Genomic DNA, 230,686 nt, shown 5'->3' with positions numbered 1-230,686 from the left:
TAAGGCAGCTTTGCTATCCACTCGCAGGTCTGCTTTCTGCTTCGATTCACCATGGCACTTGTAACAGTGCTGGATCAGCAGCGGTCGCACACGTTTTTCAAAGTGTTCATCACCCACCGCACCAATGATTGAAGTCAAGAAGAAACACAACGAGATGAAACAGCGCATCAACGACTCCCAGGATAATGCCGGCATGGCCAGCAGGATGCGACTTCCCCGCATTAGCAGAGATTTTCAGGTAAGAATGTTATTTTAAGCGAATGAAGAGAGATTGCAAGGCAATCGCAATGACATTCAAACAGTCATCAGTGTTCCACGTGGAACATCTTCAATGATTATACGAATATCAGATTGATTGGTGAGGATATTCTCACAAAATTGTAGTTTCCACGGCAACGAACTTTTTCTTTAGTTTGCCATTTTTCACAGTGACGAGCAAATAACCTTTTTCTTTCTGACTGTTGTGGTTGTTTCTGCTGATGGCACAACAGACATTGGTGCTAAGAAGTACGCCACCAGATTCGTTTTCGGTGGTGCCATGAAAGTGACCAGAAAATACTGCCCGCAGAGGATAATCGCGAAAGCGTTTCAGAACTTCCTCGGCATTTTTCGGACAGTAAGTTACTTTGGCTGCCAGGGGGAAGTGTGTCAGCAGCACCATTGGCTTGGTTTTGTCCAATTTCGGCAGTGTGGCATCCAGCCAGACCAGGGTGTCTTTGTTGATGGTGGTATTGTTGTATTTGGTGCCTTCCGTGCTGTCGATGATCAGCCAGGTAATGCCACCCTCTTCAAAGTAATAATTCAGAGATTTCGGAAACAATTTTTCATAGATTGTTCGATCATTTTTAGGTGTGTAATCGTGATTTCCAGGGGTCACGAAGTATGGCATTTGCAGTTTCTTTAAACTTTCTTTGATCCCAGACAGTTCTTTTTCGGTGCCATCCTGGGCGAGATCGCCCGCAACGAGGACAAATCGGGGCTTTTCGATTTGATCATTCATCTGTTTCATCACACGAGCAAAAAATGTTGGGCACTTTTCAGTCTGAAAATGAAGATCGTTGACAACGATAAAACTGAACTCCGCGGGGGCTTTTTCCTGCGAGTTGGCCCACCCCGGCCAGAACTGGTTGAGGAGCAGGGCACTGCTTGACCATTGCAACATTTCCCGACGTTGTAGTTTCCTGTTCATCTCACTTTCTCGACTGGTGTGTTTTGCGACGTACTTTCAGGCATTTTTTCATACGATATACGCTTTCAACCAACACTAAAAGAAGATTTCAGGAATGTCGCGGAAAACGGTGGCACTGATCACTGGTGCCAGTGGCGAAATTGGCCATGGATTGATTGAACAACTCTCTCAAAAGGCGAATCAGGGTGTGATCACGCTCGATTTAGCCCCACTTCAGCCAGAATTGCATGCGAAAGTCCAGCACCACTATGTGGGGTCGATACTGGATTCCCAACTATTGGACCGCATTCTGTCAGAATATGAGATTGATCTCATTTTTCACCTTGCTGCAGTTCTTTCTACTCGTGGCGAGTTCGCTCCGATGACAGCCCACCGCGTGAACGTAGAAGGCACGTTAATGATGTTGGATTTCGCACAGAAAGAATGCGAATCGCATGGCAGATCGGTGAAGTTTCTATTCCCATCTTCGATTGCTGCCTACGGGATACCTGATCTGGCCTTAAAGGCAAAGTTGCCGAAAATTACCGAAGAGCAGTTGAATACACCCACCACAATGTATGGTTGTAACAAGCTGTATGGTGAGCATTTAGGGACATATTACTCCCGCAATTACAAACAATTGGCGGCAGATCCGTCACCCACTAGGATTGATTTTCGGGCAATTCGATTCCCTGGCTTGATTTCGGCGTTAACCATGCCTTCCGGTGGCACTTCTGATTACGCACCTGAAATGATTCATGCGGCGGCTTCTGGCAAGCCATACGATTGTTTTGTGCGTGACGATACCCGTATCCCGTTCATGGCAATGCCTGATGCAATCCAGGCCTTATTGCAACTGGCAGATGCCCCCCATCTTCAGCTTGGCCGGACCGTGTATAATATTGGTGCATTCAGTCCCACTGCGGCAGAGTTTCGGGAACAGGTACTCGCGGCGTTTCCCACTGCCAAAATTGGTGTCGTTGTGGACGAAAAGCGACAGGGAATTGTTGACAGTTGGCCCGCAGATGTGGATGACAGTGCCGCACGAAGCGACTGGGGATTTGCACCGCAATATGATTTTGAGAAGGCAATGCAGGAATATTTGATCCCGATGATCAAAATGCGTTATACTTGATATTACCCAAATGAGGATGTTTCGATGCCACTTTACGTGTATCAGGTAGTTGAAGAGGATGGTGCGGCAGGCGAGATATTTGAAGTTTTTCAGAAAATGGCTGAAGAACCACTTACCCACCACCCGGAAAATGGCAAACCCGTGCGTCGATTGATTGCGATGCCTAACGCTGTTACCAAATACGGGGCTGGAAAATTAAGCCCCTCCAATCTGGACCGACTCGGTTTTACCCAGTACAAGAAAGCTGGGGATGGCCATTATGAAAAAACTGCGGGAAGCGGTCCTGATGTCATTTCGGGTAATAATGGGTAGTTTTTTGTTGGAACGTATACAAAAGTATACATTGTTGTGCCTGTGATTCGGACTTTGACGCACTTCTCATCAGACTGATTTGGAAAAACTTCTGCCATTTGCTCCAATTTCAATTAACATAGCAGACTTACTCTCTGTAATGATTGCAGTGTGTACTGCAAGCAGAGAGCGTACACCTACACGTTGCCCGACATGGGGTTGTGCAACGTCATCACAGAAGTTACTTTTTTTATGGCAAATCGGAACCTGATCCACCAACTGGACTCACAAGACGACGACGGACGCATCGAAGCCGAATTCGAATTGGCGATGTCCAACTGGATCGAAAAAGACACGGTTAATTACGAAGCGAACAAGATTATTGAAGGCACTGTCCGCGAGATTCGTGGTGAAGATGTCATCATTGACATCGGCTACAAATCGGAAGGGATCGTCAAAATTCAGGAATGGCGTGATGAAGGCACGGAAGAACTCAACCCACCCAAAGTGGGAGAGGTCGTCCAGGTACTGTTGGAAACCGTCGAAGACGAGCAGGGCGTGATTTCGCTCAGCTACCGTAAGGCGAAAAAACAGAAAGAATGGGAAAATATTCTCGCCAAACACAAAGAAGGCGACCGTGTTACTGGCAAAGTGCTCAAGAAGATCAAGGGTGGCTTGCTGGTCAATATCGGTGTGAACGTCTTTCTGCCTGCAAGTCAGGTGGATATTCGTCGTCCAGCGGATATCGGCGAATTTATCGAACAGGATATTGATTGCATGATCCTGAAAATCGACGATCAGCGTCGCAATATCGTGGTCAGCCGTCGCAAGTTATTGGAAGAAGACCGGAACATCAAGAAACGGGAAATCCTTTCCACACTGCAGGTTGATCAAGTCCGTAAAGGTATCGTCAAAAACATTGCCGATTTCGGTGCTTTCGTCGATCTTGGTGGCATCGATGGCTTGTTGCACATTACGGATATGGCATGGCACCGCGTGCAACACCCACGGGATGTTGTTGCGATCGATCAGGAAATCGAAGTCTACATTCTGAACATTGATCATGAAAAAGAAAAGATCGCGCTCAGTCTGAAGCACAAAACCCCCAGCCCTTGGGAAAAAATCGAAGAGCGATACGCACCAGACAGCAAGCACACTGGCGAAGTGGTCAACATCGTCAATTATGGTGCGTTCGTCAAACTGGAACCTGGTATCGAAGGCCTGGTGCACATTTCTGAAATGTCCTGGACCCGCCGGATCAACGATCCGAAGGAAATGGTCAAAATCGGTGATGTCATTGAGGTCATTGTTCTCAGCATCAATCGTGAGAAGCAGGAAATCTCTCTTGGCATGAAACAATGCCATCCCAACCCATGGGATCTGGTTGCAGAAAAATACACCCCAGGCAAGGTGGTTACTGGTGTTGTCCGCAACCTGACTGCTTATGGTGCATTTATCGAAATCGAAGACGGCATTGATGGGTTGTTGCACGTTTCGGATATGAGCTGGGTGCGTAAAGTCACTCACCCCAACGAAGTGGTGCAGAAGGGGCAGGAAATTACCTGTCAGGTCCTCAGCGTCGATCAGGAAAAGAAGCGCGTTGCTCTTGGCTTGAAACAAATGGCCAACGATCCTTGGGAAGGTGATATCCCAGGACGTTATCAGCCAGGCCAATTGGTGAAAGGCAAAGTAACCAAACTGACGAATTTCGGCGTTTTTGTGGAATTGGAGCAGGGCCTGGAAGGTTTGTTACACATTTCGGAACTGTCCGACGACAAGATCGCCAGCCCGGAAGATGTGGTGAACGTCGGTGATGAACTGGAAGTAAAAGTGCTGCGGGTCGACTCTGCCGAAAGAAAGATTGGGCTCAGCCGCAAATCCAACGACGATGTTGATCCTACTGAACAATCCGAACAATCAGAAGAATCAACTTCTTCGGCTCCTGAACCTGCGAAAAAGGCTTCTACAGCAGAACTCCGTGGTGGTACTGGTCAAGGCGGGTTACTCTTACCGATTCCAGAAAAAGAATCTTAAGCCGCTTCGATTAGTTTAAAGTTGTCAAGCAACCATTTCTGTTTGTTGCGGAATTAATTGAATCGACCTTAGCGATTGTGTTAGTTTTCCGCAACTTTTGCCCACCTATTTTTCACTCTTGCAGAATTATCTCGTCGATTTGTCTAGCATTGATGCTGCATAAGTCGATACAATCATCACTAACAACGAACGATGCTGTGGTGCCGTTTACGGCTTCATTGTAATTTCTTCCTGCAGCATCCGAGTCTGTTTTTTATTGTGAATATGAGAAGATCAGGCTGATCTTTTCGGTTCCGTATGCAGAAAGTGTTATGAATAGGACTTGGCTCGTTGGAATGGATTCCGGGCTTTCGGCGACTCGACTATCGTCGGAACAACAGGTGGAATCATTCAACATGGATAAACCCCGTCGAAACCAAAAGGTGCAGACACCTGTGGAAATTTACTTAAAGGAAATTAACGAAACCCCCTTACTCACCGCAGAATTGGAAAAATCACTTGCGGCGAAAATTGCACAGGGGGACTTAGCAGCACGCGACCAGATGGTACGTGCGAACCTAAGGCTTGTCGTTAATATTGCCAGAGGCTACACCGGTAAAGGGCTACAACTCCCTGATCTGATCGAAGAAGGCAATCTGGGCCTGCTGCGTGCCGTAGAAGGGTTTGACCCCAACATGAACACACGCTTCAGCACCTATGCCAGTTACTGGATAAAACAATCGATCAAAAGGGCATTGGTCAATACTGGGAAAACGATTCGGATTCCCGCATACATGGTGGAGTTGCTGGCAAAATGGCGGCGGGCAACAAACCAGTTGGCCGATGAACTGGGGCGAGCACCTACGAATGATGAGGTAGCCACCTTTATGGGGTTACCCAAGAAGCGGCTGGCGATCATTAAGAAAGCCATCAAGATCTATAATCTGTCTCCGCAGGGGGACCAGATGGAGTCTGGCTGGACAATTGACGATATGGTGACTGACAACCGCATCAAAGCACCCGATGTTGAAATGATTGAATCGGACGATTTGAAGCAAGTAATGCATCTCTTGGATAAGATGGATTCCCGCGAAGCCACGGTTTTGCGGATGCGTTTTGGCCTCGACGATGAAGATCCCAAAACTCTGAAGGAGATTGGCGAATCACTTGGTCTGACTCGCGAGCGGGTACGTCAAATTGAAAGTGAAGCACTTGCGAAACTCGCGGAACATCTTTGTCCAGATTGATGAGTGCTTTTTTATTTTTTTTCGAGCAGAAACAACTGTTCGGTTACATGAACTGAGCGATCACGAAAACTGCGACTCCCACGGAAAGCGGTGTAGGGGATGTTATAGCGCTCCACGGTGCCATATTGTTGCAGCAGATCCATCATCTCATCAGGTGGGATAAAACCCTCGTTGTTAAACGATAATAAGATAAAGCGAGCGTCAAGGTCTTGCAGCAATTGCGATAACAGTACTGCGGACCGGGCACGCACATTGTAACCGGATCGCCGCCAGTTAGTGGGGATCCCGGAAACCTGGCTGACAGTTTCAGGACGCTGATAATTGGCAATCAAATTCAGCATGAAGTAATTGGAACCATACGGGTGCTGGTTATACGGGGGATCAATGTAGGCAAAATCAAGATTATGCACTTTTTCGCCACTTCATTCGCATCCTGTTGCATAACTTCCACATCGCAGGAGTGGGAGCTGAACGTGGCGCTTGCAGCATAATTTTGCCCATGATTCTTGAGAGAGCATCGGCACCACTGCCACCGAATTGCCCAATTTTGGTTTCTCGATTCTTGTAAAACCCTTTGAAAACGCCCGCTGTGTTGGTGTGTACCGAAGCACCACTGAGCAGTGGGGCCAGCACATAAGGCAAATAGCCTGCATATTCCCCACATTCAGCTGTGAGGTGACTAATCCCCTGTCGGTAGAGGTCTAGTCGCCGTGCATTCTGTCTGGTGTAAAATACCCGGTCATCAGATGTGAGATTTTTTTCATCTTTTGGGGCATATAGCTCTTCAATGAACCCCACAGGTGGGGTTTCTGGATCAAGCAACCGGCTTCCACTTTCTGCCACAGAGTTCAATTGAAAAAGCAATTCCCGGAGTCGTTTATGAGATAACTGGCTTTTGTTGGCTAGATAGCACTGAGAAATGACTCGAGCATAATCCTCTAAATCGTTAACAACTAGGTAGTTAGAGTGCCCTTTCAGTAAGCGAGCCACCACGCCGGATCCGCTGAACAGGTCAATAGCGCGTAATTTTTTCCGCCCGAGGCGAGCTTTTACCACTTCGATCATCTGGTGGATGGGCCGAATAAAGCTGCGTTTATTCCCAATATAAGTGATCAATTGGTGGGCATAATAAGATTCTTCATCGGGCAATGTGGCATAACTACTTACTGGAAAAGCAGTTGCATCGAGAATTCCTGTGCCGTTGCCGGAAAAAACCGCCTGCATGGTTACATCCTTGTAACGTGCCAGCAAAATTAGATTCGAGCGGTAAATACCCGATTGGGAAAAAAACACAAGCCTAAGCAACTGTGATTAGATGGAGAATATGAGGAAAATATGAATTGTTGAATTATTGTGCAAGTATCAGTGTTCCACGTGAAACATTCTTGATACTCGTTCAAGTGTTTGAATCATCTGTTCAATCGATCTGCACCAGGTGCAGGTTTCATCCCCACTGTTTCCAGTGCTGTTGTCAGAAATTCGGTGGCCAGTTTTTGCACCAATAAGTCCGCCTCGTGGCACAACTGATTCCAGGTAACTTCATCGATTCCAGCTTTCCAGGGATCGGTACACACTTCCAGGTAGGCTTTGGCTTTTGGTTCTGTTCCACTGGGACGAAGAACTACTTTTGCGTGGTCGCCCAGCCTGAAAATCAGCACATTACGCCCACTGGCATCTGTCTGTCCCTGGTGGGGGCCCATTCGACCATTTTCGTCGCGTAAATCTTCAAATTTGGTTACTTGCAACCCAGCAATAGTGGTTGGTGGGGCCGAACGCAAGGTTTCCAGCATTCGTGTCATGTTGGATCGGCCTTCGATACCTGGTAGTTGGATATTAATTACTTCGTTACGATAGTAGCCGTATTTTCGAGCCAGAGAATCGAGATAATCAACGACAGTTCGCCCCTGACGGAGTTGATCAAGTGCCATTTCTGCCATCAGCACTGCGGCACCCCCACTGTCTTTGTCGCGAACTTCCGCAGTAGTCTGTAAACCATGACTTTCTTCGCACCCCAGTACGAAATCTGCCGGCGTCCCTTCCACATCTTCATATTCACCAGTGGATTCCAGGTGCCAGATGACATTGGCAATAAATTTGAAGCCAACCAACAGGTTTTCGACGATCTGAACAGAAAAATCGCGGGCAATTTTCCCCACCATGGAAGTAGTGACTTCCGTTGTCACTACTACGGGTGATTTTGGCATCCGTCCCTGTTTTTGAAGCTGGGTCAGTTTGTAGTGGGTCAGCAATGAACAAAGTTCGTTGCCACTGATGAAACGAAAATCGCCGTCACCTTTGATAGTGGTGCTGGCTAACCCTCCCAGCCGATCAGCATCCGGATCAGTGGCAATAGCCAAAAAGGCGTGGTATTTTCGTGCGACCAATTCTGCCCGATCCAACGATTCTTTTACCTCAGGGTTTGGAGATTTGGTGACATTTGGGAATTGTCCGTCCGGTTTCATCTGCTCTTCGACTGGAATGGTCTTAAATCCAGCGGCTGCTAGCGCCTCATTGGTGGTCATGCCCCCCACGCCGTGCAGCGGGGTGTAAACAATCCGTATTTCGCCTTCTTTTGGCGGATTGATGAGAGCCTGCTTGCGGCACAAATCTATATAGGAAAGGTGGGTTTGGTCATCGAGATAGTGGATTTTTTTCTGTTGGACAGCGTCTGCCCATTCCATTGTCCGAATTTGGTTCACCTGATCAACCAGATCGCTCATCATCTGGTCTTCAGGCGGGACAGGTTGACCGCCGCGTTCATCGTAGAACTTCCCACCATTATCATCGGGCGGATTGTGGGACGCAGAAACATTCAACCCACCGTGTGCCTGCAGGTAGCGGATTGCGAAAGACAATTCAGGTGTGGCAAGATAGCGTTCACTCTCTGGCGGCAGAATGAATGCATGAATGCCATTCGCGGCGTAAATTCGAGCTGCGTATTGTGCAAAATCTCTGCTGGACAGGTGCAGCACTGGATTGGGCAGGGCGGAGTTATACTTTTGCCGTTGATCTTCGAATTGCCTCACATCGTAAGCCAAAACCACCTTCAAATCAGATATTGTTGGAAAACGTTGTTTTAAATACTCGCAATGGCCTTGTACCGATGCACCTTTGGTCCACAGATTCATCCGATTTGGGCCGATCCCCACGGCACCACGTCTGCCACCAGTTCCAAAAGGTAATACTTGGTAAAACGAATCCAGTAGATCACTCCACCGTGCCTGTTCTACCAACCACTGAATCTGTGGGCGGTAATCTTCAAAATCTGGTAGGGTTAACCAATTTTTCAGGTTTTCCAGAGCTTTTGTTTTCAATTGGTCTGCGGCATCGATGTGCTGGAATCCATCGGCACAGGCAGCTAGATAATCCATGGCTTTGTCTCGGGAAAGGCAGGAATGAAATCTCAGAATTAGTGTACATGTTACGAAAATTGTGGGGATTTGCTCAGAAAACGCTTGAAAAGCACCCACCAGGCACCAAAGTTGAAAGCGTTTTTTCAGAAAAAAGCAGAAATTCGCAAAAAATTTTCAAAAGCCATTGTTTTGCTGATCACTAGTGTTTATAATTGCACTGTGTTGTTTTGTTTATTTATAAAGAGTTTGTTATGAATTGGTATTGACTAGTGTAGAAAGTAGGGGATTCTTATTTGCAGAAACTATTTTCCCAAGTTTGGAACATTGACTTTATTGGTGAGTCCCGTTGAATATCACTTCTCAAGGAAGAATGATTTGAAATATCGGCGAAGACAAGCTTGTTCGAGGTGATCTTGGAAAAACCAGGATACAACAAACAGCTATCGCTTGCATTTGCCACGGGTAGCACTCTGAGTGGCGGGGTGATAACAGGACTGCTCATTGATTGGGCGACTGGTTTGCTGCCTTGGTTCACCATTGTCGGTGTGTTGCTGGGGATGGGAAGTATGTTTGTGTTGCTGATTCGCTACTCAAACCTTCCTGACAGCAAACAAGATGGGAAGCAATGAAGGCGTTGCGACTATCGGTTCTGTACATGAGTTTAAGTCTGGTGTATGTAGGGATTGGAGTGATTGTCGCTTCATTGACTACACTAGGCAAGCCTCAGGAAGTGATAGTTGCGGCACTTGTCTGCATTGTACCAAACATCGTTGGTGTGATGTTGGCTTTCAGGGCGAAAAAATGCCCGCCCATGACGGAAGTGATGCTTCTGATGGCATGGGGATTGATCAGGCCGATGATTGCTGTTGGTTTGGGTTTGGGATTGTTTTATGGCGGATTGCTTCCAGAGTTTTCCGGGCTTTCGATATTATTGTGGGGTTTGGTTTACTACGTATTGTTCATGATTAGTGAGACTCACGTAGTCATGGCTATGGAACCGAGAAAACCAGCGGGGAATGTATGACCTTCCAGGAATTTGTAAAATCGTTCAATCCGTTTCGAGAAGCGGCTGACGGCAACCACTGGGGGTTTTTTGAATCGGCAAAGATTGAATTCCATTTGCCCAAATTTTTTGAATTCACTCTTTTTGGCCAGCAGTTTGAAGTTGGTTTAAGCAAATTCATGATTCTCCAGCTCATTGCAGCGGGAATCATTCTTGCTCTGTTTGTGCCCGCCTGTCGCAGGATTGCGAAAGGCGATGTTCCAAAAGGGCGTTTGACGAATGCGGTTGAGGCTTTGCTTCTTTTTCTCCGGGATCAGGTTGCTTACCCAACGATCGGTGAAAAAGATTCAAAAAGATTTATGCCTTTTCTGTGGTCGGCATTCGTGTTTATTCTAGTGATGAATCTGCTTGGTATGGTGCCCTTCATGGGGTCAGCCACTGCAAGCCTCGCAGTGACTGGTGTGCTGGCGTTGATCGCATTTTTTGTGATCCATGTCAACGGTATCAAGGCTGCTCATGGTTTTGGAAAATATCTGCATCATTTTCAGGTCAAAATTGATCGTGACGATGCCATGATGAAGATCCTGGCGCCGATCATCGAGTTTTTGGTGTTCGGCTTGGAAGTCATGGGTGCATTCATTCGAGGTATCGTTCTTGCGGTGCGGCTCTTTGCGAATATGCTTGCCGGCCATACCGCAATGTTTGTATTGCTGTCCTTCATTCCAATGATTGGGGTTGCAGTACAGGCAGGTCAGGCCCACGAGGGGTGGTTCTGGGTGATCACACCAATCAGTGTCATCGCAGTGACATTATTGGGGATGCTTGAATTGTTTGTGGCCTTTTTGCAGGCATTTGTTTTTGTGTTTTTAACTTCAACGTTTCTCGGTGCTGCATTGCATCCGGAACATTGATTATGTGACGGTTGTTAGATTGTGCAACCAGATAAATTTAGAGGAGAGCGAAATCCAATGAAGCTCGCGATGTACGCTGTATTGTCTTTGTTTGCAATGTTGTTCTTTGTTGACCCCACGTTCGCTCAAGAAGCGGCTGCACCAATGAAAGTCACAGGCTTCGGTGCAGGTTTGGGTATGGGGCTTGCAATCATTGGTGCCGGTATTGGTATCGGCATGGTTGGATTTTCGGCACTCGGCGCAATTGCCCGTCAGCCGGAACAGGCCGGGAATATTCGTGGTGCAATGATTCTGCTTGCTGCACTGGTTGAAGGTGCAGCACTGATTGCTGTGGTTCTCTGTCTGGTATTGGCGCTGATCGCCAGCTAAGTTGTCACACCTTCCATCACCGAAGGAGCGAGGCAGATGACTCTACGTATGTTATTTGTGCTGTTTGCAGCGATGTTTTTCGTTGGTGGCATTCATGCTGCTAAAGATCCCGCTGCAACTGGAACTACTGAAGCCAAGTCTGAGCATGATGGACATGCCCATGGCGAGAAAGAGCCAATCCAGAAGACCTTTGGATTGACTCGATTTGACCTGGGGATCTGGACTCTCGTGGTGTTCGGTTTGTTGTTCTTTGTTCTTGGCAAATTTGCCTGGAAACCTATGATCAACGGCCTTGATAAACGGCAGGAAAATCTTCAGAAGATTCATGATGATGCACTTGCGGCGCGTGCTGAATCGGAAAAGAATCTGGCAGAAATCAAGGATCGGCTTGCTAAAGCCAACGATGAAATTCGTGGCATGATGGATGAGGCCAGAAGGGATGCTCAGGTTCTGAAAGATCAAATGAAATCGGAAGCGTTGGCAGATATTGCCACTGAAAGGGAGCGGGTCCGAAAAGAAATTGATCTGGCCAAAGAACAGGCATTGCTGGAGATTTATACACAATCTGTAGAAATCGCAGCCATTATTTCGTCGAAAGCAGTGCAGCGTGAGTTGACACCGTCAGACCACGCCCGTTTGCTGGATGAGTCTTTGGCTGAATTGAAACAGACGCTTAGCAAAGCTTAGTCTTCGTTACGGCAGTAAGGATTCTTTTATGTCAGAAGTGAAGAAAACAAGTCGAAAAGTGAGCGAGCTAGGCGGTGTTGCACGCAGATTGGGCAAAATTTACGCACAAGCGCTGTTGGATGTAGCTTCGGAGCAAAATCAGGCAGAAGAAGTAGCAGCCGAACTGCGATCGCTTGTAGTTGATGTGTTGAACACGTCTCCTGACTTCGAAGATTCTCTGGCTTCGCCCGTAGTAAAACGGAAGTTGAAGACCCCGATGCTTCAACAGGTGTTTGAGGGAAAAACTTCCCCGATTTTGTTTGATTTTTTGAATATCCTGAACAACCACGACCGTTTGAATCTGATCCGCGCGGTTGAAATTGGTTATCGTGAGTTGCTGGACGAAAAGGCCAAGCGAGTTCACGTTGTTGTGAAAACAGCAACGTCCTTGTCTGCGGATCAGTTGGAACATTTAAAGCAAAGTGTTGGTGTGGCGACTGGTCGCGAACCAATGATTGTCACCCTGATTGATGAGTCACTTCTTGGTGGCATGATCGTTCAGGTTGGTGATCAATTGTTTGATGGCTCTGTACGCACCCGTATCGAAAATATTCGGAGAAGCCTCCTGGCGAGAAGCAGTTATGAAGTTCAAGTCGGACGAGATCGTTTCAGTTATTCGGGGTGAAATCGTCAACTTTCGTACCGGCCAGGACGTTCGCGAAGTCGGCCGGGTATTGGAAGTTGGTGATGGAATCGCACGTGTCTACGGGTTATCTGGCGTCATGGCTGGTGAACTGGTAGAGTTTCCACGCACACAGGTTGCTGGCCTCGCCTTCAACTTGGAAGAAACTTCCGTTGGGATTATTATCCTTGGGGATTATCTTTCAATTCAGGAAGGCGATGAAGTCAAAACAACCGGGCGACTGCTGCAGGTGCCTGTTGGCGAAGCTCTGATTGGCCGTGTGGTAGACCCACTTGGCAATCCCATGGATGGCAAAGGTCCGATTATGACCACTGCATCCAGGCCGATTGAGACACCTGCTCCTGGGGTTGCTGATCGTCAACCTGTGAAGCAGCCTCTGCAAACCGGCATTAAAGCAATCGATGCAATGACTCCCATTGGCCGTGGCCAACGGGAATTAATCATTGGCGATCGGCGGACAGGGAAGACTGCTATTGCTTTGGACACGATTCTCAATCAGCGCGAAGAGGGCGTAATCTGCGTCTATGTTGCCTGCGGGCAGATGGAAGGTAAGATCGCCCAGATTGTTGAAGATTTGCGTCGCACGGGTGCCCTTGACTACACGATTGTTGTCGCTGCATCTTCTTCGAAATCTGCCCCCATGCAGTACATCGCACCCTATGCCGGTTGTGCGATGGCAGAATACTTTATGTACAACGGCAAGGATACCTTGGTCGTTTACGATGACTTGTCCAAACAGGCTGCTGCGTATCGCCAGTTATCGTTACTGATGCGTCGACCACCAGGCCGCGAAGCATATCCTGGTGACGTTTTTTACTGCCATAGCCGTCTACTCGAACGATCTGCCAAGTTGGCTGAACGTTGGGTAATTATGCCCAGTGAAACCGATGGTAGCAAAGTGGAAGACGATTGGGGTGTGAACTCTGCCACTGATCCATTGCGCAAACGCAATGCCGGTGAGCCTGGCAAAGTATATGTGGGTCCGGCTGGCAAAGAGGAAGCCGAGCACCACTTGAAGTCGTTCGAAGGACACAAACTCGGACGCGTTCTTGCTTCTGGTGGTTCACTCACAGCACTACCGATTATTGAAACGCTTGAAGGTGAGGTATCTGCATACATTCCCACCAACGTGATTTCGATTACCGATGGGCAGATTTATCTGCAACCGTCATTGTTCTATGCTGGTGTTCGTCCTGCAGTTGATGTTGGTATTTCTGTTTCTCGCGTCGGTGGTAATGCACAGATCGGTGCGATGAAGCACAAAACCGTTGCAGGTGGGTTGAAGTTAGCACTCGCACAGTTTCGTGAATTGGAAGCCTTTGCTCAGCTTGGTACCGAACTAGATAAAGCTACCCAGCAACAGTTGGATCGTGGCTATCGGATGGTGGAATTGCTGAAACAGCCGCAATTCAAACCAATGAATGTTATTGATCAGATCATGGTGATCTACGCAGGTAATACTGGTGGTTTGGATAACGTTCCACGGAAAGATGTTGCAGCCTGGGAAGATCAGTTCCTTCGCTTTATGAAAGAACAAAAGCCTGAAGTACGGGAACAGTTGGCGAAAGAAAAGAAGCTGAGTGACGAGTTGATTGCGAAATTGAATGAATCGATCAAAGCATTTCAGCCTCAGTTTCAGCCCACTGGTAAGTAAGTTGATCAATTGTTGAAAGTATTGGCAGCAGTAAATTAAGAGGATGGGATGGCGAATCTTCGACAACTTGTTCAGCGACGCAAAGCAGTACGGAATATCCGGAAGATTACCCGTACCATGGAATTGATTGCGGCAGCTCGATTCAAGAAAGCACTAGACCGTGCCTCGGAAGCAGATGCTTATACTCGTAAGATTTCAGAAATTGCTGCTGACCTGACTTCTGCTGGTGGAGATGTCACCCACCCTCTGTTGGAAATTCGCCCCACGATCAATCGGGGTTTGCTGCTGGTGATTTCATCGAACAGAGGATTGTGCGGCGGCTATAACTCCAGCATTCTTCGGGAAGCAACCAAAACAATTCGCGAAATGAACCAACAGGAAATTCCTTTTCTGCTGGAACTTGCTGGCAAGAAATCTATTGCCTATTTTCGCTATCAGCAGATACCTGCTCAGGCGACTTACACGAATTTTGATGATAAGCCCGCATTTGCAGAAGTCGAACCTATTGCAGATAAGTTCATTGAGCTTTACACCTCCGGTCAGGTAGATCGCGTTCAGGTGGCGTATACCAAGTTTATTACCGCAACACGCCAGACTGCTGTCGTCGAAAACCTTTTGCCGCTTGCATCCATCGTGCCATCAACTGTGGCAAACAATGTCAGTGTGGCCTCGAGCGTCGAGTATGAATATCTTCCAAGTGCTACTGAAATTCTCAATGCGATCGTGCCAGTAGCATTCAAGCAGAAGTTATTTAAATGCTTCCTGGATGCTGCTGTTAGTGAGCAAATTGCACGTCGTGTTGCTATGAAAGCAGCTACTGAAAATGCCGCGGAATTAATTAAGGAAATATCTCAACAATATAACCGCGCACGTCAGGCGAAGATTACGAAAGAAATTTCGGAACTGATTGCTGGTGCGGAGGCTTTGAAATAATGCAGCCTCGCACGCTTCTGCGGTATGAGACTTTCACAGACTTGATCGTTGACCTGAACAAGTTGTCCAATGGATACACTCAAACGGGTAACTGGGATTTAGCACAATGTGCAGGACATCTGTGCCAATGGATGTCCTTTCCAATGCAAGGTTATCCACGAGTACCATGGTTGTTAAAAAAATTGGTCTTTCCGATGATGCGAAGCGGATATCGGAAACAATATCTTGGGCTGATTCCTATCAAAAAGGGTGGCCCCACAATGAAAGAAACGGTTCCCCCGCCTGGAGGCGATGAGTCTGGAGCAGTTTCCGAATTAATGGTTTGGATCGAACGATTGCAGCACCACACCGGACCTTGGTATGATTCACCGGTGCTTGGTAAGCTCAGTCGAGAAGAAGTTTTTCAGGCTCAGTTGACCCACTGTGCCCATCACTTGAGTTTTCTTGTGCCGAAATCGGAGTAGATATGGTTGCTGTTGCAGCAAAAACTGGTCGAATCATTCAAATTATCGGTTCGACCTTTGACGTAGAGTTCGATGACCATTTACCAGAGATTTATAACGCTGTCACCGTTCAATCAGAATCGAAAGGTGTGAGCATTAATCTAGTTGGTGAAGTTCAGCAGCATTTGGGTGGTGGTCGTGTTCGCTGTGTTGCGTTAGGCAGCACCGATGGTCTGGTTCGTGGCACCGATGCTGTCGACACTGGTTCTCCGGTCAAGGTGCCTGTAGGTTTGGAGACCCTGGGACGGGTCTTCAATCTTCTTGGCCAGCCTATTGATGGCCGTGGTCCAGTAAACGCACCTGAAACCCGTTCAATTCACCAGAAGCCACCGAAATTTGAAGAATTGTCTCCCAAGTCGGAGATGCTTGTCACTGGTATTAAAGTGGTGGATTTGCTTACTCCACTGGTGCGTGGTGGTAAAGCAGGTTTGTTCGGTGGTGCAGGGCTGGGCAAAACCGTTATTTTAACGGAATTAATTACCCGGATTGCAAAGGAATACAAAGGATACTCCGTATTTGCTGGCGTAGGTGAACGAACCCGTGAAGGGAATGACCTTTGGCTGGAAATGCAGGAAACGAAAACAGGTGCGGGAGCTGACGCAAAATCTGTTATTGACAATACTGCGATGGTCTTCGGTCAGATGAATGAACCCCCGGGTGCACGCTTGCGGGTGGCATTGTCTGCATTAACCATGGCTGAGTGGTTCCGCGACAGCACCGGTACAGAAACGCTGTTGTTCGTGGACAACATTTTCCGATTTTCGCAAGCTGGTTCAGAAGTGTCTGCACTTCTGGGCCGGATGCCCAGTGCCGTGGGTTATCAGCCCACGCTCGCTACGGAAATGGGTGAATTGCAGGAGCGAATCACTACCACCGCACGCGGGGCCATTACCTCGGTGCAAGCGGTGTATGTGCCTGCAGACGATCCCACTGACCCGGCACCAGCAAACACCTTTCAGCACCTGGACGCCTTTATTTATCTGGAGAGGTCAATTTCTGAAAAGGGGATTTACCCTGCGATTGATCCACTGGCATCAAATAGCCGCTTGCTGGATCCACAGTACATTGGCGAACGTCACTTTGCTGTTGCTCGTCGAGTGCAACAGATCTTACAACGTTTCCGTGAACTGCAGGATATTATTGCAATTCTGGGTGTTGAAGAGCTGTCTGAAGAAGACAAACAAGTAGTGAATCGTGCCCGTCGGATTGAGCGTTTCTTGTCGCAGCCGTTCTTCGTGGCGGAAGCATTTACTGGAAAGTCCGGCAACTTCACCAAATTGGAAGATACGATCCGCAGTTTTGAAGAACTATGCGATGGCAAATGGGACCATCTTCCAGAATCGGCCTTTATGTATGTGGGTACAATTGAAGAAGCCGAAGCACAAGCCAAAGAAATGGCTGCTAAGGCCGGATAATCTGAATCAGTAGGTTTGGAAGCGAGTTTAATACGAACTGTCTAGGAATCATTCAATGTTACAGTGCATGGTTGTTACACCTGAAAAGGCCATTCTGGATGAGCAGGCTGAGTTGGTTGTCCTACCCATGATTGATGGTGAACTAGGTGTACAGTCTGGGCGCTCGGCACTCGTCGGTAGACTCGGTAAGGGGCAGTTACGCTTGACGCATAACAGACAAGTGAAAATTCTGAACATTGAAGGTGGCTTTGCCCAAGTCAGATCAAATGTGATCACGGTTCTTACTAGCAAAGTTACTGGTTGATCATATCTGTTTTTACCAGTCAATCCATTTTGGTTATTCTTCATTTTGTGCTGGTTTTCTCGTAATTCCCAGCAACCTGCAGATTTTTTTAATGACACGCTGGGGTGTTTTGGATAAGTTTGTTTCACGCAGTAAAGCATGCAGATTAACAATTTCTTGATCTCGCTTTGATATTTCTGCTTTTAAGCTCATCTCCAAAGGGGATTCGTTCAAATATCGTGAAGGTGGCAGACGAGAATAAGTTCCATCATGCTGAATCGGTAATATTTTTCCAAGTAAGATCCCTAGATCGGCCACATCTGAAACATTCATCGATTTGCCACCAAAGTGTAACATATCGCCACGGATTCCACTGGGGCGTTCTGCTGGAAGTTCATTTCCAGAAGGCAACATGTTATCACGGCATTCTGTTTGAATGAATGAGATCAGTCGATCATCATCACGATAAAGTTGTATCATCCGTTCATAAATGACTCTCCGGTGCTGCAAATTTGTTATTTGATGATTTTTGAAAAATCCGTTTAAATAAGCACACATATCTATTTGAAAATCTTCCCCAAGGCCGAATCTATTCATGGCGGTACGGTAGACATCATAGACACAGTGATTCAAGGATTTTGGAGCAGGGTGGTCCTCAGAAAAATTCTGAATTTCTGATTCTGTTGCCAATCGATAAAAATCAACAACTTGCGTTTGTGATGGGTTTTCTGCAATCATGCTGGTAGCCAGGCCGTTACTTGCAGATGAAACACCTTCGATAAAAAGTGGGTCCAGCGATACTGCGTATTTCTTTGCAAGCCAGCCAAACAAAAATCCAGAATAGATATCCGGTATGAGGTGTTGAAAAACACGGCCGAATTTTTTTATAGCCTGATCACAGAGTTTTCGAGATATGAATCCACGATAGATCATAGGTAAACAGTACGAATATTGTTCTGGCGGAATGACTGCGTTTGCGACAGTTGCTGGCAGAAATTCAAGGTACTCCAAGCCAGCCCCCAGGGGGATACTGATTAAGTCTCGCTGGCTTGGCTGGACTACGTTTGGCCAGAAGTAATTGACCCGATGGGATCCAAGTGCTTGAAAACTACCATAATTGAATAGTTGATTTGTACGTGCCAGGGCATCGGGATGCAAACCATCATCATCTCCGAGGTAACAAATGTATTCTCCAGTTGCTTTTTGGAGTGCGAATTCCCAATTATCATGCATCGCAAGAGGTTTAGGAGTTCGATGATACTGTACTTTTTTTGTAAGTAATTCTTTGATAACCGTCAAAGAATCGCCATTATCAGAATTATCACTGATAATTATTTCGTAATCTTCAAAGGCATGCTGATTCAAACATGTTTTGAGAGTGGCAGCCAAAGTGCCTGGCCGATTACGAGTTGGGATGACGACGCTGAATCGCATGAAAATTATCTCAACTACGGTTTTATCTTTAAAAATATTTCTGCTCGTTAGTTTCGGGCATACAAGCGTCTGATCATTCGTCGCCACAGCGGGCGACTAGTAGTAAGGTTTTTCTCGAGGGTCACTGGGAGTTGTTCGGGGTGTCTATACAGTTTTGGTATTTTCTCCAACATATCAGACAATGATTGAATGCCAATACTTTCACCTTTGATCGAAAAGTAGTTTCCATCATAAAGGGCGGGTAGTGAAGCGGATCTCTGTAAATTTAAGGATGCAGATTGCAATTGCAGTTTGTCATTCAGCCAAACTTGTAGCCGTGAATCATCGGAACAGCACTCCATTAATGCTTTTTGTTGAAGATCAAGAACTCTCGGATCGTTTGAGCATAGAGTTGCTAAGGTCTTTTTGAGAAACAGCTTTCTGTCGAATGGATATGCTTTAGGGCTGAGCTGGAACGTTTTGCGAAAGTTCAGGAAAGCGTCAGCACAATTGACGATGCCAGAATAGAGATAGCGTTGCGGTATCCAGGGGTGTCTTCGAAATTCAGAATCGTTAGCAGCGTATTGCAACAAGGATTCATAGTCCTGCTGAATTGCCATGTTGAAGTTATTACTTGCATTGCTGATTGCATAAATACTCAGTGGATAGCGTAAGTAAAGCATTGACTTGGCCAGATGGGCCAGGGTAAATCCACTATACAAATCAACATCGTGAGCGTGAAACAATCGGCCGGTTTCCGAAATGATTGACTGAATCAGATTGTTGCGAATAAAGGTGTGATAGATACACGGCAGTAGATAAGGTTGAAATTCAGTTGACAAAGGCTGAAATAATTTAGAAAACCACTCGTCTGTGTGGATATCAATGAATCGCATTCGAAAATCAATCGGAAATTGTGCCAGGTTAGCAAAAATGTGTGGAATTTCTGGCCAGTAATAAATTGCAGATTGGTGCTTCAAAATTTCAGATGGATATTTCTTGAGCAACTGATCTGCAACGGAGAGTGTGTATTCGAACAGACCATCATCATCGCCGATCAGAATGACATATTCGCCGCTTGCATGAGAGACTGCAAATTCCCAGCTATCTGCCAAACTCAAGCGAATACTACTTTTGTGGTATCTGATTTTGGAAGAATTTAGCGAGGCAACTAGCCCCCTCGTATCGGTTTCAGACGCATTATCTGAGACAATGATTTCATAGTCGCCATATTTTTGGTTCAAGCAACTATTCAGCGTCACCTTCAAGGTATCGGGTCGATTTCTAGTTGGTACAATGATGCTAAACCTTGGCATTCATTTTTCCCTGATTCAGTGAAAACGCACGCCAAAATTGCTCTGCACTTTCTTTCCAAGTAAGCAATTGGTGTTGTTCTTTGATGGTTGCAGATTTACCAGCAAGGTACTCATTATCCATCGCAAGTTCAATTAACCGTATTAGTTCCGCAGTATCCAGTGGGTGATGGTAGTCAACGACTTTTCCACCAACTTCAGGGACTGATGATTGATTGGAAGCAATACAGTACTTTCCAAATGCCAGACTCTCTGCAACAGGTAATCCCCAGCCTTCATAAAGTGTGGGAAACACCGTAAATCGACAATTCTTGTATAGCCAGGTTAATTCACTGTCTGATATACCCACCAGTTGAGTAACAAACGGTTTGGTGGCAGGGTTATTTTCAATCTGATAGGCAAGTTCTTTTCCAAGATAGCCTACACCCCCGACCAGGACAAGGTGGGGGGTTTTTTCACCATATTGTTCCACCAATTGCTGCCATGTCTGGTAGAGCACTTGTTGATTTTTTCTAGCTTCAATCGCAGAAACCATCAACACGAATCCGGCAGGCATTTCCTGCGTAAGTCCTTCAGGAAAAATAGCTTGCGGAGACTGGCTGAAATCATCACCAAGCCGAAACTGTGCCATTCGCGGTGGGGCAAGCTTCTGTTTTTCGAAGTAGTGTGCGAATTCCCGCAAATTGTGGTTTGAAGTGGTGATCAGTAAGTCAGTTTGCCTTGTTAGCTCATCAAACCATTCCGCAAATCGGAATGACTGTTCCTTGCTGCATAAATGGGGTGCGTTAATTGGGATAATATCGTGCACAAGTGCTGCGATTTGTACGCCAGTTTGTTTGAGGGTTCTCACTTCTGCGAATTTGATCAACTCATCCATGCCGCCTGTGAAAACAAGGTAATCCCCGCGCTGAAAAACGGCCCGAGAGCCTGAAGTCTGCCAGGATATTTTCCTGAATGCTTGTAATATCAGCCAGATTAATACCTTGGTAAACTTCCATGCTTCTCGAAACAAACCTTTCAAATGCCAGCCGAATTCCCAAAGATGAACAGATAAATCCCACAGTTTTTTCTGTAGCAGACTTTTTGATTGAGCAGCGAGTTCCGTTGTGGCTTTCTTTTTGTGGCCGGAAGATGCTTTTTGCGAGCGGGCAAGGAATTCTGAAATAAACTCTTGTGGAACTTCGTGAAAGTGACCTGTTTTTACTCGAAACTGACACAATTTTACCTGTTGTGGGTGGTTTTCCAGCAACTCTTTCAAAATGCAACTCACCACCCGTGGAATCCCACGTGGGTAGCCCTGATGACGAATGAGGTGATCAATATCGAACCAGACGGTCGTTTGATCCCTGGGAATTATCTCCATCCAGACTCCCGTAAGTTACGTTCTAATATTAAGTTACTTGGCTCGATGCGAAAACCAATACTGGCCTGGTAAATGACCTTCAAACAACCCTATACCGTTCACCAACTTAACATTGCAACACCATTTTTCACAAAATTAGCCATTTCAAGTGCGTATCAATGGGAAAATTCTGAGTTAGAATCGCTCGTTCATAGTCAATCGGATATATGCAAGATCGTTTATGTATCAGGTGATTCTGATTCAATTCTTGGCACGCTCGCCTGGCAACTTATGGGCGAAATCCTGATGGTCCATCTTCCGTTTGGAATAAAGCTACCACTTAGAAATGGGGTCATGGACACATTATTTTCATTTCTACCCCCACGTGCATGTCAGGCAGTTGTTCCACGTTCCCAATCGAAGTGGGGCAAAATATTAGAAAAAAATCATTTTTGGCAGATTGGCACAGTGGTACAATTGTGCTTGAATGGAACAGAACGGAATAAGTTAGAACATCTTCACGATATTGGACCGGTGTCGCTCCGACCGTTGTCCAGCTCAGAAGTCGATCTTTGGCTGGATCTGCTTTTGGAATGTCAATTACACAGTTCAGATTTTCCGGAATTGAACAAGCATCTTTCTCGTAAATCATTGCAGGATCTGTACTTAGGCAAAGGAATTCTTGGTCGTTGGCTGATTTTTTTTCACCAACAACCAGTGGGGGTTTTAGCGATTGCTGGCCCACAGTTAGAGTATCTTGGGGTGCTGCCAGAATATCGTGATCGGGGCATTGGTCAGACGATTATGAGAATAATTGTTGATGAACCACTGAATGTCAGCCAGTTATCAGTGGATGGCAGAAATTCTTCTGCCCGTCACATTTATGAGAAATTGGGCTGGGAGGAAATGCATGAACGGTGCGATGTATTTTACCGAGCCCATCCATTGGATTAATATGAAACTATTTTTTCTCTTCGAAGTCACCTGAGTATTTTTTACCTTCTATTGTAGCACTGATGGTGCCAGAGAATGCCTGTTCTTTGGCAAGTTCATCATGAGTTGCTTCAAAACGAGATGAGTTACCATCTTTCTCGCCTTCCAGCGGTGCTGCAGCCAACTTCAGCGTGAGCGGCGGAGTGGTCTTTAAGGTAACCGTAATTTCGTTGGCCTTAATTGGTTTGGGTGTTTTCACATCTTCGCCAAGTACGTAAACGGTCACCATTTTTTTGGCATGATCCGGAGAAAACTCAACGTGATATTCTTCTTCGCCCCATTCCGCGTAAACCCCACCATGTGGTCCACTTGCGGGATGTTCATGAGCATGACCATGTCCGGCAGCGGAATTTGAACCTGAGCTAGTTCCGGTTTTTTCGTCGCAACCACTTGCGAAATAGAGAGATCCAACAACAAGTAACAGTGCAATCTTCTTCATCAAACATCTCCGTAACAATTTAGACCAACTTTTCAACATCCGTGGCTTGGGTAGTAAGCATAGTAACACTTTTCCCACTGAATTTCCAGAATATCCCGGGATGGAGCAGGAATTCACAAAAGGTTGAAGTAATCAACCCTCCCGTTATCACTGTAGCAACAGGATATAAAATTTCTCGGCCTGGCAGATTGCCAGCAATCACAAGTGGCAACAAACCGATCCCTGCCGTCAATGATGTCATCAGCACAGGAGACAACCGTTCCATGCTCCCACGGACAATCATTTGTGGCGTAAATCCTTCACCTTCATGTTTCATCAGATGGATGTAGTGCGTGATCAGCAAAATACCATTGCGCATGGCTATTCCTCCAAGAGAAATGAACCCGACCCAGGCTGCAAGACTCGGTTTCTGACCTGTAATTAGCAGAGCGAGTACCCCGCCAATGAATGCAGTGGGGATCGCATTAAAAAGCTGTAATACAATTCTTATCGATGGAAATGCAATGAACAGAACTAGAAACATCCCTACCAACGAAGCGATACCCAGGAGAAGTATCTGTCTGGATGCGGCTCGTTGATTTTCAAATTGCCCCGCGTATTCCACATAGTATCCAGCCGGCATGTTGATTTTTGTAGCCACCGTACGCTGGATATCCTCAACAACTGCCTGGAGCGTGCGTTGCGTAGTATCTGCGTTGCACCTTACAACCATGCGACGTAGGGTATTATCTCTTTTTACTTGATTCGCACCGGAATCCCCACCGGTAGCGGGTGTGATATCAGCGATATCTTGCAGAAGTACTTCTCGATGGTGGTTTGGTATGTCGATTCGTAATCGACCAAATGAGCTGATGTCTTTGCGATGTTCTTCATGAAATCGCACAATGAGATCAAATCGTTTTTGGCCTTCAATCACCTGGCTGGCGCGTTTTCCTCGTAAAGCAATTTCCAGGTATTTCCCAATAGTTTCCTTATCAAGCCCATAAAACTGCAAGGCATCTGGTCGCAAGCGAATATGCACTTCATCTGTTCGTCGAATTGGCTCAACTGCCAGCGATTTAATTCCAGGAATCTCAGCGAGTTCTCGTTGAATGTCAGTTGCTTTTCGCAGTAACAGATCGAGATCATCTCCATAGATCTTGATTGCAATTTGCGCAGTTGTACCTGAAAGCATGTGACTGATCAAGTGTGCTAAAGGTTGTTCTGCTTCAATTCCAACTTCAGGGGCTACCTCTTTGACTTTCTCTGTTAACAGGTCAAGTAACTCCTGGCGAGGCATCGGGTTATCGGGATTCACCATTAACAGATATTCCGTCGCACTGGTAGGTTCCACGTGCTCATCCAGTTCTGCACGTCCAGTGCGTCTTAGGAATCCACGAATTGGAAAATCTGGATGCTCTGAATTTGCTTGAAGTTTGAGAAGATGTTCATCAATTGCAGAGCAAGTCTGGTTCGAAGCATCCAATGATGCACCTGGCGTTAATGAAATATTGAGTTGCACAGTACCTTCATCAAAGGCAGGAAGAAAATTGCTTTTCAGTTGGAACAACCGCAAGCCAAAATACCCTACCAGAATCCAGGTAAGCAGTAACAGCCAACCTGCATATTTCAAGCTGAATCGTACGAGCAGGGTAGCAACGAATTTCAGATTGCGAACAACCAGATTGTCTGCATGATGTGTTGTTTGAGAGCCTCCAGTTCTGACTAACAACCAATACGCCATTACTGGAGTTAACGTTAGTGAAACTAAGAGTGAAGATAAGATGGCAGTAACATAAGCGACAGCCAGGGGAGAAAAAAGTCTACCCTCCATGCCACTAAGAGCCAGCAATGGCAAAAATACCAATATAACCATCATTGTGCCAAAGACAATTGCTGATCTCACTTCCTTGCTGGCTTCAAAAACTACCAACAGACGTGATCTGGGCTTATCCAGCATTGAATTTTCATTCAATCGCCGATAAATATTTTCGACATCAACAATTGCATCATCAACCAATTCTCCCAGTGCTACTGCAATTCCACCCAAGGTCATTACATTAATGCTGAGATTGCTATCAAACAGTATTCCTGAAAAGTAAAAAATGATTGTTGTAATCACAAGAGACATAGGAATTGCTGTTAGCGAAATGATCGTTGTGCGCCAATTTAATAGAAACAGGAATAGAACAAGTGTAACTAACAATGCACCAATTATCAAAGCTTCTAAGACGTTAAAGATACCACGATCGATAAAATCCCGCATTTGATAAATATCTGTGTCAACCGTCAGATGTGGAGGCAGCGTTGTCTGGATTTGTTTGATTTCATTCAATGCTGCTTTAGTAATTTCTCGTGTGTCTGCCTGGGTTTGTCGTGTCAGACTTAACGATATTCCGGGAGTTCCATTGACCGATACATCTCCAACCTTGACAGGGATCCCTTCTTTGACAAATGCAATCTGTTCAATCAGAATCGATCGTTTTTCCGTCACTTTGACAGGGATTTTTCTGATGTTTTCAAGTACTTCTGGAGCGTTTTCTCCAAGCCTTCCCAGGATACGAACTGGCTGATCAGAGCCATTGAGATGAAGTAACCCGCCTGAAAAATTGGCATTATTCGATTCCAGTGCCTGTTGGACCTCACTCAGCGTTACTTCGTATTGATGTAATGCGTCTGGATCGAGTAGTACCTGATACTGCTTTCGACCACCCCCCATGGGGATCACTTGTGCCATTCCAGGTATTTTCTGCAATCGTGGGCGTACCTGCCAATCAACTAACGTGCGAATTTCCATTTCGGCTTTTTCAGTGCCAGAGAAATGAAACTGCATGGATTGCTTATTGAACACGACACGTCCGGTAAGTCGATCACCGCTGGCTGTTGGCAGCAAATCCACTTGAGCTGAAGGGATTTTTGTCCATTCGGCCAATTCTAGTTTATTGTGCGTATCCCAGCAAATAAAACTATTTGTTTCATTTAGAGATTTTTGTTCTTCAACAACCCATGAGGTACCTTCAACGGTAGAAAGTTTCCCACCACTTGGGCCAGCTCGTTCATGAATACCAAATATCATGAACTGACCCATCAACGAACTGGCAGGTGCAATATGAGGCTGAATCCTTTCAGGCAGATCTGCTATTGCAGTTGCAATTCGCTCCTGTACCACTTGGCGGGCTTGCATTGCCTGAGCATCCCACCCGAATTCGACAAAGATGACAGAAACTCCAGGCCCACTTTGACTTCGCACATCAACGACACCATTTCCACCTAAAATGGCAGATTCCAATGGAAAGGTGATTAATGTTTCTACTTCTTCCGTGGCATAGCCAGGGGCTTCTGTAATGATGGTTACACGTGGACGATCCAGGTTTGGAAATACATCGATTGGCATTTGTAATGCCTGAATGGTTCCCCAGACCATCGCAATTACTGCGATGATGACGACCATTGTTCGATGGTTCAGAGCCAGTCGGATAATTTGATTTAGCATAGGTGATTTACAGGTGATAGTAATGGATTTACAACAGAATTAATGATCGTGATCATGGTCGTGGCCATGATCATCACCTGCATTTCCAGCCTTCAATATGCGATTGAGTGCGGGTGCCTGATTCACTGCAATTGATTGGCCAACTCCCAGTGACCCATCAGCAACGATGACAGCATTATTGCTATCCTGAAGTTTTAGCTGTACTTCTACTCGCTGTAGCTTGGCGCCATTTTCCCGGAAAACGTAGGCATTAGCCCCTTCTCTGACTATGGCATCAATAGGAACCACAAATAACTCTTTCCCCAAAAATTCCACCGGGACATGCAGATGCACATGTTGTCCCGGGCGAAAACGCCAGGCCAATCGTTTTTTGCCGCTGACATCTTCACTGCGGGCTTCATTTTCTAACAGGAAATACGCCCCCACAGTTCGGCTATCGATTTCTACTTCATTGGAGTAATGGTGGAACCGAATTGCTGGATCATTTGGCCATGTTATGCCCATTGTGGGCTCATGAGTATCCAGCTCAATTTTTCCACCCATTGCTACAGCGTTTGCTAGCAGTAATTGTTCTGATGTAAAAAATCTGGCTTCAACAAACAATTGTTCGTGGTTGGAAAGGATGCAAAGTGGGTCGCCAGCAATCACATGCTGACCCACCTGAACTTTTAATTCCTGCACTTCATACTCACCTTTTGATCTCCCAGTGCTGGTGATTCCCATTTCATCATTTTCCAGTGGCGGGGCAGAAATTGTAATTGTTGTTAACAGATTCCCTTGTAACACTTGTTCTATCTGAGATTGGGTGAAGCCGAACAAGCCCAATTGTCGCCGATAAAGACCTATTTGTAGTTCCCATCGCTGAAGTTGCTTCTGCTGTTCAAATGCATCAAGCTGGGTTTTGGTGCCAAGCCGCACTCCATCCATGATTTTTTCCAGGTGCACCTTTGCCAATTCTTGCTCACGAATCGATTTCACTAATTCAACCTGTGTGCTTTGGGCAAATTCGCTGACGATCTGCAGTTCAAAAAGTGGCTGATCCGCCTCCACGACATCACCGGGTCTTGCGTAGATTTTGGACACGATGGCACTGACTTTTGTGCCCACGGTGCGATCTGTTTCGCCTGGTCGATCAACCAGAACGCCTGGTATGGAAACTTTTCGCCAATACGGTAAGTGGGACAATTCCTGAAACTTCAATTTCAGATTTTCTCGTGCCTGTGGTGTTAATTTTATCGTTTCCTCATCGGAATGTTCATCGTGGTCATCTTCGGCATGACCTTCCTCCGTGGTGTCAGATGGGAGTATCAAGGGTTGCCAGAGGCGATACGTAGCCCCAGCAGTAATTCCCAGGGCAATAAACAGAAGCCACCCAAACAATATGCGGGTGGGAATAAATGATAGTTTTTTCATAACTCGTAGCATCGAAGCAATCAGGACACAAGTGCAACCAAAAATTCAAACAGTTTAATGATAAAAAATTTGTTTGATTGTTAGATTGTTAATCGTGGTACTTGCTGTGATAGTGGGTTAGTTGCAGAAACCTGCGGTGAAATCGATAAATGGACAGTGATAGCCTTCAAGTGGGTACGCAAGTCCGCATCTGTTTGCACGATGAGCCCTGCGACTGGTGGGATCTGTGAAGAGTCTTCGTGCGTTAACCAGGGATCAGTGGCACCATCACAGCAAAGTTGTGAATGGTTATCATGCTGATCATCTTGGTAGTCATTGTGCGAAAATGGATCTGTTGGGGGAGTTTCTAACTCATTCTCTGGAAGTGCATGTGCATGGCCACAGGTACAGAACGACTGTGGTCCCGCACCTAAAAGCAAAGCCAAAAGCAGCACAAGAAAATTCAATCTCTACCCTCTTAAAGTATTATTGTTGGAATGCCAGTTGCTGTCAATCAAAATTCTTTGATAATCATTCTTGCATATATGCGATATTTGTGCGGTTTCCAGTTGATCTGAAGCTACTCTCTCGTCGGAACATGTTCAGGATGTTTGTCTCAAATAGAATGATTTCATGAACAATGCAGGTCTTGTTTTAATTTTATCGGTGCTGGGATTGATCTTTCTCGTCGCACGCTGGCGGGTATTTACCAAGGCTGGGCAATCGGGCTGGATGTCCATTATTCCTTACCTGGAACAGTGGATCGAATTATGAATCACAGGGCGTTCGGACTGGTGGGCATGGCTGGGCATTTTATTCCCACCCACAAGAATTGCAGATTGGATATTAAATTCCTTTCATCTTGCCCGCGCATTTGGCTACGGTTGGTATTTTGGCTTAGGATTATGTGTGCTGCCGTTTGTTTTCTTTCCGATACTGGCATTCAGTGCGGTGCGTTACCGTGGTCCTGATGGTGGGGGTGTCTGTTTGCGTGCTGATACCCCACCTTTTTTGCAAAAACCGGACACTCTGCATGATCGCGCACAGGAAACATTCCTCTAAAGCCTGAAAGCAAAAGCTCATGTGGCGAATTGAACTACCATTCAGCGATGCTCGACTCATGCTACTGCAGAGGTGGTCGCACTTAGGCAAATTTGCGGACTTTTTTCTTCTGCTTGGTCTGGCAAGCTTCACTTTGTGGATCGTTTTTCGACTTTATCGCCAGGAACTGACCACTATCAGCAAAGGATATGCCAGGATTCTGTTGGTGGTGCGATCTCTAATTATTCTGACGGTTGTGTTGTTGTTGTATTGGCGTCCGGTGATTGCTCACAGTCATTCGGAAGAAGTGCCCTCCCAACTTTTCGTGGCTGTTGATTTATCCGACAGCATGGGTGTTTTCGATCACCACCGATCTGATCTGGAAAAACTGGAATTAATCAAAGAGTTGTCGATATATCAGGGTAAAGTACCATCCAGCACGTTGGATAATTGGTTGCAAAGTGCGAAGCGAAGTGATTATCGTTTTACCGAAACTGCCGAATACCATCGATTATTAGAGGAATTTCATTTATTTGCGAGGAAGCACCTCGCCATGCGTGTTCTCGACCCACGTGGGAAGAATTTTCTGGGTCAGATGCAGGAAAAACACCAGATTCGGTTACATGGATTTTCGCAAGAATCGCACCCACTGTCCGTCACAGAGCCTGGTTCCAATCCGTTGATTTCCGAGTCTCCCACCGGCAATCGCTTTACCGATTTGAAAGTTCCGTTGCTGGATGCAATCCAACTGCGTACATCAACAGAAAAACTGGTCGGTGTGGTGATATTCAGTGACGGCCAGCACAACTGGGGTGTCTCACCACAATTACGAGTTCAGGAACTGGCTGATTTGGGCATTCCAGTTCATTTTGTGGTGTGTGGCCCCAAAGATCCACCGCCAGATTTAGCAATTATCGCAGCTCGAGCCAGCCCGCCCGCAGTTTTTCAGAATGCATATGCCACGGTAGAGTGCCGTTTGCTGATTAATAACATGCCACCGGGTACCATCCGGGTGTCACTGAATCTTCCCGACAAAAATGGCAAGCCCGTCTCACCGGTGGTGCAGGAATTCCCCCACGATGGGAATAATCAACAAAAAACAGTTCAGTTACTTGCGAAAATGGTTCAGTCTGGGAAAAATCAATTACAGTTGACTGCAGAGCACCTTCCAAATCAACCAACGGATCGTCGCAAAGATACCCAGCCTGCAAACAATCAACGCCCACTGACGATTCATGTGACAGCGGATAAAGCTAAAGTGCTCGTTGTCGACAGTGAGGTACGTTGGGAGTTTCACTACCTGCAAACTGCTTTGGAAAGAGATAGCACCATGGCAATGCAGCGAGTGGTATTTCTCCAACCTCGGCTGCAGGCAGGAGAATCCCCCACACGTGATGCTGGACTGCCGCAACTGAAGCTGCCCACAGATCCGGAGGCATTATTGGATTTTGACTGCATCATTCTGGGCGATTTGGGGCTAGACGAGCTCACATTGGAATATCGCCAGCGGCTGGAAAAATATGTGGCAGATCGTGGTGGGACACTAGTGCTGCTTGCTGGTAAACGGTCCATGCCCATGCAGATTTTTCAGGATCCAATCATTTCTAAATTGCTGCCGATCAGTCAGCCAATTGAAATCAGCAGTGAATCAGGACGAGCTTTCCGAATTACCGCAGAAGGAGAGGGGACTGGATTTTTGCGGATGTCTGAAAATGCGGGTGCCAGCTCCGAAATCTGGCAGCAACTCCCCCACCACTACTGGGCAGTAACTGGTATAGAAAAGCCCGGTTCGGTGGTGTTGGCGCGAAGTGTGGAAGCAGACCAACCGTTCGATGGAACAAAATCCGAATCGGGGGCACCAATTCTTGTCCGACAGCATTACGGTTTTGGCAGAGTGATCTATCTTGGAATCGATAGTACCTGGCGTTGGCGATTCAAACGAGGCGATGAATATAACCACCGTTTCTGGAGCCAACTGATTCGCTGGGCTGCAAGCGATCGGGCATTGATTACTGGCAACGATTTTGTTCGCTTTGGAACGCGGGAACCAAACTATCGCACAGACCAGGAAGTCGAATTCGTTGCTCGATTTACAGACAAAGCAACTACACTACCGCCAAATCAAGTGGTAGGGATACGGTTGCGGTTACAGAATGGAACTTCAGACCAGGTGGTCCGCACGATCCCACTTGTGCCACATCCGGTGATACCTAAAGAGTGGACCAGTTCCATCAAAGATCTGCCAGCAGGGAAATATATTGCAGAACTGGTGATTCCTGGGTACGAGCAGATGGTTCAAAGCACGAGTGGGGAAAAATTAAAATCTCCTTTTCTGGTACTCCCAACGGATACAGGCGAATTAGTCGATCTATCTGTAAATCGAAATTTCATGTTGGATATTGCCGATAAAACAGGTGGAAAAGTTGTTGAGATTGCAGAAGTAGATCAATTGTCAGAATTTTTGAAAGCACAGAAGGCGACTCGAACGTACATCACTGAAACTCATTTGGGACAATCATGGTGGTTGCTTTGTCTGGTAATTGGTTTCCTTACTGTTGAATGGATGATTCGAAAATTTGCCGGACTGGCTTAGCGCTGTTGGTTTCAGGGGATTGACTTTGTCAGAACAAACCGCGAAAACCACAGACATTTACGCACTAACTTCGTTGCGGGGCGTGGCTGCGCTTTGGGTTCTCCTGCACCACTTTTCACCTGACCTGTTCAATTTATTGCCTGCAATGCGGTGGTTTCAACCGATTTTAAAATTCGGCCACCTGGCAGTCCCGCTATTTTTTATTCTCAGTGGTTATGTACTTGGTATTCGGTATCTGGATCGATTTCAGACGATCCGGTTCAAAGAACTTCTACTTTTCTGGTGGTTGCGACTCGGGCGGATTTACCCGGTCCACCTGGCAGCGTTATTCTGTTGCCTTTTATTGGTAATCAGTAGTAAGCATCCTGTTGACCCACGGAATTCCTTAGATAGTTTTCTGGCGAATATTTTTCTGGTTCATGCCTGGGAGTATGAATTCACTACGCTTGCCTGGAATTATCCTTCCTGGTCGATCAGTTCGGAATGGTTTGCCTATCTGCTTTTTCCAACTTTGGCATGGAGTGTCTGTCGACTTTCAATCCGGACAACTTCAATCCTGTTTTTGCTGACAATTCCCTGTTCGGTGATGGTTTTCACGTTGGATTCGATCGTTTTTCGCGGTCTGGTTTACATTATCCCCACCTTTTTTGGTGGGGTGTTTCTTGCTCGTCTGCACGCAAGATGGCAAAAAACGATTCGGTTTCGGCTGACCGATTTCCTGGTGATTTTGGGGATCGTCCTGCCGTATCTGGTAACAAACGAAAAAATTGTTCATGCCTGTTATCTTGTGCTGTTTTTTCTGCTGGTGTTGCTGTTTGCATTGGCTGGAAACACGGCGACGTGGATCTGGAAAAGCAGGGCACTGGTGTTTCTTGGGAACATCAGTTATTCGCTGTATATGACCCACGCCCTGGTACTGATGGTGCTTGGTGGGGTCATTCCTTTTGGTGCGATGCCTGAATATCCTTTGATCACCAGAATATTGACCACGCTCGGATGCCTGATAGCAATGTTTGCCGCTGCGATAGTGATGTATTACTTTGTCGAAAAACCGTGGCGTACAGCATCCCGCCGTGCTTCCCGTTCTATCCGCCCACAGACGCAAAGCGGTCCTTGAGGCAGTGAACTACCAGAAACCGGGCACCGAAACATACAATATGGATAGCCACGGAAATGCAGGTCCAGAACAATGCGAGGTGGGGGTAATTCGATATGGCAACACTGATCCAGGCAGTACGACTTGCCTTGCATTACGGCGAAACCAATTTAGGGATCACCGATATTTTTGGCGAAGATGTTGGCCCACCATTAGGTGGTGTGTTTACCGCGACACAGGGGCTGAAAACAGCATGGAATTCCCCACTCGATGAGCGTGGCATTGTTGGCACCGCGATGGGCATTGCTTACGCTGGCGGCAAGCCAGTTTTCGAGATTCAATTCTGCGATTATGCCTTTAATATCATTGATTTATTAAAAATTGCAGGCAACCAGCGCTGGGGCAGTGCGGGCGCCTTTGAAATGCCAATCGTGATGATGACACCCACCGGTTCTGGCATTCGTGGCAGTATCTACCACTCCCATTCCTTTGAAAGTTGGGCTGCACGATTGGCTGGCTGGAAAGTGGTGATGCCCAGCAATGCCCTGGATGCTTATGGCTTGATGCTATCTGCAATCATTGATCCCAATCCGGTGATGGTATTATTGCCAAAGGCGCTGTTACGTGTGCGTGGGGATCAACTGATCCCGGGTGAACCAGCAGATGCTGCTGAATTAAGCAAAAAAATCGATGCACCACTTGGGGATCGGACACAATGGCAACCTGATTGGCCGCCAGTGGAAAGGTATACTGTGCCCCTGGGATCCGCTACTGTGGTGCGTGAAGGAAACGATGCAACAGTGGTTAGTTATGGCCGAACTCTCCCCTTGTGTGTGCAGGCGGCTGATCAATTAAAGAGTCAGGGAGTGCAATACGATGTAATCGATTTGCGCAGTATCTTCCCGTACGATTGGCCCACTGTTGCCAAAAGCATTCAAAAAACAGGCCGGGTGCTGTTTGTGAATGAAGACACTGATGTGGCCAACTTCGGCGAACATCTGTTGCGACGCACAGTTGAAGAGCTTTTTTATGAATTACTGGCCCGCCCACGGATTCTGCAGGGCAAACACCTGCCGGGGATAGGCTTAAATCAAACTTACGAAACAAACACAGTGCCACAGTTCAACCATATTCTGACTCAGATGATTGAACTTGCCAACGAACCTGTTTAACCACCTCATTCACGTGGGAGAGTACGATGGATTTTCAGTTGCCCGAACTTGGCGAAGGTGTCTACGAGGCAGATCTTGTTCAGTGGATGGTGGCACCAGGCGACACAATCCGGCGTGGGGATACCTTGCTGGAAGTGATGACCGACAAAGCCACGATGGAAGTGCCTTCGCCTTTTGCAGGCACCATCAGTCAAATCCTGCGGGAGCCTGGTTCGAAGGTCAAGGTGGGGGAAACGATTCTTTCGTATGACCCCACTTCCAAAGGAAACAACGCTCAGTCACAGAAAGGTGAGCTTGGTTCCCGTGCAGGTAATGCACAAGAATTAGGCGCAAGGTCTTCGAAGACGACGGCCAAGCCGCCCGTTACGGGTGTTTCGACGGTACTAACAACTAGAGAACTCCCAGTCGCTGCCCCATCTGTACGCTATCTTGCGCGAAAATTAGGCATTGATCTGGCAACTGTGCCTGGCAGTGGGCCTGCAGGCAGAATTTTGCTGGAAGATCTGGCACCCTACTTGGAAAAGTCAGCAAGCAAATCCAGTAGCACCGCCGATCGACCCAGGAAAACGATTCCTGTCCATGATTTTGGTGTAGCTGGCACACGAGCGAAAATGCCCCCAATGCGGAAAACAATTGCGAAGCACCTCAGTGAATCGCAGCAACGCATCCCGTTCTATGCCTACATTGACGAGTGCGATATTACCCAGCTTGTGCAGATTCGCCATTCCCTCAAGCAGTCCTCCGCACGGATGGGAATCAAGCTCACTTATTTGCCGTTCATGGTGCGTGCGGTGGCGTTGGCATTACGCGATCTGCCAATCGTCAACAGCTCAATCGATGATGAAAAGCAGGAAATCGTCTACCACGCAGAACGCAACGTGGGGATTGCAGTTGCCACACCCAATGGGCTGATGGTGCCCGTCATTCGCACTGCAGACCATCTGGATCTGTTTGCTATCGCCAGAGAAATTGAACGATTGGCGATGGCTTGTCGCACCGGCCAGGTGAAAAGAGAAGAATTGCTCGGCGGAACATTCACGATCACATCGATTGGCAATATCGGTGGGTTGATTTCAACGCCAATCATCAATTATCCCGAAGCAGGTATTATGGGGATTGGTAAAACGGTTCGACGACCTGTTTACAACGAAAGGAACGAAATCCAGCCTGCCGATCTGGTTTATTTATCGTTTACGTTCGACCACCGCCTGATTGATGGTGCGGTGGGGGCAATGTTTGGCAATCATGTGAAAAATGCATTAGAAAACCCGGCCACCCTGCTGCTGCCACCTACCGTGAAAGCGACAAAGTAACCCGGTGTGCTAATCACAGTGGGTTCTGATTTCAGAAAGTACTTCCGACATCGGAATTCTTCGCTGTTGGGTCGTATCCCGTTCCCGAATGGTCACCGTATCATCGGCAATGGTGTCCCCGTCGATAGTAATACAGAACGGGGTCCCAATTTCATCCTGTCGTCGATAACGTCGACCCACGGCACCACCGTCATCATATTCCACTACGTAATGTTTTTTCAATTCACGATAGAGTGCCATCGCTTTTTCTGGCATACCATCTTTTTTCACCAATGGCAGGATCGCAGCTTTCACTGGTGCCAGCCTTGGGTGAAATTTCATCAATAATCGTTCTTCCAGATTTCCTTTGGCATCGGGCACTTTATCTTCGGTATAGGCTTCGCAAATGACTGCAAGTGTGAAGCGATCGGCACCCGCCGATGGTTCAATCACGTGGGGAATAAACTGATACTGTTCAATCGCTTCCGGCGCGGGGTTCAATTTTAGCCATTCTTTAAACGAGTTTGTCGTTCTGGTGTGGGCATTGGCAGTCCAGGCATCCTCGTCGAAATAGGTCAGGTCCTTGGAACTGTGCTTCATATGTTGCGTCAGGTCGTACGCACCACGGTGGGCCACCCCTTCCAGTTCCTGTGTATCAGGTGAAAATGGAAATAGATATTCGATATCGGTGGTGCCAATCGAGTAAAACGCCAGTTCATCTTTGTCCTGCTGGCGGGGACGTAAACGTTCTGACCGGATACCTAGCGAACTATACCAGTTTTTGCGAACATTGCACCAATATTCATACCATTTCATCGAATCTGCTGGCTTGCAGAAGAATTCAATTTCCATCTGCTCGAATTCCCGGCTGCGAAACGTGTAGTTGCGTGGGTTGATTTCGTTTCGGAACGCTTTCCCTATCTGGGCAATTCCAAAAGGTAATTTGACCCGCGAACTATCCAGCACATTCCGGAAATTGGCAAAGATCCCCTGGGCGGTTTCTGGTCGAAGATAAGCAATATTGGCATCGTCCTGAATTGCACCCACGTAAGTCTGGAACATCAGATTGAACGCACGTGGGGTGGTCAGCGTGCCTGGTTCATCAACGTCGGGCCCCACAATTGCACTCATATCCTGTACGGGACCGATTTTTTGTAACAATTCTGTAACAACAGGTTCGGCGGGTTTCTGGCCAGCACTGCGGGTGGCTTTATCCAGTTTTTTCGTGGCTGCTTTCTGGGCGGCTTCATCACCTTTTGCAAATGCAAAAGATAAAGGAATCCCACCCGAAACCACATTGAGTTGGTCTGCACGGTAGCGTTTTTTAGAAACTTTGCAATCGACCATGGGATCTGAAAATCCACCCACGTGGCCGCTGGCTTCCCACACTTTGGGATTCATCACGATGGAACAATCCAGGCCCACCATGCTGATCTCTTCCCCGTCAGGACCTGGTGGGGGATTCTGAACCATATCCTGCCACCAGCACCGCTTGATATTTTTTTTCAGTTCGACGCCGAGTGGGCCATAATCCCAGAAACCGTTGATCCCACCGTAAATCTCACTGGATTGAAAAATGAAACCCCGCCTGCGGCACAAGGAAACAATCTTATCCATGTCCAATTTGTCTGATGCCATGCTACTTCCTGATCCATTCGAGTAATGTTGATCAGGATACAGAGCAATTCCCCACGTGGGAGGTTATCCGGAACGATACATGGCTAACAAGATGCAAAAAAACACAAAAACGAGCCAACCGGCGACCAAAATCCGTTGGATGTGGGTCCGCACGAATATTAATAGTCTGATATATAACCCGGTGTTGGTTTTCTCATGAAGCCTTAATTTTTCCTGTTTGAACTGGTTTTCAAGCCAATAGTACGCACCATGATAGTCCACGATCAGCGATTCTAACTGCTTATCCTGAAATGACTTAATTACTTCCAGCGGATTTGTCTGTGCGGCAAGCCCCAGCACAATTCTCCCCAGGTTTGTGGGAAGTAATTCGAACAACCTATCCCGATTGGCAGAAATCGACTCGAGTGCAGCAGCGAATGAGATCGTTTTACCAGGTGATTCTAAGTTAATGCTTGTCTGAACGTTAAAATGATCCCACAATCGGTTCCAGAGTTGCAATGCCCGCCGTAGTGCTACTTTGCGCCTGTACCGATGATTAGTTCTTGTTTCAGTAATCCGCTTCTGTTTGCGGGTGGACTTAAATACTTGTACGGTGGGTGCTTTCTTTGGCTGTTCACTGGTTTTCGGCTGGTCGGAGATTCTGACAGCAGGTTCCAGTGGAATCAGAATATCATCTGCTTTCGAAAATGGAGGCAAATCTAAAATCGAATCTTCATCGTCCTGTTCTACTTCCCAGTTTTCTTCAACCAACACCACTTCGCTGTCTGTAGGAGTATCCAGTGCTGGAATTTGCGGCAAATCGGCTATCGATTGGTACGGGATCGCCTCAACTATAATTTTCAGACCAATTTTCGCATGATAATCGTCCCGTTTACTGGGATCTGTCAGACAGTCGATCGCAGTTGCTAACAGATTCATTCCGGAAGTGGCCATTTCCGGGTGCGTCAACTGAAACTGACGCAGTTTTTCCATGAAATGTAAGACGCGATCTTCAATCGCTTGTAAGTCTGGCTCTCCTACCTGAAGGCCAAGTAGGCGATAGTAGTTGGGTTCCCACTCTTCCGGCGGGATGCCAAATACTTGTGGCAAGGAAATACTGGCCATTTCAGGGTTTCTGTGCCGCTTGAGACGATTGAAACAATGTGTGCCAATACCGTATAAACAGGGGCGTTAATAAATAACCTGTTATGATTCCCAGATAATCCAGAAAAACATCGCGTACTGAACCTGTTCGCCCGGTAAATTGCTGGAAGTATTCTGTTACTGCACCATGACAGCACAGAAACAATAGGAGAAGTAGCTGGGATTTGTTTGGTGTAAATAGTGTCAAGCCAAGAATGGTCAACACGAGATATGCGCAAACATGGACCAGTTTACTGAAATAAAAGCGTGCATCCGGTGTCCAATCCCACCCCTGGGATTGCCTGGTTGGGATTGTGCTCAGCAGGGCAACAGTCCACAAAATTATCAGGATGAAGTAAGCAGATGCGTGCCAGCGATACGGAATGAATAAGATGGTTCGTTTCACGAGGCAGTAATCCGAACGTCTTTCAATTTCTTTCGGACAAATGTTGCTCGTTCAAAATTGCGGGCTTCCCCTTCCAGCAACGACCCACGGAGCTTTTGTAAATGGGCCGATTGAGTTTGTTGAAAAATAAGGTTAATGTTGCCTACCGAAAAATCGCTGATTAACTGCAATTGCACACCAAGCCGCACCGCAGAAAGCAATTCCAGAGTTTCCTGAGATTCCATCATGGTAGCTGATTGCAGGGTTCCCAACGCGCGAGCAATCTTGTCGATCAGCATTTGCCTTGCTTCACGAACCAGCGTGTTCCGTGCCATCCGTTCGTACTTGATTACTTCGAAAATTACCGTGCGGATGTCGTTCAGGCAGGCCAGCTCACTCACGCCCAGGGTAACCTGGTTCGAAATCTGAAAAAGATCCCCCAGGGCATGGCTCCCCTCTCCGTATAAGCCACGTACTACCAGATTAATGCGTTGCAGTGCCTTGAAGGCCATTTCAATCTGCTTGGTCATCGTCAGAGCTGGAAGGTGCAGCATGACGCTCGCACGCATTCCCGTACCCACATTGGTGGGGCAGGCTGTCAGGTAGCCAAATTCTTCAGAAAAGGCATACTCAATCCGTGATTCAATTTCATCATCCAGCCGATCGATCTGATTCCATGCAGTTTCCAGATCGAAGCCACTGCGAATCGACTGAATCCGCAATTGATCTTCTTCGTTGATCATCAAGCTGATCGATTCCCGATCATCAAATGCCACCCCACGTGGGCCTTCGATGACATTCGCTAATTCCCGACTGATCAGTTGTCGCTCCACCAGTAATTGGCGGTCAAGCTCATCCAGCAAATGCACTGGCACATAATGCAGCGGAAAATCACTACCCAGGTTGGCAATCAGATTCGTAATCCTGGTTTCTACCTCGGCTTTCTGAGTAGTGTTCAGGCGAGTAATAAAAGGCAAGCCTGCGATGTTACGTGCGAGCCGAATTCGTGTCGATATCACCACATCGGCGTCCGCACCAGTGCCACGGAGCCATTCACCCAAACGGCTCGGAAGTTCATTCAGAATCATGGTGTCCCTCAATCGCACGTAATTGATCTCGAATCACAGCGGCATCTTCATAGCGTTCTTCACGCACAGCTGTCACCAACTGTGCCTTTAATTCCGCGCGTTTCGAATGAAGCAGGCGTGCCTGTTGGCGTTTGGGGATTTTACCAATGTGCTGTTTGGCATTATTATGAATTTTTTCTAATAATGGGAAAATAAGTGGGCGAAAATAGTCGTAGTCATTCGGGCAGCCAAATCTGCCGGTGGTTCGAAAATCGTGAAAATCGATCCCACAATCGGGGCAGGATTCAGCAGCAGCCAGCGGTTGTGCAATGCTGGGTGAAGTTCCAAACAAAAAGTTCACCAAACCAGGCACTTGCAGCACATCGGGAGTCTGATCATTTAACAATTTTTTTTTCCGGGCACAGGCATCGCACAAATGAACTTCGTGCTTTACTTTTTTCACGATTTCCGTGATTAAGACGGTGGCATTGTTCGAGCAATAATCGCACTTCATGACAAAAAAGTCCAGGATCGGGGTTACTCGGTTTCAATGGCACGAATCTGATCGCGTAATTTGGCCGCCGTTTCATACGCTTCATCACTGACTGCAACTTGCAATTCTCGTTTTAATCGATCAAGCTGGTTGCGTTTATTCACAATATTCGGTAAACGACGCGGTTTTTTCCCCACGTGTCTGGGAATGGCTGCCACATGGATGCTTTCCAGTAGTGGCAGCAGTTCTTCCCGAAATACCTGGTAGTCATGTGGGCACCCAAGTCGACCAGTGTTACGAAATTCAAGAAACGTCATACCGCAGGTCGAACAGTGGGCATCCGATTCTTCCATGGGATCACGCGACTCTGAAAATTGCGATGTCTTTAACAAATAGGTGTCTGCGCACTCGGGGCATAAGTGAATATCGTAATATTCGCCACCCCCACTAGGGATTTCCGTGATGTGCATTTTCGCTATTTTGGTGCAGTACTTGCACTTTAACATGGTCGTTACTCCCACCTCTTCACTTTATTCTAATGCCCCAGCGCGGCGTTGTACAACTCATTGAAAAATTGATGCTGTGGATTTATAACACGGTTTGTATGTAACTGATTTGTTATATAATTCGTTTCGCCGAACCTTTCTGCAATTATCTTCATCTCACACATTATTAATGGTGCGTTGCAATAATAACAGATGTACTGATTCCATAGGAGTTTTCTGATGTTTCCTGGTATGATGGGGATGGTGCTTGCTACCAGCATTGCCCTGTTTGTCGCTGTTCGTTTTTTACGTAACCGCAGGCTGAAAAAGCACTTGCGTCGTTTACAGCAGATGCCGATTGAATTCTGGATTCGCTGAGAATCGTCCCCTGTAAGGTATTCTGGCTTAAAATTTTAGTTGCATAATTGCCCTGATGTGTGATAGTGTTCATCAACTATCATACCATCCGCAGGGTTCCATGTTGTTGAATTCCGCCAATTCCATGTTGTCTATCCCACCTGACCGTCGCAGTTTTGTCCGTGCAGGCATCCTTGGTACTTGTGGTCTGAGTCTCGCAGAATTGTTGCAGTTTCGGGCACAGGCAGCTCCCACATCGCCCAAAAAGCACAATTCAGTCATCATCCTCTGGATGCGAGGTGGGCCAAGCCACATTGACATGTGGGACCCCAAACCAGACGCACCCGAAGATTATCGCGGTGAGTTTGGTGTTACCAGCACCAGTGTACCCGGGGTCCAATTGTGCGATCTATTGCCCCGATCTGCAAAAATGATGTCGAAGTGGGCCATCATCCGCAGTCTCTACCATAAAGACGCGGGGCATTCAGCGGCAGATCAAATCTGCTTCACCGGATATCCACCCGGACCAAATGCCGACGAAAATGTTCACCCCAGCATCGGTTCGATCGTTTCGCGACAGTTGGGCGAGAGGGATGCCACACTGCCTTCCTATGTTATGATCCCACGGATGGTGCCAGGAACCAGCTCTGCCTATCTGGGAGTTGCCCATAAACCGTTTGAAACCCGTGCTGACCCAGCTAATCCTGGAAAATTCGAAATCCCCAACTTTTCACTGCCAGCAGGATTGACGCTCGAACACTTGGGTGACCGTAAGTATCTTCTCGGTTCTTTTGATCAAATCCAGCGCAACATGGATCAATCGGGGCAGTGGGCAGCTCAGGACCGTTACCACCGACAAGCATGGGAAATCCTTGGCTCTAATACTGCTCGCGATGCGTTTGACCTGGATCAGGAGCCTCCAGCTGTGCGTGAAAAATACGGCTGGCTACCTGCTTTTGACCCCAAAGCAAGCGATCGGTGCGGTTGTCCTGCCTGGAGCCAGCGAATTCTGCTGGCCCGCAGGTTAGTTGAGGCGGGAATTCCGTTGGTTACCGTTGATCTTCGCTGGTGGGATACCCACGTCAAGGGCTTTGAATCGCTCAAATTGGGCTTTCTGGAGCGGTGGGATATCGCATTCACCGCATTGATGGACGATTTGGAAGCTCGCGGATTGCTGGACCGCACCATGGTGCTGGCGTGGGGCGAATTTGGCCGCACCCCACGAGTGAACGCGAATGCTGGCCGTGACCATTATCCGAATGTCTTCAGTGCTGCGATTGCTGGTGGCGGCATTAAGGGGGGGAATGTCATTGGTGCATCGGATGCGAAAGGAGCTTTCCCAAAGTTAATGCCTGTGACACCCCAGGACGTGCTTGCGACAGTGTATCAGCACTTGGGGATCGATACCCATGCAGAATACATGAACAACGGACGTCCAGTTCCAGTGTTACCTTACGGGAAGCCCATTGAAGCACTGTTTTAATCGGGTTTTCATTTTTTGAAGCCATTGAGTGAAGCAATAATGGAGCTTTCCAGATCAGAACAGCGTAATTTTGGGCAAAAATCCTGAATTTGTGCTCAATTTTCTCATGACTCTATAGCCACCTGTGGTAGCTGGAATTATAAATACTGTTTATGGATTTGCTTAAATTTTGATTGATTTTTCAGCATCGATTGCTGTTGATGGGGTATGCAATGAGCAAGCAGTGTGCCTTTACCGGAAGAAAGGTATCGTTCGGTAACCAGAAGACTTATCGTGGTAAAGCGAAATATTTAGGCGGGGTTGGTAAGAAAATTACCGGTACTTCCCGCCGTAAATTCAAGCCTAATCTTCAGCGCGTCCGTGCGGTGATCGATGGCAAAGTTGTTCGCGTGTGGGTGTCTGCCAATGCCATTCGCAGTGGTCTGGTTGTGAAGCCAGTCAAACGGAAACCATTCAGCGCTGCCCAGGTTTGATCATTTTTCCGATCTTCAGGTAATTTCAAATGCAAATCGACGATGTCCGAAAAATCGCCAATCTCGCCAGACTGGAGTTATCGGAACAGGATCTTGCCGTTATGGCAGAACAACTGACGTCGATTCTGGATTATGTTCAACAGTTGGATCAGCTTGATACGTCGAATGTTGAACCATTGGCCCACCCACTGCCAATTGCCAATATCTTCCGCGAAGATGAACCTGCGGGTTCAATTCCAGTAGAAGAGGCGTTGATGAATTCTCCCGCACGTACTGGTGACTTTTTTTCTGTACCGAGTGTATTTGATAACGCGGGTGATTCTGGTCACTAATTTCGTTTGTCTGTTTTTATCATGCCAAGATAACTGTGGTATCGCCGCGCACTGATGAGTCGGCGTTCTACGGCCTGCTTTACGGCACATTTCGATTCGTGAGTGTGGGAGCAATCCGGGTACGCACACATCGTGATAAACGGACGAAATTCCACAAAATACATCTCCACTTCTTCAGGAATGGTATCCCACAATTCCAATTGCCGGACACCTGGGGTATCCACTAGGTACCCGCCACCTTCCAGCCGAATCAGTTCTGCTGTTGTCGTGGTATGGCGACCTTTGTTGTTGACTTCACTGACATTGCGCACCCGCAGGCTGAGGCCCGGTTGTACCGCATTCAACAGCGAGGATTTGCCCACACCGCTTTGGCCCGAAAAGACACTGGCTTTTCCTGCAAGTAATTCACGTAAGTTGCTGATACCGTAACCACTTGAAGCAGAAGTTAGCAGCGTGGGAATGCCAATCTGGTTGTAATACCCGATCAATGGTTGCAAATTCCCGTGTTCTACCAGATCTGCTTTGTTTAAACAGATAATCGGCTTAAGATCCCCCTTCATTGCCACAGCAATATAGCGATCAATCAGGTGGGGCTTTAATTCTGGTTCCACCAGCGAAACAACGATCACCACCTGATCAACATTCGCCACCAGAACATGTTCTTTTTTTCGAGATGCACGCGTCAGATTACCGTGTCGAGGCTCGACACGCATAATCATCCCTTCAAAATTGGCTTCCGGTTTGAACCAAACCAGATCACCCGTGGTGACCACGCTGCGTTCCGAAGTGTGAAGATTTTTTAATAATCGCCGAATCGCACACTTGTATTGTTCACCAGAGGCCGTTTCTACGACATTGTGAAGGCCAAGCACCTTAATCACTCGCCCGAAGAGTAGGTCAGTTGTAGTCACACTTGGCATCTGATCAGTGGGAGAGTTGCCAGGTTCTGCTGGGGCATCATCGGTTATGATTGTTCTGGCACGGGAAAGATCGCCACGGGCACGTACTCGTTCATCTCCCAATGTCGCCTGTTCTTCGTAGCCATGTTCGCGGAATTCGCTTGTCCAGGTATTGCTGCGTGGGGGCTTCGACCTGTTTTTGCGGAATTCAACTCGAACTTTCTTTTTTGCCATTATTCCTTGACCTGATAGTTCCTGTTGTTTTCTAAGCGGGCATTTGCACGGTTCAGAATCGTGCCACCAGCACCTTCATGCCGATTGTTTCGAATCAGATTGTTGCTGGATGGATCTCCGGTGATTGTGATCCCACTACCACTTGTGATATTGTCGATAACGGTCACATTCCTGCATTCATGTTTTTTCGTATCACGTTGTTTGTTTGCGACCACGTAGATTGCACTAATGCCGCCAGCGGTGCGGATCTGATTTCCACGAATTTCCAGACCGTTAATCCCACCTGTGTGGTAAATCGAAATATAGGTATTCCCACGATTATTCAGTAATTTGCTATCCAGTACAGTGGAATTCACATGGTCCTCGTGCATCAACCCTTCACCGTCATTAATGTAATACTTGCGATCATAACAGAGGTTGCGGTACACTTCGTAGTCGTTGTTTTCCACCACCCATCGATAGCCACGCATCTGCACGGCCCGGTTATCGTTGGTGGATGCTCCGGTCGTCAGTTGTATTCCAGTGTTCGTAGGCCGCCAGACATCTTTTTGAAAACGAATTGTATTGTGGGAGCAGATCGTTCCATCCCCAGTGAATGAAATCGCACATCTACCTGTGGCGAAGATAAAGTTATTACGGATGATGATCCCTTTTCGAAAACCATGTGGTTGTGCTGTTGGGCTTCCATCGGGATATTGCCCACCAGCAGCACCTAAGCCATAATCGTTGCAGTAAATGCCAGGTCTGTTGTCGTAATCAAATTCGACACCTTCTTCCACCGTTGTTTTTTCTTTGGTCTTTCCACCTCGCACCAGCACATAATTTTTCTGTAGAAAATTGTCCTGACCCGACTTGGGGATACGATTATTCGCAACAAGGGAGTTTTCCTGCACATTGACCCGAATCGCAGGGGTGTGCCTCTGGGTAAAAATCTGCCAGGGTTGTTGCCCCACATCGCGATTCGGTACTGCGGGATCAGCAGTCGCCGTGTTTCGAAGTTCACACCCAAATACCAGGCGATTTTTTCCTGCTTTGTATTCTGGACCACTCTCAAAATCAATGTGGGCTCGATTCAAACAGATCGAAACGATCCCACAGTTACTCGCGGTGGCAGGATCTGCCAAAGAAATCGCTTTGAAAGCTGTTTCGCGAGAAGTTCCGTTTCCTTCTGCCGAAAATCGAAATTTCGGAAATTCAAATCGTGTTTTTGGAGTAAATCGATCCTCTTTCGGATCAGAACTGTCGCCAGGATCGCCACGCAGGATAATGCCATCTTCCAAAAATATTGAATCACTAAATTCGTAGGTTCCAGCAGGAAAATAAATGATTCCCCCACCTTTTTTTGCCAGCAATGCTTGCGAAGATTTCAATTTTTCATCCCAATTCCTGCCAGTAGCCTTATCAATGGATATGACAGTTTTCCAAGGCAACTGGTTCACCCATTTGACCTGCAATTCCACTGCGGGATTGCCTTCCGATGATTGGGCACAAATAACCGTGGGCAGTAGAAAAATGATTGCGGAGAGGAATCGCATCATCAACTCCCAAAATTTTGCTGGATAAATTGGAATTTTCACAGTACTGTATGTTAACCTATCAAAATTTCGCCTTAGAAATCGAACCAGGCAATCGAAACGGTGGTGTTCATGGTGCGTCTCATATCGTTTTCATTTTTTCTGTTAACTCCCTGTTTCATCTTCGCCCAGGCTCCAGAATTGCCACCAAGAGTGATGATTCCTGGGGATTCGTTGAAAATTAGCGCTGGTATGCCCCTTAGTGACCGCACCCTGGTGCTGCAACCAAAACGATTGCCAACCGGGCGTTCCTGGACGTGGGAAACAAAATACCACCGCTGGGCAGTACTGTGTCTGGCAGTATCTCCTGATGGAAAAATCGTTGCTACAGGTGGCTACGACGGCATGATCCGGCTGTGGGAGCGCGATACGGGCAAATTTGTCAAAATTCTGGTTGGCCACAACAGCTATGTGCGGGATCTAGCCTGGTCGCCAGATGGACAAACTCTGGCCTCGGCGGGTACACACGATGGCACTGCCCGCTTATGGGATCGGGAAACTGGTCTTCCACTAAAGATTTTACGGAAACACAAAGGTTATGTGACCCACGTTACCTGGCATCCTGAAGGCAAAATGCTCGTGACAGGTGGTGGTTCCAGCGGATTCATCACTTATTGGGACCTGATGAAAGGCGAACAGATTCGCACCGATGAATTGGGAACCGATTATAGCGATCCCATTTATTCGCCTGATGGCAAAGTGCTGATGATTCCCTGTCCGGGTGGGGTAGCACTATTTGACGCAACGACCGGCAAAAATTTTCAAACCCTGGAAATTGAGGCGGTAGCTGGCAGGGCGATTGCATTGTCTCCCGATGGCAAAAAATTTGCTGTGGGTGGCACCAAAAGCATCTCGATTTTCCAAATTCCTGAAATTAGTACCGAAGCCCAATATGTGGAAATGCAAAAGTTGCCCGCCGCCGCAGAGTGCCTGGTCTGGTTAAAAAATGGTGATTTGATCACTTCTGACATCACGACCGTACAACTGTGGAAAGGTGATGAAAAATTTGTGAAAGGAGCCAACTTCCCAGCCACGGTTTACGCCATGGAGCATGTGCGTGGTACGGATGAGTGGGTTGCCGGTAACTATACCAATTTTTCCCCCGCTACCGGAGCCGTAACTGCACTGGCAACGTCGCACCCCGTGGGTAGTACTCCAAAGGCCTCGTGGAAGCCGGGGTTCCCCATCATTAGTGATCTGGGCACCAATACTCCAAAATTGTGTGATCCGATGACTGGTAAAACTCTTTTTGAATTGCCTGGACACACCGCTGCCGTGACTTGTGTTGATTGGCACATGCCCACCAAAACGCTGGTAACTGGCTCGAATGACAAAACCGCCCGTGTATGGGATTACCAGAAAGGCACAGAGTTGTTGGTGCTGAAAGATCATTCAGATCGCGTCACTTCAGTGGCATTTTCGCCAGATGGCCGCATTGCTACTGGAAGTGCAGACCGACAGGTGCGAATTTACCCTGCAAAAAAATCAACCCCCACAGTTCTCACAGGTCACATTCAGCCCATCACCGCTCTGGCTTGGGGTAAAGGCGGTATTCTTGCCAGTGGTGGTTCCAGTGGGAATGTGCTGATCTGGAATGTAGCGGCAGGAAAATCCCTGAAAACTCTGGAAGCAATGAATGGAATAAATTCGATGGAATTCGCCGCAAATGGAATGCTGGCAACAGGTTGCGACGATTTTCGTCTGCGGTTGTGGAACATCCCACGTGGGGCAATTGAAAAGAGCCTCGATGATGGGGGCCGACCACCCGCTGTGAATGCTGTGGCCTTCAATCCAACAGGGACACAGATTGCAGCAGGCCGGGCGAAGCATCGCCTGAATGTTTGGGATGTACAGGGTGCCCGACTTGCCATAGATCTGCCCACGAATGCCCCAATTCAGGATGTCGCCTGGTCAGTGGATGGGAAAACGATCATTTCCTCATGTCTGGACCGTTCAATTCGTGTCTGGACCACTGCACCAGTAGCGGGCTTGCAAACTACCATTGTGGTAGAAAAAAACCAACTTTTGATAGTGAGTACCACGGGCGATTACCGTGTATCTGATCTGGATGATTCAGAATTAATGGCTGTCGTTTTGACGGATCAGGGAATGGAAACTCTTACTCCAAAAGAGTTTGCGTTGAAATATCGTTTGCGGAATACACCCACACTCGTGAAAGTGCCCCTGCGCTAGTTTTCTCATCTTTTCTCATTTTCTTTTCGAAGTGCCCACCTTTTTGGATTCAGTCTACCCACATGGTAAAATGAGAATGTGACACTTTTGAGAGTAGCTTTTCATGAAAATTGCCATCTCATTGGCCTTATTTCTCTGTACCGCCTTTGGTTACAGCCAGGACAAAGCCTCATCCACTCTGGAAGAGGCTCGCACCCGCTGGCTGCGTGGCAATTATGCGGAAGCGACCAAACTATATCAGGAAGCTGCAGGCGATGCGGAAACGGCCCCACAAGCGCAGGTGGGATTGGCACAGGTGGCCTGGAGTGAAGCCAAGTGGGATGAATCTGTAAAAATTCTGGAACTGGCACTGAAAAAGCATCCCAAAGATCCCGATCTCCAAGCCCACCTGGCAGAGACATATTTTCAACGTGGGAAATGGGATGAAGCGGACAAATTGGCTGATGCCGCGATTGCGACCAACGATTCTCATTTTCTGGCACGCTGGGTGAAAGCAAAATTACTGCGTGATCGTGGGAATCTAAAAGAGGCCGATATCACAATGCGATGGTTTGTGCGTACCTACAGCCGGCTCGATAATGAAGACAAACCGATCCAGGTGGGGGAGCATCTACTGCTGGTTGGTCTGGCTGGGGCCGAGAATGCCCGCTGGCACGCACTTTCCAATCAGTTTAAATTCATACTCAACGAACTTTATCCCGATGCGTTGAAGTTTGATAAGAATCTTTGGCAGGTCGAATACGAAATTGGGATGCTTCTGCTCGAAAAACATAATCGCCCTCAGGCGATTGAAGCTTTTGATAAAGCGTTGGCAATGAATCCCAAGGCTGCTTCAGCATATGTGGGTAAGGGGCTGGTTTCTCTGCAGGAATACAAGCTGCAGGATGCGGAGCAATTCGCTGAGATGGCATTGAAGCATCAACCTGGCTTGCCCAGTGCACTGAAATTGAAAGCAGATGTTTCCATGATCGGTGGTGATTTTCTTTCTGCTGCAAAAATGCTGAAAGAAGCAACGACATTCAATCCTAAAGACGAAGAGGCTTACGCGCGACTTGCTGCGATCAGTCGATTCACCGATCATCCGGAAGGTATTCAACGGCAAATAGCAATTGTTGATCAGTTCAATGCAAAACCAGCAGTTTTTTATTATGTGTTGGCACGCACACTGGAGGATCGCAAGTATTACGAAGACGCTGAGAAATATTACCGGAAATCGATCGAACTGCGGGATGATCTGTCTGCACCACAAGCGGGCATTGGCATGCTCTATCTGCGGCTGGGGAAAGAAAAAGAAGCGCAAGTTGCTTTGAATAAAGCATTTGAGTTAGATCGATTTCATGTTCGGGTTTCTAATTCCATCCGTGTGATGAAGCACATGGAAAGTTACGAGACGATTGAAACCCCCCACTATATTGTGCGGTACGATCCAGCCAACGATCGGCTGCTGGCATTGTTTATTGCCGATTACCTTGAAGAAATTCATGCGGAACTGGCAAAAGATTTTCAGTTTGAACCTCAGGAAAAAGTGCTGTTCGAATTATTCAGCAGCCATGAAATGTTTTCTGGCCGCACCGTAGGGTTGCCAGACCTGCACACCATTGGTGCCTGTACTGGGCGTGTTGTTACGATGGCATCTCCAAAAGCCAAAGGATTATTAAGAACGTTCAACTGGGGCAGGGTAGTGCGACATGAATTGGTGCACATTTTTAATCTGGCACAAACCAACTTTCTTGTACCACACTGGGTGACAGAAGGTCTCGCGGTGCGAAAAGAAGGGAGCGTTCGCCCGCCCAATTGGGATGTGATTCTGCGTCAGCGCTATCTGGCGAAAGATCTGCTGAACCTGGACAATATTACGATGGGATTTGTTCGTCCACGTTCACCATCTGAATGGAATCTGGCATATTACCAAAGCTACCTTTACGTAGAATATTTCATCAAATCGTTTGGTATTCAGAACCTGGGCCCACTGCTGGATGCTTACGGTGCGGGTCTCTCAACCGATGCTGCGATTACCAGGGTTTGCAAAATCAGCAAACTGGAATTCGAACGTGGTTATCTGGAATATGTTCGAAAAAAGGTTGAATCGATCAATATTGCTCCCAGCCAGGCGAATTCTGCCGTTGCGAAAACTTTGGAAGAGCTGATTAAAGAGCATGAAGAGAAGCCGGAAGATCTGGAAATTGCAGCCCAGCTTGCCGATATGTACCAGCGAAGACGTAAGTCTCAGGATGCCAAAGAAGTGGTCGCAAAGGTTTTGGCAAAGGATAATACCCACCCACTGGCTTCCGTAGTACTCGCTCGTCTGCAGCGACAGGATGGCGATAATGATGCTGCTTTGAAGACGATTGAAGCTGCACAAAAAGCGCACCCAAACGATGGAAAATTACTGTTGTATTTAGGCAGACTTTATCTGGAAGCAGAGGCATTTGACAAAGCTGCCGCCATGTTTGAACGTGGTTTGGAAACTGCACCAGTGGATGCTGAATGGCTGCCTTTGTTAATTGAAGTCTATCAGAAAACGAAACAACAAGAGAAACTGGCAGATGCACTGGCACGGCACATTCAGCAGGATGCGGATGATTTAGACAGCCGACTGATTTTGACGCAGCTTTATTTGAATCAGGCAAAGTTCCCCGAAGCTGAAGAAGTTGCATGGGATGCAATTAGAATTGATGTGACCAACATCAAAGCACAGGCGGGGTTGTTAGCAGCACTTTCTACCCAGAAGAAAGATGCAGAATTAGCCAAAATGAAAGAGCGCTTTGAGAAGAACAACTGAGGGAATTTGAACAAATCAGATTACAGAGCACATTTTTCACAAGTGATAGGAAATCTTTCTGGGAGTAGCTTAATTATCTGCCAGCACTTCTCCACCTTCACGGGTGGACATTGCACGCCACGTTGCAAGTTGAATGCTGTTTCGAACGAATCGAACACTACCATCAGCCATCGCAACATTCACCCCACCACTGAAAGAGCTACGTGCGGAGAGCCAACCTTGTCCGTGTGCGGTAGAATCGGGAAGCTGAGAATTTGGTGTACGAAAAGTATTAAAGCCGTTGACAGAGCCGGCACCCCACATCCAGGAACCACCACGATTCGTTAGCCAGGTGGTGCTGCTGGTTGCTTCCGCTTCTGTCAAAGGTGGCGTGAGGCCACCGGTAGCGCTGACGCCTCTACCTGCCTGATTGCTGTACAATCGACGTTGTTGATCAGCAGTTAATCCGGAAAAACCAACACCAGTGACATTGGCAGTTCCAGTACCACGCAAACATTGAGACCACATCAAAGTGTTAGAGCTACCATCGCCGATGTTTCCAATGGCAACTCTTGAACCATACCAAAATAAGCCATCTGTAGGAAAGCGAGTGTCGGTGAAATTTCCGGTACCGCTGCCAATATTCACGACATAGTTGGTGCCAGCGTGCGTCCCACCACCAGTGATATTAGTGTAGGTTACTGGCTGCTGTCCATCAGCCGGGCAGAGGAATGTTTTGACGGGAGTTGCGGCCGCACCTGCAACTTGCGGGTTTAATGCATGGCTAAATGGAAACGTACCAGTAAACAGGGGCTGGGTGTTCGGATCAAACAACCTACCAAGGTTTTCCTGCTCGATGTATGGCAGAATCAAGGCATGGACCGAATACCCAAAACTATTGGCATTTCCACCAGAAGGTGAGGGTGACAAACCTGGCAGATATCCCACAGCAGAATCATAGCTGTGACAGGCCAGAGACAGTTGTTTCAGATTGTTCTGCGAACTCGATCGATTTGCTGCATCGCGCACTTTTTGCACTGCGGGTAGCAACAGACCGATTAAAATCGCGATGATCGCAATCACTACCAATAGTTCAATCAGGGTAAAACCTTTTCGAATAGGACGATTCATTTGAATATACTCCAAGAAAGTATGACAACGTTCTAATTACATTGTTCATGGTAAAATATTGTTATACCTTGTCAAGCATAATTCAACAAAATTTTTTGATCACTGACTTTTATCATCGATCGATTGATGGTGGGTGTTTTTCGGACTAGAAGTGCTGCCGGTCTACAGCAAGGTGCGGTTGAAATTGAGGATTAACTGATTACGGCACGTAATATTCCACATAACCAATCAGCATTTCATCAAATGTCTGTGGGCCCCAGCGAACCAACTTGTTGGGATCAGGATTCGCCAGATTTTTGGAACTATTGTCATATACAGCAGTGGCGATGATCGTATTGCCTCGTTTCACATCCAGTGGTTGTGCGTATCGATAAAGCAGTTGCCAGTTAAAATCGTACCGTGGGATGTCCAATAAGGTAGTTTTTTTACCACCTTCTGTTTCCAGTTCGTAGCGGAACGCTTTCCCACGTACATGCATGTGGGGAATCAGTGCCGTTACTTTGGCATCCATCGGTAATCGCAAAAATGCTTCTTCCTGATGGTTTGCCGCATTGGCAGGTATTCGAATAAGCGGGTTTGCAATACCGGTCACTTTTAACTCATAGCGTGGGTTTTCTTTGGCGAACACGACACCAAACTCCGTCTGATCCTTTACTGCGGTGCCATTTGGGGTGTAGTGCATTTGAAAGACAACATCCGATCCTTTGGGGATTTTTTTGCCGAATCCATCGGGATAAATCCAGTGGTTGGTGCCTGGCACGTAAGCGGCAAAAAAGCCGGCTGCTTCGCCACCACGTAAACGGCCTGGTCTGCCATTACTGTCAGGTGGCACAACAAATACCAGCACGTGGTGCACCACTTCAGGGGCAGTGGGGCGAATTTCCATTTCCGAAATCCAACGATCTTCTTTGAAATTTGTTGGTGTTCGTAAGGTTACATACGGCATTACCCCCTCTGCTTTGATTTCAACCGCTTCTGGGAGTGCGAAAACAGCATCCGGTTTGCTGATCTGCCAGCCTTTCGAAAAAACCAGTGGCTTCGGTGCATCGCTGATGTTCCCTTCTGGCACATTACCTTTGATCCACTTCAGTAACATTTCCTTATCCGCAGCTGGAATGGAGCGATCGTTTACCCAGGGAGAGTGGCTTGCTTTTGCATCTGCTGTTGCAAACCAGGGTGGCATGCGACCTGTATCCACCACCTTGGCAATCATGGCTTTTCGGGCAACCACTTCTTTGTACGTAGTCAATGAAAATGGCCCCACCCCACCTGTACGGTGGCATTCTACGCAGTGGGTATTCATTAATCGCGAAATCTGATTGTGGTAGGTAATGGCTTGAACTGTATCAGTTTGTACTTTCAGCTCAAGTACACATCCAGGTGCTTCGGTTGCTGCCAGTTCCACTCTTCCACCAGAATGGATCTGATTTAGCACTGTTCGCAGATACTCTGTCCTTGGCTTCTCAAGTGCATATCCGAGGCCATATTGATCGTCGATTGCACCACGGTAAATCAGAGTGCGTTTTGCATCCAGTACCAGCACTTCCGTGGTAGAACGGAGAGCTAATTGAGCACTCAATTCGTGGCCAATGTCGTGAACGTAAGGGCTAGTTAACCCATGACTCTCGATGAATTGCGTAATTGTTTCCTTTCGATCTGTAGCGGTGGGATTGATGAACAGGAACCCGAAACCTTTTTTCAGATATTCTTTTTCAAACCGTGCTATAACTGGAGAATATTTTTTGCACAACGGACAAGTCGTATCAGTAGTGAAAATCACCAGGCCATTTGATTTAGTCAAGTCGCTCAGTTTCGCTTTATTACCTTTCAGGTCGGTGAAATCGTAATCCGCAATCATTTTTCCTACGCCTACGTGAGCAGCGGCAAGCGGCTTTGGCCCTTCTGGTTCAGCCACTTTGGGCTTGTTCTCTTTTTGCGTGTCCTGCATATTTTTGGGCAGATTTTTACCAAGGGAGGCAAGCACTTCATCAAGCGTCAGGAAACCATCGCCATTGCTGTCGGCTTCAGCGAGGCGATTCTTCAACACCGCATAAGACTCGATTTCTTTGGCGGATAGTTTACCATCTTTGTCTGTATCGATCCGCTTGAAAGCGTTCCGCACAAAGTTTTCCAACTGGGCACGTTCGGTGAGTTGTCCCCGTAGTTGTGGGAGAACGCCCAACACCGCCAGCACCACTACCGTCAATCGTATATAGATCACGTGATCAACCTCTGGTTCATCATTGAAAAACACCACAGCCTAATAACACAACAAGTGTTACTTTGTTACAGCAAGAAAAGTTTCAACTATGCGCTGGACCATCGTTTCTTCACACATGTGTTGTGGGATTTCCTGCAAGGTAACATCGTTATTTACCCAATTCAGCATGCTTTGCCACAACGTGGCATTTGCTTCCGGGTGCCAGAAAGGTGATATAGGCCGATCGCGGTCTGAAAGACCACTTGTAGGGTGCAAAATGGCCACTTTGCCGCTCGAAGCACATGCTTTGCTGGCAATTTCCTGTCCCACTAAATCCAGTTCAGGTGGGAGCAACCTTGTGAAAAGGTTGCCCTGATCATCGAGCAACACCGCACGGTCCGTAGGTAATTCGCCACCACTGACGGGTTCCTGGTGCGTCATTGCATCCAGCCCACCGGTGCAGATGACCTGTGGAATTCCTGCAATAGCGGCACCAGTCAAGCGGTTGACACCCAGGTATTGATAATCTGCTAGCAAATTATATGCCAATTCATTTGATGACAGCTCAATTGTAGCATGAATGAGGCGATTTTTTGCCGCATATTCGAGAATCTGCCCGCAAAAACCATCTGCATGGATACCGATGACCTGCCACTTGGTTGTTATCAGGTGCTGTTGCAACAACAAAAATGCGGATTCTGTCGCACTGCAATAAGTAACGGCAACAAGCGATTTTTTCTCAAGTGTAGGTTGCCAAGTGTATATCTCTGAGAACGTTTTCAAACCCGAAATGATACGACTTAAGTTGTTAAGAGAAAGTAACTTATCGCCATCAGAACATTTCACAATCCCATCCACCAGTGGCGGGAAATTTCGACGATAATCTTCAGGCTTTGACGTGTAAAGCAATACGAACGGTTTGTTCGGTATGGTTTTCAGCAACTGAATTTTTTCTTCAGGTAATGGCATGCCTGTCAAAATGACAGTTGGATTGTGAATCTTTGTCCATTGGCTGTCATTCCAGGGAGTTCGATTTATCCAGCCGGACGTATCATGGCTGAGTTGTTCAACTGGCTGCTCGTCTGGTTCGGCAGTAACCAGGGTCAAATATCCTGAATATAATTCATTGTTCATATAAGCTATTGTCTATATAATGGATTTGTTACTTTTTTGTGGCACTGCTTTTGATTATTCCCGCAAAACTGTGCTATATTTTGCAAAGAGAGTTCACTGGTACACTGTCGATGCACCCACTTGTACGCGTTATTTTGAAAAATTCGGTCATTGCAGCACTCAGTCTGGCTCTGATTGGTCATTTGCTTGCCCGTGGCTATCTGATGTTTTACCAGATGCAGAGTGGTGCGTCTTACGATCCCGCAAACGAACGTGTCTTGTGGCAGGCACCGCTCAATATGGCATTGATTGGGTTGGTTTTTACAGCAATGTTAACCGCCGTCATGTACTCCATCAGAAAACCAAAACAGCAGCAAAGTGGGATTAGCAGCCCCACCACCGGGAATGTCAATCCAGGCTAAACCAAAATCAGATTGAAAATCGGTGTTTACAGATTTGGTGAGTTATGTTAAGCTGGTCAGAATGTTCAACCTAGGCAAGTCGACCAACCTTTGGAGATCAAGGATGATCCGACCGAACACTACTAAATGGAATCAAACCACCGATGATTTGCGTCGCCTGGCTCTGGAATCCGAGCATCCTCGTACTCGGGAGCGGTTTATGGCTTTGTACCAAATTGCTCTTGGTCACACTAACGCAACTGCTTATGCCGCAGAAATTGGACGTTGCGACGATGTGTTGTTGAACTGGGTTCATAAATATAACAACCATGGACCTGACGCCTTGATTTATCGGCGTACTGGCGGCCGTGTCCCCTTTTGTCCAGTCGCAGATAGAGCAGATCGTTGATGCCGTTCTGAAAAGCGATCCGGTAGATCACCAATTGCCAGGCCACGGATGGACGATCAGGAAGTTGTGCAACTGGATCGGTTGTCAATTCCAGCGGTATGTATCTCGGAATACCGTGCGGCGGATCCTGCAATTAGCGGGATTGAGCTGGAAGAAATGCAAGAAACTGTTCGGCAAAGGGGACCCTGAAAAGCGGGCCGAATACCTGAAACAGTTCGCGGATATGTACCAGCAAATGTGTCGCGGCGATATCGTGATCATTTATATTGATGAATCCCATTTTCATCGTGATATGGACTTGGGCTATACTTGGTGGCGCAAGGGAGAATCGGCTTGGCGAGTGAGTGATTGCCCTCCGCTGTCCGATCGCATCAACTGGTATGGTGCTTACAATTTCAGTGCTGGTGCATGTTTGATCTGGAACGAAGGCAAATGCAACAAGGAAAACACGGCTGAATTTTTGCACCGAGTGAACGATTGGGTAGAAAGACAAGGTCGACGTGTTGTGGTAATTTGGGATGGAGCACCTTGGCACAAGGCGAAGTTCGTTCGAACCAAAGCCAGCGAGTTGGACATCGAAATAGTAGTTTTGCCCAGTTATAGTCCCGATTTCAATCCCATTGAAGGGTTATGGAAATGGATGCGTGAAGAGGTCACGCAACATTGTTGTTTTGCAACCTTGCGTGACTTGTTCGACGCTTGCAAAGGATTCATCGATACATTGAATGAAACTCCGGATGAAATAATTAAAAGACTGTGGCCAAGATTTGAAGTCGATCCTCAAGCGGAAAAACTCCGATTTTCAATCTGATTTTGGTTTAATTCATTTTTTGCAAAGATTTCTACCAGATTTTGATTCGGCAGATACTTTGCAAGTTGCAATCTGCTAAAAAATGCATCAGTGTTTCCAACCAACCAGCATTAATTGGTTCTGTGCAATGAGCATTGTCCTCCCGGTGGGGTATCGTTTTGGTGGTATTCATTCTGGCTTGCGTGCAAGCGAACCAGGTCGACTCGATTTGGCGGTCGTTCTCAGCGAATCCCCTGCTACTGCTGCAGGGGTATATACTCAGAATCGTGTCGCGGCTGCACCGGTGCAGTTATGTCGCAGCAGAACACCGGGAAATCCGTTTCGCGGTATTGTAATCTGTTCCGGAAATGCGAACGCCTGTACTGGCAATCAGGGACTTGCCGATGCCCACCAAATGACCAAATTGATGGCGGATGCTGCCGGTTTTTCCGAAGGCCAGGCGTTGGTATGCTCGACTGGAGTCATCGGCAGAATGTTACCCATGCCAATTTTAGAAGTGGGCATTCCAAAAGTGGTGGCAGCGTCTGGTGATTCGATCGATCAACTCCATTCAGCAGCGAGTGCGATCCTTACCACAGATACGCGTTACAAAATTACCAGCTACGAATTGGCGAGTTCCCGCCTTTTAGGATTTGCCAAAGGTGCGGCGATGATCGGACCGAACATGGCAACAATGCTGGGCTTTTTGTTCAGCGATGCGAATGTACCTGCTGCGGCACTGCAGGAAATTTTAGCCGGAGCGGTGGACAAGACTTTTAACTGTATTTCTGTGGAAGGCCATACGAGCACCAATGATACTGTACTCTGCCTGGCGAACGGGCAGGGTAAACCATTGCATGGCAAAGAGTTAGATGAATTCGCTCAGCACATTTTTCTGGCCTGTGAAGATCTGGCACGCATGATAGCCGAAGATGCCGAAGGTGCCACCCACCTGGTGACAATTGATATTCATGGTTGTACCACCGATCAAGAAGCGAAACAGATTGCCAAAACAGTGGCAGAAAGTGCGTTGGTCAAAACAGCTGTTTATGGAGCGGATCCCAACTGGGGGAGATTTGTTTCCGCAGCTGGTTATGCGGGAGTACCATTCGAGGAAACCGAGGTATCACTTTGGATGGGGCCGTTTGAATTGTATCGCAAAGGGACCCCGCTACCTTTCGATGAGAAGTTAGTGAGTACTTGGATGCAGGAAAACCGTACCATTCATCTGAAGTTTGAACTGGAACGTGGGGCAGGGCACTGTCGATTTTACACATGCGATTTAACTGCCGAATATGTGCGTCTGAATGCGGACTACACCACCTGACGGGATCATGCTGCTGATTTGTTCTGCAAAATTTCGACTGCTTTCATCTGATTGGCAAACTCCAGATCTCCAATCAGGCAAGGGTGTTTGTATTGTTCCACCGACCCACCGGTTTTCCGAACTCGATGTAAATCCCAGTCGTGCCAGGCACCATTGTTGATCACGACCGCCTGCAACGGTCCCAGTCTCAACGATTCTCGCTTTGCCTGGTACTCGATATTTCGACGCTGTAGTTCTGTATCCAGTGCGATGATAAACTTCCGCAAAAGTTCCGGATCGCGGGCGTCCTGTTCTTCAATGTAAAATCCATAATAAGGTTGTTGTGCGTCCCAGATAGGTGCCACGGCATATGCACGTACCGATTGTGGCAACTGCGTCACCAGATGATCGACGCTGGCAGTCACCTGGTGTTCGGAAAGTTTTTCACCAGTAATATTGGAAAAGCGGCTCCCTTTCCCCACAAATTCGATGATTGGTGTCTGATGAAAGAAATCCGTCACTCGCACCAGATCGCAAATGTGGTAGCGATAGAGTCCTGACTTCGTTGTGGGCAAAATGAAGTAATTTTCACCCATTTTCAATTCATGTGGCTGCAAAATTATTGGTTGAGATGAATTTATTTCCGATTCCGGAATAAATTCATAAAAGTGTGTGGTGACGTCCAGAATCCCACCTGATTTGCCGTCTTCAATCGGAATACTCATCCGGCCTTCACTGGCGAGCAGGCCAAGATCCCGGACAGGTGCATCCCCGTAATATTGTTCAAGTTGGCGTAAATATGCTCGAACAGTGCCACCAGTCCAGCACCCAATCAGCAATTTTTCCGCGGGCCAGGCATCTTTGGGGTAAAGCACCCCCGCCTGGGAGACGTAGCTTTCCAGTTGTTTTGCCCGCTTCGGATTGGGCTTCCATCGCCGTAACATCTTGTCACGTATGGAGTTCGGAATATCCAGCCGCGCGTTTAATGTGCCATCAGCAATATCCCGAATCAGATCTTCTTTTCGATCGTTCATCATGCGGGCCAGATTGACCAGCGTGCTGGGGTTTGCAGACATCAGCATCCCAAGCGGCTTCTTCAAGCCACCACGGACAGCAACGTACATACGAGCGGTGGGGTCCTTTATTTTCCCAGTGGCTGCAGGTACCGCATACATCCACCGCATAATCTTTCGCTGGCACTGTGCCGTAAAGCCAGACAGGTTTCCACAGGGAATATCCGCTTCTGTGCGATATTCATCCGCATCACCCACCAGTTGCACAATGGGCTTCAAAAATATCTGACGGTGCTCCCGGATCGCCTGTAATCCCCAAAGATTCCAACTATGCTGGTAATCTTTGATGTAGGTAGCCGTGATCGGAATATGTTTTCGGTTGGCAGTGGTGCCACTGGTCAGGGCAAACATCAAGGCCGGTTCCGCCAGCAATGCACTGGTTTCACCATTCATCACCCTTTGGATATAGGGGTGGAGCTGTTCATATTCATGAATCGGAACATGCTGTCGAAAATCAGAAACGGTTTTGATCGATGCAAAATGGTGATCATGCCCGAATGCTGTATCTCGATTTCGAAAAAGGATTTGCTGAAGTAACTCCTGTTGCACTGCCTGTGGTTGTTGGCAAGCAAGTTCAAAAGCGGCAAACTTTCTGTAAAGTGGTCGAGCAAGAGCTTTTCGAAGGTACTTGACCAGCAATCGAGTGACAAACATGTTACACCTGCTTAGGGGTGCTGGAGGGCATGTGGTGATTAAAAAACTCTAATAAACGCTGGCGATATTCATCTTTTGCCAGAGTAATCGCTTGATTATGCCGAGCTTTCGGGACGAGCCAGTATTCGCGATGCCCACCGGATCGCTCATAAAGTTCTTGCGACATTTCAGGTTTAATATAGCTGTCTAATGCACCATGAATCATGAAAACGGGCTTTTTGATCTTCTTCATTCGCTGGTCAAGGCGATATAACCGCAATTTCAGTCTTCTTTCGGCACGGCGGGCACCAATTTCAGCAATGTGGTAATAAAACCGTCGAGGTGCGATGCCATGTACCAGAAAATTGCGGTTATAGATTTTGATCCAGTGTTTCATGTAAGGCACCATGACGGAAAGCAGGCCGAAAGCACCGTCTGTGACAATACAGCGGATTGCAGAAGAGGATGTGGCAGCAGCAAGGCCCGCATTTGCACCTTTACTCACACCGAAAAAGCCGATTCCTTTTGGATCGGCATCGGGCCGGTGAAGCAAATAATTGATGGCTGCGTGGCAATCTTCTACTTCCCAAGTGGTAATCCAGGGCATGGGGGTATAACCAGGTATTACATCGCTTCCCTTTTGTCCCCGTGGTGCGTATGTGAAGACATCGTAACCATCTGCAACCAACGCTTCCGTGTACCCACGCGCTGACCAGCAATCGGAACCAAATTCGATTCCAAACAGAATGACTCCTTTCCGCACTGCCTGCGGCGTATGGAAGTAAACTCCATACAATTTTGCTCCACCTGATGTGGGAAAGTGGACTTCTTCCGCTGTCGGATCGTGATCACCCCGTGGGATAATAAACAGCGGCTGGATTTGCAGGATACGCACCATGTTCTCGATGTAGAACAGGCGCACGTAAACGTAAATATAGATCAGGAAAGTAGTTACAGCAATTATCGGTGCGAACAGCAACAAGTAGCCAAGCGTCAGTTGCATAATTCTTCACAATTCTGAAAAAAGAATGAAAATCTGATGAATTCCAGTTCCTAATCTCGAAACCGGCTGACGATTAACGAGACGTTTTGCCCACCAAAGCCAAAGCTGTTCGATAAGACATGGTCCACTGTTTTCTCACGGGCCTGATTCGGCACGTAATCGAGATCACACTCTGGATCCGGGGTTTCATAATTGATTGTGGGCGGGAGTACGCCGTTGCGAATGGTCAGTACAGAAGTAATCAATTCCACCACACCGGCAGCGCATATCAGATGGCCCAACATGCTTTTACTGCTGGAAACAGGTACTTTGTAAGCATCTTCGCCGAAGACCTGCTTAATGGCAATCGTTTCTGCCTGGTCATTCACGTGGGTGCTGGTACCGTGGGCGTTGATGTAACCAATATCCTTGTGATTCAAACCGCTGTCAAATAATGCCCATTGGATGCAGGCGATTGCCCCACGTCCTTCCGGGTGGCTGTCCGTGACTCGATAGGCATCTGCCGTTGTGCCGTATCCCATCAATTCTGCGTATATTGTGGCCCCACGTTTCTTAGCATGTTCCAGTTCTTCCAGCACCACCATTCCAGAGCCTTCGCCCAGTACAAATCCATCGCGATTCAGATCAAATGGTCTGCTGGCACGCTGGGGATCATCATTCCGCATTGACAGCGTGGTCAACAGATTAAACCCTGTCACGCCAAATGGATGGATCATACTGTGGGCACCGCCAGAGACAACCATATCCGCGTCGCCACGACGAATCAGTTCTAATGCTTCGCCCACTGCCTGTCCGCTGGCAGCACATGCAGTCTGACAGGTGTAATTCGGTCCTAAGAGATCATAAACGCCCGCCACACGACCGGCAGTGGTGTGCATTTCCATCTCATATTCGTGTCCGGCACGAAAAGTGGTCATACTGTAATCGTAAAACCGTGTCGGATCGACCTTGAAACCTTGCTCTGGAGTTGCCATTGCGAGGCTTAAAGTCAGGTTTGGGAAGTCGTGGCTCCCTTCTCCAGATCCCAAGTACACACCAATTCGGGTGCGATCTACGCGATCATTGTCAAGCAGATCGGCATCCCGCAGTGCCTCTTTTGCCGCTGCAAGCGCAAATTTGGTATTCAGCCCACAATCAACGTATTGATCTGCATCGGTCAGGTAATCTGAGAGTCGGAAATCCTTTACCTGGGAAGCAAATTTCGTGGGAAAAGTACTGGCATCGAAGCGAAAAATCGGGCCAGCACCACTCATTCCTTCCAGTTGGTTCCGATAGAGCAGTTCAGGAGTGTTGCCGAGTGGTGTAATGGCACCCATGCCTGTAATAACCACGCGTCGCTGATGTCTCATGCTCAAACCTATGCAAAGTATTCAGTTATTTAGGGAGTTTACTATTCAGTCCAACGTTTGATGACGGCAACGCCCACCTGACCAAGGTCGGTGAAGTTCAGTTTGACAATATAAGGCTTCGTCATCGGGCGCATGCCATTGTGGTGAACATGGACAAGACATTCGGGGTCGATAACAGGACCAGTCCGGGTGGGTGGCACCTGGCCATGGACTGCACACAGGATGCTGGCAACCATTTCAATTCCACCACTGGCAGCTCCGGTGGCGCCAATATTGCCTTTGAGTGTCCAGACGGGGATATTTTTGCCAAAAACCTGTGAAATGGCTCGAGTTTCCCATCGATCAGCAAACTGGGTTGCCAGCCCATGGGTATGTACATGGTCAACGTCTTCTGGCAGAATCCCAGCCTGATCCAATGTGTTCTGAATCACCTGAGCCATGACTTTGCCATCGCGTTTGCGATCGAACCCTGATCCGTAACCAACAAGTTCTGCAAGGATGGTAGCCCCACGTTTCTTTGCGTGCTGCAGTTCTTCCAACACCATCGCACCAGAACCCTCGCCAATGCCAATTCCTGCACGGTCGCTGGCATATGGGCGGTGGGCATCGGCAGGATCGCCTTCCCAGGTTGTGAGTTCCTGAAACAGATTATGGCGAGTCTGACTGAGTGGATTGAGTTTGTTTTCTGCCCCACCAACGACGAACAAGTCTGCAACATCACGTTCAATAATCCGTGACGCCTCTGCCAACGCGTGAATTGCGGCTGCATCGGTGTTCGTTTGGGTGTTGCTGGGTCCACGCAGATCCAGGGTGATCGACACATGACACGATGGCATGTTCGGCAGGTATTTCAGCATCCAGAGAGGTGGGACTTCCTTCATCCCCACATCGCCCCATTTTTGCTGACTCACGGGACCTTCCGGGGTATCCAGAGATGTCCGTGCTGCACGCCCAAGATCATCCAGTTCACTGGCAATCATGCCCGCACCAAATTCAACTCCGGCACGTAATGGATCGTATAAGCCCGGTGCCAGCTGAGAATGCCGGAAGGCAATATGGGCAGCAACCAGTCCTAGTTGTACTGTCCGTGCCATGATTCGGAGGGCTTTTCGTTGCTCTCTCTCCACAATGACCGTTTTCGGATCAAAATCCGGAATCGGGCCATTGATATGGCAGCGTAAGCGCGAGGTATCTGCCATGGTGATTTTTTGTAACCCGGAGGCCCTGTTGCACAATCCGTTCCAGAACGTGTCAAGTTCACTTCCAATGGAGGTAACCACACCCACGCCGGTAAATACCGCTCGCCGCCTGAACATTACGAGTCACGCCCCTTTTCACACCCAGATGAAAACTTCATCGGCGTAAAAGCCTCTTTAATTTACCCAATTTCACTGATTGATCTTGCAAAAAAATCTTCCACTAGCTACTTATCGGCATTTTGCGAGGCCGACTTGGCCAATCCCAACATCTTTTGCAATTGGCCTGTAAAAACAAAATTACCGTCCCCCAGGAATTCTTTTGTTAATTCTGGTGCGACATGGGCAAAAAACAGGTCGACATCGGCGATTAAGTCTTCCCCACGCATAATTTTGCCAGTGATCGTGCCCCCACCGTCACGAACATCCACAATGGTGGCAGTGTAAGACAGCGAATCTCCGGGAAAAACGTCATAGTAAAAGACTGCTTTGACTACTTTTCCCAATACAACATTTTTGGTGAATTGATTCACCGAACCCACTAGTATCCCACCTGTCTGTGCCATGCCTTCAATCATCAAACAGGCGGGCATGACGGGGTAACCAGGAAAATGGTCGGCAAAATAATCTTCCGCATGGCTGAGAAGTTTCACCGCCGTTGCAGAAACGCCTTCCTGGAAGTGGGTAAAGCGGTCAATCCATATCCAACGCATGGGGTACCTGGTAGAAGAGTGGCTACATTACCAACAGTTCATTGCCGATATTTCTATTCGTCCAGAAAATCAGACTGCGGCCAATTTGTTCTGGATATAATTCACAATCAGATCGACGGTAAAAAGTGTACCAATGTTTTCCAGGGATGGATTCTTTTCAAATTCGTCAATTTCAGCGAAAGGCATTTTGGTTCGCAGTTCGTTTAAGCCAACTTCTGTCACCATCCCATCTTTCACAAACTCTGGGTCGCCTTGGAAAATCGTTTCCGGAAACAGTTCGTTGCGTGGAATCTTGATGTTGAATTCCCGTTCCAGACGGAAAACAATGTCCAGAAAGTCAATTGATTCTGCACCAAGATCATCCTGCAACATCGCTTTAGGATGAACCTGGTCATCGTCAACATTCAGTGCTTCCACAAGTGTTGAAGCAACTTTGGTATAAATTTCATCTTTAGTCATATCACTCACTCCTGTGCCCAATTCCAATCACCGTCTGCATTGATTTCGCCCCGCAAACTTTTTGCAGGTTCAGTAATGCAATTATGCTCCCACCGCACCAAGACTCAGTCCACCATCAACGGTAATAACCTGGCCTGTAATGTAAGAGGCGGCCGGGGATGCCAGAAAAATTACCAGGTTGGCAATATCTTCTGCCTGTCCCAATCTCTTGGCAGGGATCATTTTTTTGATGATGTCTCCCGCTTTGTTTCGTACAGCTTCACTCATATCCGTTTCGATAAATCCAGGTGCCACTGCATTGACCGTAACGCTACGGCCAGCTAGCTCTACTGCCAGGGCTTTGGTAAACGAATTTACTGCCCCTTTGCTGGCTGAATAATTACACTGTCCCTGGTTGACGTGCGTGGCAGCAACGCTGCTGATGTTGATAATTCGGCCGGAGCGTTGTTTCAGTGCCATCTGGGCAGCTACTGCCCGGCAAAACGCAAACGTGCCACCAAGGTTGGTATCAAGCACGGTGTTCCAGTCATCTTCGGACATTCGTAAAAACAGGCCGTCACGGATCACTCCTGCGTTGTTCACAAGAATATCCAGTCGCCCTTTTTCTGCTACAATTTTGTCAACAATTTCCTGTGCAATCCCCTTTTGCGAAACGTCTGCCTTTACCGCTTCGACAACCCCACCTGTGGCATTGATTTCCTGCACCAGTGAGTTTGCTGCTTCTTCATTGCCACGGTAAATAAAAGTTACAGAAGCACCCTCTTTCGCAAGTGCCAGTACAATACCACGGCCTATCCCTCGGCTGCCGCCTGTCACAAGGGCTATTTTATCCTTCAGTTGCATATTCCGGTGGTGCCTCAACTACTCAATTCAGATGAAAATTCTTTCACAAATCTGGTCAATTCCAGCCAGTGGTGCCGATAACTCTCACGAGGTGCCGGACCATCACGTGCGGGCAAAACCTCCCCACGTAGAACAATCTGGGCACTGACAGTCGTTGCTCCCGCTTCTGTGGTGCCTTTCCCACGGAAAACGGCCGTATTCTCATTGATTTCTAATAAATCAGTCTGAATCTGCATTGTGTTGCCGGGAAGCATGAAGGTGCCATACTTCACATTTTTCGCTTCTTTCAACACAATCAGATCGTGGGAAAAACCACTGCTGATTCTCCATAACCAACTACTCGCTTCTACTACCGATTGCAGCATCATTACCCCTGGCATCACTGGGAAACTGGGGAAATGGTCTGCCAGATATTCTTCTGCCAATGTTAAATTTTTCACTGCACGCAGTCTTTTGCCCGCTTCCCAAGCAATGATGCGGTCAATCAGGTGAAACTTCATTGGCGGCACATCCCTTGCTGGAACACTTTTGGTTCAACCGCAACTTTTTAACAAATAGCAAAGATATTCTCAACCGTGCCCGTGACAAGTAGCACGGGGTAATTGCTGAATCATCGACGGTTCAAAATAGCGAAATCACCCATTTTGCCAATTTCCTATTTCTTATGCGAGAAAGCGGCAGTTGTATAGTGATTGGGGAATTTGGATAGTTCGGGAAGACTGGGCAATATTTGACGATGAGCGATTAGGTACCAGTGGGAACCAGTTTTTCTGTGTGAAAATGTCGAAAACCCATTTGAACAAACTGGCACATGTCAGAACTTTGCAAAAAAGAATCCACTTCATCGAGATTTACTAATTTTCGTACTCGCTGTTTTGCTTCTGGCCAACGTTCTGACACATTGACAACGGTCATTGTGTAAACGGTGATATGATACAATTTCTCGTTTTTCTTTTCGCAAAAGGAGCCTAGAGCCACTTCGGATATCTTTCCGGTGATCCCAGCTTCTTCCCAGGCTTCCATTTCTGCAGCTTGTTGGCTGGTTTGTTCTCGTTCGATATTTCCTTTCGGAAGCACCCAACGCTGACCACTGCGGGAGGTAATGATAACGACTTGGTTATTGAATATCGGCACTACGGCAGCTTGCCGTACCAATTTCAGCATATTCTGTCACTCGATTCTGGGAACAATCGGCTTAAGTGAACACCACTATGTATCGTTAGTACAAATGTTTACGCTTTCAACAATCTTCCAGAATTTTGGTTCGACTTCTCGGAACTTTCACAGAAAATGCTCGATTCCGCTAAAAAATGTACTTACAGCAACAGTGGTGAATGCGATACCGATGGCAAATGATCTTCCCAATTTATATCTGGTCGATACACACGCCCTGATTTTTCAGATGTTCCACGCCATCCCGCCCATGAATGCTCCGGATGGCAGGGCAACGAACGCTGTATTTGGGGTCACACGGGACCTCTTTTACCTTTACGAGCAAGTCAAACCAACGTATCTGCTATGCACTTTTGATCGGGAAGAGCCAACTTTTCGAGATGAACTTGAGCCAAGCTACAAAAAGAACCGCCCGCCAACACCACCAGACTTGATTGGGCAGGTTCCACTGATCCAGAGATTGCTGGTGGCAATGAATCTTCCCGTACTTTCATGGCCAGGGTTTGAGGCAGATGATGTGATTGCTACCGTAGCAACCGCAGCCCACGAACGTGGGATCGATGTAACAATCTGTACCAGCGATAAAGACTGTCGACAATTGATTCGTGATGATGTGCGGATGTATAATCTTCGCAAGAAAACGGTTATGGATCGTGCTGCGCTGGCTGAAGACTGGGGAATTACGCCGGAGCAGGTGATTGATTACCAGACGCTGGTGGGGGATAGTACTGACAACATTAAAGGGGTTCCCGGTATTGGAGCAAAAACAGCCACCAAGTTGTTGCAGCAATTTGGCAGTATTGCAGAGTTACGTAAGCGGCTGGATGAACTAAAACCATCCAAACAGAAAGAAAATCTGGTGGCAGCCTTTGCCGATGGCACGATTGAACGGAGCAGGGAATTGGTGAAACTTCGCACCGATGTACCTATGCCACTCGACTGGGAAAATTGGCACTTGAAGCCATGGAACACTCAGGAATTACTGGCATTATGCGAAGAGCTGGATTTTCGGACGTACGCACGCAAAGCCAGAGAGGCGATGACTGCCCAGGGGAAAATGAAAAATAATGCATTGATGGAAGCGATTGGTGTCACGCCACGTGCTGCTGACGGACAACTTGGGCTTTTTGATGCAGAAGAAGACAATCCTTTCGATATTGGCTTGCCTGAAGACACCTGGAAAGGAAATTACACCACAATAACCACTTTGGACCAATGGCAGGCTTTCTTTGCCGAACTGCAGTTACAGCCTCGCATTGCTTTCGATCTGGAAACTACCAGTCTTGATTACCTGACCTGTCAGGTGGTGGGAATTGCGTTTTCCTGGCAATCCGAAACCGCCACTTACGTACCCACGCTGGCCCCAGAGGGAGAGCAGTGCCTTGCATTCAGTGATATTTTTGCACAATTGAAAGCACTTTTCGAGAATCCAGTGATTCGCAAAACCAACCACAACATCAAGTTTGATCAGTTGGTGCTGGCTGCAAACGATATTTTTCTTCGTGGCGTGGATGGCGATAGCATGATTGCCCACTATCTCATCGATTCCACTGCCCGCACCCACAATCTGGATGATTTAACACTTCAGGCACTCCACCACAAAAACATTCCCATTGAATCGCTGATTGGGAAAGGCAAAAAGCAAAAATCGATGGCAGAAGTGCCGATAGCACAGGTCAGCCAGTATGCCGCCGAAGATGCTGATGCTGCCTGGCGATTAACACTGCTCTATGAAAAAAAACTAATAGAAAATCAAGCAGTTTCCGTGTACCAGGAAATGGAATTGCCGTTGATTTCCGTTTTGGCACGGATGGAGGCTACCGGCATCTGCGTGGATACTGCGTATCTGGCGAAACTGTCCGATTCCATGCAGTTGCGGCTTGAACAACTTGAAGAAGAAATCCAGACAAAGGCGAACCGTACCTTCAATGTTTCTTCTCTCAAGCAACTTCGTGAAGTGCTTTACGATGACTTGAAGTTGCCTGTTTTAAAACGTACCGGACTGACCAATGAAGCAAGCACCGATCAGGATACGTTGGAGAAGCTGGCCGCCCACGGACATGAACTGCCCAGGTTACTGATTGAGCATCGCCAGATCAGCAAGTTGAAGGGCACGTACGTGGATGCATTGCCCAAACTAGTCAATCCACGTTCGGGGCGAGTGCACACCTCTTTCAATCAGACTGTGGCAGCAACAGGGCGTCTCAGCAGTAGTGATCCCAATCTGCAGAATATCCCCACGCGAACTGACCTTGGACGGGAAATTCGTCAGGCGTTTATCCCCCAGGCAGGGTGGGTGCTTCTGGCAGCAGATTATTCCCAGATAGAACTTCGACTGCTGGCCCATTTTTCGCAGGATAAAAATCTGCTGGCTGCTTACCAGAACGGGGTGGATGTACACACGCAGGTGGCAAGCGAAATTTTTGGCGTACCACTTCTGGAAGTTACTTCCGATATGCGTCGCGTGGCCAAGACGGTCAACTTTGGCATCATTTACGGCATGAGTGCCTACGGACTTGCCGAGCGGTTGCACATCACACGCAAAGAAGCTTCTAAGTTCATCGATAGTTATTTTGCACGGTATCCCGCCGTCAACCAGTACCAGGATAACATAATAGCCCGCGCTAAACAGGATGGTTTTGTCAGTTCCATCCTTGGGCGACGACGAAGGTTTGAACGTACGGCATTTCGTGGGAAGCCCAATTATCACTCCCGCAATCAGGCAGAACGGGAAGCGATCAATATGGAGATTCAGGCTTCCGCAGCCGACCTGATCAAAAAGGCGATGTTGCAGATCCAGGACAAACTTTCACAATTGCAATTACAGGCCAACATGCTCCTTTCTGTGCATGATGAACTGGTTTTTGAAGTGCATCCCACGCAACAGCACCAATTAGCCACTATGCTGCGGGAGGAGATGTGCCAGGCCATCCAACTAACCGTGCCTTTGGAAGTCGATGTTCAGGTGGGGCCAAACTGGTTGGATACATCCGAAATTTCTTCATAATAACATTCTCTCTCATGTTAGATCATTCTCTTATCGAAGGTATTTTGGATTCGCTGTCCAGCCGCACCGTGGGGCTGATCGGGGATCTATTTCTTGACCGTTATCTCGATATCGATGCCGCATTGAACGAACCATCGATTGAAACGGGGCTCACTGCCTACCAAGTAGTACAGGTTCGGCCTATTCCTGGTGCCTTGGGCACGATTCTGAATAATCTCCTGGCACTTGGGGTGGGGCGGGTGTTACCTGTTACCGTCATTGGCGATGACGGTGAAGGGTATGAATTACGTCAACAATTGCAGCGTAATTCTCGCATCGATCTGAGTAATATTCTGATCGATTCTCGCGTACGTACTCCCACTTATACCAAGCCGATGCTGCATTCCGCCGATTCTGCGGCAACAGAACTTCACCGGCTGGACATTAAAAATCGCACCCCATTGCCAGTTGATCTCGAACTCCAACTGCTGGAGCGTTTTACACACTTATTCGGGCAGGTTGATGCGTGGCTGGTGCTGGATCAGGTCTCTGAGCAGGACTGTGGGGTTATCACCACGAACGTCCGTCAGCATCTGGGCCAGCTTGCTTTGCAACAGCCAAACCAGTTTGTTCTGGCAGACAGCAGAGCGCGAATTGCAGATTTTCAGCATGTCTGCATTAAGCCGAATCACCACGAAGCGGCACGATTTTCTGCATCCTCATACGCTGATTCCTTCAATCGCACTGTCTTTGTCACCCAGGGTGATCGTGGGATTGTGGTGCAGCAACCGCATCAGTCTGAAGTTCTCTGCAATGCTTTTCCTGTTACTGGGCCCATTGATACCGTTGGTGCGGGCGACAGCACCAGTGCTGGCATTGCCTGTGCGTGGATGTACAACCCAAACCCTTGTCTTGCGGCCGCCTTTGGCAATCTGATTGCTTCGATCACCATTCAGCAACTGGGCACCACAGGCTGTGCCACGCCGCAGCAGGTGCGTGCACGCTGGCAGCAGTTGCAGGAGCAATTGTAACATGGTTTCCACAAGTGCCTCCCTCTTACTCATCGCTTTCGGTGGCAGCCTCGGTGCATTGTCCCGCTATGCGGTCATTCACGGATTTCGCATCTGGTTCCCACAGGTTACTTTTCCGTGGCATACCTTGCTGGTGAATATTGTGGGTTCCTTTCTACTGGGGATCATTATCGTCCTTGCGAAAGGGAAGCCGATTCACTTTTTCCTGGGAATCGGTTTTTGTGGTAGTCTAACCACATTTTCCACATTTGCGGTTGAGATCAGCGAGCGGGTGCTTGCCCACAATTATCTTTCTGCTGGCACTTATCTCTGCACATCCTGTCTGCTGTGCGTGGCGGTTGCCGTGGCTGGGATGGTGTTCGCCCAGTCACTGCGGTAATTGATCTTCCCTGCGTGTTGCTACTAATCATTTTTCTCCTCTCTTGTACAATTACATTTTGTTTCCGGCAAACCTTGGTTTGACCGATAATCTCGGGTTATACATGGTAACACCTGTAACTACGGTCCCATTACCACCTCGGAAACTCGATTTCCTTAGTGGTGTTTACAGTTTCTTCATTCCTGGTTTGGGACAGATTCTGCAGGGCCGTATTGGCAAAGGTGTCCTTTTCCTCGTCTGCATCTATGGGCTGTTCTTTTACGGGATGGCGCTCGGCGAATGGAAGAACGTTTATTTGCCTAACTACCACCGTGATGAAACCGGACCATCGAAAGTGATTGCCGATTTGAAGTCCCGCTACCAGTTTATCCCCCAGTTCTTTATGGGTGCGGCTGTCTGGCCTTCTCTTTACCAATATCTTGCCTACGATCCTGCTGATAACGCAAACCCGCCCCTCAGTGGCTGGATGCGGGAGCCTACCGTTGATTTCATCAACGACCACCAGCGTAACGCTGATAAACGCTGGGATCTTGGCTGGGTCTACACGGTGATCGCCGGGGTATTGAATATCCTGGTGATTTACGATGCCGTTGCTGGTGCGGCTTTTCGTCGCGTCTCTGAATCGACCAATACGCAACCAACCCCACCATCCCCACAGGTGAAATCATGAGTTTTTACATCCACCTACCCTTGGTTATTTTCGTTACCAGCCTGGTTTACAGTGCGTCTCGATACGATGATTGGCGCATGATCTTTCGTGAAACCCTGACATGGGCCTTTCGCATGTCCTCTTTTCTGTTGACCATCGGTGTCATCCTTTATGTGCTGTCCACATACCTGTAATTTCTTGTCATCTGTTCACTCTATCTTTTTGTCCTGATATACAAAAATTAACTAAACACAAATTCAAGAAACTAGGTCACTCGCGCCAGACCGAAGGACGTGGCAGAAGTGACGTGTTGCGGTACATTGACGCTTGGGAACCGTTGCTAGCGACTATAGGACGGAGTGAGTGGTTGAGGACTCGTCTGAATTCACTCGTCTGTAAGGATACCCTCCCAAGTCAGCCTGATATCCCTTACCTCTCTGTTGGCAATTTGTTCCCGTTCAAGCCCATTGGATCGGCCAGAGTGCCGCCGTCCCGACCTGCACGTCAGTGTTCGGCGTGTTTCAGAACCTCAATTCGCAGTAGGGTCGGGCGAGGAATCGCTTTCCCCTTGTTTGAGCCAGCGAAGAGTAACCTCGCTCGCCCCCTTAAAACTCTCCAGCGAAGTAGAAAGAACCTGATCTTCTCCTGCAAACATCCTCACTTCCCACTTCTTGGAATGGCGGCGAATGAGCTTCACACTGCGTAAGCTATTCCCGGCACCAAAATTCCCGACACCATCGACGTAGGCATTCCCTCCACCAGTTGCGGCAGCTTGAAGGAAGGCAATTTCAAGCCGATCTTGTTCCGTCTTTTTGTCTTCTCCTGCAACTTCAAAGGGCCAGTAGTGGCGTTTCTCCGAATACGCCAAAGCGTCATGTTGGACTGCCTTCTCGCTCATGGCTACTTACCTACCCTTTCGGCAATGACATCGAACACCCTTTTGCCCAGGCCGCTCAACCGCCTTGACGGTCCACTTGCCCGAGGTTGGAACCCAGCAACTCTGCGGCAACTTGTGTGTCGAACAACTTGGATTGAGAACGAAAAATCAATCCACCTGAGCTGTGTGGGACATCTCTGACATTGTTGGTCATTTGTGCAACGAGTTTGGGCAATTCCACACCCTGAAGCCATGATAACACAGCTCCAACAACAGCATTGAAATCATTTTAGTAGGCAGTTATCGCAAAGTTCATCTCAGCAAGTATCACTTCCCACAAACGGCTGCCACGAAAGTAAATAATGGTTCTCGGTTTCCGTAGGACGCACCGTAATTGTTAGACCCGAAGTTGTATGGATTGAAACCTTTGCTGTATGCCAAGTCGAGAAAACGGACTTCGTTCTGCGACTTTACAGACAACTGTTCCAAAGGCAGTATCTCGTACGGCCAGTAAATGTTTCTGACGCTCACATTGCTCCTATACTCTTTGGCAGACGATTATCTGTTTGCATTGGTTTGAAAAAATCAACTTTTCTCATTTTTTTCTCATTAATCCGCAGTTTTCTCATTTTACTTTCATAATTTGTGCCGCATGTACTGTACAAAGTTTTTGTATTTTTCAGTTTTTCTGTTTGACATGGACTGAATTTCTGTTAATATACTGAAGTATATTCTATTTGAGCGTACATTTATATGAGCGTTCAGTCAATGGTCCACTACCTGTTCGTGGACATGAATTCGTATTTTGCTTCGGTGGAACAACAACTAAACCCGGAATTACGTGGGAAACCGATTGCGGTAAGCCCCGTGGGTGCCGACAGCACAGCTTGTATTGCTGCCAGTTACGAAGCGAAACGGTATGGTGTGAAAACTGGCACCATGATTGGCGATGCCAAACGATTATGCCCAGGGCTGATTGTGATTGCTGCACGCCCGCAGGTGTACGTGCAGATGCACCACCAAATTGTGGATGCTGTTGGTTCTGTGCTGCCGGTCAGCCATGTGATGTCAGTTGATGAAATGATGTGCAAACTCTGGGGCGACCACCGACCTGTCGAGGCCGCACTGGCACTTGCAGGACGGGTAAAGGAGGCAATTTATCGTCAGGCAGGCGAATACATGCACTGTTCTATTGGCCTGGCCACGAACCGGTTGTTAGCCAAAGTGGCTGGCGATATGAAGAAGCCAAACGGTTTGACCGTAATTCGCAAGGAGGATTTACCGGACAAATTGCTGCCGCTGCAGATCGACGATATTCCTGGCATTGGGATGCGAATGAAACGCCGCCTGAATGCAGCAGGTGTCTTCAGCATGAACGATCTGCTTCGCCAGCCTGCTGCCCAGCTGGGGCGGATCTGGGGCAGTAAATTCCTGGGATCGATCTTCTGGCACCGCTTACGTGGTGTGGAAATCGTTGATACTGCAACGCACCGCCGTTCCCTGGGGCATTCGCGGGTGCTGGAGCCACAACTGCGGAATCCCGGCGATGCACGGGCAGTGATGATTCGGTTGATCCACAAAGCAGCCGCACGGTTGCGTCATATTGGTTATTACGCACGCTCCATTCAATTGAACGTATCATACACCGATCGCAGTCGTTGGAAGGAAAGGATTCGGATTAATGAGTTACAGGATACTTTGTCGCTGTTGCGACGCACCATGGCCATGTGGGATCAGCACGACCACGCGGATCCCAAAAAGATTGGGGTGGTATTTGGCGATCTGATTGCGGAAGCCAATGTCCCGCAGTCATTGTTTGAAGAACAGAACAAACTGATCTTGCTGGCGAAGGCAATGGATCGTGTCAATGAATGTTTTGGCAGGCATATGGTTCATTTTGGCGGCATGTTTGGTTTGCGGGAACGGGTAAGTACGCGAATTGCCTTTGGTACTGTGCCTGACCTGAGTTTTTCGGATTGTTGAACAGGCAGGAAAGTGCCTGATGTCGACGCAATAAAGTTGAGAAAGGAGGATGCAGCAATAAAACACGAAAGTAAGGAAAAACGACTCCCACAGCACGGTAGCATTGATGCACGACTACGACTTTATATTAACCCTGGCCGGTGCTCTGACCGTGGCACTGGCATTTGGTTATCTATCGCAACTATTGCGACTATCACCAATTGTCGGTTATCTGGTCGCAGGTATTGTGGTTGGCCCACACACACCCGGATTTGATGCCGACCAGGAATTGGCAGAACAGATGGCCGAAGTGGGAGTGATCCTGCTGATGTTCGGAGTAGGAATGCACTTCAAGCTCAGCGAACTGCTCGCAGTCAGGCGGATTGCTGTTCCAGGTGCATTGATTCAAGGCACAGTCATTACATTGGTAACCATGATGATTGTGCGAAGCTTTGGCTGGTCGTTTGCGGCAAGCCTGGTATTCGGCATGTCGATCTGTGTGGCCAGCACGGTTGTTCTGACGCGGGTGCTGACCGATGCCAATCAACTGCACACATCAGTGGGTCATATTGCCATTGGCTGGTTGATAGTACAGGACATTCTTGCGGTGTTGGCGCTGGTCTTATTGCCTGAATTTTTCGGCAAAGAAACATTGAGTGCCTGGAAAGTGCCCACCGTGGTAGGAATTGCCGCACTGAAAATGGGCGGTTTAACAGTGGCTGTATTAATTATTGGTGGGAAAGTTGTTCCGTGGCTGTTGAAGAATGTTGCAGCAACCAAATCACGCGAACTATTTACGCTGACCATTCTGGTTGTGGCATTGGGAATTGCTGTCGGATCAAGTATGTTTTTCGGTGTATCAATGGCACTGGGCGCATTTCTGGCAGGAATGGTTGTGGGGCGATCCGATTTCAGCGTGCGTGCCGCTACCGAGGCACTTCCGATGCGAGATGCCTTTGCAGTGCTGTTTTTCGTGTCAGTGGGTATGTTGTTTGATCCCGCCCTGTTATGGAAAAAGCCGCTCTTATTGGCATGTCTTGTAGGGATAATTCTGTTCGTTACTCCCACACTGGTTTTTCTGGTAGTGCTGGTAAGAGGCTATCCTGTACGCACCGCGATCGGACTTGCTTTGGCAATGACAGAAATTGGAGAGTTTTCATTTATCCTGGGAGGGTTAGGGAAAAAACTGGGTATTCTCGACGAGCAGGCAATTCAATTATTTGTGGCCATTGCGATCATCACCATTTCGTTAAATCCAATGATTTATCGATTGGAAGAGCCACTGGCACGCTGGGCTGCACGTAAACCTCGCTTATGGCAACGATTGAACCGCTGTTTGCAAACAGTTGATGAAAAATCGTTACAGGAAACGAAAATCGAAAACCCACTGTTTCTCGCAGTCATTATAGGCTATGGTCCTGTTGGTCGCACATTAACGAGGTTGCTACAGGAAAACAAAGTAGAAGTATCGATCGTTGAGCTGAATATTGATACGGTACGATTTTTGAAAAGAGAAGGTATCCGGGCAGTGTATGGCGATGCCACCCACCCGGATACGTTGAAAGAGGCAGGAATTGAAGAAGCAGGCAGCTTGATTTTAAGTTCTTCAGGCATGCAGGGGAGTGCAGAGACAATCCGAATTGCACGAGAGATGAATCCCGATATTCGAATCCTGGCACGTTCCGGATATGTGCGGGAACTGACATCGTTAAGAAAAGCAGGAGCAGAAAATGTGTTTTCTGGTGAAGGTGAGGTAGCATTGGCATTAACGGAAGCAATTTTGCTATGTATTGGTGCGACCCCAGAACAGATCGATCGGGAACGGGAACGTGTGCGAGCAGAATTAATTGGTTAACAAGTTGAAAAAATAGTGGCTAATTCTGGGTGGAAGAAGTATGATCGAGTAGTTGAAATTGGAGAAGCAAATGAGTTCCTGGTCTCACCTCCCACGCCGGCAGTTTCTGATCGCCAGTGCAGCAAGTATTGCCGGAATCACACAGGGACGGGGAGAACAGCAGGCCAAAGGCGGCCAGGCAAAATCAACAATTCTGTTCTTTCTGTGCGGTGGGGCATCCCACATAGATACCTGGGATATGAAACCGGATGCACCAGAAGAATACCGTGGGCCTTTTCAACCGAAAGCAACCACAGCACCAGAAATCAGCCTGAGTGAGCATCTTCCATTGCTGGCACAACAGGCCCACCATCTGGCAATAATTCGGTCGATCAATGGGAAAGTCAACACTAACGATCACCACGCAGGCTATTACTACAACCTGACAGGACACGTTCCTGATCAAACGTTTCTCACGTTGGGAAACAATCGCACACCACAATCGGATGACTGGCCGTTTATGGGATCAGTGGTTGCTGCAAGAAAAAGCAGAAAACAAGGTCCTGGGGCAATCACGTTACCCCACAAGCCAAGCAAAGCGCCTTACACACGGCCGGGGCAATTCGCTGCAAAGCTGGGCAAAATCCACGATCCACTGTACGTGATGGGAAATAATGAGAAACCATTAGAATTTACCGCACCTGCACTGATGTTGTCTGGTGATGTCAGTGCAGCGCGTTTGCAGCACCGCAAAGAATTGTTGCAGGCAATTGATCGTGCAAAAGAGGAATTGGCTACCAGCAATTCCAGCACTGACCCAATTCAAGAACAGGCATTTTCATTGTTGATATCCTCGAGAGCAACCAAAGCATTTGATCTGGAGTCAGAGCCGGAAAAATTACGCAATCGCTATGGCAACACAGTTAATGCGATGAGCCTGTTGCTGGCACGCCGGCTTGTAGAAGCAGAAGTGCCATTTATCACTGTGTTTTGGAAAGAAAATCAACAGATTGCCAAAAAATGTCGCAGTGCAGGGGGTTGGGATACCCACGGTAACAATTTTAATTGCCTGAAAGAGCATTTGTTGCCGGAATTCGACCAGGCATTTTCTGCATTGATCGGCGATCTGGCAGAAAAAGGGTTACTGGCACAGACGACGGTGCTGGTAACCAGTGAAATGGGTAGAAAACCGAAGATCGGCGATCCCAGATCAGGTGGGACATATGGTGCAGGACGCGACCACTGGACCTATTGCCTCAGCAACATACTGGCTGGTGGGGGAATCCGCGGCGGGCAGACATATGGTCGCAGTGATGCCAAAGCAGAGTTTCCTGCAGACAAACCAGTAACACCTGCCAATATAGTGCGTACCATCTACCACACCATGGGTATTGATGATATGAAGATACGTGATCGATTTGATCGCCCGTTACAGTTAGTGGATGATGCCCCTCCGTTGAAAGAACTATTCTGATTCACCGAATCGCGTTCCCGGCGGGTGGGTGGCAAGCCATTGCAAAATTACCTGATGCACCGACCGATTCTGTTCGTTTCGCAAGGTTGGAAAATGGTCGCCAAACGCATTCACTTCAAAGATTGTGAATCGACTGATCGCAGCATCAAACGCCAGATCGATTCCGAGAACAAGTGATCGATAGAGGCAACCAATCTTCTCGCACATATCGCAGGCATCCAGCCAGAGGCGTTTGGGAATCAGCTTTCGAATCAAACCGACATCGCCTTTGGTCCCACCAAGATGAATGTTAGTGATCTGGTGGGGACTGCATCTTACCACGATGAACTCAATCGTGCCGGCGATGAGTATCAGCCGTAAGTCAAATTGTTGACCGTTCAGAAATGCTTTTGGAAAATACTCCTGCAGGACTGCCCCACTTTGCAGGAGAACACTTATTGTTTCTTGCAAAGATGAACCCGAAACAGCAACCAGTCGACGGGTATTGTGCCAGTCATTATCGTGGAAGCGAAGAGTAGTCCACCCATGCCACTGATTGTGGCGTAATTCCAGGAACAGGATCCCAACTGCGGATGAGCCAAAACGCCATTTAAGGAATGCTTTTTTCCATCCCAGGCTGTCGAGTTGTTGAAAAAAGTCAGCCACCGAGATGTCGTGCATCAAGAAGGTAGCTGGAGTTGGGATGCTGTGTGCTTTCATAAAATCACCACACTGGTATTTATCGAAAAGTTGCAGCACTTCCATGGGTTGTGCAGTCCAGTGAATATTTGCGTTGCCACTCCAGGAGGTAGTACGCGATTCGAGAAATTTTGCCCACGCCGAGTGAAACTGAACTGCAAGTCGGAAAGATGTTTTGGCGGTTGGAAAACTCGGCACTTCCGGATGCCACATTTCCAGCAAGCGATGTTGAAAATTAGCATTGCGGCCGGCGGATTCCAGCCTAACCCAGACTGGTTCCCGATAGATCTCATGAATTGGACCATCTTGTAAAAGATCGATCCAAGGAATCAGTTGATAAGAAATAGTGGGAAAATCAACTGATGCTGTGGCAAAAGACTGAATCCGTGGACTACCGGGATGCCCCCAGACAACCACACTACTCATTCTGAAGGGACTTGTTGTAATTCAGGAAAATGATCTGGGGATAACTTCGCATTGCGAAGCGACTCACTCAATTGTTTCAAAGCACTGAAACGAATATTGGCAACCTGCTGTTCAGGAATGTTTAACTGGCTTGCAACAAGCTTATTGCCAAATCCTTTTACAAATAACAGTTCCATTGTTTTCAGGCGGATCAACTGGCTGTTGATTTTCCAACTACGGATCAGTTTTTCCAACGCCAGTTTAATGGCATTTTCTTCCAGTTCCCGCCGTTCATTGCTCCGTGCGTTACTACTGACCGTGCGTTGGCGGTAATCCAGATGCTCTTCCAGTTCGATGGTTGCTGAATCAGATGTGTTCACTTTTTGATCGCGGCATCTTTTTCGCTGGATATCAATGACTTTGTAGCCAATGATGGAAAAAAGATAATTCTGAAGGTCTTTTTTGTCATCGAAGTTGTGGATCGAATGATAAAAGCCAAGGAATGCTTCCTGGACCGCATCTTCAGAGTCGGATTGATTATTGAGACGTCGCTGGGCAAAAGCAAGCAGTCGACCTTCAAAAATATCGATTAGTCTTTTCCAGGCCTTTTCGTCACCAGACCTGATCTGTTGGATAAGCAGTTTTTCTGATTCGCTGGCCATGGGAACTCGTCAAGGTATCCAACAGAAAGAAATATTAGTGGTGAATCCAGTGCCCAACTAAGTAGTAATTACGGTCTGCCTGGTCCAGGAATACCACCTCCAGGTCCGCCTGGAAAACCAGGCCCCCCCGGAACGACACCACCAGGTCCACCCGGTCCTCCGGGTCCATTCGGATCACCAGTTCCTGGATTAGAATTCTTAATTGGATCCAGATTCATGTCTTTGGTGGGTGTGTTTTGTAGTTTCATAAACTTTTCCCATTCCAGGCCGATAAACAACAGTTTATCAGCATCTACTTCCCGACCAGTAATGCCAATTGCGTCTACATTGAACGCGTGTGCCATTGCAACAATGGTCGAATGGGTGTCCAACTCTGCGTCACGAGGGAGTCGGGAAAGCTCTTTCAAAAATGTTTCGAACTCTTTCCAGCGATCTTTTGCCATATAGTACACAACAGCCCAGCTTAAGGTGTGGGCAATATCGTACAATCGTGCTGTGCTGTCGGCACGTGAAAGCCCATCATCGGTATTGTTCAGTTTTTTTGAACGCAGTACCGTATTCGATGTGCGTGCCAGCGAAAACAAGGAATCTGTGATCACATCAAGGAAAACCTCATCGTGCTCATCCAGGATACCTTTTTGATTCAATTCTTCATAATATCGCATGTATGCCCAACTTGGACCTCCACCGCCAGTAAAGGGGGCAACTTTAATCGTGTGGGCCCCACCGGGGAATGGACCCTTGGGGGTTTCAAAGAGTGCAGAAATCCCAAATCGCAACCACTCAGGTGCCATCAGATCGCGGGGCAGTAAGCCAGTTTCTGCGAAAATCTGAAGAGTTCCTTCGTGTGTTGCTGAAGCAATTTCTGCTTCTTCCTGCAATGCCTGATTGACCAGGTGAAATGTTGTTGCTCGAGCGTATTCAGAAAACTTAAGATTTTCAGTATTCCATTTTGGTTCTTTACCATCGGACAAACGACCTGCAGTAAACTTACCGTAGACATCCCTTAAGGACTGTTTGAAGTTTACAGATGCCTTATCCAATCGTTCGGCAGAAAATACGGCAATGTTTTCACGGCGTGCCAGGAACCCATCGCACACGATATTATTTACTTCGAAAGTTGCCTGATAGCGGTCGAAATCGCGAGCGTTACCCACGAGGATACCTGTCATTTTTTCCTTCGGTTCTGGCAATGCCCGTCCACGAAGTGCAATCCAGAGATAAACCGTCTGGAAATTGTTTTCCAGTGCTTCTAAGCGACGACGAACACTATTGTCTGTATTTTCATCAGTGCCATTGTAAAGCAGTGCATGATGCCGGTTCAGCATCATCGACTGATAGCCAAGACGATCTTTCCACTCAGTTGCTTTTGTCACATTTTTAATATCTTTTGTCAGATATTCTTTGACTTCCTCGTATGCCTTTACAGCAGCAATTACTTTGGCGGGTTGATTCGGTTGTTTCGCCACCAAACCTGCCGCTGTTTCAATGTTTGTCTTACATTTGTCGATTAAGCCCACCGACAAACACCATTCTGCCAGTTCGAGATACTTTGCTGCTGACCTTTCGGGTAATTTTCGTAATCGCAATGCGTACTGTTGTTCTGGGGTCACAATGTCTTTAACGTCAAAAATCAGTTCGCCTTGTCGATCGAAATCGATGTAGCTGCCACCAAATTTGGTTTTGATAATCGCACCATTATCAATTTTTTCTTCACGGATCGTTCCGTTCAATGGAACAACGCCAAGCACTTTCACAATAGCGGTGACGTAATCATCCGGATTGATTGGTGCTGCAGGCTTTTGAATGCCACCTTGTCCGGGAATGCCGCCAGCGTTACCAAGGTTACCACCTCCAGGAATCCCTGGGACACCTGGAATCCCTGGTCCACCGCCCCCAATCCCCAGATTTCCACCACCTGGGATACCTGGCACACCAGGGCCGCCTCCCGGAATACCAGGAACGCCAGGCCCACCGCCCTGAAAGCCGGGGCTGCCACCACCGGGAATACCTGGGATACCAGGGCTGCCACCACCGGGAATACCTGGACCGGGAAACCCTGGTTCACTGCCTCCAGGGGTGATGCCACCGTTGCCAGTGGATTTCAATACCACACGGATCACTAGGAATTTGTCTGCATAACTACTTGCAGAAAGGAAAAGCAATGCAAGACCAGTCAAAAACAGTTTATTCATCATTGAGTACCCCTTCGCAGAATGCGAATCGGTAAAGAAAGTTCCAGTTGAATCTATTTTCACCAATAACTTCACGCCTTACAAGTCCAAAGCGGTAAAATCAGGTTGAAAACTCATGGTTTTTTTGCAGGTGGGGCGGTTTTTGGAGCTACTTGTGGGAAGGGCACAGTGCTGGAAGGCAAATCACTGAACATCAGACCTGCTGTTGCAGCATAAGGTGAAGCCTGCAATACCGCAGTGATACCAGTTGCATTCACATTTGCACCCGCACCAGATTTTTCGAGCGCTTCCAGAATGTTTGCAGTAACATCTTTTGCTGGACGCGTAATACTATCTGGATTGCGAGCAGCGGGCAGTTTCTTCGCTGATTGCTGCCAGATTTGCAACGCGGTATTCAATCGGGCTGCGTAGATTTTCCATGGCAGCGACACAGGTGCACCGGATTTTGCCGCACGATTGCTGTCATCATTTGCCACCCGTGCCAGGAAAACGACATTGGTGTAGACCCAGTATGCAGATAGCTCAACATTGAGTGTCTGATCAATTGTCATTGAAGCGAGGCCAATTGCTGCTTCGAACCTTTCATGAGGTGTGGGTGCGGGCATCAGTTGGGGTGATGTGGCAAGGAAATGCATCAAAGTCCAGGCAGGGCGTGCAATGATTTCTTTGCGATTGTTACGAATGACACTGTCTTTGAAAGTGCCCAACGCTCGCACCGCATTTCTGCGGACATATGCCAGCACCTGAACTTCTTCTGTATTCTTGAACTGGCGTGGCATCACAACAAAGTTATGCAGCGCCGTAGCCATTTCGCCAAGTTTCTCCCCGTTGAACAGATAATGTTTCGTAGGTTCGGTGAAATCAGAGTGGGACAATAAGTTGGCAACCCCGTCGAATGCATACAACTGGTTGGCTAAGGAAGCATCTTTATCGTTGATGATTTTAATGAGCAGATCTGCGACACCCGTAGCTGGCATTTTGACGCACGCTAACGACAACATCCGCACGGCATTGATTGATTCAATCGGCCGGGTTGCTTCTTTCAAAACAAGTTCAATTTCCGTTTTGAGTGCCTCACCCAGATAAAGAGCGTATTGTGCGTGGGCATCGTTGTAATAAGACTTTCCGTCCTGACTCAGTGCAATAATCCGACAGTAGCGGTCGACGTCGGCCATTAAGGTATTCATATCCTGGGTGGGACCAGAAGCGTTGCCACCTGGCTCACCATTGTAGGGTGCTTCGAGAAGTCGATAGGCCAGCCATTGAGCTAGTACTTTCAAATGATTTTTGTTTGCCGCAGTGGCTGCGGGATCATCATCAACAACTAATTGTGTCCGGCCAGACATGTAGTTGATGGCGGCAGTTTTGGCAGCACTCACTTGAAGATTTGTCGGCATGGGAGGCAATTCTGCCCGCGCGATGCTAGCTGTGCAACCAATTGAAATGATGGCTACCAGAAAATTTCTCATGAAAACACGCACCTAATACTTCGAAATTATTCGAATCACCACGGGGTCTCCTACCCCAAACCACTGGACTCAATTATAACAAATTGGACCCGGAAATGTTTGCGAAAGAAGCAAATTGGTGGAAAATAGGCTCTTTACCGCTGATACAGTGGGAAAAAACAAACTAATGAAAATATTCTCATGAAGGCTGGGTATCTTTTTCCGAACTTCTTTTTAGTCAGCCCGTTACTGGATAGGCAATGAACACCACGGAACTTACGAAACTGATTGCTGCTTCCGGGGCAGTTTTTGTCCTGTTGCGGGTGGTTTTTGCACGTCCGTTGATCAAAAGAGTGATCAACCCCCACCGTCTGGTCTGGTTATTGACTGGTTTTGGTCTGCTGGCAGGTGCCATTACTGTTCTCCAGAGAGAATCCCCAATAAAGGGTGCGTGGGCCTGGCTGGTACCGTTGAAGCCGCTGATCTCAGATGAACGCACCTCACTGAACGTGATGTTCGCCGCATTCGGCATGAGCAACGGCATTATCGCACTGATATTGGTGGGTTACGCCTGGTTAACACTAGCACGCGATCCTGGCACTTTTCACCACGCAAAGTGGGCAAAAGTAGTACGTTATTATACTCGTTTGCGTGGTGGTATCGATTATTCGGTACTCATCCAATTCAACCGCACTTCAGGTGAATTACCCGAAGTGGTAGCAGAAGGTGTACGGAAAGGGCAGGTGCAGCAGAAAATGCTGGAACTGATGCCCAGTGCCAACTTTGCGCAACAATTACAGTCCTGGTGCCAGTTGGGAATCAACATGCGGCACAAAATATTCCCAAAGTTAGATGAAATCATGCGAGATATTAATCACGGAAACCTGCGAAGGGCATTATTTGATTTTGAACACGGTGCCGTGCTGGTGGAACTGATTCGAATTGCAGAGCAGGGAAGTACCAGTTCCCACGATCGATATCTGGTGGCATTCACACTCAATCAGGCCGAAGTGAACAATCACCGCTTTCAGGAGCACTTTGAATTGATGGTCAAGGCGTTGCGTGGTATTCAATCCCAGCACCAACGTGGGTAGTTCTGTAATGTCGCGTTTTTCTCAAGTTCTTACCTGCGAAGAAGATACAACGAATCTAGCTGTATTAATCGGATCTTATATAGTTAATCCGTTATTGATTAGTTTGTCTGGTCCGTTGGGTGCGGGAAAAACATTTTTCACTCGAGGGTTGGCAATCGGCTTGGGTGCCACCAATCCCCACGCGGTGCACAGCCCCACCTTTACGTTGATCCACGAATATCCCGCACGTTTGCCCATTTACCATTTTGATCTGTATCGGTTGAATACTGCTGAAGAACTTCTGGAGATTGGTGCGGCAGAATACTGGACTTCGAATGGTGTGTCTGTCGTTGAGTGGGGGAACCGTTTTTGCGAAATACTGCCCACGAATCGTTGGGATGTTACTTTGGAACCACTATCACCTTCGGAAAGATTGATTACTATCGAACCAACTGGAGATCGGGAAACCGCATTGCTGACACGAATTATAGAAAAGTGGACCGTTTAAAATCGCGAAAAAATGAGAGCCTTGTCACATTTGTTCCACAGTTTGGATTCCCAGAATATCCAGTGCTTGCTTGATGGTTTTCCCAATGAGTTCTACCAACATTAACCTGCTGGATCGAATTTCTGCAGTGGGGGCGGTCAGAACTTCGCATTGGTCGTAAAACACATTGGCGGCTTTTGCCAGATCCCACAAGTAACTCGCAATCGAGTGAAGGTAGAAATCTTTCGCGCAGTCCTGCAACACATCTTCAAACTTGCAAAGTTGCAGTGCCAGTGCTTTTTCCTGGGGTTCGGAAATCACAATTCTAGCACCGGTCAGTTCTTCCAGATGGCAGCCTGCTTTGCGGAAAATTCCACAGCAACGTGCGTAAGCATACTGCATATAACTGCCGGTATTACCATCGGTCGCCAGCATCTTGGCTGGCGAATATTTGTAGTTTGACGTGCGGTTTTGCGATAAATCGGCGTACTTCATCGCACCGATGCCCACTGCAACCCCAATATCGAAGATCTCTTTTTTGGAGAGACTAGGCACTTCCTTGCCCTCTTCAATACGCTTTTTGTGGTTTAGATGGTATTTTTCCAACCCCTTTCCACTGGCATCTCCACACAGATCATTCAGCGGGTAGGGGTCGCCTTCCCGCGTTTGCAGTGGTTTGCCGTCTTCGCCCAGAATGGCCCCAAAACTGATGTGTTCCAGCCGTGTTTGATCCCAGCCCCATCTACGGGCGTGGGCAAACAGCGTTTTGAAGTGCAGTGCCTGTCTGTAGTCTACCACGTAGAGCAGTTCGTCTGGGGTGAACTTTTCCTGTCGATAGCGAATTGTCGCAAGATCGGTAGTGGTATAGGTAAACGCACCGTCCCGTTTGCGGATCAGGGCAGGGGGCTCTTCGGTTGTTAATTCTTCTGGTGTGGTGGGGTAAATTCCTTTGGCATTCGGAATCACCACCGCACCCTGGCTTTCCTGGGCCAGGTTTTTCGCAAGCATTTCCTGCACAATTCCGGGCAGCATTTCGTTGTAATAACTTTCACCAAATTCATGATCAAACGGCAGCATTCCGAGCATCTTGTACGTGGCATGGATTTCCGCCAGACAGTGGGGCATGAATTCCTGCCACAACTGCATGTTCGCCGCATCCCCTCCATGCAGTTTGGCTGTTTCCAGTCGACAGGTATCGGCAATCGGTGTCGAGGTCGGCCCACCTTCATCTTCCTGACCGCCTTCTTCCTTAATCTTCTTTCGCACCAGTTTGTACAACCTGGCCAGTTCTGCCACCGGGTTTTCCTTATAGCCTGCAGGATCCAGAAAATTGCGATAGCCATAGATCAGCATGCCGAATTGTGTGCCCCAGTCGCCCAGGTGATTGTCCGTTACCACGTGGTGGCCCAGAAATCGCAGCAGGCGGGTAATCGCGTCGCCGATAATACTGCTTCGTAAGTGCCCAACGTGTAACGGTTTAGCGACGTTCGGGCTGGAGTAATCAATCACCACCTTTCTGGGTTTTTCAGGCTGCGAAATCCCTAAGCGGTCATCATTTGCCAGTGCGGTCAGCGTGGTCGATAGCCATTGTGGCGAAATAGTCAGGTTGATGAAGCCTGCTCCTGCCACTTCAGCAGATTGAATGATCCCCGTGGTGGGCAGGGCAGCCACAATTTCATTGGCGATTTCACGTGGATTGCGACCCACTTTTTTGCCCAATGGCATCGCGCAGTTGGCCTGATAGTCCCCGTGAGCAGCCTGCTGTGCGGGGCGAATCAACTGCAATAATTCCGAAATGTTCTGTTCGGGAAATAATTGTTCCAGAATCGGGCGAAAAACGCCCTGGATTTCGGCAATCAGTTGCATGGAAGTCCAAGTCCTTTCAACGAAAGAAGTTTAGTATCGAATTGTGGGGAAGTTAATCAAGGGCGATACCTGAAAGATACCCCACCGTAAAAAAGGTGATCACTGCGACCACGATGTGGGTGTGCGGTCCCAGCGATGAGCTTTCAATTGTGTCAGTAATTCGTCTGGTAGCCCACCGGCATCACTGCAGGCGATGTTGCTCAACACATGTGAATTTTTTCTCATACCTGGAATGATCGTGCTGATAGCGGGATTCGAAAGGATAAACCGCAACGCCATTTCGGCCATCGTCATTCCCTGAGGGATCAGTGGGCGAAGTTGTTCTGCACGATCCACGCTCGCGTGCAGATTTTCGGGTACAAAATAGGTGTTTCGCCAGTCACCTGCAGGCCATGTGCTGTTTTTGGTCAAATTGCCTGTCAATGTACCTTCATCAAACGGCACCCTTGCTATCACGCCAATGTTGTTCGCAACACAATAAGGAAAGAGTTCATCTTCCGGATTCTGGTCGAAAATGTTGTAAATCACCTGAACTGCATCGATAAGGCCGGTTTCCAATGTTTTGAGTACGTTCGTGGGCTCCCAGCGATTCAAACTGATACCCACAGCACGCACCAGACCTTGTGTTTTCAGCGATTCCATGGTGCGTTGCCAGCCAACTTCCCGATGCCAGTCGTCTTCCCATACGTGAAACTGGATCAAGTCCAGCGAATCCGCTCCCAGATTGGTTAACGAAGTTTCCACGCTGCTTTTGATGTAGTCATCGGGAAAGACATCTGCGATCGCAAACCCACGCTGGGATGGCCAGATTCGGTTTTTTGGAGGAATTTTGGTGGCGATTATGAGGTTTTTTTCAGGGTTTGCCCGAAGCAATTCCCCCAGGAACTTCTCGCTGAGTCCGTCGCCATAGGCCAGTGCGGTATCAAAAAAATTGCAGCCCATGTCGACTGCCAGTTGCAGTGATTGTCGAGTTTCCACGTCGTTCCGATCCGCCCAGCCTGCCAGCCCCCACATGCCGTAACCAATATCACTGACATCCCACTGTGTGCGGCCTAGTTTTCGATAATTCATGAGTTTTTGCTGCTGGAAATAATGTTGATTTCAGTTTAGAAAAAATCGCCCACATGGGTGCAAATAGTGCCCGCAAGCAATATTTCAATATTGAAATATAAAAATATAGCAGGATTGTTATGTTCTGATATCTTGCATCTCTTTTGTTTTTGATAGAACAGTGGGATGAATTTGCTTCCGCACACCACTGATAAGCCAATGTTGGATCGCACCTCACTCACTGATGATGAACGAATCGGGAACATTACGCCATTGCCCCCACCGGAAAACCTGATTCGTTTTTTCCCGATTCAGAATACTGCTACGGAATTGCTGATTTCTAATTGTCGCACGAATGTCAAAACGATTCTGCAGGGGAAATCTGACCGTTTATTTGTTGTAATTGGTCCGTGCTCGATTCACGATCCCAATGCGGCACTGGAATCTGCCCAGCGGTTACTGCCGATCAGACAGAAATTTCACGAAGATTTAGAAATAATTATGCGGGTGTATTTCGAAAAACCCCGCACCACGATAGGCTGGAAAGGACTCATTAATGATCCTTACCTCGACGGCAGTTTTCGCATTAACGAAGGCCTGCGGATCGCACGCGACCTGCTTTTGAAAATAAATCAGGTGGGAGTCCCCGCAGCATCGGAGTTTCTGGACACCATTTCTCCACAATATATTGCCGATCTGATCAGTTGGGGGGCAATCGGAGCCCGCACCACAGAATCACAGGTTCACCGCGAACTGGCATCAGGTATTTCCGCACCAATTGGCTTTAAAAATGGCACCGATGGCAACGTGCGGATCGCCTTGGATGCTATTCTGGCCGCACGTGGACGACACCATTTCCTGTCGGTACATAAAAACGGCCAGGTAGCCATTGTGGAAACACTGGGCAACCCCGATTGCCACTTGATCTTGCGTGGTGGCAAAACGCCGAACTTTTACCCGGAAAGCGTGCGCGCAGCAATCACTTCGTTACAGGAAGCCCAGTTGTCGACCCACCTGATGATCGATTTTTCCCACGCAAACAGTCATAAGAAAGCAATTCAACAATTGTCTGTTTGTCAGAATGTCTGCCAGCAGATTGCGGAAGGGGAAAAGCAGATCGCTGGGGTGATGGTGGAGTCCCACCTGGTAGAAGGGCGACAGGAATTGACGACGAAGGCGGACTTGACGTACGGCCAAAGTATTACGGACGAATGCCTCGGCTGGGATCACTCAGTTCAGATCATTGAACAACTGGCTCTGGCAGTGCAGCTGCGACGTAAATTGTTAGCTGGTAAGTAGTTAACAGCGTGTAGAATTGTTTTTCTTGAGCCACTTTTTCGGTTGTATCAGCGGAAAGCATGAAACAACTGTGAATTAAAAGGGGCCGAAAAAATGATTTATTGGAGTCCTATGTTATTTTCAGCCTGTCCAGAAACCTGGTTTTCGTTTGTGATGATAACAAGATACAACAACGAGTTCACTTTCGGATGAACGGTAAATAATTGAATATGGAAAACGGCACAAAAGAATCTGCCGAAATTCCCCATCTATTTTCTCAAATCCATGGGGCATTCTTGATGCGGTTTCTATTGCTACTTCAACTGCCCTGGCGAATTCAAAACCTAATCCAGCAGAACGCAACTCATACCAAGTCCTTGCTTCCAGTATCTCCATTTCAGCTTCAGGTCTAAAAATAATGTCCATCAATCTTGTGTCTCAAGAAACAACTTTGCACGCAACTCTGACCATGGGATGCCTGTTGTTGGATCAGCCTGATGTGCGGCGTATCGATGATAAAACTCTTCCCGATCTTCTTCGGGAATGTCTATTTTCAACGGTAGAATGCTGTTCCATATTTCTTCAACGAGAATTATTCGCTCGGAAACTGACAGCTTTTTGATATCTGTTAGAAGTTGATTCATAATAAGAGTATTATACACAAGGAATAGCTTGTATGCAATCGAGTGGAGCATTGTTTCAGCTACATCTTTGTTCAGTGAATTTTAGAGGTTTGTTTAGTCAACTTAAATCCCTGCAAGCTATTGACTTCGGCACTGAAAGTGCCGGTTCTCTAAGCCCCAGGTAACGGGGCAGGTGCGCACGGGAGTAAGTCTTTCAGTTCCAAAAAAGTGTTGAGATTTCTGCACAAAACTAAACTCAACCATCTACTTGTATCCTGTTTTCACTTTCCCCATCTGGCAAAATGTAGTCATGTGTGTTTGATTGTGGCTTGCACCTCCGGATCAAAAGCGATTACAGCTTTGCAAATCAGCTTTGATATCGGGCAAAAGAACTCCTGAACACGTTATCCACTTACGGCTTCATTTTCATACAATTGCACTACACCCCGGCAGGAAAGTTTATGCGAGCGTTGTTTTTGGTAGCGGATGAGTTTGAAGATGTGCAATTTTTTTCGGTTGCATACCGCCTGAGTGAAGAAGGCTACGATATTGTTGTTGCCAGCAACGATGAAGAAGACTTTGTTGAAGGCGAGAACGGCTACATTCTGGAAGATTTTCTTTCTCTTTCTGATGTCAGCCCCAGCGATTATTCAGTTCTGGTGATCCCCGGTGGTCATTCTCCGGAACGGTTGCGACTGTGGGAAGATGCCGTGGATATTACCCGCATTTTTGCCCAGGAAGGTACGCCCATCGTTGCCATTGGCCACGGGGTTCAATTATTGATCAGCGCTGGCACACTGGATGGTAAACTGGTGACTTGCAGCCCAGCATTACGTGATGATGTCAAACTGGCGGGTGCCAGCTATCGCGATGAAGATACGGTGGTAGATGGTGTACTGATTACCGCCCGCGACACCGAAAGTATCCCTGTGTTGAACGGAAAATTGTGCAAATTGCTGAAATCGCGGTAATCGCCGTTCTCATCTGATAGATGGTTTAGAATCATGAAAAAGACAGTTGCTGAATTACAGGCGATATACGATTTGCCGTTGCCTGAATTGATGTTTCGTAGTGCAGAGATCAGTCGGAAACACCGCCCTGATCACGAAATCCAACGCTGTGCGCTGTTGAGCATTAAGACTGGCGGGTGTCCGGAAGATTGCAGCTATTGCAGCCAAAGTGCCCACTACGATACCCCTGTGGATCGGGAACCACTGCTGAGTGTGCTGGAAGTAAAAGAGCGTGCTGCTGCCGCCAAGGCGGATGGTGCGACCCGTTTTTGCATGGGTGCTGCCTGGCGAAAGCCGAAAGACGGACCTGAGTTTGATGCCGTGCTGGAGATGGTGCGGGAAGTGCGCAAACTGGATATGGAAGCGTGCGTCACCTTGGGAATGCTGACGGAATCTCAGGCCCAGAGACTGAAAGAAGCAGGATTGACAGCCTATAACCACAATCTGGATACGTCTCGTCGTTATTATCCCGAAATTATCACCACACGGACCTACGATGATCGCCTGGAAACACTGGACCACGTTCAGAAAGCGGGCATTTCCGTTTGCTGTGGGGGCATCGTTGGGATGGGCGAAACTGTTGAAGATCGCCTGATGATGCTGGTTGAACTGACCCACCTCGAAACACCGCCGGAAAGTGTTCCAATCAACTGCTTGATGCCTTCGAAAGGAACTCCTCTGGAAATGGCCCCACCAGTGGATTCGATTGAATTGGTGCGTTACATTGCCACCACCCGAATTACTTTCCCACATGCCCGCGTGCGACTGAGTGCGGGGCGAGATCAGATGAGCCGGGAGTTACAGGTATTGTGCTTCCTGGCTGGTGCGGATTCGATCTTTTTTGGCCAGAAGTTGCTCACAGCGGGTAATCCCGACGTCGATGCAGATGCGGCACTATTTCGGGCAATGGGGATTGCACCCACGACAAGTTGTTAATTAGTGTATTATGTAATTGATTTTATATATAACTAATTGATGATTTAATAATTTCTTCATCTTATTACGAAGTATCTCAAGTTCGGTTTTTCCATGTCATTAGAACAGCGGTGGAATGAAGTTTTAGATCAACTGCGAAAGCAGGATCGTTTTCGTAGTTTTCGGGTGGGAGAGGGGCACGATTTTACCTCCAACGACTACTTAGGCTACGCCAACAGCAGTATTCAGGCACCCATTCACAATGATTCTGACCCCACGTGGGGCAGAAGTGGCACAGCGTCTCGTCTATTGCGTGGGCACCATGCTGTTTGGGACGAATTGGAATGCCGCCTTGCAAACTGGCACCAGGCGGATGCAGTGCTGATGATGACCAGTGGGTATTCTGCAAACGAAGGTCTGATTTCAACTATTATGGAGCCTGGAGATTGGGTAGCCACGGATGAGTTGAACCATGCCTGTATTGTGGATGGCCTGCGACTGGCAAAGTGCCGTCGTTTCAATTACCGCCACAACGATTTGAATCAGTTGGAGGAAGGTCTGAAAAAGGAGGCCAGTCACAACGATCCCGACCGTCAGAGATTTATTATTACCGAATCGCTTTTCAGCATGGATGGCGACTTGGCGGATCTTACTGGTATTTGTGCCCTGGCAGAAAAATATGGTGCCCATGTAATTGTGGATGAGGCCCACTCCACTGGCTGTTATGGTGGCACAGGATCTGGCTACGTCGATCAACTCGGGCTGCGGAAGCGGATTTTGGCTTCGATCCATACCGGTGGGAAAGCAATGGCTGCACATGGCGCCTACATTGCAACATCAAAACTATTAAAAGACTATTTAATTAATCGTTGCCGACATCTGATTTTTACGACCAGTTTACCCCCACTTCTGGGTAGATGGTGGCTGGATTCCCTGGCAAAGGTGAATAGTGATCCCCAATCCCGGGCTGCTCTGCATACCAATAATCAGTTCTTTCGTAACGCTTTAGTAAGCAAGGGTTTCAAGCCTGCGGGTACGGAATACATTGTTCCCATCATTGTGGGGGAAGATAAACCCACCATGGAAGTTGCCAGAGCACTACAGCAGAACGGCTTCGATGTCCGAGGTATTCGCCCACCAAGTGTACCTCCAGGGACCGCACGGTTGCGGATTTCGGTCCATGCGGACCATCCTCAAGAATTGTTGAGTCAACTGGTGAATTTGCTGGTGCAATTATGTCCGAGATGAATCGTTGGCTGGTCGTGGGCACAGATACTGATGCGGGAAAATCGACTTTTTGCACACTGTTTCTCGCTGCACATGCCACAAGTTGGAGTTATTGGAAACCAGTTGAATCCGGCGATTCCGATTCAGAAAAGATTTCCCGTCTGGTACCAGATGCAAACGTTTTTCCAAGGCACTTTCATGCACCCGCTGCGTTAGCACCAGTTCTGGCAGCACGGCTGGCTGGGAAACAGCTTCCCACCATCGACGAAGTGATCCAGGCGGTTCCGAAATCACATTTACCGTTATTGATTGAATCTTTTGGCAGCCCACTCTCGCCATGGGATGAAAAAACACTGCAGATCGAATTTCTTCAACATCTTTCTGCCCACTTAATCCTGTGCGTCAATTCCACTGTGGGTGCTGTTGGACGTTGTTTGCAAACACTTAACGTCTTACAAAATATGAACTTAGCAGCTTCAATTGTTGTTATAATTGGTGAACACGATCCTTTTGCAGAAGAGCAGATCAAGCACCACTCCAGACTCCCCGTATTTTCTCTGCAATATCCCACCGATTGGTCAGCGACTGGGGTACAGGAATCGGTCATTCTTCAGAAACGGACGCTTGAAGAGATTGCCACAAATATATCTGAGATGATTCCCGTCGGCCAAGTTGCAGATGATCCTTCTGATCGTTTAGGGCAGCTTGACCGGGATATCGTCTGGCATCCATACACGCCGCTAGTGGTGGATGAACCCCCATTGCTGGTGCGGGCTGCGAAAAACGAATACCTTTACCTGGCTGATGGCAGACGGATCATTGACGCGATTTCATCATGGTGGACTACGTTTCATGGTCACTGTCAGCCGGAATTGATGGAAACTCTTCGAAGAACAACCCACAAGATTGACCATGTAATGTTTGCTGGCCTGACGCACGAACCAGCGATCGCGGCAGCAGATCGATTGCTGAAAACTACCAAATGGAACGGTGGTCGGGTGTTTTTTTCGGACAACGGCAGCACCGCAGTCGAAGTGGCGATGAAAATGGCCTATCAATACTGGCATATGCAGGATCAGGCACAGCGGACCACTTTTATCACATTTGAGAACTCGTACCATGGTGACACATTTGGTGCGATGTCGATCAGCAGAGATCCTGTCTTTTTTGGCCGCTTTGAGCCATTCTTTTTCGATGTGAAACAAATTCCGGTAGATCCTGCTGCTCTGGAGGAATTTCTGGCGACCCACCACGAACACTGTGCGGGGTTGATTTTGGAGCCACTAGTACAGGGTGCTGGTGGGATGAAAATGCACTCTCCAGAGACTTTGAAACAAATTGCAGAGCTTGCAAACAAGTACGGCGTATTGTTCATTGCGGATGAAGTGATGACTGGTGGCCGAACTGGGAAAATGTGGGCACACCAGAACTGTGAAGTGGTCCCTGATTTTATTTGCAGTGGGAAAATCATTACTGGCGGGGTTCTTCCGATGGCAGTAACCCTGGTAAATTCGCGCGTTTGTGAGCAATTTTGTATAGCAGATCGGACCAAAACATTCTTTCATGGGCATTCCTATACAGCAAATCCTCTTGGATGTGCCTTAATCGCCAAAAATCTGGAAATCATGGTACGTGGTGAGTGGCTGCGGGATTCAAAACGAATTGAAGCGAAATGGCTGGCGAGTGTGCCCCGCCTTGCGGCTTTGCCCCACGTGCACGATGTGCGTGTCTGTGGGACGATCATCGCACTTGATCTGCAGTTTCCGGGCGGTTATCTTGCTTCGATTGGCCCACAAATCCGAAGGAAATGTCTCGCTGATGGAGTCTGGATTCGCCCATTAGGGAATGTCGTTTATGCGATGCCCCCACTTTGCACCAGTGATTCATCATTGGAACAGATCGCAACCGCAATGGAAAGATCGATCAAAGAAATTAATATTAATTGATGACAATATTGCAATGTTTCAATATTGTTGTTTAGTGGGTTTGCTTGTAACGGTAGAAAATTGGTGCTCGCACTTGAATCAGTTTGGTTTGGGCGATCATATGGCTGCCCGATTCGCCATTCAGTGCGGTGCTGATCAGCAGTTCCTGCTCTTTCTTATGCAGTTTTAACGAACCCACAGCAGGTGAGGCACTTGGGTCTCGCCCAACATAAGATACTTCATATCCCATTCCGCGTATACGTGGCTCGATAAACTGCCAGCCACCCATATTCTGCGATTCTTCTTGCACCCACACCATTTCAGCCTGAGTATACTGGGAAAGTATTTCAGACAGTTTCTGTTCTGGGAATGGATAAAACTGTTCCATTCGCACGAGTGCAATATCAGTGCGGTCCCCGCGTGCTTCAAGTAGTTCGTAATAAAGTTTCCCACTGCACATCAGAACGCGTTTAACATCTTCCACTGGCACCTGATCGTCGATCACTTCATGAAAATGGTCATTCGTCATCGATGATAGTGTGGAGACGCACATTTTGTGCCGCAACAGGCTTTTCGGCGTCATGATAATTAGTGGTTTGCGGAAATCCCGCCGCATTTGCCGTCGAAGCACATGGAAGTACTGGGCAGGAGTGGTCAGATTGCATACCTGAATGTTGTTTTCTGCACAGGATTGCAAAAATCGCTCTAATCGGCCAGAAGAGTGCTCAGGCCCCTGACCTTCATATCCGTGGGGCAGCAACAGCACCAACCCGCTGGAACGCTGCCATTTTGTTTCCGAGCAAATCAGATATTGGTCAATAATACTCTGGGCACCATTGACGAAGTCGCCAAATTGGGCTTCCCACAGCACCAGCGTGTTGGGTGCGTCGAACGAAAAGCCCAACTCAAAACCGAGTACCGCTTCTTCACTCAGTGGGGAATCATATACTCGGAAGAAACTCTGCTGGCTGCTCAGTTGATCGATTGGGTTGTATTTGCGGAGTGTTTCCTGATCGACAATGATTGCGTGCCGCTGACTGAAGGTGCCACGGCGACTATCCTGCCCACTCAGACGTACAGAAGTGCCTTCCGCAACTAACGAGCCAAAGGCAAGGCATTCCGCAGTAGCCCAATCAATTTTATCCGTGGTAAGCACAGATTCGCGTCTTTGATCCAGAATACGTTCGATTTTGTCAAACGGTTTCACATCTGTGGGAATCGTCGTTGCCACCGTAATGACATGCTCCAGTAATTCCCGGCTGACACCCGTGCGGGTTGCTTCGTGGCGATATTCGGCCTGCATCCCGGTCCATGGTCCACCATACGACTTGGTGCGAGTTCGCAAATTGGCTTCTTTTTTTACCTGTTGCTGAACATTATCCAAAGTAGTGCGGTAATCTGTCACAATCTGCTTGATCTGGGCTTCAGTGAAACGCTTCGATCGGATCAACTGCTCCTGATAGAGCAGGGCAATCGATTTTCGCTTGTTTATTTTGTTATATAACTTAGGGTGCATGAATCCCGGTTCGTCGCCCTCATTATGACCCCACTTCCGGTAACAGTTGATGTCGATTATCACGTCACGTCGAAAGTGCTGGCGGAATTCGATGGCAAGTTCTGCAATGAAAACGCATGAATCCGGATCCTCGGCATTCACATGGAATACTGGTGCCTGAATCATCTTGGAGATGTCAGTGCAGTATTGCGTTGATCGACCGTCCTGAGGCGAAGTGGTAAAGCCAATCTGGTTGTTCACAATGATGTGAACTGTTCCACCAGTTGTGTAGCCTTCCACGTTGGCCAGATTGAAAACTTCTGCAACAATGCCTTGGCCAGCGAAGGCGGCATCACCGTGAATCAGAATGGGGACTCCCATCCTGCGCTCTTTATCGCGGTGCAATCGTTGTTTTGCCCGCGTGCGACCTTCGACGACAGCATCGACAGCTTCCAGGTGGCTGGGGTTGGGTGTTAAAGACAGGTGAATTGAATTTCCATCAGATGTCTGGTAGTCGCTGGAGAATCCCAAGTGATATTTTACATCACCGTCGCCTTCGTAGGAATCAGGCTGAAAATTGTCTTCAAATTCAGCGAAAATGTCGATTGGCGGCTTCCGCAAAGTGTTAGCCAGCACATTCAGTCGCCCACGGTGGGACATTCCCAGTACAAATTCACGGATACCCAGACTGGGACCTCTTTCGATGATCGCTTCCAGCACTGGCATCAGGGTTTCCCCACCTTCCAGGCTGAAACGTTTCTGGCCAGGATACCGTGCGGCTAAAAACTGTTCAAAATTTTCGGCACGGACCAGCATGTTCAAGGTGCGTTTTTGCTGTTCGACCGTTGCTTCCGGTCGCATCCGACGTGGTTCAATCCGTGCTTTCAACCAGTCGCGGATAGTGTTGTCCTGAATGTGGCCATATTCCACCCCCACCGTACCACAGTAAGTTTCCTGTAATACAGCCAGAAGTTCTCGTAACGTTGCTCGATTCATGCCATGAAACGCACTGCAATCGAAATAGCGATCAAGGTCTTTTTCGCTTAAACCATACTCTTCCAGGCTCAGGTGTGCGTGGGGGCCAGGTGGATCTGCAAGTGGGTCTATTTGTGCCTGCAAGTGGCCAATATTGCGGTAGTTTTGAATCAGGCGAACGATCGAGGTGTAACTGGTATCATTGGCAGAGAACAATCCCTGGGCGGACAGTTCAAATCCTTCAAAAAATGCCTGCCACTGGGGATCAACATTTTCAGGATTGCTGGACCACAGTTGATACTGTTGCTCGATGAACTCTAAATTGTAGCGGTTTGCAAATTTCAGGTTGTGCATGGAATTCAAGGCTGGTTTATCAGGGTACAGGTGCTGCTGGTATTCTTATTGTAGTTCTACTATCCAAACTGGGCGAATCGACTGTTGGGATTTCATACCTTGGAAAACAAAAAAATACCAGAGAAGTTTTTACACGATATTTGTTAAAAATTATTCATTTTTGCTTTTGGCAAAACTTTTTCTGCTTGTTCTCCGTCTTCAAACGGTGCACAAGTGGTTCTGAAAAAAGTCAACTAATTGATTGACAAGGGCTGTGCACATCAGATATACTTACGTGAACATGGTAATACCTCTCCAGTTGACACCATTTGGGAGGGCAGGCGTGTTGGGCAACTACCGTTCTACTTTCAACACCTTACTGGGTGTCATTTGTTGCATTGGCATTTTTGTTTTACCATCCAACGCACAAAGTTTACCTGTTAATTCTCCAGTGCAGGAATTGCGTTCTCTCGCACTGAAACAGGAGAGCACTGCACATTGGGATAAGGCTTTACGAACATGGCTACAGGTCATTGCACTTGACCGAAATAACCTGGAAGCCAAAGAACATGTTCAGGTGAATCTTCGCTACTTACTTCAAACTCGCCGGCAGGAAGACCCGGAGTATCGAAAGGCGATTATGAAGTTGACTCGTGCCGAAGTGTTTGGTTTGTACCGCGAACTACTTGATAAACTAGCGGATTATTACATTGATGCTGATAAGGTGACCCCTGGCAGGTTGTTTGATCAGGGGATGAATGAATTTTTGCATGCTCTCAGCAACTCAAAGTTTGTCAGCCAGTATACACCTTCCGCAACCACTGTTGAGTTGGAGCGATTTCGTACTCAGGCAAGGCAGGCATGGCTGGGCCGAACACCAAAAACAGCCGATGATGCTGTAGGAATGCTTGATGAGGTATGTAGTGCTGCAAGACGTTTTCTTGGGTTGAAAGTTGCAAATGCGGTTGTTTTTGAGTTTATCTGTGGTGCATCCAATTCGCTGGACATGTTTAGTGCTTACGAACATCATCCCGTGGAAGAAGCAAAGCCTCTTGATCTGACAGTAATTGCGAACCAGATCGATGACGAACTGGCGGTGATCCAGATTAAAGAGTTCAACAAGCACACTCCAAACCAATTACGCGAAGCACTGGATACGCTCGTTGGTATGCAGGGGATAGAGGGACTGGTGATTGACTTGCGTGGGAATCCAGGCGGGTCACTTCAGGCAGCAGCCAAATGTGCGGAGCGATTTCTTACTACCGGTTTGATCGTCAGCACGAATGGTCGGGTGCCTGATTTCAATGATTCCATCACTGCGAACGATCCTGGTGCGATCATCCAGCTACCAATCGTGATCCTTGTTGATGGTAAAACTGCAAGTGCCGCAGAAGTATTTGCATTTGCACTGCGAGATCATAAACGTGCCCACATCGTTGGGACAACTACTTATGGTAAAGGAACAGTGCAGGGAACGATTCGCCTGCCTGCTCTTGGCAAAAATGCATTTTCGCCATCAATTCGAATGACCATCGCACGATTAGCCAGTCCCCATGGAACTAGTTTTCATGGCACCGGTCTGACACCGGATGTTATTGAAACGAACACTCAGCGCCAATCAGAAATTGCCATCCAGGCGGTGCGTGAAATGGTTCAGTCCAAATCGATGAACTTAATGCCGATGGGGCCGTGATTCCCGCTACTTCTCTGAGATTTTTTCCATTAGTTTTCTTTCATTATTATCCCAGCCAGCTTGGCATCTGCCCCGCCTGTGGCAGATTTACGACAGTTACCGAGCGTATTGCTTTGTGCTGGCAGATTTCGTCCAGGGCTGCCTGAGACGGTTTGTTGTCGAGGTGCATCACTGCGATGGCATCCCCACCTGGTGCCTGACGGCCAAGGTGCATGCCAGCAATATTCACTCCATGGCGACCAAAGACCCCGCCCATATATCCAATCACGCCAGGTTCATCTGTATGTGGGAAAACCAGTAAAATACCATCCAGATAGCTTTCCAGCCGATACACACCCAATTGAACCAGACGGGGATAACGATCTCCAAACAGAGTGCCTGCTGCGACGGATATTTCCTGATCAGTGTGTACTTCTGTATGCATTAAATTTGCAAAGTCACCGCGGGCATCTGTCGATGCGGTGACGATATCGATACCGCGATCGCGTGCCAGAATCGGCGCATTCACATAATTCACACTCTCACTGAGATACCGTTCCAGGAGCCCAGCCGTAAACGCAGCAGCCAGCAGGCGGGTATTGGTATTCATGCTTTCGCCACGGAAAGTGAGCACCGCTTTGCGAATCGCCCCCTGGGCAGCCTGATTATGGTACAACCCCAGGCGGTAAGCGAGGTCAAGAGAGGTGCGAAGCTGCTCCAGTTCCGTTCGATTAATCGATGGCAGGTTCACGGCACACTGGACAATCCCTTTCTGCAGAAAATCGATCAGCAGGTGGGCCGCTTCAATCGCCACCGCTTCCTGTGCCTCGAAAGTAGAGGCACCCAGGTGGGGAGTTAACACGACATTAGGCGCCTGAAACAGTGGATTGTCCGTGGGAACAGGTTCCACTTCAAAAACGTCAACGCCCGCACCGCCCAATTGGCCGGATAGAAGGGCTGCTGCAAGATCGGTCTCGTTGACCACACCACCACGTGCAACGTTCAGGATGCGGGCACCTTTTGGCAGCAATTCCATCTCTTTTGCGGCGATAAAATCTTTCGTTTCAGGTGTAAATGGGATGTGCAGCGTCAGAAAATCGCATTTCGGCAACAGTTCCTCTTTGGAACGGCAGGCATGAATGTTGAACTCAGCGGCTTTCTCGGGTGTGATCAATGGGTCGTAACCAAGCACGTTCATGCCTAATCCGGTGGCACGCTGAGCAACCTCACGGCCAATCCGTCCAAGTCCAATGATGCCGAGTGTTTTCCCGGTAACCTGAGTACCCAGAAAGCGGTTGCGATCCCACTTGCCAGCTTTCATTGATGCATCTGCCGCAGGAATGTGACGTGCCAGACTCATCATCAGAGCAATGGTGTGTTCAGCAGCGGAAATGGTATTACCGCCTGGGGTATTCATTACTACAACACCAGCACGGCTGGCAGCAGGTACGTCGATATTATCGACACCCACTCCAGCCCGCACGACGCAGCTCAGTTTACCGCGATTTGCAAGTAATTCGCTGGTAATCCGAGTGGCAGAACGAACAATCGCTGCATCCGCAGCCTGCAGTGCAGCGAGCAATTCCGCACCTTTCAAGCCAGTTCGGTTGTCTACTTCGATACCTGCCTGTTCTAAAATGCGAATGCCAGCTTGTTCAAGCTTGTCGCAAATTAATACTCTCGCCATTCCTTTGCTTCCTGGGGAAATATTCTTTCAATTAAGTGAACTAAATTAAATCTTTGATTTGTGCGAGCAGATTTGCCATTTCAATCGCAGTTACTGCCGCTTCGTAACCCTTGTTACCACTTTTGCCACCAGCACGGTTGAGTGCCTGCTCCAGTGTATCACAAGTTAATACCCCATAAATCACTGGTATGCCACTATCTTTTGTCAAGTGGGCAATGCCGTTTGTGGCCGCACTGGAAACATAATCGTAGTGGTCAGTTTCCCCGCGGATGACTGCACCAAGGCAGATAATCGCCTTGTATCGCTGTTTTTTCACCAGGGCGTTGGCAATGGTAGGGATTTCAAACGACCCTGGCACACGAAATGTTTCAATATCGCTGTCCGCAACACCGTGCCTGGACAAGCCGTGAAGTGCACCTGCCAGCAGCAAATCAACAATATTGCTATTGAATCGTGCAGCCACAATGGCATATTTTCCGGATGAAGCTACCAACGAACCTTCGAAAACGTGCGAACTCATCATCGCAGCACCTAATAAGAGCAAGGAAACTATTGTATTACTTAGCGTGCCGGTGAAAAAATGAGATTTTCTAATTTTCTGTCAGGGAATATTTTTCAATCTGCACCAGATTGTCAAAAAATGTGGCCCCACCTCCCAAATCGGTGGTGGCGGTGCTGGTAACCGAATTACAATTTGCCCCACCGATCAGGCGGGACCAATAGACACCGTAGGATGCCAGCACACCCTGGGGGACGTTGTCGCTGATGACCACTTTTGCCTGAAATGCACCTCGATCGTTAAAAATTCTCACCAGATCATCTTTGTGGAGGTGGTACGCTTCCGCATCCTGCGGATTCACTTCGACGATTGGTTCGCGGTGCACGGGTTGCAGCGATTCGATATTCGCAAAACTAGAGTTGAGAAAAGAATTTTCCGGCGGACAGATAAATTGAAAGGGATATTTGGCAGCCAGATCCGGCTTAGTCTGTGGGTCTTCGTGGGGTGGGGTGTAATTGGGCAAAGGATCGCGACCCGCATCGGCTTCTCGTTGAGAATACAGCTCACATTTCCCACTAGGGGTGGGGAAATTGCCTTCAGCAAATGGGACAAAACTGGCTGGAAGGTTTATACGAATCGGCTCGCCAGTCAGTAAGCGTTCCCAAGTGATCCCGTCGAATGCAGATGCAGAAGGGTAGCCACCGTAGCCTGCTTTTGGTTGAAGTGCCAGTTGGATCAATTCTTCATCAGTTTCCTGATAGATTTCCGGTTCAAATTTGAACGCCTTCGCCAATAATCGAAATACTTCTGTGTTCGGTTTTGCTTCCGCCAGTGGTGGGATGGCTGGACGATTCAGTTGAATATACAAATGCCCGTAAGCACTGTGAATATCCCAGTGCTCCAATTGGGAAGTTGCTGGCAATACGATGTCAGCGTAGTCTGCAGTGTCTGTTTGAAAAAGGTCATGCACAACGGTAAAGAGATCTTCTCGTTCCAGCCCTTGCAGCACCTTCTGTTGTTGGGGATTGACTGCAGCGGGATTCGAATTATAGACAAACAATGCTTTGACCGGTGGGCCGGGTAACTCGCCATGCAGGGCTTCCGCTAACTGCACCATGTTAATTGTTCGTGTGTTGGCTGGGATTAAATCAGGTCGTTCCAGCCCGGCTCCGTTCCAGGGGCTGAGTTTACTGGTGCTTAATAGTGCCCCACCTCCAGGAAAACGCCATGAACCAGTTACTGCGGGCAAACAGCAGATGGTTCGTACCGCCATCGCACCACCGCCGTGACGCTGTAGGCCGTAATTCAAACGAACCAGCGAGGGGCCTCCATAAATCTGGGATGCCAGTCCCAGTTCGCGTGCTAAATGTTCAATTGTCGACTCTGGTAAACTGGTAATTGCTGCGACCACGTGGGGCGGGAATTCTTTCAAACGATCAGACAGTTGTTTGAATCCAATAGTGTATCGGTCCAGATAATCCTGATCCTGCAGTTGATCCCTTACGATAATGTGCATCAGGCCCATTGCCAATGCGGCATCTGTTCCGGGACGAATGGGGATCCACCAGTCTGACTTTTTCGCCGTATCACTACGTCGTGGGTCGATGGTGACGATTTTTGCCCCAGTTTTCCTCGCCTTGTGCATCAACGACCAAAGGTGAATGTTGGTGACGGCGGTATTTGAGCCCCAATTGATGATATAGCGTGCCTGAACGATCGCTTCGGGGTCGATGGTGGCACGCGTTCCTAATGTCACGTCGCACCCCGCTGCACCTGCCGTGGCACAAATGGTGCGGTCTAACATCGAGGCACCAAGGCGGTGAAAAAATCGCCGATCGATGCTGGCATACTGTAATTTCCCCATGGTGCCAGCATAGCTGTATGGCAATATTGCTTGCGGGCCATATTGTGAATTGGCAATATTGCTAAGTTGGGTAGTAATTTCAGCGATTGCCTCATCCCAGGTGATGCGGGTAAATCTTCCGGAGCCTTTTTTACCCACGCGTCGCAACGGGTGCTGCAGGCGATTTTTGTGGTAAACTCTGTCCAGATAATGGTTGACCTTCTGGCAAAGAAATCCACGAGTAAATGGATGTGATTTATCACCACGCAGGTCGATCGCACGATCCTCTTGCACGGTCACGACCATGCCGCACGTATCAGGACAGTCGTGGGGGCAAACTGCTTTGACCACTTGTAAGGGAATCGTTGGCGTCGAAACTTGTGCCATGTTATATAGCTGCTTGGTTATATGCGTCCGAACTGTTTTTCGAGTTCTTTCTTACTGAATACCAATGAAGTTGGGCGACCATGTGGGCAATGGTGCGAATCTTCTGCCAGATCCCGCAGTTTCATCAAGTGATCGATTTCTTCCTGCGTTAGCGGATCACCCGCCTTAACTGCGGCTTTGCATGCCATGGTGGCTAATAAGTGATGGAGCAGTTGAGCCCTGCTGGGGGTTCGCTCCTGTTCCAGAATCCCTTCCACTACATCCTGAAATAGTTTTCCCGGTGCCCGCCGAGAGAGCAGGGTGGGATAGCTCGACAGGGCAATCGTCCCCCCACCGAAATCTTCGATTTCCATTCCCAGTTCAGCCAGACTGGTTTTCATTTCCAGCACCTGACCCGCTTGATCCAGCGTCAATTCCACTGGTTCCGGAATCAGCAATCGCTGTACTTCCAGAGCCCCAGCGAGGACGCGACGACGGAGTTGTTCAAACAAGATCCGCTCATGCAGGGCATGCTGATCAATCACTAACATGCCATCTTTCGTTTCTACAACCAGAAAAGCATTGTGAATCTGAATTGCATGATAACTGGAAAAAAGCTGGTCTTTGAATGCTGGACCTTCCTGTGGAGTGGTTGAATCTGGCAGGAATTCTGTATGAGCAAGCACTTGATCCGGAGGTGATTGTACAATTTGATCTTGCTCGGCCTGCGAGTCAGGTCTTTCTGGTAGGGAATCTTGTTTTTCCAGAGGTACATGCTGTGGAATCCGTTCAATGTTTGCATGCGGTAGGGAATCGCGGCTTTCCTGTTGTTCCAGAGCATCTAATGGGTGCACTTTTGCTGCAGGCCGAAACGAAGGTGGTTTTTCCGGTCGACCTTCCGGTACAGGTGCGATCACTCGGATATCACCTGCTTCAATCGTTTCCTTTCTGGGATATATGGGTGGCGATGAATAATCCGGCAATTCAAACAAGCCTGGATTAGGTTTCGCCGGTTTCTCAGCCAGAATCTGATCGGCGGGTATCCGCAACTCAGGCACCAGATTCAATTGCAACAATTTTTTCTTAATTGCAGAGCGAACCAGTGCGTAGATTGCAGATGAATCGCGAAAACGCACTTCAGTTTTGGTGGGATGCACATTGACATCCACCTGATCAGGTGGGATTTCCAGAAATAAAAAGCCTACAGCATAGCGACCTGTCATTAGCAGGCCACGGTAGGATTCCTGCAGGGCGTGGCCAAGGCTGCGATCACGAATCCACCGCCGGTTCAGGTAGAGATATTGCAGTTTCGCATTACCACGATTGATCTTGGGATCGCCGATAAAACCTCGAAAATGAATGTTATTGTGGGCGGATTCCACTGGAAACAGGTGATCCCGTACTTCATCGCCGTAGAAAATGCCCACCCTCCCGACAAAATCGGAGGTACTTTGTGCTTCAAAGACCAATCGTTCGTTGTGTCTCAGAGTAAAGCCAATTTCTGGATAGCCCAACGCCAGGCGAGTCAACATATCAGAAACATGCCCCAACTCGGTGGGGATGGTACGCAGAAATTTTTTGCGGACGGGTGTATTGAAGAACAAATGACGTACTTCGATGCGAGTCCCTACAGAGCCATTCCAGGGGCGAATTTCTGATAATTCTCCACCGTGACAATCGAGTTCTGCCCCCACTTCGGCATTCATGGGACGCGACTGGACCTTCACATGGGCCACCCCACCAATGCTTGCCATGGCTTCGCCACGAAATCCGAGCGTCGAAATCCGGAATAAATCTTCTGATTCCACAAGTTTACTGGTGGCGTGGCTGGCAAATACCATCGGCAAATCAGTTTCCTGAATACCATGGCCGTTATCCACAACTCGGATGTAATCGATGCCACCCTGTCCCAGATCCACTTCGATATGGGTCGCACCCGCATCAATCGAATTTTCCACCATTTCCTTCACAACACTGGCGGGGCGTTCAATGACTTCCCCAGCGGCAATTTTGGTGATGACTGAAGGTGGTAATTGGTAAATCTTGCCCATGGTGCTATTATCGCACTTTCAGAGGAGCTTGTTAGCGCTTCAACTGCCAATTTTCATCAAAAAAGTCTGCAGCCACCACTGTAGCGGGTGAACGAGAAGTCGTGGGTGTTCTGGCATCCAGAATTGCCCAGTCCGGCAGTTTGGGGATCTGACGGGCATTATTCAAATAGTCGTACTCGCGAAAAGTAAAGCAACTGTTGATCACAACATACTTTTGGGGATTTAATGGATTAGGGTAAATCATTACCGGGACGTGGTTTGCGTCATATTGTTTCCCGCCAACAGTCACGCCATCCTTGGTCCACTTGATCGGCAGTTTATCTGCAATGGAACGCAGGATGGCATTGCTTGCGGGATCTCCCCACAAAATCAGGTTGCTGGAAGCAATATCTTCTTTAGTGACATCTTTATCCAGTTTTGTGCGTACATCCCCACGAAACTGTTGACGCCAGTGCTTTACACGGTGCTGGTATTCTCGGTCGACAAACTTACCCACCACTTCATTCATTGCCGCATTGGACGGCGTGACCATCAGAAAACGATCCAAAAAGGCGTCATCAATGGGTCCTTGCAATCCAGGCTGTTTCATCAGAGAACTGTTTTCGGGTGGGGCAGCAATTTGCCAACGATCCCCAATTTTTCGAAATTTTCCAGCAAATGCTTCGCTTTTATCAACCATTCCTGCTTCGATCATCTGACCATCAATCACGATTTTTACTGCCAGATTGCTTTTCAGCATGCCATTTTTGACTGGAATATCAAAGGAAAAGGCAGTTAAACCGCTTGTTTTGATCTGAATCTGGTTATTGTCCAGCAACGTACCTTCAATTTGTGCCCGTGTCCAGTGTTCCTGCATCCCATTGATGCTTAACCAGTAACTCTGATGGTAACGCAGGGTCCAGGTAGTAAATTTTACTTCTTTCGGGCAAAGTGGCTTGCCTGCTTTCACAATGGCATCGATTCGGCGATCAATTTCTTTTTTCGCTTCTGGATGATAACTGTGGGCGGTTTTTGGACCGATAATGTGTACCAGATCCAGCCCCACTTCTTTCATTGCCTTAGCCATGATGTCGGCTGCCTGTTTCTGTCGATCAATTTCCCCGCTGTAGGCAACCGTGGGCAGGTTAAACAGGTTCAAAGCATAATCAGTGCAATCGTACATGTGCCACAATTTCTGCTCGTAAGGGGTGGGCTGCAAAGTTTCTTTCTGAAAAACTTTTAAGAAATCAGGTGTCTCACTGAATCCTGCACCTGGTGCGGCTGCCACCCACAAGTGGGGATAATGCACAGCAAAGTGCCAGGCTGCAGCACCACCCATTGAGAAACCCCGCATGACAATTCGGTTAGAATCGATGCGATAATTCGCCCGAATGTGATCCAGAGTTTCAAAGCAGTCCACCTCGCCTGCCAGTTTGTTGGCGCAGCAATAACGCCCATATAAATGGACAACAATTGCATTCTCGGGCACAAACTGCCCCGCATTCGTTAATCGTTGTTGAATGAAGTTCAATTCGCTCAACGTTTCTCCCCGACCGTGGCACCAGATATCTAGTCGATGCTTTTCGTCGCCTTTTGCTTGATAAGATTTGGGAACAACCAGGCCATAAGGCTGGATGGAATCGTCCAGTTTCGATTGGTAACCACGCACCACCAGACCAGTTTCCGTTAGCCAGGGGGCATTGCCGGTCATCAGTGCGTTAGCCCGTTGAATTCCAATTTCGATTTGCTTTTTGGCATATGGCACTTCTTTGGGTGCATCAAAGATTTCGTTGTATCGCAGTGCGTAATCCACAGATTTGTAAAATACCAAGACATCGGGCAGCAAACCGACCAGTTCTGGTTTCTGGGCAATCGAAGATTTTAACTGATCAATTTTCTGAGCAAATCCTTTTAATAAACCTTCCAGTTCTGCTTTCTGTGCTGCGGTGGGTGGTGTTTTCGGCAACGGAGGCACTGGTCGCACCTGATCGACCACATTATCACCGGGCCCATCAGCGAGTACGGAAAAGATGCACAGCCCACTGAACAACAAGGCGATCAATACGTTTTTCATGAATCGACCCAATAATATAACTCTGTAATTGCCAAATTTATGGCTTTTTCACATTTTTTCACAGGGATAATTGTTTTCAAGACAATTGGATGGGAGAACTGATGAGATATATGCTGTGTAGCCTGCTGATTGCGGCGGGTGGAATGTGGGTAAGTGCTGCGGATTGGCCTCAGTTTCGTGGGCCTGAAGGGAATGGGATATATACTGGTCCCGCCTTACCGTCAAAGTGGGGCATTGATACCAATGTCGCGTGGGTAACAAAGGTGTCAGGCAGTGGTTGGTCTTCTCCAATCATCTGGAATGGTCAGGTTTATCTCACAACTGCCGTCAACACTGATCAATCGTTGTCGTTGCGGGCGATCAGTTTCGATCAAAAGTCAGGGAAACAAGTGCTCGATGAACTATTATTTGAAATTCCCACCGGAAAAACTGCCCGCATCCACTCAAAAAATAGCCATGCCAGTTCAACTGCCTGTGCAGCGGGAGATTCGATCGTCTTTCACTTTGGTCACAATGGCACTGCTTGCCTGGACAAAACCGGCAAAATTGTCTGGAAGCGTGAAGGTCTCTATCAGCGACCAGTCCATGGAAATGGTGGGTCACCGATTATTGTTAATGAAAAAGTAATATTCAGTTGCGATGCGGCTGATGTTCAGAAAGTGGTAGCACTTGACCTGAAATCTGGCAAAACAGTCTGGGAGACCCCACGTTCAGTCAAGGCGGGGCGGACGTTTTCGTTTTCTACTCCCACAGTATTGAGCCAGGGAGACAAAACTGTGGTTCTGAGTGCTGGCAGCAACATGATTGGTGCGTACGAGCTGGAAACTGGCAAAGAGGTCTGGAAAAGCGAATTTAACGGCTATTCCCTGATTCCCAAACCCCTGATTCATGACGCAACTGTCTATGTGGCAACGGGTTATGACCGACCTCAAGTTCAGGCGATCCGCATTGGTGGTACAGGAGATATTACAAAAACTGCTCGGGCGTGGGACACGAACAAAGCCGCACCTCACACTCCCTCGATGCTGATTGTTGACGGGAATCTGTACATGGTTTCCGATGGTGGGATTTTGACATGTCTGGATGCAAAATCTGGCGAAATTCATTGGTCAGAGCGAATTAAAGGAAAATATTCTGCGTCACTATTTGCTGAAAAGGGCAAAATTTATGCCACCAGCGAAGAAGGGAACGTCACCATTGTTGCGCCAGGCAAGAATTTTGAGGTATTATCTGAAATCGACTTAAAAGAACGCACCTTCGCATCATTTGGTGCTGTTGATGGTGCGTTATTTGTCCGCACAGAAAGTAAATTGTACTGTTTCAAGACAAAGTAAATATTTTCCGAATTCAGTTCTTCTTTTTGGGTGGGTTCTTTTTCTTTGGTGTGGGATTGAGATTTTTCGTGGGTAGCTGTGCCCCGACGTCCGTTCGCCATTTTTTCAGATCTTCAAACAATTCCGAAACCTTGGCAGGCATTTTCTCTGTCAGGTTCACCTTTTCACCCACGTCGTTAGCCAGATCGTAAAGTTCCTTGTTGCCCGTTTCAAAAAACTCCACCAGTCGATAATTGCCTTTGCGGATGGCACTATAGGGTGTTGCACCACCTGGGTGGTAATGTGGGTAATGCCAGTAGATCGCATCCCGTTCTAATGAATGAGAGCCTTTTAATAATGGTACCAGGCTTTTGCCATCAACAACATGGTTTTCCGGTATTTTGGCCCCCACAATCTCAGCGACTGTGGGCAACACGTCAACGGTAATGATTGGCTCGGTGGATACTGATCCTGCTTTCGTAACTCCCGGCCAGTAAACGATGTACGGCACACGCACCCCACCTTCGTATGCACTTCCCTTACCAGCACGGAATGGGACGTTGCTGGTAATCGGCTGCTTTCCACCTCCCAGCAGTCCACCATTATCGGAAGTGAAGATGATGACTGTATTCTCATCAAGTTTTAAGTCTTTCAGCTTGGCCCGAATCGCACCCATCGCATCATCAACACTTTCCACCAACCCCGCGTAGACAGGGTTCTGGTGTGGCAATTTCGGGTCGATTTTCTGTCGGTATTTCTCAATGACTTCCTTTTTGGCCATCAAAGGTGTGTGAACTGCATAATGCGGAAGGTATATAAAGAAAGGCTTATCTTTCTGTTCTTCAATGAATTTGCAGGCTTCCGCTGCTTCCCGATCGGTCAGAAATTCGCCCACAGGTCCTTCAGGAAGGGTGGGGATTTTGTAAGGGGCATGGTATGATGGTGGCTGCCCACGAAAGTAGCCGCCCACGTTTTTATCAAAACCTTGGTTTTCCGGATAATAGTCTTCTTTTCCCAAGTGCCACTTCCCGATTGATATCGTGGCATAACCAGCTTTTTTCAATATTTTTGCCATGTTGCTGGTATCCTTGGAAAGATACATCTGCCAATCCGGGACGCTGAGTGGGGCATCAGGTCGCTTGTGGCCTTCAATCCAATCGGTAATGTGTAAGCGTGCGGGATATTGCCCAGTCAGCATCGCTGCGCGTGTCGGAGAACACACCGTACATGCGGAATAACCATTTGTGAAACGCATGCCATCACGTGCTAATTGGTCGATATTCGGTGTCTGGTAAAATTTACTGCCAAAGCACCCCAGATCGGTAGTGCCAAGATCATCCACCAGAACGACAATCACATTCATTGGTCTGGCATTCGCATCTGGCAGTGCCGTAAAGCAGCATAATACTGCTGACAAAATAAGTAACTTGAGGTAGTTCATCGTTCTATCCAGAATTCAATTGTTCAGGTATTAGGCCAAAAGTGAAGCCATTCCGCAAGGAAAAGTTCTTGAAATCAGTGTTATTCGTAAGCAATTCGCGAGGTAATGTTGGAATTGACAGCACGCAATGCGGGAATGATTCCGGCAAGAAGTGCCACGCCCAGTGAAAGTGCGACGATACGCAGGGACTCTTTCCAAGGAATCAGCAATTCAAAAATAAAGCCCGATTCCTCCCGTACGATGACATTGAGCAGAAACCATTCCATCGGTAGGCCCATCGCAAATCCAAGGATAGTGCCTAATAATCCCATCAGCAATGCTTCCCAAAGGATGCTTTTCATTACTTGCCAACGTGTGCCACCGATCGCCTGCAGGAGACCAAGCTCGCGCCTGCGTTGGATAATGGAAATTAACAACGCATTCACCACACCCAGCATTGCCACAATTCCGATGATGTATTGCTGCATGTACGCAACGGAATATAGCCGTTCAATGACATCCGTCAGGTATTTGCGTACGGAATCCCGATCCTGGAACAGAATTCCTTTGGCATTGGTGTAATCTCGGAGCTTGTTGTACGCAACAGTTTTTTCAGCTTGTGGATCAAAAAACACATGCACCGTGTCTACCAGATAGTCTGCAAATAATTCTCGGTATACGGCAAGATCGATAAAAATGGTTCCCTGGTTCCAGGAATAATCCTGGCCGATCCCCACCACTTCAAAGGGAATTGGTCCTTTAGGCGAAGGGACAGGAATATAGTCCCCAACTTTAATTTTCCATTTCTCGGCAAAATTATCTGAGACGACTGTGACACGTCCCTGCGAAAGCTTTCCAAAAAGTTCCAGTTTCGGCAAACCAGTGGGTAATCTTTTCCTGACAGAGCGGTAATAAGTGTCCGCATCAATTGCAATGGTGAGAATGTAGGTGCCTTGATATTCTGCTCGATAAAAGCGAAAGCCAACAGTCGCTTCCACCCCAGGCAGCTTGTCGATATCGGTCATCGTACTGGCTGGCATTGGAGTAAACGAACTGTTGGCAGTGGCCAGATTACCCCAGAATACAATCGCATCGGCCTGAATTACCTGATCCAGCCATTCCCGCACCGGCACTTCATTACTTTTACCCACACCAGCCGTTTGGAACATCAATGCAACACCCGCTGCCAAGGCACCCGTGACCAGTCCAGTTCTGCCGGGGGCTCTCAAAAGATTGTCCGCGGCCAGTCGCGCTTCCACGCCGAGGAAAATTTTCAGGATGGGGTGGAGAGTTTTGGCAAGCACTGCAACCAGAACTGGCATGGCCAGGAATAGCCCTGTCAGTACCATCGTCATTCCAAACAGTGATCCAATTCGTTCTGGCAAGTGGTTGCGGGCCAGGATCAACCCGATTCCCGCTGAGATCATCAGAAAAATCGTGCAATAGTAGATCCGTTGCAGCCAGCGTCCGGATTTCCCGGATCGGCGACGCACGGATTCGGCAGGCTCATGATTTGCTGCTTGAATTGAAGGGAGAAGTGCTGCAAACAGAGTGGTGATAATGCCTGCAACTACCGCGATACCAGCGATCCACCAGGTCAGTTCCGGCTTGGCAACATTGCCATTAATAAAAACAGATTGCAGTTCATCGCCAAAGGTCCCCACCACAGTGTCGCATAAAAATACACCCAGAGGGATACCCAAAACAGCACCGAAGAACCCTAATACAATCGCTTCGTTGGTAAAGATACTGGCAATCGTAAGTCTGGTGGCACCCAGTGAACGCAATATTCCTATATCGTGCTGACGTTCAGCAACAGTAACGGATAGTGCGTTGTAGACAATGAACAAGCCCACAATCAGTGATGCCAGTGAGCAGATATTCAAAGTAACTTTAATCCCACCGATGACCTGCTGTGTGGATTTGCGGTTATCTTCCGGCGTGCGAACTTTCGCCTGATTCTTGATCAGACTGGTAATTTCCTGCTGAATCTGCCCGCGGTCGGTTTTGGGGTGCAGATAACAGTCGATACGGCTGACTTTTCTGGGAAGAGCTACTTTTCCGTTCAGATTCCTTTGGGTGGGATTGGCTAATTGTCGCACATCCGTAATCACCAGACTATCCATGTAAGGTGCCACTGGTGAATCAGGTGGGATATCAATAATTGCCAGAATCTGAAAATTTTCAATTTCTGAAGTTAATCGAAGTTGAAAGGGGTCGTTGGCGGATTTACCTTTGGCAAGTCGAGCATTGTGCAGATTCCGGCTAATGAGAATGGGCTTTTGGGTCACTGCAAAAGGGTTGACAATTTCATACTGAATTCGCAGATCATTGTTTTGTTGGTTAACCTGAGCTGCATCAAATTCGATTCCCAGCAGGATCCCCGGCCGGCCATCCAATTCAGGAAGTGCTACTCGTTCAAATATGATCGGAGCTGCTTTTCTCAATCCTTGAGGTTGATTGGCACGGATTGTTTCCAGAATAGACCAGTCAACACCCGCTTCTCCATTGGAAATATACAAGTCGGCACTATCTGCCGGAATAGTAGAATCAAACGCTGCAATCTCGATATACCGATTCAGCATTTGTGCGGAAACCAGTGTGGCCACGCCCAGTGCAATACTGAAAATGACGAGCAGGGTTCTTTCCCAACGTCTTCTCAGGTAACGCCAACTGATTGCACGAAATAACTGAAACATGGCATTGGCCTGCTAAACAGCGGATGAAGTTTGCCGGGACAGTATTTCGGTATTTGCCAAGAGTCCGTCTCTGATGTGAAAAATCCGGTCACCGTACTCGGCAGCGGTGCGGTCGTGGGTCACCATCACTAGCGACCTGCCCATTGATTTGGGAATATCCTGCAATAACGACAGAATTGCTTTGCTGGTGTTCGAATCCAGGTTCCCGGTGGGTTCGTCGCACAGCACAATTTCCGGTTCAGAAATGAGCGCACGGGCAATGGCGACTCGTTGCATTTCCCCACCCGACATTTGATCTGGAAAATGATCCACACGGTGGGATATGCCCACGTAGTCTAGCAGTTGACGAGCTTTTTTCAGCGACGGGCCCCGCCTTTGTTTTCCCAGTAACAGTGGCAGAGCCACGTTTTCATCGCTGCGTAAAGTGGGCAATAAATTAAAGAACTGAAAAACAAACCCTAATTTGGTTCGTCGCAGTCGGGAACGATCTCGGTCTGAAAGTTCCTGCAAGTCCTGGCCGTGGAATAACACCCGACCAGTGGTGGGGGTATCAAGCGTTCCAAGCATGTGCAATAAGGTGGATTTTCCAGATCCAGATGGGCCCATAATCGATACAAACTCGCCTGCATTGATGGTCAGCGAAACGCCTTTCACAGCCTGGATCAGGTTTTCACCTTGCGTGTACTGTTTGGTAACATCGACCAGTTCCATCATGTTGCTAGATACCGTTGTGGTTGGAATCGCCCGTAGGTCAGTGAGTCAGTTTTTTGTAACGCATGCGGTGGGGTTGATCTGCTTCAGCTCCCAGTCTCGCGCGGCGATTTTCTTCATATGCCTGATAATTGCCGTCAAACCATACTACGTTGCTATCGTTTTCAAAGGCAAGAATGTGGGTAGCAACCCGGTCCAAAAACCAGCGATCGTGGCTAATCACCACAGCACAGCCACCAAAATTCAGCAATGCTTCTTCCAGTGCACGCAGGGTATCCACATCCAGGTCGTTGGTGGGTTCGTCCAACAGCAGCAGGTTGCCGCCACTACGTAGCAGTTTTGCCAGGTGAACGCGATTCCGCTCCCCACCAGAAAGGACACCCACTTTACGCTGCTGGTCTGGTCCTTTAAAGTTAAAGCGAGAAACGTAACCACGGCTGGCAACTCGCCGTTTGCCCAGCATCAGGTGGTCGGTGCCACCGGTAATTTCTTCAAAAACACTGGCATCGGGATTCAAAGAATCGCGATTTTGATCCACATAAGCAACCTGAACCGTTTCCCCGACTCGTAAAGTACCGGAATCCGGTTTTTCCTGCCCCACGATCATCCGGAACAGGGTGGTTTTCCCCGCACCATTGGGGCCGATGATTCCCACAATTCCCCCACGTGGGAGGTCGAAATTCAGATTTTCAAACAAAAGCCGGTCGCCAAACGCTTTCGAAACACCTTCGGCACGCACCACCAGATCTCCCAAGGTGGGGCCAGGCGGGATCTGCATCAGTACTTCGTCGTCTTTTTCTTCATAGTCCTGGGCGGCTAATTTTTCGTAAGCCTGCAAACGGGCTTTACTTTTGGCAAGTCGACCTTTTGGCGAGGTTTTCACCCACTCCAATTCCCGAGACAATGTTTTCTGGCGGGCGGTTTCTGTTTTTTCTTCTAATGCCAGACGTGCTCGTTTTTTATCGAGAAACACGCTGTAGTTCCCTTCGTAAGGGAAGCCACGACCGCGATCAAGTTCCAGAATCCATTTTGCGACGTTATCCAGGAAGTATCGATCGTGGGTTACCGCTACCACGGTGCCAGGGTATTCTTCCAGATGCCGCTCCAGCCAGAATACTGAGTCAGCATCCAGGTGGTTCGTGGGTTCATCCAGTAGTAATAAATCTGGCTTCTTCAGTAACATTTTGCACAATGCTACCCGACGCCGTTCACCACCCGATAGCTGGGCGACATCCGCTTCAGGTGGGGGCAATCGCATCGCATCCATGGCGATTTCCAGCTGTCGATCCAGATCATAGGCATTTGTCGCATCAATTCTGGTCTGAACTCGATCCATTTCCGCCATTAATTTGTCGAATTCTTCTGGAGATGCTTCTGCCATTTTCTCGCCAATTTGTTCCTGTTGAGTTAGCAAATCGCGAATTGGCTGTACCGCTTCTTCAACGTTTTCCCGTACGGTACCAGGCGTCAATTGGGGCTCTTGAGGAACATAACCTATGGAAATGCCGTTTTCCGCACGTGCTGTGCCAATGAAGTCGGTATCCTGCAGTGCCATAATCCGTAACAACGTACTTTTCCCAGAACCATTGGAACCAAGCACGCCAATTTTGGCACCGGGATAAAATGCCAACCAAATGTCCTTCAAAATTTCTTTCTGATCGTACATTTTGGTTAGTTTTTCGATCTGAAAGATGTAACGCTCCGACATAACTTTCCTGCACCGTGGGATGTTCAACCAAACAAATAGTATACCGCTTTCGGCAGACTTGTCTTAACAACTATTCCCAGGTAGTGGTTGGAACAATTTGAATCCTTCACGTTGATTTAACTGTGCAAAGACTTGCGGGAATAACCGGATTTAACCAAATATTGGCAAATTTTTCTGCAAAAATTGAGGTTTCAGTCGCCGTTTTCGACTTTTTTTCGCCATTTTGCAATTTTCCCGAAAAAAGTGATCAATGGAGCATGCGAAAAGGCAATATATATTGTTGTGCGATGTCCTCCACGTGATTTGGGCCTCACACCAGTGGAGGAATAGTTGCTTGCCAGTTTCGGTTATGGTAACATACGCCACATATCGATAGATTTTTGGAAGCACACGACAAGGTTCGCATTCAGCGCATGTCCGTGCGTGACCTGCCAGAATGATCCCGCCAGGAAAGTCATCATGAAATATATGCTGTGGGCTTGTTGGATATCATTAACCACCACGACGCTGGGTGCAGCAGAGAAATCGCGTGTTGATTTCAATCGCGACGTTAAGCCGATCCTTTCGGACCATTGTTTTGCATGCCACGGACCGGATGCGAACAAACGAAAGGCAAACCTTCGCTTTGACATCGAAACAGATGCCAAGTCTGTTCTGGAAAGTGGTATGGTCGCCATCGTACCGAAAAATCCTGATAAAAGCGAATTAATGGCACGTGTGCTGGCAACAGATGAAGAGATGATGCCACCGAAGCACACTGGCAAACCCTTGAATGCCAAGCAGATTCAAATGCTGAAGGACTGGATTACTGCCGGTGCGGAATACCAGGATCACTGGGCATTTCGACCAATCAAACGCCCAGAACTGAAAGACTTGCCCCCAGCATCAAATGCATTAGATCGCTTGATTTTACAGAAGCTGGTTCAGCGAAATTTATCAATGGCTAAGAAGGCAGACGCTCACACCCTCTTGAGAAGATTGTCTTTTGATCTGCGTGGGTTACCACCAACGCCAGCGGAACTGGCTGAATTCAGCAAGGATCCCTCGCAGGCGAATTATGCGAAGTTTGTCGAGCAGTATCTTGCATCGCCCCACTATGGGGAACGGATGGCGATATTCTGGTTGGACATTGTGCGTTACGCTGATTCCGTTGGCTACCATGGTGATCAACCTGTGACAGTGTGGCCCTTTCGGGATTATGTAATTGCCAGTTTTAACAGCAATAAACGGTTCGACGTTTTCTCACGCGAACAACTTGCTGGCGATCTGATGCCCACCCCCACGGTGGAACAGCAGATTGCCAGTGGGTATAACCGCCTGGGAATGATGAGTGCCGAAGGTGGTGTACAACCAAAAGAATATCTTGCAAAATACGCTGCAGAACGTGTGCGTGCGTTTGGCGGGGGCTGGTTAGGACTAACCACCGGATGTGCTGAATGCCACGACCACAAGTTTGATCCGTTTACTACGAAGGATTTTTATCGACTGGAAGCATTCTTTTCGGACATTCAGGAAAGGGGGCTTTACAGTGGTAACAACTTTGGTTCATCAATTACATTGCCAACTGAAGAGCAAAACAAAGAATTGGCGAAGCGAAATGCACACGTAAACCAACTTCAAACGGAAGTTAATCAACAGCAGATGTTGGTCCAGAAGCAATTTTCGAACCTTCCGAAAATGCTTCCATTGGGTGCAGCCATGGCTGTGAAAACGATATTGTTGCCGAAAAACAAGGCAAATTTTGATAAGGCTTTTAATCAATATCTTACTGCTCTACCAGCTTACAAACAATTACAAGCGAAATTGCAGCAGGCGACCCAGCAACGGAATCAATTTCAGAATTCCCTGCCATCGACTTTAGTAACTGTTACCGTCGCACCCCGCGAGATCCGTGTATTGCCACGTGGGAACTGGATGGACACAACAGGGGAGGTGGTGCTACCTGGTTTTCCCGAATTCCTTACTCCCAACAAGGAAGGAAAGCGAATGAACCGGCTGGATCTTGCGAACTGGTTGTTTACGAAGGAAAATCCATTGACCGCAAGGGTGATGGTCAATCGACTTTGGAAGCTGTACTTTGGTGAAGGTATTTCCCGCAAGGTGGACGATCTGGGATCTCAAGGAGAAGCACCCACCCATCCTGAGTTACTTGATTATCTTGCCAGCGAGTTCATTGATTCCGGCTGGGATATCAAGGGTTTGATCCGACAGATCGTTACATCAGATACTTACCAGCAGAGTTCGTTTGCTCCACAGGAAAAGTGGAATCTCGATCCAGATAATCTCTGGTATGCACGTCAAACTTCGACCCGCTTGCCAGCTGAAATGATTCGGGATCACCTTCTGAGTGTGGCTGGGTTACTTTCTCCCAAAGTGGGCGGGCCAAGCGCCAAGCCATATCAGCCGGCAGGTTATTGGTCTTTCCTGAATTTTCCAAGGCGGGAGTGGCAAAACGATCAGGGCGAAGGTCTGTATCGACGTGGATTGTACACCCACTGGCAAAGACAATATCTGCACCCAGCATTAATGTTATTTGATGCACCCAGCCGGGAAGAGTGCACGCCAATGCGGGAATCTTCGAATACCCCATTGCAATCACTGGTGTTACTAAACGCACCAGAATTCGTAGAAGCATCACGGATGTTCGCCACAAGATTGTTGAAAGAGCAGGGCACCGATGAAGACCGCATCAAGCGTGGATTTCTGTTGGCAATCAATCGACCAGCGACCGATAAAGAAGTTGCAATTCTGCTCGATTATTATCGCACACAAAAAGCCCACTATCAGGATAAACTTCCCGAAGCAAATGCACTGCTTTCCATAGGTTCAAGTAAATTGGATACTACACTGAATCCGGCAGATCTTGCTGCCTGGACAAATGTTTGTCGAACCATTTTCAACTTACACGCCACTATCACGAGAAATTAACATGAACAATCAATTCACCTCATCGACTCGACGTGCGTTTCTGGGCAAATCCTCTCAAGGGTTGGGTGCCGTTGCTTTGGGATCAATGATTGCGAATGAAAATTCTGCCGAAGAAAAAGTAGAACGTGCGATACCAAAATTACACCACCCGGTGAAAGCCAAAAGAGTGATCTGGCTGTACATGGCAGGTGGAATGACGCACCTGGAAACATTTGATCCCAAGCCAAAGCTGGCCGCAATGCACGGCAAGCCGATGCCGGATTCTGTTACCAAGGGGCAGCAAATTGCCCAGTTGCAAGGTGCAAAATTGAACTGTTTCGCCCCGCAGCATCCGTTTGTAAAATCTGGCAAATCGGGTCTGGAAATCAGCAGCATCTTTCCCAAACTGGCCAGCCAGTGTGCGGACGATATGTGCATCATACGCTCGATGCACACCGATGCAATTAATCATGACCCTGCCCACACACTGATGAATACTGGATCGATGATTTCCGGTAGACCTTCCGCAGGTTCCTGGCTTTGGTATGGCCTGGGAAGCGAAGCACAGAATCTTCCAGGTTTTGTCGTCATGGTGTCGACTGGTCGCTTTGGTCAAAGCCAGCCAATTGCCGCTCGCCAATGGCACAGTGGCTTCCTGCCCGGGAAGTACCAGGGAATCCATTTGCGTGGCCAGGGCGATCCTGTTCTGTACGTGCGGAACCCCCAGGGGGTCAACAACGATCAACAACGGCAACTGATTGATACGGTTAATCAGCTGAATCAACTGGAATCGCAACGTGGGTTCGATCCCGAGATCACCACGCGAATCAATCAGTATGAACAGGCATTTCGATTACAGATGGGTGTGCCGGAACTCGTTGATTTCAGCAAAGAACCACAGAAAGTGCTGGATTTGTATGGCACGAAAGGTGGAGATGGGACGTTTGCTTCCAATTGTTTGATGGCACGTCGCCTGGCAGAACGTGGGTGTCGTTTTATCCAACTCTACCATCGAGACTGGGATCATCATGGTTCAGTAAAAACGCATTCGGAAGGTACCGCCAAAGAAGTAGATCAGGGTGTTGCCGCACTGCTGACAGATCTGAAAAACAAAGACATGTTAAAGGATACTCTCATTGTCTTTGGTACTGAATTTGGCAGAACGCCAATGGCTCAGGGCACTGGTCGAGACCACCATCTGGCTGGTTTCAGTATGTGGTTGGCAGGTGGGGGAATCAAGGGCGGCATTTCATACGGCAACACAGACGAGTTTGGTTATTTCGCTGTGGAAAATAAAGTACACGTGAACGATCTCCACGCAACGATGCTGTATCTCATGGGGATTGACCATCGCCGCCTGACTGTGAAGTACCAGGGAAGAGATTTCCGCTTGACCGATATTGCAGGTACGGTGCTGCACCCGATATTAGCTTGATTCGGCAATCGCACGTAATTCGGCGACAATTTCCGTGTGTAAAATTGTTTCCAGTTCAGCCATCAGGCGGGCTACAGGACTGCCATCAATTACACGATGATCGAAATGGAGCCGAACTCTGATTGTTCCATCTGCTGCAAATGGTGCATAATTCAAGCAATAAGTTGTCACGTTGGGAACATTAATTGCGCTGGCGCCTTCAGCGGCAGTAACACTGATGCTGAATGTCCCAGCCATTTTCGATTTCATGGCACCGCTGCCGTGCAAGAGATATCCCCACAGCAGCTTGCGAAGCCACCTGGGCCAGCGAGTGTTGCGAATGAGTCGGCGAAATTCCCCAAATTGTTCGACTGGTTCAGTGCGTAATTTTGTGAGTCTGGCAGCTAATTCTTGCATCGATTGATTCTGCGGTTCTTTGAATTTTGCAAAAAACACGGCAGGCTCGCCTTCAAATTCTCGTTCGATCGCCAGGCTGGTAACCACATGGGGGTGTTGGTAGATCCGTTCCCACGGAAAAGAAAGATAGCTTTGTCGCAGAATTGGGTGACGGGATGAAAGAATCGCCGTAGCCTTCAGAAAAATGATTGTCCATGGTACATGAGGAGTGGATAGCTTGCGGACGTTGATTAATTCTTCCAAATTCATCGTTTTTTCGAAAGCGATACTCGGCACTTGCTTACTTGCGTGTAGCAAATCAGCAATCCACTTGCGAGATTTTGGTACACGCTTTGAAAATCCCTTTTCTTGTTTCATTCGCACATCGCCTATGCAACAATCTTGTAATAGTTTAATGAAAACAAACCAAATATCGAATCAAATCACAGCGTATCGAGAACCAATATGCCAGGAATAGCTTTTGATGCCTGGGTTCAGAATCAGGCAAAATCACTCAGGCAGAACGACCGCCCACCCAGTTCCAAAGAAATGTGGGAAACAAAACGCACAGAATTGCTCAGGCAAATTCATGTGGCTGCGGGCATTCCAGCCGTTGATGATACAGCTTTAAATCCCAACTTACTGAAAACAGAGCAGCGTGAAGGGTATACCATTCAACTGATGACTTTTCAATCGCAGGAGGATATTGCTGTAACTGCCACGTTGTATGTGCCAGTGATTGCTGCAAAAGAAAAAGTGCCTGCAGTACTCTGTGTCCACGGTCATTGGGGCTGGGCCAGGAGGGAACCAACTGTCCACGCACGCTGTGTAGGATTAGTGAAACTTGGCTTTCTGGTGATGGTGGTAGATGCCTTTGGTGCCGGAGAACGCCACCACAATCCTGCACGTGGTCGATATCATGGTTCGCTCTATGGTGCCACATTGTGGCCTTCCGGGCAAACCCTTCTTGGTCGCCAGGTTTACGACAACCACCGTGCTGTGGACTATCTGCTGAGCAGGCCTGATGTCAATGGGAAGATTGGCATCACCGGTGCGAGTGGTGGCGGAAATCAAACAATGTATGCAGGCGCTTTGGACGCACGCATCACTGCAGTGGTACCTGTATGCTCCGTTGGGAATTACCAGGCATATCTTCATGCCGCCTGCTGTTTGTGCGAAGTCTTGCCCAAAGCGCTGACATTCACAGAAGAAGGGAACATCCTCGGATTAGTAGCCCCAAGGGCTCTGATGGTGATTAATGCGGAAAAAGATGGTATTCAATTCAGCCCACCAGAGGCAGAAAAGAGTATTGCCAGTGCGAAACAGATTTTTGCACTTTATGGAAAGGAGAAACACCTGAAGCATGTGGTAATCGATTCTGGACATGATTACAATCTGGCAATGCGGCAGGCGATGTATGGTTGGATGTGCTATCACCTGCAGGGGGTGGGCGATGGTTCCCCCATTATGGAGCCGAAAAGTGTACCAGAAGAAGTAGCTACGCTGACTTGTTATCCAGAACCGGAAAAGCGGCCGAAAAACTTTGGCTTTCTTCCCACGATTGCCGCTGCAGTAGGACGTAAACTGCACCAGCAGCACGACAAACTATTCCCAGATCACAAAGAAATGTGGGAAGCAGATTCCATTTCAATGGGGAAACGGCTGGAAACAATCCTGAATACGCCATCGGTACCACAAGATGCAGCGATCCGTTGGTTAGACCCCAAGGATGAAAATAATTTTCCGTTCGAATTGGAAACCAAAGAGGGTTTTATTCACTACGGTGTTTTTCGTGGTGATCGTAAAGCAGAACAACGAATAGTCCACGTTGTTGTTCACTTGGGCGGTGTAGAAGATGCGATCGAGAAGAAATTGGTGCCAGATAATGCAAAAAACATCATCTTCATTGATTTACGTGCAAGTGGGAAATCAAAATCGAAGTGGGGGCCAGTCGCAGGCTCCCCCGACCACACATCGGCCGAACATGCTATCTGGATTGGTCGCCCACTGCTGGGTTTGTGGCAGCAGGATTTATTAACGCTGATCAAGGCATGGAAAAAGCAACGTGGTTATGATCTGGATCGATTTCGCTTGTATGCTGTTCGTGATTCTGCAGTTGTAGCCATCATTACCGCAGCCACTTCAGATGATGTGGAGGCACTTGAAATCAAGGAAGTTCCTTATTCATTTGTCAGCGATCAACCGTACGCTAGTGGTACCCACCTGGGAACAATCGTACCAGGGATTTTGAATGCCGGAGATATTCCCCATCTCCTGGCTCGTGTTGCGCCCAAGCCTCTGACGATTCAAACGGTATTGTCGCCATTTGGTACACCAATTTCTCCACAAGGGTCCCATGAGGCATTTCGGTTTACCTACCAGGTTTACAAGATTCTCGGTGCAGAAGATGCTATTGAAATCAAAACAAACTGATTCATTACTTTGAAGCTGGCTTCAATTTTGAATCGAGGATGCGAAATGCTTCTTTACGGGCATCATCGGGGAAATCGTGCCCCGCTTCTGGATAAAGTGAGATCAGATTACTTTCCTTTTTGAAGATTTGGTAAACTGGCTTCGCTGCACGGATGCAGTCTTTTACACCAGCCACATCGAAATTGTGATCATTGATTGGTGCCACTGCAATGAATGTTCTGGGTGCTAACAAGGCAATTGCTTCTGTAAAATCCCATGGCATCTTTTTGGGATCGCAGTCGTAGGTGGTTTTAATCTTCGGCATGTAGCCATCATGGCTCCAACCTGTCAGATTACCTTTCATGTACTTTGGGAAACTGCAGAAACCACAACTGGAGATAATAACCTGAACTCGATCATCAAAGCATCCAAGAAAGATCGAATTATGCCCACCAAGCGAGTGACCTACGACGCCCAATCGACTGGCATCAACTTGTGGGAGTGAGATAAGATAGTCCAGGCACCGTCGATGGTTTTCAATTGCTTTCATCGTGGTGCTGATATACCCTTTGCCATAAACATCGAATTGATATTCACCCATGTTGGGATAGTCAGGTGCCAGAGTTACGTAGCCATGTTCAGCCAGTTCTTTTGCGTAATGTCGATCAGATTTCCCGCTTAAGCCAGCGGGAATCTTTTTTCCATCTGGTTTACTGGTGGGATGCAGACAGAGCATTGCCGGAAATTGTTTCTGCTGGACTTTAGGTAATAGTAAATAAACAGGTAACTGCTCGCCAGGGTTGATTTCAATGGTGAGATGCTTCTGGATGTATTTGCCACAATCGTTTTGTGATTTTTCAGTCACACGAAACGGGCGATGTTCCGGAAGATCAGGTAGTTTTCCCATCACTACCTGCATTTGGGTTAGAATGTGTGCTTTGCGTTTTGCCCACGTGGCAGGATCAGCAATTTGCAGTCGAGCACCTTTTTCGTCCAGATAGGAAAGCAAATCTGTTTTATCTGCGTACCATGGTGCGGGTTGAGCATTTGAAACATTGCTGCCAATCCAGAGTGCGAATGCAAATAGCAGGTAATTTTTCATGATTTTCGTGAAGTTTTTGAAGTTCCCTGCTACAATTTCGCTGATTTGACATTGATTTGCAACGAGAAATGGTACAACCAGTTTCTCAAGAGGAAAATTTTCAATGAACATCAGGATGTTTGCCTTGGTGGGGCTGATGATGAGCTTACTTGATTCAAGTGCGGCTGAACGTTTTCTTACCCCACCTGGCAATGCTGGTCGCTCGGTGACAATCGCTAAAAACGGCATGGTGGCAACAAGTCATCCACTGGCTGCACAGATCGGGCTGGATATTCTGAAGCAGGGTGGAAATGCCACCGATGCTGCAGTGGCTGCCAGTGCGGCAATGGGGCTGATGGAACCGATGTCTTGTGGAATCGGTGGGGATCTGTTTGCAATTGTCTGGGATGCAAAAACGAAGACATTGCACGGCCTTCACGCGAACGGTGGTATGCCAATGCTGGCAACACGAGAGTTTTTTAAACAGAAAAACCTGAAGGAAATCCCAGAAACAGGCCCCTATAGCTGGTCAGTACCTGGGTGTGTCGATGGCTGGGATCAATTGCTAAGCAAGTTTGGCAGTAAGTCGTTTGCAGAACTGCTGGGTCCTTCGATAGAGTATGCGGATGATGGCTTTCCTGTTCCCGAAGTGATTGCTGGCTACTGGAAAAGTGGGATGCAAAAACTGCTGAAGGATCCTGGTTCTTCTGCCACGTATCTTATCGGTGGGAAAGTCCCCAAAACGGGTGATATTTTCAAAAATCCCGTATTGGCAGCAACCTATCGTGCTATTGCCAAGAATGGAGGTAAAGCATTTTACACTGGTACAATTGCCAAAGAACTGGATCAATTTGCCAAATCGCAGGGTGCCTTACTGCGACTGGAAGACTTGCAGCAACACAAAAGTATGTGGATGAAGCCACTACATGTGAATTACCGTGGGTACGATGTGTATGAGTTAACCCCACCTGGACAGGGTATTGCTGTGCTGCAAATGCTGAACATGCTGAAGCACGAAGATCTGGCGAAAATTGGGCCCAATTCGGCCGATTATTGGCAACTGCTGGTTGAAACTAAAAAACTGGTTTTTGAAGACCGGGCAAAGTTCTATGCCGATCCGGGTTTCGCAAAACTGCCAATCGACGAACTGTTAAGCGATGCTTACGCAATGAAGCGTCGCAAATTGATTGATCTGAAACGTGCGGCAACTGCGATCCCACCTGGGGATCCCAAACTGGGAATGGCCGACACGATTTACCTTTGTACTGCCGATCGGTGGGGTAATTGCGTTTCGCTGATTCAAAGTAATTATTTTGGCTTCGGTTCGGGGCTGACAGATCCCCAACTAGGCTTCGCAATGCAAAATCGCGGTACGCTGCTATCGCTGGATGAGAACCATCTGAATCGGCTGGAGCCTAAGAAAAAGCCCTTTCATACAATCATCCCTGCGATGGTGATGAAAGATGGCAAGCCAATTTTTGTTTTTGGAGTAATGGGTGGTGATATGCAGCCTCAGGGGCATGTTCAGATACTCATCAATATATTGGATTTTGGCATGAACATCCAGGTGGCTGGGGAGGCACCGCGGATGGAACACATTGGTTCTTCCAAGCCAAATGGAAGCAAACAAGACCAAAAAGGTGGTACTCTCCTCATCGAACGCGGAATGCCACTCCATATCATTGAGGATCTGAAAAAGCGTGGGCATCAGATTCGGATCGTCGACCGAAATGGTGGGGGATATCAAGGCATATGGATCGACCCCAAAACCGGAATCTACCATGGTGCCAGTGAAGCGCGGAAGGATGGGATGGCAGTGGGATATTAGTAAATAATGAAAATAAACTCATTAAAATTGCTGTTCAGCACCAAAATGGGTAATTTTTGCTCGAGAACGTGCCTAATTTCCATAGGAACCGTATATTATCCTTTTGCAGTGATGTGGTAACTACAAGGGGATTTGCCGCATCACTCATGTAATTTTTTGCCCACACAAAAACGTAATTTCTGGTGGCTGGTTTGGCAGCATTGATCTCAAGTTCCAACGATACAAGCAACGTAAGTGCTTCAAAAGAAAGCACTTACGAAAATGCCATCAAACTGATCCGGTTGTTAGATCGTGATATCTTCTACAATCCAACGACCAAGCAATTATCAGAAAGCAGTGCTACAGACAGTTTTTGCGCACCTAGCATCATGCCTGATACTTTGGGAAGTGGACATTTTCGGCAATCCCACCATGTGCGCTATGCCTACATGGCGGGGGCCATGGCCAATGGGATTGCATCCGAAAATCTGGTGATCTCGTTGGTCTCTTCGGGCATGTTGGCCTCCTTTGGTGCTGCGGGATTGAGTTTGCCAAGAATTGAGCAGGCGATCGATCGCTTACAGCAGCATTTACCGAATGATTCCTTTGCAATTAATCTCATCCACAGTCCGAATGAGCAGCACCACGAGCGAGATACAGTTTCGCTGTTTTTGCGGAAGAACATTAGATTGATTGAAGCATCAGCGTATCTGGACATTACCCCCCATCTGGTAAGCTATCGCCTGAAAGGCATATCTCGTAATCAGTTAGGTCAGGTGGTGCCCCGCAATCGGGTGATTGGAAAGGTGTCTCGCACCGAAGTTGCAACGCGATTCATGTCGCCCGCACCAGAACGAATGGTGAATGAATTGCTCCAGCAGGGGGAGATTTCACCCACCGAAGCGGAACTGGCAAAATATTTGCCGATCGCTGATGATGTGACTGTTGAAGCAGATTCTGGCGGACATACGGACAATCGTCCCGCACTGACGCTGTTTCCATCCATGCTGACCTTGCGCGATCAGTTGCAGGTAAAATATGGTTATACCATACCTATCCGGGTGGGGCTAGGTGGTGGCATTTCTACCCCACTCAGTGCGGCAGCTGCATTTGCAATGGGGGCAGACTTTCTGGTAACTGGCAGTGTTAATCAGGCATGTGTTGAATCAGGTAGTTCCGATCTTGTTCGAGGGATGCTGGCCGATGCGACCCAGGCGGATGTGATTATGGCACCGGCCGCTGATATGTTTGAGATGGGGGTAAAGGTTCAGGTGTTAAAACGTGGGACCATGTTCCCGATGCGTGCCCAAAAACTTTATGAGTTGTACAAAAGTTATCCAGAATGGCAGGCGATACCCTCCGCAGAGCGTGTCCAGTTAGAGAAGACAGTTTTTCGCAAAACTTTTGAAGAAGTGTGGGCAGACACCAAAAACTTTTTCGCGACAAGGGACCCACAGCAGATTACCAAAGCAGAGCAGAACCCAAAGCATTTGATGGCGTTGGTTTTCCGCTGGTATCTTGGACAGTCTTCCCGCTGGGCGAACAGTGGGGATGCGGATCGAAAAATCGATTACCAGATTTGGTGTGGCCCAGCCATGGGTGCATTCAATGAATGGGTCCGTGGAACAGAATTGCAGGATTTTCAGAACCGCAAGGCAGCGATTGTTGCCCGCAATCTGCTGTACGGTGCTGCGCTGGAACAACGCAAGGCTCATCTGCGTGCATTGGGATTTCCAACGGATCAAATTATCGATCGTGGTCCATGGCCCGATGATTTGATCAATCAATTTTTCTCCTGAGAATCAACAAGAGGTTTTTTGTAATGGCTGAGGGTGCTGTCCCGCTTGCGATTGTTGGCATCGGCTGTATATTCCCTCGTGCCCACGGGACTGTGCGTTATTGGTCCCACATCAAAAACGGTGTTGATGCAGTTGGACCTGTGCCTGCCACCCATTGGCAGCCTGAAGACTATTTTGATGGCGATCCCAAAGCACCAGACATGACCTATGCCAAGCGTGGGGCATTCCTGGAGCCTGTCGACTTTTCGCCACAGGAATTTGGGATTTCCCCCAACGATATTGAGGCAATTGACACATCCCAGTTGCTTGGTTTGTTGGCTGCCCGCAAAGCGCTGGATGATGCTGGTTACAATGCTGAGCGAGAATTTGATCGATCGAAAGTAAGTGTTATTCTGGGCGTAACAGGAACGTTGGAACTTGTGATTCCTCTGGGCGCTCGACTGGGCCATCCCAAATGGCGGAAATCACTTCAGGAAGCAGGTGTTGATGAATCAACCGCACAGGATGTCATCGACCGAATTGCCGACAGCTACGTTCCGTGGCAGGAAAACTCTTTCCCTGGTTTGTTGGGTAACGTCGTTGCTGGTCGGATTGCGAATCGATTGAACCTGCATGGCACCAATTGCGTGGTGGATGCTGCATGTGCCAGTTCGCTGAGTGCGATCCACATGGCTGCGATGGAGCTCAGTTTAGGTAAGGCAGATGTTGCTGTAACTGGTGGGATTGACACCTTTAACGACATCTTCATGTACATGTGCTTCAGTAAAACACCTGCACTTTCCAAGACAGGTGATGCCAAACCATTTGATGAAAATGGCGATGGCACCATTCTGGGTGAAGGGTTGGGGGTAGTGGTGCTGAAGAGGTTGGCTGATGCAGAGCGTGATGGTGACCGCGTCTATGCGGTAATTAAAGGCATTGGCACTTCCAGTGATGGCAAAGGCAATGCTGTTTATGCCCCAACGTCTGAAGGCCAGATGCGCTGCTTACAGGATGCCTATCGAACGGCGAATGTCAGTCCAGCTTCAATCGAGCTGATTGAAGCCCATGGCACCGGAACAAGGGTGGGGGATTCTGTCGAGGCAACTGCATTGACGGAGGTCTTTCGTAATGCCACTGACCGATTGGGTTTTTGTGCTCTTGGTTCTGTCAAGTCGATGATCGGTCACACGAAAGCCGCAGCCGGTGTTGCGGGCTTAATCAAAGTAGCGTTGGCTTTGTATCACAAGGTGCTGCCGCCCACGATCAAAGTCACCAGGCCAGTTTCTGTTCTGAATCAGGAATCTCCGTTTTATTTGAATACACAGGCACGTCCGTGGATTACCCAAGGTGGGCAACCTCGTGTCGCAGGGATGAGTGCATTCGGATTCGGTGGGAGTAACTTTCATGCGGTACTAACGGAACATCAAACTGCAAAACAAGCACCTGACTGGGATGGTCAAATCCAGATTTTACCGTTTAGTGCCAATAGTCGTGGTGAACTCCTGACACAGTTGGATCAACTGGCAGCAGAACAGGATTATCAGCGGATCTACCTGCGAGCAAAGGAGTTACGAACAAGGTTTCGTTCCGACTTGCCGCACAGGTTGGTGGTGATTTTGTCCATCGATTCGAATCTGGTGCAGACAGTTGCGAAAACAAAGCAACTTCTTGCAAATCAGTCAGATACGACGAAATTGTGGCTGATAAAAGAAGGGATCTTTTACAGCAATTGCTCTCCAATAGGCAAGTTAGGCGTGCTGTTCCCTGGGCAGGGATCTCAATATCCAGCGATGTTGCGTGACCTTGCTTGTACTTTTCCATGCTGGATTGAAGAACTTTCTCGGTTGGAAGCAAAATGGAACAACCCTGATCGCATGGTCGATGCGATTTATCCAAGGCAAAACTGGTCGCGGGAAGATCGAGATATTCAGGTAGAGAAGCTGAAAGGGACCTTATTCGCCCAGCCATCACTGGGTGTAATGGCTTGGAGCAGTTGGCGAACACTGACCGATTTTGGGGTGCAGTCAGATCAGTTTCTTGGCCATAGTTATGGAGAAGTAGTTGCACTTTGTGCGGCTGGCCGACTGTCTGAAGAAAATCTCTATCGTGTTTCGCTGGCGCGTGCCAATGCAATGGCGAAAGCAACCGCGGAAATACAAGGGGCAATGTGTGCGGTCCATTCCTCAGTTGAGGTAGTAGAAGAAAATGTTGCCGAATTCGTACCACAGGTAGTAATTGCGAATTATAATTCGCCGAATCAGGTGGTGGTTTCTGGCACGGTTGCAGGTATTGCCCAACTGGAAACGAAACTGCAGCGGCAAAAGATTCGTTTTTCCCGACTACCAGTTGCCACAGCCTTTCACAGTGCCTTGGTAGCACCTGCAGCCGAGGTCTTTCGGAGGAATCTGGAAGAAATCGCCATAACTCCTGGTTCAGCAACAGTTTATGCCAACGAGACCGCTATGCCCTATCACCAGGATGGTGGGGAGGCAATTGAACTTTTAGCGCGTCAATTAGCCAAACCAGTGCGGTTCTCCGCTTGCATTGAAAGAATGTACGAAGCAGGAGTGCGTACTTTCCTGGAAGTGGGACCGAATTCGGTTCTTTCTAAACTTACCACACAGATCCTAGCGAACAGGCCAGACTGCCAGGTTGTTGCCCTTGATGGATCGCAAGGAAAAAATCCCCCACTGTGGGATCTGGCGAGCTGTTTGTCCCAGCTTGCAGCCCTGGGTTACTCGGTTGATTTAACAAAGTGGCAGGAAAGTTATCAGCCGGAAGTCACAACTCAACAAGGGTATACGGTAAAAATCTGTGGGGCAAACTACACCAAACCACGCCCGAAACGTCCACCAGTTGCCAGTAAAGAGGTCGCACAAACGAAGCCACTGGTGGTTGAGAAAGTAATTATGAATAATCCCTCATCTTCTCATTTGCCGCACCAAACCGCTGGACCAGCGCCTGCGGTTGTTGCGGAAAGTACATTACAGTTATTTCAGAAAATGCAGGAAGACACTGCCCGACTGCATAAACAATTCCTGGACCACCAACAGGCAGTACTGGCGACTTTTCAGGCACTTGTGTCTGGAGTCCCACCTGCGATTAATGTGCAGCCAATTCAACATTCGAATGCACCAGTTCAGGTGAGGTCGGAAATTTCTGCTCCGGCAGCAATTTCGCCCCCGCCTCCACGTCCTGTGGCGGAACCTATCGCTTCTCCTACGCCTGCACCGAAATTGGTGCCACCCCCAGAGCCTGTGAAAGCCGCACCAAGTTCGTCGGTGATTGGGGATATTCAAACAATTCTGCTATCTGTAGTTGCTGAAAAAACAGGCTATCCCACCGAAATGCTTGATTTGGACATGCACCTTGATGCGGATCTGGGGATTGATTCGATCAAACGCGTTGAAATCCTGTCCGCATTTCAGGAGCGAGTACCCGATGCACCACCTGTTCAACCGGACCAATTAGGGACATTGCAGACTCTTCGTGATGTGATGAACGTGCTGCAAACAGCAGTTCTGCCTGTTAATCAAGGGATTGATCCCACCTCAACAAGTTCGAAGCAGGCACCTAAAGCAGTTGTGTCAACCACCAACATGCAACAGGTATTGCTCTCTGTGGTAGCTGAAAAAACAGGCTATCCCACCGAAATGCTCGAATTAAGTATGCACCTTGATGCAGATCTGGGAATTGATTCGATCAAACGTGTTGAAATCCTGTCTGCGTTTCAGGAACGCGTGCCAAATGCTCCAGCCGTTCAGCCTGAACAACTCGGTGCGTTGCAAACGCTGCAAGACGTTCTGAGTGTATTGCAAGCGAACGAGATGGCTCCAGAACAAAACATGAATGGTGTGCATATCTCACCAACTCCGGGGGTTGGTGAAGATTATTTACAGATACTACTCGATGTGGTGGCCGATAAGACTGGTTATCCGGTTGAAATGTTGCAGTGGGAAATGCACCTTGATGCAGACCTGGGGATAGATTCGATCAAACGTGTTGAAATCCTGTCTGCATTTCAGGAACGAGTGCCAACTTCGAAAGCGGTTGAGCCAGAACAGCTAGGTTCATTGCAAACACTCCAAGATGTTGCCAACGTCCTGAAAGGTCAGATTGCCGATTCCGGGCAACCGCACGAACTCAACGGAGGACCACCTCTCCCTTTCGGCAAACCGCTCGCTGATCAGTCAATCGGCGAGCGGGAAAACAAACATGCTGACCAGTTTGGTAACTCGCCAGTCAACCTGAATCAACTAGTGGCTGGTTTGCAAGTGTTGGAACCGAAATGTCAGCCATTTGATCCGGGGTTAGAACGTGGTAGAGTAAGCCTCCCGCGTGGTGCCACCGTGGTAGTTGTTTGTAATGACGAATCAATTGCTCAGAGCATATCGCAAATCCTTGCTGAACAAGGATTTCAGACGATTTGTCTTGACTGGCAACAACTGGATTCGTTGGAGCCTAACGATTCTATTGCTGGCTTGGTTTTGGTAGCACCCAGTCAATCAGTTCCGCAAATCAACCTGTTGGGCTTTCAATGGTTGCAAAGGTGCGCGGGCTGTCTAAAAGGATCTGCGAAACAATCTGGGGCATTTTTCGCCTGTATCACCACACTAGGTGGGCAATTTGGCTTTAAACATCTCTCGAATACCGATGTAGAGCATGGCGGCTTGCTGGGCATTGTGAAAACAGCTGCTCATGAATTTTCAAACGTGAATTGTAAAGCAATTGATGTTGATCCTACAGTCCTTCAATCAAACATTCGCCAGATCATTGAAGAGTTGTTCTGTTTTGGCCCCATTGAGCTTGGAATTACTGAAGACGGGCTCGTTCACGTGGTAGAAACTCCGCTGGTGTTACCTGCAAGTGTGCCACCTGCAAAGTTACCCCATGGTGCTACCATCATTGTCACTGGCGGTGGGCGGGGTGTTACCACAGAAGCAATTTTCCCAATGGCATGTACGGTTCGCCCAAGACTGATCCTGCTCGGCAGAACGGAACTGGATTCGACCGAACCTGCATGGCTGCAAGAGCTTACGGATGACGCCAGCATCAAAAAGGCCCTCATTCAACACTCACCGACACGCCCCACACCCCGCGAAATTGAAAAACAGTGCACAAGAATCCTGAATCAGCGTACGATACGCCAAAATATTGCGCGATTGGCAGAAGTGTGCACCAGCGTGGAATATATTGCTATCGATGTCTGCAATCGTGCGGATATTCAAAAGGTGGTACGGCAGATACAACACCAGCATGGTGAAGTTGCCGGCATCGTTCATGGTGCGGGTATTCTGCACGACCGAAAAATAGAAGATCTCACCACCGAACAGTTTCAGGCAGTTTACACCACCAAAGTAGATGGATTACAAGCACTCCTCGGTGCGATTGACCCCACAAAGTTGCGACTTCTCATACTGTTTTCATCTTCTACTGCACGTTATGGTCGTACTGGCCAGATCGCGTATGCTGCGTCCAATGAAGTGTTGAACAAAATTTCTCAGCGTACGGCACAAACACTGCCACACTGCCGTACTGTGGCAGTGAATTGGGGTCCGTGGGCAGGTGGGATGGTGAATGAGGGACTGGCGAAACTCTTTGCCAGTGAAGGAATAGGGCTGATCAGTTATTCTCAGGGTGGGGCTGTTTTGCTGGCAGCAAGTTCCTTGCCAGATTTTCCCGCGGAATTGGTCGTGATTGCGGAACCGAATGATGCCAAAGACAAACCACAGAAAAGAACTTTGACACTAGATTGGCAGCGTTCACCTATTCTGCAATCTCATGTGTTGAACGATGTCGCAGTGGTACCGCTGGCAATGCAATTGAACTGGCTCATGCAGCAGACTCAGCAGTTTTCTGCAGCACCTGTACTGATAGAAAACTTTCAGGTGTTGAAGCCAATTCAGGTTTCGCCTGCTCATGAAACTTTGGTGGAACTGGAAATGCAGCCTGCTGCACTGCAACATGGAGCAATTCGAAGTTACTCAGCCACAATATTTTGCGGCAAACAGCTTTTCAGCAGGGCTCAATTACATGTGGGTATTGCTCAACCTGCCGAGTCGGTTTCCCGTTACAAACCAGATCGCCCCACACCTTCGATCAATGAAGTGTATTCAGGGATCCTTTTCCATGGAAAAGGATTACAGGTGATCTCCGAAATTGGTTCTCTTTCACAATTTGGTGCAGAAGCAATTGCAACAAATCCATTTCATGAAACCACATTTGCTGTGAATGACAACAATCGCATTTTTGCGATTGATGCTGCACTACAATTAGTTATCATCTGGACGGCGAAGTATCTGGGTGCACCATCACTGCCGTATTCGATCGGAAAATTCCGCCATTTGACAACTTCATCTGACGTGCAATCATGGCATATACGATTAGAAATTACCCATCGTTCTGCTACCAGTGTGCGTTCAAATATCGATATTCTGGATCCTGAAGGCATGTTACTGATGCAGTTGTATCAGGTAGAACATGTTCTCAATGCCAACTTACAGGAAATCTTTCAGTTGAGTCGACAAAGGCCTGCCCCAGGCTACTCGACTTTAGTGAATTAAAGGTCAATTGATGCAGCACCATGAACCAATTGCCATCGTGGGAATGGCTGGCCGTTTTGCAGGTGCCAGAAATCTGAACGAGTACTGGCAGAATATTCTTCAGGCGAAAGATTGCTCCAGCGAACCCCCTTCTGGACGCTGGGTTCTGGATCCAGCTCGGGCACATCATCCAGAGCTTGCCTATCCAGATCGGGTGTATTCCACTCGTGGCTATTACATGCCCCCACTCACAACAATGGAGTTGTCAAGTCACATCAATGGTGTACCAGTAGAAGAACTGGATCCAGTTTTTCATTTGGCATGGTACCTCACACAGAAAGCATTGAATCAGGTTTCAATGCAAGGGGTCAATCGTGATCGCTGTGGAATTGTTTTCGGCAATATTGCGTTGCCCACGGCAAAAGCAGCACAATTTACAGCAAATTTTGTTAGCAATCGCGCTGCGATTTCAAGCTTGCGGTCCAGGGATGTGTTGTCCTGGAATTGTGAGCCAGCGTGTAATCCGATCGCCTTTGCTGCAGCAGACTTAGGCTTTGGGTTGGGTGGTTATGCTATTGATGCTGCCTGTGCATCATCACTTTATGCCATCAAATTGGCCTGCGACGAACTCCAAAGTGGTCAGGCAGATCTAATGATTGCTGGTGGCCAGAATCAGGCAGATTCCTTGTACAACCAAATGGGGTTCAGCCAGTTGCGAGCACTTTCCCGTACAGGAAAGTGTTCGCCATTTGATGCTCGCGGCGATGGCTTACTAGTTGGTGATGGTGGGGCTGCATTCGTTTTGAAGCGTCTTTCTGATGCAGAAAAAAACGGCAATACGATTATTGGCGTGATTCGTGGAATTGGCTTGTCAAACGACATAGAAGGGAATTTACTTTCGCCAGCTTCTGAAGGGCAATTGCGGGCAATGCGGCAGGCATACGAAGTTTCTGAATTGGACCCAGAAAGTATTCAAATGTTTGAGTGTCATGCCACGGGAACACCAACTGGAGATGCAACTGAGTTTCACAGTTTACAGCGACTACTTGGCCCATCTGCGAATGATGTGGTGATTGGTTCGGTAAAATCGAGCGTCGGCCACCTGCTGACGGGTGCAGGGGCAGCTAGTCTCGCAAAAGCACTGCTCGCAATCAATCATCAGCAGTACCCACCTACGGCGAATTTTCTACAGAGAGCAGAACATCTTTCAAATCAAAGGAGTAACCTTCGTGTGCTGACCAAACCGCAACCATGGGTTTCCGAAACTCCACGTTTGGTAGGCGTGAATGCTTTTGGCTTTGGGGGCATAAATGCTCATCTGATTGTTGAAGAATATCGTCAGGCACCTGCAGTTAACTACGTAGCTCCTCTGATTTCGACTGATGAACCAATCGTTGTTACTGGAACAGCCTCGGTAAGATACAGCCAGAAAGATGAAATTGCTTTTCCTTTGGGTATTTTTCGAATCCCACCGACTGAATTGGCAGAGATGCTGCCACAACAGACGATTCTGTTGCAGGCTTTGCACATGACAGTGGGTACGAGGGACCTCTCCGGGCCTCGCACTGGCATTTTTGTGGGTGCGAAGCTGGATATCAATACCACCAATTTTCATGTCCGGTGGGCACTGGAACAACTCGAGAACGAACGATTCCGTGATATTCATCCTCCGCTGACAGCCAACCGCACGATGGGCGTTAGCCAGCGTGGCATCCAGTCGCATTGCACGACATCTGCGTGCGGGTGGGCCATCCTATACAATCTGTGCCGGAAATGAAAGTGGCTGGCAGTCGATGCAGAATGCACTTACCGCACTGCGTCGGGGAGAAATTGATACTGCGGTGGTCTGTGCGGTGGATTGTCAGGCTGACGAGCGATTCGCAAGTACAGAATCGGGCAAGAACCGTGCTGCAGTGATCTTACTACAACGCGAATCAGTGGTAACAGACGCAAAGACGATATTGTGTCGGCTGAGTCCAACTGCACTTTTTCCAAAGTTGACCGCTCCGACGTGTGTGGAACAACTTGATGCGTGGATAAATGACATATCAAGTATTTCGCAGCGAGTATCTTCCGCAGGCAACATCCCCCATTACTGGCTGACGAATTCGGGTGAGGTCCGCCAACGAGGGGCTTTTTCAGAAAATCAACATTTCGTCAGATCGTCAGCATCAGTGCAGCCTTTGATCTTCACATTCTCTGGTAATCAACCTGCAGAGATTCTAGCCCAACTTCGGGCACTAGACTGCACAGAACCATACCAGGCTTTGTGGAATAAACTGCGCAAGTATATACCAGATAATCAGTTATGTCGATTGGCTTTTGTAGCACACAGCCAGGAGAAATTTCGTTCGCATGTGCAGCAGGCAATATCCCATCTTGATAATCGACCTCAAGTTGCTGCTCAGGGGCCGTACTGGTACGTACCACGATTTGGGGCTTCCAAGTTAGCATTTGTTTATCCAGGTTCTGGTAACCATTTTGCAGGCATGGGACGGGACTTCAGCATTGCTTTTCCACAAGTGCTTGATCAGCAGCAACTTGAGAACAATTGCCTGCGAGATCAATACTGTTCCCAACACGTTTGGGAAAGTGATACGATCGAGCAACTATTACCTAAAGATTTAATTTTTGCCCAGGTGGCACTTGGTATCCTGATCAGCGATTCATTAAGACTTTTTCATGTGCGGCCGGATGCTGCCATCGGCTATAGTCTTGGCGAATCAGCAAGCATGTTTGGACTACGTGCCTGGACAACTCGCGATTTGATGTTCAGGCGGATATCAGAGTCTTCATTGTTTACTCATGATTTGGCTGGAAACTAAGCAGCACTCCGCAAAACGTGGGGTTTTAGTGATGACCAACCACTGGAATGGTGCACTGGTGTTGTTACTGTTCCACCAGAGAAAGTGCTGGCAGAATTAAAAAAAGATGAGAAAGCTTGCCTGTTGATCATAAATACGCCCACTGATTGTCTGATCGGTGGTGAGCGAGCAGCAGTAGAGCGTTTGGCAAATCGCCTGAATACCACTTTTATCGAAATTAAAGGCGTTACGAGTGCCCATTGTGCCGATCTCGCGTCCGTGCGAGAGCCATATTGGCAATTACACCACTTGCCCACTCAGGTGCCTGAAGGTGTGAGCTACTACAGCGGTGTGTGGGGCAAGTCATACGATCTGAATGCGGATTCTGCTGCAGACGCGATTACTTCTGCTTTGCTGCATACAATCGATTTTCCCAAAGTCATTCAACAGGCTTACCAGGATGGGGTGCGGACGTTTCTGGAAATCGGACCCGGCGATTCCTGTAAACGAATGATCAACCTCATATTGAATGGTGCAAAAGATATCGCTGTGCGGTCGTTATGCACCGCGAAGAAGCAGAATCTGGAAGAATTCTGGGAAACGCTGGCAATGTTATTTGTGCGTGGACATGAAGTGAAACTGGACGATCTTCACCATGTAGAAATTCCCGCTCCTAAAGAACCTGTTTTACGCTTGCCCGCAGCGTTTGGGTTTTCATTGGCTGAGGAAAACAAGCACGTAATTTATGAGAAAGATATGAACAGGGAGCGAACACCAGTTCCAGCGCCCCCACGAATGGAATTCGCGCCACCTGTGGAAACCAGAAGCCAGCCCCAGGCAGTAGAACGTGCCATGGTGGCTACTGCAACGGAGACCATCGTGGGGCAGGGCAGTTTACCTGTTCAACAATTTGGGAGGTTGCCTGCCGATTGGTTGCTTCAATCGCAAATTGAAACTATTGCTGCCCACGATGCCTATTTGCGCTGGGTGCAAAGCAGTCAGGAATTTCTGGCACATTATCGTGCATATTCCCAATCAAACACGAATTATGTGCAATTCACTGCCACAACAGGGCTTGCAGAACAGGTGTCAACCGATCTGGTGCCGCGGCACTTGACCTACGAGCAGTGTGTGGAATTTGCCCGTGGTCAGGTGGGCAAGGTATTAGGCAGACGCTTTGCAGAAATTGATCGATTCCCCACCAGGGTACGTCTGCCGGATGGTCCGTTAATGCTGGTCGATCGGATTCTGGCGATCGAAGGTGAGCCACTTTCCATGTCCCACGGGCGGGTGGTGACAGAGCACACCGTCCATGCGGGTCGCTGGTATCTGGATGCGGGTCGCATCCCCACGTGCGTGGCAGTAGAAGCGGGCCAGGCAGACCTCTTTTTATCTGGTTATCTTGGTATTGATTTCCAGACTAAGGGCTTAGCCTGTTATCGATTGCTGGATGCCACAATCACATTCCACCGTGGCTTGCCAGTAATTGGCGACAGAATTGAATACGACATATTTATCGATCAGTTTTTTCAGCAGGGCAGCACTTACCTGTTTCGCTTTCGTTTTGAAAGTACTGTCAACGGCGAACCGTTGTTGAGCATGCAACAGGGCTGTGCTGGCTTTTTCACTGATGAGGAATTGGCGTCTGGGAAAGGGATCGTGCATACTGCACTGGATCGCCGCCCACAACAAGGGAAATTGCCACCAAACTGGCGGCCATATGCTGGTGGGCAGCCTAGTTTGCTGAATCGCGATCAGGTGAATGCGTTGCGAGCAGGAGATTACCGCACTGCATTTGGGGTGGAATTTGCCCACTTGCTGATTAATAACCCGATGAAACTACCCCAGGGGATGTTGAAACTGGTTGATTCTATTTCGGCAATTGATTTTACCGGTGGCAAATACGGGTGCGGGCTGATTCGTGGTGAGGCAGATATCCACCCTGATGACTGGTATCTGACATGCCATTTTGTGGATGATCAGGTAATGCCAGGCACTTTGATGTACGAATGTTGCCTGCATACTCTGCGAATTTTGATGATGCGGCTTGGATTTGTGGGCGAAGCGGACAATATTGTTTGCGAGCCACTTCCGGGTGTGATGAGCAAACTGAAATGCCGTGGACAGGTGATTGCAAGTACCATGCAGGTGACCTATCAGGTTGTGGTGAAAGAAATTGGTTTTGAACCGAGCGCATACGTGATTGGTGATGCGTTAATGTATGCAGACGGAAAGCCCATTGTTGAAATCACGAATATGTCGATGCGGATGACTGGCCTGACAGAACAGGATTTGCAGCGGGTCTGGCAAACTCGGCAGGAATCGCCAATTAAAAGTAAGCAACCGATTTTTGACGACCACCACATTACTGCGTTTGCCACTGGGAAACCTTCCGAAGCATTTGGCGACCGTTACCGTATCTTTGATCAGGAACGAGTGATCGCCCGCCTGCCAGGTGAACCTTACAAGTTTCTGAATCGAATTATTCAGATAGATAATTGCCGACCTTGGGAAATGGTTGCAGGTGGGCAAATTCTGGCCGAGTATGATTTCACTGGTTCGGAATGGTACTTTGGTGCAGAAAACGCAAATCGAATGCCTTATTGCGTCTTGTTGGAAGCCGCACTACAACCTTGCGGATGGCTTGCGGGGTATCTCGGTTCTGCATTAACCAGCGACATCGATCTATCTTTTCGAAATTTGGGCGGAACCGCAGTACAACTGACGGAAGTTCTGGCACAACCAGGTACATTCACTACCGCAGTGAAGATGACGAGGGTGTCTTCTTCCGGTGGGATGATTATTCAGCATTACGACTTCGATTTGCAACAAAATCAGCAATCGGTGTTACGTGGAAATACTTATTTCGGATTTTTTACCAAAGCCGCTTTGGCCAATCAGGTGGGGCTGAAAGATCTTCGCCATTGGCATCCGACGGTAGAAGAATCTCCCGCAGTGTCTTATCAGTTTCCAGTAGGTAATCCATTTCCAGATAAGCAGTTACGCATGATCGATGCGGTGCAGTTTGCTGACGATCCCACTGGGAAATATCCCCACGGTGTTGTCACAGGAACCGTCTCAGTCGATCCATCAGCATGGTTCTTTCAGGCGCATTTTTATCAGGATCCTGTCTGGCCAGGCTCCCTGGGGCTGGAATCGATGCTACAACTCATGAAGTGGTTTGCCCATCAGCGTTGGGGATCGCCCAAAACGGGTTGGCAATGTACCGCATTGGGTAAGCAGCACGAATGGGTTTATCGTGGGCAGATTCTGCCCACGGATCATCGGGTGACTGTGCAGGTTTTTCCGAAAATTATTGATGATTCTGAAGAACTTTTGGTTGCGGATGGTCTATTGAGTGTTGATGGTCGTATGATATACCAGATGAAAGATTTCAGTTTGCAACGTGCCTAATCGAACAACGTAAGTATGCGATATTCAAGAGTTTACATCGAATCGATCGGTTATGAACTTGCACCAGAAGTGGTATCCAGTGCCCAGCTGGAACAGCAACTCTTACCACTTTACCAAGCTCTCAAACTACCCCCTGGTCAATTGGGTGCCCTCACGGGCATCCAGGAACGTCGCTGGTGGGACAAAAACTATTCCATCTCCGATGGCGCGATCGCGGCAGGGAAAAAGGCATTAAATAATTCTAATATTTCCCCGGACGACATCGACGTCTTAATTTATGCGGGGGTCTGTCGGGAACAACTTGAGCCAGCTACGGCCTGTCGGGTGGCTGCAGAGTTGGGAGTCAATTCCGATGCCTCGGTGTTTGATATTTCGAATGCCTGCCTGGGTGTTCTGAACGGCATAGTTGAAGTGGCCAATCGAATTGAACTGGGCCAGGCACGTGCCGGACTGGTGGTTTCGTGTGAAACTGCCCGCGAAATCAATGAAGTAATGATTGCCCAGATGGTGCAGCACCGTTCGATTGACAAATTTCGTGAAGCAATTGCCACTTTAACTGGTGGATCTGGTGCGGTGGCAGTTCTGGTGGTTGATGAAGAATATTCGTCGATGCACCGTCGCCAATTACTGGGTGGTGTCACCAAAAATGCCCCGCAACACCATCAGTTGTGTCGGTGGGGCTGGGAAAGTGTCGTACCCGCATTCGATCGCTTGCTGCAAACAGAAGCAGGGACGTTTATCAGATCTGCCTACGATATTGGGATGAAGCACATTGTAACACCGTTCATGGCTACGGATGCTGGCAGCGTGTTGAAGTTTGGTGTTGATCTGGGGTTAAAAACCTGGCAGAATTTTCTGACGAAGTTAGGCTGGGCAGTAGATCAGATGGATAAAGTGATCTGTCATCAGGTGGGCACGATGCACCGCGATACCATTCTCAAAACACTGGGAATTCCTGCACACAAGGAATTTTCTACGTTCGAATTTCTGGGTAACATTGGCACAGTTTCGCTACCACTGACTGCTGCTGTAGCAGAAGAGAAGAATTTTCTGGTCGAAGGGGATCAGGTAGGTTTTCTTGGGATTGGTAGTGGGCTCAATTGCATGATGTTGGGATTCCGGTGGTAGCAGATTACCCGTTTCAATCGCATTGGCTTCAAGTTCAGGAAAACACTCGGCTTCATTATCTCGATGAGGGTAATGGCCCACCGGTGTTGCTGCTGCACGGCAATCCCACCTGGTCGTATTATTATAGAAAGCTGGTGAGTGCACTACGGGATCGCTTTCGTTGTATAGTTCCCGATCATGTCGGTTGTGGATATTCAGATAAGCCCGGTTTGGACCGCTATTCTTATCGCTTGCAAGATCGCATCGATAATCTGGAACAGTTGGTCGATCATCTGAATATTTCGCAGCCGATCCATTTGATCGTCCATGATTGGGGTGGAATGATTGGTTTTGGCTGGGCACGCACCCAGACAGAACGGATCGCCAGCATCACGGTGCTGAATTCCGCAGCTTTCCCATTGCCGAAAACCAAACGCCTGCCTTTTCGATTGTGGCTGGGAAGAAATACTTGGCTTGGCAAATGGTTGATACGTTCTCGTAACGTGTTCTGCAAACATGCACTTCAGGTGGGCGCCAAACGTCGGAAAATGTCTCCCGAAGAACAAGCCGCGTATTTGTTGCCTTACGATTCGTGGGACAATCGCGTTGCTGTTTGGAAATTTGTGCAGACGATTCCTCTTTCTGCAAACGATGAAGGCTGGGACATCGTTCAGGAAACGATGGGATCATTAAAGAATTATCATCAAACTCCCGCAATGATTCATTGGGGGGCGCTTGATTTTGTTTTTGACAAGCACTTCCTGACCGAATGGAAAGTGCATCTGCCAAATTGCAATATTACGATGTATTCTGATTGTGGACACTACATTCTGGAAGATGCGGGAGAAACCATCATCCCCGCTGTGCGTGATTTTCTCATCAAAAATTCATCAATGTCATGATTTTGAACGTCGCCAGCCACCTCGACCTGCTTGCCAGTGCCCAACCTCAACGGACCGCACTGATTACCACCATTCACCAGTACCAGCATGTGGATCAGGAAGTTGTCACCTTCGCCGAGTTGGCAGATCGAACAAGTTTTGCAGCCCATTTTTTGCAACAAACTGGTATTCACCGCGGCATGCACGTTGCGGTGATGATTCCCCCTTCGCTTGATTTTTTTGTAACCACGTTTGCCCTGTTTCGCATTGGTGCGGTGCCAGTGTTGATCGATCCTGGCATGGGGCTGAAAAATCTAGGAAAGTGTCTTACAGAAGCGATGCCTGAAGCGTTGATTGGTATTCCTAAAGCGCACATTGCCAGAAAATTGTTCCGTTGGGCGAAACGAACAATCAAGATCACCATCAGCACCAGGAAATCATGGTTTGCTAGGCACTTTTACCCAGCTTTTCAGAAACAATCTGTTGCTAACATACCGTGTATCGAACCGAATTCAGACGAAATTGCGGCGATTCTCTTTACAAGTGGCAGTACCGGGGTAGCGAAAGGAGTTGTTTACACCCACGGGATGTTTGCGAATCAGGTGGAAATGATCAAACAATTGTTTGGTATTGAACCTGGGGAAGTCGATTTGTGCACTTTTCCACTGTTTGCACTTTTCGGACCTGCATTAGGGATGACCAGTGTGATTCCAGACATGAATCCCACTCGTCCTGCAGAGGCAAACCCTGCCAAACTGGTGGCAGAAATCCGCGAATTTGGCGTTTCGAACATGTTCGGTTCACCTGCTCTGCTGAATACGCTCAGTATCTACTGTGAACAACGCGGGATCAAACTCCATACTCTGCGCCGAATTATTTCTGCAGGGGCCCCGGTTTCCAGTCGCGTACTGGAACGGATGAGCAAAGCATTGGCACCTGATGTGGAAATCTTCACTCCCTATGGTGCCACAGAAAGCCTGCCTGTCGCTTGTATTGGCAGTCTGGAAATCCTTGAACAAACCAAGGCACTTACGGAACAAGGCCGCGGGGTGTGTATTGGCAGGCCGGTACCAGGGATGCGGGTAGAAATAATCCCTATCCATGATGAGCCACAACCTGGGTTTCGCCTGGATCAGGTGCTGCCACAAGATGAAATCGGAGAAATTGTCGTGAATGGCCCGGTCGTTTCGCAATGCTATTTTGGTCGTGAGCAGGCCAATCAACTTGCCAAAATGCAGGACGACGCTGGAAATTGCTGGCACCGTATGGGCGATGTTGGTTATTTTGATGCTCAGGGCAGATTATGGTTCTGTGGGCGAAAATCTCATCGGGTGGTGCTGGAAAACCGAACACTATTTACCATCCCGGTCGAAGCGGTTTTCAATACTCACCCGAAGGTATTCCGAACTGCACTGGTGGGCATACAAAAGAATGGAACCACGATCCCAGTGCTGTGCGTCGAACTTCTTAAAGATTTTTCATACTCTGTTCCATTATGGTCAAAGGTAGTCTCCGATCTGAAGGACATTTCATTAAAATTTACTCATACTGCAGGTGTTGAGCACTTTTTGTACCACAAGGGATTTCCAGTTGATATTCGCCACAATGCCAAAATCTTTCGTGAAAAACTGGCAGTCTGGGCCGCACGGGTGCTGCGATGAAACGAGTATTAGTTACGGGTGGGGGTGGGTTTCTTGGCAAGGCAATTATCCGACAACTGCTCCCACTGGGTTGTGATGTAAGATCTTACTCCCGCGGTAGTTATCCTGAATTAACCGCAATTGGCGTGGAACACTTTTCTGGTGATCTGACCGATCATTCCACTCTTCTAACAGCGATGCAGGGTTGCGACACCGTTTTTCATGTAGCAGCGAAAGCTGGCATCTGGGGCAGCAAGAAATCGTATTATCAAACTAACTTTGTCGGCACCCAACAGGTTTTCCAGGCAGCACAGAAGGCTAGCGTGGGGAAATTTATCTTTACCAGCTCGCCAAGTGTCAGTTTTTCTGGTACAAATCAGGACGGAGTTTCAGAAACTACGGAGTATCCCAAAAAGTATCTGGCATGGTATCCCTGGTCGAAAGCGTTAGCAGAACAATATGTTCTGGAACACAACTGTATGGCGATGCCGACAGTCGCTTTACGCCCCCACCTTATTTGGGGGCCAGGCGATCCCCATTTGATCCCGAGCTTAATCTCCAAAGCGAAAAAAGGAAAACTGCGTCAGATAGGCAAGATTGATTGTTTAGTGGATACTACGTATGTGGATAACGCTGCAATGGCCCATATTCGTGCGGCGGAAAAATTGAGTTTTGCCGCACCCCACTCCGGGAAAGCATATTACATTTCGCAGAATCAGCCAGAACCGTTGTGGCAATTTATTAACAAAGTATTAAAATTGGCTGCAATCCCACCTGTAACAAGAACTGTCCCAGTATGGCTTGCGTATTCTGCCGGGACGGTTTTTGAGTTGATTTATGGCATGATCGGCCGTAAGTCAGAACCACCAATGACCAGATTTGTTGCTCGCCAACTCAGTACTTCCCACTGGTTTCGACTTGAAAATGCAATGAATGACTTTGGCTATTCTCCCACCATCACTACGGAAGTGGGGCTAGTTCGCTTGCAACAGTGGTTCCATGAGTCCACTCCCACCGATTGAGTTGAAATTGCCCTAGACATATTCTTGCAAATGCCTTATCTACCCGCGCGTTAGTCTGTTCGCTTACATGTGGGGATAAATATGAAAGGCCGCAATCACTGGTTTGCAGTACTTGGTGGGGTAATTTTCGGGGCAGTCGCTGGATTGTGGTTTGCATCATCTTCCAAAGAAGTCAAAGCTGCCAGCAATGATCGCTATTCCGATTACATCATGTGTACTGGAGCAGCATCGATCAATCCACGGATACCCGTAGATGCTGTCTGGTTGCTCGATTATCGTTCTGGCAAATTACTGGGTACCATTGTCAGTCGAACCACGGACGGTAAGGTTCCTGGCTGGGCAGAAGTCGATCTCGTCAGCGAATTCCGTATTGCACCTAAAACGGATGTTCATTTCATGATGACCACTGGTAACGTGGCGTTGGGTCAGGCGGCGTTGTATGTTTGCGAAGTGAATACTGGCAAATTTGGTGTCTACACGATTGTGCTGGACGACAATACTCCCAAAATTCTTCGCCACGACATGACAACGTTTCGCAGCAATGCAGCGGTAGCACCAGTGGCACCAGCACCCGCACCAGTTGCAGTACCGGCACCGATGCCAGAAAAGAATAACGAGTAATTTCAGTTGATGCAGAATCCAGATAAGTTTCGGAGGTTGTTCATGTTTCGATACCAGTGTATCGTCGCATTGGCTTTCACTGCCAGTGTCGTATCCCACAGTTGGGCTCAGTTTGACCTGCCAGGTCAAAGTGCGAATAACGTGGTGGTTATGCCCCCTGAAATCAAGAAACCAGTGCACCGCTATCCATTGAATCCCGAACATGGTAAGTATCTTGTTCTGGTTTCTGCTTTCAAAGGGGAACGTGGCCAGGTACTGGCGGAAAATTTTGCAGAATTTCTGAAGACCCGTGCCAAGATCCCTGCATACGTCTTTGATAGTGCTTATCCGAAAAGAGTGGCAGCACGTGAAGAAAGAATTCAAGCAATTAATGAACGAGTCCGTGAGATTAAACAAAAGGGTTTACCGCTTGTTCCGGAACTGTTGAGATTTAGATATTCACCCATCGATAACGAGTTCTCCGTTTTTGTAGGACATCCTGAAGGCGAATTAAAAACGTTTGAAGCGGCTACTGCCTATGCCAAATGGGTAAGGGAATTAAAGGTTCCTACAGAATTTGCCGGGAAAGTGGTTGAGTTTCAGGAAGATAACAAAGAAAAAAAAATCGAAAACAACTGGAATCCGTGCAAACTGGCATTTGCCAGTCGAAATCCGCTCCTGGCTGGCGAACAACACGAGCAAACGGTGGAAAAACTGGATGATTTCACAATCAGTCTGAATGTCAGCGAAGAATACAGCTTAGTTCACAAAACCAAAAACAAATACACCATGGTAGTGCGGTCGTTAAATGGTGGTGAATTCGTCATGAGCAGCGGTGCCAGCAATTCTGGCCCACGTGCATCGCAGGAAATAGGCAGCAAACTGGAGCAGGCAGCGATGATCGCCCGGGATAATGTGGCCATGTTGCGCAAAATGCAACTGCCAGCCTACATCTATCACACGCGGGCTGCCACTTATGTTTGTGTGGGGGACTATGTGGATAAAGACGATCCTCTGATTGCACAGCATGCTGCAAAAATATCTGAAATTGAAGTTGATGATCCCAACGCCAAGTCGCCTACCAAAGTGAAGTTGTTTCTGGCGAAGCCCCACTTTATTGCAATTCCGCAACGCTAAGCGATCCCTTCTGGTTACCACTTAAAAAGGTGCGTAGAGTGTCCTGTGGGTAAACAATCCAAGGGTACTCCCGCCATTGCAAAGCCTGTCGGCTATATAGCGATTTGCTTATATTTGTTTGTTTTTCTATAAGCTCTCCAAACTTCTGTTGCATGTGGGTGCGAATTTCCGCATTCAATTTTCGAATTTCCCGGTTTTTAAGTCGGCGCTCCAGCATTGATCTGGGGCTCTGACCAACCGCTTTCAAGCGTGCAGAAATCAAGCCATTAATTTCATCTGAAAGAGTCACAAATTGTTGCGGATTCCAGTAAGACCGCCTTAGCTGTTGTCTTACTTGCTGGAGATCCCGTGGTGTCACGATCGGTCCATTCCATTTCAGCCGCAGGGTGCCCGTTCCCACTGCAAATGGCGGTGGGGATATTCCAAATTCAGTCTGAATAATTCGATCTGTCACCTGATCATAAAGCCCACCACCGATTCCATGCAGAAACAACCCACCCAGCGTCAAGCGGGCAATTAACGTGAGCAGTAACGCTTTGGGGCGAAATTGTTTAGCCTGGAGTGGTAGTTGCTGCCATTGCGCCACAAAGTCATCTTCATCCAGTGGCCAATCCCAATGCTGAGAACCGGCGTAAATAGTGAAACGATCAGACTTTCGTTCAACTGTTACAGGTAATCGTGCATTGCCTTCAAGATACCACAATGGAAGTTCATATCGATCATTATCGCTTGTGAGCAGTGCGGCAGGGTGTACAGGGTTGGAAATGCCATATTCAAGCCGGTAAGCTTGGATTGATTCATTATAATTTTTTAAGAAATCGTGCCCACGAAGGACCAGGTAACGCACCCAGCGACCGAAAAATGTCATCGTACTCAGTTCGCTGGTGGCGAGTTCGGCGTTCTGGCATCCCCACATGGTCTCAAGATGTTTTCGCCAGCGAAAAAAAAGTTTCCAGACTGGCTCTGATGGTTCAATCTGACGCAAATCGGGATGATTTTCCAGCAAATCCAGTAATATCGGGCGATCTGGCAACTGGGCTAACACTGCCATCACTTTTTCCAGCCATTCGGTATTACCGTTGGCACTGTGCTCCCACGTTGCGGGACTACCCATTTGCCAGCGAATACGATGTTTCCGGAATTGTTTCTCTTTGAGAAACGGAACGGTGATTGTGGGCCTGGCGATGTCGTGGTCGACGATGAGATTCAGGCTGAACGCACCGGATACTACGTTGCTTGCAAGGAAGTTTTTGAGCCAAACACCGGGGTGAAATAATTCCGGTTGATGGCCAGTCACCACCCACGGGACATTTGCATGGATCGGTGCAGCCTGAAGAAAGTGCAAGAGTTCCTGTCTAGCTGTCTGGCGAAACTGCTCAAAAGTCTGCTTCTCGGGCCACTTTGAGATTGCATTGCAACATTGATCGTTGCTGGTGGCAAGTACCGTCCAGCGGTTCCGGTCTGGATAGACCAGATATTCACCATCCTGTTGCGGAGTTTGAAAATGCAGTGGCACAGTGCTTGAAATCGGTCAATAACTTAACAATTTTAGTTTACGTTCGATTGCCTCGCGGTGTTTGATATCAACAGGTTTTTGAGAATCTTTCAGTAGTTCGTGGGCAGTTTCCCACGCAGTTTTTGCTTGCTGACTACGTCCCAAATGATGAGAAACGTCGCCAAAATGGTCCCACACTGTGGGGTCTTCCTTTCCTTCAGGATAGTTCAGGGCTTTCTTCAAAAGATCATCTGCTTCAACCAGTTTTCCTCTCCGAAACAGCACCCATGCCAGGCTGTCTAAGTAGGCAGCGTTTTCTGGTGCATCATCCGCTAACGAGCGTTTAAGATTATCCAGTTGAATTGCTTTGCGAATCAGTTCTTCGGCTTCTTCCAACCTGCTGTTCTGAACCGCAAGTTGGTAACCGAGATTGTTCAGAGTCAGTGCAGAACCTGGGTCAGTTTCCAGGATTGACCGTAATAACTCTTCCGCCTCAACATGCTTTCCAGCAGCACCATACGCCTGGGCAATAGCAGACTTGATAGTTCGAATTTGCTCTGGTTGATTAAGCTTTTTTAACAAATCAGTGCCAAATGCGATTGCTTCCGTTGATTTACCCATGGTCGAAAGAATGAGAATTTTACGACTGGATTGGATCACTTTGTTCGTATCAGATGAAATCCGTACTGCCTGTTCGATGGCATCCAATGCATTCTGAAACTTCCCAAGTTCCAACTGTGCCAACGCTAAGTTGCTGTAGAACAAGACTTTATTGGTGTTCCGAGCCCGACGCTGATCGTTCAGGGTGGTTTCGCACAATAGCACCACTTCGAGATGTTTTCGCTGTTTCATCAAGATCGAAAGCAGGGCACTGTAAACCATTGCTTCTTTTTCTGCCGCTGCGGTAGCCAGACATTGCCGAAACAATCGTTCAGCAAGTTCCAATTGCTGGGTCTGTTCTGCCATCGAGGCCAGAAAGTAGATGGTATTCATCGAGCGTTCTGTGGTTCGCTGCGATTCAGAAATAGCCACTACAAGCAGGGATTTCGTAATTTCCCGATCAGTTCGTAGCACTTCCAGCATCGCTGCTAACTGTGCTTTCGCCAGGGGGTCGATCTTTTGCTTTGCTTCTTCTACTTGTTGATATTGCGCATCGATCAGTTGAATTATATCTGACTGGCGCTGTTGCTGAGTGTACAAGCGAAACAGCCCCTGATAAACCTGCACTGTGGGCTCTTTTCCAGCCAGGCGAAGAAAAATACTCTCCGCTTCTTTCTGATAGATTTTACTGGTGCCGAATTCCGGTTGTTGTCGCGATAACTGCTCCGCATACACCAGTTGTGCGGCAAGCACTCGGGAATGTTCAGCTGCAAATCGCCTGGCTTCTGTCAAAACATCCCGTTCCCGATTGAGCTTACGAAGCAGTTCCATCTTCAGGCGGTACGCAGCAGGTTCAACTGGAGCGGTGTCGACATATAAAGAGGCGTATTGATAGGCTTGTTGCCAGCTTTCCTGGGCAAGAGCCACTTGTGCCAGTTGCCAGTAAAGTCTGGCGATTTTTGCCTGAACATCGGGATATTTGCTGTTTTTACAAACATCATTCGCTTCGCGAAAGGATACAATTGCCGCCCGGAAATCCTTCAATGCTAATTGGGCATCGCCATTGCGTTCCCACGAATTTGCCAGAATCAGTTCCAGTTCACCCACCAGAATTCCATTTCCGGTTAATATTTCCTTACGTTGGGTGGTAATCAGTTGGGTCAGGCGGGCAGTGCTGGAAAGTACCTCGGGGTACATTTTTGCAACTACCGCACGCTCGGATGCTTTGTCTAATAAACGCACCATTTCTGAAGGACGCTGTTCTACCGGAATCAGTAACGCAGTGCGAAGAGAAGCTCGCACCGCTTCCGGAATATCGCCCGCCTGGGTAAGTAAGTTGCTATATTTGTAACAGGTTATATAATCTTCTGGTTCTTTTTGCATCACCACTCGGGCTACTGCTAATGCCAAATCGTTTCTGCCCAGCCTGACATAAACATCAACCAGAATTTTGCGAATTTCGAGCGATTCCTGATCCTTGAGAAGTGCCTCTTCCAGTATTTTCTTGGCCGTAAGAATGTGGTCAGCGCGGTGCTTCAATAAGCCAAGGCCATAAAGAGCCTGGGCATCTCTGAGAGCTTCATCTGTCGATGTAACTTCTTTGGCAGGGATGATTTGTGGCGAATCATCCTGTGCAGATGCGCCCAACATTGTGCAGATGATCCATGCCACTGACAGGCCAAGAACGGAACAGACACGCATTTCAATTCCCTCTTCCCGGGGCCCAGAACATCAGTTTCAATACTGCACAAGTCATATTATCGGCAAAGTACGAACGAAATGGGGAGCTTCGCCAATATGTGAGAGAAAATTAATTTTTAGTGCTGGCTTTCAAAGACAGCAGATAGTGCAAAATCTGTTCCAGGTCTTTCTCTGAGATCTTCTGGTCGAAATCGGCTGGCATGGCAGACAGATTCGAGTGTTTTTTGCTGACAATGCGATTTGCTTCAAAGCGATATTCTTTCCCAAGTCCATCATAGATAACCAGTTGCTTATTATCGTCGACTTTGATTAATCCTACGATATTTGTGCCATCGTCCAATTCGATTCGTGACTGGCGGAAAGCATGGTCCACATTTCGTGAAGGATCCAGGATATCTTCGAGAAGTCGTTCGGGACCTCGAATCCCAATCCCATCCAATTGCGGGGCAATTTTACCACCTTCATTCCCAACCTGATGGCAGATTGCACAATTCTTGACAAACAATTCTCTGCCTGTGCCTGCCACAACTTGCGATTTAGCAAAGCTCTGCGTGCGGGCCACGATTAAGTTTTTGGTTCGTTGGTCGAGGCTGGGTAATCCTGCGGTTAATTTCGAGATTTTGGCTTCAAAACCAGCCTGTTGGTGCGTACGAATCCGATTGATCACCAGTTTGTTCTGCAATAGCCTTGGAGAAACTTTGCCCACCTCAATTTTTTTCAGTAGGGCATCGGTGCCCGGAATCGTTTGACACAATTGCAGGCCAATCGCTTCCTGAAGCAGGCCCGGGGTGATATCAACCAGTTGCAACATCATTTCCCGCTGATCGTCCCTTTGGCCGATCAGTTCTGCAATCCCCACCCGCAGTGGGATTGTTTCAGACGAATTTGACATCCTGGCAGCCAGTTTTGAGCTGCTGTCCTCTGGTACAAGGCGGTACCAGGCAGAAGCTGCAGCCAATCGAACTTCTGTGGGATATTCCCTAGCCTGAAGAGTGTTTTGCAGTTCCTGTTCAAACTGTTTTAATTGCAAAATTACTACCCACTGACATATTTCCGGATTTGTCCGAACTGCTTTCTGAGCAAAGAGTTGTGTCAATTTTTTCTGAAAATATTCCTTAATCGGTGCGGCAATCACTGCCTTCTTGCGTTGCACCTGAATCAGCCAGGTATTTTCTGCAGCAATTTGCTCCGCAGGAGATGAAAATGTTGCATGCTGTAAATTCTGGAACACCACCTGTGGGTCAATTTCCTGGTCGATAGCGTGCTGCACCAGTGCCAGCCGGTCTGCCTGCTGTAAGTTCTTATTAGACAAAAGTTTAGCGGCAAATGCTGCGGTATCTTTCGTTCTGGAAATCGTCAGCAAATTGGCGATTCTGACCCACTGATCTGGGGTTAGCTTTTCCCAACAAGTGGATTGGTTTTTCGCAATTATTTCCCGCAAAGCGATTTTACAGGTGTGGTGGAGGTAAGGGTCGTTTGCGGAAGCGATGAATTCGCCATAAACTGCTTGTAAATCAGAAGTTCTGGCGAATTTTGCCATCTGTTCTGCAATCAACCGTTTCATCTGTGCTGATTGCAGCGGATCAAATCGAACATCGAGCTGATTGAACCTTACCGCACTCGCAACCGTTTGATGAATTGCAGCGACTTCGTGGGCATGAAGTGATGCAGACGCTTCTTTTGTCAACCATGCACGGTGTGCATGGTACTGGGGTTTTTCTTTCTGCTTTGGGTTCACAGGAGGCAATTTTGCCCCTCGGTGCTGCATCTCCAGAGTTGCCAGTAATCTTGTGGTGAGGTTCTCTGAACCCAACAGTTCGTCTAAGTCCTGATCATTCAGATGTTGGATCCCACTTGGGGGTGCGACGGGTTTGGCTGTTTCCGGTGCATAACTGATTCGCCAGATCCGCCCACGTTGACGGTCGCGGCGGGGGTGGGTTAATGGTACTTCGTAATGCCCAATGATGCAGTTGTAAAAGTCTGCAACGTAAAGTGCCCCATCCGGACCCACTTTGATATCCACCGGACGAAACCAGGGATCTTCACTGACCAGAAAATCTGGCTTTTCCTGTGCCACTGGGGACGCACCTCGAAATGAAATGGTGTCTCGATTGATGCGATTGGTCACTACGTTGCAAAGGAAAATGTTGTTTTGATATTCTTTGGGAAACTGTGGTGCCTGATACCAGCACGCACCGCACAAACCTGTTGACTGGTGGGTGTGCCGCATCATATCCGGACCATAGCCAGTGCCATCATGTGGCTTCCCGAAACTATCGTAATAGGCTCCGGGAATCACTTGAGTAATCGGCTTCGAATGACAGTCCGACGTATAAATGTGAAAATACTCATCAACTGTCAGCCCAAATGGGTTTACCTGACCTCGAGAAACCACTTCAATTCGGCTTCCATCTGGCCTGAAGCGAAGAACGTTGCCGCTGTGAACGTTGATCTCGTGTCCATCGGTACCCTTCACTTTGGAAGTGTTGGAAAAACCATGACAAGCATACACCCACCCATCCGGGAGTAACAAAAACGAATTGACCATTCCGTGGGTATCCTGAATACCGAAGGGCCCGTACAGTTTTTCCCGTTGATCCGCTTTGCCATCACCGTTGTTATCAGTCAGTCGGTAGATCCAGCACCCTGGTTGCGGTCCTTCCGTATCGATGCTGCTGACCAATACTGTCTTGCCATCAGGCAGCGGCAGCAAGCCAATGGGAATGTTCAATTGATCTGCGAAAATTGTCGTCTTTTGCGGTTTGCCATCCGCACCAAAGTCGTGCATCATCATCAGACGATCTTTACCTGCTTTGCCTTTCGCGGGGTAAGGGTATTCTTCAGAACAGGTGACAAACAGCCGCCCACGACTGTCCCATGCCATTTGCATCGGCTTCTGAATGGTGGGTTCGCTTACAACAAGTTGGACCTGAAAACCAGCAGGTAGTTTGAACATGGCCTGTTCTTTATCAGGTGGGTTCGCTTCGGTAGGGGCAATTGGTCCTTGTGCGTACGACAGAGGTAGAAAGCACAGCACGATCAAACAGGTACGCATCAACAAATCTCCCACATTCTGTAAAACAAATGATTATCAACGATATGTACTTTCAGGTCAACGGTGAAACGGCAAGTCGGTGGTGAAATCGACAAAACGTACGCCAAGCTCGGTGAGAATTCGAATGACAAGTTCACAATTGCAACAGGATCTTTATTCTGGATTGTGTGAAATTCCTTTAATCGATCCCCATTCCCATATTGAACCGTTAAGCCCGGTTTCCAGCACCATTGATGATATTCTGGGCTACCACTACTACACAGAACTGTCCCACTCCGCGGGGATGCCACAGGATTATCTGGCGAAAGATTTTCCGAAGGCCGAGCGGGTAGCTCGACTTCTGGAGTATCTTCCACGAATTGATAATACGGCACAATATTCTTGGTTTGTGGAAATTGCAGAAGTTTTTCTGGGCTTATCGAAAGACCAGATCGGTGCCGACAACGCGGCTACAGTATTTCAGACCTCTGTTGAGCGTTTTCAGCACAAAGATTGGGAAAAAACCGTTTTTCAGAAAACTAATCTGGAAAAAATCTTCCTTACCAATGAGTTTGATGATCCACTGGCGGGCTTTGACCCACAGGTGTATGTTCCGTGCTTACGCACGGACAGCCTGGTTTTTCAAATTGGCAATCCTGCTGTGCAGGAACGCCTGGCAAAAGCCACCGGCATCACTGTGGAAAATGCACAGCAGTTGAAACAGGCAATTACAGCGTTATTTCAGCATTTTCTCAGCAAAAATGCGAAAGCATGTGCGATTTCTCTGCCACCTGATTTCGCACCCGTTGCAGTTGATGATGCAAATTTTGATCGGTTGTTTGCCCAGAAAAGCCGCACCGCCGAAGAAGAGCGACTACTTGCATGTGCGGTATTCTGGAAATTGGCAGAGGCTTGCCGCGAATTTTCTTTGCCGTTCGATCTCATGATTGGTGTCAACCGCCGGGTCTATGAAAATGGTGTCTTCCAGGGTCAGGATCTGTTCGATCAACGCACCAGTCTGTTGCAGTACCGTGCGTTATTTAATGCATTTCCCACGGTGAAGTTCCCGGTTTCGGTGCTGACCAGTGGGCAAAATCAGGAGTTGGTTGCTTACTCGTGGATTTTCCCCAACGTTATCCCGAACGGCCACTGGTGGTATTCGAACATCCCCGCTTATATTGGCAGGGACTTGCAGGAACGCCTGCAGGCCGTTCCCAAAACCAAGCTGATCGGGTATTACAGTGATGCCTATAAGTTGGAATTTGTATTACCGAAATTTAATATGTACCGCCGAATTCTGGCTCAGGTTCTGGCTGAAAATTTTGTTCAGACGGGAAATTTGAACGAAACTCAGGCTATTCAACTCGGAAAACGCCTGTTACGGGATAATACCAGAGAAATATTCAGGATTTGATAAAAATAAATCATTGGAATCGAAACTGACTGCGATCACTTTTTAATTACATATAGATGCTCTTCTGTCTGAATATATAACAAACCATTGGCAACAATCGGTGTGCCACGAATTGCTTCTTCGAATTCAATTCTCTGAACTAACAGATCGTGTTTTATTTTTTGATAGAGTTCTCTTGATTTTGTCCTAATTTCGAGATTTGCTGCGGTTACTTTCGCCTTTTCATTTCCAATCGCCTTTTCGTAAGCATTTGTTCCCGCTTGATGGGTAATTGCGCGCATGTGATAATTTTTTGGTGATTTTAAGTGTTTGAAGAAGTACAGTACACCGTCTTCATTTGCAACCAAAATTTTCCCATCGACATAGTAGCACGATCCCCAGATCAAACTTCTCGTATCAAAATGCCAATAACATTTGCCTGTTTTCGCATCCAGACAGTGAACGTAACCAGCTAGCTCCGCAATATACACAATATCGTCAATAATACAGGCGGTGCTAATCGTTCGACCAAACTCATAATCCCTGAGTCCGAATTTTTCTGGCGTAAATCCCCCGTACACCCATACGGCACCGGAATTGGGATTGGGTTTTGTTTTAACCTCGGCACCTTTACCACTGATTAAAAGATCTTTGGAAATATCCCCACGTTTGCTGGCATCAATACACCAAAAGTATCCGACACCCTCAAAGTGTTCTGGATCTTGTCCCACACCAATGTAAACATGCTGATTGTAGATCACCGGGGTTCCAATAAAGTAACTTTTCGTCCCTTTTCCACCATTCTGCCATACGGCGTCTTTGGGATTGGCGTCAAATTTCCACAGCAATTTGCCTGTTAAAGGTTCAAATGAATACAGCCAGCCATCACCACCCGGAAAGACCACCTGCGGCACGTTATTGATCTCGCCGTATGCAGGATTAGACCACTGCCCGTGCATAATGTTTATGCCAGGGAGATTGCTTTGCCAGACAATTTTTCCAGTCCATTTGTTCACCGCAATAAAACTCGGTGCTTCTGGTGCAGGCAAGGATATATGGGCTTCATCTACCCCGTTACTGGTAACGACATAAATAAGGTCACCCACTATCAGAGGAGAACAACTTGAAATACTGTGTGGGAAAACCTTTAATTCGGCGATCAAATCTAATTTCCAGATCACATCAGCATCAATCTTTGTTGAATACTGCTCCTTCTTCATCCCATCGTTGCCATTCGTCAACCCTTTGGCATCAACACACATTAGTTCGCAGCGGTTCGAAACATAATAGACACGGTTGTCACGAACAACTGGAGTTGAAACAATTCCTACTTTCGGCCAGTCACTGAATATAGTTGATAGTTCTAACTTGTCATGGACGGCCTGCCACAAAAAGTCACCTGATTTTTCGTCAAAGCACATCAGGATGCCTTTATCTAAGGGCACTGGCTCGTCACATGGAAATCGAGCTTTTCGATCGCGATCATTCCGAGGATTCTCATTGTTCGTGCCGACGTAGATGCGACCTGCAGCAATCGTCGGTCCACCGTAAGCCCTGTTTCCAAGTTTCAATTTTCTTACCAGGCGATCTCCAATGATGTGTTGCGACGGATCTTCAGGATCAACTGGAAATTCGGTGCTTAAATTGTGTTCAAGGGTGTTCACAAAATTTCTCGATGGTGAGCCGCCAAACATGTAGTAGTCTGTATTCGATCGCGGAGGCAACGACGGTGCTGCAATTAATGGTTTACTACCCGGTGTAAAGTGTGTTTCTAAACACAGTAATGCAGTTGCAAGAATGGAAAACAGAAGTGTGGGCAGTGTAATGTATTTCCAAGTCATGTGACGAATCCATGGCAAGCGTGGGTAAAGGTTAACATGATTATAACCAGAAATCAGGCGGGCTTGAAGCAATAAAGTGTTGTGGTGGGGGCCAAACGGGACTTTTCACTCCCACAGAAAACGAGATTTCAGTGTGCTACTTCAAGTCTTTCGACCTGGATTCCCGCCTAGGTGGGAATGAAGTTTGTGGGCAGAACCGGCTGAAAATCAACTGCGGCAATCGCCGTCGGCTAAGCTCAATATTCAATCACTCCTACGTGGGTGGGAGTACGTGACTGCTTTCCACAACATGAACCTCACCGGGAGTTTCGTCCGGAAAGTTTTTCCCTTCAAATCTTGTGATAACGACGGCTGCTGTCACATCTCCTACCACATTCAAAGTAGTTCGGCACATATCCAGAATTCTGTCGACACCCAGGATCAGAGCGATGGCAGCGGGTGGCACATTTGCCACAATCAATACCGATGCCAGCAGTGGGATTGATCCCCCAGGGACACCTGCCGCACCCACTGCCGTCAGGACGCACATCAGCACCACGAATAGCTGAGTACCTATTTCCAGATTCTGCCCAAAGACCTGGGCCAGAAAGAGGGCAGTGATCCCTTCGAACAGCGATGTCCCGTTCATGTTGGTGGTGGCACCCAGAGGAATCACAAAACCAGCAATTGGCTTGGGAACTTTGAGCTCTTCGTGAGAAATTTTGATCGATGTGGGTAGCGTGGCACTCGAAGAACTGGTGGAAAACGCCGTCAGAATAATGGCTCTGGCACGATAGTAAAACTGAAATGGGCTTTGCTTCGCCAGAAAAACCAGAATGATTGGGTAAACCACAAACGCCATGATGCCAATCGCTAGCAGCACCGTGCCTACGTACCAGGCTAATTGACCCAGCAGGTCAAAGCCAAAGCGTGCAGTAGTACCAAAAATCAGGCAGAAGACCCCCACCGGTGCAATCATCATTGCGATCTGAATAATAAAGACGGTAATTTCCCCAACTGCTTCCAGGAAGGTGGTCAGCGATTGTGCCAATGGTAAGCGCAGCCGAGTAATCCCAACTCCCACGAGGATCGCCACGAAAATAATCGGCAACATTTCACTGTTATTCGGATTCGAGGCAGAAGAAAGCGGATTCTTGGGAACAATGTTCACAAAGGTATTCACATCCACTTTCGCATTCGATTCTAACTTTTTCTCACTTTCTCCAGCATATTCTGCCATCAACTGCTCGGTGGTTTCTTTGGGCAAACCACGGCCAGGCTGAATAATATTCACCAGAATTAAACCAATTCCTACTGCAAAAGCGGTAGTGAATAGAAAATAGGCAAATGTTTTTAAGCCGATCCGGCCAAGTTTCGTCAGATCCCCAAACCGCGCGACACCCAATGATAATGAGGCAAAAACCAGTGGCACCACCGTCATCAGAAGCATTCGCTTAAAAATCTCACCGATCGGGTCAGTAACATTTTTAAGCAAAAATTTAATACTGTTTGGCAGGCCCCCATCACCTGCAAGGGAATTGACAATCCCGCCTGCAATGGCACCCAGGATCAGGCCTGCGAGGATGTATAAATGAAATTTTTTTCCTTTTTCAGACATGTGTGGCTAGCACTCCTGGGCGTGGTGACTTTCGCGTTCAGAATACGAAAAATTCGCCATTGTGCAAATTCTCATTAATTTTCCTCACCACGCGGGCATTTTGCCACTGTCAAAACGATCCAAAAATGTGAAATAAGTCAAAAAATCTGAAAAATTGACCAGTTTGTTACACAATCGTTACATCCCTGTTACGTTCATCGTCGTTGTTATAGTGGTGAAAAAGTATCGAGCATGATGCTTCGAACCGGCGGATGAGGTTGACACCATGCAACAGGTGGTACCATGAAGCGTTCAAGAATTGTGATAGTGGAAGATGAACCAGCGATCCGCAGAGGAATTGCTGATACCTTGCGATTACACGGTTACGAAGTGGTAGAAACCTGCGATGGAGCTAATGGACTGATTGCGTCTCGGCAGGAGCAGGTGGATCTGATTCTGTTGGATCTGATGTTGCCGCAGATGGATGGTTTGCAGGTGCTGAAGGAATTGCGGAAAACCCACCCCACGCGGGGAGTGATTATTCTGACCGCACGTGGAACGGAAGATGACCGCGTTCGTGGGTTGAAGCTGGGTGCGGACGATTACGTGATTAAGCCGTTCTCTGCCAGAGAATTATTGGCACGTGTCGAGGCGATGTTACGACGGATTGTCAGCACTGCACCAAAAGTGGCACAGACCGTACACATCGGCGAACTCGGGACGCTGGATCTGTTCCGCAGGGAACTGCTTTGGAATTGTGGACAGCGAATCGAGCTTTCGGAAACGGAAACTTCACTCTTACAATACCTGTTGTCCCACCGGCACAGGGCTATTGGGCGAGATGAGCTTCTGGAAAAAGTCTGGGGGATATCGCCAGAAGGACTGGAAACCCGCACTGTGGATATGCATATTGCCCGCCTGCGGGCCAAATTGAAGGAACCTTCCGGGCAGGATACGCCTGAAACTATTATCACCGTGCGTTCCACCGGGTATATGGTGGGGCCTGGAATCCAGATTCCAGTAGAAGCGAAATAGGGAGTAACATGGGTTTTCTTCGCACGCGAATGCGGGAATGTCTGATCTTTACAGGCATTGCGCTGTTGATCCTGGGTGGGTTGACCTGGGCAACCAATGCCGCACTTCGTGTGGAAAAAAGCCAGCGTAGAGCCAGTTGGAACAACGCACAGTTGGAGAAAACATACGAATCGAATCGATTGTATGCGGAGCGATTACGGCAGGCATTGTGGCGTCTTGATTCACGACTGGCGCCATCGTTGGCCAGAGAAGAATCGCGGCCTTACTCGCAATATTTTACCATCCACAGTCCTTTTCCCGCACTTTCATCTGACGGAAAAGCATGTGAGCCTGGTAAGTTTTTCCTGCCTTCCCCACTGTTGTCTTCAGAATTGCCTAACTGGATGAGTATGCACTTCCAGGTAGATCCTGCCAAGGGGTGGTCTTCACCCCAGGTGATTTCGCCCAAAATGGCAACTTCTTTGAGGCAACAGCCTTTGGAATTGGCATTACACAATGTTACTGCCAGTAAGCAGGAACAATTGTGCGTGCTTGCTGAAAAATACCCTTACCCACAACTGCACCGCATTCTGACTCAGAAAAAAATTATCCCCACAGAAGACCAGCCTGTTCTTGAATACCCACCACAGGAATTAATGCTTTCCAACAGTCGAGACGAATTACCCAATCAGTCCCCAGAACTGAGCAATCGAAATCAACTGCCATATGATTTCACCAGCAGGTCGATAGCAATTTCTAAAGGTCGGCGTGAAGGGCGTTGGACTTACAACTATTACGAAATGGATAACAACCTGGATTTGCAGGAGGTGGGTGATCCTTTCAAAGAACGGCAATTCCAAATGGTTCAGGTACTGTTGGGCCCCTTGAAGCCGGTGTGGTTGCCTTCCCCAGAACAGCCCGAAGATCTTCTGCTGGTGCGTGCTGTTTCTGTTGCTGGGCGAATCCGCTATCAGGGGATTCGAATCGATTGGCCGCAACTTCAGCAATCACTGGCTAAAGATATTCAGGACTTGTTTCCGAATGCGAAGTTATTGCCAGGGGAATTTCCACCCACTCGACCGGAACAATCGTTGATTTCTTTCCCGATCATCCTTGAAACGGGAGAGGCTTTTGATGTGCCACAACTTCAACAACATGATGCCCACCTCCCACCGGTGGGCTGGACTGGTTTACGAATTGGGCTGGCTTCTGCCTGGGCTGCTGCAGTGCTGGCACTGTTGGCAATCGGCCTGATGGGATTCACTCTGGTGGACATTGCCGAGCGGCGAATTCGGTTTGTATCCGCAGTAACTCACGAATTACGCACCCCGTTGACGACATTGCAGCTCTATTTGGACATGCTGAATTCGGGAATGATCCAGAATGAGCAGATTAGGAAAGAATATTTAAGCATTCTGGCAAATGAATCAGAACGATTGCATCGACTGGTGAATAATGTACTGGACTTTGCAAGGTTAGAAAAAACTGCCCCCGCAGTGGTTAAATCCTGTGCCACCATCGAAGAATGGATGGCCAGTATCGAACAATCGTGGTATGAACGCTGCCAGAGTGCGGGGAAAGAATTGTGCCTTTTCACAGAAACCAGCAAACAGCACTGGATCACCACGGATCATACATTGTTACATCAAGTAGTCAGCAACCTGATTGATAACGCTCAGAAGTATACCCGGGATGCAGCTAATCGTTTAATTGCAGTAACAATCAATTCCACCATTCTTGCAACAACAATTCGCGTTGAAGATGGTGGCAGTGGAATTCAAAAAAGCGAAACTAAAGGGATTTTTCGAGCGTTTCGACGCGGGTCAACAGCTGATACCCAGGCAGGTGGCGTGGGTCTCGGTTTAGCGTTAGCAACGAAATGGGTAAGACTGTTAGGTGGGAAAATCACGCTGACACAGTCGAAAACTCTAGGCGGGGCCTGTTTTCAAGTGGTTGTGCCTAATCTACAAAACGAGCAATTTGCCGATTAATCTAAAGTTAAGGTTTCGCCGCCTGCGATCGTAGCAGCTGCACGGTATGCATTGATATCCACAGAATCGCGGACAAACCTCACCGAACCATCTCCCATGCAGAAGTTCGCCCCACCAGTGTGGTAGGAGTGGAAAGAATAGTTGTTTCCCCAATCGCCAATAGTCCACGGCTGACCATTGGTTTGTTTGTAATTCAATGGGAGGGCACAGGTTCCAGTTGTGTGGTTAAAATGGCCCCAATAACCCGTGTGCTGAGAAATACGGTTTGAAGATTCACCAACCACAAGGGTATTACTAAGCCCGTCGGTGATACTTGCAAAACGAACAACGTTTTCTGCTGTGTTTGTTCCGGTAACAAGCTTCATATAGCGGTCGAACGTGCCATTACCAAGATTCAACCCGTCGCCAGTGCCACCTGGGTTCGTAATAATCAATGTTCCATTCGGAGGTAGCGGATCCTGTCCCCATTGCCAGTTGGATCCAGTGACACCCTTGTAACTTGTCACTGCGGCACCAGTAAAGCCGTTGGCAACGCTGGCACCCAGGTCTGGCGAAACGTCGCTGGGGCACTTCAATGTTTTAATGACATAAGTTAATAGCACCGCACCACTTACGGTAGAGTTCATCGGTGCTGCCAAAGTGCCAGACCCTGGGTTTGCTAAACGATGAATGTTGTCTTGCTCAAAATAGGGCAGCGTTTGTGCAATCCAACTCCAACCCTGACTGTTGGTGGCATAGACGCCATCGTGCATTGTGCGGGGAAGGGCATCGTTTGCATCGTGGTAAGCGTGCAATGCAACACCTAATTGCTTCAGATTGTTGGTACACTTGGAGCGGTTAGCAGCTTCCCGAACTTTTTGCACTGCGGGTAGTAGCAAGCCAATTAAAATAGCAATGATGGCGATTACCACCAGCAATTCAATGAGGGTAAATCCTTTACGAGAATAACGGTTACGGTGCATTAATACTCCAGAACAGAGATAAGAAAAATGTGGGAGAGTTTCACCACAATGTACTTATACTGTGCGGGAGTACGCCGTGTCACGGCATTATTTATTCTTCATGACTTAACAGTTTCTTCATCATGATGATGAATGAAAATTCACTAATTTTTATTGATCAAGCGATGTGGTCTCTCCACCTGCGATCGTTGCGGCATTGCGGTAGACGGCGATATTGATTGAATCGCGAACAAAGCGTACAGAACCATCACCCAGGCAGAAGTTCGCCCCACCAGTGTGGTAGGAGTGAAAAGAATAGTTGTTACCCCAATCACCAATACCCCACGGCTGACCATTGGGCTGTTTGTAGTTCAATGGTTGTGCACATGTTCCCACTGAGTGGTTAAAATGCCCCCAAAAACCTGTATGTTGAGAAATTCGGTTGGACGATTCACCTACAACTAAAGTGTTGCTTAATCCATCTGTAATACTGGCAAAACGGGTGGAATTTTCATTTGGAATTAGTCCTGGAAGCTGGGTTGGATTGATCAAAGGACGTATCAATTCCATCATGCGATCAAAGGCTCCGTTGCCACGATCCAAGCCATGATTAGAGCCGCCTGGGTTCGAAATATTCAATGTTCCATTTGGAGGTAGCGGGTCCCGTCCCCAGGCCCAGTTTGAACCGGTGACCCCTTTGTAACTGGTAACAGCAGAACCAGTAAAACTGTTTGCAACGCTGGCACCCAGATCTGGCGAGACATCACTGGGGCACTTTAGTGTTTTAATAATGTAAGTTCTTAAAACCACACCACTTACGGTGGCATTCATTGGTTGTGCATTCACACCTTCGTTTGGGCGAGCGAGGCGGTAGAAATTGTCTTGTTCAAAATATGGCAGTAATTGTGCAATCCAGCTCCAGCCTCGGCTGCCGGGGCTATAGTTAGTATCGTGCATGGTGCGGGGCAGGCCGTCATTAACATCGTGGTAAGCGTGCAGTGCCACACCAAGTTGTTTTAAATTGTTGGTGCACTTTGATCGGTTGGCCGCTTCGCGTACTTTTTGTACTGCGGGTAGTAGTAGTCCGATCAGAATTGCAATAATGGCAATGACAACAAGTAACTCGATCAGCGTAAACGCTTTCCTGGGTTTCAAAATCCCAAACATAAGAAAACCTCTGAGAAATGAAGAAGTAGCGGGTAGATTTCCCACATTGATGAGAACTTAACATGATTTGAATCAGCCGGTCAAGTTTTTTATGAAGATTTATCATGAATAAACATTCATTTTCAGAGTGGAATTGGTGAAAATTTGATGAGTAAAGATTTTTTCATCCAGTTATTTTCGACATAAGTTATTAATTGAAAAGCACTTGAATTGATTTAGTTTGTGTTTGTATTAATGAGAGCTTTCCTCATCTATTGGGCATTTTTTTTCAAAAAAACTTGTTAGATTCTTAAAAAATGGAAATGCATGGGCAAAATTTTTCAATTTTCAACAATTTCTGCCACATCCAGTAGATAAATCTGACGGGTGTCTGCGTGGCCGGAGTCGATACACACTTGTTTTCCATCCCTATTCCATCGTGGGTGCAGGTCGCATCGGAAGGGGCCAGTCAGGGTTTTGGGAAGAAAAAACTGGTTCAGGTCGATTCGTTTCCCCGTTGCAACCTCATACAGCATTAACCATTGCAATCGATCTTTGTCAGGATATGTGTCATTAAGAATCCATTTTCGATCAGGGGAGTAGGAGCAGTGGCCATCCTGCTTAAGAACATCTCCACCCAGAATCGTGGTTTCTTTCGACTCGATATCGATCAGGTAGAAGTGATTGCCATCTTTTTTGGTTTTCGCCCAGGCCAATATGGTGCGGTCATCCCGCCAGTCAAAGTGGGAGGTCATCCCATCATCCAGCAGTAATCGAATTTCGCTGCCATCGGTTTTGCCCACATACAGACGGGTTTGCCAGCCTTTTTCAAACAATTTCCAGCGGTGCAGAAAAATAAACCAGTCGCCCTTGGGATTAAATTGCAGGTGATTGACCCAGTGCATGGCACCTCGCATCCGGTCATCGGGCTGGTGGCGTGATATTTGATTGATGTTATATAACAGCTTTGTTTTGCCAGTGGGAATGTCAAGCCACCAAATCCCATCATCTTTCGGTGCGGGATCATCCGGATATTTTTCTTTCAGAGCACAATAGCCGTAACCTGGTCGCAGACGGTGTAAGCGGTCAAATGGTAAAGAAACTGCCTGTTTGCCATCCCCACTGACGGCATAGATTGGTCTGGGCAACGTGCTTGTGCGGCCGGTAGTTACGTCGCGAATCTCTGAAACGTAAGTGCCATCTTCCACGGCATTGTAGATCACTTTGTTTTCGGCATCGCTGCCCAACCACTGCAGCATGGTACCTTGTTGCCAGCACCATGCGGGGGTGGTATCCAGTGGAATGTATTTGAAATTGTCTTTCAGATCCACCATACCCACGGTCAGTTTTTCACTTGGTTCCGGCTGACGGTCGATAAAGTCGTTTTCCATCGCCAGCAAGTATTGTCCGCTCTGATTCCACGGACATTTATCGTAATAACCAAAGAAATGGTGTTTTGGTCCTTTCGTGGCAGCGGTTGCAGGCACTTTCAATCGTCGGACCGTATCTCCCGTTAATTGCCAGGGGAGACAACTGTATGCGGCAAGCCCCAGAAAATTTCGTCGGTTCATCATGGTAATCCTCTGTTTTTGTTATCAGGCACTATCCTAAACAAATGTGGGTGAATCGAGTGGTGTTTTGGAACGCTGCTGATTGAATACCACATTATCCTGCACAGTTCAAAGGAAAGCCATTGGAAACTGTCCGATTGAAAATTGAAAGGCGATCTTCGCACCCGTGGATTTTTCAGAAAATGGTGGAGCGGCCTACCCGAAAAATCGAACCGGGAAGCATCGTTGACATCGTCGACCGCAACAATCAATGGATTGGCAGGGGAGTGTACAATCACAATTCCCGAATTACTTTGCGCGTGCTGACCACCTTTCAGGATGAAGCCGTGGATGCAGAGTTTTTTCGCAATCGTCTGCTGCGTGCGATCGATTTTCGTACAGACTTGTTGCGATTGGACAATTGCTCTAACGCGTATCGACTGGTGCATTCAGAAGGTGATGAATTAAGCGGTCTGGTGATTGATCGCTTCGATTCGTCCCTGGCAATTGAGTACTTTTCTTTAGGGATGTATCGGCAGCGGGAACTGATCAAAGAAATCTTGCAAACTCGCTTTCCAGGTACCACAATTCACGAAATTGCAGACGAACATACGCAGGAACATGAAGGGTTCTTTGCATCTTTCACGGAGACAATTTCCAAGGCGACGATTACCGAAAATGGTGTGCGTTTCCGGGTATTCCCTGGTAGCAAGCATAAAACGGGCTTTTTTACCGACCAGCGAGATAACCGTGCCTATCTCGCATCGTTGTGCCACGACAAAAAAGTGCTGGACCTTTGCTGCAATTCAGGTGGGTTTGGCGTCTATGCCAAATCCATTGGCAAAGCGAAAGAAGTGCAGGGGGTAGACCTGGATGAGGAAGTAATTGCCCAGGCGAAGACGAATGCCAACCTCAATTCAGTGCAGATCAAGTTTACTCAGGCGGATATTTTTGCGTGGTTACGGGACGTGCTGCCCCACGGTCAGCGGTGGGATATTGTGGTGCTCGATCCCGCAAAAATGACCCGCGATCGGGATGGTGTGGAGCAAGCAGTAAAAAAATACACCGACATGAATCGGTTAGCCATCCAGGCAGTAGAGCCAGGGGGCATTTTTGTCACATGTTCTTGTACTGGGCTGGTTTCGGAAGATATGTTTGCCGAATCAGTGCGACGCGCTGCGTGGCAGGCTGGCAAACAATTACAAATTTTTCATACTTCTGGGGCAGGTGCCGATCACCCCTATCTTGCCCACGTGCAGGAAAGCAAATACCTGAAAGTAATCTGGGGCCGTGTGACAGAAATTAGTAAACCTTCATTTCTTGGGAATGAACCCACCCGCTCGCAGCCATAATTCTGCCATTGTTGGCCAGTGAGTTACTGCATCGTCGGTTTTTCGCAAGCCGTAGCCATGCCCACCTTTGGAAAAAATATGCACTTCCGCGGACACTCCGGCCTGTTTTAATGCCGTAAACAACAAAGAACTGCTTTCGGGCCGCACCGGATCGTCCTGTGCGTGCACCAGAAACATTGGTGGGGCGTTTTTGGTAACAATCACGTTATCCGCCAGTTTACTGCCGTCCTTCGTAACTAGGTATGCTGGATAAATCAACATGCCAAAATCAGGTCGAAATGAAGTTTCATCGACGGCATCAATCGGATCGTACTTGCGAATCGAAATCAGTGACGCAAAGGCTGCTGTCTGCCCACCGGCTGAAAAGCCGCAAACACCGATTGCTTTTGGGTTTAGGTTGAATTCCTTTGCCCGTGACCGCACCAGGCTGACCGCACGCTGACAATCCTGTACCGGTGCCAGCCACGGTTGTGTTTTATCGCGTGCGGGTACACGATACTTGAGTACAAAGGCCGCAACGCCCAATTTGTTCAACCAATGTGCCACTTCCGTGCCTTCCAGGTCATAAGCCAGAATATTAAAACCCCCACCTGGGCAGATAATGACTGCGGTACCGTTGGATTTTTCTTTTTCAGGCAGAAACAGTTCCAGTGTTGGTTCAGAGACATTCCCAATTCGAATAACTGGTTTTCCAGCGACGGTGCGGCTTTTTTCGTTCGAAGTGTCTTTTTCGGGTGGTAGCTTCAGATCAGTGGGTTCACCCGCTGGTTTTTCAGGCCACACTTTTAAAAATTTGTTATCCTGCGCAAACGAAACTGTACCAAACAAGCACCAACAGCAGAGAATTCGTAACACGTTCCATACCTCAAAAGATTTCTCCCAAGGTAATTGATAACGAAGTTAATTTCCACTTCAAAATAGATGATTCGTTGAGATTGTTGAAGGATTGGAGAAGATACCATTAAGATTCGAATTCCTACTGGTATCGCATCCGAGCGACACTTATAACTGCTGGTAATTCAACAGCTTTGGATGCTTCGAGTGTTGTCATCCAGATGATTAAATCTAATTTCCACGAATCGATAATGCACCACACCAAAACAACTATTTTTCTCCTGTTTTCAGTTTTTGTTAGCCTGCTTTGTGGTTGCAGCGATGGCCCCACCCTCTACCCGGTGAAAGGGAAAGCGTTTTTTAACGACCAACCGATGGTAGGAGCGGATGTCATTTTCCATTCCACTAGCAACACGGCGATTGATGAAGTGAAACCCGCAGCCAAAGTGGATGAACAGGGTAATTTTGAATTGATTACTGGCGGAAAAACAGGTGCTCCCGCAGGAACTTACAAAGTGACATTTTTCTGGGCTGGAAAACAAGGAAGCAAAGGCTTGGGCGGGGATGCGGAAGGGCCTGGCAAAAACGCTGTAAGTGAACAATATCAGTTTCCGGATAAGGCCATTATTGAAGTGGCCATTACGGAAGATACGAGAGAACTTGAACCATTTCGGTTGAAGTAGGATATTTCGCAATTATTTTGGACTACGGAGTTAACAATGTTCTTTAGAAATCGGAAGGGGTTTACCCTGATCGAATTGCTGGTGGTAATTGCCATTATCGCAATCTTGATTGGTCTGTTGTTGCCGGCAGTACAAAAAGTTCGTGAAGCAGCCAATCGGATGAAATGTTCCAACAACATGAAGCAGATGGGCATTGCGATGCACGCTCATGAAAGTGCCGAAGGTGCTTTCCCACCATGTGGCTGGGTGCCAAACGGGAATTCCAGCACACCGTATCATTCGTTTCATACCTATTTGCTGCCATACTTGGAGCAGGAAAATATCCAGCGGCAAATTAATCTAACACGATTCAGCATCGATCCTGTCAATATCCTCAATCCTGTAATTCGCACCAAAATTAACACCTTTATTTGTCCCTCCGCACCGAACCGAGAATTTGCTGATGTCGGTCCCGCTTTAGGATTGCCGGCAAACACCGTTCTGCTCGGTGTTACCGATTACGCGATTCTGGATGGCATTGGTGGGACTTATGCCTCAATCCTTCCTTCCGGCACTCGGACTGGAGATACTGGCCTGATTCGTTTCGACTACAGTGCTACAGGAAACAATCGACCTAAGATTGCAGACGCAGTTGATGGTTTGTCGAACACCGCAGCACTGTGGGAAGATGCAGCCCGTCCGTTTGAATTTGCCAATGGTCGCCAACTCAGCACCACCAGCCAGGCGGTGGGTGCGGGCTGGTACGATATGCAGTCGGAATTCTACATTCACGATATCTGTAACGGAACCCAGGCGATCAACTGTAACAACCGCAACGAAGTTTATGCGTTCCACACGGGTGGTTGTAACGTCATGTGGGGTGACGGACACGTTAGCTTTGTTCGCAACAGCACCCAGCCTGCGGTACTGGCTGCAATTATCAGTCGAGACGGCGGAGAAACTTTCACGATTGATTAATAAATGAGAGAAATTCATTTTTATCCTGGTGATTTTGTTAAAACTAGCTCATTTTTTTAAGTTGTTCCAGATTGTCTTAATCATCCAGTCTGCCTAACAAATTCCCATTTAATCTAATGGTTTGATATTTGTTTTGATATTTGATTTGTGATATAAATCCCACCCAAAGATCTGTTTTTCGCACCAACCAGAGAGAAATCGGCAAAAACAGACTCGAAGAGATTGCCCCGCAATCGTATAACTTCAGAAAGTATTCAAGAGCTGGCTGCCACCAATCAACTGGAGTTGCACGGGTGAAAATTCACGAATATCAAGCGAAAGAACTATTGGCCGCACATGGGGCACGCATCCCGAAGCATATTGTGGTGCATAGTGTTGAAGAGGCGTTAAAGGCTTTCGATACACTGGGTGGACCGGTTGTGTTGAAAGCTCAGGTTCATGCTGGTGGGCGTGGCAAAGGGCATTTCAAAGGATATTCTGATCCAAAGCTGGGTGGCGTGAAATTCATTACCAGCAAGGAAAAATTGCAGGAAGTCGCCGAAGTAATGCTGAAATACCCGCTGGTCACCATTCAAACTGGTCCAGAAGGTCAAAAAGTATCCACCATGATTGTCCAGGAAGACGCAGAACCAGATCGCGAAGTCTACCTGGGGATGGTGCTGGATCGTGCGATCGGCCTGCCGGTGTTGATGGGGTGCGTTGAAGGCGGGATGGATATTGAAGAAGTTGCTGCCAAAACTCCTGAGAAAATTATTAAAATACCGGTTAACCCAGAGTTGGGCCTGCGTCCTTACCAGGCACTGAAGATGGCCTTTGAACTGGGATTTACCAATGAACAAATTGGGCAGGCAACGGCCATTTTCATGGCTTTGTCGAAAGTTTATTTTTCCAAAGATGTTTCTCTGGCAGAAATCAACCCCCTTACTGTCACGAAAAAAGGCGAAGTGGTTGTACTGGATGCCAAGATCGATTTTGATGATAATGCCCTTTTCCGCCACAAAGATATTCAGCAGTTGCGGGATATCAGTGAAGAAAACCCTGTCGAAGTGCGAGCCACTGCAGCAGCGTTGAATTACATTCAACTGGATGGCAACATTGGCTGTCTGGTGAATGGGGCGGGGCTGGCGATGGCCACAATGGATATCATCAAGTTCCATGGTGGAAATCCTGCCAATTTCCTCGATGTGGGTGGTGGTGTAACTCCAGAAGGTGCCATCGAAGCATTTCGAATTATTCTCAGCGATCCAGGCATCAAAGGGATTCTGGTCAACATTTTTGGCGGTATTGCCCGTTGCGATCTGATTGCCGAAGCACTGATCAAAGCTGGCAAGGAAGTTGGTTTCAAAGTACCAGTGGTAGTGCGCCTGGAGGGTACCAATTCCGAGCAGGCACGCGTGTTACTGGAGCAGGTCAAAGACGAACTGCCAATGATCAAACCTGCTGCAGATTTAACCAGTGCGGCGAAAATGGTTGTTGAATTTGCCGGAAAGAATTAGTCTGCAACAGCTGATTTCCTCTCGATGGACAACGAAGACTACTGCAACAAGGTGTAGGATGTTTGACCGAACGAAAGTAGTAAGTAAGCCAGTGATTCCAGGAATAGCAGCAGTGGTCTGTGCGCTGGTTCTGGGCTGCGATTCGAAACCTGCCACGAACGGCAGTGGGACAACTGTCAATACAAACGTATCGCTGAAGCCATCTGTGGTGAATAACAATCCCACTACCAGCCAACCACGGGGGGAAGCGAATAATCTTCTCGATCTGATTTCGAAAGGAACTGCGAAACCAGAACAGTTTACAGAACGATTTTTATCACTGATCGCCCCACCCACTTCCCAGGCAGAGAAAACTGCAGGGTATTCCGCAACAGACCTCAGTATTTGGCTATCGCGTTTTGAAAAAGCAAAGTTTGTTGTCAACGAAGAAAACACTTTTGCCAAAACAATAGCACTGCACGGGCGAGTGGAATTACCCTCTGGAAAAAGTGCATTTACTGTCCACGTAACACAGGGTGCTAAAGGGTATCAGATTAGTTGGTTGCACCGTTCTGATCGCATGGCAAGTGAAGTCAAACTTCCCTCGGGTGATACCAGTATTGAAGTCTTTGAAATCTCTCGATGTTTTCTGGACCTTACTTTTGGCGGGGATCGCCTTCAGGCACAGCAGTTAATGAGCAATAGTTTCAAAGAACGTGAAGGTGGGGCTCCCACGGCTGCAGATATGGCAGTGGGAAGAACCTACGATTTTGGTTTTCTGAATCAGAAAATGGCTTCCTGGGGCAGAGGGGTAACTGGTTATTCAATTACCCTGGTGACCATAGATGCAACAGGAAAGCAAGCCACAGCAGCGATCAAGCTATATCAGGAAGGTGGGAATTCAGATGCCACAATACAACTTGAAAAGCCCGCTGAATCTTGGTTGGTCAGTAATTTCAAAAAATAAATCGAACGAACATAACCTTGGGTAACAAATGAGTATTCTTGTTAACAAATCCACGCGTGTGATCTGTCAAGGCATCACCGGTTCTGCTGGAACCTTTCATACCGACCATTGCCTGGCCTACGGTACTAACTTTGTCGGTGGGGTAACACCGAAAAAAGGTGGCCAGTCGTGGGAAGGAAAGGTATCTGGCAAAAGCCTGCCTGTGTTTAATACGGTGGCTGAAGCAGTAGCCAAAACCGGTGCGAACGCCACGATGATCTTTGTGCCCGCTGGCGGTGCCGCTGATGCCATCATGGAAGCAGCCGATGCTGGAATTGAAGTAATTGTGGCGATTACCGAAGGCATTCCGGTACTGGATATGGCAATTGCGAAACGCCATGTCCAGTCGAAACCTGGCTGCCGCCTCATTGGTCCCAATTGCCCCGGAATTATCACTCCCGGTGAATGTAAAATCGGAATTATGCCCGGTTATATTCACAAACCTGTGGAACCTGGCAAGAAAGGGATTGGTATCATCAGTCGCTCTGGTACATTGACCTATGAAGCGGTTTTCCAGTTAAGCGCACTGGGCTATTCCCAGTCAACCTGCGTGGGGATTGGTGGTGATCCGATTATCGGCACCAATCAGATTGATCTGCTCAAACTGTTTGAAGAAGATCCACAAACGCAAGCGATTCTGATGATTGGTGAAATTGGTGGAACCGCCGAAGAGCAGGCTGCAGAATATATTGCCAAGCACATTACCAAACCAGTCGGAGCCTTCATTGCTGGGCAAACAGCCCCACCTGGACGCCGAATGGGCCATGCTGGTGCAATTATTTCCGGTGGTAGCGGCTCTGCAGAAGATAAAATTGCCGCACTGAAGAAGGCAAATATTGTTGTGGCACCTACTCCAGCAGATTTAGGTACTACTGTTCAACAGGCAATTGCCCTGAAAAGCTAATTTGCTGAATGTCAGTTACTCAAACCCAAACTTTTCCCCACCATCTCTGGTAAGCATCGCCTTTTTCTGTTCTTTTGACAGTTGGCTCCAGTTTACAGTACGAATGCTGCCATCAGCAGTGGCAAGTAACAACTTTTTACCATACGGCTTGCCGATATTCGGCAGATCGGACTTTCCATCCCAGGGAATATCATCTGGTTTTGCCCAGGGAACTGCCTGGGAGCTTTCGATCAGGGCAAGTGTATTCGAGGTACCATCCTTGATATCGTTGAAAGTCAATTTCTCTGCTTTTGTCGGGCATAGTGTACCCGGACCAGCGAATTGTTGGTACACGGTGTAGTTGTGTTTGTTCGTTTTTAAGCGAGGATTATCATAAACTTTGATCGTTGTTTCACTCAAGGGTTTGTTGTTGGGGCTATCCCAGGGTTCATCGAGTTTAAATGCCCGAAAGACGTTGTCCTGTTCGATGTATGGTAACAGTTGAACCCGCCAACTAAGGATAGCTTTGCCATTCTTGTCGAAAATATTTGTAGGGTATGTGCCATTTGTATCGTGATAATTGTGGATCGCGATGACAATTTGCAGCATATTGTTGCGGCTTTTCTGTAGTAACGCATCGGCACGTAACTTAGCCACGAAATTTGTTTCAGACAGATCCCAATCCATGGCTGGTTCAACGGCAATTCCCCATTTTAAAGATTCTTCTGACTTTTCTTTCTGCTTCGGTGCTCCAGAAAGGATACTGCTTAAGAAAGTAAAAAAGATAATAAGCACAATTTGCTGTTTCATTGTTAATCCTTAAGTTGGAACACTTCTCCGCCATTTTTGGTTAACAGTGCCTTTTTGGTTGTCTGAGACAGATTTTTCCAATTTAAAGCACGAACAGCACCATCCGCAAACCCTACCAAGACTTGATCGCCAAACACCTCTGATATATCAATGACATCTTTTTCGAAATCGATTGGAATGTCCTGGGGTTGCGTCCAAAAGGCACCACGGGAACTTTCCACAGTCAGTAACGTATTCGAAAGTCCGTCAGTGATATCCCGAAACATTTTTTTTCCAACTGCGGATTCACCCAAAGTTCCTTTGCCATCAAGCATTAAATAGGTCGTGTAATTTTCTTTTACTTTTACACGTGGGTTCGCATACACTTTGGGCATGCCATATTTTTCAACGACTGCCAGATTGTGTTTGCTATCCCATGGCTCATCCATTTTGAACTGTCTCCAAAGATTTTCCTGTTCAATGTATGGCAGAATCTGAACGCGCCAGCTCAGAATTGGCTTGCCAGCTTTATCCAGCACGTTGCTGGGGAATTGACCATATGCTGATTCGTAATTATGAAATGCCAACGCAATTTGCTTCAGATTATTCGAACTTTGCGCTCTGCTGGCTGCCGCACGTACTTTGGCAATCGCGTTCTTTTTAATCAACTCCAGATCCATAGCAGGTGAAGCTTTTACTCCCCACTCGGTGGAGTCAGCCTTTATTTTTGCTGGTGGTGCTGCTAGAGTTTGGCCAAAAGTGCTGAAACAAAGACTAAAGACAAAGAGTTTTTTCAAGCTGTTCATGGTTGTTCCTCATGATGAGAAAGAGACAACCTTAATCTACAGAAAAAAGCCGCAGGAAAAATTGTTGTTACGAATGCGGTTCGATCGATTTTGCCAGATATGTCACACTGTTCGCATATTTGGTGGGCACCAGTACTCGATCAAATATTTCAATATTGGCATCCAGTAATGTTTTCTCGACTTCCTTTTGGGGGAGAAAATTCATTTTCATATTTGTCAGGTGCAGCTTTTCGTGCAAATACTGATCGCTGAAACCAAAAAATTTCAGGGACACATATGCTTTTCGGCGCAACCAAAGTCTGCGAAACCACGGGATGTGGTCAGGCAGTTCCAGAATTAACAGACCACCTGGGCGGAGGGTTCGTGAGAATTCCTTAATGAATTTGATGATTGCGGGGCGATCTGGAAGATGCTGAAGCACAATCTGTGTATGAATCAAATCGAAGTGGTTGTCTGGAAAAATTGTCAGATCAAGGCGGGTATTGTGGACGAACTGCAGATTGCTGAAGTCAGCGTTTAATTCCCGGGCCTTTTTCAACATTTCTTCCGATATATCGACTCCAACACATTCACGGTAACGGTGGCTGAAAGGACGTGTCAGGCGTCCGAGACCGCAACCAAAATCGAGCATCCGATCACCAGCCAGGATGACATTTGAGTTAACAGCCATGACATGGGCAATGTGATCGATCGTGTGGGTGCCAGAAAGAAAGAAGCGTTCAGGTTCCCAGCGGTTGCCACGCATTTCTGGTAAACTCAGCACCGCCCAGAAGGGATCAATCGTTGCGAGGGTTTCCCAGTCTGCCTGGTGGCTTTTTAATTCGTGATCCACTGGTAAAGTCATTGATCAGACTCAATATAAAAACAGTTGTTTGATTGTATTATTGTTTTGATAACAGATACTTTAACAAGTCTACACAACGGTTCGAATAGCCCCACTCGTTATCGTACCAGCTGATTAATTTGAAGAATCGACTGTTCAGTCCAATACCGCTCCCTGCATCAAAGATGCTGGAGTGGGCATCATGTATGAAGTCAGTGCTCACCACTTCATCGGTGGTGTAAGCCAGAATCCCTTTCAGATAGGTTTCGCTGGCCAGCTTCATTTTTTCGCAGATTTCAGCGTAGCTGGTTTCTTTGCTTGTTCGCACGGTCAAGTCGACGCACGATGCAGTGGGGGTAGGCACCCGGAAGGCCATGCCGGTTAGTTTGCCTTGCAATTCCGGCAGCACCACACCAACAGCCTTGGCAGCACCGGTGGCACTGGGAATGATGTTGATTGCTGCAGCACGGCCACCTTTCCAGTCTTTTTTGGATGGGCCATCCACCGTCTTTTGCGTTGCGGTATAGGCGTGCACGGTGGTCATCAAACCTTCGTCGATCCCAAAACCTTCTTTCAACAGGACGTAACACAGAGGGGCCAGGCAGTTGGTGGTGCAACTGGCATTGGAAATAATATTGTGGGTAGCCGGATTGTACTTATCGTGGTTCACACCCATCAAAATGGTCAAATCTTCATTTTTCGCAGGAGCGGAAATGATGACTTTTTTTGCACCCGCTTCCAGGTGACCTTTGGCCTTGGTACCATCGGTGAACAAACCGGTTGATTCAATGACATACTCAACCCCCAAATCTTTCCAGGGGAGAGCCTGTGGGCCTTCACGCACCGCCAGACATTTGATTTCGTGGCCATTTACCACCAGCACATCATCTTCTTCAACACTGCTGCTGGATTTCTTGGAATATACTTCTCCGTTGAAACGGCCTTGGGTGGAGTCATACTTAACCAGGTACGCCAGATTGTCTGCCGGTACCAGGTCGTTCACAGCAACGACATCAAAGGTTTTCCCAAGCAAGCCTTGATCTACCAACGCACGAAATACCAATCGGCCAATTCTACCGAAGCCATTGATGCCAACCTTGATCGCCGCCATGAACTATTTCTCCTCTAACCGAAATACATTCGAACCACAAAAAACGCGTACTTTGTTTCACTATCAAACTACGAAAAAAACAAATGAATCCAAGCTGGGTGGGGTAATGATCACGGGAAGGTGCGATACCGCGTACAAATGCTGACCAGCCAACCTAAGAATATAATCAACGCGCTATATAAGCAGATTGGTCTATAAGAATGATACTTTCGATAGACAGGTGCCTTGTAAGGTTGCTTTTCTAATTGATCCAGTTCCTGCATGGCACTGGATAATTCAGTTCCATTGCCTGCGCGAAAGTAACTCCCACCTGTCAGTGCGGCTGTTTCCTGCAATATTTCACGGGCAGAAGTGCGATCATTCCCACCTTCGACAGTGGAATCAATAGGGGCAGTGTCAATGCAGTAAACCTTGACGCCATAATGACTTGCAATAGTTGCTGCCTGTCTTGGCAGTAGTGGTTTTCTCCCTGAATCTGCCAGATCGAAATTATGCTCCCCATCACTAATGAGAATGAGAATTTTTTCACCTGAACTGGTTGTGACACGCTGGACGCCTTCCGCAACACTGTCTCCAATATTGGTGGCGGTATCGCGTGCATCTGCATCAGGCAAATTTTCGAGCAGTTTTCGTAGTGTCTGATGGTTAGCTGTTGGTGGGCAGATTGTTTGCGGCCAATTGGAAAATGTGATCAATCCAATCCGATCGGTGCCTCGTTCGGTTGACCTCCCACTGAATTGCTTTGCCGAATTGTCAGATCCACCTGTGATAAACAGCATTAGAACCCGTTTTGCGGCTTCTTTACGGCTGATCTTTTCCTGATCTTTCCATGCAAAATCCGGTTCTTCCATACTGCTGGAGTTATCAAAAAGTACCACAATATTGAGCCCTTCGGCGGTAACTCTCGTTTTCAGGTCGGGCATTTTTGGTTCAGCAACCGCGATAATCAGACAGATGCACCCCAGCAGTGGGAGAATAGCAATCATCTGGCGGACAATCTTTTTATTGTCAGAATGTTTGAGTAGTACCAGGGATGAGTAACGCAAACTACTTGACGGGAGGTATTTACGCAGAAATGCAGTGGCAAGCAGTGCGGTTCCGATCAGTAGAATCCAGGGGTGCGACCAGACCATTATTTCACAAGAGGGTGCTGGTTCCAGTAAATCCGGCAATTATGTGTTGCCCGTCCTACGGCGATAATGTCTGGCTTGCCGTCCTGATTCAGATCAATCGTTGCCATGTCTTCCACAGCCACGCCACTATTTTCAATGATCGTGCGTTGAAAAGTGAATTTCTTTTCAGGTGAAAAATCCAGTTTGTAGATTCGCACACCACAATTTTCTTGGTTGCCCTCTCCTCTGGGCTGATTATCACGCACACCAATGATTAATTCATCCCCACCATCGCCGTCCAGATCGGCACAGTTCACCGCATGGCCCCAGCGCAGGTGATCGTCGATAACATGGCGTTCCCACATTTCCCCATCCTTTGCAGGTGGGGTATACACTACTACTTGATAGCCGTGCCACGGTTCAATCGTGGCAATAAAAGGAGTTTTGTTTTTCATCATCCCCAGGCGGATTTCGCTGGCACCGCGGGAACCTGCGGGCGTTTCCTGATTGCCCACACCGATCCGTTTGGTGGTCCACTTGCCATCATTACCCTGCGAAACCAGCGAAACACCCTCATAACTGGCACAGAGCAGGTCATCGCCCTTCTTACCATTCATGGGAGTGGGCCAGAAATTATGAACAACATTTAATGAATCGGACACCACAATTGGTTCCCACTTATCTGTGGCTGGTTTTTTTGGGATTGGGTATGCCAAAATCCGCACGGGCCTGCCATCAAGCCAGTTCCCACCTTTCGTGGATGCCACGCCCATCAGTGGGGCCAGCACAATGTGGGGTGTGCGGTCTTTGCCAAAGTGGGCAATCTTCACGCGGTGTACAGTAGGCTCCGTTCCAATCGGAAACACTTCCCATTCGTTGTCCGCTTTTCCAGGGTGTTTCAGCCACTGTAAGGTGCCGCCGGTATTGGTGTTGAACGGTTTCCAGTCTGCACCCAGAATCAAATCGTTGTTGCCATCGCCATCAATATCGTGGGCACAGATGCAGACATTATCTGGGGCAGTTTTTCCAGAAAGAATGGTGTGTACCTTCCAGGTGGGGTTTTCGTACCAAACAATTCGTTTGCTGTCGACCACCACGATATCAACTTTACCATCTCGGTTGATATCTTCCGGGATTACCGCATATCCCACTGTGAGATCGGCAGCGATTTCCTGCATTTTAAACGATTTTTCAAACTGCCCGAAGGTGGTTGTTCCCCACATCAGGAGGAATAGCAGGGGAGGGGAGAGTTTCATGAATGTTTTCTCATTTAGATCGACACTAAGTGGGGAACCACGCACCTATTTGTATCTGGTTTGTAAAATTTAACTCGTCTTGACAAATTCTTCAATCCTGATCTGGAAAAATGAAAAAGGTTCAATTGTGCAACAGTGGGCTAGGCAAAATTGAACGATTGTGCGGTTTCGCAAATCGAACCACCCATTAGAGAACGTGTTTTTCAAAAATTGTTTGAAATCAATAATCGTTGTAAATTATTAATTGGCAATAGTTTGCGCCGAATTCACTTCTAAGCCTCCAAGTTTTTTCTACCTTTGGCACGCCTCTTGCAGTGTAAATCTCTTGTGTCACCATCAACCTCTGAAAAACTGTTGGCGACACGCACAGGTAGTGGGCTGGTTTGTTTTTCAAAGTGAACCGTTAAATCCCCACCGACGTCTAATTATGCGGGTACTGTCAACGCGGGAGTTTTTTGCAAGTGAATTGAGTTGGTTTGTTTCAATGGAAGGATGAAGAAATGGGCTTTCACTACGCTGCACTCAAGGAACTTGCTGATCAGCAGGTTCGTTATGCCCCACCTGCCCGGAAGATCGAGCAGGCGGAAAAGGCAGCGGTGTTGCTTCATGAGATTCATCCCACGCGCGAATATCCCTATCAGTTCATCTGTTATCGGATTACCGATTTTCGATCGGATGCCTACCCGGATTTAATTCTGCGGGGCAGGCATTTGAAAGACGACCTGGAGGAGTTCATCCAGCAGGTCGAGCGGACATTACCCACAATTGCGTTGGAAGGCAATGTTGAAGAAGTAGTGACCCAGGATAACCTGAGTCGCGAGCTTCAGGTTTCTACCAAAACATTGCAACGGTGGCGTCGACGAGGCTTAATTGGCCGTCGTATCGCTTACCAGGGTCGGTTGCACATTGGTTACACGCGGTCGCAGATTGCAAAGTTCCTGGAGAATAATCGCCAAATGGTGGAGCGGGGGGCTCGTTTCTCTCGTTTGGATGACCAGGAAAAATTGCGAATCCTGTACCGTGCCAGAAGGCTCGCACAGGCAGGTGGTAATCTCACGGAAATTACGAGGAGACTTTCCAAAAAGTTTTCTCGGTCGATGGAAGTGATCCGCTACACCATTAAATCGTTTGATCGGCAAAGTCCCGCGGGGGCCATTTTTGCAGAAATGAACGATCCGATGGTGCTGGCAACGAAAAAGAAGATCTTTCAGGAATACCAAAAAGGAGCGACAATGTCCGAACTGACTAAAAAATATGAGCGTTCTCGTGGTGTGATCTATCAGGCAATTAACGAAGTGCAATTACAGCGACTGCTGGAATCACCCATTGAATATGTGTACCACGAATCTTTCGATAAACCGGGAATCGCAGCAGAAATTACCGCACCAATGCCAGGTGAGGCAGAGTTTCAGGATGCCCTGCATCGGCTGTCGGTGCCCAAGGATGTGCCTGCAGAATTGAGCCACCTCTATCAGTGGCCGTTGCTGACCAAAGAACAGGAACAGCACCAGTTTCGCCTGATGAACTTCCTGAAGCATCAACTAAAGCTCTGCAAGGACCGTCTGAAACCTTCGAATGTGCGTGCGGTCGACTTGAAGCAGGTGCAGTTGCTGCAGGCACGTGTATTGGAAGTGCGTGATCGCCTGATCAATTGTAATGCTCGGTTGGTGGCCAGCGTTGCCAAAAAGCACGCCAGCCATTTTGAGAATCTGGCAGAACTGATGTCCGATGGCACGATTTCGATCATGCGTGCGGTTGAAAAGTTCGACTACAGTCGTGGGTTCAAGTTCAGCACCTACGCCACCTGGGCTCTGATGAAGAACTTTGCCCGCAGTATTCCTGAAGAAAAGACCCACCGTGAGCGCTATATCACTGGCCACGATGATATGTTTGAGGCCAGAGTTGATTCTCGTGGGGATGAACAGGAATTACTGGCACAGGCCGAAGTGGCAAAAGAACGGATAAACAAGTTGCTGGAAGCACTTGACCCACGAACGCGTGAAATTATCCGGATGCGAAACGGTTTGGATGGTAACTCTGTAATGACTTTAGAGCAGATCGGGCAGCACTTTGGGATCACCAAAGAGCGTGTACGCCAGATCAATGTGCGTGGGATGAAGCAACTACGTGAACGAGCAGAACCAAAGGGGAAATAGCCCTCAATCATCAGTTGCGCTTCAAATCTATCCCTCTTTGGTTTTCGCATTTCGATTTTAAGCAATTTCAAGTACAATAGGCGAGATAGTCAAGCATTGGTCTCGCTTGTTATTTTCAGAAAATTTTCATGTTTGCATTTCGTAACGCTGCAATATTCCTGTGTTTCTTGCCTACTGCACTCCATGCTGCTGAGCACACGATTGCCCCACCACAGGCATTGTCAAAACAATTACTGCAAAACCTGGAACAACACTGTTTTGCTTGCCACAACGAACTGGATGCCCAGGCGGGCCTCAATCTGGAAAAAATGGTGGCTGTTGACAGCTCGCTCAGCAGTATTTCCAAATGGATTCGAATCCATGACCGGATAGCCAAAAATGAGATGCCCCCAGCAAAGCGAAAGCAGCCCACTGATGAGCAACGAAAGTCGATGTTGACAGATCTGGCAAATGTGTTGAAGACTGCTGAAAAGCCACTGTCGGGAACCGTCCTCCGCCGTCTGAATCGACTGGAACTGGAACATACCCTCCACGATTTGTTTGGCATCAATACGCGGCTGAAAGAATTATTGCCGGAAGATGGCCGTGCAGATGGATTTGAAAACGTTGGTGATGCCCTGGATATATCCGGGGTACATTTGCAACGTTATATGGAGGTAGCACGTCTGGCAATCAACGAGGCAATTAACAAAGGGCCACAACCGGAACCAGTTGAGTATGATTTCCGACTGGATTCCAATCGTAACGAAGCCAACATCGGCAAACACTGGCACAAATTGAACGATGGTGCCGTGGTAGTGTTTAACAATGGCAGCTACCCACGAATACAGCCAGATCGCATGACCGTAAAAAGTGGTGGGAGTTATCGAATTTCAATTACCGGCACAGGATATCAGTCCAAGGAACCGATCACTTTTGCGGTTTTTGCGGGTCATCCTTACCAGAATTCTGATGCCCACTTGCTTGGCTATTTTTCTTTCAAACCAGGCAATTATCAAACTATTAGCTTCGATGCAACTCTTTATCCCAACGAAGTGATCCGATTGCTGCCATATCGCCTGCAGATTGATCAATCCTTGTCACGCCTGGGACCGGACAAGTATCAGGGTAAAGGCATCGCCATCAAAGAAATTAAGTTAACTGGTCCTAATATTTCGCAGTGGCCAGGAAAAGGGCACCAGTTGCTTTTTGGCAAGTTGGCTACGAAAGAACGTCTGCGGATGCCCAGGAATGCGAGTTGGAATGATCGCCTTGAATTTATCTCTGATCAGCCCGAAAAGGATGCTGTAGAGCTTTTCAAGCAAGCACTGCCAGTGCTGTTTCGTGGTCCAGTATCCGATACCACCATTAGAGAATATCACGATCTCTTCTGCTCGCAATTGAAAAAGGGGAGTACTTTTGAAGAGTCTTTGAAAACAACGTACATAGCAGCACTCTGCTCTCCCGATTTTCTGTATTTTCGAGAAAACAGTGGGAATCTGGATTCGGTCGCGTTAGCCAATCGATTAGCCTACTTCTTGTGGCGATCTGCCCCAGATGCGGAACTGATGGCGGTTGCCAGTAAGAATCTACTACAAGATTCACGCCAGCTTCGACTGCAGTATGATCGGATGGTGCGTGATCCCAGAATATCCCGACTGGTTGAAGACTTTACCGATCAGTGGTTGAACCTTCGGGAAATTAACTTCACGAATCCTGATGAGAAACTCTATCCTGAGTTTGATGATTATCTCCGTGATTCAATGATCGAGGAAACCCGCAGTTACGTGCAGCAGATGATCCAGGAGAATCGCCCGATTTCTGAGATAATCGATTCTGATTGGACGATGCTGAATGAGCGTCTCGCACGCCATTACCAGATTAGTGGGGTAACAGGGCATGAATTTCGAAAGGTTAAACTGGATAAGTCCAGCCACCGTGGTGGAATCATCACCCATGGCAGCATCTTGAAAGTAACTGCAAATGGCACTTCAACATCACCTGTGGTGCGTGGGGCATGGCTCCTGGATCGTATTCTGGGTGAACCACCCGCACCACCACCTCCAGGCATCCCTGGAGTTGAACCAGACATCCGGGGGGCCACCACGTTGCGGGAACAACTCGATAAACACCGCGACAGTACAACATGTAACAGCTGTCACCGTTCAATTGACCCACCTGGTTTTGCATTGGAACAATTTGACCCCATAGGTGGGTTTCGAGAGCGTTATCGAATTCTGGTCAGTGGCAAAACGAAAGTGGATTACCTGTCACTTGACACCAGCAGAGGCACCCGTCGCGTGGCGGTGGGACCGAAAGTTAATCCCAGTGGCATCACTGAGAACGGTAAATCATTTGCTGATATCAATGAATATAAACAACTTTTGCTGCAGGACACCACCCAGATTCGCCGTGCGTTTATTAGCAAGTTAGTTGTATATGCCACTGGAAAGCGGTTGCAGTTCACCCATCGTTCGGAGATTGCACGATTGGCCGAGCCCGACGATGGCTTAAAGGAAGCGATCTTTCGTTTGATCACCAGCCCATTATTTCAGGAAAAATAACCCCGAAAGAATAAGAGAAATACGATGAAATCATTTGATATCATTCGAAGAAAAGTGATATCCCGCCGCACAATGTTACGTGGTGTGGGTGCGATGGTTGGCTTGCCATTTCTTGATGCAATGTTGCCCGCAGTCTCCGCAAAAGAAGACAAACCGGCCACACCGATGCGGTTCGTGGCAATGCAATATGGCTTGGGTTTCCATTCTCCTTTTCTGGTGCCGAAACAACAGGGGAAGGATTTCGAATTATCTCCTTATCTGGAACAGTTGAAGGGCCATCGTCAGTATTTGACGGTGGTGAGCGGTATCTCGCATCCAGAACAGCGGGGGGCAAATGGACATACTTCGGAAATGACCTGGCTGACAGGTGCCCGCCATCCGGGATTGCCAGGATTTCGCAATACGATTTCTATCGATGTAATGCTGGCGGAAAAACTGGGGCCGGTCACTCGCTTTCCTCAAATGGCCTTGTCCAGTGCGGGATCGGACAGTTTGTCCTGGACCTCGAATGGTGTCAATCTGCCCGCAGAAACCTCTCCAGCGAAAGTTTTTCGTAATTTGTTTGTTGAAGGCACCCCTGCTGAGAAAAAACAACAACTGGACGATCTGGAACGTGGGAAAAGCATTCTGGATTCTATTCGCATGCAGGCAGCAAAACTAAAATCCTCACTGGGAAAAATCGACCAGCGTCAATTGGAGCAATATTTCACAGCGATTCGAGACATGGAAAAGAAGATTGCTGCGATGGAAAACTGGGCTACGAAACCCAAACCGATAGTGAAGGTCAAGCCTCCAGTCGATGTTGCAGATCGTACCGACATTCTGGCTAAAACCAAGCTGATGCATGATCTGATGTTGCTGGCACTGCAAACTGATTCCACCAGAATTATCAGCTATAAAGCAGGTGGGATGAATGCAGTACCCAAAATTCCTGGTGTCAGCAACGATTGGCATAACTTGTCCCACCATGGACAGGATCAACAGAAAATTGACGAGTTGAAAGTCATTGAAATGGCAGAGTTTGCCGAAGTCAATCGCTTTCTAGAAATGCTGAAAGCAACTACCGAAGCTGGTTCGGCATTGCTGGATCGCACCACTGTGCTGGTGGGCAGCAATCTCAGTAATGCGAGCAGCCATGATGCCACCAATCTCCCTTTGGTTCTGGCAGGTGGTCAGTTCCGCCACGGCAGCCACATTGCTTTTGACCGACTAAATAATGGCCCATTTGCCAGTTTATTTGTCAGTATAGCACAGCAAATGGGAGTGTCACTGAATGAATTTGCCTACGCTTCCAGCACTCTAAAAGGCCTCGACATCAAATAATCCCATGATGCCATCCGATTCTTTTTTTTGGGCAGTTTCTGTCCCGCGTGGCGATACGTTTTTGTTCCACCACGGCAAAATCTTTGTCTATCTTGGCCTATATCTGCTTTGGATCAAAACAATTGCCTGGATCGATCGAGATGGACGGATCTTTGAGCTGGAACGTGGTCGATGGAATACCATCGCACTGACTTCAGCGGTGGTCAGCCTGGTACTTGGCTGGTTGGTACCCATCTTTGCCGTAGCTCTGGTGCTCAGTTTTCTGGTGTTGGTACTGGTAATTGTCATGTATGTTCATTATCGCAATCCGCTGGTGCCTGCGGCATTACAAGTATTTACCAAGCCGCACATGTTAAAGTGGCTGAAAAGCAATCTGGGAATCCAGTTTCAGGCCAAAGAGAGTTCAGAGCAGGAAGCAATCCCATTGCAGTTCATCGGCAAAATGCAGAATGCGGACGAATTTGGTACGTCGAACTTCAAAAGTATGAACTCTGAAGGTTATCGCGTCGCACAGGAAGTGGTGTGGAACGCATTAAATGACAGTGCGACCGATATCCATTTTGAGCCCAGTAAATCTGAAATGACCATCCGCTACCGCATTGATGGAATGCTGCAGTTTGCCCGCACTGTGGATGCGCGGATGGGGGTTTTAGTCCTGAATGTGTACAAGAATCTGGCTGGGATGGACATTGCTGAACGAAGGAAACCGCAGGATGGCAGTTTTTCGGCCAAGGTGCGGGAAACCCACGTGGTTGATTTCCGGGTGGCAACTTCGGGCAGTGTCACGGGCGAAAAACTGGTAATGCGGGTACTCGATTCTTCGAAACAGATGACGGTAATCAGCCAGTTAGGTCTGCGTGAACAGTTGGTGAAAAAGGTGGTGGCCATTTCGCGGCAATCCCACGGCATGTTTATTACCTGCGGCCCCACCGGTGCAGGGAAAACATCGTCTCTTTATGCCTGCATCAACATGATTGATCGCCAGCAGCGAAATGTGATCACACTGGAAAATCCGGTGGAATACCTGATTGACCATGTCACACAAATTGAGGTGAATCCAAAAGCTGGTAAAACTTTCGCTGCAGAGCTGAGGAGCATTTTGCGACAGGACCCGGATGTCATCCTGATTGGCGAAATTCGTGACACGGAAACTGCCGAAATCGCCTGCCAGGCAGCGCAAACGGGCCACCTGGTGCTGACAACGATTCATGCAAATGATTCACTAACTGCATTGGGCAGGTTACAGGATCTGGGGGTCAAGCCATTTCTTCTGGCAAATGCTATTTCAGCGATCCTGGGGCAACGATTGGCTCGGGTGCTCTGTCCAAAATGCCGAATCGAGTACCCACCATCGGTGGAATTGCTGAAAAAATTAAAACTTCCTGAAGGAAGGATCAAGCGATTCTACCGTGCCGCAGTGGTGGATCATCGGAAAACGTCGTCAGATGCGAAAATTTGTAACCACTGCCATGGAACTGGATATTGTGGGCGGACGGGAATCTTTGAATTTTTGACGATTAACGAAGCGATTCGCGGCCTGATAACGGAACAACTTGACATCGGCGAACTGAAGAAGGCAATTATCGAGTCGGGGTACTATTCCTTGCACGATGATGCGATGTACAAGGTATTAAAAGGCATTACTTCGGTAGAAGAAGTACAACGAGTGGTAAAATAAACTTTCCCATCGTGGGTACATGATCAACATAGTAAGGATTGGATATAGCAGCACTGTATCGACAGCCACTCTTCTTGCAGACAGGGAAGTTTTCCGCCGATATCCATGTAGCAACCACATTCCCAGCATAGCCAAGCCAATAGAAACACTGATCGCGACTGGGACAAAAACCAGGCAGATCATTCCAATGCAAAACGCAATGAAGATTGATTTCAAATAAGTCTTGTTGCTTTCCCACGTGGTAATCAAAAGACAATTCACGAAACACGTGGCAGCAAATCCAATGATAACCCAAATCTCATCCACCGAGGGGAGTCGAAAACCGGCAAATGCCGGTAAGCACACCCCACCTGAAAACACTATTCCCACCATGAATTCCTTGGTAGGACTACTTGAACAGAGAGGGATTTTCAGAAAATGGATGATCGCCAGGTAAAGCACCACCAGCAAAGCAATAATGCTGCCAGATTGCCAGTAACCCATTGGCAGGTAATAACTTGAGACGATTGCGACTACCGCAACTATCAGAATCAATGTGCTGTAAAAATGACTGTGGCCAGCGAAATAGTGGCGAGGCGCAATCAAGCCTGTCGATTGTTGCCCTGCATCAAACTTCCGATCCAGCAAGTAGATCAGCCAGACAACTGCTGCAAGCGTAAGTGTCGCTCCCGCAGGAACTTGCATGTGAAAACAATATGCAATAAACAGTTGCCAGACCACAGCAATGATCGGGGCATCGCACGCCAACAGATTAGGCCACAGCCACCATGGAATTTTAGATTGCGGCCGTTGAACGACTGGTTGTTCCGCACTAATCACGGCGAACTTTTCGAACAACTCGGATGATCTCGGTAAATTCTGCCCCAGCCGCAGCATCGTTGATTGCCACCACCGCCTTCCAGGGGACATCAGGCTGCACTTCCAGAGCTAACTGCCTATTGCCTGTTTTCTGCTTCAGTGCAATCAGCGTTTCCAGTAGCTTTTCCTGGGGAACTGCATCATTTTCGATTCGGAAAACTGGTTTTCCGTCCTCTACTGTAATTGAAACGCGAATTGTGAACTCTTTGAGCTTATTTTCGGTGGTTTTCCGTCCCTGAGCATCTGTCGATTGACCTGGCGGTGGATTAAATTCCTTGCGAATCTGTTCGTAAACCGTTGTCAACATAAAGAAAATCAACAGGACTAGCGCCACATCGATCAAGGGGTTCATATCAAGGCGGGTTTCATCATCTTCAGGTCGCCGTGGAACAGGCTGCAAATCCAGGATCGCTTCTTCAAACTCCGGGTGGGTATCAATCGAAACAGGAGTTTCCCCATTTCGAAAGATCAAATCGGCAGAATCGAATTGTTCCTCTCGTACGCCATTGAGTACTGCGTTGAAAGTCAGTCCACGGATTTGCCGTGTCGTACCTGCCGGAATAATAGTCCAGAGTTGTTCAGCCACCTCGTTCGTTCACCTCAATGCTGTATTCTCGAATCTGGTTTTTCTGAAGTCGTTTTTCCAATGACTTCATGACCTCTTCGACCCACTCAAAACGCAGGTCACCATGGGCTGCAATCCGCACTTTTGGTGGGGTGATGCGATTGGCCAACATCTCATCCAGTTTGGCAGAAAGTTCCACATCGTTAGACATTGCATCAAAACCAGGTTTCGGTGCGTTGTTACCTTCTGCCAGAGCATACTTTGGTTGTTCGTTTTCAAAGTCAATATCAATGCGCAATAAATCTGTTTCCTGGGTAACCGTAGTGCCATAGACCATATCAGGCAGTTGGATCCGAGAGATTGCTGTCACCGTGGCGGTCATCATGAAGAAAATCAGCAAAACCAGGCTGATATCGATGAGCGGAATCATATCCACATCATCGTCTTCCTCCTGTCGGGTAGGATACCAATCGAAATTCGCAGGATCATCATTGGTGGCAGATTGGTTACTCGGAAATGAATCTTCTGTTTCTGCTTTTCTTTTCGGAATTGGTGGGGCAGGGCTCTTCGTAACTTCTTGTTCAACAGGAACTTGTGATGATTGTTCGACAATCAGATCTTCAGAAAAATCAACCACGTCTGGCTGGAAGTAAGCTGAAAAAAATGTGTGTTGTCCAACAACTTCCCATTCAGTTGCGGAACTAGCTTTGATCTGATCCGTTTTCTGAATTTTCGCCTGTTCTATCCAGTCCGCGACGACGTGGAAAGGAATCTTCTTGATCACCTTGTTCGGTGCCAGAAACCAGACATCGAATTCCCTTGGGATTTTGCCCGCCATTGACGCACCTCAGCTAGCACCCTGACGGTTACGGGAAGGTGCACTTTGTTGCGACTTGGAATCCCCCTGACCAGGTTTCATGTTCTGGAACAGCAGTAACAATTTCACGGAAGCACTTTTTAGTTCTGTTTCTGTACGTACAACCCTGTCTTTGAACAGCACATGCATGAAGACCAGCGGAATTGCAATCACGAGCCCACCAGCTGTGCCAAAAAGTGCCAGTCCAATAGCCCCTGCCTGCGAAGTCACACTTTGAGGGTTCCCACCTTTGCCAGTGGCTTCAGAAATAGCATTGAAAGTGTTGATCATCGAAATAACGGTCAACAACAGCCCCACCATCGTTGCAATTTTGGCGATAGCCAAAATTGGTGCTAGCAAAAAGTTCAGTTTGGGTAATATTTCGAACTCAATGGCATGTGCCATCGCCCGTTTCATGGCCGCAATCCCCTGTGGGGAAGCATCCAATGCGGCGGGATACAAATGTGTTGCCACCATACCGGTGCGTTTTTCGCATAGTTCTTTAGCTGCCTGCACACCGCCCTGGAATAGTTCATCCTGAAACTCAGGAAGAAGGGTTTCCATGCGATTGCGGGCGCCGAGATTCAGCATAAATCGCCAAAGAACTAATGCAATGGCAATTAATGAGAGAAGTATGAGAGGGATTGAAAAATACCACTCATGGGTCAAAAAGTTTAAAAGCGCCTTCATAAATTACCGCATCAGCCATCCTTGAAGCTAAGCATCGCAGATTCCGATCACAAGTTCAAGTGTGAAATCCGAATTCGGGATGATTTGGATAGTAATTAGCAGGTATATCAGTCGGGATTCACCACCTGCAGGACACTTGTTTAATCGCTACAATCGTCACAAATTGTCAACAAAAATTTGGTCCCACCTGAAGTTTGGTACCTGTTTCGCAAGAAAACAAAATTTCCCTGTTTCTTTCGCTTGACAAGCACCGATTTATAGTTAACGTGAATCTTTCGGATGAAATGATTGGTACGGTTGGAAAAACTTTAACGATTCTCGGTTTTTTTCAAGCTTTTACCAACATTTACACGAATCCTCTCCGGAGCTACAGAGATGTTGAACTTAACGGCCTTGAATCGTGACAAAATGACAAAAAACACAAAAAAATTATTTGTTGAACACTTGGAAGACCGTTCGAATCCCAGCGCGCTGGGTGGGGCTGAACTGTTTAATGGCGTTTTCTTCCACAATTTCCATTCCACAGGAAGTGATTCAGAAGGTGGACTGGCAATTGGTGGGAACGCACAACTGCAGCATTACGGTATCGGCTCACCTGAAGATGGTATCCGCGATGACCTCGTGGTGGGTGGCAATCTGAACTTCAACAGCGGCCAATTGGAATATGGCGACATCCGCCATGGTGGCACCGCAAACCTCAGCAGTGTAGGTTTTCTGGATGGTGCAGCAGCACCCGGAACAACCGTTGATTTTGCCGCACTGAAATCACAATTGAACCACGCTTCGCAATTCTGGGCTTCTCTTCCTGCAACGGGAACCACCTCTGTTAGTCCGTGGGGTGAGATCAGCTTCACCGGTTGGAACAGTCATCACAACGTCTTTACCATTGACGCCTCTGCTCTGGCAACTGCCAGCAGCCTGAGCATCAACGTACCGAAATGCTCAACAGTACTGATCAACGTGGTTGGAGAGCATGTCAGCATGTCTAACTTCGGCATGTTTCTGAACGGCACCAGCCAGGCTCAGGTATTGTTTAACATGGCCAATGCCAAAACCATCACCATGAGCGGCATCGCCATTCAAGGGAGTATTCTGGCACCAAAGGCAGCGATCAGCTTTAACAACGGTCATATTAATGGTACTCTGATTGGTTGTTCGTTCTGTGGGAACGGTGAACTGCACTATGTCAAACCACAATTGTGCCTGCCTCCACCCCCTCCAATCTGCGGTTGTCCCTCGAAATTAACCGCACCGACGGATACCAGCAAAACGACACAAACCAGTGCCGTGGCAGGATTTACGGAAGTGGTTGCTCCATTGCCTTCTGGCTCCGAAGATGAAGCCACCAGCAAAACCACCACTACTGAATTCGTCAGCCCACGCGTTCAAAATGTGCGTGAATTCCTCAAGCGAATTGCACTCTCTGGTGGTCGCGCACGTTCTTAATTTCTGACTGTAAGCTTCTAGAAACTGAAATTATAAATGGCGTTATTACAATATGAAAGTGTTGTAATATTGCTATTTTGAATTGTGCACTAAGGTACCCAGTTTCTTCTTTTCACCCCGCATAGATATCCAGCCCAGTGGGATACCAAGCATCATCAGCCCAATTACTACAATCGCTTCAGCAGGTTCCTGCTCGAATGCATATGCAGTGGCTTTCCAAAGCATGAATGCACAAGAAAGAACAAAAAACGCAGGTAAAATGGGATACATTGGGACCTTAAAGGTTCGTCTTGCGTCTGGATCACGCCATCTGAGTACAAACAACGATGTACCTGTTAAGAAAAAGAACAGCCAGAACACTGGGGCTGTACATGCCACTAATTGGTAAATATCACCACTTTGGTGAAACCCCGGGGTCATCTGGTAGCCGCACATTTCTGCACATTGACAAAGGAGCCCACGCCACTGACTTGCGAGTTCTACCACTGCGATGAGTAATAAACTGAATCCAGCCTGGGCAAACAATGCCCCTTGTGCGTGTGGGTGATCGCCTTTACCACTGAGCCAGGCAAATAACCGATGATCTTTGCCAAAGGTGCCGTAAAGACGCATTCCTGTAAAAAGTAAGCCATGGACCGAACCAAGTGCAGACACCATTACCAGCCCGCTAATCAGTTTTCTGCCTGTATTCCCAAATGGCAATTCAAACATGTCTGCGGCAATTGCTTTTGAATTACACACCCCTGTGTAGCCCAAAGCGCCCAGATATGCCAAATTCACTGCTAAGTAAATGGTAGTTACTAGCAAAGTTCCCAAAAGAAGGGCTTTCTTGATGTTTCGTTTCGGTCTGTGCACTTCCGAAGCAATAAATGCTGCTTCATTCCAGCCACCATAGGCGTAAAAAACCATTACCATGGTGAATGCCAGAGAAATAACGATTGGCTCGGGCATCAGTTGTGCGATACTGGCACTGGTAAATGGCTGGTTCCCACTACTGATCAGCATCGTGGCCTGTACCGCCAATTCCTGGTGGGCATTGGGTTGAGGGTCTGGCAATAAATACCAGATTAGACCGATCAGACTAATACTCGTCAAGCCAATAATGTTAGAGCTGGTAAGAATGTTTTGTACCAGGCGGCCTGGTCGCACACCAATTGCATTAATCAAAGTAAGTGTCAGAATGCCTGAAATGGCATAAATCAAACGGGAATATTGACCAAGTGGGTAAAATTCAGTGGCATATCGGGCAAACACATATGCCATAAATGCGATACTGCCACCAGTGCGTATCACTGCCAGCTCCGCCCAGGCAAAGAAGAAGCCCACTTTGGGGCCATATGCTTTGGTGAGATACGTGTAATCACCACCCGAAGTTCGATAGGTGGTGGCGAGTTCTGCGTAACAAAGCGCACCAATCAAGGAGACAATCCCACCGAGAATCCAGGCGGTCATTCCAGCCATGGGGGATCCGGCACTGCGAAAGATCTCAGGTGGTGCCTGATAAATCGATGCACCGATAATGATGCCGATAATCAGGCAAATAGCATCCCAGAGACTCAGTTTGGTTGATTTTCCAGCCACAATGGTTTTTGTTGTGTTCTTTCAAACGAGTATAACTTAATTTTCCAGTATATTCCGTTTTTTATGTAAAATCGAAATTTTTCAGTTAGCACCAGCAAAAGAAAGGTGGGAAATGATCCAGGAAACTACCGCAAATGATCATATTGCAATATTGCAATTAACCAGAAATACTGGGATGTTCAAGGATTTGGAAGTGGACACCCTCGAAGAGGTGCTGCTCGACTACGAAAATGCTGTGGAATACGGTCATTGTTGTTATACTTTGTTTGATGAAAATGGCGAAGGTGTACTCGGTTTTATTTACTTTGCACCCATTGCAATGACGGAAGGCTCTTGGGAAGTGTGGTGGATCGTTGTGGATAAAAACGTTCAAGGGCAGGGGTATGGGAAAAAATTAATGAGTTTTGCCGAGGAAATGATTCTTGAGTTTGAAGGCCGTTTGATGATGATGGACACCAGTTCTCTGCCGCACTATGCACCCACAAGGGATTTTTATCAAAATCTCGGTTATCAGGAGGTTGCCCACGTCCCAGATTATTATGCCGAAGGGGATGGAAAGGTGATTTTTTGGAAAAAATTGGTTGGAGTTGTCGACCACTGAATCAGAAACTCTTCATTTTGAGCCCGCACAACCACTTTATTTTACCTCTTCGCACCAACCAGAACATGGGATAGCGACAATTAGCGCAATTTCGCAATGTCTGCCTTCAGAAAAGGTTACCCCAACGGTGATAAAGATAGTGTTAACGTCATTCCCTTGGGTGTTATGGATGACACTCATTAAAGAGGGTATGGGAAATAGTAAGTTTGGGATGACTGAAAAACTCGCAGATTATTGAAAGAGAATGAAGAAGTTTTCTCATTCAATTTCGGTGAAAAGACGATTTATTCAGCAAAGGTCCTAAACGTGTCAATCCCAGTTCTGGTGTCCCCCCTATGAGAGTTGACTGTGTCAACCTCGCACCGGTTCTGGTAGTTCGTATGTGATCGGTTTTGCAGACAGTAATCCCAGTTTCATGGTTTCTGGGTTGTGCTGGATGCAAAAACAGCTCTTTCGGCGGAGAGGTGTTGAGAATGTGCGAACGCAACAATTGGTCTGGAGTGCCTGCCAAATGAAAAAAGTTTTTACGACCGGACAGGTAGCGAAGATTTGTAAAGTCGCACCAAGAACGGTGTCCAAATGGTTTGATTCTGGAAGACTGCGGGGGTATCGGATCCCTGGTAGCCAGGATCGACGCATCCCACGTGAGCAACTGATCCGGTTTTTGAAGGATCACGGAATGCCATTGGGAGAGTTAGAAGATGAAGAGTGGCACAAGCTACTCGTAATCGGTGCCGACCGACTCTTCATCGAGCGTCTGAAGGAAATCCTTCCAGAAGACGAAGATTACAAATACGAATTCGCCCAAAGTGGTTTTGAAGCGGGTATTCTCGCCGAAAGTTTCCATCCAGATTCGATTATCATTGATCTGGCATTGGGAAGAAGCGAAGCGATTCAGATTACAACGAATCTGCGCAAAAATCCCAACTATGAAACCACTGTCATCATTGGCATGGCGAGTGAGGACGAACCAAATCCGGAAAAGTTGCAGGAATACGGGTTTACGGAAGTTTTCAAGAAACCATTTGATGTTGCCATGTTAGGTGAGAGAATTAATACTCTCGCTGATGCACGCCGAGACGAACGATAAGTGATTGCAGGCGCACTCTGCACAATATTGACCGGACTATGCCGCTCTGAAGGATTCAGAAGGCATAGTACCGGTTTTTTGCGTTATGACTTGCAATGATCAAAGGTCCTGTACAGCTAAATCAGGCAAACTGCGTTAAATTCGATTGTGTTGCTGGCACAGTCAACTGATAAACAGCAACCTTGCCATCATTTGTTCCAGTGGCAATTGCAGTGCCATCTTCACGCATGGTGATCGCTACCGTCAGTTGCGGATTCAGTTGGAAAGAGCTGATCAGCAAGTTGGTGTTGGCATCCCAGATATTTCCATGACCAGCTTCGCCGATTGAAACCAGAATCCCTTCGTTACCCAGGTATTTGACCAGGCGAACATTGTCCTGGTGGTGTGACAGATGGAAGGTTGTTTCCTTTTTCGGGTTATCCAAATCCCAGAGGCAGATGCTGCGATCCAGGCCACAAGTTGCCAGAATATTCCGGTTGGGAGCAAATGAGCAGTGGGTCATAATATCTGAATGACCTTCAAAGACAATCTTTTGTGTCAAACGAAGCCATGACTGCTGCCAGATGATAATTTTGCGACTTTCGCCCACCGAAGCGAAACGGCTGCCATCCTCTGTAAATGCGGTATGTCGAATGGAACGGCTGTGACCACGGAGGATCGTGCCTGCCGATGCTTCTGTCCCACGGATTTTCCAGTGGACAAGGTAGGACCCGATCGAAGCGAGTAATTTCGTTCCATCCGGAGAAAATGTCAGTGAGGTCAAAGTTGCATGATCGCCAGAATATGCTCCCCACTCTGCTACTTTACTTTGCCGAAAATCCCAGCGCCAGACACGTACGGTTCCGTTCAGAATCCCACCCGTAACCAGGTAGTCACTATTCGGTGAAAATGCAATCGAAAGTAGTTCTGCACTCGGGCTGGGGAAAACAGCGATCCTTTTTGGTTCATCTGTGGTAATGTCGTAGAGATTGGCTTTCCCATCCAAACCACAAGTAGCCAGAAACATCCCGTTGGGAGAGAGCGCAATTGAACTGACAGCACTTTCGTGCACACCATTAATTGTAAACAGGTGTCGAGAGGGATTGGGTGGGGAAGCCTCCCGTTTCATTTCTCTGATATCCGCAGGCAAAGGCTGCGGCTTCAGATCAACTGTGCCCAGGCTGGTAGCAGGAGAATCTGATTGTTGATCATCCATCACCACTGTTTTCATTTCAGGTGATGTTGGCGCAGGGCTTGCAGTGACTGGCACCGGCGTATCAGCAACGGGTGGCGTATTACTCAACGGATGAGAAGTTTGGCCTTGATTAGAAGGTTGTAAAACCAAATTCAGGGCATCAACCAATTGCCGGGGATACTGATAGCGTTCATCGGGTCTTTTCTCAAGCATTCGTTCAACGATACGCAACACTTCTGGTGGGACACCAGGACGTAATTGTTCGATTGGATACGGTTTTTCACTCTGGTGGCGGATTAATTTCTGTACATCAGTCCCACCTGCGAATGGCGGCTTGCCAGTCAGCAGGTAATAAAAAGTACAACCTAAGCTGTAAATATCCGAACGAATGTCTGCTTTTCGGGCATCTCTGGCCTGTTCGGGGGCAATGAAGTCTGGTGTTCCCAGCAAAGCACCAGCACGGGTCAGCGGGGTGTTATCATCCGTACCGTTCCCATCATTTTCTGTACCATCTGTGATTCGTGCCAGGCCCATATCCAGAATTTTTGCAGTCCCCCAGGTATTGGAGAGTTGCACGGAAGATTGTTGCAGGCGGTCACGATCCCTCACGGTGACAAGTTGTGGTCGAGAGGCTGTCGGGACACTACCAGAATCAGCAATGAGCATCCCACCTTTTTGACTGATGAGGATGTTTGAAGGCTTGATATCGCGGTGGACAACACCCATTTCATAGGCGTGCTGCAGACCTTCAGCGCACTGTCGAATGTAATCACATGCTTGTTTTGTATTCAATTGTCCATGGGTGCGGACCATTTTTTCCAGTGTTACCCCATCGGCAAATTCCATCGCCAGAAAATGGGTACCTTCGAATTCGCCTGATTCGTACAGCACTACGATGTTCGGATGGTGCAATTGGCAATCGCTTTGGCCTCGCGGTGAAAGCGGTTCAATATATCAGGTTTTGCTGCCAGTACCACTGGTCGGATGACCTTGAGGGCAACCATCCGATCAAGGCGAGGCTGAATCGCCTGATATACAATTCCCATCCCGCCTTCACCAAGAGGTGCGAGAATAACGTAGGGACCGATCAGCAATTTTTCGTGTTGTTCGGAAAGAAACTGCGATTGCTGATAAGGAGTTAGCAGTTTTCGGCGAACCAGTTCGCCTGTGAACTGAACAGAAGATTCGTAGTTATCCACTTCCTGCTGAATTGCTTTCAGTTTTGCAGGTGGTAGGAAGGATTTCGCTACCATAAACGAAAACAGTTCCCCGGGGGATATCATTGTGGCCAGTAACTACCTGTGAGAATTATGCACGACGAATTCAATTTAGCACATATTTTCGATGTGATGCAAAAATAGATTATGGTTTGTACAGCGTGGAGATCAACTCGGTCCAACTCATCACTTTCCGTTTTTCGACAGGATAGTTGCTTTCAGCTTCAAAATCTTCATCAATAGCCGATTGATAGCCACCTTCTGTGGTCATCTCATCGTCGTCCATAAGTTCCGGAGCAGAATCCAACTCCACAATTGTGCTCACTTCTGGTGTCGTCGCAGTCTCAGGAGTTGGTACGGGGTTTAATTTACTGGTTTCTGCAAGGATATCCTTGGGTTTGACCGATTCTTCAATCAGGGGTACTGTTGTCGATTTTTTCTTTTTCCGCTTCCGCTTTCGCTTCTTTTTCGGTTGATCGCTGGATTCTGGAGTGCTGGTTGGTGCCATGTCCTGATCCGTTTCCAGATCAGATCCAGGCTCATCTAACTCTTCACTGTCATCTTCCGTATCTTCCGGCATATCGAGGTTTTCTTTGGCTGCATCTGGTGTTAAGTCCAGATCACTGGCAAAATCATCCCAATCGTCACTCATCTTCAAAATTCCTAAATACCGCAAAGCAGCGATATAAACGCCAGGCAATATTACTATACTGTTATATTTCAATATTACCAGGCAGATCGATAAATATCCAACAAATCTTCTTCAGTAACCGTTCGTGGGTTAAACTGGGCTGTCCATTGCTGGCCAGCCTCCGAGGCTAATAAGGGCAAAATTGATTCTGCAACGCCATATTCTCTTAACTGGGTGGGAAGTCCAGTTTTACATAGCAAGTTTGTTATATAGCTTGCCAGAAAATCGGATCCCCCCATCAAGGCATAATCTTGTTCGCATACAACGGAATTAAAGCGAATCACGTGCGGCAAAAGAGTACCGATGGCACTCCCATGGGTGATACCATAATGGGCTGTCAGGGGATTTGCACATGAGTGACAAACACCCAGCATCGCATTTTCAATTGCGACACCAGCAAAATGTGAGCCGATTTGCATTCCGGCACGTGCTGCAATATCGAGCGGGTGGCTGATTGTGCGATCGAAGCTGCTTGAGAGGTAATCCCATGCAGATTGAGAAAACACCTTGGATACAGGTGTGCTTTTCTTGCAAACGATCGACTCAATCGCGTGTGCAATCGCGTCGATGCCAGTGACCGCACTGATGTAAGCTGGCTGTGAAACGGTCAATTCCGGATCAAGGATTGCAATGCGAAAGGCAGCCTTTTTGTCCCCACAAGCCATTTTCATGCGGGATGAGGTATCGGTAATCAGGGCATATGACTGTGCTTCACTTCCGGTTCCCGTGGTTGTGGGGATACCAATTGAAGGGAGCATTGGTGATTTTGCCCTCCCCATCCCTTTATAGTCAGCCATTGTGCCGCCGTTGGTCAAAATGAAGTTCACCCCTTTGGCAGCATCCATGGCACTGCCACCACCCAGGGATACAATCAAATTGATGTCTGCTGCTTTGGCAATTGCCGCACCATCAGCGACTTGCTGACTGGTGGGATTTTCTTTCACATCATCCCACACAACAACTTTCAGTCCGGCACTTTCCAGAATACTGGTAGCTCGCTGTGGGTGACCAACGGTAGCTAATCCTCGATCAGTAACCAGAAAAATAGTGCGGCCACCCAATTCTGCAGCAAGCGAACCAATCTGGCTAAGTACACCAGGCGCAAAGATTACGCGGTTCAGAGGCGTAAAATCAAAGGACACGGGGAATGGTTCAGGCATACTGCTGGAAAGCACGCTGGCGATAGAGGTGTGTAAATAAATTCCCTTCGTGGGGTTGATCCCAAGTTAGCCGCGTCGTTGGCAAAGGTCCGATGTTCAGCCGTTCGATCATAGGAGAATCGATTACAGAACGAATGAACTCTGGGTCTTCTGTTAATACCATGGCTGCTAAAGTTGGTCCAATTCTTTTCAGCATATCGCTTTGTGGGCACTCTACAACAGATGCATAGGGAAAAAGATACTCTTTCGTGTTCAAAGGATGCTCAACTGAGGCACAATGGACAATCGTCGGGAGTACCCAGGCACAGCGCCCTTCTTGGACCAATCGGTGGCTGCCGCGGATTTTCTCGGTTACATCGACAGCACCGGGAGTTTTCAAGCCTTCATCGACCATCCCAGAAAGTGCCACAGCAACTTCCGGCTTGCCAAAAGCGGCAATTTCGGCTGCAGGATCATCCCAGGAGCGGGCTTGGATTTTGGCAAGCTTTTCTGCCACAGCGTGGGCGATCGCTTCGCCATTTTTTGTTGTCCAGATACCTGAGACGTTAATGCATGACCGTCCACCATTGGCTGCGATGCATTCTACAAGTTGATCGACATATTCCGGAAATCGATCAGCCATGTCATCGGCGATCAGAATTTTGCTGAATCCGGGGCCATGTAATTCGACACGATGATCGTTTTTGTAAGGATCGGTGGTCCGAGCATCACCAAAAAGCATTGATCGACCTACTTGACGCAGCATGTCCCCTACTGCAGCGTGATCGGTGGGGAAAAAGTTCAATGCAATTTCAGGAATACCCGCCTGTTTGAACGATTGCAACACACGGTAAGGTGTCCATGGCTCTTCCCGACCTGGTTTCAGTACCAGTGGTGTCTTCAAAGCGATTGCTGGCACCCACAGTGAGTGCACCCCAGGAGAGTTGCTGGGCAGGATGGCACAAAAGGCATCGGTAGTGGGGTAGAATGCCTGCATTCGGCCGTTCTGTACACCATATCCATTGTCAAGTACCGATAAATCCATCCCACGGGTCAGGCCGCCAAGCACTTCCTCAACATTTCGGAGAACATATTCCACCTTTCCAGCATTCCGGCGGCAAAATACCATGGGGGAACCGGTGGTCGATGAGAGCATTCTAATGTAATCATCGAATGATTGCGGAACACCACCAATGTCGATGGTCCCTGTAGCAAAAATATCAGCTGCTTTGGCATACATTGCAATCAAGTCACGAACTGGAATTTTCGCCAGTGCTTTTTTTGCGAGTGCCATTTTCGAAATGTCACGCCCAATTGCGGCACTTGTCAATTGACTTACTTCTGCAACTGGTTCACCTGTCTGGTGGTGCACCAACGTTGCTTTTTCAAGACTCTCGTATTCTTTGCCGTTACGCAAGGCGGGAATGTGTAGCATCATCTCTGGTAGGGTATAAAAAGTTATCGTGTAATTATAGGAAACTTCCGTCTGTTGTTGCCAACTATGCAGAGAAAACTGGGTGGTACTACTGGATTTCAGAATTGTAATACGGAATATGACATTACTGCTATAATGCGATTGGAAGCTTCTCACGCTTCATGATTTATTCATATTTCAAATCTATTGTGGGAGTTTTTATGGCGGAAGATCTGTTTGGAGAACTGGTGCCAGTAGGTGGGGGAGATTCCATTCCCCTGAAGAGAGGTGTCCTGACCATGGGACGCCGGGAATCGTGCGACATTTGTCTTCGATTTCCAAATATTTCTGGACTTCACTGCGAACTTTCCTGGCGGGATGGTTATTGGTTTATTCGCGACCTTGGCAGCACCAATGGCATCAAAATCAATGGTGTGAGGGTGTTGCAACGCCCACTGCGACCGGGTGATGAAATTACCATCGCCAAGAGGAATTATCAGATTCAATATAATCTAAGCGACGCTGGTGCCAATCGACTGGAATCGGTTTTAAGTGAAGAAGAAAATGTTTTTTCGCGATCACTGCTGGAAAAAGCCGGTTTGCAGAAACCACGATTGGAATATGACGACGAAGATGATGATGATTGATCTTCAAAAATGAATATTTTTTAACAGTGGGGCCGTCGGGAAACCGTGCGGCCTTTTTTCATGGAGTTTGTTATGGGAAATTATCCCGGACCAGACCTCTCCGGTCAGACAATTCTGGTAACAGGGGCATCTTCCGGCATTGGGTTGGCGACTGCGAAAGCGCTTGCCCAGGCAGGAGCCGATGTGGCACTCAACTACCTGTCGATGCATGAAGCTGCAGAAAAAACAGCTGCAGAAATTCAGGCGATGGGTCAAAAAGCCTTACTTGTTCCTGCTGATATTTCAGATCGTGCTGCAGTCGAGGAAATGGTCGACAAAATTGTCGCAACTTTTGGCAAAATAACAGGTTACGTCTCATCGGCAGTTTATAGTGATCGTGAACCTTTCACAACGGCAAACCTGGACGGTTTTTTCAAGACGATTGATGTTTCGTTGTGGGGTGCGTTTTTTGGCTTGCGTGCCTGTGCCAATAAAATGATTGCACAAGGGGAGGGGGGCAGGGTAGTGATCGTTTCTTCGCCTCATGCACAGATCGCATTTCCCAACTGCATGGCCTACAACATTGCCAAAGCCGGGTTAGATCAAATGGCACGTTCTGCAGCCGCAGAATTATTGCCCCACCGTATCCGGGTGAATGTTATTTATCCTGGATGGACAGACACGCCCGGTGAGCGTAAGTTCTTTACTGAAGAGACGTTACAAACTGCATCGGCAAAAACTCCGTTGGGCAGGTTAGCGACACCTGATGAAATCGCCCACGGTATTTTGTACATGATGGACCCGAGAAATGGGTATATGACAGGCAGTACATTGGTGCTGGACGGTGGCCTCAGCCTGCCATGGTGGTCAAAACGCGATTCAGGTGATTTTTAAACGAAAACGAGTTATTTTGCACTTTTTGTTGTCAGCTTTTCTTCGAGTTCCTGAACTCTGTCGACTAATTGCTCTAATGTGAGCTGAGTCCAGGCGATACTTTCTGAGATTGCAGAATTAAAGCCTTTTTGAGGTCGAAAAAGCACTTTTCTCATAATTTCGAAGATCGGCAGTAAGAGCAGTGCAACAGTTCTTTTGAAAAACCCAAGTTGCTGGATTTTTTGACGCAACAAAATATCCGTGTGGATATTCAGCGTTCTGCCGAGCTCTTTCTCCCCACGCTGGTGGGACTGTTCCAGTCCACGCATTCCCCACCGATAGCGATCAATAAACAGCTGGTGAAATGCTGATAATCGATCTTCGTCTGTTTCTGTAGGTTTTGTTGCAAACTTTTGTGCCGAAGTGCGCGAAAATAAGTTTATAATTGGATATTTTTGTTGAATCAGATCGGCATTTGCAAGAATGGATTCCAGATCTGCTTTTTCCAATTCCCAGCCCATAACAGATGAGGATAAGCATTCGGCAGCCATGGGTTTCGGCGTTTCCTGTTCGTTGCACAAAGCACGAAAACTTCCCAGGAATTGCTCCTGAATTGCTTGTTCTGAAAAAAAGTTGTTGTATCGGGCTTTGCCCGCTTGAATCAGTTTGTTTCGCAAATCGGTGTTTGTTATCAGATGATTCAGCGAACTTGCAAAAAGTTCGGGTCGGAAGTCTTTCCACACCAGGCCAGCATCACCAACAGTCCCAGGAATTGCACTGCTGGCATAACTGACTAGTGGGCAGGCCAGAGCCATCGCTTCCACAGCGGGTACACAAAAGCCTTCATGTTCGCTCACCAGCATATAGGCAGTGGTATGGTTGTAATAGGTTTTCAGGGCTTCTGGGGACACAGAGCCTGTAAACACAACAGCACCAGCGATGCCCAGTGTGTTGATGGTATGACGCAACATTTCTCCATAAAGTGGCTGTTGCGGGTCTTCTTTTCCGATGATATGCAGCCGTGCGTTACGGTTAAACCAGTGGTAATAGACAGCGAATGCCTGCAACAGCATATCGTGCCCTTTATTTGGAACTAATCTGCCTACTGCCAGAAAATTGACCTCGCTTTTGCCAATCTCTTCCAGCGTGGCGGGATCATCTGTTAAATCGATGAGTTCTCCCACGACGTGAAAGGGTGGCACCACATGCGAATTGCTGGGGGGAACATCCAACGCCAGCAGCTCACTCTCATTAAACTGCGATGCTGGAAGGTATTTCGTCCCAGGTCGTGCAGCAAACTTGGCCAATTCGGTGCGTCCTACGTCGCACATGGCTGCCAGGTGGGCGTTGGTAGTTCGAAAATACTTACTGGGCGTGATATTGTGGTAGCGAATGATCAGTTTCGCCTTACTTTCCAAAAATGCATCCAGAAAATTCGGCCAAGCTAATGAAAGATGGTAAACGGCGACATTATTAGGATCTTCTAATAAATATTTCGCCTGATTCGGCCGTAATACTTTTTCTGAAACATTGGTGTAGTTCGCACACAGATGGGCATCATAGCCGGCGTGCGTCAAAGTGCGGAACATACCCAGAACATCGTTTCCCACCGCATCACGCTGGGTCAACGATTCTGTAAAGAGAATCACTTTCTTCATGAAGTAGTTTTATCGATCTCCATCAATTCTGGATATTCGGGATTTCCTTAAAGCCCTAGAAACAGTTGAATTCAGCACAGAGGAATCGAATTTAGCCCACTTTGATTGAGAACTCTGGCAAATGGTGAAATTCTCATGAAATCATTTCATTAAGGTACCCATGATTGATTCGTTGAAATAGCATCCACTGTCTGGAGAAAATACGATGCGCGTTCTTATCTGTTGTGTTTTGTTGGCACATTTTTTGAACTCGGTATCGGTGCGAGCAGCCGAATCTGCAGAATTGATCATACATCATGCCAACGTGCATACCGGAGATAAGCAAGTCCCCAGATGCACTGCTGTTGCAATTTCAAACGGAAAAATTCTGTCGGTTGGAAATTTTGATGAACTTAAAAAGTATGTCGGTAAGGAAACAAGATTGGTTGATGCCCAAACTAAATGGATTCTGCCTGGATTTATCGACGCGCATGCTCACCCACAACCGATTTATCCGGAATTCAGCAGGTGGTATGTGATTGATGCAGGACCTGACAATTGTGCGACATTGGAAGATCTGATTGCAGCCATCAAACGGAAAGCCAAACTGGTACCGCGTGGGCAGTGGATTCTCGGTAGGGGTTATCAGGAAACCAAACTCGGTCGACATCCCACGAAAATGGATCTTGATCTTGGCACTACGGATCACCCTGTTCTGATTACCCACTCCAGCGGCCACCTGGCTGTTTGCAATAGTGCGGCTCTCAAATCTGCTGGAATCTCTGCGAAATCACGCGATCCATCAGGTGGTGCCTTCGATCGGGACAAAAATGGGGAACCAACGGGGCTGCTGAAAGAAAGTGCCGTTGGATTGGTTCGGCGGGCCAATCCAGCTGGAGACAAGCCACCTGAAGACGAAGTAATTGCAGCCTACCGCACGTGTTTTAAACAATTTCTGGCCAAAGGAATTACATCAGTACATGTTGCCGGTATATCGCCGGATTCCGTGCAATTGATGCAGGCCGCACATAAGAAAGGCGCACCTATCCGTTTGATGTTCATGTTGCGAGAAAATTACCTCGATGAAGCAATTCGACTGAAGAAATCGATGGCGAACGATGAACTGAATTTCCGTTTTGGTTCAATCAAATTATTCCATGGGAATTCCCTGAGTGGGCAAACCTGCTGGCTTTCAAAGCCTTATGCTCATCGACCAGATTATTTTGGTATCCCTCCTGCAAGATCACAGGAAAGTTTAAACAAACTGATTCTTCGTATCCATCAGACGGGATTACAGGCCTGCGTACATGCCAATGGCGATCGCGAAATTTCGATGCTACTTGATGCCTACGAATATGTGCTCAAAGAAGTCCCTCGACAAAATCATCGACACCGAATTGAACATTGCAGTGTTGTCACTCAGAAAATCCTGGATCGAATCAAAGATCTGGAGTTGGTTGTTGCCCCGCACAGCTATGTGTACGAGCACGGTGACAAAATGGAAAACTACGGCGAGGCACGGTGGGACTGGATGCATGCCAATCGCAAAATGATCGACCAGGGGACGGTTGTGGCTGGTAATTCGGATTACCCAGTTAGTTCTGCGATACCGATGTTGCGTATTCACGATCTGGTAAATCGAACCAGCATCGAAGGGAAAGTGTATGGTCCTAAGCAAAAATGCACTGTAGAACAATCGATTCAAGCGTTTACTTTTGGCGGGGCGTATGCTGAATTCATGGAATCGAAGAAAGGAACAATTGCACCTGGGATGCTGGCAGACATGGTGGTTCTTGATGCCGATCCGATGAACACCCCAGCCAACAAATTAAAAGACATTCAGGTACTGCAAACTTTTGTTGGAGGAAAACAGGTTTATCCTGAAATCCAATAAGTGATGCGACAATCGACTTTATGAGAAGCTATTCATTTTTACTGAAGAGCAATCGTTCATTTCCAATGCAAATATCATCCCCAGGCTGGATCGTAGTGGGCTTGCGAACTCGTTCACCATTGAGTAGCGTGCCATTGCTGGATGCCATATCCACCAGTTCGCACCGCAGGTTACTGTGCACCACCACCACACAATGGTGCCGGGAAACGGCGTGATCGTTTATAACTATGTTGTTATCTTTTGACCTGCCGATCAAATTTTTTCCGATTCTTAGCCGAAATTTCCGATTGTGGGCGATCATTTTGAACGGATATTCGGTTGCTCCCAGGTGCGTATCGCTTGCAGAGTGTTCCTTATGAACATTCAACCCAAGCACAGTGGCCTGGCCCATCGATGCAGTGATGTACTGATCAATCGCATGCAGAAACGAATTTTTTGGCGAATGTTCCATGCTGATACTTAATTTCGTAGCCGATTGGACTCCAAACTCCCTAAATAACGAAAGAACCTCTAAGGAATTACCGTGCGTTTTTTCTCAACAGTTCGCTGGATTGGCTTCATTGAAGGAGTTTCCTTTCTCCTGCTTCTCATTTTTGCCATGCCACTGAAGTATCTTTTTCAGATCCCAATCTGGGTTACCATTATTGGTTCCGCCCACGGTGCCCTCTGGGTGGGGTACTTAATTATCCTGGCCTGGGCAAGTTTTCGGTTTCGCTGGCCACTTTCCGTGCTCATCTGGGGCACCATTGCGTCCATATTGCCTTTAGGCCCGTTTATGTTTGATCGCTACTACCTTGCTGCCAAAAACCTGCAGCAAAATTTACCAAGAAAGGATAACGAACCTAAACTCTCCAAGTGATCAGTGATTGATAATTAGTTTATTAATCAAATACTGATTCATTTACAATGTCGCTTCAGGATTCTAAAACGCCGGGGTGTGGGCGACATGGAAGTGAAGCAGACGTTACTTTGCTTCCATACCCCGGATCAGCCACCGATGGCTAATGAGATAACACGCACAGCTTTTGGAAGTTGGACACAAAAGTAGTAAAAAAATGCAAAAATTAACAAGAATGGATGGAATAGAGTTAGAAATAATATTCTTAACTTCTTTTCTTGTAAGTAGTTGTGACGATTATTTTGCTTCAGATTTATTTTGATCTTCAGTAAAATTAAATTCAGGATTTTCAATTTCTTTTGGCTTTCCGTACTTTTCCCGAAACTCCTGATGGGCAGTTTTCCCTTTCGTTTTTCCAATTCGATTCCCGAACACTTTGATCAGATTCCAGATGATCAGCATGATAACGACACCCATGACCATTACAATCCGTTCACCCTGGAATCGATGCTGGTATTGTGCTGGCATCCACCATGCGCGGGTCAACAGGCCAATCGAAATGACCACCCACAGAATTAACATGCCCATGTTTAAAACGCGAGGATTCATCCGTTTCGACCCCAAAGCTCTTCAACTTGTTACTCAGTTTAGCGAATCAGAAATAAGATGAACACAATTGCTTGCTACCGAAGACTATCTGACATTTAAGTAACTATCAGTGTTCCACGTGGAACATTTTCAATATTTGCACGAATGTCAGACCAAATTGGGGGTATTTCTGATGTTTTCTGCCATTTCGACTCTTGTGCTACTGCTGGCACAGGCACCTGTGAAAGAAATCCCGCTTTGGGATGGGGAGCCACCTGCATCTGTTGGTGGAATTGAAAAAAATCGTGCAACCGTTGCGGTGTATCAGCCGGAACCCAGCAAAGCCACTGGTGCTGCGGTTGTTGTTTGTCCAGGTGGTGGCTATGGTGGGCTGGCAATTGGTCACGAAGGGTTTGAAATTGCCAAATTTCTAAACGACCGTGGCATTGTTGCCGTTCTGTTGCGATATCGCACGGCAAGCCAACGTCCTACGCCATTGAAGATGGCCCCACTGTTGGATGCTCAACGTGCGATCCGCTGGACCAGAGCAAATGCAACTCAGTACGGAATCAAGGCCGACAAAATTGGCATCTGGGGCTTCTCTGCAGGGGGACACCTCGCAAGTACCGCATCGACCCACTTCGATGAAGGGAACAAAGAGGCAAAGGATCCCGTCGATCAGGTGAGTTGCCGCCCAGATTTTTCAATTCTGAGTTATCCCGTCATCACGATGAACAAAGAAGTGACCCACGGTGGAAGCAAAAGAAATCTTTTAGGAGAATCTCCCACGGAAGAAGAAGTGGCCTATTTTTCAAATGAATTGCACGTCACTGCAAAAACACCACCCACATTTTTGTTTCATACCCACGAAGACAAAGTTGTGCTGCCGGAAAATGCCATTCTGTATTACCTGGCGTTGAAAAAAGCGGGCGTTCCAGCAGAGATTCATCTGTACGAAAAAGGACCACACGGTGTGGGACTCAGTCAGAACCCCAAAGGCAGCCCCGCAGCACAATATTCGAAAAGCTGGCCTGGGATGCTTGAAAACTGGCTGAAACTAAGGCAATTGATTCCGTAATAGATTTCGAACGGAAATGCCTGCTCAGTAAATACTTGCGGCTATTTTGCTGATGTGCTGCAATGCTGTTCGTGCGGCAGCGTCGGGATCGTCGGTGTAGGGATAAAGCTCAATCGTTACCCAACCACTGTATGCAATATCCTTCACAGCTTGCAGCACGCTTGCGAAATCAATGGCACCTGTTCCAGGTACCAGGTGGTGATGCACCCGCGTTTCTGCGATATCTTCCAGATGGATGTGGTGCACATGCTTTGCAAGTTTCTTCAGCGAATCTGCTGGATCTTCCCCGACGCAGTACTGATGGCCGATATCAAAGTTCAGACCGAAGTAAGGCGAATTGAAATGACTCATTAATTCTTCTGCTTGCGGCGTGGTTTCAATCAATAAGCCAGGTTCGGGCTCCACCAGCAGCATTACCTGTTCATTTTCTGCATGTTCTACAACTGGTTTGAGTGTTTCCACAAAGTCAGCAAGTTTTTCCTGCCAGCTTTCCCCTGGTGCTACCGGTCCACCAGGTTCAGTTGTAATACATTTTGCTCCTAACGCACGGGCCATGGTTAAGGCACGCTTGGTATGATTGACCCGCACACTCCTGTAGTTAGGGTCTGGCTCGAGCCATGATGGAAACCAGTAAAGTTGCCTGGGATCGGAGATAGCGTGCATCATAAAGGCATTAATATTAGAAATTTCTAATATGTTACTCGCTAATGCCTGTTTCAGAGCGTCCAACTGCTCGGGTAACATGTATGCTGGCCAGGCGTGGGGCACATCGGCCATGATTTCCACTGCAGCATAGCCGATATTGGCTAATCGAGTGACCGCATCGCTAAACGAATAGCGCAAGTAAGCATTGGTGCTGAAGGCCAGTTTCATCTGTTTATCCGGAAAGGTAATTGAAACCATGGGCGTTACCAGGCGAACTTTCTGATTACGAGTTCGCTGGCTGAGTCTGTGAATATTGCCATAATTCGTTCAGTTGTTCAAAAAAGTTCTGTTTTTTGGTGCCGATCGGGCTTTTAAAGAATGAGGCAAGGTAGGTAAGTGGTCCCACTTCCTGCCGCCGTTGGGCGTGCAGTGCCAGCCTAGCCAGATCGATCACCAAGGGGGCGGCCAGAATCGAGTCACACCCTTGCCATGTGAACTGCATCATCATCCGAGTGCCCAGAAAGCCTTCGAAGTGGATGTGATCCCATGCGGTTTTCCAATCGGACAACGATTCCACATATTCGATGCCCACCAGCGATTGTGGTCGGTAGCCCAGAATATCGGACAGTACCTGGTCTTTGGATGTAATTTTGGTGGCCTTGTTGGCGGGGTCGTTCAGCACAAAGCCATCCCCACCACCCAGAATGTTGAAGCCCGCCCAACTGAGCACTTTCAGGTTTCGTGCAGCGAACATCGGTGCCAGTACGGTTTTCAGTAAGGTTTCGCCAGTTTTTCCGTCCTGACCTGACAGTGGGATTCCTTTTTCACGCGCCAGTTCTTCAATGGCTGGGCAAGAACTGCCCAACGATGGAGTAAAATTGACATACGGACAGCCTGCTTCGATCGCTGCAAAGGCATAAATACTGCTCGTAGGTAAGACTTCTTTCGACTTTTCGGACAGTCTGGCTCGCAGTTGCGAAAGCGATTTCAAATGATCGTGCGTAGGGAAGGGGGGCTCCGTTGAAGCTGTATTGACCACCACCACCTGATCTAATTGGTGGGTCGTGCGAAAAGCGGTGATATCTGCCCGAATCTTTTCGATTGCTTCCGCAGGTGTGGCACATTGTATTGTCGATTGTACTTCAGACAGCGATTCAATCTTGGCATCAGCGTTCAGCACCGTTCCTGGGCATACATTTTCTGTCCATTTGGCAAGTATTTCGCTGTTTTCCGTAAGCAAATTGCCAGAAAACATCCCCGCTTGCTGATGTAATTTCTGGGCAGTCGAAACAAAGCAACCCTGGTGGATGTCGTGGCCTCCCACGACAAAAGCTTCTGGTTGATCCAGATTTAACTTTTCAAACCAGCCATTCTCCGTTACCAGACCCACCCGTGATTGCTGTTCCTGACGCATGGCAGCCAGCCCCACAGCTGTGGTGGTGGCCACGCTACCCCAGGCGCCGATCAGCCAGATACCAACTCTACGATTATTTTTCATCAGGCTGCTACTCAGTAAATTTACTTTCCAGTGGTGTTCCAGACATCATCGACGCAGGTGTAGCGTTGCAAATCACTCGCCAAACGGTGGGTAATGTTACAAATTAAGGAATTTCACCAGAAATGGCGAATTACCCAAGCGAATAATGAACAAACTTTAATTGCCAGCGTTTGGTTTGGGTGGGACAGGAACACGAAGCGGTTTGAGTTGGATATTCCGGAAACGGATTTCAAAGGCACCACCCGAGTGCAGTTGCAAAGCAAAAATCCCACGTTTGGACCCTGCTGGATCTTCCAGGTCGACACATACTTTGCCATTGATTTTGGTGATAATCTTGTTGCCATCGGCAATAATTTCATAGCGATTCCAATCATTCACCTTCACAAGGCTGGAATGATCTTTATCCCAAAGCAGAGCGCGGCCATGTTCTTCGTACAGTTTTCCCCACCATCCTTTGCCAATATCTGCCTGATAGCCTTTGACATCCCCACCTGGAATGAGGTTGCTGCGGAATTGTACCCCGCTGTTTCCGGCATCGGGTGCCAGTTTGACTTCCATTTCCAGATGAAAATCGGTGGCGATAAAGTCACTCACGAAAAATTCATTTTTCTTCAGACCTGGCGATCGGCCCACCAATTCCTGATTTTCTACGCTCCAGCGGGTGCCTGATTGCTGCCATCCCTGCAAATTGTTCCCGTTGAAGAACTCTTTGGCATTCACTTCATTCAGAAGCATCGGGACCTGCTGATTGTGGCGTAAATATGCCACCAGGTCGCGAATTTCATCTGGCTGGAAGGTTTTCATCTGATCTGCGGGCATCATCGAAACCTTGCTGGGTTTCTGGCTAAGAACATCTTCTTTGGCAATTACCAGTAATTCGGTGGCGGTCTGTACTCGATAAGCTTTGGGTGTTTCTTCCCGAATAAAGCCACTGATATTTCGACCATCGAGCAATTCAAAATTCGTGGGGATATATTCTTTCTGAATAACCGCACTGGGTGAAAAGATATTTTCCAGCAGGTAATCCAGATTGCTGCGGTTGCTGCCGGTAATATCGGGCCCAATTTTCCCACCCAGGCCGTAAAGGGTGTGGCACTGCTGGCAGGTTTTGTGGAACAGACTGCGACCATTTTCCAGATCCCCCGCAGGGTTTTTGGTCAATTCTGTCTTCCAGTGAGCAATTTCTTTGGCAATCTGTTCTGGTGTTGTTTGGATGGTGCCCCAGAACTGGTTTAACTTCTGAACAATTGAATTGTCATTGTATTGTCTGAGTGTTTGAATTATTTCTGCATTTAATTCAGTTGCGGGAATCATTTTTGCATCAACTGCAGCCACCAGTTCTTTGGCGTAGGTTAATCGGCTGGATAGTACATTCAAAGCAATCCGCTTTTCATCGAGATTGAGTTGTGGCCAGACGGAGAGGAGTTTTTCCGGTGTCTCCACATGGGCAAAACTGCCCAACGCCTGAATCACCTCAAGCCGGATTGCAGGTTCTGCAAGCAATTCCTGCAGAACTGGCACTGAGGGCTCGTCTTTGGCCTGTCGAAGTGCCTGCAACGCAGTCATTCGGATCTCTTTTCCTAACTTCTTATCTGACAGAATCTTACGGAGTTGCAACATCGATTCCTGATCGCCGAATTTGGCAGCCAGGGCGATGGTGCCCGTACGCACATTAGCTTGTTCGCTAGTGGAAAGTTTGGCAAAGAAACCTTTCCATGCAGGTGGGGCTTTCAAATTGCGATTGCCCACCAGAGCAGTATTTAATGCATCAACAATTGATTGATGAACTATTGGCGAATCAAATTGTTGGGCAATTTTAAGAATCGTGTCGATTTCATCAGGTTTCCCACTGCTGGCTACCTTGCGGACCACAAATGCTAGGTGCTGTGGGTGAACTGATTGGCTTGCAATCTGGAGTGCCGAGCTGAGGTGTTGGTTTGTCAATGGCTCCAGTGCGTACCACAACAACAATGGCAGGTTGTGGTCTGTCTTGTCTTCTAGATGGAGCACTAATTCCTGAAGAATGGGAATTATTTGTTTGTCGGAAAGTCTTTGCAGAGCAGAAGTTAAGTACAATCGGACAACGGGAGAGGGGTCTTCTTTTGCTAATTTTGTGAAAATCTGAACGGTTTCTTCAGGTAGTGTTGTTGGTAATTCTGTTGACAACTGAATCACCCATGCACGGACGATTGCCTCTGGTGATTTGATAATTTGCTGCAAATCACTCTGGGTCAACAATCCTGTGCGGTGTAACGCCCACAATGCCCGCAGTTTGGTGCGGGTGCTATTGGTTTTGTTCAACAGTTTATTCAATTCATTAATTACAACAGGTGAAAATTTTTTCTGTTCCAGTGAGGTGCGTTCCTGCAGTAAACGGCTTGCCATTCGCACATACCATTCATTGGGATGGGTCAACAATTGAACCAATTGCAAGTCGTCATACTTTGTAATATCTGCTGGCTCCTTGTAAGGGTTCTTGGTGCCATAAGATACCTTGAAAATTCGCCCATTGGTGCGGTCCCAGATTGCTGGATTGTTGTGGTGACAGGCTTGTTTGTCGTACCAGTCGATCCAGTACATGTTGCCATCTGGCCCATAAATCATGTCAATCAGCCGGCTATAGGCGTCATTTGTCAGCAGGAAATCCGGAGATCGATCGGCACTGTAACCCGAACCAGTGGCGGTAAGCGCATCCACATTAATACGATGGCCGTGAATGTTCCCCATAAAGGCCTGATCGTGGTATTTTTTCGGCCAACTACCCCCTTGATAGAGCATTAAGCCACAGTGGGCATGCCCGCCACCAACAGAATCTGATTTGTTGTTTCCAGAGTGTGGTGTGGCACCCAGATAGTGGCGATGCTTGGCAATGGTTTTAATATCGTCGAAGGTGTAAGGATTGAAGTGCTGCCCACCTTGACGGTGGTAGCGAGCACCCTGAATCATGTGCCACATGTGGGGAATGACACACGCTTCGATGAAAAACTGTCCATTCTCATTAAAATCCAGCCCCCAGGGATTACTGGTGCCGTGGCAAAATACCTCAAATTCATGCCTGGTAGGGTGGTAACGCCAAATCCCTGCATTGATCCGTTTCCGCTCGCTGTCTGGTGCACCGGGTTTGCCGACATTGCTGTGGGTGAATACGCCATGGCAGCCATACAACCAGCCATCTGGACCCCACAAAAAGCTGTTCAGGGTTTCGTGGGTGTCCTGCAGGCCCCAGCCATCGAGTAGAATTTGCGGTTCTGCATCTGGCACATCATCTTGATTTTTGTCTGGAATAAAGCAGAAGTAGGGTGCGGCACCAATGTAAACGCCGCCAAAGCCAGTTTCGATCCCAGTAACAAAATTCAGCCCTTCCATGAAGACAGTGCGTTTATCATGGACACCATCCTGGTTGGTATCTTCAAAAATGAGAATTCTGTCACCTTTTTTTCGTTCTTCCGGTGGCAGCACCACACCTTGATGTGGGTGGCGTTTAGGATACAGGTAACACTCCACCACCCACAACCGGCCTTTGGCATCGAAACAGCACGCAATTGGTTGGTGAACATCCGGCTCACCCGCAAACAACTGAACCCGAAAACCCTCTGGAACCGTCATCACACCTGGGGCATCTTTGGGGGCAAGACCCGCGTGGGCGTATTCATCAGGCTTTAATGCACCTTTGCGAATTGGCACGATTGGTTTCGTCTGGTGGAAGCGGAAATCATCGAAATTCACATGTCCCCAGTGTCCGGAATGTTTGTCTACCACCTGGATATAGATTTTTTTGTTCTGATGTTTAGTTAAGTCAACAAGAACGCGTTCCAGATTCTCAGATTCGGTGCCGGAGGCTCGAAAAATCAGTTTGGAGGATTCGGCATCGATAATTTCTACACATGTGTTGACATGCGGCCCACCACCAACCAGAAAAGTTGCCCAAGGGTGGGTCACTTTGAACGCAATACTGCGTAAAGTTCCCTTCGGCATATCCTGGGCAATTTCATACCCGCCGATCCAATATTTGCCCTGATGTCCGCTGGCCATATCAGGACGACGTTTTTTCACGGTATCACCCTGAATGGGCTGTTTCAGGAAAGCAGTTCCTTCGATAGTCCAATCTTTAAGGTTACCAGTTTCAAAATCCAGATTCAGAGGTGCCCCACGGTCATCGATGGGTAGAACACCCATGTCTTTTTGCCCAAACACGGGCAGAATAAATGAAAAAAGAATGAGAAGAGAGAGGTGTAGCTTCATTGTTTCACCACAAAAGTTGAATGAAGAAATACAGTACCAAACTTTTTCGAAAAGATCGACGAAGAATTGGACTCGAAAGAAAAAAGAGAAAAATGGTCGTTTTGGCCGTTTTTTCGCCTGGAGCCACTTGATTAATCTTTCTGGTTCGCGTTAGAATAACTATGTGTATATTTGAATACACTGGAGAACGACAATCGCTGAAAATCGCTATCTCAGTACTGCTCAAGTAGCAACTGCCCTCGGCGTGGGGATCACCACGGTCAAACGCTGGGTGGATGAGGGCGTATTACCAGCTCACAAAACTGCAGGCGGTCATCGTAAGTTATTGTATCAGGATGTGTTACGACTGATCCGCTCTCGAAATCTGCCCCACAATGATTTGTCGGTCTTTCCTGAAGTAACCGAACAGAAACAGGTATCTGTACAGGAACTGATCGATCAGATCAGTGTGGCTGTATTTGCTGGCCAACAGGAACAAATTGCGGAATGTCTCCACCGTGCATTGGAATCTGGTCTTTCATTTTCCCAGGTGGCGGACGAAATCATCAGCCCCACCATGGAAAAAGTGGGTACTGGTTGGGAGAAAGGCAAAATATCGGTCATGCAGGAACATCGTGCCACACAGGCAGTGACAGCCAGTTTATTTCAATTAGAGAAAAAATTAGAACGCCCATTATCCAGTTCGATTCCCACCGCCTGTGGTGGGGCACCGGAAACCGATCCCACCGCTTTGCCAAGTTTGATGGCCAAGTTGTTGCTGTTGGATGAGGGCTGGAATGCGGTGAATCTTGGCCCACACACTCCTGTTGAGGCCTACTTTAGTGCGATGAATGAATTGAAGCCCAAACTGATCTGGATTGCTGCTAACCACATTTCCGACCACAATAAATTGGTTGATGACACCAATGAAATTTGTTCAGAAGCTGCATCTCGTGGTATTTCTGTGATCTATGGTGGCAGAGCTTTTGGCAATAAGGATATCCAGGGCCGTATCCGTTTTGGTACCTATGGGGCTGGAATGTCCGAGCTTTCTCTGCATGCAAAACGAATTTTCAAACGCACCAAAAGAAGTTCAATGGGCAGCGAAATGACAGAAAGCCCGTTTGAATCTGAAGCAGACAGCTAGATTATCCTTCGACTTTCGCCATAATTGAGTTATGATTGCTTAAGAAGTTGTTGGATCGAAATTTCCATGTCTGATGCGAACAAGAATTCTGCTAACGATCGATCCGAGCCGATACACCCTTCAACTTCATTAATCCCCACAATTCCAGAGAACAAACAGCCAACCTCTATTGCAGAAACCCAGCAACTAAATGCTGGTTCAACTGGTTTTGAAATTCCGAAATCAAGAGAGACTGTGCGTATAGAACGTTTTGCGGGCTATCGCCTGATCAAGGAATTAGGTTCCGGAGGGATGGGGGTCGTCTTTGAGGCCGAAGATGAGAAATTGAAGCGAGTGGTGGCTCTAAAGATATTGCGGGGCGATCTGGGTGATCAACTCGCTGCTAAACGGCGTTTTCAGCGTGAGGCAGAAGCTACGGCGGCGGTCAAGAATCCCCACATCGTTACAATTTATCAGGTTGGTGAAGAAAACGATTTGCCTTTCATCGCAATGGAAAGACTGTTTGGCGAAACGTTGGAAGAACGCCTGAATCGTGTAAAAAAACTCCCCCTCGCTGAAGCAGTTGAAATTGGCAGGCAAATTGCTGTTGGGCTGGATGCTGCCCATTGTGCGGGGTTAATTCATCGGGATGTCAAGCCTTCTAATATATGGTTGGAGGCTGGAACCAATCAGGTGAAGATTCTTGATTTTGGACTGGCTTTCGCCACTGGCAGCGAACATTTAACCGGATCTGGCTTCATCATTGGCACACCAAATTACATGTCCCCGGAACAGGCCCGTGGGGAAGAATTAGACTTCCGATCCGACCTTTTTAGCCTGGGAACCATCCTCTATTATGCTGTAACCGGCGACAAACCGTTTGATGCCCCCACTGCAGTCAGCATTATGACCAGTCTTGAAAATAGAACACCAGTGCGACTCACAGCACGCGATCACTCAGTTACCGCCCCATTTTCGAATCTGGTTTCAGAATTGATGTCAAAAAGTATTGAGCATCGTCCCAAATCGGCAAAAGAAGTGGCGGATCGGCTGGGTCGGCGGGAAATGCTTATTCCAAATTATTTACCTACGGTGCCAGAAGAACCTTCTGTTACCAGCCAACCTACATTGCCTCCGACCAGGCCAAAGTTTGTGGCCAACGCCCGCAAGGAACCCACAACAAGTATGTTTAGTGGGTTGTTGATGGTTCTTGCAACTGCCTTTGTGGTAGTGGTATGTTACTTATACTTCTGGGTATGGAACAAAGGGCAGTTGGTGATCGAATCCAACTATGCAAACACCGAAATTGAGGTCTGGTCAGGTAGCCAACTCTTAGGGGTAGCTACAAATGAGAAGCCTCTCATTCTTCAGTCTGGGAAATACGATTTACAACTTCGGAAACCGCTGACAGGCTATTATTTGGCACCGAGTCAGGTAATCATCGAACGCGATGGCGAAGTAGTAGCGAAATTGATTAAGAAAAACTAATCTATTTGACAATTTCCACGTGAATTTTGCCTTGAATTAAGCTGATTTGATAGAGATGGTTCTCTATTTCAGGTGGGTGAACCACACGGACTGTTGTAGTCAATGGTGGGTTGGTTTGCGTTGTGATACGAAAAATCCGCACCTGACCTGGCTTCCCGGCTGCATCCCGCAATAACTCGTTTTTGTAAAGCACCTTCGGGCGGTTGAATTGAACACTTTCTCCCACCTGAAAACTCTCTTGAACAATCACTTTTTGCGAAGAACCATTACGAAACCCCAGCCATCCGGCCAATCCCACCGCATGAGAAGCGTGCAATAAAGCAAGAACGATCAGTAGTCGAATGATGCACATGGTCAAATATTCATCAGATTGTTTTCAAGGTTAGTTCAGTGGTAAGGATGAGGAAAATCCCAACACTTGCAGAAAAAAATTGAAAAAAAATCAAAAATATGTGAAATAAAATACAGTTGTGTGCGTCTTATATGTGTACTTAAAGCCACTTATTGTGAGAAACTGGCTTACTTGGGAGTTATGTATGTTTTGCAAAGATCGAAAAGCTTTTGGATGTGGCGATCCCGATCTGGATTTCGAATCGAGCTGCGTTCAGCAGAATCCTTATAACGTTTCAGCCAGTAGATGGTGTTATCCCAACTGTCACTATTCATTTTGGGATTGCGAAGTTCCGCTCGGAATGCTCTTTCCAGCACCGTCTGGGTAAGAAGGTAATTCAGTTCCACCAGGTAATCATCGCTTTCTCTGCGTAACAACGCATTGATCAACAACGATTGTTTTCGTGGGTCAGCACGCAGCCGGTCGAGTTCATTCTTAGCTTTTGCTGCTTCAGACTCATCAGAATTCCGCAATCGCTGATATGTGGCGTCCGCTTTGGTTACCGCAGTCAGCCAGGCTTCATAATCATTTAGATCTTTTTCGGTTTTCGCCTGATCATAGCCGTTGGAGCGTGCGGTTTCTGTCAGTGTGCGTAATTCGGAAAGCACTGAAGTAGCATCGCGGAAAGATCCATTCAGGATCTGCTGCCGGGGAGATTCTTCCGAATAATAGAGTCGGAAATAGATCCCCTGGTGGGCCAGGGCAATTTGTTCCCGCACATATTGGTTGTTGACTTTCAGGTCTGGCACAGGATAGGGGAACAACTGTGTGCGTGCTGCCAGCATCGGTGAAAGATTGGTGGCTGCATCAATAGGTTCCTGAATGTTGTAACGGATTGTCAGTTGCGAAGGAGCATATTGATCGTTTTCTACAGCCCAACGCTGGTGCTTTGTAATCAATTGCGGATGCGACTTAATCAAGGCATCAATCGTTGCTATTTGTGCAGGCAGATCAATAAATAGCGAGCATTGTTTCTGTTGGGAAAATTGAGTTTCCAGCCACTTCATTTTGGATGAATATGCAACAGGTGCGTCGCTGTGATATGCAATCCAGTTGGGGGGTGTGCTTGCGGTAACTGTTGCAAAAGCTTTTGGATCTTCCGCCAGTTTAGAAAGTGGTACTGGATTGCCCGAACTTCCCAGCACCTGTCCGTTGCGGAAATCGACCACAAATGCTTCTTGATCGACCAGGACCAGCAATGCATCAATCTTTCCGAGCACAGGTGGTACAGAAAACTGGCTACTGGGTTTCCAGGCAGGTGTTGTTTTCAGCTTGGAATCTGCAAGGAAAAACACCCCATAGCCCATCGATTGAAAAGTGACCTGATACAGCTTTGCCAGTGAAAGTTCATTGCCCAGGCCGAACAGCAAAGTATCCGATGCTGCCGTAGGCACCGGGAAATTCGAACGGAGGTAAACCATGCGGTTCAACCAGGAAGTAATCTGAGCCAGTTTCGCTGGTGCGGAAAGTTTGGCTATTTCCAGTGCTGCAATACTGTTGCGGATGCGAATTCTTTCCAGGATGAAAAAGGCATCGTTGGGTGCAAAAGATTGACGCGAACATTCTTCAATTTCTTGCGGCGAGAGACCCGCTTTCACGAGAGATTGTTTTGCTGCTTCCGTTAATTCTGGCCTTTTACCAACTTCTGTATTGTCCGAGTCAAATTGGTTCAGGACAGTACGGATTTGTTCCGTGTTCGTAGCTTTCTGAAGTTCGTCCAGGCTGTCGGTACCAGATTGTTGATTGTTCTGGGAATCGGTTGCAACATACTCAGGCGGTTTCGACCCGCACCCAATGCAGAAAGCCATGAATGCCACAGTTAACAGGACTCGCATGTATGAAATGAACGACATCAGACGATCCCCCGAGCTAGCAGTGTGGCATGGATTTCGGTACATGTTTGTATCAGTTCTGTTAGTTGACTTAATGGAATCATATTCGGGCCATCGCTCAGTGCAGCATCCGGGTCAGGGTGTGTTTCCAGAAAGATGCCGTTGCACCCTGCAGCAGTGGCTGCACGTGCCAGAAAAGGGACCATCGTGCGGTCGCCACCTGTGCGATTGCCCTGACTGGCAGGTGATTGCACACTATGGGTGGCATCAAAAACAACGGGATAACCAATATCCTGCATCTGTGGTATCGCCCGCATATCGTTAATCAGGTTGCCATACCCAAAAGTAGTGCCACGTTCAGTAAACAAGATTCGATTGTTTCCGGTTTCCAGAACTTTCGAAGCCACGTTGGCCATTTCACGAGGGGCCATGAATTGGCCTTTCTTGACGTTGACCACCTTGCCCGTTTGACCGGCTGCCAGGAGAAGATCTGTTTGTCGTGCCAGAAAAGCAGGTATCTGAATAATATCCACCACATCGCCAACGGCAGAAGCTTGTTGGGTTTCATGGACGTCAGTGGTTATTGCCAGACCGGTACGATGCCGCACGCGATCCAGAATCGATAGGCCATCTGCCAGACCCGGCCCGCGATATGAAGAACCGGAAGACCGGTTAGCCTTATCGAAAGATGCTTTGAAAATGATCTGTATGTTCAGTTGGTGCTTCAATTCTAGAAGATAGTCTGCCACTTGAAAGGCCAGATCTTCCGATTCGATGACGCACGGCCCGAGAATCCAGAGCAGGTCTTGCCCGCGACCAATCTGACTTTCGCCAATAGATACCAGGTTCATTCCAGAAACCAAAAAGTTAGAAGTAGGAGATATTATCGGCAGAATCAGATCTACTTCAATCGAAATCAACAACACTTGTAAATTACGTTCTGAGAGGTAAACGAGTTCAATCTGGGAAGAGTCAATAAATACAAAACGTTGAAAAAATAGCCAGAAAAGATATAAGATTAGTACCAATCCAATTGTAATTCTGTTAGTTGATTGTCCAGTCAACTATTCCCATTCAACAATAACAAGGTAGTCATTAGAATGTTGGATAATTCTCAAAATACAACCACCTCACAAACAGGCACCAGCAAACAGTGGTTTCAGGATGCAGTCATCTATCAACTGCACGTGCGAGCATTTTACGATTCCAACGGTGATGGCATTGGCGATTTCCCGGGTCTGACGGAAAAGCTGGACTACATTCAGAACCTGGGTGTTACAACAATCTGGCTATTGCCGTTCTTTGTATCGCCCCTGCGGGATGATGGTTACGACATCGCCGATTACACGAAAGTGCATCCCAGCTATGGGACAATTGAGGATTTTGAGCAGTTCCTTGCCGAGGCCCACGCTCGAAATTTGCGGGTAATTACCGAGATGGTAATGAATCACACTTCCGACCAACATGAATGGTTCCAGAAATCAAGAAGTGCGAAACCAGGAGATTTCTGGCGTGATTTTTATGTCTGGAGTGATACTGAAGAAAAATACCAGCAAGCGAGGATAATTTTTCAGGATTTTGAACGATCTAACTGGACCTGGGATCATCAGGCACAGGCGTATTACTGGCACCGTTTTTACCACCATCAGCCTGATCTGAATTTCGACTACCCGCCAGTGCACGATGCGATTCTTGGCGTGCTGGATTTCTGGTTGAGTCGTGGGGTGGATGGAATTCGCCTGGATGCAGTGCCTTACTTATACGAGCGGGAAGGTACGAATTGTGAGAATCTGCCGGAAACTCATGCGTTTTTGAAGAAAGTGCGTGCACATGTGGATGCGAATTACACGGACCGGATGTTGCTGGCAGAGGCGAACCAATGGCCGGAAGATGCTGCCGCTTATTTTGGGGATGGTGATGAATGCCATATGAATTTCCATTTCCCGCTGATGCCCAGACTTTTCATGGCGATTGAGCGAGAAGATCGCTTTCCAATCATCGATATTCTCGATCAGACCCCCGCTATTCCAGAAAATTGCCAGTGGGGCATTTTTCTAAGAAATCACGATGAATTAACGCTGGAAATGGTAACCGATGAAGAGCGAGATTACATGTATCGGGCGTATGCGGATGATCCACGTGCTCGTGTGAACCTGGGCATTCGTAGGCGCCTTGGCCCACTGTTAAAAGATAATCGCCGCAAGATGGAGTTGATGAACGCGCTATTGCTTTCATTACCAGGTACACCCGTGATTTATTATGGTGATGAAATTGCGATGGGGGATAATATTTTTCTGGGCGACCGGGATGGGGTACGCACCCCGATGCAGTGGAATGAAGATCGGAATGCAGGATTTTCGCGGGCGAATCCACAAAAATTGTACTTGCCAGTCAGCATTGACGCGGCATACCATTACGCGTCTCGAAATGTGGAAGTCGATCTGCGTCGCCCCCACTCCATGCTATGGTGGATGCGTCGACTGATTGCATTACGGAAACAGCACCCAGTTTTCGGCACAGGCAGCATTACGATTCTGACGCCAGATAACCATAAAGTGCTTGCTTTTCTGCGTGAAAATGAGAACGAAACAATATTAGGTGTGTTTAATCTTTCGAGGTTTGTACAGTACACGGAGCTCCACCTAAGCCAGTTTCGCGGTTATCGCCCAGTAGAATTGCTTGGGAAACAACCCTTCCCACCGATTGGTGAGTTGCCATATTTTCTCACAATGGGGCCATATGCGTTTTATTGGTTCCGCCTCGATCAGCAAAGCAGTAACCAGTTAAAACATGATTCTGCGTTAATCGAAATTAAACTCACTGATAATATTGACAACTTGTTTGAAAACAAACATCGACAACAATTAGAAAATGCTTTGCAGCAGTTCGTAGTAGCACAAGCATGGTACCCCAGCCATCATAAAACAATTCAGCGATTGCAGGTCATTGATGTAATCTCGTTGAAGATTGTGGGTGATTCAAGTGTAGTGATCAATGAGCCAAGGTCGCCATCGCCGGAATTCTTCAGAATACTCATGATTTCTATTGATTATCGGGATTACGATACACAACTTGTAGTTTGTCCATTGGTTTTTGCGAACGATTTATTAAGTACCGATATACTGGGAGATCGGCCAAATGCTGCAGCGATGAAAGTTGCCTTGGCTTCTGGCGAATCTTTTACGTTGTGTGATGCTACCAGAGAAGCTACTTTTTGGCGATATATTGACCCAGCCTATTTGCCTGTTGTCGCGTTGCACGCGATGTCTGGAAAAATTCAATTAACTGCACTAGCAAGCTCAGATCCCGCAAATGATCCAATGGATGTGACGTTTCCCTTGGGAGCCCAACGCAACGCCCATGCATTGGTCGGTCATTCACATGCCATCAAATTGTATCGTATCACCGATTTTGGCATCAATCCTGAATGGGAATTGGGGCGAATGATTGCTGATTCTCCTATCTCCAATCAGGTTTCCAGAGTCTACAACTCCTATCAATACGAGCAGTCAAGTAGCAAAAAACCAATCACATTGGTTATTTTTCAACAATATTATGATCATCAGGGGAATTGCTGGAACAATGCTTTTGACGAATTGCAAAGATATATCGAAAGAATCGAATCAGAATGTCCGCAGCCACCCACAGTTGAGGCGTTGCCTGGGGTTTGCTTGAATCCAGATCTTTTAAATCTGCAGCCACCTGATGATGTATGGACCGTAATTGGTCCATACATGGCTTACGGCACTTTATTAGGCCAACGCACAGCGCAACTCCACTTATTCCTGTCAACAATCAACCAGGATGCTTTTCATCCAGAACCATTTAATAAACTATCCCAACGCAGCTATTACCAGTCTGTACGCGGGATCACAAAATCAGTTGTCCAGCAATTGCAGAAAATACTCCCTACCTTACCTGAACAGGATCGGATATTCGCCAGTCAGGTACTTGCACTGGAACATAAAATTTTAGATCGGTTTCAAATTTTGAACCAGGAAGAGTTTCATGCAAAACGAATTCGATTACATGGCGATTATCAGTTAGAACAAATATTATTTACAGGGAAAGATTTTGTTATCATCGATTTTGAAGGAAATCCCGATTTAACGATTGGTCAACGCCGTATTAAATCAACTCCTCTGCGTGATGTCGCTACTTTGCTGCATTCGTTATACACTGTTACCCATGTATCATTAAAAGAATCGGTAACAACAGTTTCGGTCGATACGCTTGGCGACTATCGCCGACCATGGCTGGAAGCATGGTGCCTGTGGCTTTCGAAATCTTTTGTTCAGGGATATATTCAGGAAATGCAAGGGACTGACCTGTTACCTGCAGATTTAGATCAGCTTTGTAATTTGCTTCATATTTGCCAACTGGAAATTGCACTGAGAACGCTACAAAAAGAATTGGAGATATCTGGAGAACAGATATCTTTAAATATCATTCGCATTACTCAATTAATGCAATAATTTACTTGTTATATTATTCATTACCAAAAATCTTGGCATATTATGATTGAACAGGAACTATGGGAAAAGCTTCTGGTATTAATTGAAGCAAGAGACCAGGAACAGTTACAATTCTGGTTGCGAACTTTGCAGGCACAAGAAGTTGCTTATGCACTTTCTCACTTGTCTGATGATGCACGGGCTCATTTGCTGGATTTGCTTTCTCCTGAAGATGCCGCCCATCTACTAGAGCAGTTAAGTGACGTTCAGGCTGCAGATATTATCGAGAATATTCAACCCAGTGTTGTTGCTGCCATTCTTGATGAGCTGCCAAATTCAGATCAGGCTGATATTCTGGCAGAACTCGAAACGGAGAATGCGGAAGCAATTCTGCAGGAGATGAACCCCACCGATGCCCAGGTAGTGCGGCAATTGGCAACATATCAACCCACTCAGGCGGGTGGGTTGATGACAACGTCATTTTTAAGTTATCGTGATTCCCTGGTTGTTCGCGAAGTAGTGGAAGATCTTCGGGCCAAAGCTGACCTGTATCGCGATTATGAAGTCCAATATGCCTATGTTGTGAATTCCGAAGATCATCTGGTTGGGGTCCTTCGCCTGAGAGATCTACTGTTAGGGCAGGGCAGTATACCCGTACGGGAACTAATGCTGAAAAACCCTCTTTCGATTTCTGTTGATTCTGATCTCGATACCATGGTTGATTTCTTTGACACCCACCATTATCTGGGCGTGCCAGTTACCGATCATGAACGCCGAATTGTTGGAGTTGTGCAGAAAGCTGCAGTGGATGAAGCGTGGGAAGAGCGACAGGATCGCACCTACCTGAAACGTCAAGGGATTGTATATGAAGAACTACGATCCATGCCGACAATACGGCGTTCTGGAGGCAGGCTTAGTTGGTTATCGATCAATATTGTGTTGAACATGTGTGCTGCCAGTGTGATTGCTGTATTTCAGGATACTTTGTCTGCTGTGATTGCACTAGCTGTTTTTCTGCCCATCATTTCTGACATGAGTGGCTGCTCAGGTAATCAGGCGGTCGCTGTCAGCTTGCGGGAGCTTTCGCTAGGTCTGATCCGCCCACACGAAATTATGCGAGTCTGGTTTAAAGAAATTTCTGTGGGGCTGATCAATGGGATTTGTCTTGGAATTTTGATTGCTCTTGTGGCTTTCATCTGGAAAGGGAATCCTTATCTTGGGCTGGTGGTGGGAGTGGCTTTGTGGTTGAATACGATGGTCGCCGTCTCGATCGGTGGGGCAATTCCACTGATTTTGAAGCGGTTTGGCATGGATCCTGCATTAGCGGCTGGACCAATTCTTACCACAGTCACCGATATGTGCGGATTTTTCTTTGTGCTGGGCTTTGCAACAATTGCTATGCCCTGGATTCAATAATTTCCAATACAGCCAATTGAGTAGATAGTATGCGTTGGAGCATTCGTGTTCAATTCGTTTTACCTCTGATTGTGGTACTGGCAGTGCTGATCGCGTTTGGAATTGCCAGTCTATATCAGGCACATCAACAGGTCGAATCTCAAACAATTCAGCAGCTAGATACTGTTCAGAAACTGCTAAAAAGCGGACGATTTCCGCTCACAAAACCGGTTTTAGAACAGATGAAACAGTTATCGGGAATGGATTTTCTGGTGCTTTTCCCTAACAGCAAACCCCGGAACGAGTTGAGCACACAATTTACCCACTCTATACCGCAATTAAATCCTGAAAAAGGTGGTTTTTTTTCTGCCGACTACACAACTCGAGTTGTTGACCTTCCAGATTCCCATCCGAATTTTCCAGCAGAAGTCATCGTGTGCTATCCCACCCAGAATGCGAATGAGGCATTGAATACTGCCATTCAGCCAATATTTCTTCTTTTTGGTGGGGCAATATTTGCGATTATTCTGGTCGCATATCAGGGAAATACACTGGTTCGAAAAATTCGCTCTCTGCAGCGACAAACTGAAAATCAACAGGTTGGTGCGTACTCGCCAATTGATATTCCCCCACGAAATGACGAAATACGCGATTTAGCAGTTACATTTGATCAGATGTTTAAGCAACTATCAAATTATTATGCCCAGCAACAACAGATGGAAAAACTTCAATTAATCTCACAAGTGGGGACTGGATTAGCCCACCAGTTGAGAAATCACATTACCGGGGCAAAACTCCCACTCGAATTAATGGCCCAGAATGAAAAATACGATGAAGAGGCAATCGAAGTATCGCTGCGTCAAATCTCCTTACTAGAGAATACTTTACGGCGATTTATTGCATTGCAGAAACAGGAAATGGTGCCCACAGCCAGCCGAATCGATCCTGCAAAGCTGGTGCCAGAAATAATCGCCATTTTCCAGCACCAGGCACACCATGCCCGCACGGAACTTTCGGTGGTTTGTGAGCACGGCACTCATGAAATTCTCATGAATCCAGATTTATTTCGCGATCTGGTGATCAATCTGGTCATGAATGCTCTTGAAGCTGCCGCAGTCGACGGCAAAGTTCAGGTGAAAAGTGGCAACCAGGGAGATTTTGTCGTTATTACCGTGCAGGATACTGGTTCCGGACCACCGGAAAACATGAAAACCACTTTGTTTGAACCATTTCAATCATCCAAAAAAGAAGGGATTGGTCTTGGCCTGGCAATCGTTAAAACAATAGTTGAAGATTGCCATGGTGAAATCTCTTGGCGTCGAGAGAATAATTGGACAATCTTCACGGTAAAATTACCTGCCTACCGTGGGTTTTGATACAAAAATGAGAAAAATATGAAATTCCTTGTTTGCTTGATGCTGTGCGTGATCGCTACCAGTGTGAATGGGGCTCCTGCGAAGCCCACTGAACCAGTGGCGGAAGTACGTGAAATTGTCGTTAGTGCTGGTGGTTTTGTGAAGGGGGCTGCGGTGACGATGCCTACTGAAATAAACTCTACAGATGAGCTGAAGAAAATATCTTTAGCGGCAGATGAGATCGAAAAAATTCAGAAACAAGTTGATTTCAAAGTTGTGAAGATCATTCTGTTTCAATGGTCTGGTTCTGGAATGGATGAATTGACCGCAGTTGTTGACAAAGAGAATGTCATTTTTCATTACAAACGTGGGTTAACAAAAGATTTACGCTCTCATGCCAAAGTGTTTATGATTCCCAAGAAGTCAAATTTCACCGTTAAGTAGTGGCGTTTGTGAGAAAGAAATGAAAAAAATCAACTGCCACTGTCGGAAATGGCTGGCATGCAAGCTCTGTCATGGTGTGGGTAAATACGATTATACCGCAGGTGAACGAGGATTTGTGCCATTTGTCTGCCCCACCTGCGAAGGCAACAAACAATTGCAGGAGGGAGATGCTTCGTTAGAGTGCCGTACTTGTAAAGGCCAGGGCTTTGTTGACCCTGCAAACCCACCTCCCAGTGGGATGATTGATGTGCTGGTGAAAATTCTGTTCGGTGCCTGAAATTTCAAAGCCTACTAAGTTGATCAACAAAGTAATTTTAGTGATATTTTGTAGACTTTTTTCTGAATTTGTGTTGCTTTCCTTTCTAATCCTTGTCATAATCCAAATACCTGCCGCAAAGTGCAACCCACTTTGCAACGACGACTGATGTCTCATTTTGGGGATGCTACATGCGTTTATTCACCACATTATGCTGTATGTGGTCATTTTGTTTGGGTGCTACAAGTGCAGAACTTCTGTCACCGAATTCAACGGTCGAACAGGCAATTGACCACTACATCAACCTGCAATTGAAAGAAGCGGCTATTGTCCCTGCACCACTGGTGGACGATGCAGAATACTTGCGGCGGGTTACGCTTGACCTGGCAGGCCGCATCCCCACCATCGTGGAGTATGAAGAATATCTGAAAGCCAATGATCGAAATAAGAAGCAACAACTCGTAGAGCGGTTAATTGCCTCCCCAAGCTTTGTGCGGCATCAGTCCGTAATGTTCGATGCGATGATGACAAACACTTCATCTACAAAAAACTCACTGCAAAAATATTTTGCTGTTTCTTTGGAGAAACGAAAATCGTGGGATTTGATCTTCCGCGAATTGATGTTGCCGGATGAGTCGGATGCTAATCAGCCCGGTAGCGGGGATTACTTACGAGCCCGAATTGGTGATCTTGACAGATTGACAAACGACGTCAGCGTGACTTTCTTTGGCGTTAACGTCAGTTGTGCACAGTGCCACGATCATCCACTGGTAGAAGACTGGAAGCAGGAGCACTTCTACGGCATGAAGACATTCTTTTCCAGAACATTTCTCAATGGCAAAGATGTGTCAGAAAGGGATTATGGTTTGGTTAAATATACCCCTAATAAAGGGAAGCCTACTGATGCACGCCCACTGTTTTTGTCGGGCAAAGTGATTCCATTGCCGAATTTGCAGGACCCAACGAAAGAACAAGTGGCCAAAGAAAAAGAACTTTTGGAAAAGCACAAACAAAGTAAGACCCCACTTCCGAAACCAAGTGTCAGCGCCCGTGAAACATTGGTCGTGACAGCATTGAAGGATGTTGAAAATGATTTTTTTGCAAAATCAATCGTAAATCGAATCTGGCATCGCTTCTTCGATTATGGAATTGTGAATCCACTGGACCAGATGCATAGCGAAAATTCGCCCAGCCATCCAGAAATGCTGGCGTGGCTGGCTCGTGATTTCCGCAACCACCAATTTGATCTGCACCGTATTATGCGGGGAATTGTGCTGTCCGACACATATGCACGTAGTTCCAAATGGGAAAACGAAAATGTGCCTCAGAAAAAATATTTTGCTGTCAGCAATCTGAAGCCCCTGATGCCCACTCAACTGGCATTGTCCATGCGGATTGCTTCCCAGGATCCAACTTATTTCCGCAATGCTGGCACGGCAGAACAGGAAAACAACATCGAGAAGCTTGTAGGTTCTGCTAACTCTTTCGCGAATCTATTGGAAATTCCTGGTGAAAACTTTCAGGTGGGTGTTACGGAAGCTTTACTCTTTTCCAACAGCGACCAGATTAATCGACTATTGTTCCAAAGTGGTAATTCACTCATCAAACCTTTAGTTGCTTTGCCGCTGAATGAAAGAGTTTCCGAAATGTACCGCTTTGTATTTGCGCGCACTCCCACAGCTATTGAAATGAACTTAATCCAGGAATACTTGAAGCAACGGAATGATCGTGCAGAAGAAGCACTGCAACAGGTTATTTGGGCATTAGTCAGCAGTCCCGAGTTTCGATTTAACCATTAATTCACCACCAACAGCAGAAATATAACGGAGAGATCCATGGAACATTCTGATCATCTGGAAAACCAATTTACCCGTCGCGGGATGTTGCAATCGGCACTGCTTGGTGGTGCTGCATCAGTTGCAGGTATCGCGGGTGTTGATGCGTTAGGTACTTCTGCAATCGCTTCAGAACTGAAGAAACAGCAAAAACGAGTCATACTGCTCTGGCTTGCTGGTGGTGCCAGTCAATTGGAAACATGGGATCCGAAACCGGGCGCAGTCACTGGCGGGCCATTTCGTTCAATTCAGACGGTTGCTCCAGGTGTACGCATTTCAGAACTGATGCCAAAAATGGCTCTAAGATTGAAGCATACTGCGATCATTCGATCATTGAATACTCGCAACGGCGACCACGGTGGTGCTGCACAGATCATGATGCGGGGGCGTAGAAACGAAGCGAACATTCGTTTCCCTGATCTCGGGGCAGTTGTCGCCCGCGAGATGGGATTACCCGACAGTCCGGTACCAGATTATGTGACCTTTTACACGCAAACAGAAGGGCGAGGCATGGCACCCGGGGACTCGGGCTTTCTCGGTTCGCGTTATGCACCGATGGAACTCACCACAGACATGATGCCCCGCAATATTCGTAAACTTGATGGAATTTCGATGATGGACCACCAGGCCCGTCATCAGTTGCGTGGGGCTTTGGCAGCACATTTCAGCAAAGGCAGGCAGGATTCCGTAATGAATAGCCATACGGAAGCGTTTACCCGTGTTGCTGGCCTGATGAGTAGCGAAAAACTGTTTGATATTTCGCAGGAATCGGAATCGATGCGAGATCGTTATGGTCGTACACAGTTTGGCGAGCAGTGCCTGATTGCCCGTCGACTTGTGGAGGCTGGAGTGCCGTTTGTGCGAGTCGGCCGAGCCTGGTGGGACAGCCACGGTCAGAACTTTGAGACACACCAGGAAATGGTACCAGAACTTGACCATGTGATGGCTACGCTTATTGACGATTTGAAAGACCGTGGCCTGCTGGAAAAGACTTTAATTATCACCCTTTCTGAATTTGGTAGAACGCCATCAATAAATGCTAGCCTGGGTCGTGATCACTTTGCTTCTGCCTGGTCCTGTTCATTAACCGGAGCAGGAGTACTTGGTGGATCGGTTTATGGCGAAACAGATGAATCTGGAAATCGGGTGAAAGACGGTGAAATGAATGCCGCCACCTTGTTTGCGACGATTTATTCTGCACTGGGAATTAACCCCCACAAAAATTACTACATCGGCAGCAGGCCCATTCCACTGGTTGATGCAGGTACGGAACCTGTCAAAGCGGTTCTGGCGTAACGAATTATGAAAATTATTTAATCCCATGTAGGGAGTATTCCATCATGAGTTTTAAACCAGACGCACTGAAATTGCAGAAAGAATATTCCTTTAAGGGAATATTGTTTGGCATTGCGCGAATTGATGAGAGGCTTTTTCTCGCCGCATCCGACTTTCAAGTCTACGAAGCCGCCATTGCCAAAGATAAACTTGATTTGCAACCCTGCTACAAACACGAAAGTTATGTTACCTCGTTAGCGGTTGCCAAAGATGTCGTAATATCAGGCAGTTATGATTGCAAATTAACCTGGTACCACACAGTAACTAAGAAGGTGATTCGTTCAGAAACCGCCCATGATCGCTGGATTCGAAAAGTAGTGGTTTCACCAGATCAGAAAACGGTTGTGTCGGTTGCAGATGACATGATTGGGAAAGTGTGGGATGTGGAAACTGGCAAACTCAAGTTCGAGTTGATCAGCCACGAGCAGAAAACACCCACTGGGTTTGGTTCGATGCTCTACACAGCATGCTTTTCCCACGATGGCAAATGGATTGCAACTGCTGACAAAGTGGGCAAAATCTTTGTTTGGGAAGCAAACACTGGAAAACGAGTCCAGGAATTACATTCACCGGGGATGTATACGTGGGAGCCTGTTGCCCGGTTACACTCAATTGGCGGCATCCGTTCGATTGCCTTCGACCCCTCCAATCAGCGAATTGCTGTTGGTGGGATTGGGAAAATTGGCAATATCGACCACTTAGAGGGGAAGGCCCGTCTGGAAATGTTTGAATGGAATACGGCGAAGAGCCTGGGCGTGTATGAAAGCGGTGCCCACAAGGGGCTGAATAACGTAGTTCGGTTTTCAGAAGATGGGAAGTGGTTGCTTGCAGCGGGTGGTGCTGGTAACGGACATATGATTTTTCTGGATGCTGCGACTTTGAAGCCTATCCGTGAAGAAAAATCGAGCTTTCATGTCCACGAAATGCTAATGGATGAAGCAAAGAGCCACCTGATAACGGTCGGCCACCAGAAATTGGCTACTTATCAGGCTTAATGAAATATTTATCATTTTTCGGAGTCAGTAAATCGATTTTTTCCAGGATTGTTGTAGTTATCTAGTGCTGACACGATTTTTCCAATGTTTGGAACTGGCACTCTCCAATCTGCTCAGATCTACAAGAAAACTGTTTTCATAATACTTGAAAGGTGATTGTGGGATTGTAAACTACATGAACCTGTAACCCCAATTGTTTGTCAAAACGATCGTGCAGGTTATCGGGCTGTAGCGCAGCTTGGCTAGCGCGCTTGCTTGGGGTGCAAGAGGTCGTGGGTTCAAATCCCGCCAGCCCGATTCATTTTTGCCATTAACCACTATATCTGACAGTAGTTCTGCGAATTGCTAAATTAATATCGGATTCCAATCGGCTTTAAGGAATGCAAAACTATTTGCGTTGTATGCGAATTATGCTTGTCCACTATCACCAGATAAGTTGGAATAACAGCGATTTTAGTTGAAAAATGTTATTGCAGTAAGATGAAAAAGAGTGGAGATGAGGGGGATTGAACCCCTGACCTCTTGAATGCCATTCAAGCGCTCTCCCAGCTGAGCTACATCCCCTAATTAAGTAATTAATTTAAGTCTTCACAATCGTTCGTCAAGTCAAAACAATGATTTCATTTCGAACTCGAGGATTGCAAAATCATTTTCGCTTCCTTGCGAGTACTTCGTAGCATTACCCCAAGTTTCTTTGGTTTGATTGTCAGGTACGGAAATGAATCCATCCCCAACATTACCCAGATCTTCTGGGGTACTTTTACATCCCACTTCGTTACCAACTGCATATGGCATTGGCGATTTTGGTCCTGCTGCGTATCGTTGGATCGATTCGCTAGCCGAAGCCAGACAAATGTGGTGGCAGACTCTTCCTTTGGGGCCGACAGGCTATGCCGATTCCCCATACCAGTCTCTCTCCTCGTTTGCGGGAAATATCAACCTGATATCTCCAGAACTACTCATTTCAAATGGGCTGTTGGTTGAATCCCGGTTGCCCCTCAACAGTTTCCCTACCCACAAAGTCGACTATGCCCAGGTTATTGCCTTCAAGGAACAAATAATTAGAGCAGCCTGGGAACAGTTTAGTTCGCATCCACCTGCGGAATTGAAACAGAATTTTGAACAATTTTGTGATGAAGAGGCCGAATGGCTCCAGCCTTATTCTCTCTTTGTGACTTTAAAAAAAGCCCGGGG

Annotated in this window: 180 protein-coding genes and 2 tRNA genes (2 of these 182 cut by a window edge); 96 read left to right on the top strand and 86 right to left on the bottom strand. The window is 47.7% G+C overall.

Annotated features, from left to right (window positions below; genetic code table 11):
• Positions 1–138: the 5' end (the start) of a PSD1 and planctomycete cytochrome C domain-containing protein gene (locus R3B84_07630; protein MEZ6140427.1), read on the bottom strand. The gene continues 2,838 nt to the left of window position 1, outside the view; only the first 138 of its 2,976 coding nucleotides appear in the window; it begins with the start codon at positions 136–138; its stop codon lies off the left edge, out of view.
• A 232-nt stretch (positions 139–370) separates the two neighbouring features.
• Complete coding sequence (locus R3B84_07625; GenBank protein MEZ6140426.1) at positions 371–1,189, bottom strand: metallophosphoesterase; 819 nt, start codon at positions 1,187–1,189, stop codon at positions 371–373.
• Positions 1,190–1,283: 94 nt separating this feature from the next.
• On the opposite strand from R3B84_07625, the gene R3B84_07620 reads away from it, so the two are divergent.
• The 4 genes from R3B84_07620 (at position 1,284) to R3B84_07605 (ending at position 5,854) form a co-directional block, all read left to right on the top strand.
• Positions 1,284–2,303, top strand: a complete 1,020-nt coding sequence (locus R3B84_07620; protein ID MEZ6140425.1) for an NAD-dependent epimerase/dehydratase family protein — start codon at positions 1,284–1,286, stop codon at positions 2,301–2,303.
• 24 nt (positions 2,304–2,327) lie between these two features.
• Complete coding sequence (locus tag R3B84_07615; GenBank protein MEZ6140424.1) at positions 2,328–2,615, top strand: FmdB family transcriptional regulator; 288 nt, start codon at positions 2,328–2,330, stop codon at positions 2,613–2,615.
• Between the two features lie 231 nt (positions 2,616–2,846).
• Positions 2,847–4,628 (top strand): 30S ribosomal protein S1, encoded by a 1,782-nt coding sequence (locus R3B84_07610; GenBank protein ID MEZ6140423.1) that lies wholly within the window; start codon positions 2,847–2,849, stop codon positions 4,626–4,628.
• 395 nt (positions 4,629–5,023) lie between these two features.
• On the top strand, positions 5,024–5,854 hold the full coding sequence (locus R3B84_07605) for an RNA polymerase sigma factor RpoD/SigA (protein MEZ6140422.1): 831 nt from the start codon (positions 5,024–5,026) through the stop codon (positions 5,852–5,854).
• A gap of 11 nt (positions 5,855–5,865) precedes the next feature.
• On the opposite strand, the gene R3B84_07600 is transcribed toward R3B84_07605, so the two are convergent.
• From R3B84_07600 to R3B84_07590, 3 genes are all read right to left on the bottom strand, one after another.
• Positions 5,866–6,264 carry a DNA adenine methylase gene (locus R3B84_07600; protein MEZ6140421.1) on the bottom strand — a complete coding sequence of 133 codons (399 nt, stop codon included), beginning with the start codon at positions 6,262–6,264 and terminating at the stop codon, positions 5,866–5,868.
• Positions 6,257–7,078, bottom strand: coding sequence for a DNA adenine methylase (locus tag R3B84_07595; GenBank protein ID MEZ6140420.1), 822 nt, complete (start codon positions 7,076–7,078; stop codon positions 6,257–6,259). Before R3B84_07595 ends, R3B84_07600 begins: the two co-directional genes overlap by 8 nt.
• 185 nt (positions 7,079–7,263) lie before the next feature.
• Positions 7,264–9,225 (bottom strand): phospho-sugar mutase, encoded by a 1,962-nt coding sequence (locus tag R3B84_07590; GenBank protein ID MEZ6140419.1) that lies wholly within the window; start codon positions 9,223–9,225, stop codon positions 7,264–7,266.
• A gap of 395 nt (positions 9,226–9,620) precedes the next feature.
• Here R3B84_07590 and R3B84_07585 point away from each other — a divergent pair, with 395 nt between their 5' ends.
• Genes R3B84_07585 through R3B84_07535 form a run of 11 tightly spaced genes read left to right on the top strand, consistent with a single transcriptional unit; the run spans position 9,621 to position 17,668 of the window.
• The gene (locus tag R3B84_07585; protein MEZ6140418.1) at positions 9,621–9,836 is read left to right on the top strand and encodes a hypothetical protein; all 216 of its coding nucleotides are present in this window, start codon (positions 9,621–9,623) and stop codon (positions 9,834–9,836) included.
• A gap of 26 nt (positions 9,837–9,862) precedes the next feature.
• Positions 9,863–10,231, top strand: a complete 369-nt coding sequence (locus R3B84_07580; GenBank protein MEZ6140417.1) for a hypothetical protein — start codon at positions 9,863–9,865, stop codon at positions 10,229–10,231.
• Positions 10,228–11,121, top strand: coding sequence for a F0F1 ATP synthase subunit A (atpB, locus tag R3B84_07575; GenBank protein ID MEZ6140416.1), 894 nt, complete (start codon positions 10,228–10,230; stop codon positions 11,119–11,121). The genes R3B84_07580 and atpB overlap by 4 nt, the downstream gene beginning before the upstream one ends.
• A gap of 21 nt (positions 11,122–11,142) precedes the next feature.
• Entirely contained in the window at positions 11,143–11,490 is a 348-nt protein-coding gene (gene atpE, locus R3B84_07570) for an ATP synthase F0 subunit C (GenBank protein ID MEZ6140415.1), read from the top strand.
• A gap of 36 nt (positions 11,491–11,526) precedes the next feature.
• A complete protein-coding gene (locus R3B84_07565) occupies positions 11,527–12,177 on the top strand; it encodes a hypothetical protein (GenBank protein ID MEZ6140414.1) in 651 nt (216 codons plus the stop codon).
• Between the two features lie 28 nt (positions 12,178–12,205).
• Complete coding sequence (gene atpH, locus R3B84_07560; protein ID MEZ6140413.1) at positions 12,206–12,841, top strand: ATP synthase F1 subunit delta; 636 nt, start codon at positions 12,206–12,208, stop codon at positions 12,839–12,841.
• On the top strand, positions 12,798–14,513 hold the full coding sequence (gene atpA, locus R3B84_07555) for a F0F1 ATP synthase subunit alpha (protein MEZ6140412.1): 1,716 nt from the start codon (positions 12,798–12,800) through the stop codon (positions 14,511–14,513). The genes atpH and atpA overlap by 44 nt, the downstream gene beginning before the upstream one ends.
• A 48-nt stretch (positions 14,514–14,561) precedes the next feature.
• Positions 14,562–15,446, top strand: coding sequence for an ATP synthase F1 subunit gamma (gene atpG, locus R3B84_07550; protein MEZ6140411.1), 885 nt, complete (start codon positions 14,562–14,564; stop codon positions 15,444–15,446).
• Entirely contained in the window at positions 15,446–15,910 is a 465-nt protein-coding gene (locus tag R3B84_07545) for a DUF1569 domain-containing protein (protein ID MEZ6140410.1), read from the top strand. The genes atpG and R3B84_07545 overlap by 1 nt, the downstream gene beginning before the upstream one ends.
• Positions 15,911–15,912: 2 nt before the next feature.
• A complete protein-coding gene (gene atpD, locus R3B84_07540; GenBank protein MEZ6140409.1) occupies positions 15,913–17,364 on the top strand; it encodes a F0F1 ATP synthase subunit beta in 1,452 nt (483 codons plus the stop codon).
• Positions 17,365–17,419: 55 nt separating this feature from the next.
• Positions 17,420–17,668 (top strand): hypothetical protein, encoded by a 249-nt coding sequence (locus tag R3B84_07535; protein ID MEZ6140408.1) that lies wholly within the window; start codon positions 17,420–17,422, stop codon positions 17,666–17,668.
• A 33-nt stretch (positions 17,669–17,701) separates the two neighbouring features.
• Here the strand turns inward: R3B84_07535 and R3B84_07530 are convergent, their stop codons facing one another.
• Genes R3B84_07530 through R3B84_07520 form a run of 3 tightly spaced genes read right to left on the bottom strand, consistent with a single transcriptional unit; the run spans position 17,702 to position 21,736 of the window.
• Entirely contained in the window at positions 17,702–19,081 is a 1,380-nt protein-coding gene (locus tag R3B84_07530) for a glycosyltransferase family 2 protein (GenBank protein ID MEZ6140407.1), read from the bottom strand.
• A gap of 47 nt (positions 19,082–19,128) precedes the next feature.
• Positions 19,129–20,376, bottom strand: coding sequence for a glycosyltransferase family A protein (locus R3B84_07525; GenBank protein ID MEZ6140406.1), 1,248 nt, complete (start codon positions 20,374–20,376; stop codon positions 19,129–19,131).
• Positions 20,363–21,736 carry a glycosyltransferase gene (locus tag R3B84_07520; protein ID MEZ6140405.1) on the bottom strand — a complete coding sequence of 458 codons (1,374 nt, stop codon included), beginning with the start codon at positions 21,734–21,736 and terminating at the stop codon, positions 20,363–20,365. The genes R3B84_07525 and R3B84_07520 overlap by 14 nt, the downstream gene beginning before the upstream one ends.
• Before the next feature lie 333 nt (positions 21,737–22,069).
• On the opposite strand from R3B84_07520, the gene R3B84_07515 reads away from it, so the two are divergent.
• The gene (locus tag R3B84_07515) at positions 22,070–22,669 is read left to right on the top strand and encodes a GNAT family N-acetyltransferase (GenBank protein ID MEZ6140404.1); all 600 of its coding nucleotides are present in this window, start codon (positions 22,070–22,072) and stop codon (positions 22,667–22,669) included.
• Between the two features lie 7 nt (positions 22,670–22,676).
• On the opposite strand, the gene R3B84_07510 is transcribed toward R3B84_07515, so the two are convergent.
• Genes R3B84_07510 through R3B84_07500 form a run of 3 tightly spaced genes read right to left on the bottom strand, consistent with a single transcriptional unit; the run spans position 22,677 to position 28,032 of the window.
• Positions 22,677–23,147: a hypothetical protein gene (locus R3B84_07510; protein ID MEZ6140403.1), complete on the bottom strand. Its 471-nt coding sequence runs from the start codon at positions 23,145–23,147 to the stop codon at positions 22,677–22,679.
• Positions 23,148–23,166: 19 nt separating this feature from the next.
• The gene (locus R3B84_07505; protein MEZ6140402.1) at positions 23,167–26,619 is read right to left on the bottom strand and encodes an efflux RND transporter permease subunit; all 3,453 of its coding nucleotides are present in this window, start codon (positions 26,617–26,619) and stop codon (positions 23,167–23,169) included.
• A 39-nt stretch (positions 26,620–26,658) separates the two neighbouring features.
• Complete coding sequence (locus tag R3B84_07500) at positions 26,659–28,032, bottom strand: efflux RND transporter periplasmic adaptor subunit (GenBank protein ID MEZ6140401.1); 1,374 nt, start codon at positions 28,030–28,032, stop codon at positions 26,659–26,661.
• A 612-nt stretch (positions 28,033–28,644) separates the two neighbouring features.
• On the opposite strand from R3B84_07500, the gene R3B84_07495 reads away from it, so the two are divergent.
• From R3B84_07495 to R3B84_07470, 6 genes are all read left to right on the top strand, one after another.
• Positions 28,645–28,785, top strand: a complete 141-nt coding sequence (locus tag R3B84_07495) for a hypothetical protein (protein MEZ6140400.1) — start codon at positions 28,645–28,647, stop codon at positions 28,783–28,785.
• The gene (locus tag R3B84_07490) at positions 28,786–29,073 is read left to right on the top strand and encodes a DUF5684 domain-containing protein (GenBank protein MEZ6140399.1); all 288 of its coding nucleotides are present in this window, start codon (positions 28,786–28,788) and stop codon (positions 29,071–29,073) included.
• A gap of 19 nt (positions 29,074–29,092) precedes the next feature.
• Positions 29,093–31,645, top strand: a complete 2,553-nt coding sequence (locus R3B84_07485) for a hypothetical protein (protein ID MEZ6140398.1) — start codon at positions 29,093–29,095, stop codon at positions 31,643–31,645.
• Positions 31,646–31,670: 25 nt separating this feature from the next.
• Complete coding sequence (locus R3B84_07480; protein MEZ6140397.1) at positions 31,671–32,762, top strand: acyltransferase; 1,092 nt, start codon at positions 31,671–31,673, stop codon at positions 32,760–32,762.
• Positions 32,763–32,857: 95 nt separating this feature from the next.
• Positions 32,858–33,913, top strand: a complete 1,056-nt coding sequence (locus R3B84_07475) for a transketolase C-terminal domain-containing protein (protein MEZ6140396.1) — start codon at positions 32,858–32,860, stop codon at positions 33,911–33,913.
• A 26-nt stretch (positions 33,914–33,939) separates the two neighbouring features.
• Positions 33,940–35,226: a dihydrolipoamide acetyltransferase family protein gene (locus R3B84_07470; protein ID MEZ6140395.1), complete on the top strand. Its 1,287-nt coding sequence runs from the start codon at positions 33,940–33,942 to the stop codon at positions 35,224–35,226.
• A gap of 9 nt (positions 35,227–35,235) precedes the next feature.
• Here R3B84_07470 and R3B84_07465 read toward each other — a convergent pair whose 3' ends face one another.
• From R3B84_07465 to R3B84_07445, 5 genes are all read right to left on the bottom strand, one after another.
• Positions 35,236–36,843 carry a glycine--tRNA ligase gene (locus tag R3B84_07465; GenBank protein ID MEZ6140394.1) on the bottom strand — a complete coding sequence of 536 codons (1,608 nt, stop codon included), beginning with the start codon at positions 36,841–36,843 and terminating at the stop codon, positions 35,236–35,238.
• Positions 36,844–36,906: 63 nt separating this feature from the next.
• On the bottom strand, positions 36,907–37,947 hold the full coding sequence (locus tag R3B84_07460; protein ID MEZ6140393.1) for a hypothetical protein: 1,041 nt from the start codon (positions 37,945–37,947) through the stop codon (positions 36,907–36,909).
• 420 nt (positions 37,948–38,367) lie between these two features.
• Positions 38,368–39,438, bottom strand: coding sequence for a protein arginine kinase (locus R3B84_07455; protein MEZ6140392.1), 1,071 nt, complete (start codon positions 39,436–39,438; stop codon positions 38,368–38,370).
• A complete protein-coding gene (locus tag R3B84_07450) occupies positions 39,425–39,931 on the bottom strand; it encodes a UvrB/UvrC motif-containing protein (protein ID MEZ6140391.1) in 507 nt (168 codons plus the stop codon). Before R3B84_07450 ends, R3B84_07455 begins: the two co-directional genes overlap by 14 nt.
• A 23-nt stretch (positions 39,932–39,954) precedes the next feature.
• Entirely contained in the window at positions 39,955–40,416 is a 462-nt protein-coding gene (locus R3B84_07445) for a UvrB/UvrC motif-containing protein (GenBank protein ID MEZ6140390.1), read from the bottom strand.
• Positions 40,417–40,635: 219 nt separating this feature from the next.
• Here R3B84_07445 and R3B84_07440 point away from each other — a divergent pair, with 219 nt between their 5' ends.
• The 4 genes from R3B84_07440 to gatC all read left to right on the top strand — a co-directional run bounded on the left by R3B84_07440 (position 40,636) and on the right by gatC (position 43,040).
• Positions 40,636–40,773, top strand: a complete 138-nt coding sequence (locus tag R3B84_07440) for a hypothetical protein (GenBank protein MEZ6140389.1) — start codon at positions 40,636–40,638, stop codon at positions 40,771–40,773.
• A 100-nt stretch (positions 40,774–40,873) separates the two neighbouring features.
• Complete coding sequence (locus tag R3B84_07435; protein ID MEZ6140388.1) at positions 40,874–42,235, top strand: DUF1501 domain-containing protein; 1,362 nt, start codon at positions 40,874–40,876, stop codon at positions 42,233–42,235.
• A 212-nt stretch (positions 42,236–42,447) separates the two neighbouring features.
• On the top strand, positions 42,448–42,708 hold the full coding sequence (gene rpmB / locus R3B84_07430) for a 50S ribosomal protein L28 (GenBank protein ID MEZ6140387.1): 261 nt from the start codon (positions 42,448–42,450) through the stop codon (positions 42,706–42,708).
• A gap of 29 nt (positions 42,709–42,737) precedes the next feature.
• On the top strand, positions 42,738–43,040 hold the full coding sequence (gatC, locus tag R3B84_07425; protein MEZ6140386.1) for an Asp-tRNA(Asn)/Glu-tRNA(Gln) amidotransferase subunit GatC: 303 nt from the start codon (positions 42,738–42,740) through the stop codon (positions 43,038–43,040).
• On the opposite strand, the gene rsgA is transcribed toward gatC, so the two are convergent.
• On the bottom strand, positions 43,037–44,173 hold the full coding sequence (gene rsgA, locus R3B84_07420) for a ribosome small subunit-dependent GTPase A (protein ID MEZ6140385.1): 1,137 nt from the start codon (positions 44,171–44,173) through the stop codon (positions 43,037–43,039). The genes gatC and rsgA overlap by 4 nt on opposite strands.
• Entirely contained in the window at positions 44,173–45,711 is a 1,539-nt protein-coding gene (locus R3B84_07415) for a hypothetical protein (GenBank protein ID MEZ6140384.1), read from the bottom strand. Before R3B84_07415 ends, rsgA begins: the two co-directional genes overlap by 1 nt.
• 108 nt (positions 45,712–45,819) lie before the next feature.
• Here R3B84_07415 and R3B84_07410 point away from each other — a divergent pair, with 108 nt between their 5' ends.
• The gene (locus tag R3B84_07410; protein ID MEZ6140383.1) at positions 45,820–47,940 is read left to right on the top strand and encodes a WD40 repeat domain-containing protein; all 2,121 of its coding nucleotides are present in this window, start codon (positions 45,820–45,822) and stop codon (positions 47,938–47,940) included.
• A 103-nt stretch (positions 47,941–48,043) separates the two neighbouring features.
• Positions 48,044–50,722, top strand: coding sequence for a tetratricopeptide repeat protein (locus R3B84_07405; protein ID MEZ6140382.1), 2,679 nt, complete (start codon positions 48,044–48,046; stop codon positions 50,720–50,722).
• A gap of 69 nt (positions 50,723–50,791) precedes the next feature.
• On the opposite strand, the gene R3B84_07400 is transcribed toward R3B84_07405, so the two are convergent.
• The 3 genes from R3B84_07400 to R3B84_07390 all read right to left on the bottom strand — a co-directional run bounded on the left by R3B84_07400 (position 50,792) and on the right by R3B84_07390 (position 55,166).
• Complete coding sequence (locus tag R3B84_07400) at positions 50,792–51,832, bottom strand: DUF1559 domain-containing protein (protein MEZ6140381.1); 1,041 nt, start codon at positions 51,830–51,832, stop codon at positions 50,792–50,794.
• A 199-nt stretch (positions 51,833–52,031) separates the two neighbouring features.
• Positions 52,032–54,053: a redoxin family protein gene (locus tag R3B84_07395; GenBank protein ID MEZ6140380.1), complete on the bottom strand. Its 2,022-nt coding sequence runs from the start codon at positions 54,051–54,053 to the stop codon at positions 52,032–52,034.
• Positions 54,054–54,110: 57 nt separating this feature from the next.
• Entirely contained in the window at positions 54,111–55,166 is a 1,056-nt protein-coding gene (locus R3B84_07390) for a Tm-1-like ATP-binding domain-containing protein (GenBank protein ID MEZ6140379.1), read from the bottom strand.
• Positions 55,167–55,276: 110 nt separating this feature from the next.
• Between R3B84_07390 and R3B84_07385 the strand changes: the two genes are divergently transcribed.
• Positions 55,277–55,567: a hypothetical protein gene (locus tag R3B84_07385; GenBank protein MEZ6140378.1), complete on the top strand. Its 291-nt coding sequence runs from the start codon at positions 55,277–55,279 to the stop codon at positions 55,565–55,567.
• 230 nt (positions 55,568–55,797) lie between these two features.
• On the opposite strand, the gene R3B84_07380 is transcribed toward R3B84_07385, so the two are convergent.
• Entirely contained in the window at positions 55,798–56,043 is a 246-nt protein-coding gene (locus R3B84_07380; protein MEZ6140377.1) for a hypothetical protein, read from the bottom strand.
• Between R3B84_07380 and R3B84_07375 the strand changes: the two genes are divergently transcribed.
• Both R3B84_07375 and argJ read left to right on the top strand, forming a co-directional pair.
• Positions 55,990–56,766: an IS630 family transposase gene (locus R3B84_07375; GenBank protein MEZ6140376.1), complete on the top strand. Its 777-nt coding sequence runs from the start codon at positions 55,990–55,992 to the stop codon at positions 56,764–56,766. The two genes, R3B84_07380 and R3B84_07375, sit on opposite strands and share 54 nt — an antisense overlap.
• Positions 56,767–56,893: 127 nt before the next feature.
• Complete coding sequence (gene argJ / locus R3B84_07370) at positions 56,894–58,072, top strand: bifunctional glutamate N-acetyltransferase/amino-acid acetyltransferase ArgJ (protein MEZ6140375.1); 1,179 nt, start codon at positions 56,894–56,896, stop codon at positions 58,070–58,072.
• 5 nt (positions 58,073–58,077) lie between these two features.
• On the opposite strand, the gene R3B84_07365 is transcribed toward argJ, so the two are convergent.
• The 9 genes from R3B84_07365 to R3B84_07325 all read right to left on the bottom strand — a co-directional run bounded on the left by R3B84_07365 (position 58,078) and on the right by R3B84_07325 (position 66,484).
• Positions 58,078–59,778: a GH3 auxin-responsive promoter family protein gene (locus R3B84_07365; protein MEZ6140374.1), complete on the bottom strand. Its 1,701-nt coding sequence runs from the start codon at positions 59,776–59,778 to the stop codon at positions 58,078–58,080.
• Position 59,779: 1 nt separating this feature from the next.
• Positions 59,780–60,760, bottom strand: coding sequence for a prolyl oligopeptidase family serine peptidase (locus R3B84_07360; GenBank protein ID MEZ6140373.1), 981 nt, complete (start codon positions 60,758–60,760; stop codon positions 59,780–59,782).
• A gap of 50 nt (positions 60,761–60,810) precedes the next feature.
• A complete protein-coding gene (locus R3B84_07355) occupies positions 60,811–62,109 on the bottom strand; it encodes a beta-ketoacyl-[acyl-carrier-protein] synthase II (GenBank protein MEZ6140372.1) in 1,299 nt (432 codons plus the stop codon).
• Between the two features lie 41 nt (positions 62,110–62,150).
• Positions 62,151–63,425 (bottom strand): beta-ketoacyl-[acyl-carrier-protein] synthase family protein, encoded by a 1,275-nt coding sequence (locus R3B84_07350; protein MEZ6140371.1) that lies wholly within the window; start codon positions 63,423–63,425, stop codon positions 62,151–62,153.
• 107 nt (positions 63,426–63,532) lie between these two features.
• Positions 63,533–64,018, bottom strand: coding sequence for a 3-hydroxyacyl-ACP dehydratase FabZ family protein (locus tag R3B84_07345; GenBank protein MEZ6140370.1), 486 nt, complete (start codon positions 64,016–64,018; stop codon positions 63,533–63,535).
• A 69-nt stretch (positions 64,019–64,087) separates the two neighbouring features.
• The gene (locus tag R3B84_07340) at positions 64,088–64,477 is read right to left on the bottom strand and encodes an acyl carrier protein (protein ID MEZ6140369.1); all 390 of its coding nucleotides are present in this window, start codon (positions 64,475–64,477) and stop codon (positions 64,088–64,090) included.
• 81 nt (positions 64,478–64,558) lie between these two features.
• Positions 64,559–65,320, bottom strand: coding sequence for a 3-oxoacyl-ACP reductase family protein (locus tag R3B84_07335; protein MEZ6140368.1), 762 nt, complete (start codon positions 65,318–65,320; stop codon positions 64,559–64,561).
• 14 nt (positions 65,321–65,334) lie between these two features.
• Positions 65,335–65,820: a hydroxymyristoyl-ACP dehydratase gene (locus R3B84_07330; protein MEZ6140367.1), complete on the bottom strand. Its 486-nt coding sequence runs from the start codon at positions 65,818–65,820 to the stop codon at positions 65,335–65,337.
• Between the two features lie 244 nt (positions 65,821–66,064).
• Positions 66,065–66,484 carry an NUDIX domain-containing protein gene (locus tag R3B84_07325; protein MEZ6140366.1) on the bottom strand — a complete coding sequence of 140 codons (420 nt, stop codon included), beginning with the start codon at positions 66,482–66,484 and terminating at the stop codon, positions 66,065–66,067.
• Between the two features lie 181 nt (positions 66,485–66,665).
• On the opposite strand from R3B84_07325, the gene polA reads away from it, so the two are divergent.
• The 5 genes from polA to R3B84_07300 all read left to right on the top strand — a co-directional run bounded on the left by polA (position 66,666) and on the right by R3B84_07300 (position 71,732).
• Positions 66,666–69,500: a DNA polymerase I gene (polA, locus tag R3B84_07320; protein MEZ6140365.1), complete on the top strand. Its 2,835-nt coding sequence runs from the start codon at positions 66,666–66,668 to the stop codon at positions 69,498–69,500.
• Positions 69,501–69,514: 14 nt separating this feature from the next.
• Complete coding sequence (locus R3B84_07315; protein MEZ6140364.1) at positions 69,515–70,510, top strand: PfkB family carbohydrate kinase; 996 nt, start codon at positions 69,515–69,517, stop codon at positions 70,508–70,510.
• Between the two features lies 1 nt (position 70,511).
• Positions 70,512–70,889 carry a CrcB family protein gene (locus R3B84_07310; protein MEZ6140363.1) on the top strand — a complete coding sequence of 126 codons (378 nt, stop codon included), beginning with the start codon at positions 70,512–70,514 and terminating at the stop codon, positions 70,887–70,889.
• Between the two features lie 103 nt (positions 70,890–70,992).
• Entirely contained in the window at positions 70,993–71,559 is a 567-nt protein-coding gene (locus tag R3B84_07305; protein MEZ6140362.1) for a DUF6677 family protein, read from the top strand.
• Positions 71,556–71,732 carry a hypothetical protein gene (locus R3B84_07300; GenBank protein MEZ6140361.1) on the top strand — a complete coding sequence of 59 codons (177 nt, stop codon included), beginning with the start codon at positions 71,556–71,558 and terminating at the stop codon, positions 71,730–71,732. The genes R3B84_07305 and R3B84_07300 overlap by 4 nt, the downstream gene beginning before the upstream one ends.
• 335 nt (positions 71,733–72,067) lie before the next feature.
• Here the strand turns inward: R3B84_07300 and R3B84_07295 are convergent, their stop codons facing one another.
• Positions 72,068–72,436: a hypothetical protein gene (locus R3B84_07295; GenBank protein ID MEZ6140360.1), complete on the bottom strand. Its 369-nt coding sequence runs from the start codon at positions 72,434–72,436 to the stop codon at positions 72,068–72,070.
• 732 nt (positions 72,437–73,168) lie between these two features.
• Between R3B84_07295 and R3B84_07290 the strand changes: the two genes are divergently transcribed.
• The 3 genes from R3B84_07290 to R3B84_07280 all read left to right on the top strand — a co-directional run bounded on the left by R3B84_07290 (position 73,169) and on the right by R3B84_07280 (position 77,685).
• Positions 73,169–74,398 (top strand): DNA polymerase, encoded by a 1,230-nt coding sequence (locus tag R3B84_07290; protein MEZ6140359.1) that lies wholly within the window; start codon positions 73,169–73,171, stop codon positions 74,396–74,398.
• Between the two features lie 106 nt (positions 74,399–74,504).
• Positions 74,505–76,232, top strand: coding sequence for a cation:proton antiporter (locus R3B84_07285; protein MEZ6140358.1), 1,728 nt, complete (start codon positions 74,505–74,507; stop codon positions 76,230–76,232).
• Between the two features lie 70 nt (positions 76,233–76,302).
• The gene (locus R3B84_07280) at positions 76,303–77,685 is read left to right on the top strand and encodes a DUF1501 domain-containing protein (GenBank protein ID MEZ6140357.1); all 1,383 of its coding nucleotides are present in this window, start codon (positions 76,303–76,305) and stop codon (positions 77,683–77,685) included.
• On the opposite strand, the gene R3B84_07275 is transcribed toward R3B84_07280, so the two are convergent.
• The 4 genes from R3B84_07275 to R3B84_07260 form a co-directional block, all read right to left on the bottom strand.
• Entirely contained in the window at positions 77,677–78,789 is a 1,113-nt protein-coding gene (locus R3B84_07275) for an STM4014 family protein (GenBank protein ID MEZ6140356.1), read from the bottom strand. The genes R3B84_07280 and R3B84_07275 overlap by 9 nt on opposite strands.
• Entirely contained in the window at positions 78,786–79,430 is a 645-nt protein-coding gene (locus R3B84_07270) for a sigma-70 family RNA polymerase sigma factor (GenBank protein MEZ6140355.1), read from the bottom strand. Before R3B84_07270 ends, R3B84_07275 begins: the two co-directional genes overlap by 4 nt.
• A gap of 68 nt (positions 79,431–79,498) precedes the next feature.
• Positions 79,499–81,628, bottom strand: coding sequence for a hypothetical protein (locus tag R3B84_07265; protein ID MEZ6140354.1), 2,130 nt, complete (start codon positions 81,626–81,628; stop codon positions 79,499–79,501).
• A gap of 110 nt (positions 81,629–81,738) precedes the next feature.
• Positions 81,739–83,094 (bottom strand): hypothetical protein, encoded by a 1,356-nt coding sequence (locus R3B84_07260; protein MEZ6140353.1) that lies wholly within the window; start codon positions 83,092–83,094, stop codon positions 81,739–81,741.
• Between the two features lie 239 nt (positions 83,095–83,333).
• On the opposite strand from R3B84_07260, the gene R3B84_07255 reads away from it, so the two are divergent.
• Positions 83,334–84,167, top strand: a complete 834-nt coding sequence (locus R3B84_07255) for a hypothetical protein (protein MEZ6140352.1) — start codon at positions 83,334–83,336, stop codon at positions 84,165–84,167.
• A 7-nt stretch (positions 84,168–84,174) separates the two neighbouring features.
• Positions 84,175–84,654, top strand: a complete 480-nt coding sequence (tsaE, locus tag R3B84_07250; protein ID MEZ6140351.1) for a tRNA (adenosine(37)-N6)-threonylcarbamoyltransferase complex ATPase subunit type 1 TsaE — start codon at positions 84,175–84,177, stop codon at positions 84,652–84,654.
• 24 nt (positions 84,655–84,678) lie between these two features.
• Here the strand turns inward: tsaE and argS are convergent, their stop codons facing one another.
• Complete coding sequence (gene argS / locus R3B84_07245; protein MEZ6140350.1) at positions 84,679–86,499, bottom strand: arginine--tRNA ligase; 1,821 nt, start codon at positions 86,497–86,499, stop codon at positions 84,679–84,681.
• Positions 86,500–86,598: 99 nt separating this feature from the next.
• A complete protein-coding gene (locus tag R3B84_07240) occupies positions 86,599–87,570 on the bottom strand; it encodes an aldo/keto reductase (protein MEZ6140349.1) in 972 nt (323 codons plus the stop codon).
• Between the two features lie 165 nt (positions 87,571–87,735).
• Between R3B84_07240 and R3B84_07235 the strand changes: the two genes are divergently transcribed.
• On the top strand, positions 87,736–88,848 hold the full coding sequence (locus R3B84_07235; GenBank protein MEZ6140348.1) for a 3-deoxy-7-phosphoheptulonate synthase: 1,113 nt from the start codon (positions 87,736–87,738) through the stop codon (positions 88,846–88,848).
• A 120-nt stretch (positions 88,849–88,968) separates the two neighbouring features.
• Here R3B84_07235 and R3B84_07230 read toward each other — a convergent pair whose 3' ends face one another.
• Positions 88,969–89,256, bottom strand: coding sequence for a type II toxin-antitoxin system RelE/ParE family toxin (locus R3B84_07230; protein ID MEZ6140347.1), 288 nt, complete (start codon positions 89,254–89,256; stop codon positions 88,969–88,971).
• A gap of 655 nt (positions 89,257–89,911) precedes the next feature.
• Between R3B84_07230 and R3B84_07225 the strand changes: the two genes are divergently transcribed.
• From R3B84_07225 to bioA, 4 genes are all read left to right on the top strand, one after another.
• Positions 89,912–90,421, top strand: coding sequence for a DJ-1/PfpI family protein (locus tag R3B84_07225; GenBank protein ID MEZ6140346.1), 510 nt, complete (start codon positions 89,912–89,914; stop codon positions 90,419–90,421).
• 33 nt (positions 90,422–90,454) lie between these two features.
• Positions 90,455–91,396, top strand: a complete 942-nt coding sequence (gene bioB, locus R3B84_07220; protein MEZ6140345.1) for a biotin synthase BioB — start codon at positions 90,455–90,457, stop codon at positions 91,394–91,396.
• Positions 91,397–91,489: 93 nt separating this feature from the next.
• Positions 91,490–92,623 carry an 8-amino-7-oxononanoate synthase gene (locus R3B84_07215; protein ID MEZ6140344.1) on the top strand — a complete coding sequence of 378 codons (1,134 nt, stop codon included), beginning with the start codon at positions 91,490–91,492 and terminating at the stop codon, positions 92,621–92,623.
• Positions 92,611–94,548, top strand: a complete 1,938-nt coding sequence (bioA, locus tag R3B84_07210; GenBank protein MEZ6140343.1) for an adenosylmethionine--8-amino-7-oxononanoate transaminase — start codon at positions 92,611–92,613, stop codon at positions 94,546–94,548. Before R3B84_07215 ends, bioA begins: the two co-directional genes overlap by 13 nt.
• Before the next feature lie 31 nt (positions 94,549–94,579).
• Here bioA and R3B84_07205 read toward each other — a convergent pair whose 3' ends face one another.
• Positions 94,580–97,351 (bottom strand): 2-oxoglutarate dehydrogenase E1 component, encoded by a 2,772-nt coding sequence (locus R3B84_07205; protein ID MEZ6140342.1) that lies wholly within the window; start codon positions 97,349–97,351, stop codon positions 94,580–94,582.
• A gap of 322 nt (positions 97,352–97,673) precedes the next feature.
• On the opposite strand from R3B84_07205, the gene R3B84_07200 reads away from it, so the two are divergent.
• A complete protein-coding gene (locus R3B84_07200; protein ID MEZ6140341.1) occupies positions 97,674–99,023 on the top strand; it encodes a S41 family peptidase in 1,350 nt (449 codons plus the stop codon).
• Positions 99,024–99,069: 46 nt separating this feature from the next.
• On the opposite strand, the gene serA is transcribed toward R3B84_07200, so the two are convergent.
• The 5 genes from serA to R3B84_07175 all read right to left on the bottom strand — a co-directional run bounded on the left by serA (position 99,070) and on the right by R3B84_07175 (position 107,501).
• A complete protein-coding gene (serA, locus tag R3B84_07195) occupies positions 99,070–100,689 on the bottom strand; it encodes a phosphoglycerate dehydrogenase (protein MEZ6140340.1) in 1,620 nt (539 codons plus the stop codon).
• A 40-nt stretch (positions 100,690–100,729) separates the two neighbouring features.
• On the bottom strand, positions 100,730–101,212 hold the full coding sequence (gene ribH / locus R3B84_07190; protein ID MEZ6140339.1) for a 6,7-dimethyl-8-ribityllumazine synthase: 483 nt from the start codon (positions 101,210–101,212) through the stop codon (positions 100,730–100,732).
• 67 nt (positions 101,213–101,279) lie between these two features.
• Entirely contained in the window at positions 101,280–103,418 is a 2,139-nt protein-coding gene (locus R3B84_07185; protein ID MEZ6140338.1) for a molybdopterin-dependent oxidoreductase, read from the bottom strand.
• Positions 103,419–103,435: 17 nt separating this feature from the next.
• Positions 103,436–105,448 (bottom strand): DNA mismatch repair endonuclease MutL, encoded by a 2,013-nt coding sequence (gene mutL / locus R3B84_07180; GenBank protein ID MEZ6140337.1) that lies wholly within the window; start codon positions 105,446–105,448, stop codon positions 103,436–103,438.
• Between the two features lie 31 nt (positions 105,449–105,479).
• On the bottom strand, positions 105,480–107,501 hold the full coding sequence (locus R3B84_07175) for a prolyl oligopeptidase family serine peptidase (protein ID MEZ6140336.1): 2,022 nt from the start codon (positions 107,499–107,501) through the stop codon (positions 105,480–105,482).
• Positions 107,502–107,602: 101 nt separating this feature from the next.
• Here R3B84_07175 and R3B84_07170 point away from each other — a divergent pair, with 101 nt between their 5' ends.
• On the top strand, positions 107,603–108,835 hold the full coding sequence (locus R3B84_07170; protein ID MEZ6140335.1) for a PQQ-binding-like beta-propeller repeat protein: 1,233 nt from the start codon (positions 107,603–107,605) through the stop codon (positions 108,833–108,835).
• Positions 108,836–108,848: 13 nt separating this feature from the next.
• Here R3B84_07170 and R3B84_07165 read toward each other — a convergent pair whose 3' ends face one another.
• The 4 genes from R3B84_07165 to ettA form a co-directional block, all read right to left on the bottom strand.
• Positions 108,849–110,255 carry a sulfatase gene (locus R3B84_07165; protein MEZ6140334.1) on the bottom strand — a complete coding sequence of 469 codons (1,407 nt, stop codon included), beginning with the start codon at positions 110,253–110,255 and terminating at the stop codon, positions 108,849–108,851.
• 80 nt (positions 110,256–110,335) lie between these two features.
• Complete coding sequence (locus R3B84_07160; GenBank protein ID MEZ6140333.1) at positions 110,336–112,933, bottom strand: FtsX-like permease family protein; 2,598 nt, start codon at positions 112,931–112,933, stop codon at positions 110,336–110,338.
• Positions 112,934–112,945: 12 nt separating this feature from the next.
• Complete coding sequence (locus tag R3B84_07155) at positions 112,946–113,647, bottom strand: ABC transporter ATP-binding protein (protein ID MEZ6140332.1); 702 nt, start codon at positions 113,645–113,647, stop codon at positions 112,946–112,948.
• Between the two features lie 37 nt (positions 113,648–113,684).
• Complete coding sequence (gene ettA, locus R3B84_07150; GenBank protein MEZ6140331.1) at positions 113,685–115,352, bottom strand: energy-dependent translational throttle protein EttA; 1,668 nt, start codon at positions 115,350–115,352, stop codon at positions 113,685–113,687.
• Between the two features lie 459 nt (positions 115,353–115,811).
• On the opposite strand from ettA, the gene R3B84_07145 reads away from it, so the two are divergent.
• Both R3B84_07145 and R3B84_07140 read left to right on the top strand, forming a co-directional pair.
• Positions 115,812–118,280 carry a PSD1 and planctomycete cytochrome C domain-containing protein gene (locus R3B84_07145; protein MEZ6140330.1) on the top strand — a complete coding sequence of 823 codons (2,469 nt, stop codon included), beginning with the start codon at positions 115,812–115,814 and terminating at the stop codon, positions 118,278–118,280.
• Between the two features lies 1 nt (position 118,281).
• Positions 118,282–119,694, top strand: a complete 1,413-nt coding sequence (locus R3B84_07140; protein ID MEZ6140329.1) for a DUF1501 domain-containing protein — start codon at positions 118,282–118,284, stop codon at positions 119,692–119,694.
• On the opposite strand, the gene R3B84_07135 is transcribed toward R3B84_07140, so the two are convergent.
• Entirely contained in the window at positions 119,686–120,447 is a 762-nt protein-coding gene (locus R3B84_07135) for a hypothetical protein (GenBank protein MEZ6140328.1), read from the bottom strand. The two genes, R3B84_07140 and R3B84_07135, sit on opposite strands and share 9 nt — an antisense overlap.
• Positions 120,448–120,534: 87 nt before the next feature.
• Here R3B84_07135 and R3B84_07130 point away from each other — a divergent pair, with 87 nt between their 5' ends.
• Entirely contained in the window at positions 120,535–122,502 is a 1,968-nt protein-coding gene (locus R3B84_07130; protein ID MEZ6140327.1) for an acetylxylan esterase, read from the top strand.
• Positions 122,503–122,506: 4 nt separating this feature from the next.
• Here the strand turns inward: R3B84_07130 and R3B84_07125 are convergent, their stop codons facing one another.
• The gene (locus tag R3B84_07125; GenBank protein MEZ6140326.1) at positions 122,507–123,583 is read right to left on the bottom strand and encodes a prolyl oligopeptidase family serine peptidase; all 1,077 of its coding nucleotides are present in this window, start codon (positions 123,581–123,583) and stop codon (positions 122,507–122,509) included.
• Between the two features lie 103 nt (positions 123,584–123,686).
• Between R3B84_07125 and ggt the strand changes: the two genes are divergently transcribed.
• From ggt to R3B84_07065, 12 genes are all read left to right on the top strand, one after another.
• On the top strand, positions 123,687–125,390 hold the full coding sequence (gene ggt, locus R3B84_07120) for a gamma-glutamyltransferase (protein ID MEZ6140325.1): 1,704 nt from the start codon (positions 123,687–123,689) through the stop codon (positions 125,388–125,390).
• Between the two features lie 191 nt (positions 125,391–125,581).
• Positions 125,582–127,168: a PfaD family polyunsaturated fatty acid/polyketide biosynthesis protein gene (locus R3B84_07115; GenBank protein MEZ6140324.1), complete on the top strand. Its 1,587-nt coding sequence runs from the start codon at positions 125,582–125,584 to the stop codon at positions 127,166–127,168.
• A 23-nt stretch (positions 127,169–127,191) separates the two neighbouring features.
• Positions 127,192–133,713, top strand: a complete 6,522-nt coding sequence (locus R3B84_07110; GenBank protein ID MEZ6140323.1) for an SDR family oxidoreductase — start codon at positions 127,192–127,194, stop codon at positions 133,711–133,713.
• A 10-nt stretch (positions 133,714–133,723) separates the two neighbouring features.
• Positions 133,724–135,469 (top strand): beta-ketoacyl synthase N-terminal-like domain-containing protein, encoded by a 1,746-nt coding sequence (locus tag R3B84_07105; protein MEZ6140322.1) that lies wholly within the window; start codon positions 133,724–133,726, stop codon positions 135,467–135,469.
• A gap of 238 nt (positions 135,470–135,707) precedes the next feature.
• A complete protein-coding gene (locus tag R3B84_07100; GenBank protein ID MEZ6140321.1) occupies positions 135,708–136,517 on the top strand; it encodes a hypothetical protein in 810 nt (269 codons plus the stop codon).
• 84 nt (positions 136,518–136,601) lie between these two features.
• Positions 136,602–139,910 carry a hypothetical protein gene (locus R3B84_07095; GenBank protein MEZ6140320.1) on the top strand — a complete coding sequence of 1,103 codons (3,309 nt, stop codon included), beginning with the start codon at positions 136,602–136,604 and terminating at the stop codon, positions 139,908–139,910.
• Between the two features lie 15 nt (positions 139,911–139,925).
• The gene (locus R3B84_07090) at positions 139,926–141,038 is read left to right on the top strand and encodes a 3-oxoacyl-ACP synthase III (protein ID MEZ6140319.1); all 1,113 of its coding nucleotides are present in this window, start codon (positions 139,926–139,928) and stop codon (positions 141,036–141,038) included.
• The gene (locus tag R3B84_07085) at positions 141,032–141,919 is read left to right on the top strand and encodes an alpha/beta fold hydrolase (GenBank protein MEZ6140318.1); all 888 of its coding nucleotides are present in this window, start codon (positions 141,032–141,034) and stop codon (positions 141,917–141,919) included. Before R3B84_07090 ends, R3B84_07085 begins: the two co-directional genes overlap by 7 nt.
• A complete protein-coding gene (locus R3B84_07080; GenBank protein MEZ6140317.1) occupies positions 141,916–143,559 on the top strand; it encodes a fatty acid CoA ligase family protein in 1,644 nt (547 codons plus the stop codon). The genes R3B84_07085 and R3B84_07080 overlap by 4 nt, the downstream gene beginning before the upstream one ends.
• Positions 143,556–144,560: an NAD-dependent epimerase/dehydratase family protein gene (locus tag R3B84_07075; GenBank protein MEZ6140316.1), complete on the top strand. Its 1,005-nt coding sequence runs from the start codon at positions 143,556–143,558 to the stop codon at positions 144,558–144,560. Before R3B84_07080 ends, R3B84_07075 begins: the two co-directional genes overlap by 4 nt.
• 81 nt (positions 144,561–144,641) lie before the next feature.
• On the top strand, positions 144,642–145,181 hold the full coding sequence (locus R3B84_07070; GenBank protein MEZ6140315.1) for a hypothetical protein: 540 nt from the start codon (positions 144,642–144,644) through the stop codon (positions 145,179–145,181).
• 42 nt (positions 145,182–145,223) lie between these two features.
• The gene (locus tag R3B84_07065; GenBank protein ID MEZ6140314.1) at positions 145,224–146,297 is read left to right on the top strand and encodes a hypothetical protein; all 1,074 of its coding nucleotides are present in this window, start codon (positions 145,224–145,226) and stop codon (positions 146,295–146,297) included.
• Here the strand turns inward: R3B84_07065 and R3B84_07060 are convergent.
• From R3B84_07060 to R3B84_07050, 3 genes are all read right to left on the bottom strand, one after another.
• The gene (locus R3B84_07060; GenBank protein MEZ6140313.1) at positions 146,275–147,813 is read right to left on the bottom strand and encodes a hypothetical protein; all 1,539 of its coding nucleotides are present in this window, start codon (positions 147,811–147,813) and stop codon (positions 146,275–146,277) included. The genes R3B84_07065 and R3B84_07060 overlap by 23 nt on opposite strands.
• A gap of 15 nt (positions 147,814–147,828) precedes the next feature.
• Positions 147,829–150,093, bottom strand: a complete 2,265-nt coding sequence (locus R3B84_07055) for a tetratricopeptide repeat protein (GenBank protein MEZ6140312.1) — start codon at positions 150,091–150,093, stop codon at positions 147,829–147,831.
• Positions 150,094–150,202: 109 nt separating this feature from the next.
• Positions 150,203–153,148 carry a c-type cytochrome gene (locus R3B84_07050; GenBank protein ID MEZ6140311.1) on the bottom strand — a complete coding sequence of 982 codons (2,946 nt, stop codon included), beginning with the start codon at positions 153,146–153,148 and terminating at the stop codon, positions 150,203–150,205.
• A 124-nt stretch (positions 153,149–153,272) separates the two neighbouring features.
• On the opposite strand from R3B84_07050, the gene R3B84_07045 reads away from it, so the two are divergent.
• Positions 153,273–154,541 (top strand): glucuronate isomerase, encoded by a 1,269-nt coding sequence (locus R3B84_07045; GenBank protein ID MEZ6140310.1) that lies wholly within the window; start codon positions 153,273–153,275, stop codon positions 154,539–154,541.
• Between the two features lie 35 nt (positions 154,542–154,576).
• Here the strand turns inward: R3B84_07045 and R3B84_07040 are convergent, their stop codons facing one another.
• Both R3B84_07040 and R3B84_07035 read right to left on the bottom strand, forming a co-directional pair.
• A complete protein-coding gene (locus R3B84_07040; protein MEZ6140309.1) occupies positions 154,577–156,361 on the bottom strand; it encodes a PQQ-binding-like beta-propeller repeat protein in 1,785 nt (594 codons plus the stop codon).
• A 253-nt stretch (positions 156,362–156,614) separates the two neighbouring features.
• Positions 156,615–157,958: a dicarboxylate/amino acid:cation symporter gene (locus R3B84_07035; protein MEZ6140308.1), complete on the bottom strand. Its 1,344-nt coding sequence runs from the start codon at positions 157,956–157,958 to the stop codon at positions 156,615–156,617.
• Between the two features lie 282 nt (positions 157,959–158,240).
• On the opposite strand from R3B84_07035, the gene R3B84_07030 reads away from it, so the two are divergent.
• A complete protein-coding gene (locus tag R3B84_07030; GenBank protein MEZ6140307.1) occupies positions 158,241–158,972 on the top strand; it encodes a response regulator transcription factor in 732 nt (243 codons plus the stop codon).
• Positions 158,973–158,980: 8 nt separating this feature from the next.
• Entirely contained in the window at positions 158,981–160,942 is a 1,962-nt protein-coding gene (locus R3B84_07025; protein MEZ6140306.1) for a HAMP domain-containing sensor histidine kinase, read from the top strand.
• Here R3B84_07025 and R3B84_07020 read toward each other — a convergent pair.
• The 3 genes from R3B84_07020 to R3B84_07010 form a co-directional block, all read right to left on the bottom strand.
• On the bottom strand, positions 160,939–161,904 hold the full coding sequence (locus tag R3B84_07020) for a DUF1559 domain-containing protein (GenBank protein ID MEZ6140305.1): 966 nt from the start codon (positions 161,902–161,904) through the stop codon (positions 160,939–160,941). The genes R3B84_07025 and R3B84_07020 overlap by 4 nt on opposite strands.
• Positions 161,905–162,054: 150 nt before the next feature.
• Positions 162,055–163,050 (bottom strand): DUF1559 domain-containing protein, encoded by a 996-nt coding sequence (locus tag R3B84_07015; GenBank protein ID MEZ6140304.1) that lies wholly within the window; start codon positions 163,048–163,050, stop codon positions 162,055–162,057.
• A gap of 320 nt (positions 163,051–163,370) precedes the next feature.
• Complete coding sequence (locus tag R3B84_07010; GenBank protein ID MEZ6140303.1) at positions 163,371–164,603, bottom strand: hypothetical protein; 1,233 nt, start codon at positions 164,601–164,603, stop codon at positions 163,371–163,373.
• 119 nt (positions 164,604–164,722) lie between these two features.
• On the opposite strand from R3B84_07010, the gene R3B84_07005 reads away from it, so the two are divergent.
• Positions 164,723–165,931: a class I SAM-dependent rRNA methyltransferase gene (locus tag R3B84_07005; GenBank protein MEZ6140302.1), complete on the top strand. Its 1,209-nt coding sequence runs from the start codon at positions 164,723–164,725 to the stop codon at positions 165,929–165,931.
• On the opposite strand, the gene R3B84_07000 is transcribed toward R3B84_07005, so the two are convergent.
• Positions 165,893–166,786 (bottom strand): alpha/beta hydrolase, encoded by an 894-nt coding sequence (locus tag R3B84_07000; GenBank protein MEZ6140301.1) that lies wholly within the window; start codon positions 166,784–166,786, stop codon positions 165,893–165,895. The two genes, R3B84_07005 and R3B84_07000, sit on opposite strands and share 39 nt — an antisense overlap.
• Positions 166,787–167,016: 230 nt before the next feature.
• Here R3B84_07000 and R3B84_06995 point away from each other — a divergent pair, with 230 nt between their 5' ends.
• The 5 genes from R3B84_06995 (at position 167,017) to sucD (ending at position 171,790) form a co-directional block, all read left to right on the top strand.
• Positions 167,017–167,448, top strand: a complete 432-nt coding sequence (locus tag R3B84_06995) for a hypothetical protein (GenBank protein MEZ6140300.1) — start codon at positions 167,017–167,019, stop codon at positions 167,446–167,448.
• Between the two features lie 36 nt (positions 167,449–167,484).
• Positions 167,485–168,405, top strand: a complete 921-nt coding sequence (locus tag R3B84_06990) for a DUF1559 domain-containing protein (protein ID MEZ6140299.1) — start codon at positions 167,485–167,487, stop codon at positions 168,403–168,405.
• A 293-nt stretch (positions 168,406–168,698) separates the two neighbouring features.
• On the top strand, positions 168,699–169,901 hold the full coding sequence (sucC, locus tag R3B84_06985) for an ADP-forming succinate--CoA ligase subunit beta (protein ID MEZ6140298.1): 1,203 nt from the start codon (positions 168,699–168,701) through the stop codon (positions 169,899–169,901).
• 58 nt (positions 169,902–169,959) lie between these two features.
• Positions 169,960–170,847, top strand: coding sequence for a hypothetical protein (locus tag R3B84_06980; GenBank protein ID MEZ6140297.1), 888 nt, complete (start codon positions 169,960–169,962; stop codon positions 170,845–170,847).
• 28 nt (positions 170,848–170,875) lie between these two features.
• Complete coding sequence (gene sucD / locus R3B84_06975) at positions 170,876–171,790, top strand: succinate--CoA ligase subunit alpha (GenBank protein ID MEZ6140296.1); 915 nt, start codon at positions 170,876–170,878, stop codon at positions 171,788–171,790.
• Between the two features lie 15 nt (positions 171,791–171,805).
• Here sucD and R3B84_06970 read toward each other — a convergent pair whose 3' ends face one another.
• The 6 genes from R3B84_06970 to R3B84_06945 form a co-directional block, all read right to left on the bottom strand.
• Positions 171,806–172,579, bottom strand: coding sequence for a DUF1559 domain-containing protein (locus tag R3B84_06970; protein ID MEZ6140295.1), 774 nt, complete (start codon positions 172,577–172,579; stop codon positions 171,806–171,808).
• Between the two features lie 2 nt (positions 172,580–172,581).
• A complete protein-coding gene (locus R3B84_06965) occupies positions 172,582–173,364 on the bottom strand; it encodes a DUF1559 domain-containing protein (GenBank protein MEZ6140294.1) in 783 nt (260 codons plus the stop codon).
• A 67-nt stretch (positions 173,365–173,431) separates the two neighbouring features.
• Complete coding sequence (locus R3B84_06960; GenBank protein ID MEZ6140293.1) at positions 173,432–174,208, bottom strand: class I SAM-dependent methyltransferase; 777 nt, start codon at positions 174,206–174,208, stop codon at positions 173,432–173,434.
• A gap of 37 nt (positions 174,209–174,245) precedes the next feature.
• Positions 174,246–175,298: a type I glyceraldehyde-3-phosphate dehydrogenase gene (gap, locus tag R3B84_06955; protein ID MEZ6140292.1), complete on the bottom strand. Its 1,053-nt coding sequence runs from the start codon at positions 175,296–175,298 to the stop codon at positions 174,246–174,248.
• A 110-nt stretch (positions 175,299–175,408) separates the two neighbouring features.
• A complete protein-coding gene (locus R3B84_06950) occupies positions 175,409–176,431 on the bottom strand; it encodes a VWA domain-containing protein (GenBank protein MEZ6140291.1) in 1,023 nt (340 codons plus the stop codon).
• Entirely contained in the window at positions 176,431–177,666 is a 1,236-nt protein-coding gene (locus R3B84_06945; protein ID MEZ6140290.1) for a VCBS repeat-containing protein, read from the bottom strand. Before R3B84_06945 ends, R3B84_06950 begins: the two co-directional genes overlap by 1 nt.
• A gap of 500 nt (positions 177,667–178,166) precedes the next feature.
• Here R3B84_06945 and R3B84_06940 point away from each other — a divergent pair, with 500 nt between their 5' ends.
• The 4 genes from R3B84_06940 (at position 178,167) to R3B84_06925 (ending at position 185,366) form a co-directional block, all read left to right on the top strand.
• The gene (locus R3B84_06940; GenBank protein MEZ6140289.1) at positions 178,167–179,822 is read left to right on the top strand and encodes a sigma-70 family RNA polymerase sigma factor; all 1,656 of its coding nucleotides are present in this window, start codon (positions 178,167–178,169) and stop codon (positions 179,820–179,822) included.
• A 128-nt stretch (positions 179,823–179,950) separates the two neighbouring features.
• Positions 179,951–182,365 carry a DUF1592 domain-containing protein gene (locus R3B84_06935; GenBank protein ID MEZ6140288.1) on the top strand — a complete coding sequence of 805 codons (2,415 nt, stop codon included), beginning with the start codon at positions 179,951–179,953 and terminating at the stop codon, positions 182,363–182,365.
• A 24-nt stretch (positions 182,366–182,389) separates the two neighbouring features.
• Positions 182,390–183,688: a DUF1552 domain-containing protein gene (locus R3B84_06930; protein MEZ6140287.1), complete on the top strand. Its 1,299-nt coding sequence runs from the start codon at positions 182,390–182,392 to the stop codon at positions 183,686–183,688.
• A 4-nt stretch (positions 183,689–183,692) separates the two neighbouring features.
• Positions 183,693–185,366, top strand: coding sequence for an ATPase, T2SS/T4P/T4SS family (locus R3B84_06925; GenBank protein ID MEZ6140286.1), 1,674 nt, complete (start codon positions 183,693–183,695; stop codon positions 185,364–185,366).
• On the opposite strand, the gene R3B84_06920 is transcribed toward R3B84_06925, so the two are convergent.
• Genes R3B84_06920 through R3B84_06905 form a run of 4 tightly spaced genes read right to left on the bottom strand, consistent with a single transcriptional unit; the run spans position 185,319 to position 188,236 of the window.
• Positions 185,319–186,203 (bottom strand): hypothetical protein, encoded by an 885-nt coding sequence (locus R3B84_06920; protein MEZ6140285.1) that lies wholly within the window; start codon positions 186,201–186,203, stop codon positions 185,319–185,321. The two genes, R3B84_06925 and R3B84_06920, sit on opposite strands and share 48 nt — an antisense overlap.
• Positions 186,178–186,810, bottom strand: a complete 633-nt coding sequence (locus tag R3B84_06915) for a biopolymer transporter ExbD (GenBank protein MEZ6140284.1) — start codon at positions 186,808–186,810, stop codon at positions 186,178–186,180. The genes R3B84_06920 and R3B84_06915 overlap by 26 nt, the downstream gene beginning before the upstream one ends.
• Positions 186,803–187,627 carry a biopolymer transporter ExbD gene (locus tag R3B84_06910; GenBank protein MEZ6140283.1) on the bottom strand — a complete coding sequence of 275 codons (825 nt, stop codon included), beginning with the start codon at positions 187,625–187,627 and terminating at the stop codon, positions 186,803–186,805. Before R3B84_06910 ends, R3B84_06915 begins: the two co-directional genes overlap by 8 nt.
• 9 nt (positions 187,628–187,636) lie before the next feature.
• Positions 187,637–188,236 (bottom strand): MotA/TolQ/ExbB proton channel family protein, encoded by a 600-nt coding sequence (locus R3B84_06905; protein MEZ6140282.1) that lies wholly within the window; start codon positions 188,234–188,236, stop codon positions 187,637–187,639.
• A gap of 474 nt (positions 188,237–188,710) precedes the next feature.
• Here R3B84_06905 and R3B84_06900 point away from each other — a divergent pair, with 474 nt between their 5' ends.
• Entirely contained in the window at positions 188,711–189,781 is a 1,071-nt protein-coding gene (locus R3B84_06900) for a choice-of-anchor A family protein (protein MEZ6140281.1), read from the top strand.
• A 72-nt stretch (positions 189,782–189,853) separates the two neighbouring features.
• Here R3B84_06900 and R3B84_06895 read toward each other — a convergent pair whose 3' ends face one another.
• A complete protein-coding gene (locus R3B84_06895; protein MEZ6140280.1) occupies positions 189,854–191,362 on the bottom strand; it encodes an amino acid permease in 1,509 nt (502 codons plus the stop codon).
• Between the two features lie 112 nt (positions 191,363–191,474).
• Here R3B84_06895 and R3B84_06890 point away from each other — a divergent pair, with 112 nt between their 5' ends.
• Positions 191,475–191,963, top strand: a complete 489-nt coding sequence (locus R3B84_06890) for a GNAT family N-acetyltransferase (GenBank protein MEZ6140279.1) — start codon at positions 191,475–191,477, stop codon at positions 191,961–191,963.
• Positions 191,964–192,474: 511 nt separating this feature from the next.
• Complete coding sequence (locus R3B84_06885; GenBank protein ID MEZ6140278.1) at positions 192,475–193,053, top strand: response regulator; 579 nt, start codon at positions 192,475–192,477, stop codon at positions 193,051–193,053.
• A gap of 121 nt (positions 193,054–193,174) precedes the next feature.
• Here R3B84_06885 and R3B84_06880 read toward each other — a convergent pair whose 3' ends face one another.
• From R3B84_06880 to R3B84_06860, 5 genes are all read right to left on the bottom strand, one after another.
• The gene (locus R3B84_06880; GenBank protein ID MEZ6140277.1) at positions 193,175–195,139 is read right to left on the bottom strand and encodes a serine/threonine-protein kinase; all 1,965 of its coding nucleotides are present in this window, start codon (positions 195,137–195,139) and stop codon (positions 193,175–193,177) included.
• Positions 195,118–195,480, bottom strand: coding sequence for a hypothetical protein (locus R3B84_06875; protein ID MEZ6140276.1), 363 nt, complete (start codon positions 195,478–195,480; stop codon positions 195,118–195,120). Before R3B84_06875 ends, R3B84_06880 begins: the two co-directional genes overlap by 22 nt.
• Positions 195,481–195,589: 109 nt before the next feature.
• Entirely contained in the window at positions 195,590–196,096 is a 507-nt protein-coding gene (locus R3B84_06870; protein ID MEZ6140275.1) for a hypothetical protein, read from the bottom strand.
• Between the two features lie 74 nt (positions 196,097–196,170).
• A complete protein-coding gene (locus R3B84_06865; GenBank protein ID MEZ6140274.1) occupies positions 196,171–197,277 on the bottom strand; it encodes an iron-containing alcohol dehydrogenase in 1,107 nt (368 codons plus the stop codon).
• A gap of 10 nt (positions 197,278–197,287) precedes the next feature.
• Complete coding sequence (locus R3B84_06860) at positions 197,288–198,712, bottom strand: aldehyde dehydrogenase family protein (protein ID MEZ6140273.1); 1,425 nt, start codon at positions 198,710–198,712, stop codon at positions 197,288–197,290.
• A gap of 197 nt (positions 198,713–198,909) precedes the next feature.
• Here R3B84_06860 and R3B84_06855 point away from each other — a divergent pair, with 197 nt between their 5' ends.
• On the top strand, positions 198,910–199,335 hold the full coding sequence (locus R3B84_06855; GenBank protein ID MEZ6140272.1) for an FHA domain-containing protein: 426 nt from the start codon (positions 198,910–198,912) through the stop codon (positions 199,333–199,335).
• A 72-nt stretch (positions 199,336–199,407) separates the two neighbouring features.
• Positions 199,408–200,208, top strand: a complete 801-nt coding sequence (locus R3B84_06850) for an SDR family oxidoreductase (protein MEZ6140271.1) — start codon at positions 199,408–199,410, stop codon at positions 200,206–200,208.
• An 11-nt stretch (positions 200,209–200,219) separates the two neighbouring features.
• Here R3B84_06850 and R3B84_06845 read toward each other — a convergent pair whose 3' ends face one another.
• The gene (locus R3B84_06845; GenBank protein ID MEZ6140270.1) at positions 200,220–201,845 is read right to left on the bottom strand and encodes a glycosyltransferase family 4 protein; all 1,626 of its coding nucleotides are present in this window, start codon (positions 201,843–201,845) and stop codon (positions 200,220–200,222) included.
• 421 nt (positions 201,846–202,266) lie between these two features.
• On the opposite strand from R3B84_06845, the gene R3B84_06840 reads away from it, so the two are divergent.
• Positions 202,267–203,718, top strand: coding sequence for an amidohydrolase (locus tag R3B84_06840; protein MEZ6140269.1), 1,452 nt, complete (start codon positions 202,267–202,269; stop codon positions 203,716–203,718).
• Positions 203,719–203,746: 28 nt separating this feature from the next.
• Here R3B84_06840 and R3B84_06835 read toward each other — a convergent pair whose 3' ends face one another.
• Positions 203,747–204,169: an FHA domain-containing protein gene (locus R3B84_06835; GenBank protein MEZ6140268.1), complete on the bottom strand. Its 423-nt coding sequence runs from the start codon at positions 204,167–204,169 to the stop codon at positions 203,747–203,749.
• Between the two features lie 72 nt (positions 204,170–204,241).
• Between R3B84_06835 and R3B84_06830 the strand changes: the two genes are divergently transcribed.
• Positions 204,242–204,577 carry a DUF3817 domain-containing protein gene (locus R3B84_06830; GenBank protein ID MEZ6140267.1) on the top strand — a complete coding sequence of 112 codons (336 nt, stop codon included), beginning with the start codon at positions 204,242–204,244 and terminating at the stop codon, positions 204,575–204,577.
• A gap of 276 nt (positions 204,578–204,853) precedes the next feature.
• Here the strand turns inward: R3B84_06830 and R3B84_06825 are convergent, their stop codons facing one another.
• Positions 204,854–205,165 (bottom strand): hypothetical protein, encoded by a 312-nt coding sequence (locus R3B84_06825; protein ID MEZ6140266.1) that lies wholly within the window; start codon positions 205,163–205,165, stop codon positions 204,854–204,856.
• Between the two features lie 172 nt (positions 205,166–205,337).
• Between R3B84_06825 and R3B84_06820 the strand changes: the two genes are divergently transcribed.
• Positions 205,338–206,222, top strand: a complete 885-nt coding sequence (locus R3B84_06820; protein MEZ6140265.1) for an alpha/beta hydrolase — start codon at positions 205,338–205,340, stop codon at positions 206,220–206,222.
• A 24-nt stretch (positions 206,223–206,246) separates the two neighbouring features.
• On the opposite strand, the gene R3B84_06815 is transcribed toward R3B84_06820, so the two are convergent.
• The 3 genes from R3B84_06815 to R3B84_06805 all read right to left on the bottom strand — a co-directional run bounded on the left by R3B84_06815 (position 206,247) and on the right by R3B84_06805 (position 212,607).
• Positions 206,247–207,125: a sugar phosphate isomerase/epimerase family protein gene (locus R3B84_06815; protein MEZ6140264.1), complete on the bottom strand. Its 879-nt coding sequence runs from the start codon at positions 207,123–207,125 to the stop codon at positions 206,247–206,249.
• Positions 207,126–207,150: 25 nt separating this feature from the next.
• Positions 207,151–208,365 (bottom strand): inositol-3-phosphate synthase, encoded by a 1,215-nt coding sequence (locus R3B84_06810; protein ID MEZ6140263.1) that lies wholly within the window; start codon positions 208,363–208,365, stop codon positions 207,151–207,153.
• 156 nt (positions 208,366–208,521) lie between these two features.
• Entirely contained in the window at positions 208,522–212,607 is a 4,086-nt protein-coding gene (locus R3B84_06805; GenBank protein MEZ6140262.1) for a family 16 glycoside hydrolase, read from the bottom strand.
• 175 nt (positions 212,608–212,782) lie between these two features.
• Here R3B84_06805 and R3B84_06800 point away from each other — a divergent pair, with 175 nt between their 5' ends.
• Positions 212,783–213,733: a B12-binding domain-containing protein gene (locus tag R3B84_06800; protein MEZ6140261.1), complete on the top strand. Its 951-nt coding sequence runs from the start codon at positions 212,783–212,785 to the stop codon at positions 213,731–213,733.
• Positions 213,734–213,967: 234 nt separating this feature from the next.
• Positions 213,968–215,200, top strand: a complete 1,233-nt coding sequence (locus tag R3B84_06795; protein MEZ6140260.1) for a serine/threonine-protein kinase — start codon at positions 213,968–213,970, stop codon at positions 215,198–215,200.
• A 1-nt stretch (position 215,201) separates the two neighbouring features.
• Here R3B84_06795 and R3B84_06790 read toward each other — a convergent pair whose 3' ends face one another.
• The 3 genes from R3B84_06790 to kdsA all read right to left on the bottom strand — a co-directional run bounded on the left by R3B84_06790 (position 215,202) and on the right by kdsA (position 218,274).
• Positions 215,202–215,552 carry a hypothetical protein gene (locus R3B84_06790; protein ID MEZ6140259.1) on the bottom strand — a complete coding sequence of 117 codons (351 nt, stop codon included), beginning with the start codon at positions 215,550–215,552 and terminating at the stop codon, positions 215,202–215,204.
• Between the two features lie 167 nt (positions 215,553–215,719).
• Positions 215,720–217,444 carry a hypothetical protein gene (locus tag R3B84_06785; protein ID MEZ6140258.1) on the bottom strand — a complete coding sequence of 575 codons (1,725 nt, stop codon included), beginning with the start codon at positions 217,442–217,444 and terminating at the stop codon, positions 215,720–215,722.
• Positions 217,444–218,274 carry a 3-deoxy-8-phosphooctulonate synthase gene (kdsA, locus tag R3B84_06780; protein MEZ6140257.1) on the bottom strand — a complete coding sequence of 277 codons (831 nt, stop codon included), beginning with the start codon at positions 218,272–218,274 and terminating at the stop codon, positions 217,444–217,446. The genes R3B84_06785 and kdsA overlap by 1 nt, the downstream gene beginning before the upstream one ends.
• Before the next feature lie 249 nt (positions 218,275–218,523).
• Between kdsA and treS the strand changes: the two genes are divergently transcribed.
• From treS to R3B84_06735, 9 genes are all read left to right on the top strand, one after another.
• Positions 218,524–221,898, top strand: a complete 3,375-nt coding sequence (gene treS, locus R3B84_06775; GenBank protein ID MEZ6140256.1) for a maltose alpha-D-glucosyltransferase — start codon at positions 218,524–218,526, stop codon at positions 221,896–221,898.
• A 42-nt stretch (positions 221,899–221,940) separates the two neighbouring features.
• Positions 221,941–223,293 (top strand): magnesium transporter, encoded by a 1,353-nt coding sequence (gene mgtE, locus R3B84_06770; protein ID MEZ6140255.1) that lies wholly within the window; start codon positions 221,941–221,943, stop codon positions 223,291–223,293.
• A 29-nt stretch (positions 223,294–223,322) separates the two neighbouring features.
• Positions 223,323–224,648 (top strand): HAMP domain-containing sensor histidine kinase, encoded by a 1,326-nt coding sequence (locus R3B84_06765; GenBank protein ID MEZ6140254.1) that lies wholly within the window; start codon positions 223,323–223,325, stop codon positions 224,646–224,648.
• 96 nt (positions 224,649–224,744) lie between these two features.
• Entirely contained in the window at positions 224,745–225,071 is a 327-nt protein-coding gene (locus R3B84_06760; GenBank protein MEZ6140253.1) for a hypothetical protein, read from the top strand.
• Between the two features lie 19 nt (positions 225,072–225,090).
• On the top strand, positions 225,091–225,348 hold the full coding sequence (locus tag R3B84_06755; GenBank protein ID MEZ6140252.1) for a hypothetical protein: 258 nt from the start codon (positions 225,091–225,093) through the stop codon (positions 225,346–225,348).
• A 170-nt stretch (positions 225,349–225,518) separates the two neighbouring features.
• On the top strand, positions 225,519–227,126 hold the full coding sequence (locus R3B84_06750; GenBank protein ID MEZ6140251.1) for a DUF1553 domain-containing protein: 1,608 nt from the start codon (positions 225,519–225,521) through the stop codon (positions 227,124–227,126).
• A 36-nt stretch (positions 227,127–227,162) separates the two neighbouring features.
• Positions 227,163–228,458 (top strand): DUF1501 domain-containing protein, encoded by a 1,296-nt coding sequence (locus R3B84_06745; protein MEZ6140250.1) that lies wholly within the window; start codon positions 227,163–227,165, stop codon positions 228,456–228,458.
• 44 nt (positions 228,459–228,502) lie between these two features.
• Positions 228,503–229,492, top strand: a complete 990-nt coding sequence (locus R3B84_06740; GenBank protein MEZ6140249.1) for a hypothetical protein — start codon at positions 228,503–228,505, stop codon at positions 229,490–229,492.
• 222 nt (positions 229,493–229,714) lie between these two features.
• Positions 229,715–229,789, top strand: a tRNA-Pro gene (locus R3B84_06735).
• A gap of 194 nt (positions 229,790–229,983) precedes the next feature.
• On the opposite strand, the gene R3B84_06730 is transcribed toward R3B84_06735, so the two are convergent.
• Positions 229,984–230,056 (bottom strand) — tRNA-Ala (locus tag R3B84_06730).
• Between the two features lie 154 nt (positions 230,057–230,210).
• Between R3B84_06730 and malQ the strand changes: the two genes are divergently transcribed.
• Positions 230,211–230,686, top strand: partial view of a 4-alpha-glucanotransferase gene (gene malQ, locus R3B84_06725; protein MEZ6140248.1) — the beginning only. It continues 1,036 nt past the right edge of the window; the window shows 476 of its 1,512 coding nt (coding positions 1–476); it begins with the start codon at positions 230,211–230,213; its stop codon lies beyond the right edge, outside the window.

Origin of the sequence: Zavarzinella sp., assembly GCA_041399155.1 — a bacterium.
Classification (GTDB): domain Bacteria; phylum Planctomycetota; class Planctomycetia; order Gemmatales; family Gemmataceae; genus JAWKTI01.
The sequence above is the reverse complement of the archived record's forward strand: the minus strand, read 5'-3'. Positions and strand labels throughout refer to the sequence as shown.

What these genes read in the sequence shown, in the direction of transcription:
- R3B84_07625 (MEZ6140426.1), bottom strand. Translation starts at nt 1,189, where the DNA reads ATGAACAGGAAACTACAACGTCGGGAAATGTTGCAATGGTCAAGCAGT.
- R3B84_07620 (MEZ6140425.1), top strand. Translation starts at nt 1,284, where the DNA reads ATGTCGCGGAAAACGGTGGCACTGATCACTGGTGCCAGTGGCGAAATT.
- R3B84_07615 (MEZ6140424.1), top strand. Translation starts at nt 2,328, where the DNA reads ATGCCACTTTACGTGTATCAGGTAGTTGAAGAGGATGGTGCGGCAGGC.
- R3B84_07610 (MEZ6140423.1), top strand. Translation starts at nt 2,847, where the DNA reads ATGGCAAATCGGAACCTGATCCACCAACTGGACTCACAAGACGACGAC.
- R3B84_07605 (MEZ6140422.1), top strand. Translation starts at nt 5,024, where the DNA reads ATGGATAAACCCCGTCGAAACCAAAAGGTGCAGACACCTGTGGAAATT.
- R3B84_07595 (MEZ6140420.1), bottom strand. Translation starts at nt 7,078, where the DNA reads ATGCAGGCGGTTTTTTCCGGCAACGGCACAGGAATTCTCGATGCAACT.
- R3B84_07590 (MEZ6140419.1), bottom strand. Translation starts at nt 9,225, where the DNA reads ATGGATTATCTAGCTGCCTGTGCCGATGGATTCCAGCACATCGATGCC.
- R3B84_07580 (MEZ6140417.1), top strand. Translation starts at nt 9,863, where the DNA reads ATGAGTTTAAGTCTGGTGTATGTAGGGATTGGAGTGATTGTCGCTTCA.
- atpB (MEZ6140416.1), top strand. Translation starts at nt 10,228, where the DNA reads ATGACCTTCCAGGAATTTGTAAAATCGTTCAATCCGTTTCGAGAAGCG.
- R3B84_07565 (MEZ6140414.1), top strand. Translation starts at nt 11,527, where the DNA reads ATGACTCTACGTATGTTATTTGTGCTGTTTGCAGCGATGTTTTTCGTT.
- atpH (MEZ6140413.1), top strand. Translation starts at nt 12,206, where the DNA reads ATGTCAGAAGTGAAGAAAACAAGTCGAAAAGTGAGCGAGCTAGGCGGT.
- atpA (MEZ6140412.1), top strand. Translation starts at nt 12,798, where the DNA reads ATGAAGTTCAAGTCGGACGAGATCGTTTCAGTTATTCGGGGTGAAATC.
- atpG (MEZ6140411.1), top strand. Translation starts at nt 14,562, where the DNA reads ATGGCGAATCTTCGACAACTTGTTCAGCGACGCAAAGCAGTACGGAAT.
- R3B84_07545 (MEZ6140410.1), top strand. Translation starts at nt 15,446, where the DNA reads ATGCAGCCTCGCACGCTTCTGCGGTATGAGACTTTCACAGACTTGATC.
- atpD (MEZ6140409.1), top strand. Translation starts at nt 15,913, where the DNA reads ATGGTTGCTGTTGCAGCAAAAACTGGTCGAATCATTCAAATTATCGGT.
- R3B84_07535 (MEZ6140408.1), top strand. Translation starts at nt 17,420, where the DNA reads ATGTTACAGTGCATGGTTGTTACACCTGAAAAGGCCATTCTGGATGAG.
- R3B84_07530 (MEZ6140407.1), bottom strand. Translation starts at nt 19,081, where the DNA reads ATGCGATTCAGCGTCGTCATCCCAACTCGTAATCGGCCAGGCACTTTG.
- R3B84_07525 (MEZ6140406.1), bottom strand. Translation starts at nt 20,376, where the DNA reads ATGCCAAGGTTTAGCATCATTGTACCAACTAGAAATCGACCCGATACC.
- R3B84_07520 (MEZ6140405.1), bottom strand. Translation starts at nt 21,736, where the DNA reads ATGGAGATAATTCCCAGGGATCAAACGACCGTCTGGTTCGATATTGAT.
- R3B84_07515 (MEZ6140404.1), top strand. Translation starts at nt 22,070, where the DNA reads ATGGACACATTATTTTCATTTCTACCCCCACGTGCATGTCAGGCAGTT.
- R3B84_07510 (MEZ6140403.1), bottom strand. Translation starts at nt 23,147, where the DNA reads ATGAAGAAGATTGCACTGTTACTTGTTGTTGGATCTCTCTATTTCGCA.
- R3B84_07505 (MEZ6140402.1), bottom strand. Translation starts at nt 26,619, where the DNA reads ATGCTAAATCAAATTATCCGACTGGCTCTGAACCATCGAACAATGGTC.
- R3B84_07500 (MEZ6140401.1), bottom strand. Translation starts at nt 28,032, where the DNA reads ATGAAAAAACTATCATTTATTCCCACCCGCATATTGTTTGGGTGGCTT.
- R3B84_07495 (MEZ6140400.1), top strand. Translation starts at nt 28,645, where the DNA reads ATGAACAATGCAGGTCTTGTTTTAATTTTATCGGTGCTGGGATTGATC.
- R3B84_07485 (MEZ6140398.1), top strand. Translation starts at nt 29,093, where the DNA reads ATGTGGCGAATTGAACTACCATTCAGCGATGCTCGACTCATGCTACTG.
- R3B84_07475 (MEZ6140396.1), top strand. Translation starts at nt 32,858, where the DNA reads ATGGCAACACTGATCCAGGCAGTACGACTTGCCTTGCATTACGGCGAA.
- R3B84_07470 (MEZ6140395.1), top strand. Translation starts at nt 33,940, where the DNA reads ATGGATTTTCAGTTGCCCGAACTTGGCGAAGGTGTCTACGAGGCAGAT.
- R3B84_07465 (MEZ6140394.1), bottom strand. Translation starts at nt 36,843, where the DNA reads ATGGCATCAGACAAATTGGACATGGATAAGATTGTTTCCTTGTGCCGC.
- R3B84_07460 (MEZ6140393.1), bottom strand. Translation starts at nt 37,947, where the DNA reads ATGGCCAGTATTTCCTTGCCACAAGTATTTGGCATCCCGCCGGAAGAG.
- R3B84_07455 (MEZ6140392.1), bottom strand. Translation starts at nt 39,438, where the DNA reads ATGATTCTGAATGAACTTCCGAGCCGTTTGGGTGAATGGCTCCGTGGC.
- R3B84_07450 (MEZ6140391.1), bottom strand. Translation starts at nt 39,931, where the DNA reads ATGAAGTGCGATTATTGCTCGAACAATGCCACCGTCTTAATCACGGAA.
- R3B84_07445 (MEZ6140390.1), bottom strand. Translation starts at nt 40,416, where the DNA reads ATGTTAAAGTGCAAGTACTGCACCAAAATAGCGAAAATGCACATCACG.
- R3B84_07440 (MEZ6140389.1), top strand. Translation starts at nt 40,636, where the DNA reads ATGTTTCCTGGTATGATGGGGATGGTGCTTGCTACCAGCATTGCCCTG.
- R3B84_07435 (MEZ6140388.1), top strand. Translation starts at nt 40,874, where the DNA reads ATGTTGTTGAATTCCGCCAATTCCATGTTGTCTATCCCACCTGACCGT.
- rpmB (MEZ6140387.1), top strand. Translation starts at nt 42,448, where the DNA reads ATGAGCAAGCAGTGTGCCTTTACCGGAAGAAAGGTATCGTTCGGTAAC.
- gatC (MEZ6140386.1), top strand. Translation starts at nt 42,738, where the DNA reads ATGCAAATCGACGATGTCCGAAAAATCGCCAATCTCGCCAGACTGGAG.
- rsgA (MEZ6140385.1), bottom strand. Translation starts at nt 44,173, where the DNA reads ATGGCAAAAAAGAAAGTTCGAGTTGAATTCCGCAAAAACAGGTCGAAG.
- R3B84_07415 (MEZ6140384.1), bottom strand. Translation starts at nt 45,711, where the DNA reads ATGATGCGATTCCTCTCCGCAATCATTTTTCTACTGCCCACGGTTATT.
- R3B84_07410 (MEZ6140383.1), top strand. Translation starts at nt 45,820, where the DNA reads ATGGTGCGTCTCATATCGTTTTCATTTTTTCTGTTAACTCCCTGTTTC.
- R3B84_07405 (MEZ6140382.1), top strand. Translation starts at nt 48,044, where the DNA reads ATGAAAATTGCCATCTCATTGGCCTTATTTCTCTGTACCGCCTTTGGT.
- R3B84_07400 (MEZ6140381.1), bottom strand. Translation starts at nt 51,832, where the DNA reads ATGAATCGTCCTATTCGAAAAGGTTTTACCCTGATTGAACTATTGGTA.
- R3B84_07390 (MEZ6140379.1), bottom strand. Translation starts at nt 55,166, where the DNA reads ATGAACAATGAATTATATTCAGGATATTTGACCCTGGTTACTGCCGAA.
- R3B84_07385 (MEZ6140378.1), top strand. Translation starts at nt 55,277, where the DNA reads ATGCACCCACTTGTACGCGTTATTTTGAAAAATTCGGTCATTGCAGCA.
- argJ (MEZ6140375.1), top strand. Translation starts at nt 56,894, where the DNA reads ATGAGCATTGTCCTCCCGGTGGGGTATCGTTTTGGTGGTATTCATTCT.
- R3B84_07365 (MEZ6140374.1), bottom strand. Translation starts at nt 59,778, where the DNA reads ATGTTTGTCACTCGATTGCTGGTCAAGTACCTTCGAAAAGCTCTTGCT.
- R3B84_07360 (MEZ6140373.1), bottom strand. Translation starts at nt 60,760, where the DNA reads ATGCAACTGACGCTTGGCTACTTGTTGCTGTTCGCACCGATAATTGCT.
- R3B84_07355 (MEZ6140372.1), bottom strand. Translation starts at nt 62,109, where the DNA reads ATGAGACATCAGCGACGCGTGGTTATTACAGGCATGGGTGCCATTACA.
- R3B84_07350 (MEZ6140371.1), bottom strand. Translation starts at nt 63,425, where the DNA reads ATGTTCAGGCGGCGAGCGGTATTTACCGGCGTGGGTGTGGTTACCTCC.
- R3B84_07345 (MEZ6140370.1), bottom strand. Translation starts at nt 64,018, where the DNA reads ATGCGTTGGATATGGATTGACCGCTTTACCCACTTCCAGGAAGGCGTT.
- R3B84_07340 (MEZ6140369.1), bottom strand. Translation starts at nt 64,477, where the DNA reads ATGACTAAAGATGAAATTTATACCAAAGTTGCTTCAACACTTGTGGAA.
- R3B84_07335 (MEZ6140368.1), bottom strand. Translation starts at nt 65,320, where the DNA reads ATGCAACTGAAGGATAAAATAGCCCTTGTGACAGGCGGCAGCCGAGGG.
- R3B84_07330 (MEZ6140367.1), bottom strand. Translation starts at nt 65,820, where the DNA reads ATGAAGTTTCACCTGATTGACCGCATCATTGCTTGGGAAGCGGGCAAA.
- R3B84_07325 (MEZ6140366.1), bottom strand. Translation starts at nt 66,484, where the DNA reads ATGCTGAAATTGGTACGGCAAGCTGCCGTAGTGCCGATATTCAATAAC.
- polA (MEZ6140365.1), top strand. Translation starts at nt 66,666, where the DNA reads ATGGCAAATGATCTTCCCAATTTATATCTGGTCGATACACACGCCCTG.
- R3B84_07315 (MEZ6140364.1), top strand. Translation starts at nt 69,515, where the DNA reads ATGTTAGATCATTCTCTTATCGAAGGTATTTTGGATTCGCTGTCCAGC.
- R3B84_07310 (MEZ6140363.1), top strand. Translation starts at nt 70,512, where the DNA reads ATGGTTTCCACAAGTGCCTCCCTCTTACTCATCGCTTTCGGTGGCAGC.
- R3B84_07305 (MEZ6140362.1), top strand. Translation starts at nt 70,993, where the DNA reads ATGGTAACACCTGTAACTACGGTCCCATTACCACCTCGGAAACTCGAT.
- R3B84_07300 (MEZ6140361.1), top strand. Translation starts at nt 71,556, where the DNA reads ATGAGTTTTTACATCCACCTACCCTTGGTTATTTTCGTTACCAGCCTG.
- R3B84_07295 (MEZ6140360.1), bottom strand. Translation starts at nt 72,436, where the DNA reads ATGAGCGAGAAGGCAGTCCAACATGACGCTTTGGCGTATTCGGAGAAA.
- R3B84_07290 (MEZ6140359.1), top strand. Translation starts at nt 73,169, where the DNA reads ATGAGCGTTCAGTCAATGGTCCACTACCTGTTCGTGGACATGAATTCG.
- R3B84_07285 (MEZ6140358.1), top strand. Translation starts at nt 74,505, where the DNA reads ATGCACGACTACGACTTTATATTAACCCTGGCCGGTGCTCTGACCGTG.
- R3B84_07280 (MEZ6140357.1), top strand. Translation starts at nt 76,303, where the DNA reads ATGAGTTCCTGGTCTCACCTCCCACGCCGGCAGTTTCTGATCGCCAGT.
- R3B84_07275 (MEZ6140356.1), bottom strand. Translation starts at nt 78,789, where the DNA reads ATGAGTAGTGTGGTTGTCTGGGGGCATCCCGGTAGTCCACGGATTCAG.
- R3B84_07270 (MEZ6140355.1), bottom strand. Translation starts at nt 79,430, where the DNA reads ATGGCCAGCGAATCAGAAAAACTGCTTATCCAACAGATCAGGTCTGGT.
- R3B84_07265 (MEZ6140354.1), bottom strand. Translation starts at nt 81,628, where the DNA reads ATGATGAATAAACTGTTTTTGACTGGTCTTGCATTGCTTTTCCTTTCT.
- R3B84_07260 (MEZ6140353.1), bottom strand. Translation starts at nt 83,094, where the DNA reads ATGAGAAATTTTCTGGTAGCCATCATTTCAATTGGTTGCACAGCTAGC.
- R3B84_07255 (MEZ6140352.1), top strand. Translation starts at nt 83,334, where the DNA reads ATGAACACCACGGAACTTACGAAACTGATTGCTGCTTCCGGGGCAGTT.
- tsaE (MEZ6140351.1), top strand. Translation starts at nt 84,175, where the DNA reads ATGTCGCGTTTTTCTCAAGTTCTTACCTGCGAAGAAGATACAACGAAT.
- argS (MEZ6140350.1), bottom strand. Translation starts at nt 86,499, where the DNA reads ATGCAACTGATTGCCGAAATCCAGGGCGTTTTTCGCCCGATTCTGGAA.
- R3B84_07240 (MEZ6140349.1), bottom strand. Translation starts at nt 87,570, where the DNA reads ATGAATTATCGAAAACTAGGCCGCACACAGTGGGATGTCAGTGATATT.
- R3B84_07235 (MEZ6140348.1), top strand. Translation starts at nt 87,736, where the DNA reads ATGAATTTGCTTCCGCACACCACTGATAAGCCAATGTTGGATCGCACC.
- R3B84_07225 (MEZ6140346.1), top strand. Translation starts at nt 89,912, where the DNA reads ATGCGAGCGTTGTTTTTGGTAGCGGATGAGTTTGAAGATGTGCAATTT.
- bioB (MEZ6140345.1), top strand. Translation starts at nt 90,455, where the DNA reads ATGAAAAAGACAGTTGCTGAATTACAGGCGATATACGATTTGCCGTTG.
- R3B84_07215 (MEZ6140344.1), top strand. Translation starts at nt 91,490, where the DNA reads ATGTCATTAGAACAGCGGTGGAATGAAGTTTTAGATCAACTGCGAAAG.
- bioA (MEZ6140343.1), top strand. Translation starts at nt 92,611, where the DNA reads ATGTCCGAGATGAATCGTTGGCTGGTCGTGGGCACAGATACTGATGCG.
- R3B84_07205 (MEZ6140342.1), bottom strand. Translation starts at nt 97,351, where the DNA reads ATGCACAACCTGAAATTTGCAAACCGCTACAATTTAGAGTTCATCGAG.
- serA (MEZ6140340.1), bottom strand. Translation starts at nt 100,689, where the DNA reads ATGGCGAGAGTATTAATTTGCGACAAGCTTGAACAAGCTGGCATTCGC.
- ribH (MEZ6140339.1), bottom strand. Translation starts at nt 101,212, where the DNA reads ATGATGAGTTCGCACGTTTTCGAAGGTTCGTTGGTAGCTTCATCCGGA.
- R3B84_07185 (MEZ6140338.1), bottom strand. Translation starts at nt 103,418, where the DNA reads ATGGCACAAGTTTCGACGCCAACGATTCCCTTACAAGTGGTCAAAGCA.
- mutL (MEZ6140337.1), bottom strand. Translation starts at nt 105,448, where the DNA reads ATGGGCAAGATTTACCAATTACCACCTTCAGTCATCACCAAAATTGCC.
- R3B84_07175 (MEZ6140336.1), bottom strand. Translation starts at nt 107,501, where the DNA reads ATGAAAAACGTATTGATCGCCTTGTTGTTCAGTGGGCTGTGCATCTTT.
- R3B84_07170 (MEZ6140335.1), top strand. Translation starts at nt 107,603, where the DNA reads ATGAGATATATGCTGTGTAGCCTGCTGATTGCGGCGGGTGGAATGTGG.
- R3B84_07165 (MEZ6140334.1), bottom strand. Translation starts at nt 110,255, where the DNA reads ATGAACTACCTCAAGTTACTTATTTTGTCAGCAGTATTATGCTGCTTT.
- R3B84_07160 (MEZ6140333.1), bottom strand. Translation starts at nt 112,933, where the DNA reads ATGTTTCAGTTATTTCGTGCAATCAGTTGGCGTTACCTGAGAAGACGT.
- R3B84_07155 (MEZ6140332.1), bottom strand. Translation starts at nt 113,647, where the DNA reads ATGATGGAACTGGTCGATGTTACCAAACAGTACACGCAAGGTGAAAAC.
- ettA (MEZ6140331.1), bottom strand. Translation starts at nt 115,352, where the DNA reads ATGTCGGAGCGTTACATCTTTCAGATCGAAAAACTAACCAAAATGTAC.
- R3B84_07145 (MEZ6140330.1), top strand. Translation starts at nt 115,812, where the DNA reads ATGAAATATATGCTGTGGGCTTGTTGGATATCATTAACCACCACGACG.
- R3B84_07140 (MEZ6140329.1), top strand. Translation starts at nt 118,282, where the DNA reads ATGAACAATCAATTCACCTCATCGACTCGACGTGCGTTTCTGGGCAAA.
- R3B84_07135 (MEZ6140328.1), bottom strand. Translation starts at nt 120,447, where the DNA reads ATGAAACAAGAAAAGGGATTTTCAAAGCGTGTACCAAAATCTCGCAAG.
- R3B84_07130 (MEZ6140327.1), top strand. Translation starts at nt 120,535, where the DNA reads ATGCCAGGAATAGCTTTTGATGCCTGGGTTCAGAATCAGGCAAAATCA.
- R3B84_07125 (MEZ6140326.1), bottom strand. Translation starts at nt 123,583, where the DNA reads ATGAAAAATTACCTGCTATTTGCATTCGCACTCTGGATTGGCAGCAAT.
- ggt (MEZ6140325.1), top strand. Translation starts at nt 123,687, where the DNA reads ATGAACATCAGGATGTTTGCCTTGGTGGGGCTGATGATGAGCTTACTT.
- R3B84_07110 (MEZ6140323.1), top strand. Translation starts at nt 127,192, where the DNA reads ATGGCTGAGGGTGCTGTCCCGCTTGCGATTGTTGGCATCGGCTGTATA.
- R3B84_07105 (MEZ6140322.1), top strand. Translation starts at nt 133,724, where the DNA reads ATGCAGCACCATGAACCAATTGCCATCGTGGGAATGGCTGGCCGTTTT.
- R3B84_07090 (MEZ6140319.1), top strand. Translation starts at nt 139,926, where the DNA reads ATGCGATATTCAAGAGTTTACATCGAATCGATCGGTTATGAACTTGCA.
- R3B84_07080 (MEZ6140317.1), top strand. Translation starts at nt 141,916, where the DNA reads ATGATTTTGAACGTCGCCAGCCACCTCGACCTGCTTGCCAGTGCCCAA.
- R3B84_07075 (MEZ6140316.1), top strand. Translation starts at nt 143,556, where the DNA reads ATGAAACGAGTATTAGTTACGGGTGGGGGTGGGTTTCTTGGCAAGGCA.
- R3B84_07070 (MEZ6140315.1), top strand. Translation starts at nt 144,642, where the DNA reads ATGAAAGGCCGCAATCACTGGTTTGCAGTACTTGGTGGGGTAATTTTC.
- R3B84_07065 (MEZ6140314.1), top strand. Translation starts at nt 145,224, where the DNA reads ATGTTTCGATACCAGTGTATCGTCGCATTGGCTTTCACTGCCAGTGTC.
- R3B84_07055 (MEZ6140312.1), bottom strand. Translation starts at nt 150,093, where the DNA reads ATGCGTGTCTGTTCCGTTCTTGGCCTGTCAGTGGCATGGATCATCTGC.
- R3B84_07050 (MEZ6140311.1), bottom strand. Translation starts at nt 153,148, where the DNA reads ATGCGTACCTGTTTGATCGTGCTGTGCTTTCTACCTCTGTCGTACGCA.
- R3B84_07045 (MEZ6140310.1), top strand. Translation starts at nt 153,273, where the DNA reads ATGACAAGTTCACAATTGCAACAGGATCTTTATTCTGGATTGTGTGAA.
- R3B84_07040 (MEZ6140309.1), bottom strand. Translation starts at nt 156,361, where the DNA reads ATGACTTGGAAATACATTACACTGCCCACACTTCTGTTTTCCATTCTT.
- R3B84_07035 (MEZ6140308.1), bottom strand. Translation starts at nt 157,958, where the DNA reads ATGTCTGAAAAAGGAAAAAAATTTCATTTATACATCCTCGCAGGCCTG.
- R3B84_07030 (MEZ6140307.1), top strand. Translation starts at nt 158,241, where the DNA reads ATGAAGCGTTCAAGAATTGTGATAGTGGAAGATGAACCAGCGATCCGC.
- R3B84_07025 (MEZ6140306.1), top strand. Translation starts at nt 158,981, where the DNA reads ATGGGTTTTCTTCGCACGCGAATGCGGGAATGTCTGATCTTTACAGGC.
- R3B84_07020 (MEZ6140305.1), bottom strand. Translation starts at nt 161,904, where the DNA reads ATGCACCGTAACCGTTATTCTCGTAAAGGATTTACCCTCATTGAATTG.
- R3B84_07015 (MEZ6140304.1), bottom strand. Translation starts at nt 163,050, where the DNA reads ATGTTTGGGATTTTGAAACCCAGGAAAGCGTTTACGCTGATCGAGTTA.
- R3B84_07010 (MEZ6140303.1), bottom strand. Translation starts at nt 164,603, where the DNA reads ATGATGAACCGACGAAATTTTCTGGGGCTTGCCGCATACAGTTGTCTC.
- R3B84_06995 (MEZ6140300.1), top strand. Translation starts at nt 167,017, where the DNA reads ATGCACCACACCAAAACAACTATTTTTCTCCTGTTTTCAGTTTTTGTT.
- R3B84_06990 (MEZ6140299.1), top strand. Translation starts at nt 167,485, where the DNA reads ATGTTCTTTAGAAATCGGAAGGGGTTTACCCTGATCGAATTGCTGGTG.
- R3B84_06980 (MEZ6140297.1), top strand. Translation starts at nt 169,960, where the DNA reads ATGTTTGACCGAACGAAAGTAGTAAGTAAGCCAGTGATTCCAGGAATA.
- sucD (MEZ6140296.1), top strand. Translation starts at nt 170,876, where the DNA reads ATGAGTATTCTTGTTAACAAATCCACGCGTGTGATCTGTCAAGGCATC.
- R3B84_06970 (MEZ6140295.1), bottom strand. Translation starts at nt 172,579, where the DNA reads ATGAAACAGCAAATTGTGCTTATTATCTTTTTTACTTTCTTAAGCAGT.
- R3B84_06965 (MEZ6140294.1), bottom strand. Translation starts at nt 173,364, where the DNA reads ATGAACAGCTTGAAAAAACTCTTTGTCTTTAGTCTTTGTTTCAGCACT.
- R3B84_06960 (MEZ6140293.1), bottom strand. Translation starts at nt 174,208, where the DNA reads ATGACTTTACCAGTGGATCACGAATTAAAAAGCCACCAGGCAGACTGG.
- gap (MEZ6140292.1), bottom strand. Translation starts at nt 175,298, where the DNA reads ATGGCGGCGATCAAGGTTGGCATCAATGGCTTCGGTAGAATTGGCCGA.
- R3B84_06950 (MEZ6140291.1), bottom strand. Translation starts at nt 176,431, where the DNA reads ATGGTCTGGTCGCACCCCTGGATTCTACTGATCGGAACCGCACTGCTT.
- R3B84_06945 (MEZ6140290.1), bottom strand. Translation starts at nt 177,666, where the DNA reads ATGAAACTCTCCCCTCCCCTGCTATTCCTCCTGATGTGGGGAACAACC.
- R3B84_06940 (MEZ6140289.1), top strand. Translation starts at nt 178,167, where the DNA reads ATGGGCTTTCACTACGCTGCACTCAAGGAACTTGCTGATCAGCAGGTT.
- R3B84_06935 (MEZ6140288.1), top strand. Translation starts at nt 179,951, where the DNA reads ATGTTTGCATTTCGTAACGCTGCAATATTCCTGTGTTTCTTGCCTACT.
- R3B84_06930 (MEZ6140287.1), top strand. Translation starts at nt 182,390, where the DNA reads ATGAAATCATTTGATATCATTCGAAGAAAAGTGATATCCCGCCGCACA.
- R3B84_06925 (MEZ6140286.1), top strand. Translation starts at nt 183,693, where the DNA reads ATGATGCCATCCGATTCTTTTTTTTGGGCAGTTTCTGTCCCGCGTGGC.
- R3B84_06910 (MEZ6140283.1), bottom strand. Translation starts at nt 187,627, where the DNA reads ATGGCGGGCAAAATCCCAAGGGAATTCGATGTCTGGTTTCTGGCACCG.
- R3B84_06905 (MEZ6140282.1), bottom strand. Translation starts at nt 188,236, where the DNA reads ATGCTGAATCTCGGCGCCCGCAATCGCATGGAAACCCTTCTTCCTGAG.
- R3B84_06900 (MEZ6140281.1), top strand. Translation starts at nt 188,711, where the DNA reads ATGTTGAACTTAACGGCCTTGAATCGTGACAAAATGACAAAAAACACA.
- R3B84_06890 (MEZ6140279.1), top strand. Translation starts at nt 191,475, where the DNA reads ATGATCCAGGAAACTACCGCAAATGATCATATTGCAATATTGCAATTA.
- R3B84_06885 (MEZ6140278.1), top strand. Translation starts at nt 192,475, where the DNA reads ATGAAAAAAGTTTTTACGACCGGACAGGTAGCGAAGATTTGTAAAGTC.
- R3B84_06875 (MEZ6140276.1), bottom strand. Translation starts at nt 195,480, where the DNA reads ATGGTAGCGAAATCCTTCCTACCACCTGCAAAACTGAAAGCAATTCAG.
- R3B84_06870 (MEZ6140275.1), bottom strand. Translation starts at nt 196,096, where the DNA reads ATGAGTGACGATTGGGATGATTTTGCCAGTGATCTGGACTTAACACCA.
- R3B84_06860 (MEZ6140273.1), bottom strand. Translation starts at nt 198,712, where the DNA reads ATGATGCTACACATTCCCGCCTTGCGTAACGGCAAAGAATACGAGAGT.
- R3B84_06855 (MEZ6140272.1), top strand. Translation starts at nt 198,910, where the DNA reads ATGGCGGAAGATCTGTTTGGAGAACTGGTGCCAGTAGGTGGGGGAGAT.
- R3B84_06850 (MEZ6140271.1), top strand. Translation starts at nt 199,408, where the DNA reads ATGGGAAATTATCCCGGACCAGACCTCTCCGGTCAGACAATTCTGGTA.
- R3B84_06845 (MEZ6140270.1), bottom strand. Translation starts at nt 201,845, where the DNA reads ATGAAGAAAGTGATTCTCTTTACAGAATCGTTGACCCAGCGTGATGCG.
- R3B84_06835 (MEZ6140268.1), bottom strand. Translation starts at nt 204,169, where the DNA reads ATGGAACATTCGCCAAAAAATTCGTTTCTGCATGCGATTGATCAGTAC.
- R3B84_06825 (MEZ6140266.1), bottom strand. Translation starts at nt 205,165, where the DNA reads ATGAATCCTCGCGTTTTAAACATGGGCATGTTAATTCTGTGGGTGGTC.
- R3B84_06820 (MEZ6140265.1), top strand. Translation starts at nt 205,338, where the DNA reads ATGTTTTCTGCCATTTCGACTCTTGTGCTACTGCTGGCACAGGCACCT.
- R3B84_06815 (MEZ6140264.1), bottom strand. Translation starts at nt 207,125, where the DNA reads ATGGTTTCAATTACCTTTCCGGATAAACAGATGAAACTGGCCTTCAGC.
- R3B84_06810 (MEZ6140263.1), bottom strand. Translation starts at nt 208,365, where the DNA reads ATGAAAAATAATCGTAGAGTTGGTATCTGGCTGATCGGCGCCTGGGGT.
- R3B84_06805 (MEZ6140262.1), bottom strand. Translation starts at nt 212,607, where the DNA reads ATGAAGCTACACCTCTCTCTTCTCATTCTTTTTTCATTTATTCTGCCC.
- R3B84_06790 (MEZ6140259.1), bottom strand. Translation starts at nt 215,552, where the DNA reads ATGTGCATCATTCGACTACTGATCGTTCTTGCTTTATTGCACGCTTCT.
- R3B84_06785 (MEZ6140258.1), bottom strand. Translation starts at nt 217,444, where the DNA reads ATGTCGTTCATTTCATACATGCGAGTCCTGTTAACTGTGGCATTCATG.
- kdsA (MEZ6140257.1), bottom strand. Translation starts at nt 218,274, where the DNA reads ATGAACCTGGTATCTATTGGCGAAAGTCAGATTGGTCGCGGGCAAGAC.
- treS (MEZ6140256.1), top strand. Translation starts at nt 218,524, where the DNA reads ATGTTGGATAATTCTCAAAATACAACCACCTCACAAACAGGCACCAGC.
- mgtE (MEZ6140255.1), top strand. Translation starts at nt 221,941, where the DNA reads ATGATTGAACAGGAACTATGGGAAAAGCTTCTGGTATTAATTGAAGCA.
- R3B84_06765 (MEZ6140254.1), top strand. Translation starts at nt 223,323, where the DNA reads ATGCGTTGGAGCATTCGTGTTCAATTCGTTTTACCTCTGATTGTGGTA.
- R3B84_06755 (MEZ6140252.1), top strand. Translation starts at nt 225,091, where the DNA reads ATGAAAAAAATCAACTGCCACTGTCGGAAATGGCTGGCATGCAAGCTC.
- R3B84_06750 (MEZ6140251.1), top strand. Translation starts at nt 225,519, where the DNA reads ATGCGTTTATTCACCACATTATGCTGTATGTGGTCATTTTGTTTGGGT.
- R3B84_06745 (MEZ6140250.1), top strand. Translation starts at nt 227,163, where the DNA reads ATGGAACATTCTGATCATCTGGAAAACCAATTTACCCGTCGCGGGATG.
- R3B84_06740 (MEZ6140249.1), top strand. Translation starts at nt 228,503, where the DNA reads ATGAGTTTTAAACCAGACGCACTGAAATTGCAGAAAGAATATTCCTTT.